Consider the following 182,284-nt stretch of genomic DNA (forward strand, 5'->3'; position numbering starts at 1 on the left):
AGGGCGCGCTCGGGGTCCCAGCCGAGCTGGAGGGTGCCGCTGGGCCGGAGCAGGACCGGGATCCGCGGATCGAGCTGCGGTCCGGCTGCGGGGACGGGGGCCGGTGCCATGCACCGACTCTGTCAGCCCCGTCCGCCGCGACGGCCGCTCCGGAGCCGGTTGTCCACAGGCTCACGGCACCCGGACCAGGTGTTTCGTGTCTTCTCCGGATCTGTCGAAACTCGACGGATCAGTCGGTCGGGCGCTCCGGGTCCGCGGACGGTCCACGGCCCTCTTCCCGCTCACGGGCCTCGGTCTCCTCGAGCAGGGCCATCGGGTCGAAGGTGCTCGAATCGCCGCCGATCACCCGGTCGACGAAGGCCGCGGTGTCGTCGAGGTCGCTCGGGTCAGGCAGCAGGTCCGGGTGCGCCCAGACGCCGTCGCGTCCCTCCATGCCGCCGGCCTCGGCGAGCTGACGCCACAGCTGCGCGGCCTCGCGGACCTTGCGGGGCCGCAACTCGAGGCCGACGAGGGTGGCAAAGGTCTGCTCGGCCGGTCCGCCGGTCGCGCGGCGACGACGCAGCGTCTCGCTGAGCGCGGCCACGCCGGGCAGCCGATCGCCGAGAGCGGCCGCGACCACCGTCTCCACCCAGCCCTCGATCAGGGCCAGCAGCGTCTCGAGGCGTTCGAGGGCCTGCTTCTGCTCGGGGGTGGTCTGCGGTTCGAAGGCGCCCTGCTGCAGGATCTCCTGGATCTTCGACGGATCGGTCAGCGCGCTCGGGTCGATGCCCTGCGCGGCCTCCTCGATCGCGGAGAAGTCCATCCGGATGCCACGCGCGTACTCCTCGACGGTGGCGAGCAGTCGCTGACGCAGCCACGGCACGTGCACGTACAGCCGCTGGTGCGCGGCCTCGCGGGCGGCGAGGAACACCAGGATCTCGCGGTCCGGCTGCTCGAGGCCCTCGCTGAACTTCTCGATGGCCGTCGGCAGCAGCGCGGCCACCCCGGTCGGCCCCAGCGGCAGGCCGATGTCGGTGGAGCTGAGCACCTCGGAGGAGAGTTGGCCGAGGGCCTGGCCGAGCTGCGAGCCGAACGCGAGTCCGCCCATCTGCGTGAGCATGCCCATCATCGGCCCGGCCATCTCGCGGGCCTCCTCGGGCAGGCCGGAGGCCCACATGCCGGAGATCTGCTCCGCGACCGGGTCGCACAGCCGCTTCCAGGTGTCGAGGGTGTTGTCGAGCCAGTCGGCCGCCGTCCATGCGACCGTCCGGGTGGCGCCCGCCGGCAGCGTTGTGGCCCCGTCGAGCCACAGCTCGGCGAGGTGCGAGGCGTCCGCGACCGCGGAACCGGTGCCCTCCGCGATCGGGGCGACCGTGCCCAGCTGTTGCTTCGCGAGCTGCTTGGCGACGTCGTAGTTCACCGGCCCGGCGGAGCCGCCGGAGCCCATCGAGTTGCCCATGCCGCTGAGCATCTGGCCGAACTGGGTCAGCATCTGGCCCAACGCCGCCGGGTCGAAGCCCTGCGCGCCGAAACCGAACGGATCGCCCTGGCCTCCCTGGCCGGGCCCCTTGCCGGGGTCGGAGTCGTCGTCGGAGTTCGAGAAACCAAACGGCAGATTGCTCATATCTCAACGGTACAAGGCGACGCGGCGTGTGGTGGCACGGGAAATGACGCCGAGGGCGAACATCACCGCGACCCGCGGGCCTCCTCTACTCTTCCGCCGCGGCCCGACCTCTACGCTGGGCCGGGTGAATCGACGGATTGTCACCCTGGTCGCTGCGCTCGTGCCGGTGCTGGCGCTGTTGCTGTTCGGGATGTCGGTGACGGTGCCGTTCGTGGCGCTCGGTCCCGGCCCCACCTTCAACACCCTCGGCGAGGTGGACGGCAAGCAGGTCGTCGAGATCAAGGGCACCGAGGTCGATCCGACGTCGGGCAACCTCAACATGACCACCGTCTCGGTGCGGGACGGGCTGAACATCTTCGAGGCCTTCGGTTACTGGCTCAGCGGCCGCCACGGACTGGTGCCGCGCGAGGAGGTGTACCCGGCGGAGAAGACCCGGGACCAGGTCAAGGAGGAGAACACCCAGGAGATGCAGCAGTCGGAGAGTTCCGCCGAGCTGGCCGCACTGAATTACCTGAACCTGCCGGTCGCGGTCGAGGTGTCCGACGTGTCGGCTGACGGGCCGGCCGCCGGGGCGCTGCGCGAGGGCGACCAACTGCTGACGGTCAACGGTGAGCCGGTGCGCACCGTCGGCGAGGTGCAGAAGGCCGTGGCCGCGCTGAGCCCGGGCACGGTGGTCCAGATCGGGGTTCGGCGCGACGGCCAGGACCTGACGGTGCCGGTGACACTCGGCGAACGACCGGGCGGACACGGCGCCGGTTACCTGGGCATCACCCCGACGGAGAATCCGGAGGTCCCGTTCACCGTCGACTTCAACCTGGCGGAGGTCGGCGGGCCGTCGGCGGGGCTGATGTTCACCCTGGCGGTGATCGACAAGCTGTCCCCGGGCGAGCTGAGCGGCGGGGAGTTCGTCGCGGGCACGGGCACCATCGACTCCGGCGGCGCCGTCGGCCCGATCGGCGGCATCCAGTACAAGCTGATTGCCGCCCGCGACGCCGGTGCGACCACCTTCCTGGTGCCGGCGCGCAACTGCGACGAGGCCCGTCAGCGCACGCCGGACGGGCTGCGACTGGTCAAGGTGGAGAACCTTGACGGTGCGGTCGAGGCGCTGGACTCGCTGAACGCCGGCGGCGAAGCGCCCGCCTGCTGATGAGGTGGCTGCTGTTGGTCGGCGCGATCGTCAGCGAGGTCACCGCCACGTTGTCGCTGCGCGCGGCCGTCGACCACCCGGGGTGGTACGTGCTGGTGGTGGCCGGTTACGGCGCCTCGTTCGTGTTCCTGGCGGCGGTCCTGAAGCGGCAGATGCCGGTGGGCGTCGCCTACGGCATCTGGGGCGCAAGCGGGGTCACCGCGACCGCGATCCTGGCGGCCTGGCTGTTCGGTGACGCGCTGACCTGGCTGATGGGTGCGGGGATCGCGCTGGTCATCGGCGGCGTCCTCATCGTGGAGGTGGGTTCGCAGAAGGCCGAGGAGTCCCGGGCGCGGGCACTGGCCGACACGGACGTGCCGGTCGGGTCGGAGCGCTCGCGATGACCTGGGTGCTGCTGATGGCCGCGATCGTGCTGGAGGTGACGGCGACGCTGAGCCTGAAGGCGTCCGACGGCTTCACTCGGCGCCGGTGGATCGCGCCCGTGGTCCTGGGCTACCTCGCGTCGTTCGGGCTGATCGCGGTGGTGCTCGCGCGGGGCATGGCGGTGGGGGTGGTCTACGGCATCTGGGTGGCCTGCGGCGTTGCGCTCACCGCCGTCCTCGGCCGCGTGGTCTTCGGCGAGCCGCTGACCAGGGCGATGCGTTTCGGCATCGCCCTGATCATCGGCGGTGTGCTGCTGATCGAGCTCGGCTCGGTCGCGGGCTGACCCGGTGGCCTGAGCCGACCGCGTGTCGGTCTGCGCCCCGGACTCAGTCGTCGGACGCGTCGAACGTCGCGTACAGCGCGTGCACCAGGTTCGGCGCGAGGTCGTCGTAGGTGACCAGTTCCGGTTCCGCGTCGTCGTCGTCCTCGGGCATCAGTTGCAGGACGCAGGCGGACGGCCCGTCTCGCAGCACCGCGGCGATCAGTCTGGCCGCGCGCCGCTCCGGGTGGGCCTGGGCGGTGGCCCGGGCGATCTCGTCGGCGGCGTGCTCGTCGGTGAGCACCGGCGCGACCGCGTGGTCCAGGTCGGACTCGGCGGTCGGCGGCAGCACCACGATCTCCTGCACCAGGACACACCCGACGACGCCGTCGGGCCAGCTGGTGGTCGCGAGGAACTCGTCGAGGGCGGGTGACCCGCCGCCGACGTCGTCCGGGAACGGCTCCTGCTCGATCGGGGTCAGCTCGGCGCCGTCCTCGAGCTGGTCGTGCAGTTCCGGCTCGGCGGCGGCCAGCACGGCGGTCGGGACGAGGGCGAACATCTGCGGGGGCCGGCCCCAGCCGCCCGCGTCCGCGAAGTCGGCGACCTCGCGCACACAGCGCGGCAGGGCGTCGGGGGAGAGGTCTGGCTGGTAGCCGTAGTCGAGGCCGTCGAAATCACTCACCCGACCATCCTCCCACCTCGCGGGGACGGCAGGCGCCTTGCCGGTCCGTGAATCGACGTACAGTGGACGGCAACCACGGCGGTGCACGTCACCGCCGCAACCGCGGCGCCTGGCGTGCCGCCTGAAATACGGAGAGTGGCACGTGGGCATGCGGCCCCCCACCGGTCTACCGACGTTGTCCCGACGGAGCCGAGTGTTGTTGGTGCTGGCACTCGTTGCGGCGGCGCTGCTGCTGATCGGACCCCGGCTGATCGACACCTACACAAATTGGCTGTGGTTCGGCGAGGTCGGCTTCCGGGAGGTCTTCACCACGGTGCTGTTCACGCGCGTGGCGATGTTCGTCGTCTTCGGACTCCTCATCGGTCTCGCCACCTTCCTCGCGTTGTTCCTCGCGTACCGCAGCCGGCCGGTGTTCGTGCCGGTCGCCGGACCGAACGATCCGATCGCGCGGTACCGCACCACGGTCATGAGCCGGCTCAAGGTGTTCGGGGTCGGTATCCCGATCGCGATGGGCATCCTCGCCGGCCTCATCGCCCAGTCGAACTGGGTTGCGGCACAGATGTTCGTCCACGGCGAGTCGTTCGGGATCACGGACCCGCAGTTCGGACTCGATGTCGGGTTCTACGCCTTCGACCTGCCGTTCTACCGGCTGGTGCTGAACTGGCTGTTCGTGGCGGTCATCCTTGCGTTCCTCGCTAACCTGCTGACCCACTACGTCTTTGGCGGGCTGCGGCTGAGCGGGCACGACGGTGCGCTGACCAAGTCCGCCCGCATCCAGCTGGCCGTGCTGGCCGGTACCTTCGTCCTCCTCAAGGCCGTTGCCTACTGGTTCGACCGCTACTCCCTGCTCACGAGCGGTCGTAAGGAGCCCACCTTCACCGGTGCCGGCTACACCGACATCAACGCGGTGCTGCCGGCCAAGCTGATCCTGCTCGCCATCGCGGTGATCTGCGCCCTCGCGTTCTTCTCCGCGATCTTCATGCGGGACATGCGGATTCCGGCGATGGCGACCGGTCTGCTGGTGTTGTCCTCGGTGCTGGTCGGTGCGGTGTACCCGCTCGTGGTCGAGCAGTTCTCGGTCAAGCCGAACGCGGCGGACAAGGAGAGCGAGTACATCGAGCGGAACATCGCGGCCACGCGCGAGGCGTACGGCATCACCAACGAGCAGGTGACGTATCAGCCGTACTCGGGTGACGGCACCGCGGCGCCGCGCGACGTGCCGGCCGACGTCACCACCATCGCCAACGCGCGCCTGCTGGACCCGAACGTGCTCTCGCCCACCTTCACGCAGCAGCAGCAGCGGCAGAACTTCTACGGGTTCCCTCCGACCCTGGACATCGACCGCTACACGATCGCCGGCTCGATGGCCGACTACATCGTGGCGGCCCGCGAGCTCTCGCCGAACAACCTGCAGGGCAACCAGACCGACTGGATCAACAAGCACACCGTCTTCACGCACGGTGACGGGCTGGTGGCGGCGCCCGCCAACCGGGTGACGGCCCCGGTGCTGGACCCGACCCAGGACTCCTCGAACAACGCGGGATACCCGATCTACACGGTCAGTGACATCGCGTCGCTGGCCGAGGGCAAGCAGATCATCAAGGTCGACCAGCCGCGAATCTACTACGGCGAGGTGATCGCCCAGGGTGCCGAGGACTACTCGATCGTCGGCGGTACGCCGGGTTCGGCGCCGCGGGAGTACGACACGGACACCACGAAGTTCACCTACGACGGCCAGGGCGGCGTCCCGCTCGGCAACTGGGTCAACCGTCTGGCGTTCGCGGCCAAGTACACCGAGCGCAACATCCTGTTCTCCGGCACGATCGGCTCCGACTCGAAGATCATCTTCAACCGGGACCCCCGCGACCGCGTCGGTGAGGTGGCCCCGTGGCTGACCACGGACGGCGACGCCTACCCCGCGGCGGTCGACGGGAAGATCGTCTGGATCGTCGACGCCTACACCACGCTCGACAACTACCCGTACGCGCAGCGCAGCTCGCTCGAGGGACTGGTGGCCGACAGCGTCGACGCGAACACCGGCCGACTGCTCCCCAAGAAGGAGGTCTCCTACATCCGTAACTCGGTGAAGGCGACCGTCGACGCGTACGACGGCACGGTGAAGCTCTACCAGGTGGACGAGAAGGACCCGGTCCTCAAGGCCTGGATGGGGGTGTTCCCCGGCACGGTGGAGCCGCAGAGCGAGGTCACCGACGAACTGCGGGCGCACTTCCGTTACCCGGAGGACCTGTTCAAGGTGCAGCGCGAGATGCTCGCGAAGTACCACGTGGACGATCCGCGAGAGTTCTTCACCAACAACGCCTTCTGGTCGGTGCCCAACGAGCCGACCGTCGAGAACTCGAAGGAGAACGAGCCGCCGTACTACGTGCTGGTGGGTGATCAGGAGACCGGGGACCCGTCGTTCCGGCTGACCAGCCCGATGGTCGGGTTCCGCCGGGAGTTCCTCTCCGCCTACATCACGGTGAACTCCGATCCCAAGGACTACGGCAAGATCACCGTGCTGCAGCTGCCGATCAACAAGCAGACGCAGGGGCCGGCGCAGTCGCAGAACTCGATGATCTCCGACGCCCGGGTCGGCTCGGAGAAGGCGCTGCTGGAGAAGACCAACAAGATCCAGTACGGCAACCAGCTCGCGCTGCCCATCGCGAAGGGCGGCATCCTCTACGTGGAGCCGATGTACACCGAGCGCAGCGGGGCCAACACGGCGACCTTCCCGCAGCTGACCCGGGTGCTGGCCAGCTACCAGGAGCCCGGCCCGACCGGCCGCATCCGGGTGGGTTATGCCGCCACCCTGGCCGAGGCGCTTGACCAGGTCTTCGACGGCGGGACATCCGGCACCGCAACGGCTCCGGGCGGTAGCGCGACCACGCCGCCGCCGAGCGGTGGCACGCCGCCCGCACCGGAGACGGCGCCGGCACCGCTCGCGCCGAACGCGGCCGCGGTTGTCGGGGAACTCGACGCCGCGCTGGCGAACCTGCGCGCGACGCAGCAGAGCGGTGACTTCGCCGCGTACGGCGCCGCGCTCGATCGACTGCAGAAGGCGGTCGACGCCTACCAGGGCCTGCCGAAGTAGGTCCGGCAGCACACGAGGAAGGCCCCGCCATCATCGATGGCGGGGCCTTTCCGGTCTCCGGGTCAGCGGGCGAGGCTGGCCAGGAAGACGTTGTTCGAGTCGATCAGCTGCTTGACCTGGTCGCCGTAGCCGACCTGGTGGGCGGCCGCGACGGCGGCATCGGTGGCCTGCTTCACCTGGTCGGCAGAGGGCGCCGGGAAGCTCGGGGGCAGGACCGGCACGGCGGGAGCGACCGGGGCGACCGCGGCCGGGGCGGCGGGCGCGGGCTCGGCGATGGGTGCCGGCGCCGGGGTCTCCTCGGCGGCGGTGGTCAGGTACTGACCGCAGTGCGGCCACGCGCCGGGGCCCTGGCTCTGCAGGGTGTTCTCGGCGACGCGGATCTGCTCGGCCTTCGAGGCGCCGTGCGGGGAACCGGTGCCGCCGTTGGCGGTCCAGGTGCTCTGCGAGAACTGCAGGCCGCCGTAGTAGCCGTTGCCGGTGTTGATGCCCCAGTTGCCGCCGCTCTCGCACTGCGCGACGCCGTCCCAGTTGTGAGTGGCGGCGGAGGCGGTGCCGGTGGCGAGACCGAACGGGACTGCGACGAGGGCGCCGGTGACGGCTGCGAATCCAAGTGCGCGAGTGCTGAGCTTACGAGTCGTCATGCGGGTAAATCCTCTCCGCGCTTGCTGACGGGGCCGGCCTGGGCGGTCGAGACTGTCGACCTCGCCCGGCATCGAGATGGCGCCGCGTCCCTGCCCCTCGAAGGTTTTGGGGTTCCGATCCCGCGGGGCAGAGTCGTGCAGCGGCGGGTCGGCTCAGCCCGGTTGTTTCGGGCCGGTGGCGACCGTACGCATCAAAACGAGGCGGGTCACTTAGCTGAACGTTTGTTCAATCCATGGGTTTGGGGGCGCGGATTCCGGCATTTCCCCAGCTCGCGCCGCATCGTTGCCGGTTAGGTGCGAGTTTGTTACCTGTCCGTTATGTGGCTGGGATCACCGGCATTTTGTGCCCCCGGTCACCCGTCGGACCCTCCTCGCTGGGGTCGAACTGGCGATTTGTGTTCCGTTCGCGCACTCGTGTAACTTCGTTCATGCATCGCGGGGTGGAGCAGCTCGGTAGCTCGCTGGGCTCATAACCCAGAGGTCGCAGGTTCAAATCCTGTCCCCGCTACCAAAGTACGAAAGCCCGGTCCTCGGACCGGGCTTTCGGCGTTTCCGGGTGCGGCCGGTCGTGGTCGGACCGGCGCCTACGGCGGGTGGTCAGGGGCACTCAGAAGTTCGTGTAGAGTAGTAAGTGCATCGCGGGGTGGAGCAGCTCGGTAGCTCGCTGGGCTCATAACCCAGAGGTCGCAGGTTCAAATCCTGTCCCCGCTACCAAAGTACGAAAGCCCGGTCCTCGGACCGGGCTTTCGTCGTTCCCTGGGTGGTGAGCCCGGGCGTTTGTCGTTCCCTGGGTGGTGAGCCCGGGCGTTTGTCGTTCCCGGGGTGGTGAGCCCCGGGCTTGTGTGGCTTCTCGGGTCGGGCATCCGTCGTCTCTGGGGTTCTGCGGGTGGTCGGCGTAGGTTCGTTCCCGACGGACACGTTCAGTGGTCCGAAGACGAAAGGGCGGAAGCCGTGATCTTCATCGTCGTCAACTTCACTGTGCGGCCCGAGTATTCGGGCAGATGGCTCGAACTGGTGCAACCGTTCACCGATGCGACCCGGGCCGAACCGGGCAACCTGTGGTTCGACTGGTCCCGCTCGACCGAGAACCCCGACGTCTTCGTTCTGGTCGAGGCCTTCCGTGACGACGAGGCGGCCGTTGCGCACGTGCAGAGCCGGCACTTTCAGGACGCAATGCGGGACTTGAAGCCGGCACTGGTGAGCACGCCGAGAATCATCAACACGAAGATCGACGCCGCGGACTGGTCGCTGATGGGCGAGCTCGCCGTCGACTAGAGGCCCCCTCTGGGCGAGTGGTAATTGACGTCCGAAAAGTGGGCTACAGTAGTAAATGCATCGCGGGGTGGAGCAGCTCGGTAGCTCGCTGGGCTCATAACCCAGAGGTCGCAGGTTCAAATCCTGTCCCCGCTACCAAGGTACGAAGGCCCGGTCCCGCAAGGACCGGGCTTTTGTCGTTTCCGGGGTGGTGAGCCCGGGCTTTCGTCTTCTCCCGGGCACTCAGGTGTACGGCGAGTCCATCTCGATCAGCACCCGACGCATCAACTTGCCGGTGGCATTGCGGGGCAGCTCCTCGAGGAAGACCACCTCGCGGGGCACCTTGTACCGGGCGAGGTGCGTCTTGACGTAGGCCTTGAGGTCCTGTTCGTCGCGCGGCGCGCCAGCGGCGGTCACCACGTAGGCCTTGAGGCGGTGACCGAACTCGGTGTCCTCGACACCGATTACCGCCGCCTCCAAGACATCCGGACGGGCGACGAGCAGGTTCTCGACCTCGAGCGGGTAGACGTTCTCGCCGCCGGAGACGATCATGTCGTCGTCGCGGCCGTCGACGAACAGCAGTCCGTGCTCGTCGAAGTGTCCGACGTCGCCGGTGCAGAGCAGCCCGTTGATGCGCTCCTTGTCGTGACCGTCGGTGTAGCCGTTGAAGCTCAGCCCGCTGGAGACGAAGATCCGGCCGATCCGTCCGGGCTTGGTGATACGGGTGCCGGCGTCGTCGTACAACTCCACGTGGCAGGTGACCGGCGCGCGGCCGGCGGTGCCGGGTGCCTCGGCGAGTTCGGCGGGAGTTGCCACCGTCGCGACCGCGACTTCCGTTGAGCCGTAGAGGTTGTACAGGACGTGCCCGAACGCCTCGGTGGTCCGGGTGCACAGGTCGGGGGAGAGGGCGGAGCCGGCGGCGAAGATCACCTTGAGGTTCGAGGTGTCGTACTTCGCCACCGTCTCGGCGCCGAGGTCGACGATGCGCTGCAGCATGGTCGGCACCACCACCAGTGTGTCGGCGCGATTCTCGGCGACCAGGGACAGGGCCGCCTCGGGGTCGAAGTTGCGCTGCATCACGACGGTCTGACCGAGCGCCAGCGCGACGCCGACCTGTGAGAGCCCGGTGCCGTGGAACGCGGGCGCGGCCATCACCATGGTCTGGCCGTTGCGCAGCGGGATCCGGTCCAGGAACTGCGCGGCGGACAGCGCCGAGGTGCGTTCGCGGGGCGCGCCCTTGGGTGTTCCGGTGGTGCCGCTGGTGAGCAGTACGAAGCTGCCGTGCGTGGGCGGGCGCGGCACGGTGTCGGTCGGCCGGTCGAGCACCAGTTCGTCCAGGGCGCGGACGCGTCCGGAGGGGTCCTCGCCCCAGGACAGGTAGCGCCGCACGTCGGCGGGCAGCGCGTCCGCGACCTCCTGGAACTCCTCGTCGTAGACGAACGCTCGAACCTGTTCGCGGGCAGCGACATCCATCAACTGCGGCGGGGCGAACCCGGTGTTCATCAGCACGAGTTTGGTGCCGGCCTTGGCGGCCGCGAGCATGGCCAGCACCAGGCCGCGGTGATTGCGGCACATCGCGCCCATCACCGAACCCGGCGTGACGCCGTCCGCGACCCAGGCGCGGACCAGGGCGTTGGAGAGTTCCTCGAGCTCGGCGTAGGTGAGCTGGCCCCGCTCGTCGACGACGGCGACCGCGTCGAGTCCGTTCCGGGCGTGCGCGTGGACCACCCCGGCGAAGGGCCCGTACCTGTCCACGGAGAGGATCGAGTAGATGCCGCGGTCCGCCCGCGGGATGGGCACCAGGCCGGCGCGCAGAATGACCCTCGCTGCTCCGAGGTTGTCGGTCACCTTCTTGAGTGCGCCTGGCATGTGGTTCTGCCCCCCTGGGAAACGGATGCGAAAGTGTGCCGGGGTCGGTCGGCATCCAGCCTAGATGTCGGGCGCGTAAATCTGCAGGGTTTGAAAACGGCGGAAGGACACCGTGGCGAGGCCGGACCTCGCCGCGGTGCCCCTCGGTCGAAACGGGCGTTGCTACTTCAGCTCGGACGACGACTTGCCGAGGATTCGGCGGGCGACGATGAGCTGCTGGATCTGCTGCGTGCCCTCGACGATGTCGAGGATCTTCGTTACGTGTGGTCGCCACCTTGGGTGTTCGAATTACCGCAGGTGGCAATTGCTTTCACTGGTTTCCTGTTTTGCATGAATGTCGACGCCAGTGACCTGAGTCGGGACCGGGCCGGGACGAGATGTGCCGGTCGACCTCGCTCGTCGGCCCCCTCTGGCAGGATGCCGGGCACGGGCGCACCGACACCGGGCTGGTACCCGAACCCTGACGGCTCCGACTCGATGCGGTACTGGGACGGCCAGAAGTGGACCGCCGTGCAGGCGAATGACGCACCGACCATCCCGACGGCCCCCATCCCCGCGCCGACGCCCGCTGAGCGGGAGCCGACGAAGCGCGGCCCGAAGATCGCCGGCGGCATCGCCCGGGCGGTCGTGGCCCTCGCGGCGATGGGTGCCATGTTCGGCGGAGGCGGCGAGGATGTCGCGGATGCGCCAGCCGTGAGCGGCGGGGTGTCCGACGAGATACGGCAGGCGGCGCGGGACGCGAAGGCTGCGCCAGTGAACGCGGAGTTGCAGTGCGAGGAGTTGGCGACGGGGCAGGCTGACTCGCCGTCGACGGTGGACTTGCCGGGGCGCATCAGGTGCGTGGCGGCCTAGATGCGTGCGGCCGTCCTGCCGTGTGGTTGCATTTGACGATGTCGTTACGTGCGCTTTGGAAATCTATTGCTGTGGCAGTTGGCCTTGTCGTTGCCCTGTATGTGGCAGCCGCGATCCGACTGGGCAGTCCGCCGCACGCAGACAATCACCCGACGATGGTATAGGCGGACGTAGCAGTGTGAGGTACGTGCCGGTGCCGCCCTGGATGGCGTCGTCGTACTCGGGGTCACCTTGTTGTTGTCAGCCTTCGGCACTCCTGTGCGAGCTCGCTGATTCATGCCGGCGCGAGCGTGAAGACGCCAGAGGTCTGGACGCACCTGTGGCCCGGCGAGGATGAGCGGACCCGGCTTGCGATGGACTCCGCGCCAAGCCGCGACCGGGTCGGGACCGGCGGTGGCGAGGCTGGCTCGGATGACGAAACCGCCCCCGTCGCGGGGAACTGCGACGAGGGCGGCTTGGTGCTGTAATGCTGACCTGACCTGCTACTTCAGCTCGGACGACGACTTGCCGAGGATTCGGCGGGCGACGATGAGCTGCTGGATCTGCTGCGTGCCCTCGAAGATGTCGAGGATCTTGCTGTCGCGCGCCCACTTCTCGAGCAGGGGACGCTGCGAGTAGCCGAGGGTGCCGGCGAGCTCGACGGCCTTGAGCGAGACCGCGGTGCCGGTGCGTCCGGCCTTGGCCTTCGACATCGACGCCTCGAGCGAGTTCGGCTTCTTGTTGTCGGCCATCCATGCCGCGCGCAGCGACAGGAGGTAGGACGCCTCCCAGTCGGCCTCGAGCTGCAGGAACTCGGCGGCCGCGGCGTGCTGGTTGTAGGCGGGGGTGTCGTAGGAGACCTCCACGCCGGCGTCGGAGAGGACCGTCCGGAGCTCCTCGAGGGCCGCGCGACCGAGGCCCACTGCCATGCCGGCGACGATCGGGCGAGTGTTGTCGAAGGTCTGCATGACCCCGGCGAAACCCTTCTCGACGTTCACCTCGGGGGTGCCGAGCAGGTTGTCCTTCGGGATCCGGCAGTCCTGCAGCAGCAGCACCGCGGTGTCGGACGCCTTGATGCCGAGCTTGTGCTCGAGCCGGGCGACGCTCAGGCCCGGAGCGTCCCGCGGGACCACGAACGACTTGATCGCGGCGCGGCCCTTGCTCTTGTCGACGCTCGCCCAGACGACGATGTGGCTGGACCGCTCGCCGGCGGTGACGAAGATCTTCTCGCCGTTGAGCACGTACTCGTCGCCGTCGAGCACGGCGGTGGTGGTGACCGCCGCCGAGTCGGAGCCGAAACTCGGCTCGGTGATGGCCATCGAGGCCCACACCTTGCCGAAGCGCTCGAGCTGTTCGTCGGTGGCCACGGCGGCGATCGCCGAGTTGCCCAGGCCCTGGTACGGGATGGAGAGGGTCAGGCCCACGTCGCCCCAGCAGGTCTCGATGACGTTCATCAGCGAGGACATGTTGCCGCCGTTGGCATTTCCGATGACGCTCGGTGCGTCGCCGCGCCCGAGCGCGGCGCCGGACGCACCCGCGCCCGAGTCGTTGAGGCCCTCGACCATGGCGGCCATGGTGTCGAGTTCCTTGGGGTAGGCGTGCTCCGCGAGGTCGTACTTGCGCGAGATCGGCCGCATGATCTGCGCCGCGACCTGGTGCGCCTGGTTCGCGGAGGCTTTGAGCTTCTTGGGGAGTTCGAGGTTGATCATCACAGTCTCCTAGTGGTGCAGCAGCGGCGTCAGATGAGGACGATGCCCTCGGCAACGCCGATGGCTCGGAGGTCGCGGTACCAACGCTCGACCGGGTGCTCCTTGGTGTATCCGTGGCCGCCGAGCAACTGGACGCCGTCCAGTCCGATCTGCATGCCCTTGTCGGACGCCAGCTTTCGGGCCAACGCCGACTCACGTGCGAACGACAGGCCCTGCTCGGCGCGGGAGGCGCCGCGGAGGGTGACCAGGCGCAGGCCGTCCAGTTCGATGGCGATGTTCGCCACCATGAACGCGACGGCCTGGCGGTGGCTGATCGGCTCGCCGAAGGCCTCACGCTCGTTGACGTACGGGATCACATAGTCCAGGACGGCCTGGCCGGTGCCGACCGCCATCGAGGCCCAGCCGAGGCGGGCCAGGCGGATCGCGTTGGCGTAGTCCTCGGTGCGGGCCGTCGCGTCGCCGTCGCCGAGGATCGCGGACTCGGGCACCGCAACGTCGGTGAGGATCAGTCGGCCGAGGCCGGCGGCGCGCAGGCCCATGCTCGGGTCGGCTTCCACGACAAGGCCCTTGGCGTCGGACTCGACGATGAAGAAGGTGGGCCGGCCGTCCAGCTCGGCGGCGACCAGGAACAGCTCGCAGTCGGCGGCGGCGGGGACGAACGACTTGACGCCGTTGAGCTTGTAGCCGCTGGGGGAGCGGACGGCCTTGGTCTGCAAGGCAAACGGGTCGAACAGTGCCCGCGGCTCGTTCACCACGACCGCGGCGTTGGGCACCTGCTCGCCGGTGAACGCCGGCAGGTAGGTCCGCTGCTGACCGTCGGTGCCCCACTGGGTGAGCGCGACCGCGACACCGCTGGGCGCGAGGATCGGCAGGGCCAGGCCCATGTCGCCGTGTGCGAGCGCCTCGGCCACCAGGGAGTTGGTGACGGCGCCACGCTCGCTGGCCGCACCGTCGAGTTCCTCGGGGACGTTGATGAGGGTGATGCCCAGCTCGGCGGCCCGCTTGGTCAGGTCCGCGGGGGAGGCGGCGGCCTCGTCGGCGTCGTGCGCGGCGGGGCGCAGGATCTCGGCGGCGAAGTCCCGGACCGTCTCGACGATCATCTGCTGCTCGTCGTTGGGCGTGAGGTCGAAGTAGCCGGCGTTCTTGCTGGCACCGTCGGGGAGACGCTTGGGCTGGTTGCCGCCCGCGACCTTGGTGAAGGTGCGGGTGGCGGCGCCGAGCGTCTTGAAGCCGGTCTTGGTGCCCTCGTAGGTGACGCGGTCGATGGTCTGCCGGAGGTTGTACTTCTCGGCCAGGTCGGAACCGGTGATCCGGGTCAGCACACGCATTGCGGCGCCCATGGCGTCCCGCTTGATCGGGTTCAGTCCGACGCCCGAGGTGTCGCGGGGCTCGCGCGTCGCACCGTTCGATTTCACAACGCTGTCTTGCTTGCTCATGATCACCAGGTTTCTCGGTGTTCGGTCTTGGACGGCCTTATCTTACTCTGGAGTAAGAAGTGAAGTCGAGCGGATCCGGTCAGTGATCACCGTCACTGTGGGCAGTGGTGTCCCGAACCTGCACGAAACCTTCACATTTCCCGACTGGCATCCCCACACCCGCCCCTTAGTGTCGAGATCATGACCCAGCGCAGAGTGCTCGTCGTCGACGACGAACGCACCATCTCCGAGTCGATCGCGGCACGCCTGCGCGCCGAGGGCCACCACGTACAGACCGCCGCCGACGGTCCGGACGCGGTGATGCGCTGCGCCGAGTACCGGCCGGACCTGGTGGTCCTGGACGTGATGCTGCCCGGCTTCGACGGACTCGAGGTGTGCCGGCGGATTCAGGCGGACCGCCCGGTCCCGGTGCTGATGCTGACCGCCCGTGCCGACGAGACCGACCTGGTGATCGGGCTGGGCGTCGGCGCCGACGACTACCTGAGCAAGCCGTTCAGCATGCGGGTGCTGGTGGCGCGGGTGGCGGCGCTGCTGCGCCGCGCCGACCGCACGCTCGTGGCAGCCGAGTCGGACGTCCTGGTGTTCGGCGACGTGACCATGGACCTGACCCAGCGGCGGGTCCGCGCCGCCGACCTCGAGGTGCACCTGACCCGGACCGAGTTCGACCTGCTTGCGCATCTCGCAGCCCGGCCGCGCGCCGTGATCGACCGCGAGTCGCTGCTCGAACAGGTGTGGGGCTGGGGTGACGGGGCGAACAGCCGCACCGTCGACAGTCACGTGAAGGCCTTGCGCCGCAAGCTCGGAGGGGACCTGATCCGCACCGTGCACGGCGTCGGGTACGCGTTGGAGGCGCCGCGATGAGGCTGCCCAGGCCACTGGACCCGCTGCGCTCGTTCAAGGTGAAGACCGGCCTGCTCGTGGTGGCCTCGCTGGTCCTGGCGTCCGTGACGTTCTGGGCCGCCTCCCAGTGGCAGTTCCGGTTTGCACTGCTGACGGCGCTGGTCGTCGCGCTGGTGGTCACCCAGGTGCTCGCGCACGGGATGACGTCCCCGTTGCGGGAGATGACGGCGGCGGCCCGAGCGATGGCGACCGGTGACTACTCGCGCCGCGTCCGGGCCACGTCCCGTGACGAGATCGGCGAGCTGGCCGTCGCATTCAACCAGATGGCGGCGGACCTCGAGGCCGAGGACCGGTACCGACGCGAGCTGGTGGGCAACGTCTCGCACGAGCTGCGCACCCCGATCACGGCGTTGCAGGCCGTGCTCGAGAACGTCGTCGACGGGGTGGCCGAGCCCGACGAGGCGACGATGCGGGCGGCCCTGGCCCAGACCGAGCGGCTGGGCCGGTTGGTGACGGACCTGCTGGATCTCTCACGGCTCGAGGGCGGCGTGGTTCCGTTGCAGCGCACGGTGTTCGAGGTGCGGCCGTTCCTCGACGAGGTGGTGCGCCTGGCGGCCGACCCCGCCCGCCCCACGGCCGTCCGCATCGACGTCGAGCCGACGGGGCTGCGCGGTCACGCCGACCCCGCGCGGCTGCATCAGGTGGTGGCCAACCTGCTCGACAACGCCGCCCGGCACGGTTCCCCCGAGTCGCCGGTGCTGGTGCGGGCCCGCCCCGGTGACGCGGCGTGCGGGCTGGTCCTGGACGTGCACGACGACGGCCCCGGGATCGCGGCCGTCGACCGGTCCCGGGTCTTCGAACGGTTCACCCGGGGCGGCGCGCAGGACGGCGGCACCGGCCTCGGCCTGGCGATCGCCCGCTGGGCGGTCGAACTGCACGACGGCCGGATCGGCGTCGTCGACACCGAGACCGGCTGCTGTATCCGGGTGGTCCTACCGCCCGGCTGACCGCCGGATCCCCTTCTCCTCCCGATCGATTCCGTCGGGACGCGTCGTCACCCGACGGCGCGTCCCGCGATGACCCCTGCCCCGAGACGACCCCTGCCTGACGCCCACCGACCCGAGGAGACCCTGTGACGACGACTGCAACCACAACCGAAACACCCGTGCCCACGCCGGCCCGGCCCGGGCGGCTCCGCGCCGCCTGGCGCCCCGACCGGACGTCGGTGGCTCCGCGGGCAACCCTGGTCGCGGCCCTGGGGGCGGGTGCCGTTGCTGCGGTGACGCTCGACCCGTCCCTGGTCAGCATCGCGTACCTGCTGGCCGGTGCGGCGGTGGCGGCCACGGCGTTCGTCACGGTCGCGCCGCGACCGACGGGCCTGCAGGTGTGGGCCGTCGCCGCCGCGCTCGCGTTGCTGGCCGTGGCGGCGATCCGGGGCGCGGGCTGGCTCGTCCTGGTGTGCGTGGCCGCGAGCTGGATGGTCGGTTCGGTCGCGCTGGTGGGGGGCCGGACCTGGACGGGCCTGGCCCTCGCCCCGGTTTCGTTGTGGTGCACGCCTACCCGGCTGGTGGGCTGGGTGCACCGCGGCCGGGCGCGGTACCCGAGCGCGTCCCGGGTGCGGCCGGGGCGGGTGCTGGCGGTGGCCGCGGTGAGCGCATGCCTGGTGCTGCTCTTCGGTGCACTGTTCGTCAGCGCCGACCCGGAGTTCGGCCGGGTGTTCGAATCGGTGGTACCCAGCGTGGGACTGGGCAATCCGATTCCGCACCTGGTGCTGGGCGTCCTGGTGGCGGGTGCGGCACTGGCGTCGGCCTACCTGCGCCGGCGATCGCCGCGGCTCGACGCGCTCGCCCCCGCCCCCGCGCGTCCGTTGGCCCGCTGGGAGTGGGCGGTGCCGGTGGCCCTGCTCGACCTGCTGTTCGCCGCCTTCGTCGCGGTGCAGCTGCGGGTGCTGTTCGGCGGCGACGGTCACGTCATGGGCACCGACCACCTCACCTACGCCGACTACGCACGCCAGGGGTTCTGGCAGCTGTCTGCGGTGACGGTGCTGACCCTGCTGGTCGTCGCGGTCGCGGTGCGCCGGATCGACACCACGGCGCCGCGCGACCGCCGACTCGCCAGGGTGGCGCTGGGCCCGCTGTGCCTGCTGACGCTGGTGGTCGTCGCGTCCGCGGTGCACCGGATGGCCCTGTACGAGAGCGTATTCGGGTTCACCCGGCTGCGGCTGGGCGTGATGGCGACGGAGCTGTGGCTGGGCGCGGTGTTCGTGGCCCTGCTGGCGGCCGGGGTGCGGATGACCGGTCGCTGGCTGCCGCGGGCGGTGCTGGCGTCGGCGGTGCTCGGGACGCTGGCCTTCGCCGCGATCAACCCCGACGGGCACATCGCCGACCGGAATGTGGCGCGGTACGCGGAGACCGGCAGCATCGACGTGTCCTACCTGCGGGGGCTGTCGGTGGACGCGGTGCCGGCGTTGGACCGGCTGCCCGAGCCGGTGCGCTCCTGCGCGCTGCTGGGGATCGGCGTCGGCGGCGGCGCATCGGGCTTCGCGTACAACGCCGCGCGCTCGCGGGCGGCGCAGATCCTGCGGGAGCGCCCGGTGGGGCCGTGCGACCTCGGTCGGTGGTGACCCGCCCCGTGCCGGGTCGCGGTGGCGGCTCGAAGTTTGTGGGATCGTTTCCCCATGCCGGTCATCGCGCAGGTCTTCGCCGCCCTCGCCGCCCTGCTGCACGTCGCGATCTTTGCGATGGAGAGCCTGCTGTGGACGCGGCCGCAGGTGTGGAAACGGTTCGGGTTGACCAGTCAGCAGGACGCCGAGGTGACGCGGCCGCTGGCCTACAACCAGGGCTACTACAACCTCTTCCTCGCGATCGGCATCGTGGCCGGTCTGGTCATCGGGGGAGTCGGCGGGCACGCGATCGTCGTGTTCTGCTGCGTGAGCATCATCGGTGCCGCGATCGTGCTGGCCTCCAGCGGTGCGGCGTACCTGCGGGCCGCCGCGGTGCAGGGGGTCTTCCCGGTGCTGGCGTTGCTCGCCGCGGCGGTCGTCTAGGCGGGAGGTGGCACGGTCTCCCGCGCCGGCCAGTTCTAACCCTCGGCGCGAGAGAACTTCAGCCGCAGGCCCTTCGGGCGCAGCGTCAACGTCTCCTCGACGGCGAGCGCGTATCCGGGTTCGGGCTCGACGTCGAACCGCACGAGCAGCGTGGCCAAGGCGAGCGTCATCTCGTGCAGCGCGAACTGGCGCCCGATGCAGGACCGGATCCCGGTGCCGAACGGCTTGAACAGTTCCGGCGCGCGGCCGCGGCTGTTCTCCGGAGCGAACCGGTCCGGGTTGAACTCCTCCGCGTCGGACCCCCAGGCCGGATCGCGCTGGACGGCGAGCAGGAGCACGAAGACCCACTCGCCGGCCGAGATGTCGTGGCCGCCGAGCGTGGTGTCCTGCTTCGCCGACCGGAAGAACCCGGGCGCGGTCGGCCACAGGCGCAGCGCTTCGGAGATCACCTGGCGGGTGTAGCGCAGGCGCGGGACATCGTCGTAGGTCACCTCGCCGCTCGACACGACGGAGCGGGCCTCGGCGCGCATGCGCGCCGCGATCTCGGGACTCTGCGCGATGAAGTGCAGTGCGAACGCGAGGGCGTTCACCGAGGTTTCGTGGCCGGCCACCAGGAAGGTCAGCACCTGGTTGCGGATGTTCTCGGCGTCGAGCTCGATGGCGCCGTCCGGGTGCAGCATGCGGTCGAGCAGGTCGGACCGTCGCTCGCCGGTGGTTCGCCGCTCCTCGATCACCTCGTCGACCGTGCGGACCAGCAGTCCCTGGTCCAGCTCGTTCTGCCTTTCCTCCTTGCGTCGCAGCAATTTCCCGACGAACGGCAGCGGGAGAGCGGACCTCTGCGCGTGGGTCAGGGTGCGGCTCATCGCGCCGACCAACGGGTGCTCGGCGCCGCCGAACGAGTCGAAGGTGTACCCGAACCCGCAGCGGCCGATGACCTCGAGGGTGAGCTTGCCCATCTGCTCGACGACGGGCACGAATTCGCCGGCGCGGGTGTCCAGGCTCGTACACAGCTCGTCGACGACCTCGGTCATCGTGCCGTGATAGGAGACCATCGCCTCCTTGGTGAATGCCGGCAGCAGGACCTCATGGGCCTTCGCCCAGTTCGATTCCCAGTTGTAGGCCGTGAACAGGGCGTCGCCCACGACCGGCCGCAGACGCTCGAGCGGGCGGCCGACGAACTTCTCCCACACGGTCTCGTCGTAGACCTGCGCAGCCAGCTCCGCAGAACCGACGAAGGTGAGGTCGGTGCCCATGATCGAGCGGCGGTAGATCGGTCCGATCTCCTCGAACCGCTTCAGCGTGGTCTGGTTCGGCGTGACCGTGTTCAGGCCCAACACGTCCCCCACGAACGGCACTCGGCGCGGCGGGTGGGGAATGGTCGTCTTCGGCACTAGGTCCTCCTGTGGTCAGGCACGAAGGTCCTTCTGTGGTCAGGCGCGAAGGCGCTCGAGCACCGCGTCGTGCAGCAGCCCGTTGCTCGCGACCGCGCTGCCCCCGTGCGGGCCGGCGGTGCCGTCCAGCGACGTGAAGCGTCCACCGGCCTCGCGGACCAGCAGGTCGAGCGGCGCCAGGTCCCACAGCGACACCTCGGGCTCGGCCGCGATCTCGAGCGCGCCCTCGGCCAGCAGGCAGTAGGAGAAGAAGTCGCCGTAGCCGCGCACCCGCCACACCTCGTCGGTGAGATCGACGAACTGGTCACGGATGCCACGGTCGCGCCAGCCGCTCAGGCTCGAGAAGCTCAGGCTCGCGGCACCCAGTCGGTCCACCGCGGACACCGAGATCTGTGCGGCCGCGCCGCCGTCGAAACTGGTGAACGCGCCGTCGCCGGCGCAGGCCCACCAGCGCCGGGTCAGCGCGGGGGCGCTGACGACGCCGACCACCGGGACGCCGTCCTGCAGCAGCGCGATCAGCGTGGCCCACACCGGCACGCCGCGCACGAAGTTCTTGGTGCCGTCGATCGGGTCGATCACCCACTGCCGGCCCTCGAACCGGGCGTCGCCGCCGAACTCCTCGCCGAGCACCGCGTCGTCCGGACGTTCGGCCGTCAGCCTCGCGCGCACCGCGCGCTCGACGGCCAGGTCCGCGTCGGAGACCGGCGTCAGGTCCGGCTTGTCGTCCACCTTCAAGTCCAGCGCGCCGAACCGGGCGCGGGTGATGGTGTCGGCGTCGTCGGCGATGCTCAGGGCGAGTTCGAGATCGGTCACCGGACGAACCTACTCGACTGTGCCTCCGGACCGCCGTCCCGTGCGGGCGGCGGGCACCACGGACCGCCCCACGACGACCGCGGCACCGGCTGTCGGCGGGCACCGGTAGCCTTGGGAACCGTGCAACCCGACGTTTCCGCAGACCTTGCCGAGCTCGACACCACTCTCACCACGGTCGAGAGGGTGCTGGACGTGGATGAGCTGCGCCGACGCATCGACGAACTCGAGCATCAGGCAGCAGACCCCGACCTGTGGAACAACCAGGACCACGCCCAGCAGGTGACCAGCCAGCTGTCCCACGCGCAGGCCGAACTGCGGCGCGTCGAGGGCCTGCGGCAGCGGCTCGACGAGATGCCGATCCTCTACGAGCTCGCCGAGGACGAGGGCGGCGACGCGGTGGCGGACGCCGACTCGGAGCGGGCGAGCCTGCGCGAGGACATCGCGGCCATGGAAGTCAAGACCATGCTGTCGGGTGAGTACGACGAGCGCGACGCGCTGGTCAACATCCGCTCCGGCGCCGGCGGAGTCGACGCCGCGGACTGGGCCGAGATGCTGATGCGCATGTACATCCGCTGGGCCGAGAAGCACGGCTACGGCGTCGAGGTCTACGACACGTCGTACGCCGAAGAGGCCGGCATCAAGAGCGCGACGTTCGCGGTCAAGGCGCCCTACACGTACGGCACCCTCTCCGTGGAGATGGGCACCCACCGCCTGGTGCGGATCAGCCCGTTCGACAACCAGGGCCGCCGGCAGACCTCGTTCGCCGAGGTCGAGGTGCTGCCCGTGGTGGAGACGACCGACCACATCGACGTCAACGAGAACGACGTGCGCGTCGACGTCTACCGCTCGTCCGGCCCCGGTGGCCAGTCGGTCAACACCACCGACTCCGCGGTGCGGCTGACGCACATCCCCACCGGCATCGTGGTGACCTGTCAGAACGAGAAGTCGCAGCTGCAGAACAAGGTCTCGGCCATGCGGGTGCTGCAGGCCAAGCTGCTCGAGGTCAAGCGCCGTGAGGAGCGGGCCGAGATGGACGCGCTCAAGGGCGACGGCGGCAGCTCCTGGGGCAACCAGATGCGCTCCTACGTGCTGCACCCGTACCAGATGGTCAAGGACCTGCGCACCGAGTACGAGGTCAACAACCCGTCCGCGGTGCTCGACGGCGACATCGACGGCTTCCTCGAGTCGGGGATCCGCTGGCGGATGCGCGGGGAGCAGAACTAGTTGTCGGTCCTCGCGCTCAACCTGCTGCCGGAGAACACCACGACCCTGAGCAACTGGTTGAGGACCAGTTTCCTGGAGATCGTGTTGTACGTCCTCGGCGGTCTGATCGTCGGGCGCTTCCTCAGCTGGGCCGGCAACCGCATCACCGACCGCATCGACCTGAACTACAGCCAGGGCGACGCGCTGGTGCGCTCGGAGGCCACCAAGCACCGGCACGCGCTGGCGCAGGTGATCACCTGGGTGCTCATCACCATCGTCTACGTGCTGGTCACCGTCGAGGTGCTCCAACGCCTGGGCTTCGCGGTGTCGAGCCTGGTCGCCCCGGCCACCGTCCTCGGCGCCGCGCTCGGCTTCGGCGCCCAGCGGGTGGTGCAGGACATCCTGGCCGGGTTCTTCATCATCGCCGAGCGGCAGTACGGCTTCGGTGACGTGGTATCGATCATGGCCGTCGGCGCCGGGGACGCGGCGCTCGGCACCGTCGAGGACGTGACGCTGCGGGTCACGCGCTTGCGCTCGTCCGACGGCGAGGTGATCACCATCCCGAACGGTCAGATCGTCAAGGTGGTCAACCTCTCCAAGGACTGGGCACGCGCGGTGGTCGACGTCCCGATCCCCGCGACGGTCGACATCAACCACGTCAACGACGTGCTGCACAGCGTCGGCCGGGAGGCGTACCAGGACCCGGACCTCGAGCCGCTGCTGCTCGACGAGCCGTCGGTGATGGGGGTGGAGAGCATCGAGGTGGACACGGTGAACATTCGGATGGTGGCCCGCACCCTGCCCGGCAAGCAGTTCCAGGTGGGACGCGAACTGCGGGCCCGGGTCGCGGAGCGGCTGCGCCGCGAGGGGATCCTCGTCGGCCCGGAGCTGATCACCGACCAGCCGGTTCATTCCTCCCAGCCGGATCATTCCTCGTGACCGCGGAGCAGGGGCCTGACTCGCCCGGTCTCGGCTGGTACGAGAAGGTGCCGAAGCGCCTTCTCGGCGGGCGTGTCCGGACCTCGACGGTGCTCCTCGTCGTCGCCTTCCTGGCGACGGCGGTGTTCTACATCTACCTCAATCCGCCGCCGCCGGAATCGGAACAGTCGCCCGCGCCGGTACAGACCACCGCCGAGCCCGAGGCGCCGCGGCAGCAGCAGTCGACGAGCCGGCCGCCGACCTCCACCACGCCCACCCCGACGACGCCGTCGCCGAGCCCGGGCGCCGAGCCGTCCGTGACCACGGAGACCACCCCGACGAAGCCGCCGCTGATCGTGCTGCCGCCCGGGATGACCATCCCGTCCGGGATGGAATTACCACCCGGCGTGGTGGGCGAGGCCCCGACCACGCCGACCACGCCGACGTCGCCGACGCCGGAACCGACGCCGAGCACCCCCTGACCGAGGCCCGCTGACGGCCTGGCCTGCGGCCTCGTCGTTACCCGAATGGGCACGCCGTGAACATGGCTAAACTGGCTCCTCGTGATCAGCGTGGAGAATGTGTCCAAGTCCTACAAGACCTCGTCGCGGCCTGCCCTGGACAAGGTGAACGTCTCCGTGGACAAGGGTGAGTTCGTCTTCGTGATCGGCCCGTCGGGCTCGGGGAAGTCGACATTCATGCGCCTGCTGCTCAAGGAGGACACGCCCACCTCGGGCGACATCCACGTCGGTGAGTTCCACGTCAACCGGCTCGCGGCCCGCCGTGTCCCCAAGCTCCGCCAGTCCATCGGCTGCGTGTTCCAGGACTTCCGGCTGCTGCAGCAGAAGACGGTCACCGAGAACGTCGCGTTCGCCCTCGAGGTGATCGGGAAGCCGCGGGCGATGATCGAGCGCACGGTGCCCGAGGTGCTGGACCTGGTCGGTCTGTCCGGCAAGGCGGACCGCCTGCCCACCGAACTCTCCGGCGGCGAGCAGCAGCGGGTCGCGATCGCCCGTGCCTTCGTGAACCGGCCGCTGGTCCTGCTCGCCGACGAGCCGACCGGCAACCTGGACCCGGACACCAGCGGCGACATCATGCTGCTGCTCGAACGGATCAACCGCACCGGAACCACGGTGCTGATGGCCACCCACGACAACCACATCGTCGACTCGATGCGGCGCCGGGTGGTCGAACTCGATCTCGGTCGCGTGGTGCGCGACGAGGCTCGCGGTGTCTACGGCGTGGGGCGCTAGCCGCAACACCGAGCCAGCGCCGACCCACCCCGACCACACGAAGGACAGTCAACTCCGATGCGTGCCAGCTTCATCTTCGGCGAGGTCCTCACCGGCCTGCGCCGCAACCTGACCATGACGATCGCGATGATCCTCACCACCGCGATCTCGCTCGCCCTGTTCGGCGGTGGCCTGCTCGTCGTCCAGATGGCAGGCAAGACCCAGCAGATCTTCCTGGACCGCGTCGAGGTGCAGATCTTCCTCACCGACGACGTGTCCGTCTCGGACCCAGGCTGCACCCAGGACCTCTGCCGGAACCTGCGTGCCGACCTCGAGAACACCGACTCCGTGGTCTCGGTCCAGTTCCTCAACCGCGACGACGCCGTCGCCGACGCGAAGGACCGGGTGTTCAAGGACCAGCCCGAGTTGGCGTCGATGGTCAGCCCCGACGCGCTGCCGGCCTCGTTCAAGGTCAAGCTGTCCGACCCGGACCGGTTCGGCGTGGTCAACGACACCTTCGCCAGCCGGCCCGGCGTGGACAGTGTGCTCAACCAGCGGGACCTGGTGGAGCGGCTCTTCAGCGTGCTCGGTGGCATCCGAAACGCCGCGTTCGCGATCGCGATCGTCCAGGCGATCGCGTCGATCCTGTTGATCGCCAACATGGTCCAGATCGCCGCCTTCACCCGTCGGGCCGAGGTGGGCATCATGCGGCTGGTCGGCGCGACCCGCTGGTACACCCAGCTGCCGTTCCTGCTGGAGGCCATCGCGGCCGCGCTGGTCGGCGCCGTCCTCGCGATCGTCGCGCTGTTCACCGCGAAGAACCTGTTCATCGACGACGTGCTCACCGACGTCTACGACGCCAACATCGTGGCCAAGATCTCCAACAGCGACGTGCTGCTGGTCTCGCCGTTCCTGGTGCTGGTGGGCGTCGGAATGGCCGCCGTCACGGCGTACGTGACGCTCCGGCTGTACGTGCGGGAATAAGCAGTTGCCCGTTCGACCTATCCTGGTGGAGACACCGAACATCGCACGCGTGGACTGAAGGGGCCCAGACGTGAAGGAAAAGGGCCGCAAGGTCATTGCAAGCAACCGCAAGGCTCGCCACAACTACACGATCATCGACACCTACGAGGCCGGCATCGCCCTCGTCGGCACCGAGGTCAAGAGCCTCCGCGAGGGCAAGGCGTCGCTGGTCGACGCCTTCGCCACCGTGGACGACGGGGAGGTCTGGCTGCGCAGCCTGCACATCCCCGAATACACCCAGGGCACCTGGACCAACCACTCGCCGCGGCGCACCCGGAAGCTGCTGCTGCACAAGCGGGAGATCGAGCACCTGGTCGGCAAGACCCGGGAAGGCAACCAGACGCTGGTGCCGCTGTCGATGTACTTCAACGACGGCAAGGTCAAGGTGGAACTTGCGCTGGCCAAGGGCAAGCAGGACTACGACAAGCGTCAGGACCTGGCGCGGCGGACCGCGGAGCGCGAGGTCACTCGCGAGCTGGGGCGCCGTGTGAAGGGCATGCGCTGACGCTCAGGCAGGCGAGTGGCCGTTGCCGGTGAACTGGGCGGCCACCGCCGCCGGCATCAGTTCGTACCGCAGGTGCGCGCGGGCGAACTCGGCGGTGCCGTGGGTCAGCGACCGCAGGTCGGTCGGGTAGCGGGAGAGTTCGAGTTCCGGGACCTCGGCGCGCAACAGCGCGACCCCCGGCTCGCTCGACTCGGTGCCGAGGACATGGCCGCGGCGTGCGGACAGGTCGCTGAGCACCGCGCCGAGGTAGTCGTCGGGCAGGATCACCCGGACGGCCGAGACCGGTTCGAGCAGTCGGATGTCGGTGTGCGTGGCCGCGTCCCGCAGGGCCAGGCCGGCCGCGGTCTGGAAGGCGGAGTCGGAGGAGTCCACCGAGTGGGCCTTGCCGTCGACCAGCGTCACCCGCACGTCGACCAGCGGGTGACCGGTGCCGACGCCGCTGGCGAGCTGGGTGCGTACGCCCTTCTCGACGGACGGGACGAAGTTCTTGGGTACCGCGCCGCCGACGACCCGGACCGCGAACTCGAAGCCGGTGCCGGTCGGCAGCGGCTCGACCTCGAGGTCACAGATGGCGTACTGCCCGTGCCCGCCTGACTGCTTGACCAGTCGGCCGTGCCCGGCGGCGGCGCCGGCGAAGGTCTCCCGCAACGCCACCCGGTACGGCACCGTGTCGACGTGCACGCCGTGCCGGTTGCGCAGCCGGTCGAGGGTGACCTCGGCGTGGGCCTCGCCAGTGCACCACAGCACCAGCTGGTGGGTGTCCGTGTTCTGCTCCAGGCGCAGCGCCGGGTCCTCCACGGTGAGCCGGGTCAGGGCCTGGGAGAGCTTGTCGTCGTCGGTCTTGGTGTGCGCCTCGACGCCGATCGGCAACAGCGCGTCCGGCAGCGGCCAGGTGGGCAGGGCCGTGGGATGCTCGTCGTCGCCGAGGGTGTCGCCGATCCGCGCGACGGTCAGCTTCGGTACACAGACGAGGTCGCCCGCGATCCCCTCCGGCACCGGCCGTTGCTGCTTGCCGAACGGCCCGGTCAGCGTGGTCACCCGCTCCTCGGCCTCGTCGTTGCCCGCGACGCGGACGTGGGTGTCCGGTCGCAGCGTCCCGGCGAAGACCCGGACCAGGCTGATCCGCCCGACGTACGCGTCGCCGGTGATGCGGAGCACCTGTGCCGACAGCGGCGCGTCGGGATCGCAGGCGGGGCCGGGGCGTCCGCCGCGGCGCGTGGGGTCCGGGAACGCGGTGGCCACCAGGTCCAGCAGTTCGACGGCCCCGAGCCCGTTGTCGGTGACGGCCAGCGCCGGGTGCAGGGCGCAGTCGACGACCTCGCGACGCAGGCCCTCGGCCAGCGCCTCGGCGTCGAGTTCCTCGCCCGCCAGGTACCGCTCCATCAGCGTGTCGTCCTGGCCGGAGATTGCCTCCACGAGGCTCTCGCGCGCCGCGTCCGCGTCGGGGTGTGGGCCGGCTTCGCCGTAACTGCGGCCGGTGAGCAGGTCGATCGAACCGCATGGACGGCCGTCCCGGTAGACGGGCAGGAACAGCGGTCGCACCGAGTCCGGGCCGAGCCCGAACGCGTCGTGGCAGGCGGTGAGCATCTCGTCGAATCCGCTGCGGGCGACGTCGAGTTTCGAGACGACGATTGCACGGGGGATGCCGGCCTCGGCGCACTCGCGCCACAGCGCGCGGGTGGGCGCGGACACCGGGTCGGTGGCCGAGACCACGAACACCGCGGCGTCCGCGGCATGGAGTCCGGCCCGCACCTCGGCGTCGAAGTCGGGGTGGCCCGGGGTGTCGATCAGGTTGACCTTGAGGCCGTTCCACTCCAGCGGCAGCACCGCCAGCTGAACCGAGCGCTGTTGCTGGTGCTCGATGTCCTCGTAGTCCGAGACGGTGTTCCCGTCCGCGACCCGGCCGGCCCGGCCGATCGCGCCGGACGCGAGGGCCAGTGACTCGGCGAGCGTGGTCTTGCCGGTTCCGCTGCAGCCGACCAGCACCACGTTGCGCAACTGCTCCGGTTTGTCGACGGGCGGCGGTTGCCCCGTTCGTACCGAGTTGCGGTCGGCCATGGAGGTCTCCTCCCAAGCGACGGGAGTACTCCTCCCAAAGCGGCGGGCTGCCACGAGTCTAGGCGTGGCAGCCCGCCGCCGCGGGGCTTGCGAGGAAAGGACGCTACTTCGCGACGCGCTCCCACATCTGCAGGTACGCCTCGGCGCCGCGGCTCATGTCCTCGATGAGCTGATCGCCGTCGTCGCCGGCCGCGTTGCGCATGTCCGCGATCCAGTCCGGGATCAGGCCGTACTGCGCAACGCCGTCGGTGTTGACGTTGAAGACCCGCTCGCCGGTGCGCTGGCGGTCCATCACGGTGCCGCCGTCGAACGTCGTGTACGGGTACTGCAGCGGGTCGGTCTCGGCGCTCGCGCGCGGGGCGGCCTGCGGTCCGAAGCCGTTGGTGTCGGCGCCGTACCCGAAGCCGAAGTAGAACTTGTCGCTGCGGGCCTCGCGGGCCTTACGCCAACTGGCGACGAAACCGGGTTCGCGATCGGCCTTCGGGTCCTGGCCCGGCTCGGCCTTCTGGGGGTCGAGCTGGCTGGCGTACAGCGCGACGAATCCGCCGAGCGCGTAGATGCGCGGGTACATCGAGGTGTCGGACCAGCTGTGGCTCGACACCACCCCCGAGTACTTGGCGTCCTCGAGGATCTTCATCGTCGCGTCGGCCGTCTTGACGCCCATGTGGTCGATGTCGACGATCATGCCGCGGCTCATCATGCCGCGGATCATGTGCTCGCCCAGCGGCGTCAGGCCGCGGGTGTTGCAGACCGGGCCCTCGGGGTAGATCGGGGTGGTGACGCCCGGCGGCAGCGCGGCGACGGCCTCAGCGGGCCCCTCGCCGAGGCTGAGCAGCGGGTTGTCCTTCGCCGCACCGGTGCACGGCTCGGCCTCCCAGAACTTGCCTGTGCTCAGGAAGTTGCCGACGTTGACGGCCACGCCCTGCACGGCGGGATCGAACCGCACCCCGCCGAAGGCGTTGTCGAACTTGTGGGTGACGACCATCTGCCGCACGCCCAACGCGTACACCTCGTCGAGGCCGCGATCGATGTCCTCGGCGGTGCACTGCGGTACGTCGTTGACGATTTTGCACCCGAACGGCTCGGACGTCTCGATGCCGAGGGTGACGGCCAGCTTGCCCTCGGCCGCGACCCGGCGGACCTGTTCGGGGGAGCTGACGATCCGGAACCAGCCCCGGCCGGGGCCGCCGTACTGGGCGTCGATGTAGTCCTGCATCTCGTGGGCCTGCTGGGCCTGGAGCCGGATGGTGTCCATGTCGTTGCACGACTTGGACTTGAGCGGGTACAGGTCGCACAGCACCCGGTTGTTGACCAGCAGGTTGGTGAAGATCCGCAGGCCGCCGCGCCAGGCCCGTTCGACCCACTTGTAGTAGGTCTGCTCGTGGGTCAGCGAGTCCTGGGCGGGCCAGTCCGCGAAGGTCGGCCAGCCGGTCGTGTCGTGCTCCTCGAACGGCGAGCCGTGCGAGATGACGTTCTCGAGCAGGGCCGGCATGCCGTTTGTGCCGTGGTCCTCGCAGTCCTTCAGTGCCGCGGTGATGCCCTGCGGGTCGAAGGGCTTGCCGCAGTGCACGTCGCCGCCCATGAAGAGGTTCGCGGTCATGTGGACGTGCGCGTCGATGAAGCCCTGGACCTCGCCGTTGGGGCCGGTGCCGGCCAGGGGAGTGCCGGTGGCGTTGACCTCGGAGTCCGGGAACTCGGCGCAGCCGCCGGTGGACACCAGAGAGAAGCGGCCGCCGGTGGGGTTCACGCCGGGGTCGGTGAGTCGCAGGTCGGGTCCGGCGGCGGTGAGCTGGCTGCCGTTGGACGTGGCCGTGATGCTGTAGCCGCCGTCGGTGTGGGTCAGTGTCCAGTCCGTGGTCGGCAGGGCGTCGCGGGTGGGGACCACCGCGCCGGCGCTGTCGTGGGCGAGCATGTTGCCGCCGGGGCCGTAGAACATGAACCGGCCGAGCTGGGCGGCGTGGGCCCGGAAGGGCTCGGCGTCGCTGACGGTCGCGCCGTTCGCCCGGTAGCCCTCGGGGGTGAGCCGGACGAACTGTCCGGTCGGCTCGGACTGCAGGGCGTAGCAGCCGTTGGCGAGGCCGTAGACGGGATCGTCCCCGGGGGCCACCGGGTCAGGGGAGGGCGCCGCGCCCGCCATGGTGGCGCCCCCGACGGCCAACACGAGCGCGGCGGACAGGGCCTGGACGAACCGGCGGCGGCGCCGCGTGGCGATTGGTGTCATGTGTGTTCTGTGTCCCCTGAAATCAGCTGACGGATTCCCCGCAGACTAGTTCATTTTGGACGCTCGTCCAGATGTTTTCGTGGTATGGGGCGGGGTCAGACACGCGGGCGCGTTAATGGGGATGATTTCCGCGCCGCGGGGCGTTACAGTATGTGGTCCCAGCAAGTTGCTGGGACGTACGGGGCTGAACGGTTTCGACTTTGTACGTTGAGTTAGGGGAAGCGTGTCGGTGCAGGCAAGAGACCACCGTAAGCGTCGCTGCAAACCTATAAGCGCCGATTCCAATCAGCGCGACTACGCTCTCGCTGCCTAAGTAGCGAAGCGTGTCTGTCAGTCCGATCTCGCCCTCGGGTCGGGTACTGGCATCAGCTAGAGGGCTTTACCGCGCGGCTCGGTCACGGAGTCGAACGGGACATCAAACAGTGACTGGGATCGTCATCACGGCTTGTTCGCGAGACCGGGAGATCCAAGTAGAGGCTTAGCGAACTGCACACGGAGAAGCCCTAGCGATTCGGCAGAGGACCCGGGTTCGATTCCCGGCAGCTCCACAAAGGCCCGGTCAGGCCCCAGAAATGGGAACCCTGACCGGGCCTCTTTTGCATCCATGCAACCGGCGCTCACCGACCACTCACCGGAATGGATTACGGCGTCCAGGGCGTCCGCCACCACCGAATGTGTCCGGCCTCGCCCCGTGTACACGTCCTGCGTCATCGACACCCGCGCGTGCCTACCCTTTCGAGGGTGGGGGCGTTTGTCATCGGTGCAGGCCGCGGCTTCCGACTTGTATGTCGGAGCGGCGTCGTGTTCGAACCGACGGGTCGTAGCGTGCCGTAGGAGACCGTGGGGATAGCTCGATGGCCTCCCGCGACCCGTCCGGCCGGGGGGTTGGCCCTACGAGGGTTCGTTCGGACTACCCGACCGGATACCGCGGCGGAAGCGGCAGGCCGCGCTCGCGCATGACTTCGCGCAGGTGGTCGGGGTAGTCGGTGATGATGCCGTCCACGCCGATGTCCAGGAGCGAGCGCATGGCGGCGGCATCGTTGACGGTCCACGGCACGACCAGCATGCCGTTTTCGTGGGCCTCGTCGACCATGGCGCGCGTTACCAGCGGCAGGCTCACCGAACCGTCGGGCGGCAGGGCGTACATGGGCGACAAGGCCGTAGCGCCGAAGGATTTCGCAGCGCGGACGAGGCTGCCGCCGAACTGGATCGGATACAGCCCGCCCAGCCATGGGGAAAAGGGGTAGACCTTTGTGGGCTCGGTCAGGGCGTAGAGACGCAGGCCGGGATCGGTCTGGTGCATCAGGATGAGCGTGCCCCAGTCGAAGCTCTGGATGGCCGCGCGGTCCCGCATCCCGGCCCGGGTGATCTCCTGCACCGCTCGCTGGACAAACGCCTCCCGCGACGCGGTGTCCCTGCCATTCGCGTCGGTCTTCAACTCGATGCTGAAGCGGACATCGTCGGCGGAGCGGTCCCGGGTGAGGGCGAACACCTCGTCAAGGGTGGGCATTTTCGCGCCGGGGGCGGTGCGCTGACCGGGGTAGTCGGACTGCGCCGTGGAACCGCAATCCACCGTCCGCACCTGGTCGAACGTCAGGTCCTTGATGAACTTGCCGACGTACGGGAACTGCAAGTCACCCGGTGTCGCGGGTTGTGTGTCCGTGCACTTGCCGCCGTCGATGGCGGCGTCGTGGGTAATGACTTCGCGACTGTCCCTGGTGATCGCGATGTCGAGTTCCAGCGTGGACACCCCGAGATCGAGCGCATTCGCGAAGGCGGGCAGCGTGTTCTCGACCACGAGCCCACGCCCGCCGCGGTGCGCTTGCAGATCGAAGGCGCTCGTGGGTGCGGCGGCAGCGCCTGGCATACCGAGAACGGCGGCGGTGCTGGTCGCGAGGGCAAGCGTAAGCAGAGCGGCTTTCACTGTCGGAACCTCCTGCCTTCGAGGTGGAATCGGACCACGGTCACGCTAGGGGAGGATCATCGTCCGCTCGAAGGCGGCGCCGCCCTTGTCGTCGACGAAGACGAGCTTCACCGAGTCCGCGTGCGGATCGAAGGTCAGGAACGGCACATGCGGGGTCCCGCTCTTCCAAACGAACTGCTGGTCTGGAAGAAGTATCCATCCGGGGTTGGTGTTGCCGGACGTGCAGCAGATTTCCCACATCTGCCCGGCGAGCGACCCGTCATCGGCGGGCAGCTCCATCTGGCCCGCGTAACACATGTGAATGTCGCCGGTGACCCAGAGGACCTTGCGGATGTTCTTCTCGTTGATGAATGCCTTCACCCGGTCGCGCTCGGCGCCGTACCCCTCCCAGCGGTCCTCTTTCGAAGTGAGGTGGTTGACCCGTGCGAAGGGCACGGAGGTGACCACGCATTTGAAATGGCAGGGCGACTGCTCGAGGCGCTGCAGGAGAAAGTCGAGCTGCGCCTGGCTCATCATGCGATCGGCGGTCCGCTCCTGACGGCAGTCGAGGATGATGAATTCGACCGTGTTGCCCCAACGGAAGGTGCGCCACAGCGGCGTCTCTTCGGGGTCGTCGGCTTCGAGCGCCTGCACGCGGTAATAGGCGCGCTTGGCATTGTCGATCTTCTGCCGCTCCGCCGGGTTGCTGGTCCAGGGAACGACTGTGCCGCTGTCGGTGACCTCGTGATCATCCCAGGTTGCGTAGATCCCCGAACGTGGGAAGAGGTCGCGATAGCCGCCGGCGTGATACGCCCCCCATCCGGCGAGATAGCCCTCGTACGTGCCACCGTTGGCATACACCAGGTCCATGTAGCCCTGGTCGCCGAGCGTGATGAAGGCGTCGAAATCGCGTTCGGCGGCCTTGCTGAGCAGGGGCCAGTGGAAGGGGGTGATGTTGAGCGGGTTCGCGTAGTCGGGTAGGACGGTGCCCTGTCCGACGCAGGAGCTGACGCCGACCGTGACGGGCTCGAGGCTGCCTTCGGCGAGCGCGGTGCGTGCGCGTCCGATGAGTGAGCGAAGTGTCGCACTCTCGGCCTCTCCGTCGAAAAGGCCGTAGGAGTACCAGGTTCCCGCCTCCAGGTTGTCGACCTTGGTCTTCGAGAAGCCGTCCGCATCGGGGACCACGTCCGACTCGAAGGCGACCTCGACCGTTTTCGGCGTCGCGCCTGCCCGCCAGACGACCAGGTGCTTGGGTGCCTTGTCAGCCACGTAGCACGCGACGACGAACGACGTCGGTCGCATGTCCCCCGCGATCACGGTGCGGGGGAAGACCGCGGTCGATTCGGCCACGGCCTCGGGCTCCCAAGGCCGCACGGTGACGGGAGACGAGGAGATGTGGGGCGATCCGCTCGTGCCCGCACCGCCTCCGGCGGGTCCCGTGCCGGGCTTCGCGTCGAGCACGGTGGCATTGGCTTCGGCGCTACCCACGGCGAGTGCCGGGACGCCGATGGCAAGGGTCCTCAGAAATTGACGGCGAGCGAACTCCGGCAGGACGACGGAGGCGGAGTGTTCATTCGTACGTTCAGCATTGAACGACTTCTTCGACAACGGAGTCCACCTCGAGTGTCAGAAACATACCGATTGGCCGTCGGGGATCTTATGCCCCACCCAGTCGCCGTCGCAGTCGAACGGCGGGTTCACGGAGTCGTCGCAACACTGCAGGTAGCGGGCCGAACTTGTCCGGGGCCTTCGTCGTTGTCGGGCCTGCGTCGACGTCGGTGGTCCAGGGGCGAGGGTCGGCCGCTACCGGGTCCCGGCGTCGGACCTCGGCGTCGGCGGGGCCGCCGCCACCGCCCGGGCGTCGCGTCGGGCGGCAGCGCCGCCGACCTCACGGCGCGCGAGGTGGGCGGGTCCGCAACCAGGCACCCGAGAGCTGAAAACGCTGCACCCACTCGATAGGCTCGGAACCCGCAGAAGGAGGTGCCCGCAGATGGAGCCCGACGATGTCGACTTTGCGCACACCGACCTGGCCGACCGGATGCGTCGCGACAAGGCGGTGGGCCTGGCCCGCTACGTGTGGGAACGCGCGATCAGCGGTGCGGAACTGCTGGCACTGCCCGACGACCGGTTGCGCAAGCTGGCCCGTGCGGCCGACGTGAACCCGCCGAGCACGCGGGAGACCTGGACCGTGGTGGCGTCCCTGCTCGACGAGAAGTCGCGCTGGGCGGCCGCGCACCAGGCGCATCCGCAGGCGACGCCGGCGCACGCCGACGAGAAGATCATGTGGGTCAAGCCGCCGTTGCCGCCCTGGCCGTCCTGAGCCCCGTGCCGTCCTGAGCTTGCGGAGCGCTCAGCAGTTGCTCGGCGCCGGTGCCCCGGCGAAGCGGTCGCCGAGCCAGCCGAAGGCCCCGGGGATCCCCTCGATCGCGGCGGGGCCGTGGTCGCCCGGCACGACGTCGAACTGCACCCGGGTGCCGGCGTTGCACCAGTTGCGCACGGTCGTGGCGACCGAGCCGACCGGGGCGAGGACGTCGCCGCTGCCCTGCCAGATGTGCACCGGCGCGCGCGGGGCGCCGCCGTAGAACAGCACGCTGTTCTCGTCGAAGACCGAACGGGCGAGGGGCGACTCGATCTGCATGGGGTCCTTCGCCACCTCCGCGGCACTGCGGTTGGCACCCGCGTCGATGATCTCCTGCGAGCAGTCGTTCTCGATCTGGTCGCGCAGCGACATCCCGGCAGGACTCAGGTCGGCGCTGACCATCATCCGGCTGGGGTACTCACGCTCGAGCCCGAGGGTCGCGGCGAAGGCCAGGCCGAACAGCGGGTGCGGCGCGGTGCCCAGGCCCGTCGCGAGCTCGTTCAGGTTGGCCGGCACCCCGCCCGGGGCGACGCCGACGATGGGCAGCTCCGGTGCGTACGTCGGGGCGAGTGCCCCGGCCCACGCGGTGGCCATCCCGCCGCCGGAGTAGCCGGTCAGCCCGACGGGGCTGCGGCCGAGCCGGGCCTCGGGCAGGCGCTGGACCGCCCGGATCCCGTCGAGCGTCACCTGGCCGCCGAGGCGGGCGGCGCCGTAGGCGCTGTACGGGCCCAGGTGGTCCGGCAGTGCGACGGCCCAGCCGCGGGCGAGGAGCACCCGCAACGTCGGGGCCTCCTGGAGCTGGCCGTTGAACAACGTGTGCGACGGGCCGCATTCGGTGCCGAGCGAGTTGATGATGGCCTGGTAGGACACCAGCGGACCGTCCACGCCGCCGCGCGGGACCATCACCGTGGTGACCGCGGCGAGTGGTCCTCCGGTGGAGTTGGTGGAGCGGTAGAGGATCTGCCAGCCGTCGGCATTGCCGAACCGGGACACGTCCACCGGTCGGTACCTCAGCACGTCGCCGTTGCCGCGCCCGGCCAGGTCCGGCGGCGCCGCGTAGAACGGGTCGGGGTCCGGTCGGGGAATCGTCGGCTGTGCGTGCGCCGCCGGCAGGAACGTGAGTGCCACTGCGAGAACGGCGAATACAACCGTGGTGAGCCGGGACTTCGAGACTGCGGCGGGCCGGGACTTCGAGACTGCGGCGGGCCTGGCTACTTGGGCCATGAGATCCCTCCCAGTTTGCTGGGTGATCAACCTCACAAGTGAACCACAGTCCGCCTGGCCGGGCCACGGGTCTGCGGACGTCGCCGCGGTGGTGCATGCTGGCACGGTGGACGCTTTCCCGATGTTTCCCCTGGGTGCGGTGCTGCTGCCGGGTGAACTGTTGTCGCTGCAGGTTTTCGAGCCGCGTTACCTCGTGATGATCGAGGAGTGCACCGCGTACCCGGACCGGATGAGCTTCGGGGTCGTGCTGATCTCCCGCGGGCAGGAGGTCGGCGGCGGCGACGAGCGCACCGCCATCGGGACGGCGGCCCGAATCGTCAGCGCGCGGCCCGTCGCCGGCGGCCGGCTGCTGCTCGACTGCGAGGGCACGCAACGGATCCGGGTCGAGCGCTGGCTGGCGGATGCCCCGTACCCGCGCGCAGAGGTGGCGCCCTGGCCGGACGAGCGGTCCGCGATCGGCGACGGCGTCATCGGCCTTCTCGACGACCGGGTCGCCGAACTCGGCGAGGTGTACGGCGAACTCGCCCGCCGTCGCGGGTTGTCGGCGCCGGTCTTCCCCGCGCTCGGGGAGCTGCCAGGGGACGCGGCGGCGCAGACCTACGGCCTGGCCTCCCGGCTGCCGCTCGGACCCGCGGATCGGCTCCGGGTGCTGTCCGCGCCCGGCGTCGGCGCGCGCCTCGAGGTGCTCGCCGACACCGTCGAGGATGTGCTCGCGGCGGCGCGATTTCGGCTTTCGGGGCTGGAAACCGGGAGGTGAAGCCGGAGGGATCGGTGTTGGCCGTCATCTCGGTGGGCGGCGGACTCGGTGCACTCGCCCGTTACGGCCTGGAGCGGGCGATCCCCGCCGAGGCCGGCCACATCCCGTGGGCGACCCTGCTGACAAACGTCCTCGGCTGCTTCCTGATCGGGATCGTCACGGTGGTCGTCACCGAGGTGTACAGCGCGCCCGCGCTGGTCCGCCCCCTGTTGGTCACCGGATTCCTCGGCGGCTTCACCACGTTCTCCACCTACGCCGTGGAGGTGCACGGGCTGGCCTACGAGGGACACCTCCCGGTGGCCGTCTTCTACCTGTTCGGCACGTTGCTGCTGGCGCTGGGAGCCGCACTGGCCGGGCTGACGGCCGCCCGGTTCGCCGCGGGCGCGCTCACCGAGAGGGGGGACTGACCGGCCGTGATGTTCCTGCTGGTGATTCTCGGCGGCATGATCGGTGCGCCCGCGCGGTACCTGATCGACGGCGCCGTGAAGTCGCGCACCACGGGCCCCTTCCCGTGGGGCACCCTGACGGTCAACGTGATCGGGTCGCTGATCCTCGGCACGCTGACCGGTGCGGCCGTCGCCCACGACGGCGAGGTGATGGCGATCCTCGGCACCGGGTTGTGCGGGGCACTGACCACCTACAGCACCTTCAGCTACGAGACGGTGAGCCTGCTCGAGAGCGGCGACCGCCGCAACGCGCTGGCCAACGTCGCGGCCACCCTGGTCGCGGGGCTCACCGCGGCATCGGTCGGGTTCGCCGCGGCGCACGCGATGTTCGCGTGATCGAATGACGAGAGCAGTCGTCCGACCGAGCTAGGAGATCCACCGTGGCGCACGAGCGAGCAGGCCTACCCGCGCAGCCGGGGGACCTCGAAGACCTCCCGCAGTTGGTGACGTCGTACTACGCCAGGACCCCGGACCCCGAGAATCCGGACGAGCGGGTGGCGTTCGGGACGTCCGGGCACCGCGGGTCCAGCCTGGACGGGGCGTTCAACGAGGCGCACATCCTGGCCACCACGCAGGCCATCGTCGAGTACCGCGCGGCCCACGGCGTCGACGGCCCGTTGTTCCTCGGGCGGGACACCCACGCGCTCTCCGAACCGGCCTGGACGTCCGCGCTGGAGGTGCTGGCCGCCAACGACGTTGTGGTGCTGGTCGATTCCCGCGGGCGCTACACCCCGACGCCGGCGGTGAGCCATGCGATCCTGCGGCACAACGCATCCGGTGCCACGGCGCAGGCAGACGGCATCGTGGTGACGCCGTCGCACAACCCGCCGCGCGACGGCGGCTTCAAGTACAACCCGCCGCACGGCGGCCCCGCCGACTCCGACGCGACGTCGGCCATCGAGGCGCGCGCCAACGAGTTGCTCGCCGCCGGACTGGCCGGGGTCCGCCGGGTCTCGCTCGCGCGGGCGCTGTCCGGGGCGGCCCAGCCGTACGACTACCTCGGCACCTACGTCGACGACCTGCCGACCGTCGTCGACCTCGACGCCGTCCGCGGCGCCGGCATCCGGATCGGCGCCGACCCGCTGGGCGGGGCGAGTGTCGACTACTGGGGTGAGATCGCGCAGCGCCACCGCCTCGACCTGACCGTGGTGAACCCGCTGGTCGACGCGACCTGGCGGTTCATGACGCTGGACACGGACGGGAAGATCCGGATGGACTGCTCGTCCCCGGACGCGATGGCCTCGCTGATCGGCGCGCGGGAGCGGTTCGACATCGCCACCGGCAACGACGCCGACGCCGACCGGCACGGCATCGTCACGCCCGACGGCGGGCTGATGAACCCGAACCACTACCTGGCCGTGGCCATCGACTACCTCTACGCGAACCGGCCCGGCTGGGCGCCGGGCACCAAGGTCGGCAAGACCCTGGTGAGCTCGTCGATGATCGACCGGGTGGTCGCGGGGCTCGGCCGGGAGTTGGTGGAGGTGCCGGTCGGGTTCAAGTGGTTCGTCCCCGGGCTGCTGTCCGGGGAACTGGGATTCGGCGGCGAGGAGAGCGCGGGCGCGTCGTTCCTGCGCCGGGACGGCCGGGTGTGGACCACCGACAAGGACGGCATCGCGGCGGCGCTGCTCGCCTCGGAGATCCTCGCCGTCACGGGCCGGACGCCGTCGGCCCGGTACGCCGACCTCGCCGAGCGGTACGGCAGCCCCGTCTACGCGCGGGTGGACGCGCCGGCGGACCGCGAGCAGAAGGCGGCCCTGGCGGCGCTGTCGGCGGACCAGGTCACCGCGACCGAGCTGGCGGGCGAGCCGATCACCGCGACGCTCACGGTGGCGCCCGGCAACGGTGCCGCGCTCGGCGGCCTCAAGGTGTGCACCGAGGGCGCCTGGTTCGCCGCGCGGCCGTCGGGCACCGAGGACAAGTACAAGATCTACGCCGAGTCGTTCAGGGGCGGAGAGCATCTCGCTCGGGTGCAGGACGAGGCGCGGGAGCTGGTGTCCCGGGCGCTGGGAGCGGGCGCCTGACCCGTCCGGCCGCTGACTAGGCTCTGCGGTAATCATGCACACCACCGCAGCGAAACTGCCACGCGAGATCTGGGTCCTGGTATCGGCCAGCTTCGTCATCGCCCTCGGGTTCGGCATCGTCGCTCCGGCGCTGCCGCAGTTCGCCCGCAGCTTCGACGTCGGGTACATCGCGGCGAGCGCGGTGATCAGCGTGTTCGCCCTGATGCGACTGCTGTTCGCGCCGCTGGCCGGTGCCCTGGTGCAGCGGCTGGGGGAGCGCCCCACCTATCTCACCGGGCTGCTGATCGTCGCCGCGTCGTCGGGCGCGGTCGCGTTCGCGGGCGACTACTGGCAGCTGCTGCTGTTCCGGGCGGCCGGCGGCGTCGGGTCCACCATGTTCACCGTGTCCGCGTTCGGGCTGCTGATCCGGATCACGCCGCCGGGCATCCGCGGCCGGGTGTCCGGCCTGTATGCGACGTCCTTCCTGTTCGGCACCATCGGCGGCCCGCTGCTCGGCGGCGCGCTGGCGGGCTTCGGCCTGCGCGCGCCCTTCCTGATCTACGCGGTGGCGCTGCTCATCGCGGCGGCGGTGGTCTACGTGAGCCTGAAGGGGTCCGCGCTCGCCTCACCGGACACCACCGGCGCACCGATCACCATGACGCTGCGCCAGGCACTGGCCTCGGCGACGTACCGGGCGGCTCTGATGTCGAACTTCGCCAACGGTTGGGTGTCGTTCGGCGTCCGGGTGGCGATGGTGCCGCTGTTCGTGGTCGAGGCGCTGGACGAGGGCACCGCGCTGGCGGGTGTCGCGCTCACCGTGTACGCCGTCGGCAACGCATTGGTGCAGATCCCGGCGGGGCGGATGTCGGACCTGCGCGGAAGGCGGCCCTTCGTGCTGGCCGGGCTGGTGGTCAGCGGGAGCGCGACCGCGGTGCTCGGGTTCAGCGAGAACCTGCTGGTGTTCCTGGCGCTCTCGCTGGTCGCGGGCATGGGGTCCGGGCTGATGAACCCGGCCCAGCAGGCGGCGGTCGCCGACGTGATCGGCTCCAAGGCCCGGGGCGGCCCGGTCCTCGCCACCTTCCAGATGGCCTCGGACGTCGGCGTGGTGGCCGGCCCGCTGATCGCCGGCGTGCTGGCCCAGTACCTGTCGTACGGGGTGGCATTCGCGGTCACGGGCGCGCTGATGCTGCTCCCGATCGCGTTCTGGCTGGTGGCGCCGAACCGGGTCCCGCAGGCGTCAGCCGGGGACCCCGCCGCCGAGGAGGCTGCCGACGGCGTACGTAGCGCCGACGGCGATCGTCCCGAACACAAGTAGCCGCAGCGCGCCGCGCACCCGCGACTGCGAGGTGAACCCGGCGGCGAGCGCGCCGGTGACCAGCAGGCCGGCGGCGCCCGCGGCCAGACCGGCGGCCAGCGAGGCGAACCCCAGCAGGTAGGGGATCAGCGGGACGATCCCGCCGATCGAGAACATCAGGAACGACGAGACCGCCGCGAGCAGTGCCGAGGGTTGCTCGGTCGGGTCGACGCCCAGTTCCTGCGTGAGGTGGATGGTCACCGCGCGGTCGGAGTCGTTGTGCACCTCGGCGGCGGCGGCCGCGGCGGTCGGCTCGCTCATGCCCATCTCGACGAACATCCCGACGAGTTCGGCCTGCTCCGCCTCCGGGTGCCGGGCCTGGGCGCTCGCCTCGACCCGGACCTCCGCGTCGATCTGCTTGTTGGCGGTGGAGACCGAGGTGTACTCGCCGAGGGCCATCGAGAATGCCCCGGCGACCAGGCCGGCCACGCCGCTCAGGACGATGGACCGCGGCTCGAGGCCGGCGCCGCCGACACCGGCGATCAGCGAGGTGTTGGTGACCAGTCCGTCCATCGCGCCGAAGGTGGCGGCCCGCAGCCAACCGCCGGACACGTCGGCGTGGGTGTGGTCGAAATCGTGGGGCAGTGCGCCCCCGGCTGCCGGCGTCGAGTCGGGCATGTCCGTGAATCTACGCGGGCCGCGTCCCCGGCGGTGGGTAGCGTGGGGCGCGTGTGGATTCGTATCGTCAGCCTCCTCGCCCGACTCGGCCTCGCCGCGGTCTGGCTGATCTCGGGCGCAGTCAAGTTCGTGGACCCGACGCAGACGGAGGTCGCGGTGCGGGCGTACCAACTGCTGCCCGAGTCGCTGGTGCGGCCGGTGGCGAACACCCTGCCCATGCTGGAGATCGCGTTGGGGCTGCTGCTGCTGATCGGACTCGGGGTGCGGGTGGCGGCGATCGCGTCCGCGGCGGTGCTGGTGGTGCTGATCGCCGTCATCGTCTCGGTGTGGGCCCGCGGGCTGTCCATCGACTGCGGGTGCTTCGGCGGCGGGGGCGCCGCGGACGTCGACGGCTGGGACTACGCCCGTGAGATCGCCCGCGACGTCGGCTTTCTCGCGCTCGCCGGATGGCTGATCGTGTTCCCGCGCAGTCCCTTCTCGCTCGGTCCGCGGTCGCGGCCGGTGCTCTCAGGGGCGGCTCAGCCTGAGGTGACAGAGTAAAGCCACTATTTGCAATTCGGATGCGAAGGACTGATCAGTGAGCTCGAACAAGCCCAAGCCCAAGCCCGGCAAGTACACGCCGCAGGCTTCCTCGAGTCGGTCGACGTACATCCTCGGCGGGCTCGCGATCCTGGTGATCGCGGCGCTCGTCATCGGCGGCGTGCTGTGGACGAGCAGCCGCAGCAAGCCTCGCAACGAGGGCTACGGCGGGGTGTCGAACACCGCGGTGCAGGTTTCGGTCGCCGACGACGGCGCGGTCCTGCTCGGCCTTCCGGACGCGAAGAACACGATCGACGTCTTCGAGGACCCGTTGTGCCCCTACTGCGCGCAGCTCGAGAACACCAACGGCCAGGAGGTCGCGCAGAAGGTGGACGAGGGCACGCTCGCGGTCCGGTACCACACCCTCGACTTCCTCAACCGGCTCTCGGCCAGCGGCGACTACTCCACCCGCGCGGCCGGCGCGTTGATGTGCGTGGCGAAGTCGGGTGACGCGGTCGCGTTCTCGGCGTTCCACGGTGCCCTGTTCACCCCGGCGAACCTGCCGCCGGAGAACGGCAAGTCCGATCACTCCAACGCGGACCTGGCGCAGATCGCGAAGGACGCGGGCGCCGACGACGCGACCGTCGCCTGCATCTCCGACGGCACCCAGGTCGAGGCCGCGTCCGCGGCGGCGCAGAAGGGCAGCGAGGCGCTGGCGGCCAGCGGCGCCCGTGGCACGCCGACGGTGGTCCACGACGGCACGTTGATCGACGCGCTCGGCGATCCCGACTGGGTGTCCCAGTTCAACTGACGTTCGACGGACGGGCACCCGGCGGCAGGTCCGCCGTGGTGCCCGTTCGTGTCGGTGGGGCCGATGTGGCAACCAGGGCCGTGACCAGCCAATTTGTTGCCTGCGGCGGCGATGGTGTAACTTCGTCCAGGCAAGCAGGGAGCAAGACAAGCCCTGCTGCGGAGCACAACTGAACACGGGGCTATGGCGCAGCTGGTAGCGCACCACACTGGCAGTGTGGGGGTCAGGGGTTCGAGTCCCCTTAGCTCCACCCGAACAGAAAACCCCTCGCCTCAGGCGGGGGGTTTTCTGCTGTCCGGGGTTCGTTCAGGTGTCTGAAGGTTCGTTCGGGTGGGTGCCCGCCCGCCGTGTGGGGAAGGTCACGGAATCCCAACGGTTCGATGCCGAAGCGAGTTCGATACCCGCGGGTGGGCGCAAACACTGTTTCACTCGGTGCACATGTGACCGGTGTTACTGATGTTGTGAGGACTACCAGCCGATGAAGAAGTCGACCCTGACCGCCGCGCTGGCCGCGACCGCACTCACCGCGATGCTGGTGCCCGCCGTGGCCGTGGCCGCGCCCGAGGCGGACCAGCCCACCCCGCTGACCGGCAAGGCGGTGTTCCTCGACCCAGGCCACCAGGGCACCGGACACAGCGAGAACCTGGCCAAGCAGGTAGACGACGGCCGCGGTGGCACCAAGGACTGCCAGACCACCGGCATGACGAGCCTCGGCGGCGTGCCCGAGCACACCATCACCTGGAACGTCTCCCAGTTGGTGAAGACGAGCCTCGAGACGCTCGGGGCCAAGGTGGTACTCAGCCGCGCCGACGACACCGGCTGGGGCGGCTGCGTCGACGAGCGGGCCAGGGCGGCGAACGCGTCCGCCGCGGACCTCGCGCTCAGTGTGCACGCGGACTCGACCGCGGCCGGTGCCGACGCCGGGGACCACGGCTTCCACATGATCGTGCCGACGCTTCCGGTGCCGGACCAGAAGGTCGACGCCGTGCAGTCGACGTCTGGCCTGCAGGCGTCCAAGTTGATGCGCGACGCCTACGTCAAGAACGGCTTCACCCCGGCGAACTACGCCGGCGTCGTCGACGGGCTGCAGAGCCGCAGCGACATCGCCGGGCCCGCCCTGACCACCGTCCCGCTGGTGTTCGTGGAGATGGGCAACGGCTCCAACCCCGACGACGCCGCGGTGCTGGACACCCAGGACGGCCAGCTCAAGCACGCCATCGCGATCATCACCGGCGCGGTGAACTACCTGATGGGCACCCCGGTGGCCGCCGCCGAGGCGGACCCCTCGACCACCGCTGCGGCCCCGACCACGACCGCCGCGCCGGCCGCCACTGCGCCGTCGACGGCCGAGCCCGCGACCACTGCGCCTTCGACCACGACACCGAAGACGGCCGCGCCCAAGGCCACGACACCGAAGGCCACGACACCGAAGTTCACGACCCCCAAGGCAGCTGTGCCCGACGCCTCCCCGGCCGACGAGCTGCTCGGCGGACTGGCCACCATCCGCACCCTGCTCGACGCGGTCGGGCTGGACGGACTGCAGGACTTCGCCACCGCCGAGAACCTGGGCCTGTTCGCCGATCTGATCGGCAAGCTGCTGGGGATCCTCAACGGCGGGGCCGCGCAGGGCTGACCCTTCGCCTTCGGCTGCCGCACCCACCCTAGGATGGGTGCGGCAATCGAATGGAGGGACGGCGAGTGGCGAAGCGGCTCATACCGGTCATCCTCGTCGCCGGCTTCCTCGGCTCCGGCAAGACCACCCTGCTCAACCACCTGCTGCGCAACAACCGCGGCGTGCGAATAGGCGTGGTGGTCAACGACTTCGGCTCGGTGAACATCGACTCGATGATGGTGGCGGGCCAGGTCGACTCCATGGTCTCGCTGAGCAACGGGTGCCTGTGCTGCGCCGTGGACGTCAGCGAGATGGACGAGATGCTGGACCGGCTGGCGCATCCGCGCTCGGACATCGACGTGATCGTCGTGGAGGCCAGCGGGCTGGCCGAACCCCGCAACATGGTCCGGCTGGTCCTGGGCAGCGAGAACCCCCACATCGGCTACGGGGGACTGGTGGTGACCGTCGACGCCGCCGAGTTCGAGGACAGCCGCGCCCGGCACCCGGAGCTCGATCTGCACGTGCGGATGGCGGACCTGGTGGTGCTGAACAAGATCGACCGGATCGCCGAGGCCGAGCGCGACCGCGCGGTCGCCGTGGTGGCCGAGCTGAACGACCGCGCGCCCGTGCTGTGCACCGAGCACGGCCGGGTGGACCCGCGACTGCTCTTCGACGAGGCGGCCCGGGCCGACGACGGCCCGCGGCAGCTGAGCCTCGACGAGTTGCTCACGGAGACAGACGGCCACGACCATGCCTGCGGGGACGCCGCCTGCGGTGACCACTCACACCTGCACGACGGCTACGACAGCGTCAGCTTCGTCGGCGAGCGGCCGATGGACCCGCGGGCGCTGATCGCGTTCCTGGAGAACCGTCCGCCGGGCCTGTACCGGGTCAAGGGTTTCGTCCACTTCGCGGTCGCGGGGCACCGGCAGAAGTACCTGCTGCAGGCCGTCGGCCCGCACATCAGGTTCGAACGGACCGGCTGGGCACGCGGGGAGCCGCGCACGACGACGCTGGTGTTGATCGGGTGGGGCATCGACCCCGACGCCGTCGCACACCGGCTGGAGGAGTGCACCGCGGTGCAGGAACACGAAAGCGGTGCAGAGGCCATGACTGGCGTGCACCGCTACGTGGTGTCGAACTAGGGGCGGGTGGCGCGACGGCGCTGGCCGTTGCCGCTGCCCTGCGAGCCACCTGACCGCGGGGACTCGCTGCTGTACATCACCGTGGGCTGGCCGGAGCCCTGGCCACGTCCGCGGCCGCCGGAGCTTCGACCGCCGCCGGCAGCGGCGCCCTGGCTGCCACCGCGTCCGCCGCCCTGTGCACCGCCGCGTCCGCCGCCCTGACCGCCGCGTCCGCCGCCGGCCTGGCCGCTGCCGCCGCTGCGGCGCTGGCCGCCACCGCCGCCACCACGGCGGGCACCGCCGCCGTTGCCTGCCGGCTGCGGCGCCGCCTTGGGGACGGGGACCACGTGCGGCGCGATCTCGCCGACCAGCGCGTTGACCGGGTCGGAATCGGCCGTCACCTGCTGCGGGGTCACCTTGATGGCGGCCTTGCGCATCAGGATGGCCAGGTCCTTGCGCTGCTCGGGCAGCACGACGGTGACCACGTCACCGGCGCTGCCGGCGCGGGCCGTACGACCCGAGCGGTGCAGGTACGCCTTGTGCTCGGCCGGCGGGTCCACATGCACGACCAGTTCCACGTCGTCGACGTGCACGCCGCGGGCGGCGACGTCGGTGGCCACCAGCACCCGGGCCTCGCCGGCCGAGAACGCGGCCAGGTTGCGGTCACGGGCGGCCTGCGACAGGTTGCCGTGCAGGTCCACCGACGGGATGCCGGCCTCGGTGAGCTGACGCGCGAGCTTGCGCGCCTGGTGCTTGGTGCGCATGAACAGGATGCGGCGACCGGTGCCCGACGCCAGCTTCTGCACCAGCACCTTCTTGGCCTCGACGCCCGCGACGTCGAAGACGTGGTGGGTCATCGCGGCGACCGGCGAGTTGGCCTCGTCGACCGAGTGCAGCACCTCGTTGTGCAGGAAGCGCTTGACCAGCTTGTCGACGCCGTTGTCCAGGGTCGCCGAGAACAGCAGCCGCTGTCCGTTCTGCGGGGTCGCGGACAGGATCCGGGTGACGACCGGCAGGAAGCCGAGGTCGGCCATGTGGTCGGCCTCGTCGAGGACGGTGATCTCCACGGCGTCGAGGGAGACGAACTTCTGCTTCATCAGGTCCTCGAGGCGGCCCGGGCAGGCGACGACGATGTCGACACCGGCCTTGAGCGCCTGCACCTGACGGTGCTGCGAGACGCCGCCGAAGATGGTGGTGACCTTGAGGTTGTACGCACCGGCCAGGGGCTCGAGCGCGGCACTGATCTGGGTGGCCAGCTCGCGGGTCGGGGCCAGGATCAGGCCGACCGGGTGGCCCGGGCGGCGCTTGCCGCCCGCGAGGTCGCCGGCGAGCCGGGCGACCATGGGGATGGAGAAGGCCAGCGTCTTTCCGCTGCCCGTCTTTCCGCGGCCGAGCACGTCGCGGCCGGCGAGCGTGTCGGGAAGGGTGTCGACCTGGATCGGGAACGGCGAGGTGATTCCGTTGGCGGCAAGCGCCTTCACGAGGGGATCGCGTACGCCGAGGTCGGCAAAGGTTTTCGTCATGTGGGTCGAGGCCTTTCGGGGCATCGGGTCGCGCCGGGCATCGCACGGTCGGCCCCGAGGAGCCACGCGCTATGTCAGCACAAGAATGGCGAGATTGCCGGTGGGCAAAATCGATCGCCGTAAGAAGAGTTCGTGCTGTGCACGTGAAAACCGTTCCACGACGGCTGGCGCCGAAAACCCGCGCCAAGTGACACCCACCTTAGCCGACGGTGTGGGCAATCCCGCCGTCGACTGCGTCACACCCGGCTCAGTGTTCGGCGCACCGTCGTATGTCGAGCGTTGCGGCCGCCGGTGACGCCGGCCCCTGGGGCGCCCGTCGCGGTGAGCGCTACTCGAGGGTGTACCCGGCGTCGACCGGCAGGGTGACACCGGTGATGTAGCGGCCGGTGCGGCCGCAGAGACAGATCAATGCCTCGCTGATGTCGACCGGCTCGAGAAGCGGGACCGGCAACGGGTTCTGCAGTCCTGCAAGATCTTCCGGGTGCTCGTCGAAGAACTGTCCGAACTGCGGGTTGAGGGTCATCGGAGTGGCGACCCCGGCCGGGTGCACGGTGTTGACCCGGATGTTCTTCTCCGCCAAGGTAATTGCGTAGTACCGCATCAGGCCCACGACGGCGGCTGTGATCGACTTGGGCGTGGCCGAATTCGGTCGCGTCGACTTCATTCTCACGCGAGACTTGATCAGCGGGAAGGACTCGATCAGCGGGCAGGACCAGATCAGCGGCAAGACTCCGCCCACTGGCCCGCGAATCACGGCCCCGTGAATGTGCATGTGTTCGGCGAGCCCGGTTGCATCAGATGCATCACCCCCGGTGTCAATGCTGGTGAGAGCGTGGCGTGAGCCCGTGCTCGGCCGCCACGGCTCGGCGCACTGACGACTGCGATTCTATCGGGTCTCGCGCGAGAGTTCTCCTGCCGCGAGAGCATGACGGGGGCAGTCGCGCGTCGAACTACAGGCCCACCCACTCGGTGACCCCGTCGGCGAAGTGCTGACGCTTCCAGATCGGTACCTCGGTCTTGATCCGCTCCACCAGCAACGAGCACGCGGCGAAGGCCTCGGCCCGGTGCGGGGCGGCGGCCGCGGCGACCAGCGCCAGGTCCCCGACGACCAGCGGGCCCACCCGGTGCACCGCCGCAACCGGCAGGCCGGTCTCGGCCGAGACCTGCTCGCAGCAGGTCCGCAGGAATCGCTGCGCATCCGGATGTGCCTGGTACTCGAGTGCGGAAACCGGCTGTCCGCCATCGTGGTTGCGGACCACACCGCTGAAGAGCACCACGGCGCCGTGTTCAGGACCGGCGACCGCGGCGTCCACCGCGGCCGGGTCGAGCGGGTCCGGCGAGATCGCGGCCAGCAGCTCACCCATCGTGAGACCCGCCGCCCGCGACCTGTGCCAGCAGGTGGTCGAGGACTGGTTCGAGCACCGAGATCCCGTCGCGCACACCGCCCGGCGACCCGGGCAGGTTCACCACCACGGTGCGTCCGGCCAGCCCGGCCAGTCCCCGGCTCAACGAGGCGTGCGCAGTCTTCTCGGATCCCTTGCGGCGCATGGCCTCCGCCAGGCCCGGGAGCTCGCGGTCCAGAACCGCCCGGGTGGCCTCGGGAGTCCGGTCGGTGGGGGAGGCGCCGGTACCGCCGGTGCTCAGCACCAGCACGGGCGCGTCGCTGAGCGCATCGGCCAGCCCCGCCGCGATGTCCGCGTCCGGGTAGACCAGCGGACCGCGCACCGAGAACCCCTGCTCGGCAAGCCAACTCACTAGCTCGGGTCCGGTGGTGTCGGTTCGGGTACCGCTCGCGCCGCCGGTGGACGCCACCAGCACGACCGCCGACCGGACCGGGAGGTCCCCGGCCGGGGCGGGCCCGGGGTCCGGGGCCGTGGTCGCAGCATCGCGCACCCAGTGGCCTCGCTTGCCGCCGTCCTTGGTGAGCAGTCGCACCGCGTTCAGCGTCGCGGCCGGGTCGAGGGCCTTGACCATGTCGTGCAGCGTCAGCCCGGCGACGGCCACCGCGGTCAGCGCCTCCATCTCCACCCCGGTCTGGCCGGAGGTCTTCGCGGTCGCCTCGATGGTGATGGTGGTGTCGGTGAACGCGAACTCCACCTTCACCGACGACAGCGCGAGCTGATGGCACAGCGGGATCAGTTCGGAGGTCTTCTTGGCCCCGGCGATGCCCGCGATTCGCGCGGTGGCCAGGACGTCGGCCTTCGGCATGCCATCGGCACGCACCAGCGCGACGACCTCGGCGGTTGTCTGCAGTTCGCCCGCGGCCACCGCGACGCGCGCGGTGCTGGCCTTGGCGCTCACGTCGACCATCCGGGCCCGGCCCTCGTCGTCGAGATGGGTCAGCTCACTCATAGCGGCCACACCTGCACGTTCTCTCCCGCTTCCATTGTCGTGACGTCCGCCGGCACGTCGATCAGGACATCCGCCCTGGCCAGCGCCGCGACCAGATGCGAACCCGGTCCCGACTCCAGTCTCACACCCTCGTCGACGAGGCGCCCGCGCAGGAACTGGCGTCGGCCCGCAGGTGAGGTCAGGGGGCCGGCGAGGGCGCGGGCGCCGGCGTGCACGGGGGCCAGTCCGGCGGCCCGCAGCAGCAGCGGGCGTGCGAACACCTCGAAGGAGACCAGCGTGCTCACCGGGTTGCCCGGGAAGCTCAGCACCGGGACGCCGTCGACCACGGTCAGGCCCTGCGGTCCGCCCGGCTGCATCGCGACGTGCCCGAACCAGCCACCGAGCGGGGTGAGCACCTCACGCACCACCTCGAACTCGCCCATCGACACCCCACCGGAGGTGAGCACCAGGTCGGCGGACTCGGTGGCCCGCCGGAGGAGGTCGCGGAATTGGTCCGGGTCGTCCGTGCTGCTCTCGGCGAAGACCACGTCCGCGGAGTTCGTCGTCAGGCTCGCGGCCAGGGCGATGCCGTTGGACTCGTAGATCTGACCGGGCCGCAACGGGTTTCCCGCGGCGACCAGTTCGCTGCCGGTGGTGAGCACCGCGACCCGGGGCCGGCGCCGGACCGGCAGCTCGGCCGCACCGACCGCCGCGAACATCGCCAGGTGCCGTGCGGTGAGGACCGCGCCCGCGCCCAGCAGCAGCTCCCCGGCGTGGACGTCGCCGCCGCGGTCGCGGACGAACTCGCCGGACGCTCGCCCCCGGTGGACGGTGACCGTGTCCGTCGTCGCCCCGGCGGTGGGTTCGGTGTCCTCGACCGGCACCACCGCGTCCGCGCCGTCGGGGAGCGGCGCCCCGGTCATGATCCGGACCGCGCTGCCGGGCACGAGCCGGGCGGGTCCGGCCGACCCCGCCGCGACGGTCGCGGAGACGGGCAGCGTGACGGGCACGGCGCGGACCGAGTCGGCCGCGACCGCGAAACCGTCCATCTGCGAGTTGCGGAACGGCGGCAGGTCGAGGGGGGAGTGCACGTCGGCATCGAGCACGCGACCCAGCGCCGCAGCCACCGCGACGGACTCGGTGTGCGGCGTCAGGGCCGGGCCGAGCAGGCGCGCCACCGCGCGTGCGTGGTCTTCGACAGATCTGCTGGTCATCGCGATCCCTCAGGCATGAGATCACATCCTAGGCAGGCCGCCGGTCGGTCGGGTACCGCGTCCGGGCGGCATACTGGACCGCAGGAGAAGGCGGTGACCCGATGACGACGACGCAGCGACCGGTGCAGATGGGGCTGCCCCGTGTGCGTCCGCGCGCGGGCATGTCGGCGGCCGACCGCCCCGAGGTCCCGGAGCTGGTGGACCGGTTCGGCCGGGTCGCCCGCGACCTGCGGGTCTCGATCACCGAAAAGTGTTCGCTGCGCTGCACTTACTGCATGCCCGCCGAGGGGCTGCCGCAGATTCCGCGCGAGCGGCTGCTGAGCGTCGCGGAGATCGTGCGACTGGTACGGATCGCGGTGACGGACCTCGGGGTGCGGGAGGTCCGCTTCACCGGTGGCGAACCCCTGATGCGCCACGACCTCGAGGAGATCGTCGCGGGCTGCGCCGCGGCGGTGCCAGGGGTGCCGCTGACCATGACCACCAACGCCGTCGGGCTCGAGCACCGGGCGCGGGGACTGGTCGCGGCGGGCCTGAGCCGGGTCAACGTCTCGCTCGACTCGGTGGACCGCGCCCACTTCGCCGAGCTCACCCGCCGGGACCGGTTGCCCGCGGTGCTGGCGGGTATCCGGGCGGCCGCCCGGGTGGGGCTGACGCCGCTCAAGGTGAACGCGGTGCTGATGCCGGAGACCCTTGCCGGCGCAGCGGATCTGCTCCAGTGGTGCCTCGACGAGGGCTGCCGGCTGCGGTTCATCGAGGAGATGGCGCTGGATGCGGACCACGCCTGGGACCGCGACTCGATCGTCGACGCGGCCCGGCTGCTCGACGTGCTCGGGGGGCGGTTCACTCTGCACCCGGTCGAGCGCGAGGACCCGGCGTCGCCCGCCGAGGAGTGGCTGGTCGACGGCGGGCCGGCGACCGTCGGCATCATCGCGTCGGTGACGCGGAACTTCTGCGACGCCTGCGACCGGACCCGGCTCACCGCCGAGGGCACGGTGCGCTCGTGCCTGTTCAGCGACGACGAGGTGGACCTGCGAGCCGGGCTGCGGTCCGGCGCCACCGACGCGGAGCTGGCCGCGCAGTGGCGCGCCGCGATGTGGGACAAGTGGGCCGGTCACGGCATGGATTCGGCGGGTTTCGAGCCGCCGCGACGGAGCATGGGGGCCATCGGTGGCTGACGGTTCGGTGACGGTGCGGTACTTCGCGGCGGCGGCGGAGGCCGCCGGGTGCACCGAGGAGACCCTCCCGCTGGGCGCCGGTGCGAGCCTCGGCGACCTCCGGACCGCACTGGCCGCGCGGCACGGCGCGCGGATGGAGCGGGTGCTCGCGGTCGCGGCCTTCCTGCAGGACGACGAGCTGACCCGCGATCCGGCCGTGCCGGTGGCGGGCCGGGTGGACGTGCTGCCACCGTTCGCCGGTGGCTGAGCGGTCCCGCCGGGTGCGGTGCGCTAGCCGGCCGCCAGCCACTGCGCGAAAGTGGTTCTCCCGTAGCGGTTCTCGGGGGTAAGGTTGCCGCCCTCGCGCAGGAAACGGCCGAACTCGCCGGGAAGCGGGACGTCGACCACCCGGGCCCGGCTGCCGGTGACCCGCTTCCAGGTGGCGGCGAGCTCACGCATGGTCAGCACCTCGGGTCCGCCGACCTCGATCGGGCCGTCCGGGCCGGGCGCCTCGGACAGCGCCGCGTCGGCGAGCGCTCGGCCCACGTCGGCCGGGGCGATCGGCTGGAACGAGACGTCGGTGAACGCGGGTACCAGCCCGCCCCGCGCGGCCGGCCGGAAGATCATCGACAGGAACGAGTGGAACTGGGTGGACCGCACCACCCGCACGTCCAGCGCCGACGCCGAGTAGATCCGTTCCTGCTCGGTCAACGCCTGGTAGTAGGCGAACGCCGGACGGTCGACGCCGACGATGGACAGCAGCACGGCTCGGCGGACCCCCGCGGCCTCGGCCGCCCGCACCAGGTTCCGGGCGCCGTCGGTGAAGACCGGCCGGGCCTTGCGCGAGCGGCCGTCGGCGGCGCTGACCAGCACCTCGACCCCGGCCAGGGCCTCGGGCAGTCCCTCGCCGGTGCGCAGGTCGCCGCGCACGTGCCCGACCGCCGCGGCCGGGTCCGTGGGCGCGTGCCTGCTGAGGACCCGGACCAGGTAGCCGCGCGAGCGCAGCGCCCGGGCCGCCGCGCTACCCGCGGTGCCGGTGCCGCCGACGACCAGTGCCGTGGTCACCGGTCACAGCCACCAGGTGTCGAGCGGGGTGACCGGGACGGTGCGCTTGTGCCGGGTCGCCAGGTACAGGCTCTCGAGCCGCTCGGAGACCGTCGCACTCACGTCGCGGCCCTCGAGGTAGTCGTCGATCTCGCTGTAGCGGACCCCGAGTGCCTCCTCGTCGGGCAGTGCGGGCCGGTCGTCCTCGAGGTCGGCGGTGGGGACCTTGCTCCAGGTGCTCCCGGGGGCGCCGAGGTGCGCGAGCAGGGCCGCGCCCTGCCGCTTGGTGAGGCCGGTGAGCGGGGTCAGGTCCACTCCGCCGTCGCCGAACTTGGTGAAGAAGCCGGTGACCGCCTCGGCGGCGTGGTCGGTGCCGATCACCAGGTAGCCGAGCTGGCCCGCGACGGCGTACTGGACGACCATCCGCTCGCGCGCCTTGATGTTGCCCCGCACGAAGTCGCGCAGTTCGCCGCCGTCGCCGACGATCGCGGCCAGACCCGCCGCGCTCTCGGCGGCGACCGCGTCCACGCTCGGCTTCACGTTCACCGTCACCGACCGGTCCGGCGCGATGAACTTCAGCGCGATCTGGGCGTCATGCTCGTCGGCCTGGACGCCGTAGGGCAGCCGGACCGCGACGAACTCCGCGGGGTGGCCCTCCGCCCGCAGTTCCGTCGTGGCGAGCTGCGCGAGTCGGCCGGCCAGCGTGCTGTCCTGCCCGCCGCTGATGCCCAGCACGAATCCCTTTGCGGGCGTGGACAACAGGTAGGACTTGAGGAAGTCGACGCGGGCGCGGACCTCGTCGGCGGGGTCGATGGTCGGCTGCACGCCGAGTTCCTTCTGAATCTGGGCGCGGAGGTTGTCCATGCGGGCCACTCTATCGAGGGTGGCCCGGGCCCGCAGCGGCGTCGGCGGCGGGCGGGTGGGTCGATAGAGTGCCCGTCGTGACCACCGCGCCGATTCTCGTCGTCTCCGCCACCGCCGGGGAGGCCTCCCATGTCCCCGACCGCTTCGAGGTGCTGGTCACCGGGATCGGCAAGGTGAACGCCGCCGTCGCGGTCACCGAGGCGCTGGCCCGCCACCGCCCCGGCGCGATGCCGTTGGTGGTCAACATCGGCACGGCGGGTGCGCTGCACGACCGGCACGCCGGGCTGTTCCTGCCGTCCGCGGCGCTCAACCACGACATCAGCGCGGAGGTGCTGCGGTCGCTCGGGCACCCGGTGCTGGACCGGATCGGTCTCGACGACGGCGACGGGACCGTGCTCGCGACCGGCGACGCGTTCGTCTCCGACGCGGCGGTGCGGGACGCGCTCGCAGTGCGGGCGGACCTGGTCGACATGGAGGGGTTCGCGGTGGCCTCGGCGTGCGCGCGGATGGGTGCGCGCTGCCGGCTGGTCAAGCACGTCAGCGACCGGGCCGACGACTCCGCGATGGACTGGCCCGCCCAGGTCGACGCCAGTGCGCGGGTCCTCGCGCACTGGCTCACCCAGAACCTCTAGGGCAGGGGCTCGCCCCTCCAGGGCCGGGACAGGGGGAGTCGCGCTACTGGGCGTGCAGGCCCAGGCCGTGACCCTCGGCGTTCATGATGCGCAGCCGGTCGGCGTCGATCGTCGCGGTGGTCTCGCCGGACAACGCGGTCAGCACGGCCTGCTCGATCTCGGCGGTCTCCGGCGTGCACGCCATCCGGGTGACGCCGAGGGGGCCGAAGGTCACCTTCTCGCCGGCGACCTGTGCGGTGCCGAACATCCGGTTGCAGCCGGTGAAGCCGGTGACGGCGCCGTCGGCGGCGATCTGCAGCGACGGCTGTGCGGTCTCGAGCGCGCGTGAGGTGGTGATGGCGGTCGGGGTGATCAGCGTGTCGACGATCCAGACGGTGTCGGTCAGCGGGCGGTCCGGCTGCGCGACCTTCTTGTCGAGCAGGGTGACGGTGGCGTTGTCGGTGCGCAGGGCGAGGGTGTTGCCGTCGAGGCTCCAGCGCGGGTTCTCCTCGAAGAACCCGGTCATCCACTGGTCGGACAGGGCGGCGTCGCCGACGCAGGCCATCATCGTCATCGCCAGCGGTCCGGTGTCGATGGTGCCGCCGGAGAGGTCGGCGCTGCCCGTCGCGCGATTGCAGCCCGCGTGCATGGCGATCCGGTCGGGCTCGGGGAAGGCGACGGTCAGCGGCCCGCCGCCCGGGATCGTGGTGCCCTCGACGTCGGTGGAGACGAACGTGCGTCCCAGCAGCTCGGCGTTCGGCGGTCCGTCGCTGGCGACCGCGGAGTTCGAGCAGGCCGTCAGGGTGAGCGCGGTGAAGAGGGCAAGTCCGGCGGCGCGACTGATGTGCATATCCGGAGCCTAGCCAGCACTTGGGGTTCCGGTGACGAGGCGCACCAGGGTCTCCCAGCCGTCGGCGATCCGGTCGACGGGCATGTGCAGCTCGCGGATCTGGTAGAGGACGAGGCCTGCCTCCAGGGTGGCGAGCAGTGCCTGGGCGAGGAGTTCGAGGTCGCCTGCGGCCCCGGTCTGGCGCAGCAACGCGACCACATGGGTGAGGCTGACCTGCCGGGCGGGGCCGCCGAACCGGAGTTCGGGGGAGACCTCGACCGCGCGCAGGGTGTCGCCCTGCAGTTCCACGATGGCCAGTCGGGCGCGGCCGAAGGCGATCAGTCGGGCCACGGCGTCGGCGCCCGGTCCCAGCGGCGGCGGACCGGTGAGAAACGCGCCCTGCAGTTCGTGCTCGCTGTGGTCGAGCAGGGATTGCATCAGCCCGGATCGGCTGCCGAACCGTCGGAACACTGTGCCCTTGCCCACACCGGCGCGCTCCGCGACCGCATCCATGGTGACCGCGTCGGCGCCGCGCTCGGAGACCAGCGCGGTGGCCGCTTCCAGTAGCAATGCGCGGTTGCGGACGGCGTCGCAGCGTTCGGCGTCGGGGCCGTCGGCCATCGGGATCGGGGTGTTCTGCACGCCGCGATCGTAGCCGCCCGGGAACACAAGTGGACCGCAGTCCGTTTATGCTGTTGCATCTTCAACTGCATCGCCCCCGGACCCCGAAGGAATCTCTACATGACTGACACCCGTGTTCTCGTCCTCGTCGGCAGCCTGCGCGCCGGCTCCGTCAATCGGCAGCTCGCCGAGACTGCGGTCGCCCACGCTCCCGAGGGTGCCGAACTGACGGTGTTCGACGGCCTGGCCGTGGTCCCCTTCTACAACGAGGACGTCGACGTCCCCGGCGCGACCATCCCGGGCGCCGACGAGCTGCGCGCCGCCGCGGCCGCGGCCGACGCGCTGCTGCTGGTCACCCCCGAGTACAACGGCACCATGCCCGCCGTGCTCAAGAACGCGATCGACTGGATCTCGCGGCCCTACGGCGCCGGCGCGGTCTCCGGCAAGCCGGTCGCCGTGATCAGCGCCTCGCCGAGCCCGAACGGTGCGCAGTGGGCGCATGCCGAGGCCCGCAAGGCCGTGGGCATCGCGGGCGGCAAGGTCGTCGAGGACGTCACCCTGTCCATCGGCGCCACCCATGAGAAGTTCGGTGCCGGCCACCCCAGCGAGAATGCGGAGATCGTGGCCGAGGTCACGAAGGCGGTCGCCGAGCTCGTCGCGGCCGCGAAGGACCTCGTCGACGCCTAGTCAACTGACTACTCGGTCCCGTACCGACACGTGAGGCCCCGGCCGGATGCATCCAGCATCCGGCCGGGGCCTCACTGTGTCCGGGGGGGGGCATCGTCGCCACGTCACCGCACGCCGTCCCACAGCGCCCGCAGGGTGGGGTTCGGGTCGGTGACCAAGGGATCGTCGGCGCCGAACCGCCGGACCGTGCGGTCGCTGCCGTAGGCGGGCCAGCCCGGGTTGCCCTTGTCCACGAACGACACCCAGGCGCGGTGCATCTCGTCGGCCAACTCCTGTGGCGGCTGGGCCCCCGCCAGCGGTCTGCCCGCGGCGTCGTGCAGGGTGTCGAACACGAAGCTGATCTCCAGGCCGTGGGTGGCACCCAGGCGGCCGTCGAATTGTGGTGACGGCCAGGCAAACTCGTAGACGAAGGTGTCGGCGGCGTGATCGGCCCGGGCCTCGGCGGCCCGGATCGCGGGGATCGTGAAGGTGCGGTCGCGCAACACCGCGGCCAGCACGTCGCCGGGGGTCGAGCCCGGGCGGGCCCGGTGGTAGGCCGGCAGCGCGGTCGCCGCGTCGAGGCCGAGTGCGGTGGCGGTCAGGGCCAGCGCGTCCTCGCCGACCGCGTCGGCGATCCCGGTCGGCGTCAGGAACAGGGTGAACTCGTCGGCGTTGGTGCCGATCAACAGGTCCACGTCGGCGCCGGCGCCCGCGGCGAGTGCGTCGACCGGGCGGGCGGTGAGGACCTCGCCGTCGACGCACGGCTCGAACGCCATCGAGTCGGCGGCGATCTCGCCCCACAGCTCGGGGTTCGGTTCGCGGGCGATCCGTGCGGACAACTCGGCCTGCGCCGCGGTGAGGTCGGTGGCCGGGACCGAGGCGAACCCCTCGACCGTCGGCGGCACCGAGAGCTGCTCGGCCAGCGCCGCGGTCACCCGGCGCGCGGTCTCGGCGGCCATCACGTGATGGCCGGCGCCGCTCTGCGCCACGGCCCGTCCGAACAGCCCCGCAGACTCGGGCATGGACAACAGCGTCGTCACGCTCATCGCGCCCGCCGACTCGCCGGCGACGGTGACCCGGTCCGGATCGCCGCCGAAGCAGCCGATGTTCTCGCGGACCCAGCGCAGGGCCGCGAGCTGGTCGAGCACCCCACGGTTCGCCGGGGCGTCGTCGATCAGCAGGAACCCCTCGGCTCCCAGCCGGTAGTTGACCGTGACGCAGACGACCCCGTCCCGCGCGAACGCGGTCCCGTCGTACAGGCTGACCGCGCCCGAGCCGTGGACGAAGGCGCCGCCGTGCAGCCAGACCAGCACCGGCAGCCGGCCGTCGAGATCCGGGGTCCAGACGTTGAGGTTGAGGTAGTCGTCGCCGGCGATCACGGGTTCGGGCAACAGTTTCGCCAGCGGGTCCGGGTACGGGGGTTTGGGCGCGGTCGGGCCGTAGCCGGTCGCGTCGCGGAGCCAGTCCCAGTGCGGCGCGGGCGACGGCGCCGTGAACCGGCGCCGGCCGTCCGGCGCGGCCGCGTAGGGGATCCCCTTGAAGGAGAGCACCCCGTCGTGCGCCGCCCCCCGCATCGCTCCCTGGGCGATCGAGACCAGTGGTTCCACGTCTGCCTCCGATGGTCGGGTCCACCGTTCGGGAACTGAAGGTGTGTCTGCGCCGACGCGCCGCGGGGCGGAAATCGCCATCGCGGTGCCCGGAGACGGTGGGCTACTGATTTGATGGTCGCGCACATCGACGTGAAGGGATACCCGCGTGGCTTCGGATCCGATCACCGACCTCGAGGTCGAACTGGTGGACATGTGGCGCCGGGGCGGCATTCGCATGCGCGAGCGCGCGCACCGGATCCATCCCCGCCTGGACCCGTCCTGCTACCCGCTGCTGATGTTGCTGACCCGACGGGACGAGGCGGTGCCGATGTCCGAGCTGATCGACCACCTCGGGGTCGAGAAGTCGACGCTCAGCCGGCAGATCGACGCGGTGACGCGACTCGGGCTGGCGCGGCGGATCCCGGATCCCGAGGATGCGCGGGCGAAGCTTGTCGAGCTCACCGAGGAGGGGCGGAGCAGGCTGGGTCAGCAGCGCGCGGAGGGGATCGCGCAGTGGCGCCGGGACCTGTCCCAGTGGGATCCGGTGGACGTGCGGATGCTGACCGCGCTGCTGCGTCGCCTCGGGTAGTCCGACCGCCTCGTCACCTTGATAGTTGATGGACGCAACTAACTGATGCTATGGTTGCAAGTATCAACTAAAAGGAGTGGGAATGATCAGCCCGGAAGCCGCGTCAGAACTGATCGACGCCCTGCGGGGGGTGGTGCTGCGCAGCCGCGCGGTGGCCGCCGGCCAGCAGAGCGCGGGGGCGCTCCCACCGCCGCTGGGTGCGCTGCTCACGCGGATCGAGTGCTCGGCGGGGCACCGGCCCAGTGCGCTCGCGGAGGAACTGTGGGTGACCCAGTCGGCGCTCAGCCGCCAGGTGGCGCAGGCCGAGGCGCTCGGATACGTCCAGCGACACCCGGATCCGCTCGACGGCCGGGCCGCGTTGCTGTCGCTGACGGAGGCCGGCGCCGAGGCGCTGCGCCGCCATCGCGAGATGCGGGCCCGCTGGGTCCACACCGCGCTCGCGGACTGGACCGAGGACGAGGTCGGTGACCTGACGGCCCGCCTGGACCGATTCTGTGCCGCCATCGAGGCGGGCGCCAACCACCCGGTGACCCCCGCCGGTCGCTGACCCTCGCCGGTCCCTGACCCTCGCCGGTCCCTGACTCTGCCCATCACACCGCACCACCCAACAGCCCGAGGAGCCACATCGTGAGCAACCCCGCGTCCCAGGACGCTCCGCCCGTAAGAGAAGGGTCGTCCGGTGACGGCCGGATGACCCATCGTCAGCGCATCGAGGCCCTGATCGGCCTCATGATGGGCATGTTCGTCGCGCTGCTGTCGTCGACGATCGTCTCCAACGCCCTGCCGACCATCATCACCGACCTGCACGGCACCCAGGACCAGTACACCTGGGTGGTCACGGCCACCCTGCTGGCCTCCACCGCGACCACCCCGATCTGGGGTAAGTTCGCCGACCTGGTCAGCAAGAAGATGCTGGTGCAGTTGTCGCTGCTGGTGTTCACCCTCGGTTCGGTGCTGTCCGGCCTGGCGACGTCGGTGCCGATGCTGATCGGTTTCCGCGCGGTCCAGGGACTGGGCCTCGGCGGACTGCAGGCGCTGGTCATGATCGTCATCGCCGCGATGTTCAGCCCCCGGGAACGCGGCCGCTACCAGGGCCCCCTGGCGGCGGTCATGTCGCTCGCCACGGTCGCCGGCCCGCTGATCGGCGGCGTCATCGTCGACACCAGCTGGCTCGGCTGGCGCTGGACGTTCTACGTGGGCGTCCCGCTGGCGATCGTCGCGCTGGTCGTCATCCAGCGGACCCTGAACCTGCCCGTCGTCAAGCGCGACGTGAAGGTGGACTACCTCGGCGCCACCCTCATCGCCGGCGGTGTCAGCGTCCTGCTGATCTGGGTCACCTTGGCGGGCAAGAACTTCGACTGGGCGTCCGGGATGTCGTTCGGGCTCGTCGCGCTGGGCGCCGTCCTGCTCGCGCTGGCGATCTTCACCGAGACCAAGGCCAGCGACCCGGTGGTGCCGCTGCGTCTCTTCCGTGACCGCACCATGACGCTGGCCACCCTCGCCAGCATCGCGGTCGGTGTCGCCATGTTCGGCGGCGCGGTGTTCCTCGGACAGTACTTCCAGATCGCCCGCGGCTACTCGCCGACCGCCGCCGGCCTGCTCACCCTGCCGATGGTGTTCGGGTCGATGCTGTCCTCGACCGTCTCCGGCCAGCTGATCACCAAGTACGGCAAGTGGAAGCGCTTCCTGCTGATCGGCGCCACCGCCATGGCCGCCGGGTTCCTCCTGCTCGCCACCACCGACCACACCACCGACATGGCGCTGATCGGGGTCTACCTGTTCGTCCTCGGCGCCGGCATGGGCATGGCCATGCAGAACCTGGTGCTGCCGGTGCAGAACAACGCCGCTCCCTCGGACCTGGGCGCGGCCACCGCCACGATCACGTTCTTCCGCTCGCTCGGCGGCGCGGCCGGCGTCTCGGTGCTCGGCGCGGTCCTGTCCTCGCACGTGGCGACGCTGACCACCCAGGGTCTCGTCGGCGCGGGAATCGACCCCGGGCCGTCGGCCGGGTCGGGTGCCGGGCTGTCGAACCTGAAGGAACTGCCCGCCGCCGTCGGTGACATCGTCCGGGCGGCCTACGGCGACGCCACCGCCCGGGTGTTCCTCGTCTCCGGCGTCCTGGCGCTGCTCGGGCTGGTCGCGATCGCGTTCATGAAGGAGGTGGCGCTCAAGACCACCACAGGACTCGAACAGCTCGACCAGGAGCGGGCGGCGAACGTCGCCAAGGCAGACGGCCAGACGACTGACGGCCAGGCGGTCGACGCGGCACTGGTCGCGGAGATCGACGAGGTCGAGCCCGCGCTCGCCGGCGGTACGGACGGTGCCGGTCGCGGCAGGCCCGCGGCCCACGCCTGAGCAACGCGGCAGACCGAACGCCCGCCGGAGGTGGTGATCCCACCGCCCCCGGCGGGCGTTTCGCTACATTCGACTCCCATGAGCACCCTCGCGCCCACCCGTCGTCGCCGCACGGCGCTGTGGATCGCCGCCGTGGTCGCCGTGATCGCCGTTGTCGCCGCGGGTGTGGCGTTGATGCTGCCGAGCCGGTACCTGCCGTGGGACACCACCGCCTTCCCCGACGTCGACACGTCCGTGCTCTCGGCCGACCAGGCGAAGATCGTCGAGCTGCTCGAGGCCGAGCACCGGGACCAGCGACCGGGCACCTTCTACGCGGAGGGCATCGAGGAGCCCTGGTGCGCGGACTTCGTGAGCTGGGTCATGCGGGAGGCCGGGCGGCCGCTGTCGAACCCGAACTCCGGGCACTGGCGGATTCCCGGCGTCTACACGCTGCAGGAGTACTACCAGTCGCAGGGCCGGTTCGAGGAGGTCGGCGGCGGATACGTTCCGACGGTCGGCGACGTGGTGCTCTACGACAACAGCAGCTGGGTCGGACAGCACACCAACTTCGTGGTCGCGGTCGACGGCGACACCGTGACGACCGTCGGTGGCAACGAGTTCGGCCGGATCCGGGTGCACACCGTGGACTGGGCGAGCGACTCCGCGGTCGTCGGGATCGGCCGGCTCGAGGCCTGACCGACGCCGCGGCCGGTGGCTACAGTCCGGCCTCGGTGAGCGCGTCGTCGACGGTGTCGCGGACCTCGTCGAGGCTCTGGCCCGCGGACAGCCCGGCGACGGTGAGTTCCTCGATCCGGGCCTCCACCCGCCGGTAGCCGGCGAGCCAGCGCTCCTTGTCGGCCTGCCAGTACCCCATGACGTCGAAGCGGTCCGACGTCCAGCCCAGCTCGCGGCGGACGTGTCGGCGGATCCGCCGGGACGCGCCGGTCTCGCCGGCCGACCAGAGGTAGCCGGGGCCGGCCGGCAAGTCGAGGGTGGCGAGCCGGTCGGGCAGCGCGCTGGGGGTCAGGCCGTTGCCGGTCCCGTGCAGCCACGTCACGGTGAGGTCCGCCGGGGTGGTCCAGCGCTGTTCGTCCGCGGCCTCGGGAACCTCGGCGATCAGGTGCGCGGCGACGCCGGCGGGCAGGGTCTCGACGATGCGCGCCGCCGCGGGCAGCGCACTCAGGTCCGCGAGCAGCAGTTGCCATCGCGCGTCGGCGGGCGGGCGGTACCAGCCCTTCGGCCGCGAGAGCCGCACCGGCATCCCCGGCGTCGCCCCACGCGCCCAGGCCGCGGCCGCGCCGCCGGCGTGCACCGCGAAGTCGACGTCGAGGGCGTGTGCGGCCGGGTCCCAGTGCCGGACGGTGTAGCTGCGGGCCTCGTCGCCGAACTCCACGAGCAGGCGCTCGTCGGGGTCGCCGCTGGAGGCGAAGCCGGCGAGCCCGGGCCCGGCGAACCGGATCCGGCGCAGGCTGGGGGAGACGGGCACCGCGGCCGTCACCGCGGCGTGGAACCGGGGTTCGTCGTCGGTGGGCACGGGCCCACCCTAGGCGGCCGGTGACGTGGCCATGCACACGCCGGTGAGTGTGACCAGCAGCACCCAGTATTTGTGACGTGCGACACGCCGGTTCGCGACACGATTTGGCGACTTCGGGTGCTTACGACCAGGGAATTTCATCTTTGTCGTTCACAACATCTCGGGTTCTATGGATTGTCGGACACAAGGTGTAGTGTCAGGAACGCCAAGAGGGCAGAGCGGCCGCGACCCCAGTCCGAAGGCTCGACCATCGTTTGTCAAGGCCGGACAGCTGTTCCAGTAGGTGAGATTCACACCGTGATCCTCCGCTTCACTGACCATCAGTTCCGTAAGCCAGGGAAAGAGGGACTTACATGAGCATCACCGTCTACACCAAGCCGGCGTGCGTTCAGTGCAATGCGACCTACCGGGCGCTCGACAAGGCCGGTATCGAGTACTCCATCATCGACATCAGCGAGGACGCGGAGGCCCGCGACTACGTGATGGCGCTGGGTTACCTGCAGGCCCCCGTGGTGGTGGCCGGTGACGATCACTGGTCGGGCTTCCGTCCGGACCGGATCAAGTCGCTCACGGTCAACGCCGCCTGAAGAACTTACGGAGATGACAGGCCATGACATCGCTGGTCTACTTCTCCAGCGCGTCGGAGAACACCCACCGCTTCGTTCAGAAGTTGGGTGTCCCGGCCACGCGCATTCCGTTGCATGACCGCGCCGGCACATTCGAGGTCGACGAACCGTACGTCCTGATCCTGCCCACCTACGGTGGCGGGATCACCGCGACGGGTCGGGACACGAGCTACGTGCCGAAGCAGGTCATCCGGTTCCTCAACAACGAGCACAACAGGTCGCTGATCCGTGGGGTCATCGCGGCAGGCAATACCAACTTCGGTGAGTCCTTCTGCTTCGCCGGAGACGTCATTTCAAGGAAGTGTCAGGTCCCGTACCTGTACCGCTTCGAACTCATGGGCACCGCCGAGGACGTCATTCGCGTCCGCGAGGGCCTCGAACAATTCATGGAGAGTGAACAGTGGCACCGACCATCACAGACACAGCCCCGGCTGGGAGTGTAGAGCGCGCTGTGGCACGACCCGACGTCTCCTCGGGGGAGCTCGACTACCACGCGCTCAACGCGATGCTCAACCTGTACGGCCCCAACGGCGAGATCCAGTTCGACAAGGACCGCGAGGCCGCGAACCAGTACTTCCTCCAGCACGTCAACCAGAACACCGTCTTCTTCCACAACCAGGACGAGAAGCTGGACTACCTGGTCAAGGAGAACTACTACGAGCGTGAGGTCCTCGACCAGTACACCCGCAACTTCGTCAAGTCGCTGATCGACCACGCGTACTCCAAGAAGTTCCGGTTCCCCACCTTCCTCGGCGCGTTCAAGTACTACACCTCGTACACGCTCAAGACGTTCGACGGCAAGCGCTACCTGGAGCGGTTCGAGGACCGGGTCTGCATGGTCGCGCTCACCCTCGCCGCGGGCGACGAGGACCTGGCCGTCAAGCTGGTCGACGAGATCATCGCCGGCCGCTTCCAGCCGGCCACCCCGACCTTCCTCAACTCCGGCAAGAAGCAGCGCGGCGAGCCCGTGTCCTGCTTCCTGCTGCGCATCGAGGACAACATGGAGTCCATCGGTCGCTCCATCAACTCGGCCCTGCAGCTGTCCAAGCGCGGCGGCGGAGTTGCGTTGCTGCTCAGCAACGTTCGCGAACACGGGGCCCCGATCAAGAAGATCGAGAACCAGAGCTCGGGCGTCATCCCGATCATGAAATTGCTCGAGGACTCGTTCTCGTACGCCAACCAGCTCGGCGCGCGTCAGGGCGCGGGCGCGGTGTACCTGCACGCGCACCACCCGGACATCTACCGCTTCCTCGACACCAAGCGGGAGAACGCGGACGAGAAGATCCGCATCAAGACCCTCTCGCTCGGCGTCGTCATCCCGGACATCACGTTCGAGCTGGCGAAGAAGAACGAGGACATGTACCTCTTCTCGCCGTACGACGTCGAGCGCATCTACGGGAAGCCGTTCGCGGACATCGACGTCACCGAGAAGTACTACGAGATGGTCGACGACAAGCGGATCCGCAAGACGAAGATCAAGGCCCGCGAGTTCTTCCAGACCGTCGCGGAGCTGCAGTTCGAGTCCGGCTACCCGTACATCATGTACGAGGACACCGTGAACCGCGCCAACCCGATCGCCGGCAAGGTCACCCACTCGAACCTGTGCTCGGAGATCCTGCAGGTCTCGACGCCGTCGGAGTTCAACGACGACCTGTCCTACAGCCACATCGGCAAGGACATCTCCTGCAACCTGGGTTCGCTGAACATCGCCAAGACGATGGACTCGCCGGACTTCGCGCAGACCATCGAGACCTCGATCCGGGCGCTGACCGCCGTCGCCGATCAGACCTCCATCGACTCCGTCCCGTCGATCAAGAAGGCGAACGACGAGGGACATGCCATCGGTCTCGGGCAGATGAACCTGCACGGCTACCTGGCGCGCGAGCGGATCCACTACGGCTCCGACGAGGGCATCGACTTCACGAACATCTACTTCTACACGGTGGTGTTCCACGCGATCCGGGCGTCGAACGAGATCGCCAAGGACCGGGGCACCTACTTCGCGGGCTTCCCGGAGTCCAAGTACGCCTCGGGCGAGTTCTTCGACAAGTACACCGACCAGGCGTGGGAGCCGAAGACCGAGCGGGTCCGGCAGCTGTTCGCCGACGCCGGCGTGCACATCCCGACGCAGGCGGACTGGACCGAGCTCAAGGCGTCGGTGCAGGCGCACGGCATCTACAACCAGAACCTGCAGGCCGTCCCGCCGACCGGGTCGATCTCCTACATCAACAACTCCACCAGCTCCATCCACCCGGTGGCGTCGAAGATCGAGATCCGCAAGGAAGGCAAGATCGGTCGCGTCTACTACCCGGCGCCCTACCTGACGAACGACAACCTGGAGTACTACCAGGACGCGTACGAGATCGGGTACGAGAAGATCATCGACACCTACGCGGCGGCCACCCAGCACGTCGACCAGGGCCTGTCGCTGACGCTGTTCTTCAAGGACACCGCCACCACCCGCGACATCAACAAGGCGCAGATCTACGCATGGCGCAAGGGCATCAAGACGCTCTACTACATCCGCCTGCGGCAGATGGCGCTCGAGGGCACCGAGGTCGAGGGCTGCGTTTCCTGCATGCTGTAGGGCCGGCGGCACCGACAAAGACGACAGAGCAACCACAGACCAGCAAGGGATCGACATGACATCCGCACACACCCCCGCTGGGGGCACGCACCTCAAGCTGATTGATCGCGTCTCGGCGATCAACTGGAACCGCGTCCCCGACGAGAAGGACGCGGAGGTCTGGGAGCGCCTGACCGGCAACTTCTGGCTGCCGGAGAAGGTGCCGGTGTCCAACGACATCCCGTCGTGGAACACCCTGACCGAGAACGAGAAGCAGCTCACCATGCGGGTCTTCACCGGCCTGACGCTGCTCGACACCATCCAGGGCACCGTCGGCGCCGTGTCGCTCATCCCCGACGCGATCACCCCGCACGAGGAGGCGGTGTACACCAACATCGCGTTCATGGAGTCGGTGCACGCCAAGAGCTACAGCTCGATCTTCTCGACGCTGTGCTCCACCCGCGACATCGACGACGCCTTCCGCTGGTCGGAGGAGAACCCGAACCTGCAGCGCAAGGCGCGGATCATCCTCGACTACTACAACGGCGAGTCGCCGCTCAAGCGCAAGGTCGCCTCGACGCTGCTCGAGTCGTTCCTGTTCTACTCCGGCTTCTACCTGCCGATGTACTGGTCCTCGCGGGCCAAGCTCACCAACACCGCGGACCTGATCCGGCTGATCATCCGTGACGAGGCCGTGCACGGGTACTACATCGGCTACAAGTACCAGAAGGGCCTCGAGCAGCTCAGCCAGGCCGAGCGCGACGAGCTCAAGAACTACACGTTCGAGCTGCTCTTCGAGCTCTACGACAACGAGGTCGAGTACACCCAGGACCTGTACGACGGCGTCGGGCTCACCGAGGACGTCAAGAAGTTCCTGCGGTACAACGCCAACAAGGCGCTGATGAACCTCGGCTACGAGGGTCTGTTCCCCAAGGACGAGACGGACGTCAACCCGGCGATCCTGTCGGCGCTGTCCCCGAACGCGGACGAGAACCACGACTTCTTCTCCGGGTCGGGCTCGAGCTACGTGATCGGCAAGGCCGTCAACACCGAGGACGAGGACTGGGACTTCTAACCCACTCGCCGCACGTGCACCTGCACTACTGACCGAATGCGACATCCGTTCACCTCGCGTGGACGAATGTCGCATTCGGTCGTTGTGGGGGAGTCCGCACCCGGCCTAGTGTCGGAATCGTCCGATTTCCATTTCAGGCGAGGAGGCGGCAAATGAGCGGCAAGGTTGTGCACTTCGAGGTCCCGTTCGACGACGGGGACCGCGCGAGGGAGTTCTACCGGCAGGCGTTCGGGTGGAACACCGTCGAGATGCCCGAGATGAGCTACACGATCGCGGGCACCGGCCCGGTGAGCGAGCAGGGCATGCCCACCGAACCGGGGTACATCAACGGCGGCATGTTCGAGCGCGTCCCGGAGTATCCGAAGGGGCCGGTGATCACCATCGACGTGCCCAGCATCGACGACGCGCTGGTGAAGATCGCCGAGCTGGGCGGCTCGACGGTCGGGGAGAAGACCGTGGTGGGAGAGATGGGGTTCGCGGCCTACTTCAAGGACACCGAGGGCAACGTCATGGGCCTGTGGGAGAACGCCGGCTGAACCAGGCCTCGGGCTCGCCGCGCAGGGCCTTCTCGATGCGCGGGGCCGAGCTCTCGGTGAGGTCGGCGGGCAACGCGTCCGGCGCGAACCACGCGACCTCGATGTTCTCCTCGTCGGCGACGCGGGCCTCGCCGGAGACCGCGCGGGCGAGGAAGCACACGTCGAGGTAGCTGGCGACGTCTCCGTTCGGGTAGGTGATCGGCCCGGCGGTGTCGACGCTGGTGATGCGAACCAGCTCGGCCTCGACGCCGGTCTCCTCGCGGATCTCCCGCACGGCCGCCGGGCCGGGTTCCTCGCCGGGTTCGAGGATGCCGGACACCACCGCCCATCGGCCGTTGTCGGCCCTGCGGGTCAACAGGATTCGGCCGTCGCCGTCCACGACGACCGCGCTCACGCCGGACAGCCACAACGGGGCGTGTCCGACGTGAGCGCGCAGCGCCGCGACGTACGCGGGGACGGGCATCAGTACCGGAAGGTCACCGGGGCGGCCTGCTGGCCGGAGTACGGCAGCAGGATGCTCGGCGCCAGTGGCGCCGAGAACCGGGCGGGCACGTCGGTGAACTCCCGGCTGCCGGCGCGGGTGTCCAACTGCGCGAACCGGATCCGGCTCGTCTCGTCGGTGCCGACCATGTTGCCGTCCGAGGTCTCGGCCGACAGGAAGGTGCCCTCGGGGGTGAACTCGACCCAGGGGTCGGCCAACGCGATCTCGGCCAGGTGGAAGCGGGTGAACGAGACCGCCGTGCCGCGGTAGCGGACGGTCCCCAGCCCGGTCGCCGGGTCGACGTCCGCGGAGTCCAGTTCGAAGGTGAGCCGGCCGTCGCCGCGGACAGTCGCGCCGTCGCTGCCCACCACCGAGCCCTGCGTGGTGTTCCTCACCAGGTCGGTGTAGCCGGGTGCGAAGGCCCACAGCAGGTCCTGCGCGGGCGGTACCGGGGCGTTCGGCCCCGGTGCGGGGTCGAAGTTGACCGGGACGGCCAGCTCCTCCGCCGCGTTGACGGCGTCCGCCGCGGCGTAGGTGTACACCCCGTAGGCCGCGCCGTCGGCGGCCTTCGTGGGCTTCTTGACTGTCAGCGTGGCGGTGAAGGAGCCGTCGCCGGCCAGCGGCACCCACTGCTGGCGGATGGTGCGCCGGAAGTCGAACGGCGCGTCCGGAACCCGGTTCAGGGCGTCTTCGGACATCACCCACGCGGTGGCCGAACGCTGCTGCCCGACCCGCGCCCCGGCGGGCGCGTCCTCGGACGGACGCCACTGCGGGGCGAACGCCCCGAAGGCGACGAAGGTGCCGTGCGGGACGCCCGGCGGCACCGGGACCGGCAGCCCGCCGGTGTTGGCGTTCGGGTCGAAGCCGTTGCCGCGCACCACGATCCGATCGCCCTCGTGCACCGCGGTGTCGCCGAGAGGGGTTGCGCCGTCGGCGGCGAACACCTCGATCCGGGGTGCCGCCGCGGCGGGATCCGCGGCCGCCGTCGGGGCCAGCGTCAGCGCGCCGAGGAGCGCGCCCACGAGGGCGGCGGGAGCGAGGACCCTAGTTCGTGTAGCCATTGAGGGATGCCTTCAGGTCGTCGAGGATGCCGCGGGCGGCGACGACGCCGATGCCGGTCATCCAGATTTCGTCGTCCACCGCGAACACACGGCGGTCCTTGACGGCGCCGAGGCCCTGCCACAGCCCGCCGTTCATCACGTCGGTGCCCTGACCGCGGGCCTCGTCACCGTAGAAGCTGACGTAGATGATGTCGCCGTCGGCCTTGGACAGTTCCTCGGTGCTGATCTCCGCGAACCGCTGGTCCTTGGCGCCCTCGAGGCGCTGGAACGCCGGACGCCGCACGCCGGCGTCCGCGAGTACCTGCCCGGAAAAGCTGTCCGGGCCGTAGGTGCGGACCACGCCGGGCATGAACCGCACCACCGAGGCCTCGGTCTGCGCGGAGTCGAGGCTTCGGCCGGTCTCGGTGGCCTCGGTCTGGTAGGCGTCGAGCACCGCCTTCGCGCTGGCACCGCGGCCCAGCGCGGTGCCGTCGAGCAGCAGGTTCTCCTTCCACGTCGTGCCGACCTTCTCGGTGAACGTGGTGGGGGCGACGGCACTGAGCTGCTGGTACAGCTCCGGGGTGCGGAACTTCGAGCCGAGGATCAGGTCCGGCTTCAGTGCCGCGATCTTCTCGATGTTCGGCTCCTGCAGGGTGCCGACGGGCTCGACCCCGGCGACGGCCGTGCCGAGGTACTGCGGCTGTGTGCCTACCGCGCCGGTCACTGCGGCGCCGACGAGTCGGTCCTGCAGTCCGAGCGCGCAGACGGTGTCGAGCTTGTCGGTGTCGAGGACCACGATGCGCTGCGGATCGGCGGGGACCGCCGACTCGCCCGCCGCGTGCGCGACCTTGCGGGTGGTGCCCTCGACGCCGGCCGGGTCGACGGGAGCCGTTGGTCCGCAGACGTTCTCGGTGCTGCGGCCGTTGCCGAGCACGCCCGCCCCGGCCACGCTGGTGGTGCTGCGAACGATGCTGCTGGCGGCGTCTTCGGTGGCGTCGCCACCGCCGCACGCCGTCAGCATGACGGCGGTGGCGGCGAGCAGGGCCGCCGGCACGGCGCGGCGGATGAGTGCGGGCTTGCGCATGGTGGGGTCTTCCTCCTGAAGCTCGGGCGAGTCGAGACTAGCCGCGGCGCCTGTCGACGCCGAAGTGCGTGGCCAGGTCGTCGAGGATGCCGCCGGCGCCCTGGACGCTGACCGCGGACATCCACAGCGCGTCGTCGACGTCGACCTTCTGGCCCTGCAGTCCGGCCCACAGCGGGTTGGTCAGGAACGGCTGGGCGGCGGCCTCGCTCTTCCCGTCGCCGGAGTGGTACGTGCTCACCACGATCAGGTCGGCGTCGGCCTCGGTGATCAGTTCGGGGCTGATGTCGTTGGAGATGCTCGACGGCTTGGCCGGGTCGGGTCCGGCGCTGGCCGGGCGGTTGATTCCGGCGTCGGCGAGGACGATGCCGCTGAAGGAGGTGGTGCGGTAGATGCGGGCCGTCGGCTCGCCGGCGAAGCGGACCACCGTGACGGTCGGGTTGTCCGCCTTCGTATTGATGTCCGCACCGATCGCGGCCGCGCGGGTCTCGTAGGCGCCGATCTTCTGATCCGCCAGGTCCTCCTTGCCCAGGGCCTGGCCGAGCAGTCGGATGTTGTCCTTCCAGGTCGGGCCGGTGGTCTCCGACATCACCGTCGGCGCGATCTTCGACAGCTGGTCGTAGATGTCGCCGTGCCGGACCTTGGCGGAGACGATCAGGTCGGGCTGCAGCTCGGCGATCTTCTCGAGGCTCGGGGTGGTCAGCTCGCCGACCGCGACGGCATTCGGTGCGAACTCGCCGCGGGACTCGCCGAGGTAGTCGGGCAGTCCGGCGCTGCGGTAGGTGACGTAGCCGACGAGCTCGGTCTCCAGCAGCAGCGTCGCGTCGGAGTAGCTGGTGTCGAGCGCGACGACCCGCTTCGGTGCGGCGGGGATCTCGGTGCTGCCGAGGGCGTGGGTCACGGTGCGGGGGAAGGACCCCGTGGACTCGCCGGCCGCGGATGCGGCCGCGGGGGAGTCGGTGGCGCTGGAGCAACCGGCGGTGGCGCCGATCAGGGCGACCGCGGCGCAGCCCACGAGCGCGACCAAGGCATTGGTTTTGAACTTCACAAAGAACTCCCTCAAATTTAGGCAAGGGAAACCTTAGCAATGTCCTTAGCCGGGGTCACGTGTGTCGGGCCGAGGTGCCCTGTCGTGGCTCTCGCGCACCCGGCCCGGGCCGCGGCGGGCAAGGATCCTGCGTCGCGTCGCCGGGGAGGGCGCCGGGATTGTCCACGGATCGCCGGTCCCGTCGAGTTCGGTTGCGGGCGACTCACCGTGTCGGTGGAACCTCGACCCGGCCTCGGAGGAGGAAACTCCCTGCTCACGGCACTTCTGGACGCTGTACGCGACACGAAGTACGACAGTGGGTAGGACCGGCTCCGCGGATCGCGGGGCGACGGTCTACGATTCACAGAGCGCAAGCCAGAGGACGTTCGCCTCGCAGCGGGGTAGGACGCGCATTCAGGAGGATTAGTGACTGCCGTAGCGCCCCAGCCAGTCCCCGAGATAACGGCCGCCCGGCCATACCCGGCGCGACTGGGACCCAAGGGCTCGTACATCTACAAGATGGTGACCACCACTGACCCGAAGACCCTCGGGATCATGTACATGGTCACCTCGTTCGCCTTCTTCCTCATCGGCGGCCTGATGGCCCTGCTGATGCGGACCGAGCTCGCGGTTCCCGGGATGCAGTTCCTGTCGAACGAGCAGTTCAACCAGCTGTTCACCATGCACGGCACGATCATGCTGCTGCTGTACGCGACCCCGATCGTGTTCGGTTTCGCGAACTACATCCTGCCGCTGCAGATCGGCGCACCCGACGTGGCGTTCCCGCGTCTGAACGCGTTCAGCTACTGGCTGTACCTGTTCGGCGCGATCATCGCGACCGCGGGCTTCGTGACCCCCGGCGGCGCGGCCGACTTCGGCTGGACCGCCTACAGCCCGCTGACCGACGCGGTGCACTCGCCCGGCGTCGGCGCGGACCTGTGGATCATGGGCCTGGCCGTCGGTGGTCTCGGCACCATCCTCGGTGGCGTCAACATGATCACCACCGTGGTCTGCCTGCGTGCCCCCGGCATGACCATGTTCCGGATGCCGATCTTCACCTGGAACATCCTGGTGACCAGCATCCTGATCCTGCTCGCCTTCCCGCTGCTGACCGCGGCGCTGCTCGGCGTGTTCGTGGACAGGCACTTCGGCGCCCACATCTTCGACCCGGCCAACGGCGGTGTCCTGCTCTGGCAGCACCTGTTCTGGTTCTTCGGTCACCCCGAGGTCTACATCATCGCGCTGCCGTTCTTCGGCATCGTCTCGGAGATCTTCCCGGTCTTCAGCCGTAAGCCGCTCTTCGGCTACAGCGGCCTGGTGTACGCCACGCTCGGTATCGCCGCGCTGTCCATCGCCGTGTGGGCGCACCACATGTACGCCACCGGCGCCGTGCTGCTGCCGTTCTTCTCCTTCATGACGTTCCTCATCGCGGTCCCGACCGGCGTGAAGTTCTTCAACTGGATCGGCACCATGTGGAAGGGCCAGGTGACCTTCGAGACGCCGATGCTCTTCTCGGTCGGCTTCCTGGTGACGTTCCTCTTCGGTGGTCTGTCCGGCGTGCTGCTCGCCAGCCCGCCGATCGACTTCCACGTCACCGACAGCTACTTCGTGGTCGCGCACTTCCACTACGTGCTCTTCGGCACCATCGTGTTCGCCACCTACGCCGGCATCTACTTCTGGTTCCCGAAGATGACGGGCCGCCTGATGGACGAGCGCCTCGGCAAGTGGCACTTCTGGACCACCTTCGTCGGCTTCCACACCACGTTCCTGGTCCAGCACTGGCTCGGCAACGAGGGCATGCCGCGTCGCTACGCGGACTACCTGCCCAGCGACGGCTTCACCACGCTGAACACCATCTCCACGATCGGCTCGTTCATCCTCGGTGCCTCCACGCTGCCGTTCATCTGGAACGTCTTCAAGAGCTACCGGTACGGCGAGATCGTCACGGTCGACGACCCGTGGGGCTACGGCAACTCGCTCGAGTGGGCCACCACCTGCCCGCCGCCGCGGCACAACTTCACCGAGCTGCCCCGGATCCGCAGCGAGCGCCCGGCCTTCGAGCTGCACTACCCGCACATGGTCGAGCGGATGCGCGCGGAGGCGCACGTCGGCGGCGGCCACGGTGGCAAGCAGGCCACCGCGGTGCTCGAGGACGCGCACTAAGTCACGACGAACCAACACAAGGCCCCGCCCGAGCTTCGGGCGGGGCCTTGTGTTTGGGAAATACGCCGGTTGGCACAATGGCTTGAAGACCCCGCGGCTGCGGGATGGAGGGAGTTCTCGGTGGGTTCAGACACCACGGTCCTGGTCACGGTGACGGGACCCGACCGCCCGGGCGTCACCTCGGTTCTGCTCGCGGCGCTCTCGCGCCACGACGTGAGCCTCCTCGACGTCGAACAGGTGGTCATCAGGGGCAGGTTGACCCTCGGGGTCCTCGTGGCCTGCCCCAACGACCCCGAGGCGCTGCAGGAGGCGGTCGAGGACTCGATGTCGACCGTCGGCATGCACGCGGACGTCGAGATCGGCGCCGACCCGGTGGGCCGGCCCGCGCCGTCCACCCACGCCGTGGTCGTCCTCGGCAGTCCCGTCACCGCGCGTGCCTTCAGCGTGCTGGCCCGGGAACTGGCCCGCCAGGGCGCGAACATCGACTCGATCCGCGGCATCGCGGACTACCCGGTCACCGGACTGGAACTGATGGTCACCGCGGCCGACGCCGCGGCCGAGACGGACGCCGCCCTGCGGACCGGGCTGGCGGAGATCGCTGCCTCGCAGACCGTGGACATCGCGGTCGAGCGGGCCGGACTGGCCCGTCGCGCCAAGCGGCTCATCGTCTTCGACGTGGACTCGACGCTGGTGCGGGGCGAGGTCATCGAGATGCTGGCCGCCCGTGCCGGCAAGGAGGACGAGGTCCGGGCCGTCACCGAGGCCGCCATGCGCGGCGAGATCGACTTCTCGGAGTCGCTGCACCAGCGGGTCGCGGTGCTCGCCGGCCTGGACGAGTCCGTGATCGAGGAGGTCGGGCAGGCGCTCGAGCTGACGCCGGGCGCGCGCACCACCATCCGCACCCTGCGCCGCCTCGGGTTCCACTGCGGCGTCGTCTCCGGCGGCTTCCGCCAGGTCATCGAGGGCCTCGCGCACGACCTGGAGCTGGACTTCGTCGAGGCCAACACCCTCGAGGTCGTCGACGGCAAGCTCACCGGCCGCGTCATCGGCGCGGTCGTGGACCGCGCGGCCAAGGCCGTGGCGCTGCGCAATTTCGCGGCGCAGGCCGGGGTCCCGATGGAGCAGACCGTCGCGGTGGGCGACGGCGCCAACGACATCGACATGCTCACCGCGGCCGGGCTGGGCGTCGCCTTCAACGCGAAGCCGGCCCTGCGCGAGGTCGCGGACACCGCGCTCTCGCATCCCTTCCTGGATGCGGTGCTGTTCATCCTCGGCGTCACCCGTGACGAGGTCGAGGCGGCCGACGCCGTGGACGGTCTGGTGCGCCGGGTCCCGCTGTGACGGAGCCGGGGCCCCTCGGGGTGCTCGACGAGGGTTTCACGGCCCGGCACGCGGTGCTGGCCGCCGGGTACGGGCACCGGCCGGACCCGTCGGACCCGGCCCTGGTGCTGGCGATGCCGCTGGTGCTGCACCTTCCGAAGGCGGACCCGCCGCCGCGGAGCGCGGTGCTCGCGGCGGCCGCCGCCGCGACCGCCGCGCTGTGCCTGGACCCACGGGTCGGCACCGGCGAGGACGGCGAACCGGGGCCGTGGCAACGGGACTACCTGGCCTGGACCGGCGCCCGGATCCGCAAGGTGGCCCGGCGGGCCCGGGGCGCCCAGTGGCTGGCCGCCCAGGACGTCGACGGCGTCACCGTCGAGGTCGACGGCGCCCAGGCCCGGGCCTTCGTGCCGGGTCCCGTGGGTGAGCTCGACCCCCGGATCCGGAAGCTGCAGATCGGCGGGACCGACCTCGAGCACGACGCGCCGGGGGGCCCGGAGCCCGACCTGCCGGTGCTGTGGCTCAACCGTTCCCTCGACATGACGGTCGGCAAGACCGCCGCGCAGGTGGGGCACGCGGCAATGCTGCTGGCCGGTGCGATGACGCTCGCGCAGGCGGCGCAGTGGGCAGGCAGCGGGTTCCGGTGCTCGGTGCGCGACGCCGACCCGGACCGCTGGGCACCGCTTGTCGCGCTGGCGGAGAGCGGACGAGCGGTCGCTGTGCGGGACGCCGGGTTCACCGAGGTGGCGCCGGGCTCGATGACGGTGATCGCGCACCCCTGAGGGCGGACTCGTGGTGAGCGGCTTGGACTGCCGGGCCGGTTCGGCCTAAGGTTGGCCCGTCCAAGCACGGGAGCCCAGGCATCGATGGGCTGAGAGGGAGCACGGCTGCTCCGACCGTCACACCTGATCCGGGTCATTCCGGCGTAGGGAGCAGCGCGATGTCCACGGTACATCCACGTCCTGACGAGGCGGCCGCACAGCCGTCCGGCCCCACTTCGTCCCCGGCCGGCGTCGAGCCGTCCTTCACCCTCGACGAGGCGCCCGCACGGACCCTCGGCCTCGCCGCGCAGATCGGGCTGTGGGGCAACCTCGGGATCTCGCTACTCCTCCCGGTGGCCGCGACCTTCGCCGTGCTGCAGGGGCAGTCGTTGCTCGCCACCCTGCTCGCGGTGCTGCTCGGCGCGGTGATCGGTTCGACCCTGCTCGGGCTGTGCGCGGCGGCCGGCGCGACCGTCGGCGCGCCCGCGATGGTGATGATGCGGGGCCTGCTCGGCAACCGGCTGTCCGCGCTGCCGACGGTGTTCAACCTGGTGCAGTGCGTCGGCTGGGCCACCTTCGAGGTGTTCGTCATCGCCGAGGCTGCCGCCCGTCTCACCGGCTGGCAGCGTTGGCCGTTCGTCCTGCTCGGCGGCGCCCTGGCCACCGTGATGGCGCTGCGACCGCTGAAGGTGGTCGGCATCCTGGCCCGGTACGCGGTGTGGGCGGCGCTGGCGTCGACGGTGTACCTACTGGTGAACGTGCTGATGAAGGACCTGCCCTCGCTCACCGACGGGAGTTTCGCCGGGTTCTGGACCAGCGTGGACCTGGTGATCGCGATGCCGATCTCCTGGGTGCCGCTGGCCGCCGACTACGCGCGGCACTCCAAGTCCCCGCGGGCGGCGTTCCTCGGCGCGACCGTCGGCTACGGCGGCGCGACCGTCGCCTTCTTCAGCCTCGGTGTGCTGGCGTTCGTCGCGTTCGGGCTCGAGCCCGGCTTCGACATCATCGGCAGCCTGCTGGTGCTCCCGCTGGCCGGGGTGGCGCTGCTGATCCTGCTGATCGACGAGGTGGACGAGGCCTTCGCGAACATCTATTCGACGGCGATGAGCGCGCAGAACCTGCGGCCCAGCCTGGACCGGCGCTACCTGGTGGTCGGCGTCGGCGCGGTCGCGACGCTGCTGGCGCTCACCGTCGACGCCTACAGCTACGAGCCGTTCCTGTTCCTGATCGGCGCGGTGTTCGTCCCGCTGACCGGCACCTTCCTGGTGGCCTTCTACCTGCTGCGCCGTGGCAGCTGGGACGTCTCGGCGTCCTCGCCCGCGCGCTGGGAGATGTTGCTGCCGTGGGCGGTCGGGTTCGTGGTGTACCAGCTCGTGACGCCCACCTACTTCACCGGTTTCGGTGCCGGGTGGACCCAGTGGTGGACGGACCTCCAGTCCGCGCTGGGGATCCCGGCCACCGGCTGGTCCGCCTCGCTGATCTCGCTCGTCGTCGCGGCGGCGGGCACCGCCCTGATCGGGCTCATCCGTCGACGAAAGGTGGTGCCGGCGTGAGCCTCTCGGCACGTTTGCAGGAAATGGGCCGGCCGCTGCTGGCCGCGCAGCTCGAGCACCCCACGGTGGCCGGCATCGGTGCGGGCGACCTCGACCCGGCGGTCTTCCGCGGCTGGCTCGAACAGGACTACCTGTACCTGCTGGACTACACCCGGGTGTTCGCGCGGCTGGCCTGGCAGGCCCCGGACGGGCATCTCGGTGACCTGGTGGACCTGGCCCACGCCACCTACCGCGAGGAACTCGACCTGCACCGCACCCTGTCCGAACCCTTTGGCGCGCAGTTCGACTCGGCCGTCAAGAGCCCGCAGTGCGAGGCGTACACCGGCTTCCTGCTCGACGCGGCGGCCGACTACGGCCGGGGCCTGGCCGCGCTGCTGCCGTGCACGTGGGGCTACTCCCAGCTCGGCAAGGCGCTCGCGGCCGACCCGCCGGCCGACCCGCGATACCGGCGCTGGGTGGACACCTACGCCGATCCCGGCTTCGCCGCGCTGGCGGACCGGTGCGCCGCGATGCTCGACGAGGCGGCCCCGGATGAGGCCGTCGCTGAGGAGGCCTTCATGACGGCGATGCGGCACGAGCTGGACTTCTGGGACGCCCGGTGACCCGAGCCGAGGCGCTGCTCGCCGAGCAGGCCGCGGTGTGGCCGGCGCTGGCCGAGCACCCGTTCGTGCTGGCCACCGCCGACGGCACGCTGCCGGAGGCCGCCTTCGACCGGTGGCTGCTCGAGGACCACGCCTTCGTCGTGGAGTTCCGCCGATTCCTGGCCGGTGTGCTCACCCTCGCGCCGGACGAGGCCTCCCGCGACGTGCTGGCCGGCGGCATCGCCGCGCTGACCCCCGAGCTGACGCTGTTCCGGGAGGAACTGGCCCGGCGCGGCCTGGACCCGGCCGCGCACACCCCGAGCCTGGGGTGCGCGTCGTACACCGGGTTCATGCTGGCGAGCCTGCACGACGGCTACGAGGTGGCCTCGGCGGTGCTGTACGGGGTGGAGAAGGCGTACCTCGACGCGTGGACCACGGTGCGCGAGCGGGCCGCTGCGGCGGGCTCGCGGTACCGCGAGTTCATCGACAACTGGGCCGCGGAACCGTTCGCCGCGTACGTCGCCGACCTCGGCACGCTGCTCGGCGGCGACCACCCGACCGAGGCGCAGCGCGTCGCGTTCGGCCGCGTCGCCGCCTTCGAGGTGCAGTTCTGGGACGCACTGGTCTGAGCGAAGACCGGTGCGGCGACACGCGTACCGGTCCTGCTGCAACCGCGTCGAGCATGTGCGAGAGGATGGGCGTCGTGTCCGAACCTGATCCCGATCTGCTGATCGACTTCGAAGACGTTCTGATCCGTCGCGGCGGTGTCACCCTGGTGGGGCCCGTCAGCTGGCAGGTGGAGCTGGACGAGCGCTGGGTCGTCCTCGGCCCCAACGGCGCCGGCAAGACTTCCCTGCTGCGGATCGCGGCTGCCGAGGTGCATCCCACCGCCGGTCGCGCCCACCTGCTCGGGGAGGTGCTCGGCAAGGTGGACGTGAGCGAGTTGCGCCCGCGGATCGGGCTGTCCTCGTCCGCGCTGGCGCACCGGGTGCCCGCCGACGAGACGGTGCTCGACCTGGTGGTCTCCGCGGGGTACGCGGTGCTCGGCCGCTGGCGTGAGCAGTACGAGGAGATGGACACCACCCGCGCGGTGGAGATGCTCGAGAGCCTCGGCGCCGAGCACCTCGCCGAGCGCACCTACGGCACCCTCTCCGAGGGCGAACGCAAGCGGGTGCTGATCGCGCGCGCCCTGATGACCGACCCGGAACTGCTGCTGCTCGACGAGCCGGCCGCGGGCCTGGACCTCGGTGGCCGTGAGGAACTCGTGGCCAGGCTGTCCGTCCTCGCGGCCGACCCGGACGCCCCCGCGACCGTGCTGATCACCCACCACGTCGAGGAGATCCCGCCCGGATTCACGCACGCGCTGCTGCTCAACGAGGGGCAGGTCGTCGCGCAGGGGCTGATCGACGACGTGATCACCGCGGAGAACCTGACCAGCGCGTTCAGCCAGTCGATCGTCCTGGAGAAGGTCGACGGCCGCTTCTTCGCGCGGCGCAGCAGGGTGCCCGGTCAGCACCGTCGCTGACCGCATGACGGCCGCGATTCCGGGCGAATCACGCCCGGGAGGCCAGGAGGCTCCAGATGGGTAAAGTGTTCATCGTCCCCTCGCGTACGGACAGGTGGGCGAAGCGACTCGCGACAAAGCTCGAGTCCACCTTCGGTCCGACAGTGGTGTGTGATCCGGCGGCTGCTTTCGCGACACCGTCGACCGCAATCATTCTCCTCGGGCACGGTGGCTACGCCGAGGACGGCCAGTGGTCGATGGGTGGGGCGAAGCGGCCGACGCTGAACTGGCGTGACGTTCCGGCGGATATTCCGACGTCTTTGATGCTGTTCGGGACGTGCAACAGTCGGGAAGCCGCACACGACGCACACCACAATCGAATGACTGCGCCTGCAACGATGACGATCCACCCACAGTTCGAGTGGGGCGCCGGACAACCCGAGGCCGTGTACGCCGAGCCGATCGAGGCGCTCGCCACGCAGGTTGCCAACCATGCAGCGTCATGGACGACTGCACCGGACGAGCTGGATCTCGCCGACATGTGGCGTGAGATCGACGAGACAGCGCGCTTCGACGGCTGGGTGCTCGACACCGGATTCGAGACCTTACCGATCGTCTACGCCGACCCGCAGCGCCGACGTCAACGGGCAGCCGAGGCCCGCTCACACGAGTGACGGCAACGTTGCGACGGTCGGACGCACGTGGACGGAGGGCACGTTGTAGCGTCCGACACATGGCTGCAATCGACGATCTGCCCGAAGTCCCGACGAAGGACGCCTCCACCGTGATCCTGGTGCGGGACTCCGCATCCGGGCCGGAGGTGTTCCTCCTGCGCCGTGTGATCGGCATGGCCTTCGCCGGCGGCATGACCGTGTTCCCGGGCGGCGGTGTGGACCCGCAGGACGCCGACGCGGACGTCGCGTGGAGCGGGCCGCCGGTGTCCTGGTGGGCGGAGCGGTTCGGCGTGGACGAGGGCCGGGCGAAGGCCCTGGTCTGCGCCGCGGTCCGGGAGACCTTCGAGGAGTGCGGTGTGCTGCTCGCCGGTCCGACCGCGGACACCGTCGTCGCGGACACCTCGGGCTACGCGGACGCCCGCAGGCGGTTGGAGGCGCGTGAGCTCTCCTTCAGCGAGTTCCTGGCCCGCGAGAACCTGGTGCTGCGCGCGGATCTGCTTCGGCCCTGGTCGAATTGGATCACCCCGGTGGGGGAGACCCGCCGTTACGACACCCGTTTCTTCGTGGCCGCGGCGCCCGCCGGGCAGGTCGCGGACGGCGAGACCTCCGAGGCCGAGGAGGTGTCGTGGCAGACGCCGGCCGAGGCCATCGCGGACTGGTCGAAGGGCCACACCATGCTGCTGCCCCCGACCTGGTCGCAGCTCTGCTCGATCGCCGAGTTCGACACCGTGGCCGGGGTACTGGCCGCCGAGCCCGAGATCCCGGTGATCCTGCCCAAGCTGTACGAAGAGGACGGTGAACTGCGGGTTCGCTTCCCCAACCAGGAGCCCTACTACGCCGCCGGGGCGCACCCGTGGGGCAAACGGTAGCCTTCGCGGCATGGCTGAGTTTGTGACTCTCGAGGTTTCTGACGGCATCGGCACCATCCGGCTGGCCCGTCCACCGATGAACGCGTTGAACCGTCAGTTGCAGGAGGAGCTCCGGGCCGCGGCCCGCGAGGCCACCGTCAACTCGGAGGTCAAGGCCGTCATCGTCTACGGCGGCGAGAAGGTCTTCGCGGCGGGTGCCGACATCAAGGAGATGGCGGAGATGTCCTTCGCCGAGATGGCGCCGATCGCAGGCGAACTGCAGTCGGCGCTCGGCTCGATCGCGGAGATCCCCAAGCCCACCGTCGCGGCGATCACCGGCTACGCGCTCGGTGGCGGACTCGAGATCGTCCTCGGCGCGGACCGGCGTATCGCCGGCGACAACGCGAAGCTCGGCGTTCCGGAGGTGCTGCTCGGTGTGATCCCCGGCGGCGGTGGCACGCAGCGGCTGGCGCGCCTGATCGGCCCGAGCAAGGCCAAGGACATGGTGTTCACGGGCCGCTTCGTCGGCGCCGAGGAGGCCCTCGCGATCGGCCTGATCGACGAGATGGTCGCCCCCGACGAGGTGTACAACGCGGCCCGCGCCTGGGCGTCGAAGTTCGTCGGCGGTGCCAGCCGTGCACTGGCCGCCGCGAAGGCGTCCATCGACCAGGGTCTGGACACGGACCTGAACACGGGCCTGAAGATCGAGGCGCAGCAGTTCGCAGCCCTTTTCGCGACCCAGGACCGGACCATCGGCATGGCTTCCTTTGTGGAGAACGGCCCGGGCAAGGCCCAGTTCACGGGGGAGTAGTAGCGCATTCCGGCGCGAAAAACTAGAACTTGTTCATCTCTTACCAGCGAGTAGGATCGCCCCATGACTGCAAGCCCCACTGACGACACATCCGTCGCCGCGACCGCCCCCGGAGATGTGGTGGACCCCGCGCCGCGTCCGCACGCCACCGCCGAAGAGGTCGAGGCGGCTCGCAAGGACACGAAGCTCGCCCAGGTGCTGTACCACGACTGGGAAGCGGAGACCTACGACGACAAGTGGTCGATCTCGTACGACGAGCGCTGCATCGACTACGCCAAGGGCCGGTTCGACGCCGTCGCCGGGGACCTGCCGCTGCCGTACGAGCGGGCGCTCGAACTGGGCTGCGGCACAGGCTTCTTCCTGCTCAACCTGATGCAGGGCGGGGTCGCCAAGACCGGCTCCGTCACCGACCTCTCGCCCGGCATGGTCAAGGTCGCGCTGCGCAACGCCGAGCACCTCGGCCTGGAGGTCGACGGTCGCGTCGCCGACGCCGAGCGGATCCCCTACGACGACAACACCTTCGACCTCGTCGTCGGACACGCCGTGCTGCACCACATCCCGGACGTCGAGCAGTCGCTGCGCGAGGTGCTGCGGGTGCTCAAGCCGGGAGGCCGTTTCGTCTTCGCCGGCGAGCCCTCCACGGTCGGCAACTTCTACGCCCGCTGGCTCGGCCGCGCCACCTGGGAGGCCACCACCACGGTCACCAAGCTGCCGTTCCTGGCCGACTGGCGTCGTCCGCAGGAAGAGCTCGACGAGTCCTCCCGCGCCGCGGCGCTCGAGGCCGTCGTCGACATCCACACCTTCGACCCCACCGACCTCGAGAACATGGCGAAGTCGGCCGGCGGTACCGAGGTGCGGGCCATCACCGAGGAGTTCGCCGCGGCGCTGCTCGGCTGGCCGGTCCGGACCTTCGAGGCGGCGGTTCCGCCGGAGAAGCTCGGCTGGGGCTGGGCCAAGTTCGCGTTCGGCGGGTTCAAGACGCTGAGCTGGGTCGACGAGAAGGTGCTCAAGCACATCGTCCCGCGCAACTTCTTCTACAACGTGATGATCACCGGCGTGAAGCCGGAAGCGAAGAAGTAGGAGCGAAGATTCTCTGTGGGCTATGACTTCACCACGGAGGACGTCCGGTACCTGAGGTCATCCGACGGTGCCGCCGCCCTCGCGGAGGTCGATCAGCTCGAACTGTCCACGCGCACGCACCTGGCCGACATCGGCCGGGTGCGTACGCGTTTCGGTGACCGATCCGGCGCGCTCGTGGAGACGGTGCTGCTGCGCCGGCGGGCGGTGGGCAAGCTCGACGAGCCCGCGCACTGGTTGCTGACCGACGACGCCCTGCAGCAGGCGACCCCGACGGTGGTCGCCCGCCGTCGGGCCCGCCGCGTCGCGGGCCGGGCGGTGCACGACGTGACCTGTTCGGTCGGCGCCGAGTTGTCGGCGCTGGTGGGTGTCGCGAGCGACGTCCTCGGCAGCGACCTCGACCCGGTGCGCCTGGCGATGGCCGCGCGCAACGTGCCCGCCGCGACTGTGCTGCGGGCCGACGCCCTGGTCCCGGTCAGCCGTGACACCGTCGTGCTGGCGGACCCGGCGCGGCGGGCGGGCGGCAAGCGGCGGCACGACCCGTCCGCGCTGCAGCCGCCGCTGCCGGACCTGCTCGAGGCGTACCGCGGTCGAGACCTGTCGGTCAAGTGCGCGCCCGGCCTCGACTACGACGCCCTGGACTGGGACGGCGAGGTGGAGGTCGTCTCGCTCGCCGGTGGGGTGCGCGAGGCCTGCCTGTGGTCGCCGGGCCTGGCGGAACCGGGGGTGCGACGCCGGGCCACCGTGCTGGCCGCCGACGGCACGGGCTGGGAGATAACCGACGCCGAACCGGACGACATTCCGGAGCGTGAGCCCGGGGAGTGGATCGTGGACCCGGACGGCGCGGTGGTGCGGGCCGGCCTTGTGCGGCACTACGGCGCCCGGCACGGGCTGTGGCAGCTCGACCCGCGGATCGCCTACCTGACGGGGGACGCGGTGCCCGCCGGCATGCGCGGCTTCCGGATCATCGAACAGCTCAAGTACACGGAGAAGGCGCTGCGTCAGGAGCTGGCCCGGCTCGACTGCGGCGTGGTGGAGATCCTGGTGCGCGGTGTCGACGTGGACCCGGCGGTGTTGCGGCCCCGGCTCAAGCTGCGTGGCTCCGTGTCGCTGTCGGTGGTGCTGACCCGGATCGGCCGCACGCCGGTCGCCTTCGTCTGTGCGGCGGGCGCCCGCGACTGAGCGCCGCCCGGTCCCGCGCCGAGTGTGCACCCACCGGTGCGTCGCCCGAGAGCGCCCGGCGGCAGGTCACACTCGGCGGGGCGTCAGCGTAGGACGAACAGTTCACCGATCACGGTGGTGGTGAGCACCTCGCCGTCGGGCCCGATCGCGGTGCCCGTCGTGGGACCGCTGCCGCCGGGCAGGGTGTCCTGGTCGAGCGTCTCGCCGGTCCCGGTGTCGAAGGTCAGCAGCGCCGTGGGGGCCGACGCGTCGGGACCCTCCCGCACCTCGGTGTAGCCGACGGCGCCGCCGGCCTGCGCGGACGCGCCGACCGGGGCGACGTCCTCACGTTCCCACGCCACCTCCGCGTGGTCGCCCTCGTCCCGCAGCGCCAACAGATGCCCGCCCTCGCCGGGAGCCGGGATGATCAGCCCGTCCGCCGACACCGACGGGGTGCCCGCAGCGGGGTAGCCGAGCGACTGGTTCCAGCGGACCTGCCCGGTGGCGGCGTCGAGCGCCCAGAGCGTGCCCTGGTTGTCCCCGGCGTAGACCGTCGTGCCGTCAGCGGAGAGGCTGGGGCTCGACGAGGTGCCGCCGTCGAGGACGTCCGCGGACCACAGTCCGGTGAGGGTGCCGTCGGCGTACCGCATCGCGACCACGGAGGCCCGGTCGTGGTCGGGCAGGCGCAGGGTGAGGTAGAAGTTGCCGCTGGCGAGGTCGATCGCGGGACCGGCCGGCACCGGGCACTCGGGGGCGCCGAAGGCGCACTGGTCCAGGCCGAGGTCGGCCGGCGGCAGCGGCAGGTTCTGCCCCTCGGCCGCGGTCGGTGCCGGGATCAGCTGGTGCGAGGGGACCACCTCGCGGCCGTTCTGCGGGTTCAGCACGGTCACCACGCCGAACTGGGTGACAAACAGGAGGTTGCCGTCGCCGGTGAACTGAGCCGACAGGGGGGTCCCGCTGACGATCGTGCGCCAGCGCAGCTGGCCGTTCTCGGTGAACGAGTTCATCGCGCCGTCCTCGCCGACGTACACGTTGGTGGCGGCGTCGACGACCGGGGTGGACGCGGCGACGGCGGGCGCGAGTCGGTTGCACCAGCGCTTGCGGCCGCTGTCCATCTCGAACGAGTAGAGGTTGCACCCGTTCTCGGCGTGGGTGGTGACGAAGATCTGCCCGCTCGCGGCGACGGTGGGGCCGCTGGTGGTCGGTGAGAGGAGCGGCCGCGACCACGCGAACGAGGGGGACTGGGGGCCGGTCACCGGCGAGGTGTTGCTGTTGCGGGCGTCGGCGTGCGCGCCGGGCCAACCGCCTGCGGCGAAGATGTCCTGGACCTGTGGCTCGCCTCCGCACGCGGCGAGGGTCAGCGCCGCGACCGCCGTCAGGGAGACCGTCGTCGAACGTAGGACACGCCGCATTTCTTCACTCCTCGTGTGGATTTCGCTCGTTGCAGACTATCGGTCCCACCGCTGCGGAGGAGACACCCGCCCCCCGAATTCGTGGACATTTCAATCAATTCGGAACCCCGGCATTTCGAATTGACCCGGCCCGAAGATTTCTCTCGACCCTGTAATTGATTCGTGATTGAATTACTGCGAGCTTCGAGTTCCTGGTTCGTGTTCGTAGTTAGCCAGACAAACTTTCGGTCCCGATCGAATTTGTGTTCAATGGCTGAATGGAACGGGGTCGGATGAGCATCGCGGACAGACCAATGCAATCGCTGCCTGCTGTCGAGACCGACGTCGACCACCTGCTCGGCTGTCGTGGTGCGGGCGTTGTCGTCGTCATCGCCCTCATCTTCGGGGTGGCCCTGCTCGTCGGCGCGATGACGGCGTCGCTCGGGGCCGGAATCCTCGTCGGGCTTGCCGGCGCCGGCGCCTCGGTGGTGCTGTGCCGGGCCTGTCGCTTCGGTGACGGCGAGATTCGGTGACGCGCGGTAGGTGAACCCGGTGGGGTGACCGGGTAGTGGCGGAGCTCACCACGGCTAGCCGTAGGCTGTCGATCCATGACCAGCATGTGGGGCGCACCGTTGCGCACGAGGTGGCGAGGATCCAGGCGGACCGACAGCGACCAGGCACAGTTCCTGACCCGTGACTCGCTGCGCTGGGTGCTCGCGAACAAGGCATACACACCCTGGTACCTGGTTCGCTACTACCGCCTGGCCAAGTTCAAGCTGGCCAATCCGCACGTGGTGCTGCGGGGCATGGTGTTCCTCGGCAAGAACGTGGAGATCCACTCGACGCCCGGGCTCTCCCGCCTCGAGATCGGCAAGTGGGTGCACATCGGCGACGGCAACGCGATCCGGTGCCACGAGGGTTCGCTGCGGATCGGCGACAAGGTCGTCTTCGGCAAGGACAACGTCGTCAACACCTACCTCGACATCGAGATCGGGGCCTCCACCCTGGTCGCCGACTGGTGCTACATCTGCGACTTCGACCACCGGATGGACGACGTCAACGTGCCGATCAAGGACCAGGGCATCGTCAAGGGCCCGGTCCGGATCGGCCCCGACACCTGGGTCGCCGCCAAGGTCACCGTGCTGCGCAACACCGCGATCGGCCGGGGCTGCGTGCTCGGCGCCCACGCGGTCGTCAAGGGCGAGGTGCCGGACTACAGCATCGCCGTCGGCGCCCCGTCCAAGGTCGTGAAGAACCGCAAGGAGGCGTGGGAGGCCGGCGCCGCCGACCGCGCGAAGTACGTCGCGGCCCTCGAGGACATCGCCCGCAAGAAGGCGGCCGCCGAGACCCGCGCGGCCGAGCTCGACGCCGCCGGCGCATCGGCCAACGGTTCGGCCGGGGCGTAGGTACCGCGCACCCGACCGAACCGCACCAGGACAACCCCGGCGCCCGCTACCGATCCGGTAGCGGGCGCTGTGGGATGTCGGGGCGGGCGAGCGGGTGCCGCACCCGGCGCTTGGCGCTGAGGTACACCTGCGCGGTGTCCTGAGCCACCTGCTGCCAGTCGAAGTCGGAGGTGAGCCGGTCCCGGGCCGCCTTCGCACGGGTCTGCGCTGCCGCCGGGTCGTCGAGCACCTCCCGGACCGCGGACGTCAGGCCCTCCACGTCGGCGGGCTGGAACGACATCCCGGTGACGCCGTCCACCACGGCCTCGCCCAGACCGCCGGCCCGCGAGGCCACCAGTGGGGCGCCGGCCGCGGCCGCCTCGAGCGCGATGATGCCGAACGGCTCGTAGCGGCTCGGCAGCACGATCGCGTCGGTGCCGTGCAGCCAGCCGAGCAGCTCGGCGTGGTCGAGGCTGCCGAGGAAGGTGACCGACCGGACCACTCGGTGCTGGCGGGCCAGGTCCTGCAGCCATCCGTACTGGGTGCCCTCGCCGGCGATGGCCAGCGTGGTGCCGGGATGGCTGCGCCGGATCCGGGGGAGCGCGGCGATGATGTCCTGCACGCCCTTCTCGTACTCGAGCCGGCCGACGTAGAGCAGCCGCGGCGGGCCCGAACGCGGCGCGCGATCACGGTAGTTCCAGGTGGTCACGTCGATTCCGTTGCGGATCACCGTGATCGGCGCCAACTGCGGGCCGTAGAGCTCGGTGACCTCGTCCTCCATCGACGCCGAGCAGGTGATGATCGCGTCGGACTCGTTGGCCAGCCACCACTCGACGGAGTGCACCTGCCGGTTGATGGTGCCGGAGATCCAGCCGCTGTGCCGGCCGGCCTCGGTGGCGTGCAGCGTCGAGACGAGCGGCACGTCGAAGAACTCGGCCAGCGCGATGGCCGGGTGCGCGACCAGCCAGTCGTGCGCGTGCACGACGTCGGGGTACCAGCCCTCGCCGAGTCCCGGCTTGGCCAGCCCGACGCCGGCCCGCACCATCGCGTGCCCCATCGCCAGGGTCCAGGCCAGCATGTCCTCGCCGAACACGAAGTGCGGCGGGTCCTCGGCCACCGCGACCACCAGCACGCCCTCGGAGATGTGCGTGATGGTCGGGTGGGTGGCGGCGTCCGTCCCGGTGGGCCGGCGCGAGAGCACCACCACCTCGTGGCCAGCCTGGACCATCTCGGTGGCCAGGTGGTGCACGTGCCGGCCGAGACCGCCGACCACCACCGGTGGGTACTCCCACGACACCATCAGAACCTTCATGCCTGGCCTCCGGTCCATTCGTCGGGCAGCCGCCGTGCATCGAGCCCGGGGAACAACCCGTCGGCGCCGTTCCAGCCGTCGGCCAGTCGCTGCGCCCGCTCCCGGTGTCCCGACGCGACCGCCTCGGCGATCTCGCGGGTGGCGTGCGCGTGCTTGTGGGCGCGCTCGCGTGCGTAGCCGGCCGCGGAGTCCTTGCTCACCATGAACGCCCAGTCGCTCTGCACGGTCATGATCGCCTCGCGCAGGATCTGGTCGTTGACGCGGTCGCGCAGTTCGGGACGTCCCGGGGCGCGCTCGCCGGCCCTCGCCTTGTCCACGGTGTCGAGGGCGGTCTGGACCACCTCGTCGTTGAGCCGCACCAGGTCCTGGACCTGGTCGCCGGCCCACACCCGCCAGTCCTTGCCGCTGCCCCAGGAGGAGTCGGCCAGGTCCACCGGCTCCCCGACGTACCCCTTCTCGCGCGCCTGACGCAGGGTGCCGACGTCGACGCCGGCCTCCGGCAGGGCGCGCAGCACCTTCTCCAGCCACTGCGGACCCTCGAACCACCAGTGCCCGAACAGTTCGGTGTCGAACGCGGCCACCACCAGGGACGGTCGCCCGGTGCGGTCGTTCTCCTCGCGGATCCGGGCCTTGACGGTCGCGACGAAGTCCTCGACGTGCTGGTCGATCGCGGCGGCCGCGAGCTCCGGGTCGTACGGGGCCTTGTCCTTGGAGTCGACGGTCCGCCCGGTGACGCGGGACGGCTTGAGCCCGGTGTCGTGGTCGTAGGTGTGGAAGTCGCGGTAGGCGCCGTGCCCGGGGTAGCCGGACTTCGGCGACCACACCCGGTAGCTGACCTGCAGGTCCCGGCCGAACGCGACGACGTCCGAGTCGCGGACCGGCCGACCCAGCGAGGTGTCGCCGCGCAGCGCCGGCCCGTCCACCATGAAGTGCCGGACGCCGGCGTCGGCGTACTCGAGTTCCATGCCGGGGGTGTACCCGCACTCCGGTGCCCAGATGCCGGACGGCTTTGTGCCCCAGCGCATCTGAGCGTCGGCCAGGCCCTCGCCGAGCTGGAAGCGGCGCAGGCGGGGGTGCAGCAGCGGCTGGAACGGGTGCGCGAGCGGGCCGCCGAGCAGCTCGATGGCGTCCGCGTCGACGAGTTCGCGCAGCACCGGCGATCCGCCGTGTGCCCAGCGCTCCTCGAAGTCGGTGAGCGCCGCCGCCGAGAGTCGGTGCTCACGGGCGCCGAGGTCGCGGCGCGCCTGGTCGTCCATGCCGGCGGCCTCGTGGGCGCGCAGCTGCCAGTTGCCCAGCCAGTGGTGCATGCCGGCGAGGCAGTGCGGGTCGTCGAGCTGCGCGGCGAGCACCGGGGTGATGCCGAGCGTGAGCAGGTCGGTACGCCCCTCCGCGGCGAGGGTGCGCAGCACGCGGGTCACCGGCAGGTAGGTCGCCGCCCACGACTGGTAGAGCCATTCCTCGCCCACGGGCCACCGGCCGTGGTTGGCGAGCCAGGGCAGGTGGGAGTGCAGGACCAGGCAGAACATCCCCCGGCCCGTGCCCGCACCGGACGCGTTGGTCACCGGTCCACCGCGGGCTTGCGGGCGAGTGCGACCAGGTCGAGGCTGGCGTCGATGTCGGCCTCGACCAGCGCGAAGTCGTCGACGGTGATGGCCTCGACGTCGGCGACGAGGTCCTGCGGCCACGGTTCGCCGGCGAGCGCGCGGTCGATCTGGGCGTCGATGAAGGACCCGCCGTGCTTGGCGTCGAGCTCGCGCAGCCGCGGACCGTGGTGCACGCCGGTCATCAGCTCCACCTCGAAGCCGGCCTCCACGAGCAGTTCGGTGAGCTCGGCGGCGTTGAGCTCGCGGGTGTGGAACGGGTTGAGCGGGGTGTCGCGGCCGGGGGAGAAGGTGATCCGGTTCGGCGTGCTGACCATCAGCTCGCCGCCGGGCTCGAGCACCCGGAAGCACTCCGTCAGGAACTGTGCCTGGTCCCAGAGGTGCTCGATCACCTGGAAGTTGACCACGGTGCCCACGCTCGCGTCCGGCAGCGGCAGGTCCGCGAGGTTGCCCTGGCGCATGTCGATGCGGGGGTACCGGGCGCGCACGTGCTCGACCGCGGACTGGTCGTAGTCGAGTCCGATCACCTTCTCGGCGACATCGGCAATCATGTTGGCGCCGTAGCCTTCTCCCGAACCGGCCTCGAGCACGACGCGCCCGGCGCAGCGCGCGAGCAGCTGCTGGTAGACCACCTCGTGGCGTCGGAACCAGTAGTTCTCCTCCGGCACGCCCGGGACGGTGCGCTCGCCGGTCAGGGGGAGGGTCGCTTCGCCGGCCTCGGCCGTGGTGCCGGGGTCGGTGGCTTGGGCGCCGCTCGCAGCGGGGGCCGTCACAGATGAGTCGCTCACCGCAGCGAGGTTAGTGCCCTCGGTGCCATAAGCGGGCGGGTGGTCCACATCACAGGTGCTCATGATCCCCCCGCGGTTATGGTGAACGGACATTCCCGCTCAAGTTACCCACCGGTAACTTAGCATGAGGTAATCTCTCGCACAGCCCATCGCGCGAGAGATGGTGGTTACTCAAGAGCTCGGCCGACCGCGGCAAAGTTCGCGAAACAGGCAGACACACACAGGAGGTCGACGTAGACCCATGACGAACATCGTCGTTTTGATCAAGCAGGTCCCCGATACCTGGTCCGAGCGCAAGCTCACCGATGGCGACTTCACGCTGGACCGTGAGGCCGCGGACGCCGTGCTCGACGAGATCAACGAGCGCGCCGTCGAGGAGGCACTGCTCATCAAGGAGGCACAGGGCGGCGAGGTGACCGTGCTGTCCGCCGGTCCCGACCGCGCCACCGACGCCATCCGCAAGGCGCTGTCCATGGGTGCCGACAAGGCCGTCCACATCAACGACCCGGCGCTGCACGGTTCCGACGCGATCCAGACCGGCTGGACCCTGGCCGCCGCGCTGGGCCAGATCGGCTTCGAGAACGAGGAGCCGGCGGACCTGATCATCGCGGGCAACGAGGCCACCGACGGCCGCGTCGGCGCGGTTCCGGCCATCATCGCCGAGTACCTGGGCATCCCGCAGCTCACCCAGCTGCGCAAGCTGACCGTCGCCGACGGCATCGTCACCGGTGAGCGCGAGACCGACGAGGGCATCTTCGGCCTCGAGGCCACGCTGCCGGCCATCGTCTCGGTCACCGAGAAGATCAACGAGCCGCGCTTCCCGTCCTTCAAGGGCATCATGGCCGCGAAGAAGAAGACCGTTGACGTCCTCACGCTGGCCGACCTCGGCGTCGACCCGGAGACCGTGGGCGTCGCGAACGCGGGCACCACCGTCACCGCGTCCACCCCGAAGCCCCCGCGTACCGCTGGCGAGCGCGTCACCGACGAGGGCGACGGCGGCTCCAAGATCGCCGCCTACCTCGTCGGCCAGAAGATCATCTGATCGCGCCCCTGAACCAGCAGAACCACACGTAGGAGAAGTAAGCCATGGCAGAAGTACTCGTGCTCGTCGAGCACGCAGAGGGTGCGCTCAAGAAGGTCAGCACCGAGCTCATCACCGCCGCCCGCGCACTGGGTGAGCCGGCCGCCGTCGTGACCGGTCCCGCCGGCACCGCGGCCCCGCTCGCCGAGGCGCTCGCCGCGGCCGGCGCGGCCAAGATCTACGTCGCCGAGTCCGACGACATCGACGGCTACCTGATCACCCCCAAGGTGGACGTGCTCGCGTCGCTCGTCGAGTCGGTCGGCCCCGCCGCCGTCATCACCGCCGCCACCACCGAGGGCAAGGAGGTGTCCGGTCGCCTGGCCGCGCGCATCGGCTCCGGTCTGCTCACCGACGTCATCGACGTCAAGGCGGACGGCAGCGCCGTGCACTCCATCTTCGGTGGCGCGTTCACCGTCGAGGCCAAGGCCAACGGCGAGGTCCCGGTCATCTCGGTCCGCCCGGGTGCCATCGAGGCCCAGCCGCAGGCCGCCGCAGGCGAGCAGGTCGCCGTCGAGGTGCCCGCGCAGGACGAGAGCGCCGTCAAGGTCACCTCGCGCAACCCGATCGTCGGTGGCGACCGCCCCGAGCTCACCGAGGCGTCGGTCGTCGTCTCCGGTGGCCGTGGCGTCGGCAGCGCCGACAAGTTCTCGGTCGTCGAGGAGCTCGCCGACTCGCTCGGTGCCGCCGTCGGCGCCTCGCGTGCCGCGGTGGACTCGGGCTACTACCCGGGCCAGTTCCAGGTCGGTCAGACCGGTAAGACGGTCTCCCCGCAGCTGTACATCGCGCTGGGCATCTCCGGCGCCATCCAGCACCGGGCCGGCATGCAGACCTCGAAGACCATCGTCGCGGTCAACAAGGACGAAGAGGCCCCGATCTTCGAGATCGCGGACTACGGCGTCGTGGGCGACCTGTTCAACGTCGCACCGCAGCTGACCGAGGCGGTCAAGGCTCACAAGGGCTGATCACCTCGCACCGCTCGGCGGCCCCGCTCCCATCCCAGGGAGCGGGGCCGCCGTCGTTGCGCGGGCGGACAGTTCACCCGGTCGCCGCCGACCTGACACCACGCCGATGCCGGGATGCCGCCGCGGCTCGTTAGACCTGGCGGCATGACGACTACGCAGGTCCTCACCCCTCCCAGCGCCACCACGCCGACCACTCCCCGGTACCGCCTGCTGTTGTCCTCGGACCGGGAGCACCGGGTGGCAGCCCAGCGCCTCCGGTACGAGGTGTTCGCCGCCGAGCCCGGTTTCGAGGCGGCTGTCCACGGCATCGCGGACGGCCTCGACGCCGACCGCTTCGACGAGCACTGCGACCACCTGCTGGTGCTGGACGAGGTCGCCGACGAGGTGGTCGGCTGCTACCGGATGCTCACCCCGGACGCGGCGGTCGCCGCGGGCGGGCTGTACACCGAGACCGAGTTCGACCTCGCCGCGCTCGACGCGCTGCGGCCGGGGCTGGTCGAGATGGGGCGTGCGTGCGTGCGCCCCGACCACCGCACCGGTTCCGTGCTGGGGCTGATGTGGGCGGGCATCCTCAACTACCTCGAGCTCACCGGCTACCGGTGGGCGATGGGCTGCGTGTCGGTGCCGATGCGGCAGCGGCCCACCGACCTGCCCGGCGTCGACGTGCGCGGCGTGCGGGACCGGGTGCTCGCCGAGCACGCCAGCCCCCCGGACCTGCGGGTGCGTCCGCTGCGCCCGGTGCCGGGACTGGACGCGCTGGACCCGCCCGGCCGGGTGACGCTGCCGCCGCTGCTGCGGGGGTACCTGCGCCTCGGGGCGTCGATCTGCGGGGAACCCGCCCACGACCCCGACTTCGGCGTCGCCGACTTCGTGGCCCTGCTCGGCATGGACGAGGCCGACGAGCGGTACCTGAGCCGGCTGCGGGCGGTCGCGTCCGCCGTCCCCCTGGTGACCCGGTGAGTCACCCCTGGCTGCCGACCAGCCCGTGCGGCGACGGCTGCCTGCCCGGCCGGGTGCGCCGCGCCGGCCCGGCACGGGTGGTGGCGCGGTGCGCGCTGCTCACGGCGCTGGCGCTCGCGTTGCCGGTGCTGCTGGTGGCCGGCGGGGTGCTGCCCCGGACGCCGCGGCAGCGGCTGCAGTGCGGCTTCGCGCGGGCCGTGTTGCGCGGACTCGGCCTGCGGCTGCAGGTGCGCGACGACCGGACCGCCCCGGCGGTCGAGGAGGGCCGGGGGACGCTGGTGGTGGCCGGGCACGTCTCGTGGACCGACGTGCTGGTGCTCACCGCGCTGGGGCCGGCGGACTTCGTGGCCCGGGCCGACCTGCTGCAGTGGCCGCTGCTGGGCCGGCTGGCCGGCCGGATGCGGGTCATCCCGATCGAGCGGGAGCGGCTGGGGGAACTGCGTGGCGCCGTCGACGAGGCGGCGGAACGGCTGCGGACCGGCGGACGGGTGGTGGCCTTTCCCGAGGCGACCACCTGGTGCGGCCGGGCGTACGGCGGTCTCCGGCCCGCGATGTTCCAGTCGGCGATCGACGCGGACGCGCTGGTGCAGCCGGTCGGGATCAGGTACTGCGGCGGCGACGGCGAGCTGGACACCACGGTCTGCTTCGTCGGGGAGCAGACGCTGGTGGCGTCGCTGCGCCGGATCCTCGGCACCCGCCGGGTGCTCGTGCGGGTGCGGTTGGCGCCGACCCAGGAACCGGGGGAGTGCCGCCGTGACCTCGCCGCGCGTTGCGACCGCGAGGTACGGACGTTCGCCGACGCCGACGCAGCCGCGGGGATCCTGCTCGAGCGGGGCCTGGCGGGGCGTCAGTCCGTCGCGGCGTGAGCGCCGCGCTGCGCCGGACCTGCCGCTGACATCGGTGGCCCGGAGCACGGGCTATCCTGGTCGAATCATGATTTCGCCCGTGCCCAGCCAGTCCGCCGAGGAATTTGCCGTACCCCCGGTCTACCTCGATCACGCCGCGACCACCCCGATGCTGCCGGAGTCGGCCGCCGCCATGACGGCGGTGCTCGCGACCGTGGGCAACGCCTCCTCGCTGCACGGCTCGGGTCGCGCCGCGCGTCGGCGCGTCGAGGAGTCCCGCGAGTCCATCGCCGCAGACCTCGGGGCCCGGCCGTCCGAGGTGCTGTTCACCTCGGGCGGGACCGAGAGCGACAACCTCGCCGTCAAGGGCATCTTCTGGGCCCGCCGGGACGCCGACCCGCGCCGCCGCCGCATCGTCACGAGCACCGTCGAGCACCACGCGGTGCTCGACGCGGTGCAGTGGCTGGTCGAGCACGAGGGCGCCGAGGTGAGCTGGATGCCGGTCGACGAGCAGTGCCGGGTGGACCCGCAGTGGCTGCGTGCCGAGCTTGCCGCACACGGCGACGAGACCGCACTGGTCACCGTGATGTGGGCCAACAATGAGGTCGGATCGGTCCTGCCAATCGTTGAACTGGCTTCCATCGCAAGCGAATTCGGTGTCCCCATGCACAGCGACGCGGTCCAGTTCGCGGCGCAGGCGCCGGTGGACTTCGCGGCGAGCGGGCTGTCCGCACTGAGCATCGCGGCGCACAAGTTCGGTGGACCCCACGGCGCCGGGGCGTTGCTGCTCGGCCGTCAGGTGCCGTGTGTGCCGCTGCTGCACGGCGGCGGCCACGAGCGCGACCTGCGGGCCGGCACCCTGGACACGGCGGGGGCGGTCGCGATGGCGGCCGCGCTGCGAAAGACGGTCTCCGACTTCGGCATCCGCCGGGCCGAACTGACCCGGCTGCGGGACCGGCTGATCGCCGAGGTCCGTCGGGTGATTCCCGACGCGGTGCTCAACGGCGCAGACCCCGGCGAGCGCCTGCCCGGCAACGCGCACTTCACCTTCCCCGGTTGCGAGGGCGACTCGCTGCTGATGCTGCTCGACGCGGCCGGCATCGAGTGCTCGACCGGTTCGGCATGCACCGCCGGGGTGGCCAGCGCCAGCCACGTGCTGGTCGCGATGGGGGTGGACCCCCGGGTGGCCCGCGGATCGTTGCGGTTCTCGCTCGGCCACACGTCGACCGATGCGGACGTGGACGCGCTGGTCGCGGCCCTGCCGCAGGTAGTGCAGCGGGCGCGGGCCGCGGGCCTGGCAAGCGTCGGAGCAAGGGGAGGATCGCGCTGATGCGGGTACTGGCGGCAATGAGTGGCGGAGTGGACTCCGCGGTGGCGGCGGCACGCGCCGTGGACGCCGGACACGAGGTGGTCGGCGTGCACCTGGCGCTGTCCACGGCGCCCGGCACGCTGCGCACCGGGTCCCGGGGCTGCTGCTCCAAGGAGGACGCGGGTGACGCGCGGCGGGCCGCGGACGTCCTCGGGATCCCCTTCTACGTATGGGATTTCGCGGACCGGTTCAAGGAAGACGTGATCGAGGACTTCATCGAGTCCTACGCCGCGGGCGAGACCCCCAACCCGTGCCTGCGGTGCAACGAGAAGATCAAATTCGCGGCCCTGGCGGACCGCGCGATCGCGCTCGGCTTCGACGCCGTTGCGACCGGGCACTACGCCCGGCTTTCCGACGGGGTGCTGCGGCGCGCCGTCGACGCCGACAAGGACCAGTCCTACGTGCTCGGAGTGCTCACCGCGGAGCAGCTGTCCCGGGCGATGTTCCCGATCGGGGACACCCCGAAGCCGCAGATCCGGGCGGAGGCCGCCGAGCGCGGGCTCGCGGTGGCGGACAAGCCGGACAGCCACGACATCTGTTTCATCCCGTCGGGCGACACCCGTGCCTTCCTGGGCGCCAAGATCGGCATCCGGCCCGGCAAGGTGGTCGACGCCGACTCGGGCGAGGAACTCGCCGACCACGACGGCGTGCACGGCTTCACCATCGGGCAGCGCAAGGGCCTCGGCGTCGACGGCCCGGCGATCGACGGCAAGCCCCGGTACGTGACCGCGATCGAACCGGAGACCGGCACCGTGAAGGTCGGGTCCGCGGAACGGCTGCAGGTGTGGACCATCGCCGCCGACCGCGCCATCTGGACGTCCGGGGTCGCGCCGACCGGCCCCCTCGAGTGCACGGTGCAGGTCCGCGCCCACGGCGGCCTGGCGGACGCCGTGGCCGAGGCGGTCGACGGCGGGATCGAGGTCCGCCTGCGTGCGCCGCTCACCGGCGTGGCCCGCGGCCAGGCCGTGGTGCTCTACCGCACCGACCCCGCCGGTGACGAGGTACTCGGCAGCGGCACCATCGCCGGCACCGGGTCCGAACCGGTCATCGGGTGAGCACACCCGCCATCCCCGTCGGCATCGCGACGGGCGTCGGGTCCTGGCCGGGCGAGGATCCCCGCGAGGCCGCGGCCGTGTCGGTGGGCGAGCTGTCGGGGCTGCCGCACCTGGTGGAACTGCCGGCCCGCGGGCTCGGCGCCGACATGATCGGCCGCGCCGCCGCGGTGCTGGTGGACCTGCCGCTGGACACCTCCACCACCGGCTACCGCGTCGCGCAGCGCCCCGGCAAGGTGACCCGACGCGCCCGCGACCTGCTCTCCCGGGACCTCGACGCGATGGAGGAGGCCTGGGAGGTCGCCGGCCTGCGCGGCACCGACCAGCCGGTGAAGGTGCAGGTGGTGGGGCCGCTGACGTTGGCCTCGCAGCTCGAACTGTTCGGCGGGCACCGCGCCCTGACCGACTCGGGCGCGGTCCGCGACCTCGCCGAGTCCCTGTCCGAGGGGCTGGTCGAGCACGTCGCCGAGGTCACCCGCAGGCTCGGCTCGCCGGTGGTGGTCCAAGTCGACGAGCCCGGGCTGCCCGCGGTGCTGGCCGGCACGCTGCCCGGGGTGTCGATCCTGCAGGCGCCGCGCGCGATGCCCGAGCCGGAGGCGCTCGAGGTGCTGCACTCGTTGATCGCCCGGCTCGACCGGCCGGTGCTCGTGCACTGCTGCGCCGCCGGCGCGCCGCTGGCGTTGCTGCGCCGCAGCGGGGCCGCGATGATCGGCCTGGACCTCGGCGAACTGAAGACCGCCGACCTCGACGGTGTCGGGGAGATCCTGGAGGCCGGGCTGTCGCTGGCGCTCGGCCTGGTGCCGACCACGCAGCCGGACCGGCCACCCACGTGGCGTGAGCTGGCCGAGCCCGCGGTGCGGCTGATGGACCGTCTCGGCTTCCCGCGAACGGTGCTGGCCACCCAGGTGCTGGTCACCCCGGGCTGCGGGCTGGCGGGCGCGAGCGAGGACTGGGCCCGGGCCGCGCTGCGCGGCGCCGCCGAGGTGGCGCGGGCGTTCGCGGACGGCGCCGAGTTCGAGTAGCACTCCGCCGGGCACGTCGGGTTCGACCGTCCCGGGGCGGTCGTCGGGGGACAATGACGCGGTGACCACAGCCGTCGTCGTCGGTGCCGGACCCAACGGGCTGGCCGCCGCGGTCCACCTCGCGCGCAGTGGCGTCGAGGTCCGGGTGCTCGAGGCGGCCGATCAGATCGGCGGCGGAACCCGCTCGGGTGAGGCGACGCTGCCGGGCCTGATCCACGACTACGCCTCCGCGTTCCACCCGATGGGCATCGGCTCGCCGTACCTGGCCACCCTCGACCTCGAGCGGCACGGACTGACCTGGCGCTGGGCCGAGATCGACTGCGCGCACCCGCTCGACGACGGCACTGCGGGCGCCCTGCACCGGTCGCTCGTGGCCACCGCCGCCGGGCTGGGGGAGGACGGTCCGCGCTGGCAGCGGATGTTCGGTGACCTGTCCGGCGGGTTCGACGCCCTGGCCGCCGACCTGATGCGGCCGGTGCTGGGCGTCCCCGGACATCCGCTCCGGTTGGCCGCCTTCGGTCCACGGGCCCTGCTGCCCGCGACGGTGACCGCGCGGTGGTGGCGCACCGAGAGGGCGCGGGCGCTGTTCGGCGGGGTGGCCGCTCACGCGTTCGGTCGGCTCGACCGCCCGGCGACCTCCGCGGTGGGGCTGATGATCACCGCGGCCGGCCACCGCCACGGGTGGCCGGTGGCGGAGGGCGGGTCGCGATCGATCACCGACGCGTTGGCGGCGATGCTGGTCGAGCACGGCGGCGCGATCGACACCGGCGTCGCGATCCACCGGGCCGGGGACCTTCCGCCCGCAGACGTGGTGCTCCTCGACCTCGCGCCCCGGGCCGCGCTGGACATCCTCGGCGACCGGGTTCCGCCCCGAATTGCCCGCGCCTACCGGCGTTTCCGGCATGCGCCCGGCGCGTTCAAGGTGGACTACGCGATCGAGGGCCCGGTGCCGTGGACCAATGCGGACTGCGGCCGCGCCGGAACAGTCCACCTCGGCGGGTCGTTCGCCGAGGTCGCCGCCGCCGAGCGCGCGGTGGCCGCGGGCGCGATGCCCGGGCGTCCGTTCGTGTTGGTGGGCCAGCAGTACCTCGCCGATCCCACCCGCTCGCGGGGAAACCTGCACCCGCTGTACGCGTACGCCCATGTGCCGCACGGGTACCCGGGGGACGCCACCGAGGCGGTCACCGCCCAGATCGAACGCTTCGCGCCGGGTTTCCGGGACCGGATCGTCGCGGTGGTCGGCACCGGACCCGCGGGCCTGGCCGCGGCCAATCCGAACCAGGTCGGTGGCGACATCATCGGCGGCGCGAACAGCGGGTTGCAGGTGGCGCTGCGACCGCGGATTGCGCTGGACCCGTACCGCATCGGCGTGCCCGGCATGTTCCTGTGTTCGGCCTCGACGCCGCCGGGTGCGGGTGCGCACGGCATGTGCGGCTACAACGCCGCCGAGTCGGCACTGCGTTACCTGCGCAAGCAGGGGCTCGCGTCGGGCTGAGTCGTCGCACCGGTCGTGTCGGTGCGCTGGGATAACCTTCTCGGGTGGATGAGAACGAGGCCGGAACGTCGACGACCCCGGCGGCGACCGCCGACGAACGCGAAGACTGGCAGCGACTCGCGGAGGAGGTGCGCGAGCACCAGTTCCGCTACTACGTGCGCGACTCGCCCGTCATCACCGACGGTGAGTTCGACGCCCTGCTCGGCCGGCTGCAGGCGCTCGAGGAGCGGCACCCGGACCTGCGCACACCGGACTCGCCGACGCAGCTGGTCGGCGGCGGCTTCTCGACCGACTTCACCTCGGTCGACCACCTCGAGCGGATGCTCAGCCTGGACAACGTCTTCGACGAGGACGAACTGCGTGCCTGGATCGCCAAGGTGGAAGTCGAGACCGGCCCCGACCTGCACTACCTGTGCGAGGTCAAGATCGACGGCGTCGCGCTGAACCTGGTGTACGAGAACGGCAGGCTGGTGCGCGGCGCCACCCGCGGCGACGGCCGCACCGGCGAGGACGTGACGCTCAACGCCCGCACCATCGAGGAGATCCCGCACACTCTCACCCCGAGCGCGGAGTACCCGATCCCCGCCCTGCTCGAGGTCCGCGGCGAGGTGTTCTTCCGGCTCGAGGACTTCGAGGCGCTGAACGCGTCGCTGGTGGCCGAGGGCAAGGCGCCGTTCGCGAACCCGCGCAACTCCTCCGCCGGCTCGCTGCGGCAGAAGAACCCCGCGGTCACCGCCAAGCGACGGCTCGGCATGATCTGCCACGGGCTCGGCCGCGTCGAGGGCTGGGAGCCGGCCAGCCAGCACGACGCCTACATCGCGCTGGCGGCCTGGGGGCTGCCCGTCTCCACGCACACCGCGAGGGTGCACGGCGCGGACGCGGTGGTCGAGAAGGTCCGGTACTGGGACGAGCACCGGCACGACGTGGAACACGAGATCGACGGCCTGGTGGTCAAGGTCGACGAGATGTCGCTGCACCGCCGGCTCGGCTCCACCTCCCGGGCGCCGCGGTGGGCCATCGCCTACAAGTACCCGCCGGAGGAGGCCACCACCCGGCTGCTCGACATCCGGGTCAGTGTCGGCCGCACCGGCCGGGTCACCCCGTTTGCGTACATGGAGCCGGTGACGGTGGCCGGGTCCACGGTCTCGCTCGCCACCCTGCACAACGGCTCGGAGGTCAAGCGCAAGGGCGTGCTGATCGGCGACATGGTCGTCATCCGCAAGGCCGGCGAGGTGATCCCCGAGGTCCTCGGCCCGGTCGTGGACATGCGCACCGGCGACGAGCGCGAGTTCGAGATGCCCACGCACTGCCCCGAGTGCGGGACCGCGCTCGCCCCGGCGAAGGAGGGCGACGCCGACATCCGCTGCCCCAACCAGCGGTCCTGCCCGGCGCAGCTGCGCGAACGCGTCTTCCACGTCTCCGGCCGCGGCGCGTTCGACATCGAGGTGCTCGGCTACGAGGCCGCGACGGAACTGCTCAAGGCCGGTGTGATCGCCGACGAGGGCGACCTGTTCTCGCTGACCGCCGACGAGCTGATGAAGACGTCCCTGTTCACCACCAAGGCGGGCACGTTGTCGGCGAACGGCAAACGCCTGCTCGACAACCTGGACTCCGCGAAGGAGCAGCCGCTGTGGCGGGTGCTGGTGGCACTGTCGATCCGGCACGTGGGCCCCACCGCCGCCCGGGCGCTGGCCTCGGAGTTCGCCAGCCTGGAGCGGATCGAGAACGCGTCCGTGGAGGAACTGGCGGCCGTGGACGGGGTCGGCGGCACCATCGCCGCGGCCGTCGTCGAGTGGTTCGCGGTGGACTGGCACCGGGAGATCGTCGAGAAGTGGCGGGCGGCCGGGGTGTCCATGGAGGATGCCCGGGACGAGTCCATCGAGCGGAACCTCGAGGGCCTGTCCATCGTGGTGACCGGTTCGCTGGTCGGGTTCACCCGCGACGGCGCCAAGGAGGCGATCCTCGTCCGCGGCGGCAAGGCCGCCGGATCGGTGTCGAAGAAGACCGCGTTCGTGGTGGTCGGGGAGGCCCCCGGCTCGAAGGCCGACAAGGCCGAGCAGTTGGGCGTGCCGATCCTGGACGAGGACGGCTTCCGGGCGCTGCTCGCGGGCGGTCCGGAGGCGGTGACGTCGGCCGCCGGGTCCGACGCCGACGACTGACGGACGCGACGCCGCATTCGGCCCAGGCCGCTACTCGCGCCGCGGGGGCTGATGTTCTGGATCGTCGGCGTGGGGTTCCCGGTGTAGCGCCTCCGGCAGGAACGCCGCCCCGGGACCGTAGCTCGCCGCCGCGTCCCCGGGGTTCGAGAGCGCGCACGTCTTCAGGGACAGGCAGCCGCAGCCGATGCAGGACTCGAGCCCGTCGCGCAGCGCCACCAGCGCGTCGATCTGCTCGTTGAGCCGGCCGCGCCAACTCTGCGACAGCCGAGCCCAGTCGTCGAGGTTGGGTGTGCGTCCGCCCGGCAGCTGGTCGAGCGCCTGCGCCACCTCGTCCAGGTGCAGCCCGATGCTGCGGGCCGCCCGGATGAACGCGATCCGTCGCAGCACGCTGCGCTGGTATCGCCGCTGGTTGCCGGCGGTGCGGGTGGCGACGATCAAGCCCTCCCGCTCGTAGTAGCGCAGCGCGGACGGTGCCAGGCCGCTGCGGCGGGCCACCTCGCCCATGGTCAGCAGGTCCGTCGTGCGCATCGGTGACCTCGCGTTCTCGACAGCCGGACGTTCTCGACAGCCGGTGAGTTGAAGTGGACTCGAACTTCAGCATGGCCCCGGTGTCGCCGCCGCGCAAGGTGTTCGCGCGGACCGTGTCCGCCGGCGAAACGCCAGGTGGCAGGGGTTCGCGGCCGATAGTGTTGAACGTCACCTTCGGGCGGTCCGGTCGCGTCAGGTCACAGCATTGCGTGGCCCCGACGGCGGTGCGCCGGGTCGCCGCGGGGGTCCGTCGCGCCGGTGCGTGGTTCTTCCTGTGCGACACGCATTCCGGTCCGTCCGGCCGGGTTCGGAAGTGGCAGCGACGAGTGAACGGCGGGGTGATCCCGTCGCCCCGCCCGGGCGCTGCCGTCGTCGGCCGGTGTGCCGAGTGGGTGCGCTGCCAGGACGTGGGACCGCGCGTTCGCCTGGTGAACGGTCTTTGGCTGCAAGTCATTTCGAAAACCGCGTTGTGGGCTCCGTCCGGACCCTGGAAGCGGTGGGCGAGTCGGTCGTGGCGCCGGGGCGGCATCTTTGGTCGCTCGGCGTGCTCGGGAAAGTGTGTGTGCCGTCCGTGCGGATCGGGCGCCGCGGATTCGTCGGATCATATTGTCGTGCAATGGAAATGCTGCTGTCAGTGGGATGACGGGAGGTGCGTCCGCGAGATGTGCGGCGAACGGACGGGCGGCCGGGTGTGGAGGCGCGGGGTGCGTCCGGCGGGTCGAGATTCCATATGTCGGAACAGTTTTGATTGCTGCGACGATGCGTCGGGCAGGAGGGGTCGCGTCGTCGTTCGGCCCGAACGGCCGCTCGCCGGGCAGCGTGCCGGGCCGCCCGCGGGCGGCGGGAACGGGTGTCGGTTGGCGTCCGCCGGCCGGCCCGCCGATCCCGCACGAGTCGGCCCGGCCACCGCGGTGAGCAGGTACTTCGCCCGCCTGATCCGGTGCGGAAAGGGCCCGGAACTGGTTTGGGGACAGCGCTTTGTTGCTGCGATAGTGTGCCAATGATCGAGATTCGACCCGCAGGACCCGCAGACTTCGAGGCCGTCGCGGCCCTCACCATGGACGTGTACGTGAACGGTGGATTCGTTCACGAGGAAAGCGCATACGTCGAGAAACTGCAGGACACCGAGGGCCGGGCCGAACAGGCCGAGGTGGTCGTCGCCGTCGCGAACGGCGAGATCGTCGGTTCCGTGACGGTAGCCGAGCCCGAGTCCCCGTTCGCGGACGTCGCGGGCCCGGGCGAACTCGAGTTCCGGATGCTCGCCGTCGCCCCGACCGCCCGCGGCAAGGGCGCCGGCTCGGCGCTGGTCCAGTACGCCCTCGACGCCGCGTACGACCGCGGCAAGCAGGCCGTGGTCATCTCCACCGAGCCGGGCATGATCGATGCCCGCCGGATCTACGACCGCAACCACTTCGTCCCCGCCCCGGACCGGAACTGGGAGCCGGTGCCGGGCGTGCCGCTGACTGTGCTGGTGCGCGAGGTCGCGTAGCGCGCCTGAGCCGGGCCTACCCGAGCACCGTCGCGACGATGCCGGCCAGGTAGCCGAGTCGTGCGATCTCCGAAGGGCGGAACTCCGGCCCGCCCGCGCGGCCGAGCAGCAGCGCGCGGCCGGAGTGGCCGAGCGGTGCCGCGGCGAGCTTGGTGTCGATGTCCTTCCAGACCGTCGGCACCCAGTCGGCCTCGGGGTCGAGGACAACCGGCTTCTGCAGTGGCATCCACGGCATCTCGCCGGCCTGGGTCTCCGGTGCGCCCATGCTGCCGACCACCTGGAACGTCCCGTGCGGGCCCGTCCCGACCACGCTCGCCCAACTGACCCGCAGCACCCGGGCCGCGCCGTCCACCAGGACCTGCAGCCGGTCGTCGCGGGCCGTCGCGACCTGGTCGATCAGTTCGAGCTCGCGGTGCGTGTCGAGCATCCCCGAGTACGGCCGGATCGAGTCCACCCGCACGCCGACGAGCTTCTCGGACGCGGTGATCAGGGTGTCGGGCAGCGCTCCCTGCGGCACGTCGACGACGAGGTCGTCCACGGCAAACCCGGTGCCGCGGTCCACGACATCGAGCGAGAGGATGTCGGCGCCGACCGAGCCCAACGCCACGGCCAACGCGCCCAGGCTGCCGGGTCGATCGGGCAACTGGACGCGCAGTAGATAGGACACGGTGTTCCTTTGTCTGAGGCAACGCCAGGGTCGTCGGTGCCCCCGCGCGGTCTTCATCCTTCACCATCGAGCGGCGGGTCAGTGGGGCAACGTCCCGGTGGGATCCGGCCGGGTACGGCGAAGGCCCAGCTTGCCGCCGATCGGTCATCCGCGCGACACCAACATGTTCCGTCTGCGAAACACACCGACCTGCTCGCGCGTCCCGACACGGCGCTGCCCGCGGCGCGGTCGGGCACACGCTCTACGCTTAGGGGCGATTGCTGTCTCCGACCTGAAAGGGGCCCACGCGGTGCCTGCCATCTCCCGTGACGAGGTCGCCCACCTCGCCCGGCTGTCCCGGCTCGCGCTGTCCGACGCCGAACTCGACGAGTTCGCCGGCCAGCTCGACTCGATCCTCAGCCACGTCAAGACCGTCGCGGAGGTCGCCGCGGACGATGTGCCCCCCACCGCGAACCCGAGCGCGATCACCAACGTGACCCGCCCCGACGTCATCGTGCCCGGCCTGACCCCCGAGCAGGCGCTCTCCGGTGCGCCGGCCGTCGAGCAGGACCGTTTCGCCGTGCCGCAGATCCTGGGAGAAGAGCAGTGACCGCCGACCTCACCGCGCTGGACGCCTCCGTCCTCGCGTCGAAGATCCATGCCCGCGAGGTGTCCTCCGTCGAGGTCACGCAGGCGCACCTGGACCGGATCGCCGCCGTCGACGGCGAGCTCAACGCGTTCCTGCACGTCGCCGGCGAGCAGGCGCTCACCGCGGCCAAGGCGGTCGACGACTCGCTGGCGGCGGGGAACGCGCCCGCGTCCGCGCTGGCCGGTGTGCCGTTGGCGCTCAAGGACGTGTTCACCACCACCGACATGCCCACCACCTGCGGGTCGAAGATCCTCGAGGGCTGGGTCGCGCCGTACGACGCGACGCTGACCACCCGGCTGCGTGAGGCCGGCATCCCGGTGCTCGGCAAGACCAACATGGACGAGTTCGCGATGGGCTCGTCCACCGAGAACTCCGCCTACGGGCCGACCCTGAACCCGTGGGACACCACCCGGATCCCCGGCGGCTCGGGCGGTGGCTCCGCGGCCGCGCTGGCGTCGAACCAGGCCCCGCTCGCGATCGGCACCGACACCGGCGGTTCGATCCGTCAGCCCGCGGCCGTCACGGCCACCGTCGGCACCAAGCCCACCTACGGCACGGTGTCCCGGTACGGGCTGGTGGCGTGCGCGTCCTCCCTGGACCAGGGCGGCCCCTGCGGCCGTACCGTCCTCGACACGGCGCTGCTGCACGAGGTGATCGCCGGGTACGACCCCCGCGACTCCACCTCGGTCAACGCCCCGGTCCGGCCGGTCGTCGAGGCGGCCCGCCAGGGCGCGAACGGTGACCTGAAGGGCGTGCGCGTCGGCATCGTCAAGGAACTGCACTCCGAGAGCTACCAGCCGGGCGTCATCGCCTCCTTCGACACCGCGGTCGCGCAGCTGAAGGAACTCGGCGCCGAGGTGGTGGAGGTGTCCTGCCCGAGCTTCCTGCACGCGCTCGCCGCCTACTACCTGATCCTGCCCAGCGAGGTGTCCTCGAACCTGGCCCGCTTCGACGCGATGCGTTACGGCATGCGGGTCGACGACGGCAACATGAGCGCCGACCAGGTGATGGCCGCGACCCGTGCCGCCGGATTCGGCAAGGAGGTCAAGCGCCGCATCATGATCGGCACCTATGCGCTGTCCTCCGGGTACTACGACGCCTACTACGGCCAGGCCCTCAAGGTGCGCACGCTGATCGCCCGCGACTTCGACCGGGCCTACGAGCAGGTCGACGTGCTGGTCTCGCCGACCAGCCCGTTCACCCCGTGGAAGATCGGCGAGAAGGTCGACGACCCGCTGGCGATGTACCTCTCCGACCTGTGCACGCTGCCGACCAACCTGGCCGGGCACTGCGCGATGTCGGTGCCGTCCGGCCTGTCGGCCGACGACGGGCTGCCGGTGGGCCTGCAGATCATGGCGCCCGCCCTGGCCGACGAGCGGCTCTACCGCGTGGGTGCGGCCTACGAGGCGGCCCGCGGGCCGATCGCCCGGCCCTGACGCTCGGCACACAAGCAGGTTCGACCCCGGCGCATCGGTGACGCCCGGGGTCGAACTTCTGTGAACCTATGTCGCTTGTGGTCGGGCAAGTCCCCTGGTGCGGTGGTTTTGCGGGCTTGACTGTCCCGCACGGGCTCCCCGATCATTCCTTGAATGGCAACCACCGATTCGGTGCTCGAAACCGCACCACCGGAAAACTATCTGGCCGGCAACGAGTTCATTGATGTCGACGACCAATCCGTCCGAACACTTGCTCTGACGCTGCGACAAGGGGCAGACAGCGACGCGTCCTTCGCCAAGGCTGCCTTCGAGTGGGTGCGAGACGAGGTAGGGCACTCGTACGATGTCCAGGATTCACGGGTTACCTTGGCTGCGAGCGAGGTTCTCGCGCAGCGCGTCGGACTCTGTTATGCCAAGTCGCATCTGCTGGCGGCGTTGTTGCGATCCGAAGGCGTTCCGGCTGGGCTGTGTTACCAGCGTCTCGTGCACGGAGATGGACATGTTCTGCACGGGTTGGTGGCGATCTACCTCGACGGCGCCTGGCGGCGGCAGGATCCGCGCGGAAACAAGGATGGCGTTGACGCACAGTTCTCACTCGATTCGGAACAACTTGCTTGGCGCGTTGTCCCCTCTCTCGGGGAAGTCGACTATCCGAGGATCTTCGACTCGCCGGCACCATGTGTCGTCGAAGCGCTCCGCGGCGCGGCAGACGTGCTGTCGCTCTATGACGCCGGCTTGCCAACGAGTCTCTAGCGACACTGGTCCACGACAGTTGACAGTCTTGCTCCGGATCCGGATCGGCCTCCACCGACTTGCCGCGGGCGGATCTTGACCGCCTCGCCCAGGTCGCGAGCTACGAATCCCCGTCGTAGGCGAACCCGACCAGCGAAGGGTCGACAGTCACCCCGACTGTCGACCCTTCGCTGGTCTCGCTCTTGCACCGCCGCCCGGCCATCAATCCGATTGCGCCGCAGTTCTGCCTCCGTCGCGGTAGCGCCCGTCATCGGATTCGTCTCATCGGAATGCAAACCGCAGGCACTCGCGATCTCACGATGTCCGATTGTGTCTGATGTTCGGCGATGGCGGCATGAGAGGTGGTCGGTTCAGACGGTCTCGATTTCCCGCTGCGCGGCCGGTGCGGGCTCGGTGACGACGCGCTTCGGCTGCGTGCGCACGTGCGTGGTGTAGATCGCCAGCCCGACGAAGACCACGCCGCCGACCAGGTTGCCGAGGACCGTCGGGATCTCGTTCCACACCAGGTAGTCGCCGAGGGAGAAGTCGGCGCCGAGCAGGAGGCCGGCCGGGAACAGGAACATGTTGACCACGGAATGCTCGAAGCCCATGTAGAAGAACAGCATGACGGGCATCCACATCACGAGCACCTTGCCCGGCACGCTCTTCGACATCATCGCGGCAACGACGCCGGTCGAGACCATCCAGTTGCACAGGACGCCGCGCAGGAACAGGGTCATCATGCCCGCGGCGCCGTGCTCGGCATAGCCGACGGTGCGCGCCTCCCCGATGTGCATGATCTTCTCGGCGACATCGTTCGGCGGGATGGAGTACCCGTAGGTCAGGATGAACGTGATCAGGACGGCCACGGTGAACGCACCGGCGAAGTTGCCGACGAAGACCAGAGCCCAGTTGCGCGCAATCGCCGCGACGGTGACGCCGGGACGCTTGTCGAGGTAGGCGATCGGTGTCAGCGTGAAGACGCCGGTGAGCAGGTCGAACCCGAGAAGGTAGAGCAGGCAGAAGCCGACGGGGAAGAGGACCGCCCCGAGTAGGGCGCTGCCCGTCTGGACGGTGACAGTGACGGCGAAGGCGGCGGCGAGCGTGAGCAGTGCGCCGCCCATGAAGCCTCGGATGAGGGTGTCACGGGTGGACATGAGGACCTTGCTCTGGCCGGCATCGACCATCGAGCGTGCCAGTTCGGCGGGCGGAACGTAGGACACGGCAAAACCTCCAGGTGCGGGAATGGTCACCAGTCTGGCGACCCGGTGTGTCCTGGGTATTGCTTTCACCGTCAGGTCGCGTTGCGCTCTGCTCAACGGTGCGACGTGGGCGGCGTGAGGGTCCCTCCGGTCGCGGGAGCCGCGCAGTCGGGCAAGGCGGTGCCCTGGTCGGTGCCGTACCGGTGCCCGTGGCCGGGGGAGGTGTCCAGAGCGGTGAGCAGGTCGACGGTGGTGGCCACGAAGCTGGCCACCGGCAGCCACGGCGGCACCGGGGCGTCGGCCCGCACCGGCGGCAGGTCGGGCGGGCGCACCAGCAGACCCGGCGACCACGACACCACCGGGTCCGACGCGTTGGCCAGCACCACCGCGCCGTCGGTGTTCACGGCCCCGGCGGGCGGCCCGGCGTAGAGGGCGCCGCAGGACCGGGCCCGCAGGTCGTCCCCGCCGCGGAAGATCGCGCTCGCGCCCACCGCGCCGAGGCTCTGGCCGTACGCGTAGAGCTTCGGGCGCTCGCCCGCGGGCAGCTGCCCGATGCGCGCGGACACCGCGTCGAAGAGCGCCCGCGCCGACTGTTCGGCGTCGCGCCTGCCGAACAGGAACGTCACCCAGCTCGGGGTCGTCGAGTACTGCACACCCACCGTCGCGACGTCGCCGCCGAATCGCCGCTCGAAGCCGGTGACGGCGCCGCCGTCGATCCATCCGGACCCGGTCGGCACGGCGACCACCACGGCGGCGCGCTGCAGGCCGCCGGCGCGTTCGAGTTCCCGCACCGCCAGCGCGACCCTGGCATCGAGGCCGGGTGCCGCGTCGAGGCCGACGTACGTGCGTACCGCGCCGGGGGCGGTCGGGCCGGCCACGAACTTGCGGCCGTTGGCGCCGAGCGTCCGCCACTCGCTGAGCGAGTCGGCGCTGCCCGACAGCGTGGACGAAACCGGTTGCGGCAGTGCGGCGTCCACGGCCGAATTGGCGGCCGCGTACGACCGTTCCAGGGCGCCCGCGGCCGCCGGGCCCAGCCAGAGCGCGGTCGCGGTGGCGAGGGTGAGCACCATTGCGGTGACGCGCACCCGACCCAGCCGTCGGCACCCCGCGGCCACGGCGGTGACCACCAGGGCCGCGGCCAGGGTCAGCGCACCCGCCCCGGAGAACACCTCGAGCCAGTACCCCGGACCGATCGCCGGCCGGTCCAGCGCCGCGCGCAGCGTGCCCTGCCAGCGGTCCGCGCCGACCAGCGCAACGGCCACCGCCGCCGCGCCGATCAACGCCGCGGGCAGCCGGCCGCGGCCGTCGGCACCGGCGCCCCGCTGCCACGGTCGGCGGCGCCACGCCGCCGCGAGCGCCCACCCCAGCGCGGCCAGCACCCCGGTCGCCACCGCCTGCACGGTCGCCGACCGCGGCAGCAGCGACGGCGCCAGCGACAGCACCACCGCGGCACTGACCCACAGGCTCGTCGCGACGGACGGCAGCGCCGTCGACCGGGCCAGGTCCCAGCCCCGGGAGCGGCGGTCGAGCACGGCGCTCATGCCGTCACCGCCGTCGCCGCGCCGAGGTGCCGGGTTGCGTCCGTCCGGAGGCGCCGGGGTGCGAGGCCGCGGCGGCGCAGCCGGCCCGCCGCCACCGCGCCGCCGAGCACCACGAGCCCGCCGCCCGCGGCCAGCAGGTAGCCGGTGACCGGCTCCGGGCGCGGCGCCACGTAGCCCTGCCGCCACGAGTTCGACGTCACCGCCGTGGTGGCGACGTTCGCCATCACGAAGCACGACGCCCGACCCGTCTCGTCGGTCCGCGTCGAGCAGGCGTCGTGCATCCGCCGGTCCAGCTGCGCGTCAAGGCTTCTGCGTGCCCACGGGCCGAGCGGCGCGCCCGCGCCGTCCGCGTAGCGCAGCAGGTCGTAGCCCAGGTCGTGCGCCTGGCAGGAGGCGTCGAACTCGGCGGGCAGCGGGACCGGCGAGGAGCAGTCCCCGTTCGGGTTCACCAGCATCCCGTCGACCGTCGTGGGCCGGTAGCCGGCCGCGGCCGCGAAGCCGTCCGGGATCGAGGCCACGGCCGCGTCGGGTGCCTGCGTCGTCAACGCGAGCACGGCCCGGGCGGCCGCCGCGTCCTCGCGGGTGGAGTCCGCGTGGGCGGTGACGGGGACGCCGGAGATCAGGGTCGAGACGGCCGCCGCCGCCAGCACTGTCCAGGTGGCTTTTCGCATGCCGAGAACGCTAGAAATTGGCCGTACGCTGGCACATCACCCTGTGGCGCGGTTCCGGGACTCCCGCCCGGGGACGATCGGCGGCCCGGTCTCGTACCGTGGAGCCACGCCGATCTCACTCCGTGGGGTGAGGACTTCCGGGGCCGGGTTTCCTAGGGTTCTGGGCGTGGGAGAGAACAGGGACAAGAAGGCCGGCGACGCCAAGGCGTTGCGACGGTTGGCGGGCAGGGCGCGGCCGCGGCTGCGCCGGCTCGACGCGGGCCAGCGGTGGGACGCACTCGTCGTGTTCGTCGGCCTCGTGCTGTTCGCGATCGCCTGGCCGACGCTGCAGGTGACGCATCACGTACCGGCGGGCGTGCAGCCGGTGATCGGTGGCCTGGCCGCGCTGCCGTTCCTGCTGATCCGGGCGAATCCCGCTCTGGGATGGGCGATCTCGGCTGGTGCCGCGCTGGTGATCCCGATCGTGTTCGAGCCGTTCCCGGACTACGGCTTCCCGTGGCAGGTGGTGCACGTGATGGTGCTGACGGCCCTCCTGGTGGCGGTGAGCATGCGGTCGCCGCTGCAGGTGGTGGCCGTCGCGTGGGTGTCCACGGTGCTGTTGTTCCTGGCGCACGCCCCCGGCCAGGACGGCCGGGGCTGGGCGGTCGGCCTCACCGGGTTGGTGATCTTCGGGCTGCTGGTCCGCTGGCTGGTGCTCTCGCGGCGCGAGCTGGCGCGGCAGGAGGAGGTCAACGAGGTCGAGCGGGCCCGCCGGGCCGTCCTGGAGGAGAAGGCCCGGATCGCCCGGGACCTGCACGACGTGGTCGCGCACCACATGTCGCTGGTGGTGGTGCAGGCGCAGAGCGCGCCGTACCGGATCGAGGGGGTCTCCCCGGAGGCCCGCGCGGAGTTCGAGTCGATCGGCGCCACCGCGCGCGACGCGCTGAACGAGATCCGCGGCATGCTCGGGGTGCTGCGCAGCGACGGCCAACTCGCCGAGCACGCGCCGGTGCCGGGAGTCGACCGCATCGGCGAACTGGTCGAGGGCAGCAGGCGGGCGGGCATGGTCGTCACCGTCGACGACGGTGGCCTGCCCGATCCGATGCCGGACTCCGTCTCACTCGCCCTCTACCGGATCCTGCAGGAGTCGCTGTCGAACGCGGCCCGGCACGCGCCGGGTGCTGCGGTCCGCGTCACCCTCGGCCACGACGGTGACCTGGCCGTGCTCGACGTGCTCAACGACCGGGCTGCGTCCGGACCGGCGGCCGCCGGGGGCGCGAATTCGAGTGGTGCAAAGGCACATTCGTCCGGGGGTCACGGCATCGCCGGGATGCGCGAGCGGGCCTCGTCCGTCGGCGGCATCCTCGGCGCCGGCACCGATGCCGGCGGGGGTTTCGCGGTCCGGGCGAGAATCCCGACCGCCCTTGGGATGCAGGTGTCGGGCGGACCCGTCCAGCCGACATAGGCTGGCCGGGTGGCGATCACGGTGTTCATTGCGGACGACCAGGCGATGGTGCGGCAGGGTTTCGGTGCCCTGCTCGCCGCGCAACCCGACCTCACCGTCGTCGGTGACGCACCCGACGGGAAGGTCGCCGTCGACGAGGTGCTGCGGCTGCGGCCCGACGTGGTGCTGATGGACGTGCGAATGCCGGTGATGAACGGGCTCGAGGCCGCGGAACGGATCCTGTCGGCGCGGCTCGACCCGCCGGTCCGGGTGCTGATGCTCACCACCTTCGACATCGACGACTACGTCTACCAGGCGCTGCGGGTGGGGGCGAGTGGCTTCATGCTCAAGGACGCGCCCGCCGAGGAGTTGGTGCGGGCGGTCCGGGTGGTGGCCGCGGGCGAGGCGCTGCTCGCGCCGACCGTCACGCGGCGGCTGATCGCCGACGTCACCAGCCGCCGCGCCGCGCCGCGGCCCGAGCCGGCCAAGCTGGCCGCGCTGACCCCACGCGAGCGCGAGGTGCTCGAGCTGATCGCGCGGGGGCTGTCCAACGGGGAGATCGCCGAGTCGCTGTTCGTGGCCGAGCAGACCGTCAAGACCCACGTCGGCAAGGTGCTCGGCAAGCTGCACCTGCGAGACCGGGCCCAGGCGGTGGTGCTGGCGTACGAGAGCGGACTGGTCACGCCCGGCTGACGGCGCGTCCCGGGATGCCCGAGCGCCGCGTCGCGGGCAGTATGGCGGTGGAGAGACATCCACGCACACCCGGGGAACGGGGACCTCCATGACGACGATCGGCATTCTGACCAGCGGCGGCGACTGCCCGGGACTCAACGCGGTGATCCGCGGGGCCGTCCTCAAGGGCGCCACCGTGCACGGGCAGGAGTTCGTCGGGTTCCTCGACGGCTGGCGCGGGCTGGTCGAGGGGGAGGCGATCCCGCTCGACCGTCCTCGTGTCCGCGGTCTCTCGCACGAGGGCGGCACCATCCTCGGGACCAGCCGGTTCGGACCGTTCCAGGGGCCGGACGGGGGAGCGGAGAACATCGCCCGGACGCTCGACCGGCTCGGTGTCGACGCCGTCATCGCGATCGGCGGCGAGGGCACCGCCGCGGCGTCCCAGCGCCTGCACGAGGGCGGGATCAGGATCGTCGGGGTGCCGAAGACCATCGACAACGACCTCGACCAGACCGACTACACCTTCGGCTTCGACACCGCCGTCGAGATCGCCACCGAGGCGATCGACCGGTTGCGCACCACGGGGAACTCCCACAAGCGCTGCATGGTCCTCGAGGTGATGGGGCGCAATGCCGGGTGGATCGCACTGCACTCGGGGACGGCCGGCGGCGCGCACGCCATCCTGATCCCGGAGCATCCCGAGTCCATCGAGCAGATCTGCGAGTGGGTGACCAGCGTCCGGGACCGCGGCCGGTCCCCGATGGTGGTGGTCGCGGAGGGCTTCACCCTGCCCGGCATGGCGCAGGCGCATTCGACCAAGGGTCTCGACGGGTTCGACCGGCCGCGGCTCGGGGGGATCGCCGAGGTGCTGGCCCCGATGATCCAGGAGCGTACGGGCATCGAGACGCGGGCGACGGTGCTCGGGCACATCCAGCGGGGCGGCGTCCCCACCGCCTTCGACCGGGTCCTCGCGACCCGGCTCGGGATGGCCGTGACCGACCTGGTCGCCGACGGACAGTGGGGCCACATGGTGGCGTTGCACGGGACGGAGATCGTCCGGGTCGGGTTCGACGAGGCGCTCGTCGACCACAAGTCGGTGCCCGAACACCGCTATCAGGAGATGCGCATAATCTTCGGCTGACGCGGCCACCGGTAGCCGACCTCCTGCTGTCGGGACGCGCCGCATAAACTTGTGGCCATGACTGCAGCCGGCCAGGTGGCGACCACGACAGACCTTCTCGACTACGACGAGGTGCTCGCGCGTTTCGAGCCTGTCATGGGCATGGAGGTGCACGTCGAACTGCACACCGCGACCAAGATGTTCTGCGGTTGCCCGACCACGTTCGGTGCCGAGCCCAACACCCAGGTGTGCCCGGTGTGCCTGGGCCTGCCCGGCTCGATGCCGGTGGTCAACGCGTCCGCGGTGGAGTCCGCGATCCGGATCGGGCTGGCGCTGAACTGCTCGATCACCCCGTGGGGCCGGTTCGCCCGGAAGAACTACTTCTACCCGGATCAGCCGAAGAACTACCAGATCTCGCAGTACGACGAGCCGATCGCCACCGACGGCTACCTCGACGTGGTGCTCGACGACGGCACCACCTGGCGCGTCGAGATCGAGCGCGCGCACATGGAGGAGGACACCGGCAAGTCGCTGCACGTGGGCGGCGCCACCGGCCGGATCCACGGCGCCAGCCACTCGCTGCTCGACTACAACCGCGCCGGCGTCCCGCTGGTGGAGATCGTCACCAAGACCATCTCCGGTGCCGGCGAACGCGCGCCCGAGGTGGCCCGCGCCTACGTCACCGCGCTGCGCGACCTGCTCAAGGCGCTCGACGTCTCCGACGTCCGGATGGACCAGGGCTCGATGCGCTGCGACGCCAACATCTCGCTGATGCCGATCGGCGCCAAGGAGCTCGGCACCCGCACCGAGACCAAGAACGTCAACTCGCTCAAGAGCGTCGAGGTGGCCGTCCGCTACGAGATGCGCCGTCAGGGCGCCGTCCTCAGCGCCGGCGGCGAGGTCATCCAGGAGACCCGGCACTTCCAGGAGGCCGACGGCACCACCTCCGCCGGCCGTCGCAAGGAGACCGCCGAGGACTACCGCTACTTCCCGGAGCCGGACCTCGAGCCCGTCGCCCCGAGCGCCGAGTGGGTCGAGGAGCTGCGCGGCACGCTGCCCGAGCTGCCGTGGATCCGCCGCGCCCGCATCCAGGCCGACTGGGGTCTCTCGGACGAGGAGATGCGCGACCTGGTGAACTCCGGCGCGCTCGACCTGGTCATCGCGACCACCGAGGCCGGCGCGCCCGCCGACGCGGCGCGGTCCTGGTGGGTGGCCTACCTCTCGCAGCAGGCGAACACCCGTGGCGTCGAGCTGGCCGAGCTGCCGATCACCCCGGTGCAGCTGGCGCGGGTCATCGCGCTCGTCGCCGACGGCACCCTCGCGAACAAGCAGGCCCGGCAGGCCGTCGACGGTGTGCTCGCCGGCGAGGGCGAGCCGGACGAGGTCGTCGCCAAGCGGGAACTCGCCGTCATGCGCGACGACTCGGCGCTGCAGGCCGCGGTCGACGCCGCGCTCGCCGCCAACCCGGACATCGCCGAGAAGATCCGTTCCGGCAAGGTCGCCGCGGCGGGCAAGATCGTCGGCGACGTCATGAAGGCCACCCGCGGCCAGGCCGACCCGGCTCAGGTCAAGGACATGGTCATCGCGGCCTGCTCCTAGGTCTTGCTCGAAGGGGATCTGACCGAAGGCCCGCGCCGACACGGCGCGGGCCTTCGCGCGTAACGGGCGATCCGCACAGCAGAATCAGCAGATGCCGTCGGTCAGTGCCTCACTTTTCTGGATAGCCCTCTGTGCGGTGGTCGCGCCGCTACTGGCGGGGCTGGTCCCGCGCAAGCTGGTGCCGGAGGTCGTGCTGCTGCTGATCGCGGGCGTCATCGTCGGTCCGCACGTCCTCGACCTCGCCGTCGTGGGCAGCGAGATCGACCTGCTCCGTGAGCTCGGCCTCGGCATGCTGTTCCTGCTCGCCGGCTACGAGATCAACACCAGCGAGCTGACGGGCCGTGCCGGGCGCCGGGCGCTGATCACCTGGCTGTCCTGCCTGGTGCTGGCCTTCGTGGTGGTCGGGTTGCTCGGCCTGAGCGGCGCGATCGACGCGGAGATCGCGGTGGCCATCGCGCTGACCTCCACGGCGCTCGGCACGCTGCTGCCGATCCTCAAGGACAGCGGCATGCTCGGCACCCGCCTGGGCCGCACCGTTCTCAACCACGGTGCCTTCGGCGAGCTCGGCCCGGTGATCGCGATGGCGATCCTGCTGAGCTCACGGGGTGCGGGCGCGTCGCTGGTCGTGCTGGCGGCGTTCGCGGCGGCGGCGGTGGGAGTCGCGTTCATCCCGGCGGGCCTGCGCCGCGAGGGCTCGAAGCTGGCCTCGATCATCCGGCTCGGCTCCGAGACCACGGCGCAGACGACCGTGCGGTTGACGATGCTGCTGCTGGTCACGCTGATCGCGGTCGCGACCATCTTCGACCTCGACATCATCCTCGGCGCCTTCGCGGCGGGCTTCATCCTGCGCCGGGCGAGGCCCGCGGGGGACGAGAAGCTGGAGGCGAAGCTGGACGGGCTGGCCTTCGGGCTGCTCATCCCGATCTTCTTCGTCACCTCGGGCATGGCGATCGGCGTCAAGGCCGTCGCGGCCGCGCCGGGCATCCTGCTCGCGTTCCTGGTGCTGATCCTGCTGGTGCGCGGGCTGCCGGTGTTCTTCGCCGAACGATTCGACCGGGGCCCGGACCTCGAGGATCCGCCGCCGACCGCGCGCGAGCGGGGTCAGGTGGCGCTGTACGCCGCGACCGGGCTGCCGCTGATCGTCGCGGTGACGGAGGTCGCGGTGAACGCCGGTCAGATGACCGCGTCCAACGCCTCGATCCTGGTCGCGGCGGGCGCGATCACCGTGCTGGTGCTGCCGTTGACCGCGTCGCTGCTCGGCTCGAAACCTGAGCCCAAGCCGGTCGAGCGGGTTCCCTAGCTGCCCCGGCCGTCTGCCCGGCGGTCCTCGTCGTCGAGTTGCCGACGGGTTTGTTGCGGCTAGCCGGCGCTGCCCGGTTCGTCGGCGAGCAGGGCCCGGCGGCTCGCCGCGATCGGGCTCTGGGCGGTCAGGCCACCGTCGAGCACGAGCGTCTGTCCACTCATGTACCGGGACTCGTCGGAGGCCAGGTAGACCATGGCCCACCCGATGTCCTCGGGATCGCCGATCAGGTCGAGCGCATTGTGGTGCCGGATGTCGGCGATGACGTCCTCGGGCAGATTGTCGCGCAGTGCAGGGGTCATGATCGCGCCCGGCGCGATCGCATTGCAGCGAATGCCGTCGCGGCCGTACTGGGTGGCGATGTACTGGGTCAACCGGATGACCGCGGCCTTCGATGCGCCGTAGGCGCACTGCAGTGTGTCGCCGGCCAGACCTGCGACGGAGACGGTGTTGATGATCGACCCACCGCCCGCCGAGATCATGTGCGGAAGCGCCAGCCGGGAGGCGACGACCGTGCTGCGCGCGTTGAGCACCATTGTCCGATCCCACTCGTCGAGGTCCAGGCGCAGCAGATCGAGGTCCTCGCGCGGGTTGCTCCCGCCCACGTGGTTGCAGAGCACGTCGACGCCGCCGAACTCCGCGACGGCGCGGTCGATCATGGCCGCGACCGAACTCTCGTCCATCACGTCCACGGCGATGCCGACGGCCTGCCCGTCCTCGCCGCCGAGTTCGGCCGCGGCGGCCGCCGCGGCATCCTCGTGGAGATCGGCGATGAGGACGCGCGCGCCCTCCGCAACCATCAGGGCCGCCGCCGCGCGGCCGATGCCGCTTGCCGCTCCGGTGATCACGATCCTCTTGTCGGTGAGACGCTTCATCACGGTCCTTTCGTCAGGCCCATTTGTCACGGTACTACCGCAGGGCAATGCATCTCGGGTTCCGGCAGCAGCCATGGAAGGGCCCGCTGAACGGGACGCCTCCGCCGGAGATGCATCAGTTTCATTGAGCTGCAGCATTATTGAGCCGCGACTAGTTCGTCCTCACGCGGAGCCGTCGCATCGGACGCGGGACGGCTTGCGCTCCGGACCTGCAGTATTGCGAGCAGTGCCGCGGACGCCGCGATCCAGCCGCCCAGGATCGTCAGGCCGCCGCCCAGCCCCGCGCCGCCGAAGTAGATCACCGACCGCATCGACTGCATCGCGCCGGAGCCGATCCAGAAGCCATGCAGCGCATGCCAGAACCCCGGCAGGAAGGATGCCGGCATCGCGCCGCCCGCGCTGGGGAAGTTCACGAAGATCGCGAACGTCATGATCAGGAAGATGGCGGCCTGCCCGGCGAGCTTGTTCAGGAGGATCGCCACCAGTCCAACGGCGAAGGTGTAGGCGATGCCGATCAGCAGCAACACCGTCAGTCCGGCGGTCGTGGCGCCGTATCCGCCGACGAATGCCGTCGAGACCGCGAAGGCCACGACCGTCAAGAGCACCGACATGACCGCGACGATCCCCAGCTGTCGACGCAGCGGCATCCTGGCCGCCAGCTGCGAGAACACCATGACGCTGAGATAGCCGCCAATGGTGCAGACGACCAGGAAGTAGAACAGGCCCATTCCGGTCGTGTCGCCGGTGCCGAGCGGCGCGACGTCCTCGACCACCAGCGTGCTGCCGCTCGCGTCGGCCAGCGGCTGGGCCACCTGCTCCACCGTCTGGGACACGCTGACTCCGCCGCCGGAGGCGATGTGTGCGGTGACGGTCGGGCCGACCTCGATCACACCGGCGACGTGCTGTCCACCGAGGTCCTCGAGCGCCGCCGAGAGGTCAGTCGTGGCGGAGATCTCGAATGCCCCGGGGAATGCTGGGCGATCTGGTCCGCAACCCTCGAGGTCTGCTGTGTCGGCCCGACGAGGGCGAGCTTCACGTCCTGCGGCGTGGGCGCATGGAAAGCGCTGATGTAGCAGAGCGCGAACATGACCACGAAGAACAGCGGGAAGAGCATCGCCTTGGCGATGGCGACCAGTGGGACGTTCGGCGGCGCTGCCGACGGCCCCGTTTCGTCGAGGTGTTTGCTTGCGTGTTGTCCGGCCATGTCGCCACCCTTCTGCGATCACAGGCGTCATCGCTGTCGAGAGGTGAGTCAACAGTGTTGACAAGCTAGCGTCAACAGCGTTGACAGTGACAGTCAACACTGTTGACTCATTTGCGCCAGTGGCGTTCGCTGAGTCCAGGGAGAGTTCGAGTCGACGAAACGGGAGCGGACAATGGCTACAGACGGGTCCCAGCGACATCGGGACGCGGTGCAGGAGGTGGCCGCCGAGTTGTTCTCCGTGCATGGATTCGCCGCCACCGGCGTCCGTGAGATCGCGGGTCGTGCCGGCGTCGACCCGGCCCTGGTCATCCGCTACTTCGGATCCAAGGAGAAGCTGTTCCTCCGCACCATGACGATGTCGAGCGCATTCTCCGAGGTGATGGACGGCCCGCTGGACGGGCTGGGGGAGTCGTTGGTTCGGCTGATCGTCGGGAACGCCGACGCTCGGCCCACCGCGCTGTCGACCGGGGTGTTCGCCGCACTGTTGCGCGCATCCGACCGGCCCACCGTGCAGGAGCACCTGCGTGATGCCGTGGACGAGATGATCGTTGCACCGCTGGCGCCGCGACTGTCCGGCCCGGATGCCGAGATCCGATCTCGACTGGTGTCGGCTCTTGTCACGGGACTACTTACGGCGCTGTTCGTGGTCGAAGATCCCGGACTCGCGGCCGCCCCGCACGCGCTGATCGTCCGGCGGTACGGGGCAGCGGTGCAGACCCTGCTCGACGGCTAGCCGTCGCCTCCTGCCGGAATGAGAATGGGATCCGACAGGCGGGGACGGCGGCCCGCTCTAGTCGAAGCCGCCGCCGCCGAGGGGGGCGTCGATCCGGACCACCCGGTCGTCGGTCGGGCCGGGCTGACCGTCGGTCTTGTTCTCGGTGGACACCCAGATCTGGTCCTGGCCGCCGAGTCCGGCGCCGCGCAGCTTCCCGTACTTGTCCTGCGCCACCAGCGACGGTGCCGCCGTCACCGCGCCGGTCTGCGAGTCCAGCGTCAGCACGGCGAGTGCGTTGGCGTCGCTCAGCGACACCGCGACCGCGGCGCCGCCGGCGACGCATCCCGCGACGCCCGGCCGGTCCGGCCACGACCACACCGGCACCCCGGACGCGCCGTCCGCGGTGATCCGCTGCAGCCGGTCCTCGAGCGGGGTCCGGTCGGTCACCCAGACGGCGCCGCCGTGCGGGTCCACACAGACGTCGCCCGCGGTGCCGACACCGGAGAGCGCGACGCGGGGGGCGGACGGCCCGGTGACGGGGGCCGGCCCCAGCGTGGTGACCCGCAGCAGCTTGCCGGCCAGGGAACCGGGATCTGTTGCGGCAGAAGGGTTCCCGGCGTCACCGGTCAACACCAGGAGTTCGCTCGGTGAGCTGAAGGCGAGTGCGCCGGTGTTGCCGACCGGGCCGCGCGGAATCCCGGTGAGCACCTCCTTGGGCAGGTCCCCGGGCGCGATCCGGACCACCCGGTTGTCGAACGACGTGCTCACGTACGCGTAGAGCAGGTTGTCCTCCGCATAGGTGGGGGACAGGGCCACGTCGAGCAGGCCGCCGTCGGCGGAACCGTCCACATCGAGCCGGGCGACCTCGGCGGGAGGTTGGCCGGGGGCGACGCGCAGGATCCGGCCGGTGCGCCGCTCGGTGACCAGTGCGGTCTGGCCGTCGGGCAGCATCGTCAGGCTGCCGGTGGTGTCGAGGCAGGTCGCGACGACGGACGGGTCCGCGTCCTCGCACGGGGCCAGCGGCCGCGGGGAGGTGCTCGGGGCGGGGCTCTCGGCGGTCGGCGCCGGCCGGCCGGGCGCGGTGTCGCCGCCGGGTGCGAAGGTCGGCACCGGGGTGAACGGGGTCGACGCGGTGTCGTCGAACTTCGCGCAGCCGACGACGGACAGCCCGATCAGTGCCGTCGCTGCGGTGCGACGCAGTGCCAGTGCCGCAGTCGACGGCCGTCCGCGTGAGACTCCCATGCCTTCGAACGGTACGGAAGTGACGGCCGGTGCGGCGCGCCGACCCTCGCCATGCACCACGGGCTGCCCGCGCGCTCTACCCTGTCACCGTGACACAGAAGCCTCGCGACGTCTCCAGCCCGTTCGACCACCCCACCGAGCGGATCCCGACCACCGACGAGGACCTGGGTCTGCTGCCCACCGAGCAGATTCCGACCTACAACGGTCCCGCCCTCCCGGCTGCCCGCCGGACCCCCGAACCGGTCACGGAGTACGTCGCAACGGCATACACGGAACCGGAGTACGTTGCGGCGGAGTACGAGTCGCCGACCCGCACCACCGAGGTGCTGCCGACCGGCGACGCCTACGACGTCGACGGCTCCTTCGCCCTCGAGGAGCCGTACGTGACGCCGGCGCCGACCGTCGTGGCACCCGCCCCGGCTCGACTCTCCGCGGAATCGGACCCGGCCGCCGCCGCGTCGCATGCCGCGGTTGCCGCGGCGCCGCGGGGCACCCTGGACCTCGGACTGTTGGTGCTGCGGGTCGCGGTCGGCGCGCTCGCGCTCGGGCACGGCCTGCAGAAGCTCTTCGGCTGGTGGGGCGGACCCGGCCTCGACGGCTTCGAGACCACGCTGGTCGAGGCGGGGTTCGACCAGGCCCGGCTGCTCTCGATCCTCGGCGCGGTCGCCGAGGTCGCCGGCGGTGTGTTCCTGATCGTCGGGTTGATGACGCCCCTGGCCGCCGCCGCGGTGCTCGTGGTGATGATCAACGCCTGGTGTGTGCGGCAGGTCGCCGAACCGGGCCTGCAGTTCTTCGCCCCGGCGGGTGTCGAGTACGAGACCCTGCTGGTGGCCGCCCTGATCGCGGTGATCCTCTGCGGACCCGGCCGGATCGCCGTGGACGGCGCCCATCGGTGGGCCACCCGCCCGCGCACCGGATCGGCGCTGGCGCTGATCCTCGGCGTCGCGGCCGGGGTGTGCCTGTGGATCTTCCTGGACGGCGCCAACCCCCTGATCTGAGTGACCAGGGGGCTGGCTGAGAGGTGAGTGAGGTCAGACGGGCAGGCTGGCCCGCTCGGGTTGCGGCGCGGGCTCCACCGGGGCGTTGAGGCGCCGGCCGAGGACCGACTTGCGGTACCCGTAGGAGAAGTAGACGGCGACGCCGAGCGCCATCCAGACGACGAACCGGATCCAGGTCTCCACCGACAGGTTGAGCATCAGCCACAGGCAGGCCAGCACCGCGACGATCGGGACGACGGGCATCAGCGGGACCCGGAAGCCACGCGGCAGGTCCGGCCGGGTGCGGCGCAGCACCATCACCCCGATGCAGACCAGGACGAAGGCGAACAGGGTGCCGATGTTCACCATCTCCTCGAGGGTGCCCATCGGGAAGAAACCGGCCAGCAGGGCGACGACGCCGCCGACGATGAGGGTGATCCGCACCGGGGTGCCCTTCTTGCCGGTCTTCGCCAGGCCGCGGGGCATCAGCCCGTCCCGTGACATCGCGAACAGCACCCGGGTCTGGCCGAGCATCATGACCATCACGACCGTGGTCAGGCCGGCAAGCCCGCCGAAGTTGATGACCCACTGCGCCCAGGTGATGCCGTGCGCCTCGAAGGCCGTGGCGAGCGTCGCACTGCTGTCGCCGACCAGTGGGCTGCCGCTGCGCAGGTCGGTGTACTTGACCATCCCGGTCAGCACCAGGGTGACGCCGACGTAGAGCACGGTGACGATGGCGAGGGAGCCGAGAATGCCCCGCGGCAGCGCCTTCTGGGGGTTCTTGGTCTCCTCCGCGGTGGTGGCCACGACGTCGAATCCGATGAACGCGAAGAACACCAGGCTGGCGGCGGCGAGCAGGCCGTACCAGCCGTAGGTGCTGCCGCCGGCGCCGGTGAAGAACGAGAACAGCGACTGGTGCACGCCGCTGGCGGTGCTGGCGGCGCCCTCGGCGGGCGGGACGTACGGCGAGTAGTTCTCCTTCTTGACGTAGAACGCGCCGACCACGATGACGAGCAGGACCACGATGATCTTGATGGCGGTGATGACGGCCGAGACCCGCGAGGAGACCTTGGTGCCGATGGCGAGGACGAGGGTGATCGCACCGATGATCACCAGGGCGCCCCAGTCGAAGGCGATCGGTCCGAGATGCGCGGTCGTGGACCCGGCCGCGCCGATCACGTTGCCGAGGTACAGCGACCAGCCCTTCGCGACCACCGCCGAGGCGAGCGCGAACTCGAGGATCAGGTCCCACCCGATGATCCAGGCCACGAACTCGCCGAAGGTGGCGTACGAGAAGGTGTAGGCGCTGCCGGCCACCGGCACGGCGGACGCGAACTCGGCGTAACACAGGGCCGCCAGCCCGCACGCCGCGGCGGCAAGGACGAAGGCCAGCGAGATCGACGGCCCGGCCACGTTGCCCGCGGTCCGCGCGGTCAGCGTGAAGATGCCCGCGCCGACGACCACGGCGACGCCGAACACCGTCAGGTCCCAGGCCGTGAGGTCGCGCCGCAGGCGGGTGCCGGGTTCGTCCGTGTCCGCTATCGACTGTTCGACTGATTTCGTTCGCCAGATGCCTGCTCCGGGCATGGGTGGACTCCTTGCTGTGCAGCCTGCGGCCTCGTGGGCCGGGAAATGGGCGGTGTCACCGAAGGCGATCGTAGGTGGACTGTGATCCAGGTCTCAGTGGCGAGACGAAGGGAATCATCCGAGGGCCCGCGGCGGCAATACCCGGCGGACAAGTTGAGCAGGATGCTCACCTCGGTGCGCCATCCGTCGACGCAGCTGCGCTCCGTGCGCAGGCGGATCGGCGGCCGCGCGGCGTGCGGCCCAGCGGGGTTGACAATTGTGTGACGCCGCTTACAGTTCTTCTCCGGCGGGGTCCCGCCGGAACGTGCCACAAGTGCCGTAAATCATTGCCCCACAGCGAGTCAGCCCCACGAGGGTGGACTCGTCGCGGGCGGAGTATCACAGGAGAGCGTCATGAGCGTCGTGAATTCGCTGGCCGATCAGGACTTCGAGCAGCTGTCGATCCGCCGGACGGAGGGCGGATTCGCGAGCATCGTCGCGGTGCACGACACCACGCTGGGCCCGGCGCTGGGCGGGGTCCGGATCCGCAAGTACGCCAGCGACGAACTGGCGGCCACCGACGCCATGCGGCTGGCGCGCGCGATGACCTTCAAGGCCGCCCTGGCGGGCCTCCCGCTCGGCGGCGGCAAGAGTGTCGTCAACGCCGACCCGTTCAGTGACAAGACCCGGGACCTGCTCGAAGCGCACGGCCGGCACATCGGAATGTTCGGCGGGCGGTACATCCCCGGGGCCGACATGGGCACCGGCAGCGCTGACCTCGAGGTGATCGGCCGGTACGTGCCGCGGGTCTCGAGTGCCGGGCGTGACCCCTCGCCGTACACCGCCCGCGGCGTGGTGGCCTCGATCGCGGCGGTGGCGTCGCACCTGGGCCGCGACGTCGAGGGGCTGCGGGTGGCGGTGCAGGGCGCAGGCAACGTGGGCCTGGGCATCGTCGAGCAGCTGACCGCGCGCGGGGCCACCGTCCTGGTCGCCGACCCGGATCCGGTGCGGGTCGAGAAGGCAGTGGAAAGCTTTGGCGCGCAGCCGAGTCCGCTGTCCGACATCCTGCACGCCGAGGTGGACGTGGTCTGCCCGGCGGGACCGGGGCAGGTGGTCGACCATGCCGTGGCGAAACGGCTCTCCGCGGTCGCGGTGGTGGGTGCGGCGAACAACATGTTGGCGGAGCCGACGGTCAGCGCTGCGCTCGCTGCCCGTGGCGTCGTGTACGTGCCGGACTTCGTCTCCAACTCCGGCGGGCTGATCTCGTGCGAGGCGGAGGTGAACGGCGTGAGCGACTTCGTCGACCGGGTCGACCGGATCGGCGAGGTGGTGCTCGAGATCCTCGACTACGCCCGCGTCGTCGGGGTGGACAGCGACACGGCCGCGGTGTCGCTCGCCCGCCGGCGGATCGCCGAGTTCGCCGCGGCCTGAGCGGCCGGCCGCGCCCCGGTGGGTGGGACCCGCCGGGGCGCGAGCGGGTCGGCAGCAGCACTTTTCGGCGTCCGTGCGGTGGGTAGGATGGGCCAATGGCCGACGAGACGCCCCCCTTGCCCACGCTGGGGGAGATGATTCGCAGACAGCGCGAACTGGCGGCCCTCCCGATGCGGCAGCTCGCCGAGATGGTGGGCATCTCGAACCCCTACCTGTCCCAGATCGAACGCAACCTGCGTGAGCCGAGCGAGCAGGTGCTCGAGTCGATCGCGGACCACCTGAAGATGTCCGCCGACCTGCTCTCGGCCCGGGCGCACCGCGGCGACACCGACGGCAAGCCCGAGGTGGTCGTGGCGATCCGCAGGGACAAGGACCTCACGAAGGCGCAGCGCGCCGCGCTGGAGGAGATGTACACGACCTTCCGCGAGATGACGGTCGCCAACCGGCGCCGTGGCCGTGGCCAGGCCGGTACCGACTAGCCCCGCCGGGCCGATACGACGGCAACGTCCCGCAGCAGCGGAAGCCACTGCCGGCGAAGCACTTCCGTCTCGCACACCATGCCCAGGTGGCCGGTGTCCGCGGTGATCCTGGTGACGGACTCCCGGGGCGTCGAGACGAGGTCGGCCAGCGCCCACAGTTGTGTGGGCGGCGTGACGGTGTCGCGGGTGCCGGCGAGGAGGAAGAGCGGGCACTCGACGGCGGCCAGGTCGATACGCTCGCCGCCGACCGTCATCTCGCCGCGGGCGAGTTCGTTGCGCAGGAACAGGTGCTCGAGCGTCCAACGGTAGAGCGCCGTCGGAACGTCCTGCGGATGGTTGATCCAGTTCCGGAACGCGGTTTCCGCCTCGACCGCCGCCGGATCGTCGATGGCACCCCACAGCGCCATCATCCGACCCCATTCGGTCGGCCACTCCGCCAGGTTCAGAGCCGCTGCCTGGGTGCGTCCGGACTGCAGCAGGTCCCAGGGCAGCCCACCGACCACGCCGGCACCGACCCTGCTCCGTCCCGCCCGCATCCAGGCAGTGCGTTGCGCGTCGACTCCGCGTTCGCAGTCGATCGGTGCGGATGCCACGGTCAGGGTGGCCACGGATTCGGGGCGCCGGGCGGCGTGCGTCGCGGCCAGCCAGCCGCCCTGGGAGAAGCCGACCAGGTTGACCCGGCCGCCGAGTGCGGTGACGGCCTCGTCGAGCACCCGGAGGTGTTCCTCGATGCCCCAGTCGTCCTCGGCCGCAGTCGGATCGAGCCATTCGATGCAGTGCAGGTCGTCCAGGCCGGCCTCGAGGCAGGTGCCGAGCAGGCTCTGCCGGGGGGACAGGTCGACGACGCACGAGGTCTGCCCGGATCGGGGCGGCACCACCAGGGTCGGAAGGATCGATCCCGGTCCGGCCGCGGCCGCGGTGGAGAAGTTCCGCAGGCAGGCCTGCGTCCAGAGCTTTTCGGTGACGCTGTCGTGGTGGAAACGCGGCGGCGACCGGTGGAGTACTACCTGCCAGAACACCGCGGCGTCGGCAAGCGGTCCCCACGGAGCCCGATCGCGGCGCAGCGCGCCGCGTGCGTACCCCGTCCAGCTGGTGACGGCGGCCTCGGCGACTTCTCTGATCACGCGCATGCGTTGCTTTCTGTAGTTGTGGACAAAGACGGCGCGGTCCCCGGCAGGAGTGAGTGTGCCTGCCGGGGACCGCGCCTGGTGCGCCGCTCTGTCCTACTTGAGCATCTCGCGGGCCGCGGAGGTGGCGGTGGCGCTGAGGCCGGAGACCAGGTCGGCCTGCGCGTTGACGACGGCCCCGACCCAGTCCAGGCCCGACGCGCCGGCGAGCTTCTTCTGGAACTCCGTGACGGTGCCCAGCGACTTCTCGTAGCTGTCCAGGGTCAGCAGGCTGGCCTGCTTGGCCGCGGCGTAGACCTTCTCGTTGAAGTTCTGTGCGCGCTCGGCGCTCTCGTCGACCGCCTTGGTGACCCGCTCGGTGGTCGCGTCGACGACCTTGGTGACCCGCTCGGTGGTCGCGTCGACGACCTTGGCGGCGCGAGCGGCGCTGGCGTCGACGACCTTGGTGGCGCTCTCGACACTGGCGTCGATGGTGCTCTGAGCGGACTTCGTGACGGTCATGGCTACTCCTCGTGGTGATCGGATGTGCGGTGGAATCGCGTGTGCGGCAACAGTCCTTGCCCGCCTACGGCACGTTAGCAGGTTAGCATGATCACTGCTAACTCTCCAGGGTTGCGGTCAGCTGAACACGTACGTGCCCGGTGCGGCGCCGAGCACCTTGTGCCCGGGTCCGCCCATCGGCGGCGGAGCCTGCAGCGCGCCGGCGCGCTGGTTGGACCAGGTCGTCCAGTCCGCCCACCACGACCCCGGGCTCCGCTTCGCCTTCTCTCGCCAGGTCTGCGCGTCGGCCGGCAGGGCGGGCGCCTGCTTGGCGTCGGGGGACCCCAGTGCCTCGACCCAGCTCTTCTTCCCGGGCGGGTTCACGATGCCGGCGATGTGGCCGCCGTTCGAGAGCACGTAGCGCACGTTGCCGCCGAACAGCCCCGCGCTGGCGTACGACGACGCCCACGGCACGATGTGGTCGTTCTCCGCGCCGATGACGTACACGTCGTTGGTGAAGTCGGACAGCGAGATCTTCTCGTCGCCGATCGTGAACTCGCCCCTGGCCAGTTCGTTGTCCCGGTAGAGCGAACGCAGGTAGCGGCTGTGCATGGCGGCCGGCATCCGGGTGGAGTCCTCGTTCCACACGAGAAGGTCGAAGGCGGCAGGCTTTTCGCCGAGCATCCACCGGCTGACCCAGTAGCCGAAGATCAGGTCGTTCGCGCGGAGCAGATCGAAGGTCAGGCTCATGTCCTCGCCCGCGAGGTAGCCGTTCTTCCCCATGATGATGTCGATCTTGTACAGCGTCTCCGGGTCGGAGATCAACCCGAGTTCACCCGGCTCGCTGTAGTCGAGGAGCGTGTTGATCAGGGTCAGGGTGCCCATCCGCTGGTCGCCCTTGCCGGCAAAGTGCCCGGCCGCGATCGCGGACATGGCCCCGCCGAGGCACAGGCCCGCGATGTCGACCCGCGGAGCCCCGGTGATCTCCAGGACCGCGTCCATCGCCGCGTCGATGCCCTGGTCGAGGTAGTCCTCGAACGTCACCGCGCCCATCGACTCGTCCGGGTTCCGGTACGACATCACGAACACGGTGCGGTGGTGCTGGACGGCCCACTCGAGGTAGCTGCGGTCCGGACCGATGTCCATGATGTAGTACTTGTTGATCCAGGGCGGGCAGGCCAGCAGCGGGATCTCGTGCACCTGTGTGGTCTGCGGCGCGTACTGGATCAGCTCGATCATCTCGTTGCGGAAGACGACCTTGCCCTCGGTCGCGGCCATGTTCTCGCCGACAGTGAAGGCGTCATGGTCCACCCGCAACGGCCGGCCGCCGCGCTTGACGAGGTCCTCCAGCGCGTAGCCCGCGCCGCGGACCAAGGACTTGCCGCCGGTCTGGATCGCCCGGGTGAGCACCGTCGGGTTCGTCAACGGCGAGTTGGTCGGGGCCGCCGCGTCGAGTGCGAGGTGCGCGAACTGGCGTGCCTTGGCCGCGGTGAACTCGTCCTCGGTGCCGGCGTCGACCAGGTCGTCGACGAAGGTCCGAGTGGTCAGGTAGGACTGCAGCAGGGCGAAGTACGCGGGGTTCTCCCGCCACGCGGGATCGCGGAAGCGGTTGTCGCACTCGCTCACCGACTGCGGCGCCGAGGCCTCGGTGCCGAGGGCGACCCGCAGGGTCGCCGGCGGAATCTGGGCCAGGGTCCGTGCCAGCCGGCCGGTCGCCGCCGTCACCTCCGCCGGGTTCTTGATCGCGTTCTTCGACACCGACCCGGTTGCCGAGAACCAGCCGACGGGGTCCACCTTGGCGCCGATCCGGCGCTGCAGATTCTCAAGCATTGCCGCCACCGTTCGTCTCATTCGTGCCATTTGTCGTCGAGTCGGGGCTGTCGCCGAAGTAGCGCAGGATCATTTCGCACACGCAGACCGGCCGGTCGATGCCCGCCACGTCGAAGGTCAGCTTGACCGTCAACTGGTGTCCACCCGGGACCGGATCGACCGACAGCACGGTGGCGGTGGCGCCGACCTCGGAGTCGACCGGGACGGGGGCGGGAAAGCGCACCTTGTTGAGTCCGTAGTTGATCACCTGCACGGAGTCGGTGACCTCGAGGATGCCCCAGAACAACTCCACGGCGAGCGACAAGGTCAGGTAGCCGTGCGCGATGGTGGTGCCGAACGGGCCCTGTGCGGCTCGAACGGGATCCACATGGATCCACTGGTGGTCGTTGGTCGCGTCGGCGAAGGTGTCGATGCGTTGCTGCGATATCAGTACCCGGGAAGATCCCGCGAGCACCTGCCCCTCGAGATCGGCAAGGTCGCACATCGTCACCCTGTGCACTGCACAGCCAACGGTATTACTGGTGCTCATTTCATCCCCTGTGTCGATTCCCAATTGCATCCAGACGCACCCCGTGGATCCATTTTCGGGGAAAACAATTCAGTGCATCTGGATAACGAAATACCAGGGCCTCGGAATTGTGGCCGAGGCAGACGGTAAGCGATGTGCACGGAGGACGCCAGACATGTGTCTCGGCTGGAGGAGCCGGGTCGATGCCCAGTCGGGGGCGCGTTTCGTGGTCCCGTTGTCGCATTTCTCCGGATTGTCTGCCGTAAGAAACTGCGAAGCTACCTATGGGTAGAAATCGCGGTTCATTCGATACTTCGCGGTAAATTACCGAAAAGTAGTATTGCGCCGAATTATGTGTGAACTTACGTATCTCAAAACTAGAATTCTGGGTGCAAGTATGCGGTCAGCACGCCTTATTTGATTACGTCACACGGTGTCCGCGGGCGCCCGGCGCGGCCGGACGTGACCGGCGGCGGGCGGGGTTCGGGTGTGGCTCCCGTGCGGGTTTCCGTCGCCCGGCGGCGGGTCGAGGTCGGCCGTGGGCGTCGCCCGAGGCCGAGCGCGGGGCATCGGTGCGAGCTCTGGGATGTCGGCGGCCGGCGGATGAATTCATGTGACGGAACTAACAGTCAGGTGCCGACAGTGACGGAGGTCGGACACTGCGGCAAGCACCCTCGCGACGCCCCGGGCGCACGACTCGGCCCCGCCACCCACCGCGTCCGAACGGGACGGGAGGGTGACGGGGCCGAGGGATTTCCGGGGCTGCCGGTTGCTCAGGGGACGTAGCGGACGGCGCCCTTGTCTGCCGACGTGGCGAGCGCGGCGTAGGCCCGCAACGCGGTCGTGACGGTGCGCTGACGGTCCACGGGCTGCCAGGGGCGCTCGGAGGTCTCCATCTTCGCGCGACGCTCGGCGAGCACCGCGTCGTCGACGAGGATCTCGAGGGTGCGGGTGGCGACGTCGATGCGAACCTGGTCGCCGGTCTCCACCAGGCCGATCACGCCTCCGGCGGCGGCCTCCGGCGAGATGTGCCCGATGGACAGTCCCGAGGTGCCGCCGGAGAAGCGGCCGTCGGTGATCAGGGCGCACTCCTTGCCCAGGCCCGCGCCCTTGAGGAAGGCGGTGGGGTGCAGCATCTCCTGCATGCCCGGCCCACCCTTCGGTCCCTCGTAGCGGACCACCAGGACATCGCCCGGCTTGATCTTCTTCTGCAGGATCACCGAGACGGCCTCTTCCTGCGACTCGACGACGAGCGCCGGCCCCTGGAAGGAGAACAGTTCCTCGTCGATGCCCGCGGTCTTGAGGATCGCGCCGTCGACGGCGATGTTGCCGCGCAGCACGACCAGGCCGCCCTCGACGGTGTAGGCGTGCTCGACGTCGCGGATGCAGCCGCCCGCGGGGTCGGTGTCCAGCGCGGACCAGCGGTTGGCCGTCGAGAACGGCTCCGTGGTGCGCACCCCGCCCGGCGCCGCGTGGAAGAGTTCGAGCGCTTCCTCGGAAGCCTTGCCGGAGCGGATGTCCCAGGTGTCGAGCCACTCGTCGAAGCTCTTGGTGTGCACCGTCGAGACGTCCGTCTCGAGCATTCCGCCGCGCCGCAACTCGCCGAGCAGGGCCGGGATTCCGCCGGCCCGGTGCACGTCCTCCATGTGGTAGTCGGAGTTGGGGGAGACCTTCGACAGGCAGGGGACCCTGCGGCTGATCGCGTCGATGGTGTCGAGGTCGAAGTCGACCTCGCCCTCCTGGGCGGCGGCGAGGGTGTGCAGCACGGTGTTCGTCGACCCGCCCATGGCGACGTCGAGTGCCATCGCGTTGCGGAACGCGGCCGGCGTCGCGATGTTGCGGGGCAACACCGAGTCGTCCTCGTCGCGGTAGTACCGGAGCGCGGCCTCGACGACGACGGTGCCGGCGCGGGAGAACAGTGCGCGCCGAGCCTCGTGGGTGGCCAGCGTGGAGCCGTTGCCGGGCAGTGCCAGGCCGAGTGCCTCGGTGAGGCAGTTCATCGAGTTCGCCGTGAACATGCCGGAGCAGGAGCCGCAGGTGGGGCACGCGCTGCGCTCGACCTCGTCGAGGCCTTCTTCGGAGACGGCGTCGTTGGCGGATGCGGAGATGGCCGTGATCAGATCGGTGGGAGCCTGTGCGACGCCGCCGACGACCACTGCCTTGCCGGCTTCCATCGGTCCGCCGGAGACGAAGACCGTCGGGATGTTCAGGCGCATCGCGGCGTTGAGCATGCCGGGGGTGATCTTGTCGCAGTTCGAGATGCAGACGAGGGCGTCGGCGGTGTGCGCGTTCGCCATGTACTCGACCGAGTCGGCGATGATCTCGCGGCTGGGCAGCGAGTAGAGCATGCCGCCGTGACCCATGGCGATACCGTCGTCGACAGCGATGGTGTGGAACTCGCGCGGGACGCCGCCCGCCTCGCGGATCGCCTCGGCAACAATGTCGCCCACGTTCTTGAGGTGCACGTGGCCGGGCACGAACTGCGTGTAGGAGTTCGCGACGGCGACGATCGGCTTGCCGAAGTCGGAGTCCGTCATTCCGGTGGCGCGCCACAGGGATCGGGCTCCGGCGGCATTGCGGCCGATGGTGGTGGTGCGTGACCTCAACGGGGGCATGGGGTGTCCTTCACTATCTGGGGATCCGCTGGTGTGGGGATCGGTCGACGTGACGCGAGCGTAGGCACCCGGCCTGCGGGGGCTGCCGCAGAACGGACCGCGATGACATCAACGGACCGACCGTGTAGACGTCGAGTGCTGTCGGCGCAACGGTACTCGCGTCTCAGTGGGCGTCGGTGTCCGGCTCGGTGCCGGTGGGGCCCTCGGGCTCGGTGTCGGTCTCGGCTTCTGCCTGCGCGGCTTCGCGGGCGGCGCGGTCGGCCGCGGCGTAGGGATCGGTGACCCGGCCGCCGCTGGCAGCGGCCAGTTGGGGGAGTCGGCCGAAGGTGACCACGGGGAGCGTGACCTCGTTGCCGTCGGTCAGCTCCGCCCGGGCCCAGCCGTGCTTGGGGAAGCGGAAACCCTTGAGCTCGCTCCATTCGATGTTCCGGCTGGAGAACATCCGGTGCACTCGCAGGCCGTCGGGGGAGACGACGGTGCGCACCCGCAGGGTCCACACCAGGACGGCGACCGGGACGAGCCACAGGACGGACACCCAGGGCGGGCTCGCGAAGATGACGAAGGTGAGGCCGAACGCCAGCAGGAGGACGGGCAGGATCGAGAGCTTGGAGATGTGTATGGACTGCTCGACCGGTTCGGCGGTGTGGGAGGATGGGCGTGGTGGCACGGGCTGCGATGGGGATGACACAGCACCATCCTCGCATCGCCGCCAGCGCTCTCACATTCTGGGACAGAGAACTCACCAGGTTGACTGTTCATCCTTGATGCGCCTACCTTCGAGCGCGTGAAGCAGAATGAGTTGCTCGTAATCGGCTGGCGCGTCGTCGCCTGAGTCGATACCCGTCAACTCGCAAGCACGACGCGCCACCCTCGTACAGCATGAATTGCTGACGGGGGTTTTTTCTTGCCCGGAGCTAGCTTCAAAACTTCAAGACCAGAGGATTACGTAGTGAGCGCACCAATCGCACGGCCGCAGCCCACGCCGCGCAAGGCGGGGGCGACGGCTCAGCCCGCCCCGACAACCGCAGCAACCCAGCCCGGCGCCCGCCGCCAGGTCGCCCCGGAGCGCGTGTCCGGCGCGCAGTCCGTGGTTCGGGCCCTCGAGGAGCTCGAGGTCGACACCGTCTTCGGGATCCCCGGTGGCGCAGTGCTGCCCGTCTACGACCCGCTCTTCGACTCGAAGAAGGTCCGTCACGTCCTGGTCCGTCACGAGCAGGGCGCCGGCCACGCCGCGACCGGCTACGCACAGGCGACCGGGAAGGTCGGCGTCTGCATGGCCACCTCCGGCCCCGGCGCGACCAACCTGGTGACGCCGCTGGCCGACGCGCAGATGGACTCCGTCCCGGTCGTCGCGATCACCGGTCAGGTCGCGCGCAGCCTCATCGGCACCGACGGCTTCCAGGAAGCCGACATCTCCGGCATCACGATGCCGATCACCAAGCACAACTTCCTCATCACCGACGCGATCGACATCCCGCGCATCATCGCGGAGGCCTTCTACCTGGCGTCCAGCGGTCGACCGGGTGCGGTCCTCGTCGACATCCCGAAGGACATCCTGCAGGCGCAGACCACCTTCTCGTGGCCGCCGGAGATGCGGCTGCCCGGCTACCGTCCGGTCAGCAAGCCGCACGGCAAGCAGGTCCGCGAGGCGGCCCGGCTGATCGCCGACGCCAAGTCGCCCGTGCTCTACGTCGGCGGCGGCGTCATCAAGGCCAACGCGTCCGCGGAACTGATCGAGCTGGCGGAGCTGACCGGGATTCCCGTCGTCACCACCCTGATGGCCCGCGGCGCCTTCCCGGACAGCCACCAGCTGCACTGCGGCATGCCCGGCATGCACGGCAAGGTCTCGGCCGTCGCGGCGCTGCAGAAGAGCGACCTGCTGATCACCCTCGGTGCCCGTTTCGACGACCGGGTCACCGGCCAGCTCACCTCCTTCGCGCCCGACGCCAAGGTGATCCATGCGGACATCGACCCGGCCGAGATCGGCAAGAACCGGTACGCGGACGTGCCGATCGTCGGTGACTGCAAGGAGGTCATCGTCGAGCTGATCGAGGCGATCCGGGCCGACATGGCCACCGGCACCACCACCGACCTGACCGAGTGGTGGGCGTACCTCGACGGCCTGCGCAAGACCTACCCGCTGGCGTACACACGCCCCTCGGACGGCGCGCTCTCGCCCGAGTTCGTGATCGAGGCGGTCGGCCGGCTCGCCGGTCCCGACGCGATCTACTGCGCCGGCGTCGGCCAGCACCAGATGTGGGCCGCGCAGTTCGTCAACTACGAGAAGCCGCGCACCTGGCTGAACTCCGGCGGTCTCGGCACCATGGGCTACGCCGTGCCTGCCGCGATGGGCGCCAAGATGGGCCGGCCCGAGGCCGAGGTGTGGGCCATCGACGGCGACGGCTGCTTCCAGATGACCAACCAGGAACTGGCGACCTGTGCCCTCGAGGGCGTGCCGATCAAGGTCGCGCTGGTCAACAACGGCAACCTCGGCATGGTCCGGCAGTGGCAGACCCTCTTCTACGAGGAGCGCTACTCCAACACCAACCTCGGTACCCACGGCGCGGTCCGGATCCCTGACTTCGTGAAGCTGGCGGAGGCGTTGGGCTGCCACGGAATCCGGGTCGAGCGCGAGGAGGACGTGGAGGCCGCGATCCGCGAGGCGCAGTCGATCAACGACAAGCCCGTGGTGATCGACTTCATCGTGAGCGACGACGCCCAGGTGTGGCCGATGGTCGCCGCGGGCACCAGCAACGACGAGATCATGGCGGCCCGGGGAATCCGGCCGCTCTTCGACGACGACGAACTGGCCGCCGAGCCTGCCGTCATCCACGAGGCCATGGAACGCGAGCAGCGGGTCGTCGATTCGGCCGCCGCCACGGACAGCGAGGACAACAAGTGAGCACGAGTCACACCCTGAGCGTTCTCGTCGAGGACAAGCCGGGAGTGCTGGCCCGCGTGGCCGCGCTGTTCTCCCGTCGGGGCTTCAACATCGAGTCCCTCGCGGTCGGGGCGACCGAGCTCCCCGAGGTCTCCCGTATGACCATCGTCGTCACCGTCGACGAGTTCCCGCTCGAGCAGGTCACCAAGCAGCTCAACAAGCTGGTGAACGTGCTCAAGATCGTCGAGCAGGAAGGCGACGCCTCGGTCGCGCGCGAGCTGGTCCTGATCAAGGTCCGGGCCGACGCGAGCGTCCGCACACAGGTCCTCGAGACCGTGAACCTGTTCCGCGCCAAGGTGATCGACGTCTCCACCGAGTCGTTGACCATCGAGGCGACCGGTACCCGCTCGAAGCTCGACGCGCTGCTGCGGATGCTGGACCCGTACGGCATCCGTGAGATCGTGCAGTCCGGCGTCGTTGCGGTCGGACGTGGGCCCAAGTCGATCACGGCGGCTCGCTAGTACCTTAAGTGCACGAACCAGGCTTCATTTCAGAACTTTTTCAAAGATCCCCAGAGGAGAGGTAATACCAGTGGCAGTCGAGATGTTCTACGACGATGACGCCGACCTGTCGATCATCCAGGGCCGCAAGGTCGCTGTGATCGGTTACGGCAGCCAGGGCCACGCGCACTCGCTGAGCCTGCGCGACTCGGGTGTCGATGTGCGCATCGGCCTCAAGGAGGGCTCGAAGTCTCGCGCCAAGGCCGAGGAGCAGGGCCTGACCGTCGGCACGCCGGCGGAGGTGTCCGAGTGGGCCGACGTGATCATGGTGCTCGCGCCCGACACCGCCCAGGCGTCGATCTTCACCAACGACATCGAGCCGAACCTGAAGGACGGCGACGCGCTGTTCTTCGGCCACGGCCTCAACATCCACTTCGACCTGATCAAGGCTCCGGAGTTCGTCACGGTCGGCATGGTCGCCCCCAAGGGCCCCGGCCACCTGGTGCGTCGTCAGTTCGTCGACGGCAAGGGCGTCCCGGCGCTCATCGCCGTCGACCAGGACCCGAAGGGTGAGGGCCAGGCCCTCGCGCTGTCCTACGCCAAGGCGATTGGTGGCACCCGCGCGGGCGTCATCAAGACCACCTTCAAGGAAGAGACCGAGACGGACCTCTTCGGCGAGCAGGCCGTGCTCTGCGGCGGCACCGAGGAGCTCGTCAAGACGGGCTTCGAGGTCATGGTCGAGGCCGGCTACGCGCCCGAGATGGCGTACTTCGAGGTGCTGCACGAGCTCAAGCTCATCGTCGACCTCATGTACGAGGGCGGCATCGCCCGCATGAACTACTCGGTGTCCGACACCGCGGAGTTCGGCGGCTACCTCTCCGGCCCGCGCGTCATCGACGCCGGCACCAAGGAGCGCATGAAGGCGATCCTGGCGGACATCCAGTCCGGCGAGTTCACCCGTCGCCTGGTCGCCAACGTCGAGAACGGCAACACCGAGCTCGAGGGCCTGCGCAAGGCCAACGCCGAGCACCCCATCGAGGTCACCGGCAAGAAGCTGCGCGACCTGATGAGCTGGGTCGATCGCCCGATCACCGAAACTGCCTAGTCAGTAGGCAGGACCTGCGCTCCGGCCGTCGCGCCGCAGCACGCACCTGAACCCGGTGCCGCTTCCGGACAGTCTCGACTGTCGACGAAGCGGCACCGGGTTCTTGGCGTTCCGGGTGCCCACTATGTGGTATCCGGCCCCCACGAGGTGGATTGGCCGGGGCCGGAGACTAAGCTGTCCGGGTCACGGCTGACGTGGGCGCCCGGTGCGGCGGCTGGCCGTGGTCGATCCGCCCGACATCTACCGCAGGGAGTTCACTCGTGAGCCAGAATGGCCGGCCCGTAGTCCTCATCGCCGACAAGCTTGCACAATCGACCGTCGATGCGCTCGGAGACGGTGTCGAGGTTCGCTGGGTCGACGGCCCGGACCGCCCGGCGCTCCTCGCCGCCGTCCCGGAGGCCGACGCCCTGCTGGTCCGCTCCGCGACCACCGTCGACGCCGAGGTCCTCGCCGTGGCGCCGAAGCTCAAGATCGTCGGCCGCGCCGGCGTCGGACTCGACAACGTCGACATCCCGGCCGCGACCGAGCGCGGTGTGATGGTCGTCAACGCGCCGACCTCCAACATCCACTCCGCCGCCGAGCATGCCGTCTCGCTGCTGCTCTCGACCGCGCGCCAGATCCCGGCCGCCGACCGCACGCTGCGTGAGAAGACCTGGAAGCGCTCGAGCTTCAACGGCACCGAGATCCTCGGCAAGACCGTCGGCGTCGTCGGCCTGGGCCGCATCGGTCAGCTGTTCGCGCAGCGCCTCGCCGCGTTCGAGACCGAGATCATCGCGTACGACCCCTACCTGCCGGCCGCTCGCGCCGCGCAGCTGGGCATCGAGCTCGTCGACATCGACCAGCTGGTCGAGCGCGCCGACTTCATCTCGGTGCACCTGCCCAAGACCAAGGAGACCGCCGGCCTCCTCAACGCCGAGCGTCTGGCCAAGGCCAAGGACGGCGTCATCATCGTCAACGCCGCCCGCGGCGGCCTGATCGACGAGGACGCGCTGTACGACGCGCTCGTGGGCGGCAAGGTCCGCGCCGCCGGCCTCGACGTGTTCAACACCGAGCCGTGCACCGACTCCAAGCTGTTCGACCTCGACAACGTCGTCGTCACCCCGCACCTCGGTGCCTCCACCTCGGAGGCCCAGGACCGCGCGGGCACGGACGTCGCCAAGAGCGTCCTGCTGGCCCTGGCCGGGGAGTTCGTGCCGGACGCCGTCAACGTCTCCGGTGGCCCGGTCGGCGAAGAGGTCGCGCCGTGGCTCGAGCTGGTCCGCAAGCTGGGTCTGCTCGCCGGCACCCTCTCGCCCGAGGCCGTGCAGAACGTGCAGGTCGTCGTCACCGGTGAGCTGTCCGCCGAGAACGTCGAGATCCTCGGCCTCGCGGCCCTGCGCGGCCTGTTCTCGGCCAGCAGCGACGAGGCCGTCACGTTCGTCAACGCCCCGCAGCTCGCCGAGCAGCGCGGCGTGAGCGTCGAGGTGGAGAAGCACAGCGAGGCACAGAGCCACCGCAGCGCCGTCGAGGTGCGCGCGGTCGCGGCCGACGGCACCGTCACCGCCGTCGCGGGCGCGCTGACCGGCCTGCAGCAGGTCGAGAAGATCGTCAACGTCAACGGCCGCAGCTTCGACCTGCGCGCCGAGGGCCACAACATCGTCGTGCACTACGCGGACCGCCCGGGCGTGCTCGGTGTGCTCGGCACCGTGCTCGGCACCGCCGGCATCGACATCCAGGCCGCGGCCCTGAGCCAGGACGTCGAGGGCGAGGGCGCCACCGTCATCCTGCGCGTCGACCGCGTGGTCGGCGACGCCGAGGTCGCGCAGATCGTCGAGAAGCTCGATGCCCGCGTTGCACAGGTCGACCTGTCCTGATCGGACCTCAGCACCAACCGCGATGGCCGCGATCGTCTCGTACGGTCGCGGCCGTCGTCGCACAGCCCAGTCTTGGTTGCGGCGTCGCCGCGAAGGAAGTGAGTAGTACATGAAGCTTGCAGTCATTCCCGGTGACGGCATCGGTGTCGAGGTCACGGCCGAGGCACTGAAGGTGCTGCGGAAGCTGGTCCCGGACCTGGAGACCACCGAGTACGACCTCGGTGCGAAGCGCTACAACGCCACCGGCGACCTGCTGCCCGAGGCGGAGCTCGCGGAGATCCGCACCCACGACGCGATCCTGCTCGGCGCCATCGGCGATCCGCGGATCGTCGCCCCGGGCGTACTCGAGCGCGGACTGCTGCTGAACATGCGCTTCCTGCTCGACCACCACGTGAACCTGCGTCCGGCCCGCACGTACCCGGGGTCGAAGTCGCCGCTGGCGGCCAACCCGGACATCGACTTCGTCGTGGTCCGTGAGGGCACGGAGGGGCCGTACACCGGCAACGGCGGCTCGATCCGCATCGGCACCCCGCACGAGGTTGCCACCGAGGTCTCGGTCAACACCTGGTTCGGTGCCGAGCGCGTCGTCCGCGCCGCGTACGAGCTGGCACGGACCCGCCGCAAGCACCTGACGCTGATCCACAAGACCAACGTGCTCTCCAACGCCGGCCGCATCTGGACCCGTGCGATGGAGACCGTGGGCGCCGAGTACCCCGACATCGAGACGGCGTACTGCCACATCGACGCCGCGACCATCTACATGGTCACCGACCCGACGCGCTTCGACGTGATCGTCACCGACAACCTGTTCGGCGACATCATCACCGACCTCGCGGGCGCCGTCACCGGTGGCATCGGCCTGGCCGCGAGCGGCAACATCGACGCGTCGGGCACCAGCCCGTCGATGTTCGAGCCCGTCCACGGCTCCGCGCCCGACATCGCCGGCCAGGGGATCGCCGATCCCACCGCGGCGATCCTGTCGGCCGCGATGCTGCTGCGTCACCTGGGCCGCGAGGACGACGCCGCGCGCATCGAGCGTGCCGTCGAGGCCGACCTGGCCTCGCGCGGTGACGCCCCGATCGTCACCACCGAGGTGGGCGACCGGATCGCCGCCGCCGTCTAGTCCGGCCTCACGCCGTATCGACAACTCCGCCCGCGAACCGACGAAAGGTTCGCGGGCGGAGTGCGTTCACCGGGCCGGTCAGGCCTGTGGCGGATGGTCGGCGGGCACGAGGGGGACGGCGACCACCGGGCACAACGCCGCCAGTGCGAAGGCGGCGGGGAAGCCGAGCGCGGCGATCACCGCCCCGAACACCGGCGGCACCAGCGATGCCGCGAGGTACTGGCTGGTGTTCTGCGCGCCCAGCGCGCGACCGCTCCAGTACGGCCCGGAGATCTCCGCGACGGCCGTGAACGCGAGTCCGTTGTCGGCGACGGTGATCACCGACGCGACCACCAGCAGCGCCACCGAGACGGGGGAGTCGAGCCAGTCGGTGACCGCCAGCGCGAACATGGCGACGGCGGCGGCGGCGGCGACCTGACGCAGCGGACCCATCCGGCTGCCGACGCGGTCGGACCAGAAGCCCGCGGCGATGCGTCCGGCCGCGCCCAGCAGCTGGGTGAGGGTGATGAGGATGCCGGCGGACGCCGCGGACCAGTGCCGGTCGGTCATCAGCCAGACCAGCGCGAACGTCCACACCAGGTACTGCGGCACCACCAGCAGCATGGAGACGCCGTGAATGCGCCAGAGCACGGCCTGGTCGCGGTACGGGTTGTCGAGCAGGCCCTGCTCTGCCGCCGCGGCCCTGCTCGGTCGCGGCGGGTCGATCACGAACAGCAGGCAGGCCAGCGCCGCGACCGCGCAGATCGCGGCGGGCACCGCCAGCGCCCAGCCGATGCCGTGCGCCGCGGCCAGGCCGGGAATGGTCAGCGCGGCCACCGCGACGCCGAGCGGCAGGGCCATCTGACGCACGCCCATGGCGAAGCCGCGGCGGTGGGCCGGGAACCAGCCCACCACCACCCGGCCGCTGGCGGCGTTGGCGCTGGACGCCGCCATGCCGCCGAGCAGCAGGAAGATGCCCAGCGCGACGTAGGACGAGCTCGTCGCGGCGGCCGCCGCGGCCAGCGCGGTCGCGGTGAGCCCGATCGCCAGCACCCGCCGTTCGCCGATCCGGTCGACGACGATGCCCCACGCGAAGAGCGTGAACAGGAAGCCGACGGTGGGCGCGGCCGCAATGAGCCCGGCCTGGGGCAGCGACATCCCCGTCTGCGTGGTCAGGGTGGGGATGAGGAACGCGGGGGCGTTGGAGAACACCGCGCCCGCGGCCTGGGCGAGGACGCCGAGGCCGAGCATCGACCATCTGCGAGCGGCGGACAGCTGGCGGTCCGGGGTGACGTCGTTCATCGGCACGTCCCAACATATGAAATAAAGATCTTACAAAGTGGATTAAGCCGCGAGTCTATACCCGCCCGGAGCCGCCCCGTGCCGGGGCAGGCGGGTGGGCCGCGGCACGGTCGATAGACTTCGCTCATGCGCCTAGGTCGAATTGCCAGCCCGGACGGGGTCGCCTTTGTTTCCATCGAGGGGGAGGGCGATGCGCAGACGGCGAAGGAGATCGCCGAGCACCCCTTCGGGACACCCACCTTCACCGGCCGCAGCTGGCCCGTCGCGGACGTCCGACTGCTCGCCCCGATCCTTGCGAGCAAGGTCGTGTGCATCGGCAAGAACTACGCGGCGCATGCGGCCGAGATGGGCGGCGAGGCGCCCGAGGACCCGGTGATCTTCCTCAAGCCGAACACCTCGATCGTCGGCCCCGGCGCGCCGATCCTGTTGCCGCCCAGTTCGAACGAGGTTCACTACGAGGGTGAGCTGGCGATCGTGATCGGCCGCCCCTGCAAGGACGTGCCGGCCGCCAAGGCGCTGGACGTGGTGCTGGGCTACACCGTCGCCAACGACGTCTCGGCCCGTGACCACCAGCGGCACGACGGCCAGTGGACGCGCGCGAAGGGGCACGACACCTTCTGCCCGCTCGGGCCCTGGATCGAGACCACGCTCGACGCGTCCGACCTGGAGATCAAGACCGAGGTGGGCGGCGAGGTCAAGCAGCGCAGCCGCACTTCGCTGCTCCTGCACGACATTCCGAAGATCATCGAGTGGGTCTCGGCCGTGATGACCCTGCTGCCCGGCGACGTCATCCTCACCGGCACGCCCGAGGGTGTGGGACCGATCGTGGCCGGCGACACCGTCAGCGTGACCATCGAGGGAATCGGCACGCTCACCAACCCGGTGGCGGCCAAGGGCTGAGCCCACGCATCGGATGCCACTGCGCTGGTGGCGGCGACTAGCCTGTAAGGGACCAATCCACCCTCGCAGACCCTAGTGAGCCATGACCACCAGCGAAGTGCGCGTCCGATTCTGTCCGTCTCCCACCGGAACCCCGCATGTCGGGTTGATCCGCACGGCCCTGTTCAACTGGGCCTACGCGCGGCATCACGGTGGCAAGTTCGTGTTCCGGATCGAGGACACCGACGCCGCCCGCGACTCGGAGGAGTCGTACCAGGCGATCCTCGACGCGCTGCGCTGGCTCGGCCTGACCTGGGACGAGGGTCCGGAGGTCGGCGGGCCGCACGAGCCGTACCGGCAGTCGCAGCGCCGCGACCTCCACCTCGAGGTGGTGGCCAAGCTGCTCGCCGCGGGTGAGGCCTACGAGTCCTTCTCGACGCCCGAGGAGGTGGAGGCCCGGCACAAGGCCGCCGGCCGCGACCCGAAGCTCGGCTACGACAACTTCGACCGTGACCTGACGGCCGAGCAGCGGCAGGCGTACCTCGACGAGGGCCGCAAGCCCGTGGTGCGCCTGCGGATGCCCGACCACGACCTGACGTGGCACGACCTGGTCCGCGGCGAGACCACCTTCAAGGCCGGCACGGTGCCGGACTTCGCCCTCACCCGTGGCAACGGCGTCCCGCTGTACACCCTGGTGAACCCCGTCGACGACGCGTTGATGAACATCACCCACGTGCTGCGTGGCGAGGACCTGTTGTCCTCCACGCCGCGTCAGCTGGCCCTCTACGAGGCGATGCAGCGCATCGGGGTGGCCGAGTCCACCCCCGAGTTCGGGCACCTGCCGTTCGTGATGGGACAGGGCAACAAGAAGCTCTCCAAGCGCGACCCCGAGTCGAACCTGTTCATCCACCGCGACCGCGGGTTCATCCCCGAGGGCCTGCTCAACTACCTGGCGCTGCTGGGCTGGAGCATCGCGGACGACCACGACGTGTTCAGCCTCGCCGAGATGGTCGAGGCCTTCGACATCTCGAAGGTGAACTCCAATCCGGCCCGGTTCGACCAGAAGAAGGCCGACGCCATCAACGCGGAGCAGATCCGGTTGCTGGCCCCCGAGGACTTCTCCGGCCGTCTGCGCGAGTTCCTGACGATGCACGGCCACTCGGTGGACTCCGTGGACGCCCAGGCCTTCGACGTCGCGGCGGACCTCGTGCAGACCCGCATCGTGGTGCTGTCCGACGCGTGGGACCTGTTGAAGTTTCTCTTCGTCGACGAGTCCGGGTTCGCGATCGACCCCGCGGCCGCCGCCAAGAACCTCGGCGCCGATTCCGCGCCCGTGCTGGACGCCACGATCGCCGCGCTGGACGCGTTGGAGACGTGGGCGACCGCGGACCTGGAGGAGTCGCTCAAGGGCGCCCTGATCGACGGTCTGGAACTCAAGCCGCGCAAGGCGTTCGCCCCGGTGCGCGTCGCGGTGACCGGGTCCCACATCAGCCCGCCGCTGTACGAGTCGATGGAACTGCTCGGTCGCGAGAAGACGCTCGGCCGGCTGCGTTCCGCCCGCGCCCAGCTCGGGTAAATAGCTTCCGATTGGCGGTCAGAGGGCAAATTTAGCCCTCTGACCAGCCGATTTGGAGAAACGGTGGGGGGCTTTGATAGTGTTCTCCTCGTTGGAAGGGAGCGGCCAAGCCGAGAGGCAAGGACGAGCCCGGAACAGCATTGGGGTATGGTGTAATTGGCAACACAGCGGTTTCTGGTACCGCCATTCTAGGTTCGAGTCCTGGTACCCCAGCGGAGAGTTCAGCCAATTTCGGTTTGACACCGATTTTGACTCTGAACTCCGGCCAGCTAAGCTAGCCGAGCTTCCACCGTTGATCTGATCCGACAGGATCTTGTCGAAATCGGAAGAGTTCCACCGTGTCGCGAGCATGTGGCGGCGCACCTTGAAAATGTTCTGGCCCCGTCGTCTAGCGGCCTAGGACGCCGCCCTCTCAAGGCGGTAGCGCGGGTTCGAATCCCGTCGGGGCTACCAGGGAATTGCCCTCCGATCAGCGATCGGGGGGTTTTCTTTTGGGCGCAGGGTTTCATCCCTGACGCAGGTACCACCCAAGTTCCACGCATCACCGAGATCACGCACCATCAAGTTCCTGGCCCCGTCGTCTAGCGGCCTAGGACGCCGCCCTCTCAAGGCGGTAGCGCGGGTTCGAATCCCGTCGGGGCTACAAATCGAGAGAGACCCTCCGGCTCACGCCGGGGGGTCTCTCTCGTTGTGTCACGCGGTGATACGGCCTATCCGCTCTTGCGGCGGAATTCTCGCTTGTGGTCCGCCGGTCCGTGCGTGTGATGGATCTTCGAGTCGCCGGCGGTGGCGGCTCCCGGACCCGCGCTCTTCTCGTTCTTGCGGTCGAGCGCCTCGCGGAACTGCTGCTTGATCTGTTCGTTCTCGGACTCGGTCACGATGCGTTCCTCCTGTTTGTCGGTCGCATCGTGACCGTACCGCGGTAAGGGCCTCGGGGCCCGTCAATTACCCGTGGTCACAGGTACTGCGCGGTGGTGCCGCCGATCGGCAGCTCGGGCAGGCCGAGCTTGCGGTGGTCCCAGGACCGCACCCGCTCCGGCCTGACCCGCACCGCCACACGCTTGTGCAGCATCATCTCGATGGCCGGGTCGACGTCCGTGGTGTACGGGCCGGTGTAGCGCTCCCAGATGCTCACTCCGACCTGCCACAGCGCGTCGGCGTCGTCGACGATCTCGGCGGTGCCCTCGAAGGACACGCCACGCAGGGTGTCGTAGGTCTGGCCGTCCTCGATCATCACGGTGATCCGGTTGTCGCGTCGGAGGTTCACGGCCTTCTGGGACTTGGACTTCGTCTCGAACCACAGTTCGCCGTCGATCAGCGCGTACCACATGGCGATCAGGTGCGGGGCACCGTTCGGGCCGACAGTGGCCATGGTGGCGACTCGGCTGCGCTCGACGAATTGCGTGATCTCGGTATCAGCCATCGTGATCTGAGATCGTTGGTTGGTGCCCACTGCGAGGTCCTCCATGGGGATCGGAATCTGTTTCTCGCATGCACTGTGCCACGGCATGGGCCACGGCACAGTGGTTCTCGGTGGGCGCCCCGGAGGCGTCCCCGGGTGAGGGGGCGCCTCCGGGGAGTCAGAGCCGCTTGTGCAGCGCCTCGGCCGCCGCTAGCAGGTCGGCCGCCCAGCGGGCACCCGGCCGACGGCCCATCCGGTCGATGGGGCCGGAGACGGAGATCGCGGCGATCACGACGCCGGCGCGGTCGCGCACGGGTGCGGCCACGCTCGCGACGCCTGCCTCGCGCTCGGCCGCGCTCTGTGCCCATCCGCGCTTGCGTATCTCGACGAGCACCCGCTCGCTGAACAGTGCGTCGGCGAGGACGGTCCGCTGCACCTGGGGGTCCGCCCACGCGAGCAGCACCTTGGCGCCGGAGCCTGCCGTCATCGGCAGCCGGGCGCCGACGAGCACGGTGTCGCGCAGGCCGGTCGGCGGTTCCATGGCCGCGATGCAGACGCGCTGCAGGCCCTCGCGCCGGTACAGCTGGACGCTCTCGCCGGTGATCTCGCGAAGGCGGGGCAGGATGAGTGACGCCGCCTCGAGCAGGCTGTCGTGGGCGGTGGGGGCAAGCTCCGCGAGCCCGGGGCCGGGGCGCCACAACCCGTCGCCGTCGCGGGCCAGGAGTCGGTGGACCTCCAGGCCGACTGCGAGTCGGTGGGCCGTCGCTCGGGGCAGTCCGGTGCGGGCACACAGTTCGCCCAGATTGCACGGCTGCTCGGCCACTGCGTACAGGACCGCCATTGCCTTGTCGAGCACCCCGATCCCGCTGGCAGCGGGAGGGCCGCTATGCTGTCTCATAGGTCGATACTATCTTCTCGAATGCTGAGATGGAAGCTCGGGACGGTTCGCCCGCGAACCGAGAGATGATGGGTGTCGGAGGTTGCCGAGGCCCGGCAGGACCTTCGGCCCGGACGAATCACGAAGAGGTGGAGAGCATGGCGAGCACAGGACGCACCCTGGCGGAGAAGGTGTGGGACGACCACGTCGTCGTCAAGGGTGAGGGCGAGGGTTCCGGGCGTAATCCCGACCTCATCTACATCGACCTGCATCTGGTGCACGAGGTGACCAGCCCGCAGGCCTTCGACGGGCTCCGGCTCGCGGGCCGCCCGTTGCGGCGCCCGGATCTCACGATCGCCACCGAGGACCACAACGTGCCCACCGTGGACATCGACAAGCCGATCGCCGACCCGGTCTCGCGCACCCAGGTCGAGACCCTCCGCCGCAACTGCGAGGAGTTCGGTGTGCGCCTGCACCCGATGGGCGACCTGGACCAGGGCATCGTGCACGTGGTCGGCCCCCAGCTGGGTCTGACCCAGCCCGGCATGACCGTCGTGTGCGGTGACAGCCACACCTCGACGCACGGCGCCTTCGGTGCCCTCGCAATGGGAATCGGCACCAGCGAGGTGGAGCACGTGATGGCGACGCAGACGCTGTCGCTGCGCCCCTTCAAGACGATGGCCGTCACCGTCGACGGCGAGCTGCAGCCCGGGGTTACGAGCAAGGACCTGATCCTCGCCGTGATCGCGAAGATCGGCACCGGCGGCGGTCAGGGCTACGTGCTCGAGTACCGCGGCGAGGCCATCCGGAAGCTGTCGATGGAAGCGCGAATGACCATCTGCAACATGTCCATCGAGGCGGGCGCACGGGCCGGCATGATCGCGCCCGACGAGACGACCTACGAGTTCATCAAGGGTCGCCCGCACGCTCCGCAGGGTGCGGACTGGGATGCGGCCGTGGCGGCCTGGTCACAGCTGAAGACCGACGACGACGCGGTGTTCGACAACGAGGTGCGCATCGACGCGAACACGTTGACCCCGTTCGTCACCTGGGGCACCAATCCGGGGCAGGGCGCCCCCCTCGGTGAGTCGGTGCCGAACCCGGCGGACATCGTCGACGAGGGCGAGCGGGCCTCGGCCGAGAAGGCGTTGGCCTACATGGGCCTGGAGGCGGGCACACCGCTGCGTGAGGTCGCCGTGGACACCGTGTTCGTCGGATCCTGCACCAACGGGCGCATCGAGGATCTTCGTGAGGTGGCGAGCGTGCTGGAGGGTCGCAAGGTGGCCGACGGCGTGCGGATGCTCATCGTCCCGGGCTCGATGCGGGTGCGGGTCGAGGCCGAGAAGGAGGGCCTGGGCGAGATTTTCACCGCCGCGGGAGCGGAGTGGCGGCAGGCCGGCTGCTCGATGTGCCTCGGCATGAACCCGGACCAGTTGGCGCCGGGGGAGCGATCGGCGTCGACCTCCAACCGCAACTTCGAGGGTCGGCAGGGCAAGGGCGGGCGCACTCACCTGGTCTCCCCGCTGGTGGCGGCGGCGACGGCGGTGCGCGGCACGCTGTCCGCACCGGCCGACCTGGACTGAAGACCACTTCGAACGACAGGAGATATCTCGATGGAAGCCTTTACGACTCACACGGGCATCGGCGTCCCCCTGCGGCGGTCCAATGTCGACACCGACCAGATCATTCCGGCGGTCTTCCTAAAGCGCGTCACGCGTACCGGTTTCGAGGACGGGTTGTTCGCCGCCTGGCGTAACGACCCCGGGTTCATCCTCAACATCCAGCCCTACGACAGGGGTTCGGTTCTGGTGGCCGGCCCGGACTTCGGCACCGGCTCCTCCCGCGAGCACGCGGTGTGGGCACTCTCGGACTTCGGATTTCGGGTTGTGATCGCATCTCGCTTCGCAGACATCTTCCGCGGCAACGCCGGCAAGGCGGGTCTGCTGGCGGCTCAGGTGGAGCAGTCCGACGTCGAGTTGCTCTGGAAGGCACTCGAAGAGCAGCCCGGTCTCGAAGTTGTCGTGGATCTCACAGAGCGCACCGTCACAGCCGGAACGTTGGTGGTGCCCTTCACGATTGACGACTACACGCGGTGGCGTCTGCTCGAGGGTCTCGACGACATCGGATTGACGTTGCGCCAGGTAGACGCCATTTCCAGCTTCGAAAAGTCAAGGCCTTCATGGAAACCGGTCACCCTTCCGGCCCGGGTGGACGACGCGAACTGATGTGACGGGCTAACCAAAAACGGGTACCGTCCGGTGTGCCACGCCACTGAGAGCGGCATGAGAATTGGCGTGGCACATAGACTCCTGCTCTTTTCAGGTTTACCGTGATTCATAGTCGGTCCGACAATGGGCCATTTGGTTTGCGGAGGAATTTCCATGAACAAGGCAGAGCTCATTGATCAGCTCACCGAGCGACTGAACTCGGACAGGCGCGGCGCGACGGAGGCCGTCGAGCACATCGTCGACATCATCGTCCGCGCGGTGCACTCCGGTGAGAACGTGACGATCACCGGCTTCGGTGTCTTCGAGCAGCGTCGGCGCGCGGCCCGAGTGGCCCGCAACCCGCGCACCGGCGAGACCGTCAAGGTCAAGCCGACCTCGGTGCCCGCCTTCCGCCCCGGCGCTCAGTTCAAGGCCGTAATCGCGGGCAAGCAGAAGCTTCCCGCCAGCGGCCCGGCCGTCAAGCGTGGCTCCGCGGCAGCGGCTCCGGCCAAGAAGGCAGCGGCGAAGAAGACCGCGGCCAAGAAGGCGGCGCCCGCGAAGAAGGTGACGCCGGCCAAGAAGGCGGCGCCCGCGAAGAAGACGGTCGCGAAGAAGGTGACGCCCGCCAAGGTGACACCGGCCAAGAAGGCAGCGCCCGCGAAGAAGACGGTCGCGAAGAAGGTGACGCCGGCCAAGAAGGCAGCGCCCGCGAAGAAGACCGTTGTGAAGAAGGCAGCGGCACCGGCCAAGAAGACGGTCGCGAAGAAGGTGACGCCGGCCAAGAAGGCTGCGCCGGCCAAGAAGACCGTCGCCAAGAAGGCCGCACCGGCCAAGAAGGCGCCCGCGAAGAAGGCACCTGCCAAGAAGGCTGCGCGCAAGTAGACCGACTGTGCACGCGCCGGCGTGCTGATCAGGGGCGGCCACGGGAATTCCCGGGGCCGCCCCTGATTCATGTCTGCGGCTGTCTCTGCGGCGCTCTCAGAGGTCGGGAAGCGCGCTGTCGATGTGGTTGGCGTCCACGAGTTTGCCGCCGGACAGCGACAGGACCCAGATGCTGCCCTTCCGGTTGCGGGCCGGGGGGAGGGCGATGCCGTCGCGCTGCGCCCACCACTGGAGCAGGTCGGGGATCACGAGGCCCTGGGTGCAGATCACCTGGACGCCGCCGCGCGCGGCGATCTTGCGGACGAGCGCGCGGGCCCGTGCGGGATCCTCGGTGTAGGCCTCCTCGGTCAGCGCCGGCTCGAGGCCGATGTCGACGCCGAGCGCGTCGGCCAGCGGTTCCACCGTCTGGACGCAGCGGACCCGGTCGGCCGCGTGAATCTCCGTGGCGCCGAATGCCTGCAACACCGGGGACAGCGCGAGCGCCTGGGCGCGTCCGTGCTTGTCCAGCGGACGTTCGGGGTCCGGACCCGTGTACCGGGCGCGGCTGCCGGCCTTGGCGTGCCGGACCACGAGCACGGTGGTCGTGTCGGCAGGCACCGAGATGAACCGTCGCATCACCTTCAGGTCCACCGAGTAGGACAGCGCGCCCGGCACGTCGTCCGGGGCGAGCCACCGGAGTTCGTCGACCTCGTTGTTGGGCACGAACTCGCCGCCGCGTGCCTCGGCCGCCCAGTAGTCGACCCGCTTGCGCTTGCGGTGGCCCGGGATCTCGTAGGCGACACGGGTGACGTGGCGGCCGAGTTGGACCCGGTGCCCGGTTTCCTCCTCCACCTCACGCAGGGCCGCGACGACAGGCGTCTCGCCCGGGTCGAGCTTGCCCTTGGGGAAGGACCAGTCGTCGTAGCGAGGACGATGGATCAGTCCGATCTCGATCTCGTACGGGTTCGTGGGCGACTTGCGCCAGAGCACCGCGCCGGCGGCGAAGATGTTTGCCTTGATCGGTCGGTCCGACTTCGAGCTCACGAACTTCCTCTCTGTGGGCGGAACCTGGTACCGACGGTGTGCCGGATCAGACCCCGCCTCCGCGTCGGCTGCGCATCAGTTCCTGTTGGTGCTCGCGCACCTTCTCGCCGCGGGCCGGCGAGGCCACCCAGCGTCCGTCCGGCTCGAGCACCCAGCAACGAGTGGTCGGTTCGAGCGCCGAGTCGAAGATGCCGCTGAGCTGATCGGCCAGTCGCGGGTCCTTGACCTGCGCCATGACCTCGACCCGGCGGTCCAGGTTGCGGTGCATCATGTCGGCGCTGCCGATCCAGAACTCGTTCCCCCCGACGAAGTGCAGGATGCGCGAGTGCTCGAGGAAGCGGCCGAGAATCGAACGCACCTCGATGTTCTCGCTCAGGCCCGGCACGCCCGGCTTGAGGGCGCAGATCCCGCGTACCACCACCTGGACGGGCACGCCGGCCTGCGAGGCACGGTAGAGGGCGTCGATGACCTGCTCGTCCACCAGGGCATTCGCCTTGAGGCGCACCCCGGCCGGGCGGCCCGCCTGCTGGTGCGCCACCTCCGCGGCGATCCGCTCCACGATGCCGGACCGGACACTGTATGGGGCGACGAGGAGGTTGCGGTACTTCGCCTTTCGCGAGTAGCCGGTCAGCGAGTTGAACAGGTCGGTCAGGTCGGCCCCGATCTCCGGTGCGGCGCTGAACAGGCCGACGTCCTCGTACATCCGGGCGGTCTTCGGGTTGTAGTTGCCGGTACCGATGTGGCAGTACCGGCGGATCGTGGAGCCCTCGCGTCGGACCACAAGGCAAGTCTTGCAGTGGGTCTTGAGACCGACCAGTCCGTACACCACGTGCACGCCGGCCTGCTCCAGCTTGCGCGCCCACTTGATGTTCGCCTGCTCGTCGAAGCGTGCCTTGATCTCCACCAGCGCGACCACCTGCTTGCCCGCCTCGGCGGCGTCGATGAGGGCGTTGACGATCGGGGAGTCGCCGGAGGTGCGGTAGAGGGTCTGCTTGATTGCCAGCACGTGCGGGTCCGCCGCCGCCTGTTCGATGAAGCGCTGCACGCTGGTCGAGAAGGAGTCGTACGGGTGGTGCACCAGCACGTCGCCGTCCCGCAGCGTGGAGAACACGCTCTTCGGGGTCTCCCGCTCACCGAACGCCGGATGGGTGGCCGGCACGTACGGCGCGTCCTTGAGGTCGGCGCGGTCGACCCCGTAGACCTGCCACAGGCAGGACAGGTCGAGCAGTCCGGGTAGCTGGATCACGTCGCCGGGGTCCACGTCGAGCTCACGCAACAGGAGTTCGAGCATGTGCTCGGTCATGTCGTCGGCCACCTCGAGCCGAACCGGAGAACCGAACCGGCGGCGGGCGAGTTCGCGTTCGAGGGCCTGCAGCAGGTCCTCGTCCCGGTCCTCCTCGACCTCGAAGTCGGCGTTGCGGGTGACCCGGAACGCGTGGTGTTCGACGATCTCCATGCCGGGGAACAGGGTGTCCAGGTGCGCCGCGATCAGCGCCTCGGTCGGCAGGAAGGCAGGGATGGACGACGGCGAGTCCGGGCGGTTGACGCGGACGAAGCGGTCGACGTTGTCCGGCACCTTGACCCGGGCGAAGTGCTCGCCGCCGGTGGTGCGGTCCTTGACCGTCACGGCGAGGTTCAGGCTCAGGCCGCTGATGTAGGGGAAGGGGTGGGCCGGGTCCACCGCCAGCGGGGTCAGCACCGGGAACACCTGCTCCTGGAAGTACTCCGAGAGCCTGCGCTCCTCGTCGGTCGTCAGGTCCGACCAGCCGATGATGGAGATGCCCTTCTCGGCCAGGGCGGGGAGCACCATGTCGAGAAACGTCCGCGCGTGCTTCTCGGCGATCTGCTGGGATCGGCGGTTGATCAGCGCAAGCTGCTCGCGCGGGCTCAGCCCGTCCGCCGAGCGAACCGACAGCCCGGTCTCGTCCCGTCGCTTGAGCCCGGCGACCCGGACCATGTAGAACTCGTCGAGGTTCGAGGCGAAGATCGCGAGGAACTTGGCGCGCTCGAGCAGCGGCAGCGACGGGTCCTGGGCGAGGGTGAGCACCCGGGTGTTGAAGTCGAGCCAACTCAGCTCCCGGTTGAGGTAGCGGTCCTCCGGCAGCGGGGCAAGGGAGCCGTCGACGGGCAGCGGGGTGGCCGCGGGCGGCGCGGTGGGAATTACCGGCAGGTGGTTCGTGACCGCGGCGAGCCGCTCGCGTTCGCTCACCGCGGAGGAGGGCTTGGATCCGGGCTCGTGTCGGACGTTCTCGGCATTGGTCACAGCTCGATCATCCCTCAGATCGAGAGTGCGCGACAATCGATGGCGGAGATGTCAGGTGAATTTTCGGGTGGGTGCGGCGCCGCTGTGCCAGCCGATCCGGCGCAGTTGCTCCACGGTGGCCGGCCCGGGGCCGAGTGCGGCGGCCGCGTCGAGGTCGGCGGCCGTGTCCACGTCGAGCCGCAGGCCCGGCCAGTCGCCGGTCAAAGCCGTTGCGCCGGAACCGAGGTGACGTGCCGCGGAATCGGGGCCGAAGCGGGGGTCCAGCCCCGCGGCCGGTTCGCCGACAATCAGCGCCGCGGTGCCGGTGCCGTGGTGGTCGACGACGATCGCCCGGGGGTGATTCCGGGCGGCGGCGAGCGCCGCGTCCAGTTCGCTGCCGAGCAGGCACGGGAGATCACCCTGCAGGGCCACCACCGCGGTGCGGCCGGGGCGGGCGCCGGGGTGCGCGGCCGCGGCGCGCAGCACGGCGTTGAGGGGATCGTCGCCCGGCGACTGCGGGTCCGGCAGCCATCCGACCCCGCACTCCTCGGCGACGGCGACCACCGTCGGGTCCGGCGTGATCACCGTGATCTCACCGACCGCGGCCGCCGTGCGGGCGGCGGCGACGGTGTCGCGCAGCATCGCCAACACGAGGTCGGTCCGTTGGGTGGGTAGCAGACGACTGGCCAGCCGGGTCTTGGCCCGACCCAGGTCCTTGACCGCGATCAGCACGTGCGCGCGGTGCGGCGGCATGTGGAGTGCGGTGTCCATGGTGTCGATCCTGCCAGCACGGGTGCCGGTGAGAGGGACCGCGGCACCTGACGGGCCGATTACTGTCAGAATGCGTTTCAGGTGCAGCATCGGCGGAGGGACTTCCATGGGCAGGGCGGCAGTACTGGGTGCGGGTTCGTGGGGCACGGCATTTGCGAAGGTGTTGGCCGATGCCGGCACCGATGTGACGCTCTGGGCGCGCAGAACGGAAGTGGCCGAGGCGATCTCGACCGACCACGTCAATCGCTTCTACCTCGACGGGGTGGACCTCCCGTCGACGTTGAAGGCGACGAGCGACTATCGCGAGGCACTGGACGGGGCCTCCGTGGTGGTGTTGGCGGTGCCGTCGCAGTCGCTGCGCGAGAACCTCGCGGTGTGGGCGCCCTCGATCGGGGCGGACGCGACGATGCTCTCGCTGGCCAAGGGCATCGAGAGTGGCACCCTGATGCGGATGAGCGAGGTGATCGTCGAGGTGACCGGCGCGGACCCGTCTCGGGTGGCGGTGCTCTCCGGGCCGAACCTGGCGAAGGAGATCGCTGTCGGTCAGCCGGCCGCCACGGTCATTGCGTGCACCGACTCGGATCGGGCATTGGAGCTTCAGAAGGCTTGTGCAACAGGCTATTTCCGCCCGTACACCAACTCTGACGTGGTCGGTTGCGAGATCGGCGGGGCGTGCAAGAACGTCATCGCACTGGCCTGCGGCATGGCGTCGGGCATCGGGCTGGGGGAGAACACCAGCGCCTCGATCATCACCCGGGGTCTGGCGGAGATGATCAGGCTGGGCGTCGCGCTCGGCGCCAACCCGGCGACGCTCGCCGGACTCGCCGGCGTCGGTGACCTGGTCGCGACCTGCTCGTCGCCGCTCTCGCGGAACCGCACCTTCGGCGCGCACCTCGGTGCGGGCGGCGACATGGCGAGTGCGCAGGCCGCCACGAACGGGCAGGTCGCCGAGGGCGTGAAGTCCTGCACGTCGGTCCGGGCGCTGGCCCTGCGCCACGGGGTGGAGATGCCGCTGACCGACGCCGTGCACCGGGTGTGCCACGAGGGCATGTCGGTGCGGGAGGCCGTCGGCCTGCTGTTGGGCAGGCGCGTCAAGCCGGAATGAGCGCCGGTCGACCCCGGTACCGAGCGGGCTCGTGGGCGTGTGAGCCGGTACTGTTTGTTGGTGAGTAATCCGCGTACGAGGGTGGCTGTGGTCTTCGGTGGTCGCAGCAGTGAGCACTCCGTTTCCTGTGTATCCGCTGGTAGTGTGCTGCGCAACCTCGATCCCGAGCGTTACGAGGCGATCCCGATCGGTATCACCGAGGAGGGCGCCTGGGTGCTCGGCCCCGCCGACGCCTCCGCGCTGTCGATCGACGGGCGCACGATGCCGACCGTCGACGCCGGAGGCACCGCGCTCGCGCTGACCGCGGACCCGACCCGGGCCGGCGCGGTGGTCTCCCTCGCGGCGACGGAGGCAGGCAAGGTTCTCACCTCGGTGGACGTGGTGTTCCCGGTACTTCACGGTGCGTACGGCGAGGACGGCACCGTCCAGGGTCTGCTCGAGCTTGCCGGGGTGCCGTACGTCGGACCCGGGGTGCTGGCCAGCGCGGCCGGCATGGACAAGGAGTTCACCAAGAAGCTGCTCGCCGCCGAGGGACTGCCCGTCGGCCGCCAGGTGGTGCTCCGCCCGGGCACCGCCACCCTCTCCGCGGCGGACCGCGCGGACCTCGGCCTGCCGGTGTTCGTCAAGCCCGCACGCGGTGGATCGTCGATCGGCATCTCTCGGGTGTCGAGTTGGGACAAGCTGGACGAGGCGATCGCCGAGGCCCGCAGCCACGACCCGAAGGTCATCGTCGAGGCCGCGATCGTGGGCCGGGAGGTGGAGTGCGGAGTGCTCGAGTTCCCGGACGGCACAGTGCGTTCCAGCGTCGTCGCGGAGATCCGGATGCCGGAGGTGAGCGCCGACGAGGATTCCTTCTACGACTTCGACACCAAGTACCTCGACGACATCTGCGAGTTCGACGTGCCCGCCAAGCTGGACGACGACGTCAGTGAGGAGATCCGGGCGCTCGCGGTCCGCGCGTTCGCTGCGCTGGACTGCCAGGGTCTGTCCCGGGTCGACTTCTTCGTCACCGAGAACGGTCCGGTGATCAACGAGATCAACACGATGCCCGGCTTCACCTCGATCTCGATGTACCCGCGGATGTGGGAGGCCGCCGGCATCGACAACGCGACGCTGGTGAGCACCCTCGTCGAGACCGCGTTGGCGCGGGGGACCGGCCTGCGCTGAGTCCCGGCCACAGCACTCCGCCCGAGTCGAACGTCTCGTTCGCTCGGGCGGAGTCGGCTGGTGAGGGACTTCGGTTGGTGAGGGGCTAGGGGTTGGGGACGGGCACCGGCACCGGCACGGCCGCCGGGTCGATGGGCTTGGCCTCGAGTGCAGCCGCCACGGCGCCGGACGCGTCCTGCAGGGGGCTCGGTCCCAGGCCGTACGGGACGGTCAACGCCACGTAGACGCCGCGGTCGACGGCGAACCAGGTGCTGGCGTCGAGGCCCTCGCCGCCGGGGATCTCGAACCACTGCACCCCGTCGATCACCTGCAGCGCGCTCGCCGCGTTGAACTCGCCCGGCCGGTCGACACCGCAGCGCAGCACGATCTCCTGGGCGTCGACGTTCTGCCAGGCCGCGGCGCCCTCGGGCGCCGGGTCGACGAGTTCTGCGCGGTCGAAGTCGCCGAGCTGCTTGGGCAGTGAGCCGACCAGGCTCGCGCACTCGGGGGAACCGGCGGCCGCGGCCGGGACGGTGCCCAGCGCGACGGGTTCGAGGACCGGGTTCTTGCCGGCCATCACCGCGGCGACGACGATGCCCACGACCGTCGCCACCGGCAGGGCCACCGCGGCGGCGATCAGTGCCGGGTTGCGGCGGGTGGGCGAGTCCTCGGTGTCGGTGGAGTCTGGGGGCTGGGTGGGTTCGGTCATCGTCCTGTGCTCTCAGTCATCCGGCTGGCCGACGCGCGGGTGCGTCCACCTCGGTGATGGAGCCCTTCTCGGCGCAGTGCCACGGTGACCTCGGTAGAGTCGCCTTGGCTCTGGTTCGCGTCGTGCGTGGCCGGGGCAGTCCCGGCTGCCTTCCCAAGGTACCGCAGTGTGATTTCTCGGAGGTGCGCCATCAACTCGACGGATCCGGACGCCGGTCGTACGGTCGCCGACGTCGGTGAGTTCGCGGTGATCGACCGTGCGGTGGCCGGTCGCGTGCAGCCCGCGTCCACGTTGCTGGGGCCGGGAGACGACGCCGCGGTGGTCCGCGCCGCGGACGGCCGGGTGGTGGCGTCGACCGACATGTTGGTGCAGGGCAGACACTTTCGGCTGGACTGGTCGAGCCCGGAGCAGGTCGGGCGCAAGGCGGTGGCGCAGAACGGTGCCGACATCGTCTCTATGGGTGCCTGGCCCACCTCGTTCCTGGTGGCGCTCGGTTGTCCCGCCGACACCCCGGTGTCGGTGACGGACGCGCTGACCGACGGGATCTGGTCCGAGGTGGCCGAATTCGGGGCAGGCGTGATCGGCGGCGACATGGTGCAGTCCGAGCAGGTGGTGATCTCGATCACGGTGCTCGGTGACCTCGGCGGCCACGAACCGGTGCTGCGGTCGGGCGCGCGGGCCGGTGACCAGGTGGCGGTCGCGGGCCGGCTCGGCTGGTCCGCCGCGGGGCTGGCCGCGCTACTCGCCGGCTCGGCAGACTTTCCGGAACTCGTTGGTGCGCATCAGGTTCCGACGCCACCCTACCGATGTGGGCCGGCGGCCGCGCGGGCCGGCGCGACCGCGATGACGGACATCTCCGACGGGTTGGTGGCGGACCTCGGGCACCTGAGTGTGGCCTCGGGTGTCGGCGTCGACCTCGACGCGAACCTGCTCGAGCCGGATGCGCAGCTGCGGTCCGCCGCCACCGCACTCGGCGCCGACGCGCGGGAGTGGGTGTTCACCGGTGGCGAGGATCACGCGTTGGCCGCGACCTTCCCCGCCGGTGCCGCGCTGCCGGAAGGCTGGCGACGGATCGGCGTGGTGCGCGCGGGTGACGGGGTTCACGTGGACGGCCGCAGCTGGGCCGGCGCCGGCGGGTGGCAGAGCTTCTCCTAGGCCTCGACCGGCAGCCGCTCGCTGTCATCGGGAGCCGTCGATTCGGCGCAGTCGAGTGCCCGTGGTGCCAGACCCTTCTCGATCAGGAATGCCATCAGTCGTGTGACCGTGGTGCGGGCCGCGGTGAGCTGGGTGATCTTGGCCGACTTGGGATCGCTGAATGCCGAGAGGTGATTGATCTGCCCGGACAGCTGGATCTCTGCATTCGCGAGTAGGTACCAGAGTTGTTCGTCGTACTCGAGGTCGAGCAGCTTGCGTGCATACTCGGTGGCGACCCGCAGGACGAGGGTGACCGCGTCCGGAATGACGTGGTCGACATCCGAGCTGCCGGCCACCCCGGTGGCGGCGACGGCGGCTCCGGTCGAGGCGAGACCGCCGAGCAGTGCGAGTCCGCCGACCATTCCGCCGGGCCCGAAGGCGGCCAGGCCGCCCGTGATCGCCGCTGCCCCGAACACCGAGGCGGGTGCGGCGACGGCAAGACCGACCGGACCCGCCGCGACGAGCGCCACACCCGCCGCGACAGTGAGGACGCGCCCCCACGGAACTCCGCCTCGGCGGTCGACCGACTGTTGTACCTCGGTGATGGCCCTGCCGATCTTCTCCCCGGCATCCCGCCGAAACCCGAGGGCCTCGGCGATCTCGGGCAGCGCGTCGAGCGGCGCCCTGGCCACGTCGATCTCGAACGGTTCGACGACATTGGTGACGGCGAGCGCGACGAGGGCGTTGACCGCTCGGGACAGATCCCAGCGTTGCGGCAGTGCGGGCATCTCGCCGCCCTGAAGCGCCATGAGCTCGGGTGCCGGGGGACGGCCTTCTGCCGCGGCCTGCTCGGCGAGTCGGGCCGCAACATTGTCGCGGGTCATGTCGAGCGCGGATCGATAACGGGTCGCGCGGTCCTTGTCCTTGATGCACCGGGCCACCAACTGGGCGTAGTGCAGGACCAGTAGCGCGGACGCCTCGGAGTCGGTGAGCCGGACCGCCACCGCGGAACTACGCAGTGCGACAACCTTTGTCGGATACAGCAGATCGGCGATCAGTCGGGTGGCGGACTCGTGGCCGAGGTAGGCGGCCGCAGAGTGTTCCAGGAGGCCGACTTCGATCCTGAAATCCTGCGCGGCAGTGAAGGTGGCACCGAGGCCGCGTCCGCCGGTGACGTGGTCGCCGATGTTGAGGAAGTTTGTCCAGTCGTCGACACGCCGGTACGGGAACTTCTTGAGCAGGCGTTCACTTCCCTCGTGCAAGACCTTCGCGTTCGCGGGGCTGCCGATGGTGATGAATCGACGGACGTGCACTTCCGCCGGGAGGTGATCGAGGAGGTCGATGGCGATGACGCTGCCGAGACTGTGGCCGATCAGCATGATCTCGCCGGTGGCCGGGATCTGGTCGAGGATTCGTCGTAGCACGGCGCCGCGCACCGCCTCGCTGCCGACGTAACGCCTGACCTGAGGCAGGTCGAAGCGGTTGACGAAGCGGAGAGCGGCCTGTCGGGTGGGGTCGAGGACCTGCTCGGGCACGCGGTGGAAACCGACTGTCGAGGACACCGGATCGAGTCCGAGTACCCGGCGGACTCGGGCCTGTCGACGCTCGAACTCGCGCCGGCCGGTTGTTTCGTCGCCCGCCTTGTAGGTGGTGGCCGGGAGCTTCGCCGAGATCCCGTCGGTAGAGAGGAAGGATGCGTAGCGAGGCGCGCAGGTGTCCGCCTGATCGATCGGCTCGAACCGATCACGGACGAGGCCCCGGTTGAGCCCCTCGAGCCACCCGGCGGCCGGGTCGCCGTCGCCGATGCCGTGCAGGAAGACAATCTTCACGTTCAATCCCCTTTGTGATCCGTACGGCAACCCGGCGCAGAATATCGGACGCCGCCGACGCCGGGACCTTGCCGCCGCCGCACGTGGCTAACATGCACCCATGACCGTCTACGCCCTCGGCGACCGCGTGCCCGACATCCATCCCGACGCCTACGTCCATCCCGACGCCGTCGTCATCGGCGCGGTGACCCTCGCGGCCGGTGCCTCGGTCTGGCCCCAGGCGGTCCTGCGCGGGGACTACGGGACGATCAGCATCGGCGCGAACACCAACATCCAGGACGGCACCGTCATCCACTGCACCATGGTGGACGCGACCGTGATCGGTGCGGGCTGCGTGGTCGGCCACAACGCGCACATCGAGGGGGCGGTGATCGGCGACGACTGCCTGATCGCGTCGGGCTCGGTGGTGCTCAACGGTTCGCGGATCGGCGACGGGGCGATCGTCGGCGCGGGCGCGGTGGTGCCGTTCAATTTCGAGGTGCCGGCACGGCGGATGGCGCTCGGCGTGCCCGCGAAGATCCGCGAGGGCTACGAGGTGCCGCTCGGGCACGTGGAGCTGAACGTGAAGATGTACGCGGCGAACTCCGCGTACTACCGCGAGTCGCTGCGCAGGCTGGACTGATGGCCGGGGCGTGCCTGGACGAACTCGTGGAACCGGGTTGGGCGCGGGCGCTGGACCCGGTGGCGGATCGGGTTGCCGCGATGCGGGAGTTCCTCCGCGAGGAGACCGAGCAGGGCCGCGGCTACCTGCCCGCGGACGAGCTGGTGCTCCGCGCGTTCGCGCAGCCCTTCGACGACGTGCGCGTCCTGATCGTCGGGCAGGATCCGTATCCGACCCCGGGACATGCAGTGGGACTGAGCTTCTCGGTGGCGCCGGATGTGCGGCCGGTGCCACGCAGCCTCGTCAACATCTTCACCGAGTACACCGAGGACCTGGGCTTTCCGACGCCCACGTCGGGTGACCTCACCCCGTGGGCCGCCCGCGGCGTGCTGCTGCTGAACCGGGTGCTCACCGTGCAGCCGGGGGAGGCCGCCTCGCACCGGCGCAAGGGCTGGGAGCAGGTCACCGAACAGGCGATCCGGGCGCTCGTCGAGCGCCGCGGCCCGGACGGGACGCCGCGCCCGGTGGTGGCGATCCTCTGGGGCCGCGACGCGGGAACGCTCAAGCCGATGCTCGGCGCCGCCCCGGTGATCGAGTCCGCCCACCCGTCGCCGCTCTCCGCCCGCCGCGGGTTCTTCGGGTCGCGCCCGTTCAGCCGGGTCAACCAGCTTCTCGACGGACTCGGGGAGAAGCCGGTCGACTGGCGGCTGCCCTAGAGGCCCGCGAAGTCCGCGCGGCGCTTCTCCACGAACGCGTTGACACCCTCGCGGCCCGCGGGGGACTCCGCGGCCACAGCGATCGACGCGGTCTCCGCGTCGAGCTGCTCGGAGAGGGTGGCCTGCCCGGACCGGGCGAGGAGCTTCTTGATGCCGACGTAGGAACTAGTCGGCCCCGCGGCCAGGGTGCGCGCCACCCGCAGCGCCTCGTCCTTGACCTCGTCGTCGCCGACCAGGCGGCTGAGCATGCCGAGCCGGGCGGCCTCCTCGCCGCTGATCACGGCGTCGGTCAGTAGCAGCTCACGGGCCTTGGCGATGCCGACGATCCGCGGCAGCGACCAGGACATGCCGCCGTCCGGGGTGTAGCCGATCGAGGGGTAGGCGGGGCGCAGCTTGGTGGCGGGACCGCCGATGGCGATGTCCGCGGCGCACACCAGGCTCATCCCGGCGCCGGTTGCCCAGCCGTGCACGGCGGCAACCACTGGGACCTCGGTGGCGTCGAGCTCTCGGACGAAGTCGTGCAGCGTCCCGGCGAGGCCGCCGACGAACGCGCCGCGGTCCTCGGCGTTCGCGAATGCGCGGACGTTGCCGCCGGCGCAGAAGTTGGCGCCCTCGCCGACCAGCAACACGCTGCGGGCGGCGATGGTGCCGGCGCTCAGTGCGCGGAGCGCGTGGGTGCCTTGGGCGACGCCGTCGAAGTCGAGAGAGGTGCCGTTGGCGTCGGTGGCGATGGCAATGCGGAGAACGTCGCCTTCGAGGCGCACCTGGCTGAGGTCATCGAAGAAAGTCACTCGACGACCATATCTGTCGTCCGGAGCGCAACCTGCACCGCGGACCGACTGGTAGGACTACCGTGCTCCCGATGTGCGTGCCCCGGACATGACTGTGCCCCGACACCCAAAGGGTGCCGGGGCACAGTCGATGCGCTGAGAGGTATCAGCCGCGGACAACCTTGCCTGCCTTGAGGCAAGAGGTGCACACGTTGAGCCTCTGACGGTTACCGGTTCCAACCTGGGCCCGGACAGTCTGAATGTTCGGGTTCCAGCGACGGTTGGTACGCCGGTGCGAGTGCGAGACCGACTTACCGAAGCCGGGCCCCTTGGCGCATACGTCGCAGACGGCAGCCATAGTCGCGAACTCCTTGATTTAAGTGAATGGAAACTGAAATTGTCTTGCAGGTGGAGCGATTGAGCCTGCCTACGAACAGGAGACACTGAAGCGACCCTTGCGAGGCAACCCCGAAAGACTAGCCGTATTTGCCTCGATTGACCAAACCGGCCTCGCCTGCGCATCGCTCGGGGCGCACTGTCCGACCCGACCGCTAGTCTTGCGAGGTCGACAATACCCACTCGGGCGGAGGAAACGAAGCGACGTGTTCAAGGCCCTGGACAGCGTGGACGGTACGGCCCTGGGGCGCTGGGCGCGGGCCTGTGTGGACGGCCTCGAGAGCCGTTGCGACGAGATCAACCGGCTCAACGTCTTCCCGGTCCCGGACTCCGACACCGGCACCAACCTCCTCGTCACGATGCGTGCGGCGGCCGCCGAGGCCTTGACGGCCGCGGACGCGTCGGTGAGCGAGGTCGCGGCCGCCCTGGCCCGCGGGGCAGTGGCGGGAGCCCGTGGCAACTCCGGCGTGATCCTCTCCCAGGTGCTGCGTGGCATCGCGGAGGCCGCCGACTGTGGGCGCCTCGACGCCGCCACCGCCCGGTCCGCGCTGAACGAGGCCTCGGTTCTCGCCGCCGAGGCGATCAGCGTGCCCGTCGAGGGCACCATCGTGACGGTGTTGCGGCACGGGGCCGCCGCCGCCAGCGCCTGCCCGCACGACACCCCGCTGTCCGACGTGGTCCGCGCGGCTGCGGACGCAGCCGCCGAGGCGCTCGCCCGAACCCCGTCCCAGCTCGCCGCCCTCGGACTGGCCGGCGTCGTCGACGCGGGCGGCCTGGGCCTGGTGGTGATCCTCGACGCGCTGGTCGGCGTGGTGACGGGCGAGACCCCGCAACGGGCCGACCTCGGCGTGGCGGTGCCCCGGGCGCCGGTCGTCGAGGTCGAGGTCCCGACGCCGGACTGCGTGGATCAGGCGGACGACCAGGACTACGAGGTGATGTATCTGCTCGCCGACAGCGACGATGTGCGGGTCGGCGCGTTGCGGTCCGACCTCGACGCGCTCGGCGACTCGGTGATCATCGTCGGTGACGGGGCCGGTGTGTACTCCGTGCACGTGCACTGCGCAGACCCCGGTGCGGCCGTGGAGGCGGGTCTGGCCGCCGGCCGCCCCCATCAGGTCCGGATCTCGTGCTTCGTCCTCGACCAGCGTCGCCGCCACGGCCCGGCGCCGGCCACCACCCGCGGCATCCTGGCGGTGGTCGCGGGTGCGGGTGTGGCGGACCTGTTCGAGGAGGAGGGCGCCGAGGTGCTGCGGTACGAGCAGTCGGTGACCCCCGGGCAGTTGCTCGCGGCAATCCGCGACGTCGGGCACGGCGAGGTCCTGGTGCTGCCGAACGGTGCCCTGTCTGCACAGGAACTGGTGGCCGTCAGCGTGGCGGCCCGCAACGAGAACCATTCGGTACTGATGCTGCCGAGTTCGTCGACGGTGCAGGGGCTGGCGGCGCTGGCCGTGCACGACCCGTCGCGGGTCGCGGCGGACGACGCGTTCACCATGTCGGAGGCCGCGGCCAACACCCGGTGGGGGTCGCTGCGGATTGCCCCGGAACGGGCCCTGACCCTGGTCGGCACCTGTGAACCCGGCGACGGTCTGGGCCTGATCGGTCACGAGGTGGTGGTGATCGCGCCCGATGCGTCGGAGGCCGGCAGGCGACTGCTGGACCAGGTGCTCGGGGTGGGCGGCGAGATGGTCACCCTCTTGCTCGGCGTCGCCGCGCCGGACGGACTCGCGGACATGCTCATCGACCACGTCGACCGGCACCATCCGGGGGTGGAGGTCTTGGTCTACCCCGGTGGCCAGGACGGCGACCTGCTGCAACTCGGCGTCGAGTAGGGACGAGAAGGAACATTGGCAACACTGACGGATCGACTCGACCACCTGCTCGGACAGAAGACGGCGGACGCACTGGCCGAGGTCTTCGACATCAGCACCGTGCAGGACCTGCTGCGGCACTACCCGCACCGCTACGCGACCCGGGGCACGGGGCTGGTGGACCAGCGCCCGGAAGAGGGCGCGCACCTCACCGTCGTCGCGCGGGTGAGCAAGACGGACCTGCGGGCAATGCGGTCCGGGCGCGGCTTCCTGCTCAAGGCGACCCTGGTCCCCGACCAGAAGGACGCCGCCGACCAGCAGAGCATCGACGCCACCTTCTTCAACGGGCAGAAGGTCAAGCACCTGGTCCGCACCGGCACCCGGGCGATGTTCTCGGGCAAGGTGAAGTACTTCAACAACAAGCCCGAGTTGACCCACCCGAGCTACCTGCTCCTGCCGGAGCCGGGCGAGGAGGACATCGTCTCGGGCAGCATCCGCGGGGCGGGTGAGCTGGCGGGGATGGCGCGCAGCGCGCAGGACGGCTCCGGCGTGGACATGTCGGTCTTCGAACGCAGCCTCATCCCGCTGTACCCGGCGACCCGCGACGTGGAGAGCTGGACCCTGATGCGGTGCATGCGTCAGGTGCTGGACCAACTCGACGACGTGGAGGACCCGCTGCCCGAGTCGGTCCGGCGTGAGCACGGCCTGATCGGGCTGGACGAGGCCCTGCGCCTGGTGCACCTGCCGGAGACGCAGGAGGAGGTGGTCCGGGCCCGTGAGCGGCTCCGGTTCGACGAGGCCGCGGCGCTGCAGCTGGTGCTGGCGCAACGTCGGCACACCGCCGAGGGCCGCGTCGCCCCGGCCTGCCCGCCGAAGCCGCACGGCATCGCCGCGGCGTTCGACGCGATGCTGCCGTTCACCCTCACCGACGGCCAGCAGGCCGTGGCGGAGGAGATTTCGGCGGACCTGACCCGTCCACACCCGATGAACCGCCTGTTGCAGGGCGAGGTGGGCTCGGGCAAGACCATCGTTGCGCTGCGGGCCATGCTGCAGGTGGTGGACAGCGGACACCAGTGCGCGTTGCTCGCCCCCACCGAGGTGCTCGCCGCCCAGCACGCGCGGTCGATCCGTCAGATGCTCGGAAACCTCGGCACCGCAGGGGAACTCGACGCCGCCGGGAATGCCACCCGGGTCACCCTGCTGACCGGGTCGATGCCCGTCGCGGCGCGCCGGACGGCCTTGCTCGAGGCGGTCACCGGTGACGCCGGCATCGTGATCGGGACGCACGCCCTCATCCAGGACGGCGTGGAGTTCTTCAACCTCGGCATGGTGGTGGTCGACGAGCAGCACCGCTTCGGTGTCGAACAGCGCGACGCCCTGCGCGGCCGCGCCCGCGAGGGACTGAGCCCGCACCTGCTGGTGATGACCGCGACGCCGATTCCCCGGACCATCGCGATGACCGTGCTCGGCGACCTCGAGACCTCCACGCTGCGGGAGCTGCCGCGGGGCCGGTCGCCGATCGTCAGCCGGGTGGTCTCCGCCAGCGAGAAGCCGGCGTGGGTGGACCGCGCCTGGGAACGCATCCGCGAGGAGGTCGCGCAGGGCCGGCAGGCGTACGTGGTGTGCTCCCGGATCGGAGAGGGTGACGAAGAAGGGCCCGACGCGAAGGAACAGAACACCGTCGCGGCGCTGGCGCTGTTCGACGAGCTCCGCTTCGGCGCGCTCTCGTCGCTGGAGGTGGGGCTGTTGCACGGCCGGCTGCCGTCCGACGAGAAGGATGCCGTGATGAAGGACTTCACGGCCGGCCGGATCGACGTGCTGGTGTGCACCACGGTGGTGGAGGTCGGCGTGGACGTGCCGAACGCGACGGTGATGGTGCTCCAGGACGCGGACCGGTTCGGCGTCAGTCAGCTGCACCAGTTGCGTGGCCGGGTCGGCCGCGGCGGGCACCAGGGCCTGTGCATCCTGATCACGGAGATGAGCCCCCAGTCGCCCGCGTACCAGCGGCTCACCGCGGTCGCCGGCACCAACGACGGCTTCGAACTCGCGCAGCTGGACCTGGCGCAGCGGCGGGAGGGTGACGTGCTCGGCGCCGCCCAGTCCGGCAGCCTGTCGACGCTGCGCCTGCTCTCGCTACTGGACCACGAGGACGTCATCGAGGCGGCCCGGGAGTTCGCGCAGAAGGTGGTGACCGCGGACCCCGAGCTGACCGCGCACCCCGGCCTGGCCTCGATGGTCACCGCCGCGCTGGCGATCGACAAGATCGAATTCCTGGAGAAGTCCTAGGCGCTGGGCGGGGTGTCGCGCAGGAGGGCCTCCTGCATCACCGAGGCGACGAGTACCCCGTCCTCGGAGTAGATCTGGCCCCGGGCCAGGCCGCGGCCGCCCGACGCGTTGGGGACCTCCTGGGTGAACAGCAGCCACTCGTCGGCGCGGAACGGGCGGTGCAGCCACACCGCGTGGTCGAGCGAGGCCACCTGGCGCGGGGTGGAACTGGTGCCCCGGGTCAGGTTCACGGTGCGGACCAGGTTGACGTCGGAGATGTAGGTCAGCGCGCACGTGTGCAGCAGGCTCTCGTCGGGCAGGTCGTCGCGCACCCGGACCCAGAACCGTTGCCGCGGGCCGTTCCCGACGTCGGGCAGGCCGACGGTGCTGTCGCCGACGAACCGGAGGTCGAGGACCAGCGCCGGCACCGGGGGTTCGTCGTCGAACCAGGCCGTCCACTTGTGCTTGTCGGCGGTGAGCTCCTCCGGCCTGGGCACCTGCGGCATCGTCGGCTGGTGGTCGGTGCCGGCCTCGGGGACCTGGAAGGACGCGGAGAGGCTGAAGATCGCCTTGCCGTCCTGCTCGGCGGTGACCCGTCGGGTGGTGAAGGAACCGCCGTCCCGGGTGCGGTCGACGTGGTACTCGATCGGCTGGTCCGTGCGTCCGCCGCGGATGAAGTAGCCGTGCAGGGAGTGTGCCACCCGTTCCTCGCCGACCGTGTGACCGGCGGCGATCAGCGACTGCGCGGCCACCTGTCCGCCGAACGCGCGCATCGGGGACCCCGAATGGCAGGTCCCGCGGTAGACGTCCGCACCGAGAGGTTCCAGGGTCAACAGCTCGACGAAGTCCCGTGCAGAGTTCATGACGACACAGTATTGCCACGAGAGCGCCGACATGGCCATGGCGCTGGGTGTTTACTGGAATTCGCGACCGCGTTGCGCTCCGCACTCCGACGAGACGGGACGGGTGGGTCATGGGCAGAGCTGGCTCGTTGCCACGTTCGAGGTCTGTCGCGTTCGCGGCCGCCGCCGTGCTGTGCGCGTCGCTCTCGGCGGCTCCGGCCGGTGCGGTGCAACGGGCCCAGCCGGCGTCCCAGCCCGGTTGCGCCTGGCAGTTCATGTCGGACAGTCAGGTGCTCAACGTGGCGTTCCCGGACGTCAACGCGACGTACTGGGTGCTGCCTTACGCACTGACCCCCGACGAGCGCATCGAGTTGAGCGGCACCTTCCCCGACGCGCGTTACATGTCCCTGAACACCTACGGCACCGACTTCGGGACCGTCGACACGCTGCGGGACAACCAGATCGCACCGGACCCCGGCAGCGGCAACCCGTTTGCCGATCCCGCCGCGGCGGCCGCGCCCGAGTCCGCACGGCGTTGGCATGCGACGGTGGTGCCCGGCGCCGCCGACCACTCGGTCAACCAGATCCGGGGCCTGCCCGCCGCCGGCCAGTCCGCGCCGCTCGGGTTCCTGATCATCCGGGTGTACGTCCCCGACGACCCGAACTCGGCGCCCGGCGGCGTGCCGCTACCGGACGTGACGCTGGTCCGTGGCAACGGCGCGGTCCGGACACCGGTGCCCACCTGCGCGGCGGCGTTCGACCCCGCGGCCGTGCAGAACGGTCCGGTCGGTCAGGCACTGACGGCGGCGTTCGACAACGTCATCGCCGGCGCCGCCTCCGGCGCCTTCCCGGGCGGCGTGCCCGAGGCCACCTTCGTCAACCCGGCCAGCACGTCCGGGCTCTTCCCCAACGGCGACAACAAGTACCTCGGCGCCGGCCTGACCTATCGGCCCGGCCGGATCGTGGTGGTCCGCGGCCGGGCCCCGACCTTCCCGGACACCCGCGCCGGCGCGCTGCCGACCGAGCCGGGCACCCAGGTCCGCTACTGGTCGATGTGCCAGAACGACCAGGTCTCGCCGTACCCGGTGGTTGCCTGCGCGGCGGACTTCCAGACCCGGGTCGACCACGCGGGGAACTACACCTACGTGGTGGCCGCGCCGGCCGACGTCCCGCCGCGAGCCCAGGCGGATCCGACCGTGACGGTCCTGCCCTGGGGTTCGACGGCGGTGCCGCGGAAGGTGCTGTTCATGCGGCACATGCTGCCGAGCCAGCAGTTCTACCCGCAGTCGGTGCAGGCCTCGCAGGACCAGCACACCGACCCGGCGGCGAGCATGGGTGCGTACTACCCGGAGGCGACGTACTGTTCGACCGCGACATTCGAAACAGGCGGGTACGGAGCGTGTTTCGGCGGGGGCTGATGCGCTCGGAAGGGTGGGGGCGTAGCCGCCAGGCAGTGGGCCAGGTGTTCCGGATCCGTGATCGTGGCGAGTTCGTCGAGTGTCGGTCGCCGACGCGAATGAAGGGGTACCGACTCCCTTCCATTTTCAATTTATAGCCGACCCCGGGGCTTGCGGCAAGGCCCGGGTGGTGCCGCAGAATCGCTGGCCAGGCCAAAACCTACGGACTTCGGAGCTGATGCTGTGAGCCCTCTGACCACCAGTGCGTTCGACCTTTCCGACCGCCTCGCCCCCAAGGCCGACCCGACGCTGATCGCCGACGACGAGCGGCACTTCGCGGCCCTCGCGGACAGTCTCGAGAGGTCCGTCGCGGACCTGTCCAACCGCATCGACGCGGAGCGAAAGGCGCCCCGCCGAATGGGCCAGGAGGCGATGGAGCGGGACATGATGGTCCACCGGCTGGGCGCCGAGCTGCGCGCCCTGCGTCGCTACGGCCTGGACCTGTGCCTCGGACGCATGGTCGGCGCGGACGACTCCGAGCCCGTGTACGTCGGACGACTCGGCCTCATGGACGGCGCGGGCAACCAGCTGCTGGTCGACTGGCGCTCGCCCGCGGCCGAGCCGTTCTTCGGGGCGACCCACGCCAACCCGATGGGCCTGGCCAGCCGCCGCAGGTATCGCTGGGCCCGTGGCCGGGTCAGCGACTACTGGGACGAGGTGTTCACACCCGACGGGTTGGAGGGCAACGCCGCGCTCGACGACCAGTCCGCCTTCATCGCCAGCCTGGGCAGCAACCGGTCGCCCCGGATGCGGGACGTGCTCGGCACCATCGCGGCCGACCAGGACGCCATCGTGCGCGCGGGATCTCGCGGCGCGCTCGTCGTCGACGGCGGTCCCGGCACCGGCAAGACCGTCGTCGCGCTGCACCGAGCGGCGTACCTGCTCTACTCCGACCCCCGGCTCCGTCACGGCGTGCTGTTCGTCGGTCCGCACGAGCCCTACCTCGCCTACGTGGCCGACGTGCTGCCCAGCCTCGGCGAGGACAGCGTGCAGCTGTGCACCCTGCGCGACCTGGTCGCCGAGGGTGCCGCAGCCCGGGACGAGACCGACCCGGAGCTGGCCCGCCTGAAGTCGTCGGCGGATCTGGTGAAGGCGATCGAGGAGGCCGTCAGGTTCTACGAGCAGCCGCCGACCAAGGGGATGACGGTCGCGTCCGAGTGGTCCGACATATGGCTCAGCCCCGACGACTGGGCCGAGGCGTTCGGGGCACCGGAGCCGGGGACCCCGCACAACGAAGCCCGCGAGCAGATCTGGGAGCTGCTGCTGACGATCCTGGTGGACAAGCACGACGGTGCCGTCCCGGCTGCCCAGCTCCGGAAGTCGCTGCAACGCAACGACGAACTGCGCACCACCCTCGACAACGCATGGACGCTGATCGAGGCGGCCGACCTCGTCGCCGACCTGTGGTCGGTGCCCGCCTACCTGCGCAAGTGCGCGCCCTGGCTCAGCCCCGACGAGGTTCGGAAGCTGCAGCGCGCGGACGCGAAAGCGTGGACTGTCTCCGACCTGCCGCTGCTCGACGCCGCACGGCAGCGGCTCGGAGATCCCGAGGCGTCACGACGTCAGCGTCGGTACAACGCCGCCGTCGCGGCCGAGCGCGAGCAGCGGTCCAGGGTCATCGACGACCTGATCGCGTCCGACACCTATGCCGACGGCGAGGGCCTGATGACGCAGCTGCGGCAGCAGGACCTGCAGGAGATGCTGGTCGACGAGGCCGCGCTGCCTGCCGTCGACCCGACTCGCGTCAGTCAAGATGCGCTCGCCGGTCCGTTCGCGCACATCGTGGTGGACGAGGCGCAGGAACTGACCGACGCGCAGTGGCGGATGCTGCTGCTGCGCTGCCCTTCTCGGAGCTTCACCATCGTCGGTGACCGCGCCCAGGCCCGGCACGGGTTCACGGAGTCGTGGCAGGACCGGCTCGCGCGGATCGGGCTCGACCGGATGGACCTGGCCTCCCTCAGCATCAACTACCGGACGCCGGCCGAGGTGATGGCCGAGGCCGAGCCGGTCATCCGGGCCGCCCTCCCGGACGCCAACGTGCCGACCTCCATCCGCAGCAGCGGCATCCCCGTCGCCCACGGGTCCGTCTCGGACCTGGACGCGGTCCTCGACACCTGGCTCGCGGAGAGTGCCGACGGGATCGCCTGCGTCATCGGCACCGGTGACGTCGGCAGCAGGACGTTCCCGGCGACGACCCGCGTCCGGTCGCTGACCCCGGAGCTGGCGAAGGGCCTCGAGTTCGACCTGGTCGTCCTGGTCGACCCCGAGCAGTTCGGTGACGGCATCGAGGGGGCGGTCGACCGCTACGTCGCGATGACCCGGGCGACCCAGCGACTCGTCGTCCTCACAGGCCGTCACCGGTCGCGTCGCGAAGAACAAGCGCCGGCGGTCAGGGGACCGTCCAGGCGCCGGCGCCGGGCAGAAGCATGAGTGCCGGGTACCCGGGCGGGCCGGTCGGCACCGTGACGGCGGCGAAAACGGTTCCGGGCCCGGTCTGGGCCTCGACGCTCGGATACCCGAGGTACGCGATCCCGGCCGCGCCGGTCGAGATGTTTCGCCAATGAATGAAGACGCAGCAGTAGCGGTCGTTGGAGAATCGCGTGACGCCCGGCGTCGCCGGGTCGGTGCTGGCGGTCACGTACATGCTGCCCCCGGTGGGGAGTCCGGGCGGATTCATCCACCCGACTCCTACGACGGGAATGGGGAAGACGGTGTCGGTCGGCGCGGCGGCGGCCGGCTGTGCAGCGACGAGCAGTGCGATGCCGGCTCCGGCGACGATCGATACCCGGCGTAGACGGTGACGTTGTCTCATCGACCGACCTCCCGGCCCGGCGGCCCGCACCGGTCCCGGGCGCGCCGGTAGCGCTCGTAGATCACGCGCGAGCCGAACGTCCGGGTCTCGACCAGATTCAAGCACCAGACGTCGGCGAACGCCGACCTGAGGTCGTCGTCGCGCAGCGACGGATCCGTCTCCCAGGGCAGCATCGTCTCGTAAAGTCTACGGCCGCAAAGATAACCGCCGAGCTCGCGCACCTGCGCGGTGTGGAAGCGAAACTGCTCCTCGTCGGGAACCGTCCACCCGAACGCGCCCTCGCGGTCGGCGATGAAGCCGTCCACCGAGACGCTCATCGAGTAGATCAGCATGGCTTCGAGCTCGGCCCGCCGGAGCGACGGGCGATGATCGCGATGAAGTTCACCAATGGGCGTGACATCGGCTCCGTCCTTCTGCAGGCTGCTCTGGCACAGCTGGCGACCGGTCGCGAGGCGAAAGCTTGTCGTCGTAGGCGGTCCAAGCGATCGTACGGCCATCGTCTGCGCCGCATTGAGAATATATTTGCTGGAAAATTGCTATGTTTCGAATTATCGTTGGTTACCCAGCCCCGTCCGGGGGCAGTTCCGGACGCTGGGGCGAATCGGAGGGGTGGTCGCCATGTCTTCACGTACAACAGCCGCCGGCAAGTTCAAGACGTCACGCATCGCGGTTGTCGCCATCTTGACGGCAGGGATTCTCGTGACCGGCGCCAAGAGATATCGGTGGCCAGTTCTGCGATAGGCCGACGGTATCGGGCATCGATCCGGTTCGTGGGCCGCCGGATGCGGCAATTCTCCCTGTCTGAGGGTGGGCGAATTGCCATCCGTTGGCTGTTGGAGGATCTGCCGTTCGATCGGCGAATGATGGTGAGCGAATGCGGCCGTGGAGGAAGCGGGGCGAGTAGCGCAGGACCGATCCGATTGTCCGGGAGACGTCCTGTGCTTCTGTCGATGCTCCAGAGATTCGAATGCCTGCATGGAGCGACTCGGTCCGGTCCGGTGACCGACGTGGGAGGAGTGCCGGCACGCGCCAGGACTCGGGGCATCGAAAGTTCCCAATCCTCTTGTAACGGCCACGCATCCATTGCCGACATTGGGGATGGGAAGCAGTCGGGGGCGGATTGTTCGGCACCCCCTTGGCCCACCACAGGGCACCAACCAGGAGGGGGATATCGACATGGGCATTTCAGCCAAACGCGCAATAGCTGGGGGCGTGGCCGCGGTCGCGATCGGTATCGGAGTGGCGGCACCGGCGGGCGCAACGACGGATCCGCCGGCGCCCGTCACCACTTTCGCCGCGGGCGCAGGTGTCGGCGACATTGCCGCGCCCCAGGGGATGACGAGCCAGGCACTGATCGCGGCTTGGAACGCGGGGGTTCCGATCTACGAGGAGGTCGGAACCAAGGATTACCCCGGTACGAAGTCGAGCAACCCCAGGACCGAGTATCGGCGGGTGTTCGACATCAACGCGCTCAGCTCGCCTACGACGAAGTTCGTGGGTGCGGGACCGGTGGCGCCGGACACCTTCTGGGTGGATCCCGGCGTCCTGACCAGTTGGATCCGGGTCAACATGCGTGAGTCTTGGCATGCGAACGTCGGGAGCCCGATCTGGGAGTCCGACCTCACCGAACTGAAGTTCACCAGGAGCCCGCTGGTGAAGCTGCCCGACGGCGGACCTGGCGTCGGCATTGCGCTCGTCACGTACGCCACGGGCTCTTCCTGAGAGCCCCGACAAAGCCTCCGCCCCCGCCTCGACGAGGCTGGGGCGGAGGCTGTTCGGTTCCGAGGATCTGCAGTTCCCACTGCACGAGGTCGAGTGCGTCGAGCCGGAACCTGCAACTCGGTGCGTCGTACCGGTAGTTGGCCGGTGTTCACCCGTTTTGGGGGATGCGCCCGGCGCTGCGGGTGCCGAGGCTGGAAGCCGGACGTCAAGTGCATCGCGCTCGACCTCTGGGCTTCGGCATCCGGACTGCCGGTAGGTACTGCCACGTCCGATCCGTCCCCGGCCGCCGCCCCTGTGCGACGGCCAGGCGGTTCGTGTCCTGGGTATCGCCGTCCCGTCAACCGGGTAGCGACTCACCGACGGCGTCCACCTGGCCCACCCTCGACCAATTCACTCGGAGGAAATCATGGCCCTCGATACATTCGCTCTGCTGGCGGCGGTCTACGACTCGCAGGACGCCGCGCTTGCCGACTACGACGCCGTGCACGATTTCTACGTCGAGGCGGGCCTGGTCGACACCTACGACGCGGCCGTGATCACCAGGACGGACAAGGGCAAGGTCAAGATCGTCAAGAAGCACGAGCAGCCGACCCGGCAGGGCGCGTGGGGTGGGCTCGGCATCGGCCTGGTCGGGGGCGCGCTGGTGGCCCTGTTCCCGGCCGTCGGTCTCGGGGCAGGGCTGTTGCTGGGCGGTGCGGGTGGCGCCGGCCTCGGGGCTCTCGGCGGCCATGTCGCGGCCGGGATGAGCCGCTCCGACCTCAAGGAGGTGGGCGAGCTCCTGGACGAGGGCAACAGCGGGCTGATCGTCATCGCGGCGACGGATCTCGAAGCGCGCGTCGAGCAGGCGCTCGAACGCGCAGCCAAGGTGACCAAGAAGCAGCTCGAGGCTGACCCCGAACAGGTCAGCAAGGAGATCGACGAGGCGTCCAAGTCCTGACAGGTGCGCCTGCGCACGGATTGGTCCCGCCTGACGGCGAAACCGCTGGGCGGGATCCGTGGGCGTCTGGTTCGCGCGTGAGCTTTCGACGGCTCCGCCGCCGATGCCCAGATGCGCCCCGCTTGCGATCAATTGGGCGGTGACCACCGCCCGTCCCGTGTCCGAGACCGCCAGGATGTCCAGAATCCGACGGTCGAGAACGCGGGGACGGTGAGGACAGCGATCCCATCCGGGACAGGCTGGCCCACAGAAGTGACGACGGCATGCCGCTCGCCAGGGCGGACCTCCCCTCATCCGCGGACGACATCACCCAAGGGATCACGCCATGGCAGAACTGGAAACGTTCCCCGATCTGCGCCCCGCAGGCGGGGTCGGCCACCCGACCCGGGCGGCCCGCATCGAACACGGCGAAAAGGTCCGGCGCCGGATCCCGTTCGGCGCCATCGCCGAACACGCTCCGACCAGTGACCGTGACCCGGTCGGACTGCTCGAGTCCCAGGCGGCCAGCCGGGTCCCGGACCTCGTCCCCATCCGGTACGGGCGGATGGCCGACTCGCCGTTCGCGTTCTACCGAGGCGCTGCGCTGGTGATGGCCGACGACCTCGCGCAGGCCCCGACCACGGGTCTGTACACACAGCTCTGCGGGGACGCCCACCTGAGCAACTTCGGACTCTTCGCGACGCCCGAACGCGAACTCGCCTTCGACGTGAACGACTTCGACGAGACCTATCCCGGACCGTTCGAATGGGATGTCAAACGACTCATCGCTAGCCTGGCCGTGGCCGGGCGCCAGAACGGGTTCGGTGGCAAACAGCGCAAACGGATCGCCCGCGCCTGCGCGGCCGAGTACCGCGAGACGATGACCTACCAGGCCGCCCGCGGCGAGCTCGCGGTCTGCTACTCCCACATCGACGCGACCGCGCAACTGGACGAGCTCCGCGATGTCCTGGACTCCTCGACGCGCAAGCGTGTCCAGAAGACGATCCGTAAATCCTGGGGCCGCGACAGCATGCAGGCGCTGTCCAAACTGACCACGATGCAAAACGGGCAGCCGCGGATCGTGAGCGCGCCGCCGCTGATCGCCCCCATCGAGGAGATCCTCAGCGACACCGAGGCCGAGCGGATCAACCGCGAGCTGATCCAGCGATTACGTGAGTACCGCGACACCCTCGAACCCGCGCGACGTGTCCTGTTCGACCGATTCGAATACGTCCAGACCGCACGGAAGGTCGTCGGCGTGGGCAGTGTCGGCACCCGCGCCTGGATCATCCTCCTTGTCGGCCCCGGTGGCGACCCGCTGTTCCTGCAGGCGAAGGAGGCGGGGCCGTCGGTCCTCGCCGGATACCTGGAGGGTCCGTCCTATACGAACCAGGGCGAACGCGTCGTGGCCGGGCAGCGGGTGACGCAGGCCGCCAGCGACATCCTCCTCGGTTGGCAGCAGGGGCCCGACGTAAACGGGACGGTCCGGGACTATTACGTCCGTCAACTGCGCGACGGCAAGGGCTCGGCGGTCATCGAGACCATGTCCGCCGACCTGATGGCCCTCTACGGCCGGCTGTGCGCCCGTGTCCTCGCGTTCGCGCATGCACGCGCAGGTGACCGGTTCGCCATCGCCGGGTATCTCGGCTCGGACGACGACTTCGACAGAGCGCTGACCGAGTTCGCCGAGTCCTACGCCGATCAGAACGCCCGCGACCACGCCGCGCTGCTCGAGGCGATCGACGACGGCAGGATCACCGCACAACGGGAGTCCTGATGTCGGTCTTCCCGACCGCGCGGCGGCGTGATCGCGGCGGACCTGCGCGGCCGACGCACACCGCGGCATTCACGGCCGCGCGATACGGATATCCTGCTAGGGAGACAGCGGCCCGAAAGCGGGTCGGTGCCGTCCAGTTAAGGGGTTCGCCATCAGCAGCTTCGCCGACACGACGTTCACGGATCCCGCCCGGATCCGGAACTTCTGCATCATCGCGCACATCGACCACGGCAAGTCGACGCTGGCGGACCGGATGCTGCAGCTCACCGGTGTGGTCGAGGAGCGGGCGATGCGTGCCCAGTACCTGGACCGGATGGACATCGAGCGCGAGCGCGGCATCACCATCAAGGCCCAGAACGTGCGGCTGCCGTGGACGATGGACGACGAGGAATACGTCATCCACCTGATCGACACCCCCGGCCACGTCGACTTCACCTACGAGGTCTCGCGCGCGCTCGAGGCCTGTGAGGGCGCGGTGCTGCTGGTCGACGCCGCCCAGGGCATCGAGGCGCAGACGCTGGCCAACCTCTATCTCGCGATGGAGAAGGACCTCAAGATCATCCCGGTCCTGAACAAGATCGACCTGCCCGCCGCCGACCCCGAGCGCTACGCGGAGGAGATCGCGCACATCACCGGCTGCGAGCCCGGCGACGTGCTCCGCGTCTCCGGCAAGACGGGCGTCGGCGTCAAGGAACTGCTCGACGAGGTGATCCGTCAGGTGCCTGCCCCGGTGGGCGACGCCGACGGCCCGGCCCGCGCGATGATCTTCGACTCGGTGTACGACGCGTACCGCGGCGTCGTCACCTATGTGCGCGTGGTGGACGGCAAGATCCGTCCCCGCGAGAAGGTCACGATGATGTCGACCGGCACCACCCACGAGCTGCTCGAGGTGGGCATCATCTCGCCCGAACCCAAGGCCACCACCGGTCTGGGCGTCGGCGAGGTCGGCTACCTGATCACCGGTGTGAAGGACGTCCGCCAGTCGCGGGTCGGCGACACCGTCACCACCTTCCGCAACGGCGCGACCGAGCCGCTGGTCGGCTACCGCGACCCCAAGCCGATGGTCTACTCCGGCCTGTACCCGATGGACGGCTCCGACTACCCGGTGCTGCGCGACGCCCTGGACAAGCTGCGCCTCAACGACGCCGCGCTGGCCTACGAGCCGGAAACGTCCGTGGCGCTGGGCTTCGGCTTCCGCTGCGGCTTCCTCGGCCTGCTGCACATGGAGATCACCCGCGACCGCCTCGAGCGCGAGTTCGGCCTCGAGCTCATCTCCACCGCACCCAACGTGGTCTACCGCGTGGTGATGGAGGACGGCGCCGAGCACGAGGTGACCAACCCGTCGTACTGGCCCGAGGGCAAGGTGCGCGAGGTGTACGAGCCGATGGCCAAGTGCACCGTCATCGCCCCGAGCGAGTACACCGGCGCGATCATGGAACTGTGCCAGAGCCGCCGCGGCGAACTCGGCGGCATGGACTACCTGTCGGAGACGCGCGTCGAGCTGCGCTACACGCTGCCGATGGGCGAGATCATGTTCGACTTCTTCGATGCCCTCAAGTCGCGGACCAAGGGCTACGCCAGCCTCGACTACGAGGAGTCCGGCGAGCAGCAGTCGGACCTGGTCAAGGTCGACATCCTGCTGCAGGGCGAGGCGGTCGACGCGTTCTCCTCGATCGTGCACCGCACCAACGCGGGCGCGTACGGCGGCCGGATGACCTCGAAGCTGCGTGAGCTCATCCCGCGTCAGCAGTTCGAGGTGCCGATCCAGGCGGCGATCGGCTCGAAGATCATCTCCCGCGAGAACATCCGCGCGATCCGCAAGGACGTGCTCGCCAAGTGCTACGGCGGCGACATCAGCCGTAAGCGCAAGCTGCTCGAGAAGCAGAAGGAGGGCAAGAAGCGAATGAAGACCATCGGTCGCGTCGAGGTCCCGCAGGAAGCCTTCGTGGCGGCGCTGACGTCCGAGTCGGTCGGCGAGAAGCCCAAGAAGTAGTCCGGCGGACCGACGCCGGCCGTCCGGAACCGGAGGAGGGTGCCGTGATCGACACCTGGCTGACCCGAGAACTGGGACTGGAGGTGCCGATCCTCGGTGCGCCGATGGGCGGCCGGGCCGGCGGCAAGCTCGCCGGTGAGGTGACCCGGGCCGGTGGGCTCGGGCTGCTCGGTGCGGCGCGGTACGCGACGCCGGAGTGGATCGCCGCCGAGTCCGCGGTCGCGCGCGAGATCGGCGGCGGCGCACTGGGTATCGGGCTGATGACGTGGGCGCTCGACGACGACGACACCCTGCTCGGGGCGGCGCTCGCGGAGAAGCCCCGGGTGGTCTCCCTGTCGTTCGGCGACCCGTCGCCCTACGTCGAGCGGGTGCACGCGGCGGGCGCGCTGGCGGTGTCGCAGGTGAACACCGTCGAGGACCTGCGGGTCGTCGAACGCGCGGGGGTCGACTTCGTGATCGCGCAGGGCGGCGAGGCCGGCGGCCACACCGGCCGGATCGGGACGCTGCCGCTGCTGCAGGAGGTGCTCGACGCGACCCGCCTGCCGGTCCTCGCGGCCGGGGGCATCGGCACCGGACGCGGCCTGGCCGCCGTCGTCGCCGCGGGCGCGGAGGGTGCGCTGATCGGCACCGCGCTGCTCGCGAGCCCCGAGACCATCGGCCCGGACTACGCGCGGCGACGGCTGATCGAGGCCGGCAGCGCCGACACGGTGTACACGTCCGTCTTCGACCAGGCTCGCGATCAGCCGTGGCCGGCCCGCTGGGGCGGCCGGGCGCTGACCAACGACTACACCGACAAGTGGGACGGTCGCGGCGCCGACAACGAAACCCTTTCGGCCGCATACGATCCGGCCGACCCCCGGCAGGGCGTCGTGTACGCGGGAGAGGTCGCGGGACTGGTGACGTCGGAGCGCCCGGCGGGCGACGTGGTGCGGTCGATCGCGGCCGACGCGGAGCGGTTGCTGCGCCGGTTCGCCTGAGCGCGGGCGCCCGTCGGCCTGGTTCACTACCCGGATGCAGGTCCCCAATGTCACATCGGGTAACCCCGGGGCACCCGATGTGACATTGGGGAACGGCGGAGACCTACGTGGGGGAGTGCGCGGGCTGGAAGGTGCCGGAGGCGGCGGACTCCTCGGCGCGGATCACGTGCACGACGGCGTTGATCAGCGCCAGGTGCGTGAAGGCCTGCGGGAAGTTGCCGAGATGCCGGCCGGTGCGGGCGTCGATCTCCTCCGCGTACAGCTTCAGCGGGCTGGCGTAGCCGAGCAGACGCTCGCAGAGCCGCTTGGCACGGGGCAGTTCGCCGATCTCGACCAGCGCGGACACCAGCCAGAACGAGCAGATGGTGAACGTGCCCTCGTCGCCGGAGAGCCCGTCGTCGGTGCTCTCGACCCGGTACCGCAGCACCAGCCCGCCCTCCGTCAGCTCGTCGGCGATGGACAGCACGGTCGCGCGGACCCGGTGGTCGTCGGCCGGCAGGAACCGCAGCAGCGGGACCAGCAGCAGCGACGCGTCCAGCGACGGGTGCCCGTACCGCTGGGTGAACACGCCGCGTTCGTCCACGCCGTGCTCGAGGATGTCGGCCCGGATCTCTTCGGCGATCTCGGACCACTGCCGGGCGTACGACTTCTCCCCGTGCAGGGTGGCGAGCTTCACGCCGCGGTCGAGGGCCACCCAGCACATCAGCTTGGAGGTGGTGAAGTGCTGCGGTTCGCCGCGCACCTCCCAGATGCCACGGTCGGGCTTGCGCCAGTGCTTGATCGCCTCCTCGACCTGGCGTTTGAGCAGCGGCCACAGCGCGTCCGGCACCTGGTCGCGGGAGCGGACGTGCAGGTACACCGAGTCCAGCATGGTGCCCCAGATGTCGTGCTGCTCCTGGTTGTACGCGCCGTTGCCGATTCGCACCGGGCGGGCGCCGTCGTAGCCGGACAGGTGGTTGAGCTCGAGCTCCTCGAGCGAGTGCTCGCCCCCGATCCCGTACATCACCTGCAGCGGGTTCGGATGCCCGTCCTCGGACTGCGAGACGTCGGAGATGAACGCGAAGAAGTCGTTGGCCTCCCGGTCCAGGCCCAGGGTGTACAGGCCCCACAGGGCGAAGGTGGAGTCCCGGACCCACGCGTAGCGGTAGTCCCAGTTCCGTTCGCCGCCGGGGGTTTCCGGCAGGGACGTGGTCGACGCGGCGAGCAGGGCGCCGGTGGGCGCGTAGGTGAGTCCCTTCAGGGTCAGGGCACTGCGCTGCAGGTAGCCCCGCCACGGATGGTCGGGGAAGCGGCCGATGTTGATCCACTGCCGCCAGCACTCGGCGGTCTTCCACATCTTGTCCGCGGCCTCCTCGAAGGTCGTCGGCATCGGCTGGTCGGCCCAGGTCAGGGCGACGAAGACGTTGTCGCCCTCGAACATCCGGGTGCGGGCCCGGGCCTCGCGGCCCTCGAGCCCGAGCTTGAGGTTGGTGGTCACCCGCAGCGTCGGCTGCTCGCCGAGCGCGCTGGCCTCGCAGGTCGCGGTGGCCTCCTCGTACACCTTGCCGGTGTACTCCCAGCGTGCGGTGGACCGGTGGTAGTCGAAGGCGGGCTCGCAGCTCATCTCCAGCTCGACCGTCCCGCTCACGCACTTGACGGTGCGCAGCAGGATGTGTTCGGCGTCCCAGTCGGTCGGGGTGCGCTTGTGGGTGCGGGAGCGGTGGGTGTTGTTGTGCCACGGACCCATCACCAGGGCGTCGCGGACCACCAGCCAGCCGGTCTCGGTCTGCCAGGTGGTCTCGACGATCAGGCCGCCCGGCAGGTACCGCCGCGCGGCCGGCACGTTCTGCCCGTAGGGCCCGATCCGGAAGTGCCCGGCGCTGCGGTCCAGGACGGCCCCGAACACGCTGGGGGAGTCCGGGCGGGGCAGGCACATCCACTCGACGGCGCCGCTGCGAGAGATCAGGCAGGTGCTCTCGCAGTCGGAGAGGAACGCGTAGTCGTCGATCGGCGGGAAGGTGCTGCGGTGCGTCGAGTCGACGACGGCGGGCAGGTTGGCGGGGAGCTCGGCATCCTCGGAGGTTCCCATCAGCTCATCATCTGCCCGCCGGGCGCGGGCGTCCACCCGGGCGCCGGACGATAGGGTGGGTCCGTGAATCAGATCGCCAGTTGGTGGGACGGAGCCGAGCTGTGGCTCATCGGTCTGCCGTACGTCCCGCAGCTGTTGCTGGTGATGGGCGTGGTGCTGCCGGCAGCCTTCGGCATCGCCCGTGGATTCGATCTGGTGCTCGCCCGGGTATTTGCGCTGCTCGGTCGTGACCGTGCGTCGGTGCCGGCCCCGACCGTGGTCGGAGGTGAGCACTGATGCCCCGTTCACGAGTAACCCTCGCGCTGATCGCGCTGATCCTCTTGGTCCTGGTCGGCTGGCTGCTGACCCGCTAGCCTCCCTCGTCCGCGGCCCGGTTCGATCCGGGTCGCGGGCTCTGATACATTCACCCGCGTGTCTGCAACTGTCGTGCACCAGGTCCGCCATGAATTGGCGTTGATCGCTGTCGGCATGCTTGCGGTCGCCGACATCGACTGTTGTTGACGTCCCCGCCTGGCTGAAGCCGCGGCCGGTTCGCCCCACGTCAGTGGGCACCATTCTCTTGTTCTCCTCGGTCACCCCGACACCACGCCCGTTCCGGCGTGGCGTTCGTGCGGTCTGTGACCGAGGAATCCTCTCGCCCTCGTGGCGCAGTCGTGAAAGGCACAACCCTCATGAGCATTCGCTCACGCGTCACCCGTTCCGGACTCCTCCTCACCGCGGCCCTCACCGCCGCGACGGTGGCCCTCACCGCGTGCAGCGGCGGTTCGTCCGACGTGATCGGCGGTGAGTCCGGCTCCGGCTCCGACGGCGGCGCGACCACCATCAACCTGTTCGCCTACGCGGTGCCCAAGGTCGGTTTCGACGCGGTGACCCCCGCCTTCCAGCAGACGGAGGCGGGCAAGGACGTAACGGTCCAGCCGTCCTATGGGGCGTCGGGCGACCAGTCCCGCAAGGTCAAGGACGGGGCGCCGGCCGACGTCGTCAACTTCTCCGTCGAGCCGGACATCACCCGGCTCGTCGATGCCGGCCTGGTGAGCGAGGACTGGAATGCCGATGCCTACCACGGCATTCCGTTCGGCTCGGTGGTCACCATCGTGGTGCGCGAGGGCAACCCCAAGGGCATCAAGGACTGGGACGACCTGCTGGCGCCGGGCATCGAGGTGATCACCCCGAACCCGTTCAGCTCCGGGTCGGCGAAGTGGAACCTGCTGGCGCCCTACGCGGCCAAGAGCGAAGGCGGGGCGAACCCGCAGGCCGGACTCGACTACGTCAACGCGCTGGTCACCGACCACGTGAAGGTGCAGCCGAAGTCCGGTCGCGAGGCGACGGAGACGTTCCTGCAGGGCCGCGGCGACGTGCTGCTGAGCTACGAGAACGAGGCACTCTTCGCCGAGCGCAACGGCGACCCCGTCGAGCACGTCACCCCGCCGACGACCTTCAAGATCGAGAACCCGGTTGCGGTGCTGGAGAACAGCAAGAACCCCGAGCAGGCGAGCGCGTTCAAGGACTTCCTGTTCACCCCCGAGGCGCAGAAGCTCTGGGCCGAGTCGGGCTTCCGCCCGGTCGACCCCGCGGTCGCGGCCGAGTTCGCCGCGGACTTCCCGGCCCCGGCGAAGCTGTGGACGGTCGCGGACCTGGGTGGCTGGAAGGCCATCGACGAATCCCTGTTCAAGAAGGATTCCGGAACGATCGCGAGGATCTATGACGGCGTCAGCAAGTAGCCTGACCGTGACGAGTGCGACCGACACGGCGACGGGGGGAGCGGTGTCCCAGATCGGCTCCCCGTCGGCCGCCGACGTCGCGTCCGGCCCGGCGCCCGCGCCGAAGGCCCGGCGGCGCCGCGGCTGGTCCTCGGTCACCGGCACCGTCGGTCCGCTCGGCATCGGCGTGGCGATGCTCTGGCTCAGCGTCATCGTGCTGCTGCCGCTCGCGGCGCTGACGGTGACCTCGCTCGAGGACGGACTGGCCGGATTCTGGGAGGCGGTCACCAGCCCGGCGGCGCTGTCGTCGCTGCGGATCACCATCGGCGTGTCCGTGGTGGTGGCCCTGATCAACGTGGTGATGGGCACCCTGATCGCGTGGGTGCTGGTGCGCGACGAGTTCCCCGGCAAGCGCATCGTCAACGCGCTGATCGACCTGCCGTTCGCGCTGCCGACGATCGTGGCGAGCATCGTGCTGCTCTCGCTGTACGGCCCGAACAGCCCGGTGCACATCGAGCTCAACGCGACCCAGCCCGGCCTGGTGGTGGCGCTGGCGTTCGTGACGCTGCCGTTCGTCGTCCGGTCGGTGCAGCCGGTGCTGATCGAACTCGACCGGGACGTCGAGCAGGCCGCGGCGTCGCTCGGCGCGAGCAACCTGACGATCTTCCGGAAGGTGGTGCTGCCGACGCTCGCCCCGGCGATGATCGGCGGCGCGGGGCTGGCGTTCGCCCGGGCCATCGGCGAGTACGGCTCGGTGGTCCTGATCGGCGGCAACATCCCGCACGAGACGCAGATGGCCTCGCAGCTGATCCAGCAGCGCATCGAGATCGACCGGCCGGTCGACGCCGCCGCGATCTCGGTGGCGTTGCTGGCGATCTCGTTCCTTACGCTGCTCGTGCTGCGTGTGGTGGCCGGCCGTAACCAGCGACGTCAGGAGCATTCCCAGTGAACGTCTCGACCCCGGCCCGGCTGAGCATGCGGGTGGTCGCGCTCGGCTACCTGTTCATGCTGCTGCTGGTGCCGATCATGGTGATCCTGTGGCGCACCTTCGAGCGCGGCATCGCCTCGTTCATCGAGGCGATCTCCACCCCGGCGGCCATCTCGGCGCTGAACCTGTCGCTGCTGATCGTGGCCATCGTGGTGCCGATCAACGTGGCGTTCGGCGTGGTCACGGCGCTGGCGCTGGTCCGGGGCCGGTTCCCCGGCCGCGGGCTGATGCAGGCGCTGGTGGACCTGCCGTTCGCGGTGTCCCCGATCGTGGTCGGCGTCTCGCTGATCCTGCTGTGGGGCGTCAACGGCTGGTTCGGTGCGCTCGACTCGTGGGGGTTCCAGGTCATCTTCGGCCTGCCCGGCATGGTCCTGGCGACCATCTTCGTCACGCTGCCGTTCGTGGTGCGTGAGGTCGAACCGGTGCTGCACGAGATCGGCGACGAGCAGGAACAGGCCGCGGCCACCCTCGGGGCGTCCAAGTGGCAGACGTTCTGGCGGATCACGCTGCCGGCGATCCGGTGGGGACTGACCTACGGCGTGGTGCTCACCGTGGCCCGCGCGCTCGGCGAGTTCGGCGCGGTGATCATGGTCTCGTCCGGGTTCCCGGGCGTCTCCCAGACCCTGACACTGCTGGTGCACTCGCGCTACATCGACGACCACAACACCTACGGCGCGTACTGCGCGGCGACACTGCTGATGGGCATCGCCCTGGTGACGCTGCTGCTGATGACGCTGCTGGACCGCAAGAGGAGCAACGCATGATCTCCGTGATCGGGGCGCGAAAGAACTACGGCGACTTCGCCGCGCTGGACGACCTGACCCTGGAGATCCCGGCCGGGTCGCTGACCGCGTTGCTGGGGCCGTCGGGCTCGGGGAAGTCGACGCTGCTGCGGTCGATCGCCGGCCTGGAGAACCCGGACGGCGGCACCATCACCATCGCCGGCAAGGACGTGACCGGCGTGCCGCCGCAGAAGCGGGACATCGGGTTCGTCTTCCAGCACTACGCGGCGTTCAAACACATGACGGTGCGGGACAATGTCGCGTTCGGCCTGAAGATCCGCAAGCGGCCGAAGAACGAGATCACCAAGAAGGTCAACGACCTGCTCGAGATCGTCGGTCTCGACGGGTTCCAGCACCGCTACCCGGCGCAGCTGTCGGGTGGTCAGCGTCAGCGGATGGCGCTGGCCCGCGCGCTGGCGGTGGACCCGCAGGTACTGCTGCTCGACGAGCCGTTCGGCGCGCTCGACGCCAAGGTGCGCGAGGACCTGCGGACCTGGTTGCGGCGCCTGCACGACGAGGTGCACGTGACCACCGTGCTGGTCACCCATGACCAGGAGGAGGCGCTCGACGTCGCCGACCGGATCGCGGTGCTCAACAAGGGGCGGATCGAGCAGGTCGGGACCCCGCGGGACCTCTACGACCGGCCGGCGAACCACTTCGTGATGTCGTTCCTCGGGCCCGTGGCCAAACTCAACGGCCAGCTGGTCCGGCCGCACGACATCCGCGTCGGGCGCGACCCGAGCATGGCGGTCGCGCAGAAGGCCGGCACGGCGGAGTCCGCGGGCGTCACCCGCGCCACGGTCGAGCGGGTGGTGCACCTCGGGTTCGAGGTGCGGGTGGAGCTGCGCAACGCGGCCACCGGCGACCTGTTCGCCGCGCAGGTGACCCGCGGCGACAGCGAGGCGCTGCAGCTGCAGGAGGGCGAGACCGTCTACGCCCGCGCCACGCTGATCCCCGACATCCCGTCCTGAGGCGGC

General features: G+C 70.1%; 169 protein-coding genes, 7 tRNA genes, 1 other RNA gene and 1 riboswitch. Of the genes, 113 read left to right on the plus strand and 64 right to left on the minus strand.

The genetic code is table 11. The features are described from left to right. Positions 1 to 229 precede the first annotated feature (229 nt). Positions 230 to 1,603 (minus strand): zinc-dependent metalloprotease, encoded by a 1,374-nt coding sequence (locus RT2_RS11975; protein WP_072845026.1) that lies wholly within the window; start codon positions 1,601 to 1,603, stop codon positions 230 to 232. A 124-nt stretch (positions 1,604 to 1,727) separates the two neighbouring features. Between RT2_RS11975 and RT2_RS11980 the strand changes: the two genes are divergently transcribed. The 3 genes from RT2_RS11980 to RT2_RS11990 are packed head-to-tail and all read left to right on the plus strand — an operon-like array spanning position 1,728 to position 3,456. Further along, positions 1,728 to 2,750 carry a YlbL family protein gene (locus RT2_RS11980; RefSeq protein ID WP_072845027.1) on the plus strand — a complete coding sequence of 341 codons (1,023 nt, stop codon included), beginning with the start codon at positions 1,728 to 1,730 and terminating at the stop codon, positions 2,748 to 2,750. Next, positions 2,747 to 3,133, plus strand: a complete 387-nt coding sequence (locus RT2_RS11985; protein ID WP_072845028.1) for a DMT family transporter — start codon at positions 2,747 to 2,749, stop codon at positions 3,131 to 3,133. Before RT2_RS11980 ends, RT2_RS11985 begins: the two co-directional genes overlap by 4 nt. Beyond that, positions 3,130 to 3,456, plus strand: coding sequence for a DMT family transporter (locus RT2_RS11990; RefSeq protein ID WP_072845029.1), 327 nt, complete (start codon positions 3,130 to 3,132; stop codon positions 3,454 to 3,456). The genes RT2_RS11985 and RT2_RS11990 overlap by 4 nt, the downstream gene beginning before the upstream one ends. A gap of 43 nt (positions 3,457 to 3,499) precedes the next feature. On the opposite strand, the gene RT2_RS11995 is transcribed toward RT2_RS11990, so the two are convergent. Continuing rightward, positions 3,500 to 4,114 (minus strand): PPA1309 family protein, encoded by a 615-nt coding sequence (locus tag RT2_RS11995; protein ID WP_245709366.1) that lies wholly within the window; start codon positions 4,112 to 4,114, stop codon positions 3,500 to 3,502. 142 nt (positions 4,115 to 4,256) lie between these two features. Between RT2_RS11995 and RT2_RS12000 the strand changes: the two genes are divergently transcribed. Then, positions 4,257 to 7,205, plus strand: a complete 2,949-nt coding sequence (locus tag RT2_RS12000; RefSeq protein ID WP_072845030.1) for a UPF0182 family protein — start codon at positions 4,257 to 4,259, stop codon at positions 7,203 to 7,205. 62 nt (positions 7,206 to 7,267) lie between these two features. Here RT2_RS12000 and RT2_RS12005 read toward each other — a convergent pair whose 3' ends face one another. After that, entirely contained in the window at positions 7,268 to 7,846 is a 579-nt protein-coding gene (locus RT2_RS12005; RefSeq protein WP_072845031.1) for a transglycosylase family protein, read from the minus strand. Between the two features lie 434 nt (positions 7,847 to 8,280). On the opposite strand from RT2_RS12005, the gene RT2_RS12010 reads away from it, so the two are divergent. The 4 genes from RT2_RS12010 to RT2_RS12025 all read left to right on the plus strand — a co-directional run bounded on the left by RT2_RS12010 (position 8,281) and on the right by RT2_RS12025 (position 9,259). Beyond that, positions 8,281 to 8,357: transfer RNA gene (locus RT2_RS12010), tRNA-Met, on the plus strand. Between the two features lie 126 nt (positions 8,358 to 8,483). Beyond that, positions 8,484 to 8,560, plus strand: a tRNA-Met gene (locus tag RT2_RS12015). A 237-nt stretch (positions 8,561 to 8,797) separates the two neighbouring features. Then, entirely contained in the window at positions 8,798 to 9,121 is a 324-nt protein-coding gene (locus RT2_RS12020) for a putative quinol monooxygenase (RefSeq protein WP_072845032.1), read from the plus strand. A 61-nt stretch (positions 9,122 to 9,182) separates the two neighbouring features. Further along, a tRNA-Met gene (locus RT2_RS12025) sits at positions 9,183 to 9,259 on the plus strand. Between the two features lie 84 nt (positions 9,260 to 9,343). Here RT2_RS12025 and RT2_RS12030 read toward each other — a convergent pair. Then, entirely contained in the window at positions 9,344 to 10,969 is a 1,626-nt protein-coding gene (locus tag RT2_RS12030; RefSeq protein ID WP_072845033.1) for an acyl-CoA synthetase, read from the minus strand. A gap of 417 nt (positions 10,970 to 11,386) precedes the next feature. On the opposite strand from RT2_RS12030, the gene RT2_RS25870 reads away from it, so the two are divergent. Then, positions 11,387 to 11,821 carry a DUF2510 domain-containing protein gene (locus RT2_RS25870; protein ID WP_072845034.1) on the plus strand — a complete coding sequence of 145 codons (435 nt, stop codon included), beginning with the start codon at positions 11,387 to 11,389 and terminating at the stop codon, positions 11,819 to 11,821. A gap of 482 nt (positions 11,822 to 12,303) precedes the next feature. Here RT2_RS25870 and RT2_RS12040 read toward each other — a convergent pair whose 3' ends face one another. After that, positions 12,304 to 13,509 carry an acyl-CoA dehydrogenase family protein gene (locus tag RT2_RS12040; protein WP_072845035.1) on the minus strand — a complete coding sequence of 402 codons (1,206 nt, stop codon included), beginning with the start codon at positions 13,507 to 13,509 and terminating at the stop codon, positions 12,304 to 12,306. Positions 13,510 to 13,538: 29 nt separating this feature from the next. Continuing rightward, the gene (locus tag RT2_RS12045) at positions 13,539 to 14,951 is read right to left on the minus strand and encodes an acyl-CoA dehydrogenase family protein (protein ID WP_072845036.1); all 1,413 of its coding nucleotides are present in this window, start codon (positions 14,949 to 14,951) and stop codon (positions 13,539 to 13,541) included. 174 nt (positions 14,952 to 15,125) lie between these two features. Between RT2_RS12045 and RT2_RS12050 the strand changes: the two genes are divergently transcribed. The 4 genes from RT2_RS12050 (at position 15,126) to RT2_RS12065 (ending at position 18,831) form a co-directional block, all read left to right on the plus strand. Continuing rightward, entirely contained in the window at positions 15,126 to 15,806 is a 681-nt protein-coding gene (locus tag RT2_RS12050; protein ID WP_072845037.1) for a response regulator transcription factor, read from the plus strand. Further along, positions 15,803 to 16,792, plus strand: a complete 990-nt coding sequence (locus tag RT2_RS12055) for a HAMP domain-containing sensor histidine kinase (protein ID WP_072845038.1) — start codon at positions 15,803 to 15,805, stop codon at positions 16,790 to 16,792. Before RT2_RS12050 ends, RT2_RS12055 begins: the two co-directional genes overlap by 4 nt. A 125-nt stretch (positions 16,793 to 16,917) precedes the next feature. Then, positions 16,918 to 18,408, plus strand: a complete 1,491-nt coding sequence (locus RT2_RS12060; RefSeq protein ID WP_307718210.1) for a DUF4153 domain-containing protein — start codon at positions 16,918 to 16,920, stop codon at positions 18,406 to 18,408. A 54-nt stretch (positions 18,409 to 18,462) separates the two neighbouring features. Continuing rightward, positions 18,463 to 18,831, plus strand: a complete 369-nt coding sequence (locus RT2_RS12065) for a DUF1304 domain-containing protein (protein ID WP_072845040.1) — start codon at positions 18,463 to 18,465, stop codon at positions 18,829 to 18,831. 35 nt (positions 18,832 to 18,866) lie between these two features. Here RT2_RS12065 and RT2_RS12070 read toward each other — a convergent pair whose 3' ends face one another. Both RT2_RS12070 and hisN read right to left on the minus strand, forming a co-directional pair. Next, entirely contained in the window at positions 18,867 to 20,222 is a 1,356-nt protein-coding gene (locus RT2_RS12070; protein ID WP_072845041.1) for a cytochrome P450, read from the minus strand. Positions 20,223 to 20,261: 39 nt separating this feature from the next. Further along, entirely contained in the window at positions 20,262 to 21,035 is a 774-nt protein-coding gene (gene hisN, locus RT2_RS12075) for a histidinol-phosphatase (protein ID WP_072845042.1), read from the minus strand. Between the two features lie 120 nt (positions 21,036 to 21,155). On the opposite strand from hisN, the gene prfB reads away from it, so the two are divergent. The 6 genes from prfB to smpB all read left to right on the plus strand — a co-directional run bounded on the left by prfB (position 21,156) and on the right by smpB (position 25,916). Next, positions 21,156 to 22,259 carry a peptide chain release factor 2 gene (prfB, locus tag RT2_RS12080; protein WP_072845175.1) on the plus strand — a complete coding sequence of 368 codons (1,104 nt, stop codon included), beginning with the start codon at positions 21,156 to 21,158 and terminating at the stop codon, positions 22,257 to 22,259. Further along, complete coding sequence (locus RT2_RS12085) at positions 22,260 to 23,177, plus strand: mechanosensitive ion channel family protein (protein ID WP_083577343.1); 918 nt, start codon at positions 22,260 to 22,262, stop codon at positions 23,175 to 23,177. Next, positions 23,174 to 23,638 carry an Rv3103c transmembrane domain-containing protein gene (locus RT2_RS25445; protein WP_139191211.1) on the plus strand — a complete coding sequence of 155 codons (465 nt, stop codon included), beginning with the start codon at positions 23,174 to 23,176 and terminating at the stop codon, positions 23,636 to 23,638. The genes RT2_RS12085 and RT2_RS25445 overlap by 4 nt, the downstream gene beginning before the upstream one ends. A gap of 81 nt (positions 23,639 to 23,719) precedes the next feature. After that, positions 23,720 to 24,409, plus strand: coding sequence for a cell division ATP-binding protein FtsE (gene ftsE / locus RT2_RS12095; protein WP_072845044.1), 690 nt, complete (start codon positions 23,720 to 23,722; stop codon positions 24,407 to 24,409). A 57-nt stretch (positions 24,410 to 24,466) separates the two neighbouring features. After that, on the plus strand, positions 24,467 to 25,372 hold the full coding sequence (ftsX, locus tag RT2_RS12100) for a permease-like cell division protein FtsX (protein WP_072845045.1): 906 nt from the start codon (positions 24,467 to 24,469) through the stop codon (positions 25,370 to 25,372). Positions 25,373 to 25,442: 70 nt separating this feature from the next. After that, the gene (gene smpB / locus RT2_RS12105) at positions 25,443 to 25,916 is read left to right on the plus strand and encodes an SsrA-binding protein SmpB (RefSeq protein ID WP_072845046.1); all 474 of its coding nucleotides are present in this window, start codon (positions 25,443 to 25,445) and stop codon (positions 25,914 to 25,916) included. 3 nt (positions 25,917 to 25,919) lie between these two features. On the opposite strand, the gene RT2_RS12110 is transcribed toward smpB, so the two are convergent. Together RT2_RS12110 and RT2_RS12115 are read right to left on the minus strand one after the other, a co-directional pair. Continuing rightward, positions 25,920 to 27,974, minus strand: coding sequence for an elongation factor G-like protein EF-G2 (locus RT2_RS12110; RefSeq protein WP_072845047.1), 2,055 nt, complete (start codon positions 27,972 to 27,974; stop codon positions 25,920 to 25,922). A 103-nt stretch (positions 27,975 to 28,077) separates the two neighbouring features. Then, positions 28,078 to 30,195, minus strand: a complete 2,118-nt coding sequence (locus RT2_RS12115; protein ID WP_072845048.1) for an amidohydrolase family protein — start codon at positions 30,193 to 30,195, stop codon at positions 28,078 to 28,080. 180 nt (positions 30,196 to 30,375) lie between these two features. Between RT2_RS12115 and ssrA the strand changes: the two genes are divergently transcribed. Further along, positions 30,376 to 30,746: a transfer-messenger RNA gene (gene ssrA, locus RT2_RS12120) on the plus strand. Between the two features lie 359 nt (positions 30,747 to 31,105). Here ssrA and RT2_RS12125 read toward each other — a convergent pair. Next, complete coding sequence (locus RT2_RS12125) at positions 31,106 to 32,119, minus strand: glycerophosphodiester phosphodiesterase family protein (protein WP_245709364.1); 1,014 nt, start codon at positions 32,117 to 32,119, stop codon at positions 31,106 to 31,108. A 45-nt stretch (positions 32,120 to 32,164) separates the two neighbouring features. Beyond that, the gene (locus RT2_RS12130; RefSeq protein WP_139191210.1) at positions 32,165 to 33,706 is read right to left on the minus strand and encodes an alkaline phosphatase D family protein; all 1,542 of its coding nucleotides are present in this window, start codon (positions 33,704 to 33,706) and stop codon (positions 32,165 to 32,167) included. 382 nt (positions 33,707 to 34,088) lie between these two features. Between RT2_RS12130 and RT2_RS12135 the strand changes: the two genes are divergently transcribed. Further along, entirely contained in the window at positions 34,089 to 34,418 is a 330-nt protein-coding gene (locus tag RT2_RS12135) for a hypothetical protein (protein ID WP_072845050.1), read from the plus strand. A 30-nt stretch (positions 34,419 to 34,448) separates the two neighbouring features. Here RT2_RS12135 and RT2_RS12140 read toward each other — a convergent pair whose 3' ends face one another. Then, positions 34,449 to 35,681: a lipase family protein gene (locus RT2_RS12140; RefSeq protein WP_072845051.1), complete on the minus strand. Its 1,233-nt coding sequence runs from the start codon at positions 35,679 to 35,681 to the stop codon at positions 34,449 to 34,451. A 106-nt stretch (positions 35,682 to 35,787) separates the two neighbouring features. Here RT2_RS12140 and RT2_RS12145 point away from each other — a divergent pair, with 106 nt between their 5' ends. From RT2_RS12145 to RT2_RS12165, 5 genes are read left to right on the plus strand one after another with little or no spacing between them, the layout of a single operon-like run. Then, positions 35,788 to 36,438 carry an LON peptidase substrate-binding domain-containing protein gene (locus RT2_RS12145; RefSeq protein WP_092776154.1) on the plus strand — a complete coding sequence of 217 codons (651 nt, stop codon included), beginning with the start codon at positions 35,788 to 35,790 and terminating at the stop codon, positions 36,436 to 36,438. Continuing rightward, on the plus strand, positions 36,435 to 36,845 hold the full coding sequence (gene crcB, locus RT2_RS12150; protein WP_072845053.1) for a fluoride efflux transporter CrcB: 411 nt from the start codon (positions 36,435 to 36,437) through the stop codon (positions 36,843 to 36,845). Before RT2_RS12145 ends, crcB (RT2_RS12150) begins: the two co-directional genes overlap by 4 nt. Before the next feature lie 9 nt (positions 36,846 to 36,854). After that, positions 36,855 to 37,220: a fluoride efflux transporter CrcB gene (gene crcB, locus RT2_RS12155; protein ID WP_307718211.1), complete on the plus strand. Its 366-nt coding sequence runs from the start codon at positions 36,855 to 36,857 to the stop codon at positions 37,218 to 37,220. Between the two features lie 44 nt (positions 37,221 to 37,264). Next, the gene (gene pgm / locus RT2_RS12160; RefSeq protein ID WP_072845055.1) at positions 37,265 to 38,908 is read left to right on the plus strand and encodes a phosphoglucomutase (alpha-D-glucose-1,6-bisphosphate-dependent); all 1,644 of its coding nucleotides are present in this window, start codon (positions 37,265 to 37,267) and stop codon (positions 38,906 to 38,908) included. Positions 38,909 to 38,942: 34 nt separating this feature from the next. Further along, positions 38,943 to 40,202 carry an MFS transporter gene (locus RT2_RS12165; RefSeq protein WP_083577345.1) on the plus strand — a complete coding sequence of 420 codons (1,260 nt, stop codon included), beginning with the start codon at positions 38,943 to 38,945 and terminating at the stop codon, positions 40,200 to 40,202. On the opposite strand, the gene RT2_RS12170 is transcribed toward RT2_RS12165, so the two are convergent. After that, the gene (locus RT2_RS12170; RefSeq protein ID WP_072845056.1) at positions 40,125 to 40,859 is read right to left on the minus strand and encodes a VIT1/CCC1 transporter family protein; all 735 of its coding nucleotides are present in this window, start codon (positions 40,857 to 40,859) and stop codon (positions 40,125 to 40,127) included. The two genes, RT2_RS12165 and RT2_RS12170, sit on opposite strands and share 78 nt — an antisense overlap. Before the next feature lie 51 nt (positions 40,860 to 40,910). Between RT2_RS12170 and RT2_RS12175 the strand changes: the two genes are divergently transcribed. The 5 genes from RT2_RS12175 (at position 40,911) to RT2_RS12195 (ending at position 44,946) form a co-directional block, all read left to right on the plus strand. Further along, positions 40,911 to 41,399, plus strand: a complete 489-nt coding sequence (locus tag RT2_RS12175) for a MauE/DoxX family redox-associated membrane protein (RefSeq protein WP_072845057.1) — start codon at positions 40,911 to 40,913, stop codon at positions 41,397 to 41,399. 37 nt (positions 41,400 to 41,436) lie between these two features. Continuing rightward, complete coding sequence (locus tag RT2_RS12180; protein ID WP_072845058.1) at positions 41,437 to 42,189, plus strand: DsbA family protein; 753 nt, start codon at positions 41,437 to 41,439, stop codon at positions 42,187 to 42,189. A 177-nt stretch (positions 42,190 to 42,366) separates the two neighbouring features. Continuing rightward, a tRNA-Ala gene (locus RT2_RS12185) sits at positions 42,367 to 42,439 on the plus strand. A gap of 228 nt (positions 42,440 to 42,667) precedes the next feature. After that, on the plus strand, positions 42,668 to 43,822 hold the full coding sequence (locus tag RT2_RS12190) for an N-acetylmuramoyl-L-alanine amidase (protein ID WP_072845059.1): 1,155 nt from the start codon (positions 42,668 to 42,670) through the stop codon (positions 43,820 to 43,822). A gap of 65 nt (positions 43,823 to 43,887) precedes the next feature. Further along, the gene (locus tag RT2_RS12195; RefSeq protein ID WP_072845060.1) at positions 43,888 to 44,946 is read left to right on the plus strand and encodes a CobW family GTP-binding protein; all 1,059 of its coding nucleotides are present in this window, start codon (positions 43,888 to 43,890) and stop codon (positions 44,944 to 44,946) included. Here RT2_RS12195 and RT2_RS12200 read toward each other — a convergent pair. The 5 genes from RT2_RS12200 to RT2_RS12220 all read right to left on the minus strand — a co-directional run bounded on the left by RT2_RS12200 (position 44,943) and on the right by RT2_RS12220 (position 49,993). Then, entirely contained in the window at positions 44,943 to 46,448 is a 1,506-nt protein-coding gene (locus RT2_RS12200; RefSeq protein ID WP_072845061.1) for a DEAD/DEAH box helicase, read from the minus strand. The genes RT2_RS12195 and RT2_RS12200 overlap by 4 nt on opposite strands. Before the next feature lie 328 nt (positions 46,449 to 46,776). After that, the gene (locus RT2_RS12205) at positions 46,777 to 47,187 is read right to left on the minus strand and encodes an SDR family oxidoreductase (protein ID WP_072845062.1); all 411 of its coding nucleotides are present in this window, start codon (positions 47,185 to 47,187) and stop codon (positions 46,777 to 46,779) included. A gap of 211 nt (positions 47,188 to 47,398) precedes the next feature. Then, positions 47,399 to 47,812, minus strand: a complete 414-nt coding sequence (locus RT2_RS12210) for a molybdenum cofactor biosynthesis protein MoaE (protein WP_072845063.1) — start codon at positions 47,810 to 47,812, stop codon at positions 47,399 to 47,401. Beyond that, positions 47,805 to 48,800: a bifunctional molybdenum cofactor biosynthesis protein MoaC/MoaB gene (gene moaCB, locus RT2_RS12215; protein WP_072845064.1), complete on the minus strand. Its 996-nt coding sequence runs from the start codon at positions 48,798 to 48,800 to the stop codon at positions 47,805 to 47,807. Before moaCB ends, RT2_RS12210 begins: the two co-directional genes overlap by 8 nt. Then, positions 48,797 to 49,993 (minus strand): molybdopterin molybdotransferase MoeA, encoded by a 1,197-nt coding sequence (locus tag RT2_RS12220; protein WP_072845065.1) that lies wholly within the window; start codon positions 49,991 to 49,993, stop codon positions 48,797 to 48,799. Before RT2_RS12220 ends, moaCB begins: the two co-directional genes overlap by 4 nt. 101 nt (positions 49,994 to 50,094) lie before the next feature. On the opposite strand from RT2_RS12220, the gene moaA reads away from it, so the two are divergent. Continuing rightward, on the plus strand, positions 50,095 to 51,168 hold the full coding sequence (gene moaA, locus RT2_RS12225; RefSeq protein WP_072845066.1) for a GTP 3',8-cyclase MoaA: 1,074 nt from the start codon (positions 50,095 to 50,097) through the stop codon (positions 51,166 to 51,168). Then, the gene (locus RT2_RS12230; RefSeq protein WP_072845067.1) at positions 51,161 to 51,415 is read left to right on the plus strand and encodes a MoaD/ThiS family protein; all 255 of its coding nucleotides are present in this window, start codon (positions 51,161 to 51,163) and stop codon (positions 51,413 to 51,415) included. The genes moaA and RT2_RS12230 overlap by 8 nt, the downstream gene beginning before the upstream one ends. Positions 51,416 to 51,438: 23 nt before the next feature. Here the strand turns inward: RT2_RS12230 and RT2_RS12235 are convergent, their stop codons facing one another. Together RT2_RS12235 and nadE are read right to left on the minus strand one after the other, a co-directional pair. Continuing rightward, positions 51,439 to 52,212: an SDR family oxidoreductase gene (locus tag RT2_RS12235; protein ID WP_072845068.1), complete on the minus strand. Its 774-nt coding sequence runs from the start codon at positions 52,210 to 52,212 to the stop codon at positions 51,439 to 51,441. Positions 52,213 to 52,215: 3 nt separating this feature from the next. Beyond that, on the minus strand, positions 52,216 to 53,055 hold the full coding sequence (gene nadE, locus RT2_RS12240; RefSeq protein ID WP_072845069.1) for an NAD(+) synthase: 840 nt from the start codon (positions 53,053 to 53,055) through the stop codon (positions 52,216 to 52,218). A gap of 77 nt (positions 53,056 to 53,132) precedes the next feature. Between nadE and RT2_RS12245 the strand changes: the two genes are divergently transcribed. Then, positions 53,133 to 53,687, plus strand: coding sequence for a nucleosidase (locus RT2_RS12245; protein ID WP_072845070.1), 555 nt, complete (start codon positions 53,133 to 53,135; stop codon positions 53,685 to 53,687). A gap of 43 nt (positions 53,688 to 53,730) precedes the next feature. On the opposite strand, the gene RT2_RS12250 is transcribed toward RT2_RS12245, so the two are convergent. Together RT2_RS12250 and RT2_RS12255 are read right to left on the minus strand one after the other, a co-directional pair. After that, positions 53,731 to 54,516, minus strand: a complete 786-nt coding sequence (locus RT2_RS12250; protein WP_072845071.1) for an META domain-containing protein — start codon at positions 54,514 to 54,516, stop codon at positions 53,731 to 53,733. A 9-nt stretch (positions 54,517 to 54,525) separates the two neighbouring features. Continuing rightward, on the minus strand, positions 54,526 to 55,116 hold the full coding sequence (locus tag RT2_RS12255; RefSeq protein ID WP_092776195.1) for a TetR/AcrR family transcriptional regulator: 591 nt from the start codon (positions 55,114 to 55,116) through the stop codon (positions 54,526 to 54,528). A gap of 120 nt (positions 55,117 to 55,236) precedes the next feature. On the opposite strand from RT2_RS12255, the gene RT2_RS12260 reads away from it, so the two are divergent. Then, the gene (locus tag RT2_RS12260; protein ID WP_072845072.1) at positions 55,237 to 55,803 is read left to right on the plus strand and encodes an NAD(P)H-dependent oxidoreductase; all 567 of its coding nucleotides are present in this window, start codon (positions 55,237 to 55,239) and stop codon (positions 55,801 to 55,803) included. A gap of 104 nt (positions 55,804 to 55,907) precedes the next feature. Here the strand turns inward: RT2_RS12260 and RT2_RS12265 are convergent, their stop codons facing one another. Further along, positions 55,908 to 57,389, minus strand: a complete 1,482-nt coding sequence (locus tag RT2_RS12265; protein ID WP_072845073.1) for a carboxylesterase/lipase family protein — start codon at positions 57,387 to 57,389, stop codon at positions 55,908 to 55,910. 148 nt (positions 57,390 to 57,537) lie between these two features. Between RT2_RS12265 and RT2_RS12270 the strand changes: the two genes are divergently transcribed. The 4 genes from RT2_RS12270 (at position 57,538) to RT2_RS12285 (ending at position 60,990) form a co-directional block, all read left to right on the plus strand. Beyond that, positions 57,538 to 57,960, plus strand: a complete 423-nt coding sequence (locus RT2_RS12270; protein WP_072845074.1) for a MarR family winged helix-turn-helix transcriptional regulator — start codon at positions 57,538 to 57,540, stop codon at positions 57,958 to 57,960. A gap of 82 nt (positions 57,961 to 58,042) precedes the next feature. Further along, positions 58,043 to 58,507: a MarR family winged helix-turn-helix transcriptional regulator gene (locus RT2_RS12275; RefSeq protein WP_139191209.1), complete on the plus strand. Its 465-nt coding sequence runs from the start codon at positions 58,043 to 58,045 to the stop codon at positions 58,505 to 58,507. 143 nt (positions 58,508 to 58,650) lie between these two features. After that, a complete protein-coding gene (locus tag RT2_RS12280; protein WP_072845076.1) occupies positions 58,651 to 60,315 on the plus strand; it encodes an MDR family MFS transporter in 1,665 nt (554 codons plus the stop codon). A gap of 78 nt (positions 60,316 to 60,393) precedes the next feature. Next, on the plus strand, positions 60,394 to 60,990 hold the full coding sequence (locus RT2_RS12285; RefSeq protein WP_072845077.1) for a CHAP domain-containing protein: 597 nt from the start codon (positions 60,394 to 60,396) through the stop codon (positions 60,988 to 60,990). Between the two features lie 19 nt (positions 60,991 to 61,009). Here RT2_RS12285 and RT2_RS12290 read toward each other — a convergent pair whose 3' ends face one another. Then, positions 61,010 to 61,828, minus strand: coding sequence for a siderophore-interacting protein (locus RT2_RS12290; protein ID WP_072845078.1), 819 nt, complete (start codon positions 61,826 to 61,828; stop codon positions 61,010 to 61,012). Positions 61,829 to 62,181: 353 nt separating this feature from the next. Here RT2_RS12290 and RT2_RS12295 point away from each other — a divergent pair, with 353 nt between their 5' ends. The 5 genes from RT2_RS12295 (at position 62,182) to RT2_RS12315 (ending at position 66,631) form a co-directional block, all read left to right on the plus strand. After that, positions 62,182 to 62,415: a redoxin NrdH gene (locus RT2_RS12295; protein ID WP_072845079.1), complete on the plus strand. Its 234-nt coding sequence runs from the start codon at positions 62,182 to 62,184 to the stop codon at positions 62,413 to 62,415. Between the two features lie 23 nt (positions 62,416 to 62,438). Beyond that, positions 62,439 to 62,897, plus strand: a complete 459-nt coding sequence (nrdI, locus tag RT2_RS12300; RefSeq protein ID WP_072845080.1) for a class Ib ribonucleoside-diphosphate reductase assembly flavoprotein NrdI — start codon at positions 62,439 to 62,441, stop codon at positions 62,895 to 62,897. Next, the gene (gene nrdE / locus RT2_RS12305) at positions 62,855 to 65,041 is read left to right on the plus strand and encodes a class 1b ribonucleoside-diphosphate reductase subunit alpha (protein ID WP_072845081.1); all 2,187 of its coding nucleotides are present in this window, start codon (positions 62,855 to 62,857) and stop codon (positions 65,039 to 65,041) included. Before nrdI ends, nrdE begins: the two co-directional genes overlap by 43 nt. Before the next feature lie 55 nt (positions 65,042 to 65,096). Next, a complete protein-coding gene (gene nrdF, locus RT2_RS12310; protein ID WP_072845082.1) occupies positions 65,097 to 66,095 on the plus strand; it encodes a class 1b ribonucleoside-diphosphate reductase subunit beta in 999 nt (332 codons plus the stop codon). Between the two features lie 152 nt (positions 66,096 to 66,247). Continuing rightward, complete coding sequence (locus RT2_RS12315) at positions 66,248 to 66,631, plus strand: VOC family protein (protein ID WP_072845083.1); 384 nt, start codon at positions 66,248 to 66,250, stop codon at positions 66,629 to 66,631. On the opposite strand, the gene RT2_RS12320 is transcribed toward RT2_RS12315, so the two are convergent. The 4 genes from RT2_RS12320 to RT2_RS12335 are packed head-to-tail and all read right to left on the minus strand — an operon-like array spanning position 66,603 to position 70,281. Further along, on the minus strand, positions 66,603 to 67,094 hold the full coding sequence (locus RT2_RS12320; RefSeq protein ID WP_072845084.1) for an NUDIX hydrolase: 492 nt from the start codon (positions 67,092 to 67,094) through the stop codon (positions 66,603 to 66,605). The genes RT2_RS12315 and RT2_RS12320 overlap by 29 nt on opposite strands. Then, positions 67,094 to 68,173 carry an HtaA domain-containing protein gene (locus RT2_RS12325; protein ID WP_072845085.1) on the minus strand — a complete coding sequence of 360 codons (1,080 nt, stop codon included), beginning with the start codon at positions 68,171 to 68,173 and terminating at the stop codon, positions 67,094 to 67,096. The genes RT2_RS12320 and RT2_RS12325 overlap by 1 nt, the downstream gene beginning before the upstream one ends. After that, positions 68,157 to 69,236: an ABC transporter substrate-binding protein gene (locus RT2_RS12330; protein WP_072845086.1), complete on the minus strand. Its 1,080-nt coding sequence runs from the start codon at positions 69,234 to 69,236 to the stop codon at positions 68,157 to 68,159. Before RT2_RS12330 ends, RT2_RS12325 begins: the two co-directional genes overlap by 17 nt. A 37-nt stretch (positions 69,237 to 69,273) precedes the next feature. After that, the gene (locus RT2_RS12335; protein WP_072845087.1) at positions 69,274 to 70,281 is read right to left on the minus strand and encodes an ABC transporter substrate-binding protein; all 1,008 of its coding nucleotides are present in this window, start codon (positions 70,279 to 70,281) and stop codon (positions 69,274 to 69,276) included. A 405-nt stretch (positions 70,282 to 70,686) separates the two neighbouring features. Between RT2_RS12335 and ctaD the strand changes: the two genes are divergently transcribed. The 12 genes from ctaD (at position 70,687) to RT2_RS12395 (ending at position 82,734) form a co-directional block, all read left to right on the plus strand. Continuing rightward, entirely contained in the window at positions 70,687 to 72,423 is a 1,737-nt protein-coding gene (ctaD, locus tag RT2_RS12340) for an aa3-type cytochrome oxidase subunit I (protein ID WP_072845088.1), read from the plus strand. A gap of 120 nt (positions 72,424 to 72,543) precedes the next feature. Beyond that, positions 72,544 to 73,764 carry a phosphoserine phosphatase SerB gene (gene serB / locus RT2_RS12345; protein ID WP_072845089.1) on the plus strand — a complete coding sequence of 407 codons (1,221 nt, stop codon included), beginning with the start codon at positions 72,544 to 72,546 and terminating at the stop codon, positions 73,762 to 73,764. After that, complete coding sequence (locus tag RT2_RS12350) at positions 73,761 to 74,525, plus strand: aminoacyl-tRNA hydrolase (protein ID WP_072845090.1); 765 nt, start codon at positions 73,761 to 73,763, stop codon at positions 74,523 to 74,525. The genes serB and RT2_RS12350 overlap by 4 nt, the downstream gene beginning before the upstream one ends. 56 nt (positions 74,526 to 74,581) lie before the next feature. Continuing rightward, a riboswitch (TPP riboswitch) is annotated at positions 74,582 to 74,692 on the plus strand. Beyond that, a complete protein-coding gene (locus RT2_RS12355) occupies positions 74,684 to 76,057 on the plus strand; it encodes a purine-cytosine permease family protein (protein ID WP_072845091.1) in 1,374 nt (457 codons plus the stop codon). (Overlaps the previous riboswitch by 9 nt.) After that, positions 76,054 to 76,659 (plus strand): TenA family protein, encoded by a 606-nt coding sequence (locus RT2_RS12360; RefSeq protein WP_072845092.1) that lies wholly within the window; start codon positions 76,054 to 76,056, stop codon positions 76,657 to 76,659. Before RT2_RS12355 ends, RT2_RS12360 begins: the two co-directional genes overlap by 4 nt. Further along, positions 76,656 to 77,267, plus strand: a complete 612-nt coding sequence (locus RT2_RS12365; RefSeq protein WP_072845093.1) for a TenA family protein — start codon at positions 76,656 to 76,658, stop codon at positions 77,265 to 77,267. Before RT2_RS12360 ends, RT2_RS12365 begins: the two co-directional genes overlap by 4 nt. A gap of 65 nt (positions 77,268 to 77,332) precedes the next feature. Beyond that, positions 77,333 to 78,163: an ABC transporter ATP-binding protein gene (locus tag RT2_RS12370; protein WP_072845094.1), complete on the plus strand. Its 831-nt coding sequence runs from the start codon at positions 77,333 to 77,335 to the stop codon at positions 78,161 to 78,163. A 359-nt stretch (positions 78,164 to 78,522) separates the two neighbouring features. Beyond that, entirely contained in the window at positions 78,523 to 78,816 is a 294-nt protein-coding gene (locus RT2_RS12375) for a hypothetical protein (protein ID WP_139191208.1), read from the plus strand. 59 nt (positions 78,817 to 78,875) lie between these two features. Continuing rightward, on the plus strand, positions 78,876 to 79,685 hold the full coding sequence (locus RT2_RS12380) for an NUDIX hydrolase (protein WP_072845096.1): 810 nt from the start codon (positions 78,876 to 78,878) through the stop codon (positions 79,683 to 79,685). Between the two features lie 10 nt (positions 79,686 to 79,695). Further along, on the plus strand, positions 79,696 to 80,475 hold the full coding sequence (locus tag RT2_RS12385) for an enoyl-CoA hydratase/isomerase family protein (RefSeq protein ID WP_072845097.1): 780 nt from the start codon (positions 79,696 to 79,698) through the stop codon (positions 80,473 to 80,475). 63 nt (positions 80,476 to 80,538) lie between these two features. Then, positions 80,539 to 81,555: a class I SAM-dependent methyltransferase gene (locus tag RT2_RS12390; protein ID WP_072845098.1), complete on the plus strand. Its 1,017-nt coding sequence runs from the start codon at positions 80,539 to 80,541 to the stop codon at positions 81,553 to 81,555. A gap of 15 nt (positions 81,556 to 81,570) precedes the next feature. Beyond that, positions 81,571 to 82,734, plus strand: a complete 1,164-nt coding sequence (locus tag RT2_RS12395; protein ID WP_072845099.1) for a THUMP-like domain-containing protein — start codon at positions 81,571 to 81,573, stop codon at positions 82,732 to 82,734. A gap of 83 nt (positions 82,735 to 82,817) precedes the next feature. On the opposite strand, the gene RT2_RS12400 is transcribed toward RT2_RS12395, so the two are convergent. Next, positions 82,818 to 84,125 carry an outer membrane protein assembly factor BamB family protein gene (locus tag RT2_RS12400; RefSeq protein ID WP_072845100.1) on the minus strand — a complete coding sequence of 436 codons (1,308 nt, stop codon included), beginning with the start codon at positions 84,123 to 84,125 and terminating at the stop codon, positions 82,818 to 82,820. Positions 84,126 to 84,418: 293 nt separating this feature from the next. On the opposite strand from RT2_RS12400, the gene RT2_RS12405 reads away from it, so the two are divergent. Together RT2_RS12405 and RT2_RS12410 are read left to right on the plus strand one after the other, a co-directional pair. Then, a complete protein-coding gene (locus tag RT2_RS12405; protein WP_139191207.1) occupies positions 84,419 to 84,637 on the plus strand; it encodes a hypothetical protein in 219 nt (72 codons plus the stop codon). A gap of 75 nt (positions 84,638 to 84,712) precedes the next feature. Next, the gene (locus tag RT2_RS12410) at positions 84,713 to 85,510 is read left to right on the plus strand and encodes an acyltransferase (RefSeq protein WP_072845102.1); all 798 of its coding nucleotides are present in this window, start codon (positions 84,713 to 84,715) and stop codon (positions 85,508 to 85,510) included. Positions 85,511 to 85,556: 46 nt separating this feature from the next. Here the strand turns inward: RT2_RS12410 and RT2_RS12415 are convergent, their stop codons facing one another. From RT2_RS12415 to RT2_RS12425, 3 genes are read right to left on the minus strand one after another with little or no spacing between them, the layout of a single operon-like run. Further along, positions 85,557 to 86,801, minus strand: coding sequence for a glycosyltransferase family 4 protein (locus RT2_RS12415; protein ID WP_072845103.1), 1,245 nt, complete (start codon positions 86,799 to 86,801; stop codon positions 85,557 to 85,559). After that, entirely contained in the window at positions 86,798 to 88,327 is a 1,530-nt protein-coding gene (locus tag RT2_RS12420) for a 1,4-alpha-glucan branching protein domain-containing protein (RefSeq protein ID WP_072845179.1), read from the minus strand. Before RT2_RS12420 ends, RT2_RS12415 begins: the two co-directional genes overlap by 4 nt. A 32-nt stretch (positions 88,328 to 88,359) precedes the next feature. After that, positions 88,360 to 89,097 carry a class I SAM-dependent methyltransferase gene (locus RT2_RS12425; protein ID WP_174556705.1) on the minus strand — a complete coding sequence of 246 codons (738 nt, stop codon included), beginning with the start codon at positions 89,095 to 89,097 and terminating at the stop codon, positions 88,360 to 88,362. Positions 89,098 to 89,431: 334 nt separating this feature from the next. Here RT2_RS12425 and RT2_RS12430 point away from each other — a divergent pair, with 334 nt between their 5' ends. The 9 genes from RT2_RS12430 to ligA all read left to right on the plus strand — a co-directional run bounded on the left by RT2_RS12430 (position 89,432) and on the right by ligA (position 100,135). After that, positions 89,432 to 90,232, plus strand: coding sequence for an electron transfer flavoprotein subunit beta/FixA family protein (locus tag RT2_RS12430; protein ID WP_072845105.1), 801 nt, complete (start codon positions 89,432 to 89,434; stop codon positions 90,230 to 90,232). 44 nt (positions 90,233 to 90,276) lie between these two features. Continuing rightward, complete coding sequence (locus tag RT2_RS12435; protein ID WP_072845106.1) at positions 90,277 to 91,233, plus strand: electron transfer flavoprotein subunit alpha/FixB family protein; 957 nt, start codon at positions 90,277 to 90,279, stop codon at positions 91,231 to 91,233. A 144-nt stretch (positions 91,234 to 91,377) separates the two neighbouring features. Further along, on the plus strand, positions 91,378 to 92,193 hold the full coding sequence (locus RT2_RS12440; protein WP_072845107.1) for a GNAT family N-acetyltransferase: 816 nt from the start codon (positions 91,378 to 91,380) through the stop codon (positions 92,191 to 92,193). Continuing rightward, a complete protein-coding gene (locus RT2_RS12445; RefSeq protein WP_245709359.1) occupies positions 92,190 to 93,059 on the plus strand; it encodes a lysophospholipid acyltransferase family protein in 870 nt (289 codons plus the stop codon). The genes RT2_RS12440 and RT2_RS12445 overlap by 4 nt, the downstream gene beginning before the upstream one ends. A 67-nt stretch (positions 93,060 to 93,126) precedes the next feature. Then, positions 93,127 to 94,368 (plus strand): cysteine desulfurase family protein, encoded by a 1,242-nt coding sequence (locus RT2_RS12450; protein ID WP_072845108.1) that lies wholly within the window; start codon positions 93,127 to 93,129, stop codon positions 94,366 to 94,368. Then, on the plus strand, positions 94,368 to 95,462 hold the full coding sequence (mnmA, locus tag RT2_RS12455) for a tRNA 2-thiouridine(34) synthase MnmA (protein WP_072845109.1): 1,095 nt from the start codon (positions 94,368 to 94,370) through the stop codon (positions 95,460 to 95,462). The genes RT2_RS12450 and mnmA overlap by 1 nt, the downstream gene beginning before the upstream one ends. After that, positions 95,459 to 96,481 carry a methionine synthase gene (locus RT2_RS12460; protein ID WP_072845110.1) on the plus strand — a complete coding sequence of 341 codons (1,023 nt, stop codon included), beginning with the start codon at positions 95,459 to 95,461 and terminating at the stop codon, positions 96,479 to 96,481. Before mnmA ends, RT2_RS12460 begins: the two co-directional genes overlap by 4 nt. Before the next feature lie 61 nt (positions 96,482 to 96,542). Continuing rightward, complete coding sequence (locus tag RT2_RS12465; protein WP_072845111.1) at positions 96,543 to 97,976, plus strand: phytoene desaturase family protein; 1,434 nt, start codon at positions 96,543 to 96,545, stop codon at positions 97,974 to 97,976. Positions 97,977 to 98,020: 44 nt separating this feature from the next. Then, a complete protein-coding gene (gene ligA, locus RT2_RS12470; protein ID WP_072845112.1) occupies positions 98,021 to 100,135 on the plus strand; it encodes an NAD-dependent DNA ligase LigA in 2,115 nt (704 codons plus the stop codon). A gap of 30 nt (positions 100,136 to 100,165) precedes the next feature. Here ligA and soxR read toward each other — a convergent pair whose 3' ends face one another. Continuing rightward, on the minus strand, positions 100,166 to 100,663 hold the full coding sequence (soxR, locus tag RT2_RS12475) for a redox-sensitive transcriptional activator SoxR (protein WP_072845113.1): 498 nt from the start codon (positions 100,661 to 100,663) through the stop codon (positions 100,166 to 100,168). Between the two features lie 1,000 nt (positions 100,664 to 101,663). Between soxR and RT2_RS12480 the strand changes: the two genes are divergently transcribed. Further along, entirely contained in the window at positions 101,664 to 102,152 is a 489-nt protein-coding gene (locus tag RT2_RS12480; RefSeq protein ID WP_072845114.1) for a GNAT family N-acetyltransferase, read from the plus strand. A 16-nt stretch (positions 102,153 to 102,168) separates the two neighbouring features. On the opposite strand, the gene RT2_RS12485 is transcribed toward RT2_RS12480, so the two are convergent. After that, positions 102,169 to 102,819, minus strand: coding sequence for an ACT domain-containing protein (locus tag RT2_RS12485; protein WP_072845115.1), 651 nt, complete (start codon positions 102,817 to 102,819; stop codon positions 102,169 to 102,171). Between the two features lie 289 nt (positions 102,820 to 103,108). On the opposite strand from RT2_RS12485, the gene gatC reads away from it, so the two are divergent. The 3 genes from gatC to RT2_RS12500 all read left to right on the plus strand — a co-directional run bounded on the left by gatC (position 103,109) and on the right by RT2_RS12500 (position 105,636). Further along, positions 103,109 to 103,408, plus strand: coding sequence for an Asp-tRNA(Asn)/Glu-tRNA(Gln) amidotransferase subunit GatC (gene gatC, locus RT2_RS12490; RefSeq protein ID WP_072845116.1), 300 nt, complete (start codon positions 103,109 to 103,111; stop codon positions 103,406 to 103,408). After that, positions 103,405 to 104,883 (plus strand): Asp-tRNA(Asn)/Glu-tRNA(Gln) amidotransferase subunit GatA, encoded by a 1,479-nt coding sequence (gene gatA, locus RT2_RS12495; RefSeq protein ID WP_072845117.1) that lies wholly within the window; start codon positions 103,405 to 103,407, stop codon positions 104,881 to 104,883. The genes gatC and gatA overlap by 4 nt, the downstream gene beginning before the upstream one ends. A 153-nt stretch (positions 104,884 to 105,036) precedes the next feature. Next, positions 105,037 to 105,636, plus strand: coding sequence for a transglutaminase-like domain-containing protein (locus tag RT2_RS12500; protein ID WP_072845118.1), 600 nt, complete (start codon positions 105,037 to 105,039; stop codon positions 105,634 to 105,636). A 350-nt stretch (positions 105,637 to 105,986) separates the two neighbouring features. Here the strand turns inward: RT2_RS12500 and RT2_RS12505 are convergent, their stop codons facing one another. The 3 genes from RT2_RS12505 to RT2_RS12515 all read right to left on the minus strand — a co-directional run bounded on the left by RT2_RS12505 (position 105,987) and on the right by RT2_RS12515 (position 109,029). Continuing rightward, positions 105,987 to 106,838, minus strand: coding sequence for a formate/nitrite transporter family protein (locus tag RT2_RS12505; RefSeq protein WP_072845119.1), 852 nt, complete (start codon positions 106,836 to 106,838; stop codon positions 105,987 to 105,989). Between the two features lie 92 nt (positions 106,839 to 106,930). Continuing rightward, entirely contained in the window at positions 106,931 to 108,358 is a 1,428-nt protein-coding gene (locus RT2_RS12510; protein ID WP_072845120.1) for an alpha/beta-hydrolase family protein, read from the minus strand. After that, complete coding sequence (locus tag RT2_RS12515) at positions 108,355 to 109,029, minus strand: hypothetical protein (RefSeq protein WP_072845121.1); 675 nt, start codon at positions 109,027 to 109,029, stop codon at positions 108,355 to 108,357. Before RT2_RS12515 ends, RT2_RS12510 begins: the two co-directional genes overlap by 4 nt. Before the next feature lie 208 nt (positions 109,030 to 109,237). Here RT2_RS12515 and RT2_RS12520 point away from each other — a divergent pair, with 208 nt between their 5' ends. The 5 genes from RT2_RS12520 to RT2_RS12540 all read left to right on the plus strand — a co-directional run bounded on the left by RT2_RS12520 (position 109,238) and on the right by RT2_RS12540 (position 115,143). Further along, a complete protein-coding gene (locus RT2_RS12520) occupies positions 109,238 to 110,473 on the plus strand; it encodes a sensor histidine kinase (RefSeq protein ID WP_371851164.1) in 1,236 nt (411 codons plus the stop codon). A 9-nt stretch (positions 110,474 to 110,482) separates the two neighbouring features. Beyond that, positions 110,483 to 111,145, plus strand: a complete 663-nt coding sequence (locus RT2_RS12525) for a response regulator (RefSeq protein WP_072845122.1) — start codon at positions 110,483 to 110,485, stop codon at positions 111,143 to 111,145. A gap of 88 nt (positions 111,146 to 111,233) precedes the next feature. Continuing rightward, the gene (locus tag RT2_RS12530; protein ID WP_072845123.1) at positions 111,234 to 112,265 is read left to right on the plus strand and encodes a 6-phosphofructokinase; all 1,032 of its coding nucleotides are present in this window, start codon (positions 111,234 to 111,236) and stop codon (positions 112,263 to 112,265) included. A gap of 57 nt (positions 112,266 to 112,322) precedes the next feature. Further along, positions 112,323 to 113,843 carry an Asp-tRNA(Asn)/Glu-tRNA(Gln) amidotransferase subunit GatB gene (gene gatB, locus RT2_RS12535; RefSeq protein WP_072845181.1) on the plus strand — a complete coding sequence of 507 codons (1,521 nt, stop codon included), beginning with the start codon at positions 112,323 to 112,325 and terminating at the stop codon, positions 113,841 to 113,843. Positions 113,844 to 113,934: 91 nt separating this feature from the next. Then, complete coding sequence (locus RT2_RS12540; RefSeq protein ID WP_072845124.1) at positions 113,935 to 115,143, plus strand: cation:proton antiporter; 1,209 nt, start codon at positions 113,935 to 113,937, stop codon at positions 115,141 to 115,143. Positions 115,144 to 115,202: 59 nt separating this feature from the next. Here RT2_RS12540 and RT2_RS12545 read toward each other — a convergent pair whose 3' ends face one another. The 3 genes from RT2_RS12545 to RT2_RS12555 form a co-directional block, all read right to left on the minus strand. Further along, a complete protein-coding gene (locus RT2_RS12545) occupies positions 115,203 to 116,018 on the minus strand; it encodes an SDR family NAD(P)-dependent oxidoreductase (protein ID WP_072845125.1) in 816 nt (271 codons plus the stop codon). Between the two features lie 137 nt (positions 116,019 to 116,155). Next, on the minus strand, positions 116,156 to 116,851 hold the full coding sequence (locus RT2_RS12550) for a hypothetical protein (RefSeq protein ID WP_139191206.1): 696 nt from the start codon (positions 116,849 to 116,851) through the stop codon (positions 116,156 to 116,158). Positions 116,852 to 116,904: 53 nt separating this feature from the next. Continuing rightward, positions 116,905 to 117,222 (minus strand): hypothetical protein, encoded by a 318-nt coding sequence (locus RT2_RS12555; RefSeq protein ID WP_139191205.1) that lies wholly within the window; start codon positions 117,220 to 117,222, stop codon positions 116,905 to 116,907. A 172-nt stretch (positions 117,223 to 117,394) separates the two neighbouring features. Here RT2_RS12555 and RT2_RS12560 point away from each other — a divergent pair, with 172 nt between their 5' ends. Next, positions 117,395 to 117,955 (plus strand): TetR/AcrR family transcriptional regulator, encoded by a 561-nt coding sequence (locus RT2_RS12560; RefSeq protein ID WP_072845128.1) that lies wholly within the window; start codon positions 117,395 to 117,397, stop codon positions 117,953 to 117,955. Positions 117,956 to 118,012: 57 nt separating this feature from the next. Here RT2_RS12560 and RT2_RS12565 read toward each other — a convergent pair whose 3' ends face one another. Next, positions 118,013 to 119,179, minus strand: coding sequence for a PQQ-dependent sugar dehydrogenase (locus RT2_RS12565; protein ID WP_072845129.1), 1,167 nt, complete (start codon positions 119,177 to 119,179; stop codon positions 118,013 to 118,015). An 89-nt stretch (positions 119,180 to 119,268) separates the two neighbouring features. On the opposite strand from RT2_RS12565, the gene RT2_RS12570 reads away from it, so the two are divergent. After that, a complete protein-coding gene (locus tag RT2_RS12570) occupies positions 119,269 to 120,177 on the plus strand; it encodes a DoxX family protein (protein WP_072845130.1) in 909 nt (302 codons plus the stop codon). A 33-nt stretch (positions 120,178 to 120,210) separates the two neighbouring features. Here RT2_RS12570 and RT2_RS12575 read toward each other — a convergent pair whose 3' ends face one another. After that, positions 120,211 to 121,743, minus strand: coding sequence for an amino acid permease (locus RT2_RS12575; RefSeq protein ID WP_072845131.1), 1,533 nt, complete (start codon positions 121,741 to 121,743; stop codon positions 120,211 to 120,213). 393 nt (positions 121,744 to 122,136) lie between these two features. Here RT2_RS12575 and RT2_RS12580 point away from each other — a divergent pair, with 393 nt between their 5' ends. Continuing rightward, a complete protein-coding gene (locus tag RT2_RS12580) occupies positions 122,137 to 123,153 on the plus strand; it encodes a Glu/Leu/Phe/Val family dehydrogenase (RefSeq protein WP_072845132.1) in 1,017 nt (338 codons plus the stop codon). A gap of 95 nt (positions 123,154 to 123,248) precedes the next feature. After that, a complete protein-coding gene (locus RT2_RS12585) occupies positions 123,249 to 123,632 on the plus strand; it encodes a helix-turn-helix domain-containing protein (RefSeq protein WP_072845133.1) in 384 nt (127 codons plus the stop codon). On the opposite strand, the gene RT2_RS12590 is transcribed toward RT2_RS12585, so the two are convergent. The 6 genes from RT2_RS12590 to RT2_RS12615 all read right to left on the minus strand — a co-directional run bounded on the left by RT2_RS12590 (position 123,629) and on the right by RT2_RS12615 (position 130,859). After that, on the minus strand, positions 123,629 to 124,762 hold the full coding sequence (locus RT2_RS12590) for an alpha/beta fold hydrolase (RefSeq protein ID WP_072845134.1): 1,134 nt from the start codon (positions 124,760 to 124,762) through the stop codon (positions 123,629 to 123,631). The genes RT2_RS12585 and RT2_RS12590 overlap by 4 nt on opposite strands. 93 nt (positions 124,763 to 124,855) lie before the next feature. After that, entirely contained in the window at positions 124,856 to 125,260 is a 405-nt protein-coding gene (locus tag RT2_RS12595) for a hypothetical protein (protein WP_072845135.1), read from the minus strand. Between the two features lie 117 nt (positions 125,261 to 125,377). Next, complete coding sequence (locus RT2_RS12600; protein ID WP_072845182.1) at positions 125,378 to 127,069, minus strand: PHA/PHB synthase family protein; 1,692 nt, start codon at positions 127,067 to 127,069, stop codon at positions 125,378 to 125,380. Next, a complete protein-coding gene (locus RT2_RS12605) occupies positions 127,062 to 127,598 on the minus strand; it encodes a MaoC family dehydratase (RefSeq protein WP_072845136.1) in 537 nt (178 codons plus the stop codon). The genes RT2_RS12600 and RT2_RS12605 overlap by 8 nt, the downstream gene beginning before the upstream one ends. A gap of 752 nt (positions 127,599 to 128,350) precedes the next feature. Further along, entirely contained in the window at positions 128,351 to 130,192 is a 1,842-nt protein-coding gene (gene ilvD, locus RT2_RS12610) for a dihydroxy-acid dehydratase (protein ID WP_072845137.1), read from the minus strand. Positions 130,193 to 130,355: 163 nt separating this feature from the next. Next, a complete protein-coding gene (locus RT2_RS12615; protein WP_072845138.1) occupies positions 130,356 to 130,859 on the minus strand; it encodes a PH domain-containing protein in 504 nt (167 codons plus the stop codon). A 282-nt stretch (positions 130,860 to 131,141) separates the two neighbouring features. On the opposite strand from RT2_RS12615, the gene RT2_RS12620 reads away from it, so the two are divergent. The 5 genes from RT2_RS12620 to RT2_RS12640 all read left to right on the plus strand — a co-directional run bounded on the left by RT2_RS12620 (position 131,142) and on the right by RT2_RS12640 (position 137,654). Further along, positions 131,142 to 133,094 (plus strand): acetolactate synthase large subunit, encoded by a 1,953-nt coding sequence (locus tag RT2_RS12620; RefSeq protein ID WP_072845139.1) that lies wholly within the window; start codon positions 131,142 to 131,144, stop codon positions 133,092 to 133,094. Further along, entirely contained in the window at positions 133,091 to 133,594 is a 504-nt protein-coding gene (ilvN, locus tag RT2_RS12625; protein WP_072845140.1) for an acetolactate synthase small subunit, read from the plus strand. The genes RT2_RS12620 and ilvN overlap by 4 nt, the downstream gene beginning before the upstream one ends. Before the next feature lie 82 nt (positions 133,595 to 133,676). Beyond that, entirely contained in the window at positions 133,677 to 134,678 is a 1,002-nt protein-coding gene (gene ilvC, locus RT2_RS12630) for a ketol-acid reductoisomerase (protein ID WP_174556706.1), read from the plus strand. A gap of 260 nt (positions 134,679 to 134,938) precedes the next feature. Continuing rightward, positions 134,939 to 136,531, plus strand: coding sequence for a phosphoglycerate dehydrogenase (serA, locus tag RT2_RS12635; RefSeq protein ID WP_072845142.1), 1,593 nt, complete (start codon positions 134,939 to 134,941; stop codon positions 136,529 to 136,531). A gap of 109 nt (positions 136,532 to 136,640) precedes the next feature. Continuing rightward, entirely contained in the window at positions 136,641 to 137,654 is a 1,014-nt protein-coding gene (locus RT2_RS12640; RefSeq protein WP_072845143.1) for a 3-isopropylmalate dehydrogenase, read from the plus strand. A gap of 78 nt (positions 137,655 to 137,732) precedes the next feature. Here RT2_RS12640 and RT2_RS12645 read toward each other — a convergent pair whose 3' ends face one another. Further along, positions 137,733 to 138,935: an MFS transporter gene (locus RT2_RS12645; protein ID WP_217635608.1), complete on the minus strand. Its 1,203-nt coding sequence runs from the start codon at positions 138,933 to 138,935 to the stop codon at positions 137,733 to 137,735. Between the two features lie 126 nt (positions 138,936 to 139,061). Here RT2_RS12645 and RT2_RS12650 point away from each other — a divergent pair, with 126 nt between their 5' ends. The 5 genes from RT2_RS12650 to RT2_RS12670 all read left to right on the plus strand — a co-directional run bounded on the left by RT2_RS12650 (position 139,062) and on the right by RT2_RS12670 (position 142,033). After that, the gene (locus tag RT2_RS12650; RefSeq protein ID WP_072845144.1) at positions 139,062 to 139,835 is read left to right on the plus strand and encodes a fumarylacetoacetate hydrolase family protein; all 774 of its coding nucleotides are present in this window, start codon (positions 139,062 to 139,064) and stop codon (positions 139,833 to 139,835) included. Positions 139,836 to 139,917: 82 nt separating this feature from the next. Beyond that, positions 139,918 to 141,390, plus strand: a complete 1,473-nt coding sequence (gltX, locus tag RT2_RS12655; protein WP_072845145.1) for a glutamate--tRNA ligase — start codon at positions 139,918 to 139,920, stop codon at positions 141,388 to 141,390. 141 nt (positions 141,391 to 141,531) lie between these two features. Then, a tRNA-Gln gene (locus RT2_RS12660) sits at positions 141,532 to 141,603 on the plus strand. Between the two features lie 164 nt (positions 141,604 to 141,767). Then, positions 141,768 to 141,843, plus strand: a tRNA-Glu gene (locus RT2_RS12665). A 117-nt stretch (positions 141,844 to 141,960) separates the two neighbouring features. Further along, positions 141,961 to 142,033: transfer RNA gene (locus RT2_RS12670), tRNA-Glu, on the plus strand. A gap of 67 nt (positions 142,034 to 142,100) precedes the next feature. Here RT2_RS12670 and RT2_RS25875 read toward each other — a convergent pair. From RT2_RS25875 to RT2_RS12680, 3 genes are all read right to left on the minus strand, one after another. Next, positions 142,101 to 142,268, minus strand: coding sequence for a DUF5302 domain-containing protein (locus tag RT2_RS25875; RefSeq protein ID WP_169888322.1), 168 nt, complete (start codon positions 142,266 to 142,268; stop codon positions 142,101 to 142,103). Positions 142,269 to 142,345: 77 nt separating this feature from the next. Then, positions 142,346 to 142,843: a pyridoxamine 5'-phosphate oxidase family protein gene (locus tag RT2_RS12675; RefSeq protein ID WP_072845184.1), complete on the minus strand. Its 498-nt coding sequence runs from the start codon at positions 142,841 to 142,843 to the stop codon at positions 142,346 to 142,348. A 127-nt stretch (positions 142,844 to 142,970) separates the two neighbouring features. Continuing rightward, a complete protein-coding gene (locus RT2_RS12680; protein ID WP_072845146.1) occupies positions 142,971 to 143,690 on the minus strand; it encodes an IclR family transcriptional regulator in 720 nt (239 codons plus the stop codon). A gap of 137 nt (positions 143,691 to 143,827) precedes the next feature. Here RT2_RS12680 and leuC point away from each other — a divergent pair, with 137 nt between their 5' ends. The 3 genes from leuC (at position 143,828) to RT2_RS12695 (ending at position 146,758) form a co-directional block, all read left to right on the plus strand. After that, positions 143,828 to 145,252 carry a 3-isopropylmalate dehydratase large subunit gene (gene leuC, locus RT2_RS12685; RefSeq protein WP_072845185.1) on the plus strand — a complete coding sequence of 475 codons (1,425 nt, stop codon included), beginning with the start codon at positions 143,828 to 143,830 and terminating at the stop codon, positions 145,250 to 145,252. 30 nt (positions 145,253 to 145,282) lie between these two features. Beyond that, the gene (gene leuD, locus RT2_RS12690; protein ID WP_072845147.1) at positions 145,283 to 145,894 is read left to right on the plus strand and encodes a 3-isopropylmalate dehydratase small subunit; all 612 of its coding nucleotides are present in this window, start codon (positions 145,283 to 145,285) and stop codon (positions 145,892 to 145,894) included. Between the two features lie 156 nt (positions 145,895 to 146,050). Continuing rightward, entirely contained in the window at positions 146,051 to 146,758 is a 708-nt protein-coding gene (locus tag RT2_RS12695) for an HU family DNA-binding protein (RefSeq protein WP_072845148.1), read from the plus strand. A gap of 96 nt (positions 146,759 to 146,854) precedes the next feature. Here the strand turns inward: RT2_RS12695 and RT2_RS12700 are convergent, their stop codons facing one another. From RT2_RS12700 to cofC, 3 genes are all read right to left on the minus strand, one after another. After that, a complete protein-coding gene (locus RT2_RS12700; protein WP_072845149.1) occupies positions 146,855 to 147,781 on the minus strand; it encodes an NUDIX hydrolase in 927 nt (308 codons plus the stop codon). A 46-nt stretch (positions 147,782 to 147,827) separates the two neighbouring features. Further along, positions 147,828 to 149,990, minus strand: a complete 2,163-nt coding sequence (locus RT2_RS12705) for an RNA degradosome polyphosphate kinase (protein WP_072845186.1) — start codon at positions 149,988 to 149,990, stop codon at positions 147,828 to 147,830. A 105-nt stretch (positions 149,991 to 150,095) separates the two neighbouring features. Beyond that, a complete protein-coding gene (cofC, locus tag RT2_RS12710) occupies positions 150,096 to 150,794 on the minus strand; it encodes a 2-phospho-L-lactate guanylyltransferase (RefSeq protein WP_083577350.1) in 699 nt (232 codons plus the stop codon). Positions 150,795 to 150,900: 106 nt separating this feature from the next. Here cofC and RT2_RS12715 point away from each other — a divergent pair, with 106 nt between their 5' ends. Next, positions 150,901 to 151,899 (plus strand): NAD(P)H-dependent glycerol-3-phosphate dehydrogenase, encoded by a 999-nt coding sequence (locus tag RT2_RS12715; protein WP_072845150.1) that lies wholly within the window; start codon positions 150,901 to 150,903, stop codon positions 151,897 to 151,899. Between the two features lie 60 nt (positions 151,900 to 151,959). Next, positions 151,960 to 153,066 (plus strand): D-alanine--D-alanine ligase family protein, encoded by a 1,107-nt coding sequence (locus RT2_RS12720; protein WP_072845188.1) that lies wholly within the window; start codon positions 151,960 to 151,962, stop codon positions 153,064 to 153,066. A gap of 85 nt (positions 153,067 to 153,151) precedes the next feature. Here RT2_RS12720 and RT2_RS12725 read toward each other — a convergent pair whose 3' ends face one another. After that, complete coding sequence (locus tag RT2_RS12725; protein WP_072845151.1) at positions 153,152 to 153,754, minus strand: DUF3515 domain-containing protein; 603 nt, start codon at positions 153,752 to 153,754, stop codon at positions 153,152 to 153,154. Positions 153,755 to 154,000: 246 nt separating this feature from the next. On the opposite strand from RT2_RS12725, the gene RT2_RS12730 reads away from it, so the two are divergent. Further along, complete coding sequence (locus RT2_RS12730) at positions 154,001 to 154,909, plus strand: thiamine-phosphate kinase (RefSeq protein ID WP_245709386.1); 909 nt, start codon at positions 154,001 to 154,003, stop codon at positions 154,907 to 154,909. On the opposite strand, the gene RT2_RS12735 is transcribed toward RT2_RS12730, so the two are convergent. Next, the gene (locus RT2_RS12735) at positions 154,906 to 156,717 is read right to left on the minus strand and encodes a lipase family protein (protein WP_072845152.1); all 1,812 of its coding nucleotides are present in this window, start codon (positions 156,715 to 156,717) and stop codon (positions 154,906 to 154,908) included. The genes RT2_RS12730 and RT2_RS12735 overlap by 4 nt on opposite strands. Before the next feature lie 100 nt (positions 156,718 to 156,817). Between RT2_RS12735 and RT2_RS12740 the strand changes: the two genes are divergently transcribed. Both RT2_RS12740 and RT2_RS12745 read left to right on the plus strand, forming a co-directional pair. Beyond that, a complete protein-coding gene (locus RT2_RS12740; protein ID WP_072845153.1) occupies positions 156,818 to 157,339 on the plus strand; it encodes a gamma carbonic anhydrase family protein in 522 nt (173 codons plus the stop codon). After that, positions 157,339 to 158,034 (plus strand): uracil-DNA glycosylase, encoded by a 696-nt coding sequence (locus tag RT2_RS12745; RefSeq protein WP_072845154.1) that lies wholly within the window; start codon positions 157,339 to 157,341, stop codon positions 158,032 to 158,034. Before RT2_RS12740 ends, RT2_RS12745 begins: the two co-directional genes overlap by 1 nt. Here the strand turns inward: RT2_RS12745 and RT2_RS12750 are convergent. Next, positions 158,031 to 158,825, minus strand: coding sequence for an enoyl-CoA hydratase/isomerase family protein (locus RT2_RS12750; protein WP_072845155.1), 795 nt, complete (start codon positions 158,823 to 158,825; stop codon positions 158,031 to 158,033). The genes RT2_RS12745 and RT2_RS12750 overlap by 4 nt on opposite strands. Before the next feature lie 145 nt (positions 158,826 to 158,970). Continuing rightward, positions 158,971 to 159,162: a 50S ribosomal protein L28 gene (rpmB, locus tag RT2_RS12755; RefSeq protein ID WP_072845156.1), complete on the minus strand. Its 192-nt coding sequence runs from the start codon at positions 159,160 to 159,162 to the stop codon at positions 158,971 to 158,973. Between the two features lie 244 nt (positions 159,163 to 159,406). On the opposite strand from rpmB, the gene RT2_RS12760 reads away from it, so the two are divergent. Further along, the gene (locus RT2_RS12760) at positions 159,407 to 161,029 is read left to right on the plus strand and encodes a DAK2 domain-containing protein (protein WP_072845157.1); all 1,623 of its coding nucleotides are present in this window, start codon (positions 159,407 to 159,409) and stop codon (positions 161,027 to 161,029) included. Between the two features lie 15 nt (positions 161,030 to 161,044). Further along, on the plus strand, positions 161,045 to 163,294 hold the full coding sequence (gene recG / locus RT2_RS12765) for an ATP-dependent DNA helicase RecG (protein WP_072845158.1): 2,250 nt from the start codon (positions 161,045 to 161,047) through the stop codon (positions 163,292 to 163,294). Here the strand turns inward: recG and RT2_RS12770 are convergent. After that, a complete protein-coding gene (locus RT2_RS12770) occupies positions 163,291 to 164,136 on the minus strand; it encodes an acyl-CoA thioesterase (RefSeq protein ID WP_072845159.1) in 846 nt (281 codons plus the stop codon). The two genes, recG and RT2_RS12770, sit on opposite strands and share 4 nt — an antisense overlap. A 110-nt stretch (positions 164,137 to 164,246) precedes the next feature. Between RT2_RS12770 and RT2_RS12775 the strand changes: the two genes are divergently transcribed. Beyond that, positions 164,247 to 165,533 carry a hypothetical protein gene (locus RT2_RS12775; RefSeq protein WP_072845160.1) on the plus strand — a complete coding sequence of 429 codons (1,287 nt, stop codon included), beginning with the start codon at positions 164,247 to 164,249 and terminating at the stop codon, positions 165,531 to 165,533. A gap of 222 nt (positions 165,534 to 165,755) precedes the next feature. After that, positions 165,756 to 168,002, plus strand: coding sequence for an RNA polymerase recycling motor ATPase HelR (gene helR, locus RT2_RS12780; protein ID WP_072845161.1), 2,247 nt, complete (start codon positions 165,756 to 165,758; stop codon positions 168,000 to 168,002). Here the strand turns inward: helR and RT2_RS12785 are convergent. Together RT2_RS12785 and RT2_RS12790 are read right to left on the minus strand one after the other, a co-directional pair. Continuing rightward, on the minus strand, positions 167,962 to 168,384 hold the full coding sequence (locus RT2_RS12785; RefSeq protein WP_072845162.1) for a hypothetical protein: 423 nt from the start codon (positions 168,382 to 168,384) through the stop codon (positions 167,962 to 167,964). The genes helR and RT2_RS12785 overlap by 41 nt on opposite strands. Then, positions 168,381 to 168,881 (minus strand): dihydrofolate reductase family protein, encoded by a 501-nt coding sequence (locus RT2_RS12790; RefSeq protein ID WP_245709355.1) that lies wholly within the window; start codon positions 168,879 to 168,881, stop codon positions 168,381 to 168,383. Before RT2_RS12790 ends, RT2_RS12785 begins: the two co-directional genes overlap by 4 nt. Before the next feature lie 679 nt (positions 168,882 to 169,560). On the opposite strand from RT2_RS12790, the gene RT2_RS12795 reads away from it, so the two are divergent. The 5 genes from RT2_RS12795 (at position 169,561) to RT2_RS12815 (ending at position 175,769) form a co-directional block, all read left to right on the plus strand. Then, positions 169,561 to 170,106 carry a hypothetical protein gene (locus RT2_RS12795; RefSeq protein WP_139191204.1) on the plus strand — a complete coding sequence of 182 codons (546 nt, stop codon included), beginning with the start codon at positions 169,561 to 169,563 and terminating at the stop codon, positions 170,104 to 170,106. A gap of 406 nt (positions 170,107 to 170,512) precedes the next feature. Next, positions 170,513 to 171,043 carry a DUF1269 domain-containing protein gene (locus tag RT2_RS12800; RefSeq protein ID WP_072845165.1) on the plus strand — a complete coding sequence of 177 codons (531 nt, stop codon included), beginning with the start codon at positions 170,513 to 170,515 and terminating at the stop codon, positions 171,041 to 171,043. A gap of 325 nt (positions 171,044 to 171,368) precedes the next feature. After that, positions 171,369 to 172,799: a DUF2252 domain-containing protein gene (locus RT2_RS12805; RefSeq protein WP_072845166.1), complete on the plus strand. Its 1,431-nt coding sequence runs from the start codon at positions 171,369 to 171,371 to the stop codon at positions 172,797 to 172,799. Between the two features lie 151 nt (positions 172,800 to 172,950). Beyond that, positions 172,951 to 174,792: a translation elongation factor 4 gene (lepA, locus tag RT2_RS12810; RefSeq protein ID WP_072845167.1), complete on the plus strand. Its 1,842-nt coding sequence runs from the start codon at positions 172,951 to 172,953 to the stop codon at positions 174,790 to 174,792. Between the two features lie 44 nt (positions 174,793 to 174,836). Further along, the gene (locus RT2_RS12815; RefSeq protein ID WP_072845168.1) at positions 174,837 to 175,769 is read left to right on the plus strand and encodes an NAD(P)H-dependent flavin oxidoreductase; all 933 of its coding nucleotides are present in this window, start codon (positions 174,837 to 174,839) and stop codon (positions 175,767 to 175,769) included. 103 nt (positions 175,770 to 175,872) lie between these two features. On the opposite strand, the gene RT2_RS12820 is transcribed toward RT2_RS12815, so the two are convergent. Further along, complete coding sequence (locus RT2_RS12820) at positions 175,873 to 177,837, minus strand: glycoside hydrolase family 15 protein (RefSeq protein WP_072845190.1); 1,965 nt, start codon at positions 177,835 to 177,837, stop codon at positions 175,873 to 175,875. 63 nt (positions 177,838 to 177,900) lie between these two features. Between RT2_RS12820 and RT2_RS12825 the strand changes: the two genes are divergently transcribed. The 6 genes from RT2_RS12825 (at position 177,901) to RT2_RS12845 (ending at position 182,278) form a co-directional block, all read left to right on the plus strand. Beyond that, complete coding sequence (locus RT2_RS12825; RefSeq protein WP_072845169.1) at positions 177,901 to 178,113, plus strand: hypothetical protein; 213 nt, start codon at positions 177,901 to 177,903, stop codon at positions 178,111 to 178,113. A 150-nt stretch (positions 178,114 to 178,263) separates the two neighbouring features. Continuing rightward, positions 178,264 to 178,338, plus strand: a complete 75-nt coding sequence (locus RT2_RS26820) for an Ms4533A family Cys-rich leader peptide (RefSeq protein ID WP_371851165.1) — start codon at positions 178,264 to 178,266, stop codon at positions 178,336 to 178,338. A 170-nt stretch (positions 178,339 to 178,508) separates the two neighbouring features. Beyond that, on the plus strand, positions 178,509 to 179,558 hold the full coding sequence (locus RT2_RS12830; RefSeq protein ID WP_072845170.1) for a sulfate ABC transporter substrate-binding protein: 1,050 nt from the start codon (positions 178,509 to 178,511) through the stop codon (positions 179,556 to 179,558). A gap of 7 nt (positions 179,559 to 179,565) precedes the next feature. Next, positions 179,566 to 180,486, plus strand: coding sequence for a sulfate ABC transporter permease subunit CysT (gene cysT / locus RT2_RS12835; RefSeq protein WP_371851163.1), 921 nt, complete (start codon positions 179,566 to 179,568; stop codon positions 180,484 to 180,486). A gap of 26 nt (positions 180,487 to 180,512) precedes the next feature. Continuing rightward, on the plus strand, positions 180,513 to 181,289 hold the full coding sequence (gene cysW / locus RT2_RS12840) for a sulfate ABC transporter permease subunit CysW (protein WP_092776183.1): 777 nt from the start codon (positions 180,513 to 180,515) through the stop codon (positions 181,287 to 181,289). Next, a complete protein-coding gene (locus RT2_RS12845) occupies positions 181,286 to 182,278 on the plus strand; it encodes a sulfate/molybdate ABC transporter ATP-binding protein (protein WP_072845173.1) in 993 nt (330 codons plus the stop codon). Before cysW ends, RT2_RS12845 begins: the two co-directional genes overlap by 4 nt. Positions 182,279 to 182,284: the final 6 nt, after the last annotated feature.

The organism is Rhodococcus tukisamuensis NBRC 100609, from assembly GCF_001894985.1.
GTDB classification, from domain to species: Bacteria; Actinomycetota; Actinomycetes; order Mycobacteriales; family Mycobacteriaceae; genus Rhodococcus_G; species Rhodococcus_G tukisamuensis.

What these genes read in the sequence shown, in the direction of transcription:
- RT2_RS12600 (WP_072845182.1), bottom strand. Translation starts at nt 127,069, where the DNA reads ATGCTTGAGAATCTGCAGCGCCGGATCGGCGCCAAGGTGGACCCCGTC.
- nrdF (WP_072845082.1), top strand. Translation starts at nt 65,097, where the DNA reads ATGACATCCGCACACACCCCCGCTGGGGGCACGCACCTCAAGCTGATT.
- RT2_RS12370 (WP_072845094.1), top strand. Translation starts at nt 77,333, where the DNA reads ATGGGCGTCGTGTCCGAACCTGATCCCGATCTGCTGATCGACTTCGAA.
- RT2_RS12580 (WP_072845132.1), top strand. Translation starts at nt 122,137, where the DNA reads ATGAGCGTCGTGAATTCGCTGGCCGATCAGGACTTCGAGCAGCTGTCG.
- RT2_RS12695 (WP_072845148.1), top strand. Translation starts at nt 146,051, where the DNA reads ATGAACAAGGCAGAGCTCATTGATCAGCTCACCGAGCGACTGAACTCG.
- RT2_RS12790 (WP_245709355.1), bottom strand. Translation starts at nt 168,881, where the DNA reads ATGGCCGTACGATCGCTTGGACCGCCTACGACGACAAGCTTTCGCCTC.
- RT2_RS12800 (WP_072845165.1), top strand. Translation starts at nt 170,513, where the DNA reads ATGGCCCTCGATACATTCGCTCTGCTGGCGGCGGTCTACGACTCGCAG.
- ftsX (WP_072845045.1), top strand. Translation starts at nt 24,467, where the DNA reads ATGCGTGCCAGCTTCATCTTCGGCGAGGTCCTCACCGGCCTGCGCCGC.
- ilvC (WP_174556706.1), top strand. Translation starts at nt 133,677, where the DNA reads ATGTTCTACGACGATGACGCCGACCTGTCGATCATCCAGGGCCGCAAG.
- RT2_RS12595 (WP_072845135.1), bottom strand. Translation starts at nt 125,260, where the DNA reads ATGACCGTCACGAAGTCCGCTCAGAGCACCATCGACGCCAGTGTCGAG.
- RT2_RS12135 (WP_072845050.1), top strand. Translation starts at nt 34,089, where the DNA reads ATGGAGCCCGACGATGTCGACTTTGCGCACACCGACCTGGCCGACCGG.
- RT2_RS12515 (WP_072845121.1), bottom strand. Translation starts at nt 109,029, where the DNA reads ATGCGAAAAGCCACCTGGACAGTGCTGGCGGCGGCGGCCGTCTCGACC.
- RT2_RS12330 (WP_072845086.1), bottom strand. Translation starts at nt 69,236, where the DNA reads ATGCGCAAGCCCGCACTCATCCGCCGCGCCGTGCCGGCGGCCCTGCTC.
- RT2_RS12030 (WP_072845033.1), bottom strand. Translation starts at nt 10,969, where the DNA reads ATGCCAGGCGCACTCAAGAAGGTGACCGACAACCTCGGAGCAGCGAGG.
- RT2_RS12545 (WP_072845125.1), bottom strand. Translation starts at nt 116,018, where the DNA reads ATGAAGCGTCTCACCGACAAGAGGATCGTGATCACCGGAGCGGCAAGC.
- RT2_RS12200 (WP_072845061.1), bottom strand. Translation starts at nt 46,448, where the DNA reads ATGACGAAAACCTTTGCCGACCTCGGCGTACGCGATCCCCTCGTGAAG.
- RT2_RS12450 (WP_072845108.1), top strand. Translation starts at nt 93,127, where the DNA reads ATGATTTCGCCCGTGCCCAGCCAGTCCGCCGAGGAATTTGCCGTACCC.
- RT2_RS12830 (WP_072845170.1), top strand. Translation starts at nt 178,509, where the DNA reads ATGAGCATTCGCTCACGCGTCACCCGTTCCGGACTCCTCCTCACCGCG.
- moaA (WP_072845066.1), top strand. Translation starts at nt 50,095, where the DNA reads ATGACGACGACGCAGCGACCGGTGCAGATGGGGCTGCCCCGTGTGCGT.
- leuC (WP_072845185.1), top strand. Translation starts at nt 143,828, where the DNA reads ATGGCGAGCACAGGACGCACCCTGGCGGAGAAGGTGTGGGACGACCAC.
- RT2_RS12805 (WP_072845166.1), top strand. Translation starts at nt 171,369, where the DNA reads ATGGCAGAACTGGAAACGTTCCCCGATCTGCGCCCCGCAGGCGGGGTC.
- RT2_RS12430 (WP_072845105.1), top strand. Translation starts at nt 89,432, where the DNA reads ATGACGAACATCGTCGTTTTGATCAAGCAGGTCCCCGATACCTGGTCC.
- RT2_RS12320 (WP_072845084.1), bottom strand. Translation starts at nt 67,094, where the DNA reads ATGCCCGTCCCCGCGTACGTCGCGGCGCTGCGCGCTCACGTCGGACAC.
- leuD (WP_072845147.1), top strand. Translation starts at nt 145,283, where the DNA reads ATGGAAGCCTTTACGACTCACACGGGCATCGGCGTCCCCCTGCGGCGG.
- RT2_RS12510 (WP_072845120.1), bottom strand. Translation starts at nt 108,358, where the DNA reads ATGAGCGCCGTGCTCGACCGCCGCTCCCGGGGCTGGGACCTGGCCCGG.
- RT2_RS12680 (WP_072845146.1), bottom strand. Translation starts at nt 143,690, where the DNA reads ATGAGACAGCATAGCGGCCCTCCCGCTGCCAGCGGGATCGGGGTGCTC.
- RT2_RS12645 (WP_217635608.1), bottom strand. Translation starts at nt 138,935, where the DNA reads ATGAACGACGTCACCCCGGACCGCCAGCTGTCCGCCGCTCGCAGATGG.
- RT2_RS12210 (WP_072845063.1), bottom strand. Translation starts at nt 47,812, where the DNA reads ATGGGTGAGCTGCTGGCCGCGATCTCGCCGGACCCGCTCGACCCGGCC.
- RT2_RS25870 (WP_072845034.1), top strand. Translation starts at nt 11,387, where the DNA reads ATGCCGGGCACGGGCGCACCGACACCGGGCTGGTACCCGAACCCTGAC.
- RT2_RS12530 (WP_072845123.1), top strand. Translation starts at nt 111,234, where the DNA reads ATGACGACGATCGGCATTCTGACCAGCGGCGGCGACTGCCCGGGACTC.
- RT2_RS12380 (WP_072845096.1), top strand. Translation starts at nt 78,876, where the DNA reads ATGGCTGCAATCGACGATCTGCCCGAAGTCCCGACGAAGGACGCCTCC.
- RT2_RS12740 (WP_072845153.1), top strand. Translation starts at nt 156,818, where the DNA reads ATGACCGTCTACGCCCTCGGCGACCGCGTGCCCGACATCCATCCCGAC.
- RT2_RS12165 (WP_083577345.1), top strand. Translation starts at nt 38,943, where the DNA reads ATGCACACCACCGCAGCGAAACTGCCACGCGAGATCTGGGTCCTGGTA.
- RT2_RS12605 (WP_072845136.1), bottom strand. Translation starts at nt 127,598, where the DNA reads ATGAGCACCAGTAATACCGTTGGCTGTGCAGTGCACAGGGTGACGATG.
- RT2_RS12650 (WP_072845144.1), top strand. Translation starts at nt 139,062, where the DNA reads ATGCGCCTAGGTCGAATTGCCAGCCCGGACGGGGTCGCCTTTGTTTCC.
- RT2_RS12280 (WP_072845076.1), top strand. Translation starts at nt 58,651, where the DNA reads ATGACCCATCGTCAGCGCATCGAGGCCCTGATCGGCCTCATGATGGGC.
- RT2_RS12355 (WP_072845091.1), top strand. Translation starts at nt 74,684, where the DNA reads ATGTCCACGGTACATCCACGTCCTGACGAGGCGGCCGCACAGCCGTCC.
- RT2_RS12845 (WP_072845173.1), top strand. Translation starts at nt 181,286, where the DNA reads ATGATCTCCGTGATCGGGGCGCGAAAGAACTACGGCGACTTCGCCGCG.
- RT2_RS12285 (WP_072845077.1), top strand. Translation starts at nt 60,394, where the DNA reads ATGAGCACCCTCGCGCCCACCCGTCGTCGCCGCACGGCGCTGTGGATC.
- RT2_RS12170 (WP_072845056.1), bottom strand. Translation starts at nt 40,859, where the DNA reads ATGCCCGACTCGACGCCGGCAGCCGGGGGCGCACTGCCCCACGATTTC.
- RT2_RS12375 (WP_139191208.1), top strand. Translation starts at nt 78,523, where the DNA reads ATGACTGCGCCTGCAACGATGACGATCCACCCACAGTTCGAGTGGGGC.
- nrdI (WP_072845080.1), top strand. Translation starts at nt 62,439, where the DNA reads ATGACATCGCTGGTCTACTTCTCCAGCGCGTCGGAGAACACCCACCGC.
- gltX (WP_072845145.1), top strand. Translation starts at nt 139,918, where the DNA reads ATGACCACCAGCGAAGTGCGCGTCCGATTCTGTCCGTCTCCCACCGGA.
- RT2_RS12745 (WP_072845154.1), top strand. Translation starts at nt 157,339, where the DNA reads ATGGCCGGGGCGTGCCTGGACGAACTCGTGGAACCGGGTTGGGCGCGG.
- RT2_RS12420 (WP_072845179.1), bottom strand. Translation starts at nt 88,327, where the DNA reads ATGTTCTGCCTGGTCCTGCACTCCCACCTGCCCTGGCTCGCCAACCAC.
- RT2_RS11975 (WP_072845026.1), bottom strand. Translation starts at nt 1,603, where the DNA reads ATGAGCAATCTGCCGTTTGGTTTCTCGAACTCCGACGACGACTCCGAC.
- RT2_RS12405 (WP_139191207.1), top strand. Translation starts at nt 84,419, where the DNA reads ATGCAATCGCTGCCTGCTGTCGAGACCGACGTCGACCACCTGCTCGGC.
- RT2_RS12040 (WP_072845035.1), bottom strand. Translation starts at nt 13,509, where the DNA reads ATGATCAACCTCGAACTCCCCAAGAAGCTCAAAGCCTCCGCGAACCAG.
- cysW (WP_092776183.1), top strand. Translation starts at nt 180,513, where the DNA reads ATGCGGGTGGTCGCGCTCGGCTACCTGTTCATGCTGCTGCTGGTGCCG.
- mnmA (WP_072845109.1), top strand. Translation starts at nt 94,368, where the DNA reads ATGCGGGTACTGGCGGCAATGAGTGGCGGAGTGGACTCCGCGGTGGCG.
- rpmB (WP_072845156.1), bottom strand. Translation starts at nt 159,162, where the DNA reads ATGGCTGCCGTCTGCGACGTATGCGCCAAGGGGCCCGGCTTCGGTAAG.
- RT2_RS12500 (WP_072845118.1), top strand. Translation starts at nt 105,037, where the DNA reads ATGGCAACCACCGATTCGGTGCTCGAAACCGCACCACCGGAAAACTAT.
- RT2_RS12820 (WP_072845190.1), bottom strand. Translation starts at nt 177,837, where the DNA reads ATGGGAACCTCCGAGGATGCCGAGCTCCCCGCCAACCTGCCCGCCGTC.
- RT2_RS12415 (WP_072845103.1), bottom strand. Translation starts at nt 86,801, where the DNA reads ATGAAGGTTCTGATGGTGTCGTGGGAGTACCCACCGGTGGTGGTCGGC.
- RT2_RS12590 (WP_072845134.1), bottom strand. Translation starts at nt 124,762, where the DNA reads ATGCGCGTGATCAGAGAAGTCGCCGAGGCCGCCGTCACCAGCTGGACG.
- RT2_RS12050 (WP_072845037.1), top strand. Translation starts at nt 15,126, where the DNA reads ATGACCCAGCGCAGAGTGCTCGTCGTCGACGACGAACGCACCATCTCC.
- gatB (WP_072845181.1), top strand. Translation starts at nt 112,323, where the DNA reads ATGACTGCAGCCGGCCAGGTGGCGACCACGACAGACCTTCTCGACTAC.
- RT2_RS12725 (WP_072845151.1), bottom strand. Translation starts at nt 153,754, where the DNA reads ATGACCGAACCCACCCAGCCCCCAGACTCCACCGACACCGAGGACTCG.
- RT2_RS12140 (WP_072845051.1), bottom strand. Translation starts at nt 35,681, where the DNA reads ATGGCCCAAGTAGCCAGGCCCGCCGCAGTCTCGAAGTCCCGGCCCGCC.
- RT2_RS12110 (WP_072845047.1), bottom strand. Translation starts at nt 27,974, where the DNA reads ATGGCCGACCGCAACTCGGTACGAACGGGGCAACCGCCGCCCGTCGAC.
- RT2_RS12440 (WP_072845107.1), top strand. Translation starts at nt 91,378, where the DNA reads ATGACGACTACGCAGGTCCTCACCCCTCCCAGCGCCACCACGCCGACC.
- moaCB (WP_072845064.1), bottom strand. Translation starts at nt 48,800, where the DNA reads ATGAGTGAGCTGACCCATCTCGACGACGAGGGCCGGGCCCGGATGGTC.
- RT2_RS12295 (WP_072845079.1), top strand. Translation starts at nt 62,182, where the DNA reads ATGAGCATCACCGTCTACACCAAGCCGGCGTGCGTTCAGTGCAATGCG.
- RT2_RS12540 (WP_072845124.1), top strand. Translation starts at nt 113,935, where the DNA reads ATGCCGTCGGTCAGTGCCTCACTTTTCTGGATAGCCCTCTGTGCGGTG.
- RT2_RS12250 (WP_072845071.1), bottom strand. Translation starts at nt 54,516, where the DNA reads ATGCACATCAGTCGCGCCGCCGGACTTGCCCTCTTCACCGCGCTCACC.
- RT2_RS12220 (WP_072845065.1), bottom strand. Translation starts at nt 49,993, where the DNA reads ATGACCAGCAGATCTGTCGAAGACCACGCACGCGCGGTGGCGCGCCTG.
- RT2_RS12385 (WP_072845097.1), top strand. Translation starts at nt 79,696, where the DNA reads ATGGCTGAGTTTGTGACTCTCGAGGTTTCTGACGGCATCGGCACCATC.
- RT2_RS12260 (WP_072845072.1), top strand. Translation starts at nt 55,237, where the DNA reads ATGACTGACACCCGTGTTCTCGTCCTCGTCGGCAGCCTGCGCGCCGGC.
- RT2_RS12390 (WP_072845098.1), top strand. Translation starts at nt 80,539, where the DNA reads ATGACTGCAAGCCCCACTGACGACACATCCGTCGCCGCGACCGCCCCC.
- RT2_RS12585 (WP_072845133.1), top strand. Translation starts at nt 123,249, where the DNA reads ATGGCCGACGAGACGCCCCCCTTGCCCACGCTGGGGGAGATGATTCGC.
- RT2_RS11990 (WP_072845029.1), top strand. Translation starts at nt 3,130, where the DNA reads ATGACCTGGGTGCTGCTGATGGCCGCGATCGTGCTGGAGGTGACGGCG.
- RT2_RS12795 (WP_139191204.1), top strand. Translation starts at nt 169,561, where the DNA reads ATGGGCATTTCAGCCAAACGCGCAATAGCTGGGGGCGTGGCCGCGGTC.
- RT2_RS12640 (WP_072845143.1), top strand. Translation starts at nt 136,641, where the DNA reads ATGAAGCTTGCAGTCATTCCCGGTGACGGCATCGGTGTCGAGGTCACG.
- RT2_RS12575 (WP_072845131.1), bottom strand. Translation starts at nt 121,743, where the DNA reads ATGCCCGGAGCAGGCATCTGGCGAACGAAATCAGTCGAACAGTCGATA.
- RT2_RS12435 (WP_072845106.1), top strand. Translation starts at nt 90,277, where the DNA reads ATGGCAGAAGTACTCGTGCTCGTCGAGCACGCAGAGGGTGCGCTCAAG.
- RT2_RS12255 (WP_092776195.1), bottom strand. Translation starts at nt 55,116, where the DNA reads ATGGCCGACGGCCCCGACGCCGAACGCTGCGACGCCGTCCGCAACCGC.
- RT2_RS12480 (WP_072845114.1), top strand. Translation starts at nt 101,664, where the DNA reads ATGATCGAGATTCGACCCGCAGGACCCGCAGACTTCGAGGCCGTCGCG.
- RT2_RS12005 (WP_072845031.1), bottom strand. Translation starts at nt 7,846, where the DNA reads ATGACGACTCGTAAGCTCAGCACTCGCGCACTTGGATTCGCAGCCGTC.
- RT2_RS12555 (WP_139191205.1), bottom strand. Translation starts at nt 117,222, where the DNA reads ATGGCCGGACAACACGCAAGCAAACACCTCGACGAAACGGGGCCGTCG.
- RT2_RS12560 (WP_072845128.1), top strand. Translation starts at nt 117,395, where the DNA reads ATGGCTACAGACGGGTCCCAGCGACATCGGGACGCGGTGCAGGAGGTG.
- crcB (WP_307718211.1), top strand. Translation starts at nt 36,855, where the DNA reads ATGTTCCTGCTGGTGATTCTCGGCGGCATGATCGGTGCGCCCGCGCGG.
- RT2_RS12325 (WP_072845085.1), bottom strand. Translation starts at nt 68,173, where the DNA reads ATGGCTACACGAACTAGGGTCCTCGCTCCCGCCGCCCTCGTGGGCGCG.
- RT2_RS12410 (WP_072845102.1), top strand. Translation starts at nt 84,713, where the DNA reads ATGACCAGCATGTGGGGCGCACCGTTGCGCACGAGGTGGCGAGGATCC.
- RT2_RS12785 (WP_072845162.1), bottom strand. Translation starts at nt 168,384, where the DNA reads ATGAGACAACGTCACCGTCTACGCCGGGTATCGATCGTCGCCGGAGCC.
- RT2_RS12275 (WP_139191209.1), top strand. Translation starts at nt 58,043, where the DNA reads ATGATCAGCCCGGAAGCCGCGTCAGAACTGATCGACGCCCTGCGGGGG.
- RT2_RS12190 (WP_072845059.1), top strand. Translation starts at nt 42,668, where the DNA reads ATGAAGAAGTCGACCCTGACCGCCGCGCTGGCCGCGACCGCACTCACC.
- RT2_RS12770 (WP_072845159.1), bottom strand. Translation starts at nt 164,136, where the DNA reads ATGAACTCTGCACGGGACTTCGTCGAGCTGTTGACCCTGGAACCTCTC.
- nadE (WP_072845069.1), bottom strand. Translation starts at nt 53,055, where the DNA reads ATGGACAACCTCCGCGCCCAGATTCAGAAGGAACTCGGCGTGCAGCCG.
- ilvD (WP_072845137.1), bottom strand. Translation starts at nt 130,192, where the DNA reads ATGCCCCCGTTGAGGTCACGCACCACCACCATCGGCCGCAATGCCGCC.
- cofC (WP_083577350.1), bottom strand. Translation starts at nt 150,794, where the DNA reads ATGGACACCGCACTCCACATGCCGCCGCACCGCGCGCACGTGCTGATC.
- RT2_RS12065 (WP_072845040.1), top strand. Translation starts at nt 18,463, where the DNA reads ATGCCGGTCATCGCGCAGGTCTTCGCCGCCCTCGCCGCCCTGCTGCAC.
- RT2_RS12715 (WP_072845150.1), top strand. Translation starts at nt 150,901, where the DNA reads ATGGGCAGGGCGGCAGTACTGGGTGCGGGTTCGTGGGGCACGGCATTT.
- RT2_RS12775 (WP_072845160.1), top strand. Translation starts at nt 164,247, where the DNA reads ATGGGCAGAGCTGGCTCGTTGCCACGTTCGAGGTCTGTCGCGTTCGCG.
- RT2_RS12115 (WP_072845048.1), bottom strand. Translation starts at nt 30,195, where the DNA reads ATGACACCAATCGCCACGCGGCGCCGCCGCCGGTTCGTCCAGGCCCTG.
- RT2_RS12055 (WP_072845038.1), top strand. Translation starts at nt 15,803, where the DNA reads ATGAGGCTGCCCAGGCCACTGGACCCGCTGCGCTCGTTCAAGGTGAAG.
- soxR (WP_072845113.1), bottom strand. Translation starts at nt 100,663, where the DNA reads ATGCGCACGACGGACCTGCTGACCATGGGCGAGGTGGCCCGCCGCAGC.
- RT2_RS12315 (WP_072845083.1), top strand. Translation starts at nt 66,248, where the DNA reads ATGAGCGGCAAGGTTGTGCACTTCGAGGTCCCGTTCGACGACGGGGAC.
- RT2_RS12565 (WP_072845129.1), bottom strand. Translation starts at nt 119,179, where the DNA reads ATGGGAGTCTCACGCGGACGGCCGTCGACTGCGGCACTGGCACTGCGT.
- RT2_RS12400 (WP_072845100.1), bottom strand. Translation starts at nt 84,125, where the DNA reads ATGCGGCGTGTCCTACGTTCGACGACGGTCTCCCTGACGGCGGTCGCG.